At 37.6% G+C, this 230,686-nt stretch carries 194 protein-coding genes, 2 tRNA genes and 3 pseudogenes (2 of these 199 cut by a window edge); 76 read left to right on the forward strand and 123 right to left on the reverse strand.

Annotation, left to right across the window (positions count from 1 at the left end; translation table 11 throughout):
- The 10 genes from QNI22_RS21995 to QNI22_RS22040 all read right to left on the reverse strand — a co-directional run.
- On the reverse strand, positions 1–225 hold the 5' end (the start) of the coding sequence (locus tag QNI22_RS21995) for a DUF3179 domain-containing (seleno)protein (RefSeq protein WP_314514002.1). It extends 924 nt beyond the left edge of the window; 225 of the gene's 1,149 nt are visible here — the first part of the coding sequence; it begins with the start codon at positions 223–225; its stop codon lies off the left edge, out of view.
- Positions 226–262: 37 nt separating this feature from the next.
- Positions 263–1,498 carry an MFS transporter gene (locus QNI22_RS22000; protein ID WP_314514003.1) on the reverse strand — a complete coding sequence of 412 codons (1,236 nt, stop codon included), beginning with the start codon at positions 1,496–1,498 and terminating at the stop codon, positions 263–265.
- A 43-nt stretch (positions 1,499–1,541) separates the two neighbouring features.
- Entirely contained in the window at positions 1,542–4,289 is a 2,748-nt protein-coding gene (locus QNI22_RS22005; protein ID WP_314514004.1) for a TonB-dependent receptor, read from the reverse strand.
- Positions 4,290–4,383: 94 nt separating this feature from the next.
- Positions 4,384–4,944 (reverse strand): carboxymuconolactone decarboxylase family protein, encoded by a 561-nt coding sequence (locus tag QNI22_RS22010; RefSeq protein ID WP_314514005.1) that lies wholly within the window; start codon positions 4,942–4,944, stop codon positions 4,384–4,386.
- A 224-nt stretch (positions 4,945–5,168) separates the two neighbouring features.
- Positions 5,169–5,744, reverse strand: coding sequence for a hypothetical protein (locus QNI22_RS22015; RefSeq protein WP_314514006.1), 576 nt, complete (start codon positions 5,742–5,744; stop codon positions 5,169–5,171).
- Positions 5,745–6,638: 894 nt separating this feature from the next.
- Positions 6,639–7,211 carry a DUF6273 domain-containing protein gene (locus QNI22_RS22020; protein ID WP_314514007.1) on the reverse strand — a complete coding sequence of 191 codons (573 nt, stop codon included), beginning with the start codon at positions 7,209–7,211 and terminating at the stop codon, positions 6,639–6,641.
- Positions 7,212–7,348: 137 nt separating this feature from the next.
- On the reverse strand, positions 7,349–8,533 hold the full coding sequence (locus QNI22_RS22025) for a M57 family metalloprotease (protein ID WP_314514008.1): 1,185 nt from the start codon (positions 8,531–8,533) through the stop codon (positions 7,349–7,351).
- A 250-nt stretch (positions 8,534–8,783) separates the two neighbouring features.
- Positions 8,784–10,445: an IPT/TIG domain-containing protein gene (locus tag QNI22_RS22030; protein ID WP_314514009.1), complete on the reverse strand. Its 1,662-nt coding sequence runs from the start codon at positions 10,443–10,445 to the stop codon at positions 8,784–8,786.
- Between the two features lie 42 nt (positions 10,446–10,487).
- Positions 10,488–13,355 carry a TonB-dependent receptor gene (locus tag QNI22_RS22035; RefSeq protein WP_314514010.1) on the reverse strand — a complete coding sequence of 956 codons (2,868 nt, stop codon included), beginning with the start codon at positions 13,353–13,355 and terminating at the stop codon, positions 10,488–10,490.
- Positions 13,356–14,063: 708 nt separating this feature from the next.
- The gene (locus QNI22_RS22040; RefSeq protein ID WP_314514011.1) at positions 14,064–14,513 is read right to left on the reverse strand and encodes an Imm30 family immunity protein; all 450 of its coding nucleotides are present in this window, start codon (positions 14,511–14,513) and stop codon (positions 14,064–14,066) included.
- A gap of 182 nt (positions 14,514–14,695) precedes the next feature.
- Here QNI22_RS22040 and QNI22_RS22045 point away from each other — a divergent pair, with 182 nt between their 5' ends.
- The 4 genes from QNI22_RS22045 to QNI22_RS22060 all read left to right on the forward strand — a co-directional run bounded on the left by QNI22_RS22045 (position 14,696) and on the right by QNI22_RS22060 (position 17,710).
- A complete protein-coding gene (locus tag QNI22_RS22045; protein ID WP_314514012.1) occupies positions 14,696–14,902 on the forward strand; it encodes a carboxymuconolactone decarboxylase family protein in 207 nt (68 codons plus the stop codon).
- 156 nt (positions 14,903–15,058) lie between these two features.
- Complete coding sequence (locus QNI22_RS22050; protein ID WP_314514013.1) at positions 15,059–15,619, forward strand: hypothetical protein; 561 nt, start codon at positions 15,059–15,061, stop codon at positions 15,617–15,619.
- Positions 15,620–15,751: 132 nt separating this feature from the next.
- Positions 15,752–15,964, forward strand: a complete 213-nt coding sequence (locus tag QNI22_RS22055; protein ID WP_314514014.1) for a hypothetical protein — start codon at positions 15,752–15,754, stop codon at positions 15,962–15,964.
- A 351-nt stretch (positions 15,965–16,315) separates the two neighbouring features.
- Entirely contained in the window at positions 16,316–17,710 is a 1,395-nt protein-coding gene (locus tag QNI22_RS22060) for a TlpA family protein disulfide reductase (protein WP_314514015.1), read from the forward strand.
- A gap of 68 nt (positions 17,711–17,778) precedes the next feature.
- On the opposite strand, the gene QNI22_RS22065 is transcribed toward QNI22_RS22060, so the two are convergent.
- Together QNI22_RS22065 and QNI22_RS22070 are read right to left on the reverse strand one after the other, a co-directional pair.
- A complete protein-coding gene (locus QNI22_RS22065; protein WP_314514016.1) occupies positions 17,779–18,408 on the reverse strand; it encodes a hypothetical protein in 630 nt (209 codons plus the stop codon).
- Positions 18,409–18,527: 119 nt separating this feature from the next.
- Positions 18,528–18,944 (reverse strand): annotated as a pseudogene (locus QNI22_RS22070) (SMI1/KNR4 family protein); the annotation flags it as partial.
- Between the two features lie 77 nt (positions 18,945–19,021).
- Between QNI22_RS22070 and QNI22_RS22075 the strand changes: the two are divergent.
- From QNI22_RS22075 to QNI22_RS22125, 11 genes are all read left to right on the forward strand, one after another.
- The gene (locus QNI22_RS22075) at positions 19,022–19,681 is read left to right on the forward strand and encodes a hypothetical protein (protein ID WP_314514017.1); all 660 of its coding nucleotides are present in this window, start codon (positions 19,022–19,024) and stop codon (positions 19,679–19,681) included.
- Positions 19,682–19,892: 211 nt separating this feature from the next.
- Positions 19,893–20,495, forward strand: a complete 603-nt coding sequence (locus tag QNI22_RS22080) for a hypothetical protein (RefSeq protein ID WP_314514018.1) — start codon at positions 19,893–19,895, stop codon at positions 20,493–20,495.
- Between the two features lie 736 nt (positions 20,496–21,231).
- Positions 21,232–21,588: a helix-turn-helix domain-containing protein gene (locus tag QNI22_RS22085; protein ID WP_314514019.1), complete on the forward strand. Its 357-nt coding sequence runs from the start codon at positions 21,232–21,234 to the stop codon at positions 21,586–21,588.
- Between the two features lie 15 nt (positions 21,589–21,603).
- Entirely contained in the window at positions 21,604–23,211 is a 1,608-nt protein-coding gene (locus tag QNI22_RS22090) for a DEAD/DEAH box helicase (protein WP_314514020.1), read from the forward strand.
- Positions 23,212–23,267: 56 nt separating this feature from the next.
- On the forward strand, positions 23,268–23,786 hold the full coding sequence (locus tag QNI22_RS22095) for a BT4734/BF3469 family protein (protein WP_314514021.1): 519 nt from the start codon (positions 23,268–23,270) through the stop codon (positions 23,784–23,786).
- A 538-nt stretch (positions 23,787–24,324) separates the two neighbouring features.
- Positions 24,325–26,520 carry a VapE domain-containing protein gene (locus tag QNI22_RS22100; RefSeq protein WP_314514022.1) on the forward strand — a complete coding sequence of 732 codons (2,196 nt, stop codon included), beginning with the start codon at positions 24,325–24,327 and terminating at the stop codon, positions 26,518–26,520.
- Positions 26,521–26,900: 380 nt separating this feature from the next.
- A complete protein-coding gene (locus QNI22_RS22105) occupies positions 26,901–27,482 on the forward strand; it encodes a hypothetical protein (RefSeq protein ID WP_314514023.1) in 582 nt (193 codons plus the stop codon).
- A 366-nt stretch (positions 27,483–27,848) separates the two neighbouring features.
- Positions 27,849–28,298: a hypothetical protein gene (locus QNI22_RS22110; protein ID WP_314514024.1), complete on the forward strand. Its 450-nt coding sequence runs from the start codon at positions 27,849–27,851 to the stop codon at positions 28,296–28,298.
- A gap of 305 nt (positions 28,299–28,603) precedes the next feature.
- Positions 28,604–28,831 carry a helix-turn-helix domain-containing protein gene (locus tag QNI22_RS22115; protein WP_314514025.1) on the forward strand — a complete coding sequence of 76 codons (228 nt, stop codon included), beginning with the start codon at positions 28,604–28,606 and terminating at the stop codon, positions 28,829–28,831.
- Between the two features lie 239 nt (positions 28,832–29,070).
- A complete protein-coding gene (locus QNI22_RS22120; RefSeq protein WP_314514026.1) occupies positions 29,071–30,993 on the forward strand; it encodes a hypothetical protein in 1,923 nt (640 codons plus the stop codon).
- 72 nt (positions 30,994–31,065) lie between these two features.
- Positions 31,066–32,679, forward strand: a complete 1,614-nt coding sequence (locus tag QNI22_RS22125) for an AAA family ATPase (RefSeq protein WP_314514027.1) — start codon at positions 31,066–31,068, stop codon at positions 32,677–32,679.
- A gap of 404 nt (positions 32,680–33,083) precedes the next feature.
- Here QNI22_RS22125 and QNI22_RS22130 read toward each other — a convergent pair whose 3' ends face one another.
- Both QNI22_RS22130 and QNI22_RS22135 read right to left on the reverse strand, forming a co-directional pair.
- Positions 33,084–34,361, reverse strand: a complete 1,278-nt coding sequence (locus QNI22_RS22130) for a hypothetical protein (RefSeq protein ID WP_314514028.1) — start codon at positions 34,359–34,361, stop codon at positions 33,084–33,086.
- Entirely contained in the window at positions 34,349–34,795 is a 447-nt protein-coding gene (locus tag QNI22_RS22135; RefSeq protein ID WP_314514029.1) for a hypothetical protein, read from the reverse strand. The genes QNI22_RS22130 and QNI22_RS22135 overlap by 13 nt, the downstream gene beginning before the upstream one ends.
- Positions 34,796–35,280: 485 nt before the next feature.
- Here QNI22_RS22135 and QNI22_RS22140 point away from each other — a divergent pair, with 485 nt between their 5' ends.
- The 7 genes and pseudogenes from QNI22_RS22140 (at position 35,281) to tnpC (ending at position 43,750) form a co-directional block, all read left to right on the forward strand.
- Positions 35,281–35,697 carry a hypothetical protein gene (locus QNI22_RS22140; protein WP_314514030.1) on the forward strand — a complete coding sequence of 139 codons (417 nt, stop codon included), beginning with the start codon at positions 35,281–35,283 and terminating at the stop codon, positions 35,695–35,697.
- Positions 35,698–35,816: 119 nt separating this feature from the next.
- On the forward strand, positions 35,817–36,071 hold the full coding sequence (locus tag QNI22_RS22145) for a hypothetical protein (protein WP_314514031.1): 255 nt from the start codon (positions 35,817–35,819) through the stop codon (positions 36,069–36,071).
- A 374-nt stretch (positions 36,072–36,445) separates the two neighbouring features.
- On the forward strand, positions 36,446–36,631 hold the full coding sequence (locus QNI22_RS22150; protein WP_314514032.1) for a hypothetical protein: 186 nt from the start codon (positions 36,446–36,448) through the stop codon (positions 36,629–36,631).
- A 49-nt stretch (positions 36,632–36,680) separates the two neighbouring features.
- Complete coding sequence (locus tag QNI22_RS22155) at positions 36,681–37,256, forward strand: peptidoglycan recognition protein family protein (protein ID WP_314514033.1); 576 nt, start codon at positions 36,681–36,683, stop codon at positions 37,254–37,256.
- A 554-nt stretch (positions 37,257–37,810) separates the two neighbouring features.
- Positions 37,811–38,959 carry an ATP-binding protein gene (locus QNI22_RS22160; RefSeq protein ID WP_314514034.1) on the forward strand — a complete coding sequence of 383 codons (1,149 nt, stop codon included), beginning with the start codon at positions 37,811–37,813 and terminating at the stop codon, positions 38,957–38,959.
- 1,813 nt (positions 38,960–40,772) lie between these two features.
- Entirely contained in the window at positions 40,773–42,155 is a 1,383-nt protein-coding gene (locus tag QNI22_RS22165) for an SBBP repeat-containing protein (RefSeq protein ID WP_314514035.1), read from the forward strand.
- Between the two features lie 81 nt (positions 42,156–42,236).
- Positions 42,237–43,750: pseudogene (tnpC, locus tag QNI22_RS40330) on the forward strand (IS66 family transposase).
- A 266-nt stretch (positions 43,751–44,016) separates the two neighbouring features.
- Here the strand turns inward: tnpC and QNI22_RS22175 are convergent.
- Together QNI22_RS22175 and QNI22_RS22180 are read right to left on the reverse strand one after the other, a co-directional pair.
- Positions 44,017–44,811, reverse strand: a complete 795-nt coding sequence (locus tag QNI22_RS22175) for a Ser-Thr-rich GPI-anchored membrane family protein (RefSeq protein ID WP_314514036.1) — start codon at positions 44,809–44,811, stop codon at positions 44,017–44,019.
- 401 nt (positions 44,812–45,212) lie between these two features.
- Complete coding sequence (locus QNI22_RS22180) at positions 45,213–45,398, reverse strand: hypothetical protein (protein ID WP_314514037.1); 186 nt, start codon at positions 45,396–45,398, stop codon at positions 45,213–45,215.
- Positions 45,399–45,470: 72 nt separating this feature from the next.
- On the opposite strand from QNI22_RS22180, the gene QNI22_RS22185 reads away from it, so the two are divergent.
- The 3 genes from QNI22_RS22185 to QNI22_RS22195 all read left to right on the forward strand — a co-directional run bounded on the left by QNI22_RS22185 (position 45,471) and on the right by QNI22_RS22195 (position 48,645).
- Positions 45,471–45,962: a cytochrome-c peroxidase gene (locus QNI22_RS22185; protein ID WP_314514038.1), complete on the forward strand. Its 492-nt coding sequence runs from the start codon at positions 45,471–45,473 to the stop codon at positions 45,960–45,962.
- Positions 45,963–46,146: 184 nt separating this feature from the next.
- On the forward strand, positions 46,147–47,064 hold the full coding sequence (locus QNI22_RS22190) for a TIGR01777 family oxidoreductase (RefSeq protein ID WP_314514039.1): 918 nt from the start codon (positions 46,147–46,149) through the stop codon (positions 47,062–47,064).
- A 141-nt stretch (positions 47,065–47,205) separates the two neighbouring features.
- A complete protein-coding gene (locus tag QNI22_RS22195) occupies positions 47,206–48,645 on the forward strand; it encodes an MBL fold metallo-hydrolase (RefSeq protein ID WP_314514040.1) in 1,440 nt (479 codons plus the stop codon).
- Between the two features lie 693 nt (positions 48,646–49,338).
- On the opposite strand, the gene QNI22_RS22200 is transcribed toward QNI22_RS22195, so the two are convergent.
- The 13 genes from QNI22_RS22200 to sufC all read right to left on the reverse strand — a co-directional run bounded on the left by QNI22_RS22200 (position 49,339) and on the right by sufC (position 61,642).
- Positions 49,339–50,346 carry a hypothetical protein gene (locus QNI22_RS22200; protein WP_314514041.1) on the reverse strand — a complete coding sequence of 336 codons (1,008 nt, stop codon included), beginning with the start codon at positions 50,344–50,346 and terminating at the stop codon, positions 49,339–49,341.
- A gap of 331 nt (positions 50,347–50,677) precedes the next feature.
- Positions 50,678–51,829 (reverse strand): DegT/DnrJ/EryC1/StrS family aminotransferase, encoded by a 1,152-nt coding sequence (locus QNI22_RS22205; RefSeq protein ID WP_314514042.1) that lies wholly within the window; start codon positions 51,827–51,829, stop codon positions 50,678–50,680.
- A gap of 87 nt (positions 51,830–51,916) precedes the next feature.
- A complete protein-coding gene (locus QNI22_RS22210) occupies positions 51,917–52,537 on the reverse strand; it encodes an acetyltransferase (RefSeq protein WP_314514043.1) in 621 nt (206 codons plus the stop codon).
- Between the two features lie 9 nt (positions 52,538–52,546).
- Entirely contained in the window at positions 52,547–53,179 is a 633-nt protein-coding gene (locus QNI22_RS22215) for a sugar transferase (RefSeq protein WP_313985427.1), read from the reverse strand.
- A gap of 145 nt (positions 53,180–53,324) precedes the next feature.
- A complete protein-coding gene (locus QNI22_RS22220; protein ID WP_314514044.1) occupies positions 53,325–53,789 on the reverse strand; it encodes a DinB family protein in 465 nt (154 codons plus the stop codon).
- A 61-nt stretch (positions 53,790–53,850) separates the two neighbouring features.
- A complete protein-coding gene (locus tag QNI22_RS22225; RefSeq protein WP_314514045.1) occupies positions 53,851–54,519 on the reverse strand; it encodes a macro domain-containing protein in 669 nt (222 codons plus the stop codon).
- A 93-nt stretch (positions 54,520–54,612) separates the two neighbouring features.
- The gene (locus QNI22_RS22230; RefSeq protein WP_314514046.1) at positions 54,613–56,478 is read right to left on the reverse strand and encodes a BamA/TamA family outer membrane protein; all 1,866 of its coding nucleotides are present in this window, start codon (positions 56,476–56,478) and stop codon (positions 54,613–54,615) included.
- Between the two features lie 291 nt (positions 56,479–56,769).
- The gene (locus QNI22_RS22235) at positions 56,770–57,192 is read right to left on the reverse strand and encodes a BrxA/BrxB family bacilliredoxin (protein ID WP_313985414.1); all 423 of its coding nucleotides are present in this window, start codon (positions 57,190–57,192) and stop codon (positions 56,770–56,772) included.
- A 48-nt stretch (positions 57,193–57,240) separates the two neighbouring features.
- Positions 57,241–57,552, reverse strand: a complete 312-nt coding sequence (locus tag QNI22_RS22240; RefSeq protein WP_314514047.1) for an SUF system Fe-S cluster assembly protein — start codon at positions 57,550–57,552, stop codon at positions 57,241–57,243.
- A 61-nt stretch (positions 57,553–57,613) separates the two neighbouring features.
- Positions 57,614–58,036: a SufE family protein gene (locus tag QNI22_RS22245; RefSeq protein ID WP_314514048.1), complete on the reverse strand. Its 423-nt coding sequence runs from the start codon at positions 58,034–58,036 to the stop codon at positions 57,614–57,616.
- Positions 58,037–58,102: 66 nt separating this feature from the next.
- Positions 58,103–59,329, reverse strand: coding sequence for a SufS family cysteine desulfurase (locus QNI22_RS22250; RefSeq protein ID WP_314514049.1), 1,227 nt, complete (start codon positions 59,327–59,329; stop codon positions 58,103–58,105).
- Positions 59,330–59,481: 152 nt separating this feature from the next.
- Entirely contained in the window at positions 59,482–60,789 is a 1,308-nt protein-coding gene (sufD, locus tag QNI22_RS22255) for a Fe-S cluster assembly protein SufD (RefSeq protein WP_314514050.1), read from the reverse strand.
- A gap of 100 nt (positions 60,790–60,889) precedes the next feature.
- Positions 60,890–61,642, reverse strand: coding sequence for a Fe-S cluster assembly ATPase SufC (gene sufC / locus QNI22_RS22260; protein WP_314036447.1), 753 nt, complete (start codon positions 61,640–61,642; stop codon positions 60,890–60,892).
- A 317-nt stretch (positions 61,643–61,959) separates the two neighbouring features.
- Between sufC and QNI22_RS22265 the strand changes: the two genes are divergently transcribed.
- Complete coding sequence (locus QNI22_RS22265) at positions 61,960–63,591, forward strand: amidohydrolase (RefSeq protein ID WP_314514051.1); 1,632 nt, start codon at positions 61,960–61,962, stop codon at positions 63,589–63,591.
- A gap of 43 nt (positions 63,592–63,634) precedes the next feature.
- Here QNI22_RS22265 and QNI22_RS22270 read toward each other — a convergent pair whose 3' ends face one another.
- Positions 63,635–64,774 (reverse strand): hypothetical protein, encoded by a 1,140-nt coding sequence (locus tag QNI22_RS22270; RefSeq protein ID WP_314514052.1) that lies wholly within the window; start codon positions 64,772–64,774, stop codon positions 63,635–63,637.
- A gap of 251 nt (positions 64,775–65,025) precedes the next feature.
- Between QNI22_RS22270 and QNI22_RS22275 the strand changes: the two genes are divergently transcribed.
- On the forward strand, positions 65,026–65,988 hold the full coding sequence (locus tag QNI22_RS22275) for a glycosyltransferase family protein (RefSeq protein WP_314514053.1): 963 nt from the start codon (positions 65,026–65,028) through the stop codon (positions 65,986–65,988).
- 119 nt (positions 65,989–66,107) lie between these two features.
- Here the strand turns inward: QNI22_RS22275 and QNI22_RS22280 are convergent, their stop codons facing one another.
- Positions 66,108–67,913, reverse strand: a complete 1,806-nt coding sequence (locus tag QNI22_RS22280; RefSeq protein WP_314514054.1) for a metallophosphoesterase — start codon at positions 67,911–67,913, stop codon at positions 66,108–66,110.
- Positions 67,914–68,034: 121 nt separating this feature from the next.
- Positions 68,035–70,194: a S9 family peptidase gene (locus QNI22_RS22285; protein ID WP_314514055.1), complete on the reverse strand. Its 2,160-nt coding sequence runs from the start codon at positions 70,192–70,194 to the stop codon at positions 68,035–68,037.
- A gap of 313 nt (positions 70,195–70,507) precedes the next feature.
- On the opposite strand from QNI22_RS22285, the gene QNI22_RS22290 reads away from it, so the two are divergent.
- The gene (locus QNI22_RS22290; protein WP_314514233.1) at positions 70,508–70,672 is read left to right on the forward strand and encodes a DUF1328 domain-containing protein; all 165 of its coding nucleotides are present in this window, start codon (positions 70,508–70,510) and stop codon (positions 70,670–70,672) included.
- A 287-nt stretch (positions 70,673–70,959) separates the two neighbouring features.
- Here QNI22_RS22290 and QNI22_RS22295 read toward each other — a convergent pair whose 3' ends face one another.
- Positions 70,960–71,367: a sll1863 family stress response protein gene (locus QNI22_RS22295; protein ID WP_313985390.1), complete on the reverse strand. Its 408-nt coding sequence runs from the start codon at positions 71,365–71,367 to the stop codon at positions 70,960–70,962.
- 11 nt (positions 71,368–71,378) lie between these two features.
- Positions 71,379–71,879, reverse strand: coding sequence for a hypothetical protein (locus tag QNI22_RS22300; RefSeq protein ID WP_313985387.1), 501 nt, complete (start codon positions 71,877–71,879; stop codon positions 71,379–71,381).
- Positions 71,880–72,440: 561 nt separating this feature from the next.
- On the opposite strand from QNI22_RS22300, the gene QNI22_RS22305 reads away from it, so the two are divergent.
- On the forward strand, positions 72,441–74,252 hold the full coding sequence (locus QNI22_RS22305; protein WP_314514056.1) for an alpha-amylase family glycosyl hydrolase: 1,812 nt from the start codon (positions 72,441–72,443) through the stop codon (positions 74,250–74,252).
- A 535-nt stretch (positions 74,253–74,787) separates the two neighbouring features.
- Here the strand turns inward: QNI22_RS22305 and arsB are convergent.
- From arsB to QNI22_RS22350, 9 genes are all read right to left on the reverse strand, one after another.
- Positions 74,788–75,858 carry an ACR3 family arsenite efflux transporter gene (gene arsB, locus QNI22_RS22310; protein ID WP_314514057.1) on the reverse strand — a complete coding sequence of 357 codons (1,071 nt, stop codon included), beginning with the start codon at positions 75,856–75,858 and terminating at the stop codon, positions 74,788–74,790.
- A gap of 98 nt (positions 75,859–75,956) precedes the next feature.
- On the reverse strand, positions 75,957–76,844 hold the full coding sequence (locus QNI22_RS22315) for an arsenite methyltransferase (RefSeq protein ID WP_314514058.1): 888 nt from the start codon (positions 76,842–76,844) through the stop codon (positions 75,957–75,959).
- 189 nt (positions 76,845–77,033) lie between these two features.
- Positions 77,034–77,687 carry a low molecular weight phosphatase family protein gene (locus tag QNI22_RS22320; protein ID WP_314514059.1) on the reverse strand — a complete coding sequence of 218 codons (654 nt, stop codon included), beginning with the start codon at positions 77,685–77,687 and terminating at the stop codon, positions 77,034–77,036.
- A 26-nt stretch (positions 77,688–77,713) separates the two neighbouring features.
- Positions 77,714–78,043, reverse strand: a complete 330-nt coding sequence (locus tag QNI22_RS22325; RefSeq protein WP_314514060.1) for an ArsR/SmtB family transcription factor — start codon at positions 78,041–78,043, stop codon at positions 77,714–77,716.
- 221 nt (positions 78,044–78,264) lie between these two features.
- Positions 78,265–78,561 carry a hypothetical protein gene (locus tag QNI22_RS22330; protein WP_314514061.1) on the reverse strand — a complete coding sequence of 99 codons (297 nt, stop codon included), beginning with the start codon at positions 78,559–78,561 and terminating at the stop codon, positions 78,265–78,267.
- Positions 78,562–78,814: 253 nt separating this feature from the next.
- Positions 78,815–78,886, reverse strand: a tRNA-Glu gene (locus QNI22_RS22335).
- A gap of 136 nt (positions 78,887–79,022) precedes the next feature.
- Positions 79,023–80,594: a serine hydrolase domain-containing protein gene (locus QNI22_RS22340; protein ID WP_314514062.1), complete on the reverse strand. Its 1,572-nt coding sequence runs from the start codon at positions 80,592–80,594 to the stop codon at positions 79,023–79,025.
- A 242-nt stretch (positions 80,595–80,836) separates the two neighbouring features.
- On the reverse strand, positions 80,837–81,376 hold the full coding sequence (locus QNI22_RS22345) for a YbhB/YbcL family Raf kinase inhibitor-like protein (protein WP_314514063.1): 540 nt from the start codon (positions 81,374–81,376) through the stop codon (positions 80,837–80,839).
- 83 nt (positions 81,377–81,459) lie between these two features.
- Positions 81,460–82,347, reverse strand: coding sequence for a helix-turn-helix transcriptional regulator (locus tag QNI22_RS22350; RefSeq protein ID WP_314514064.1), 888 nt, complete (start codon positions 82,345–82,347; stop codon positions 81,460–81,462).
- A gap of 212 nt (positions 82,348–82,559) precedes the next feature.
- Between QNI22_RS22350 and QNI22_RS22355 the strand changes: the two genes are divergently transcribed.
- Both QNI22_RS22355 and QNI22_RS22360 read left to right on the forward strand, forming a co-directional pair.
- The gene (locus QNI22_RS22355) at positions 82,560–83,957 is read left to right on the forward strand and encodes an MBOAT family O-acyltransferase (protein ID WP_314514065.1); all 1,398 of its coding nucleotides are present in this window, start codon (positions 82,560–82,562) and stop codon (positions 83,955–83,957) included.
- 35 nt (positions 83,958–83,992) lie between these two features.
- The gene (locus QNI22_RS22360) at positions 83,993–84,946 is read left to right on the forward strand and encodes a hypothetical protein (RefSeq protein ID WP_314514066.1); all 954 of its coding nucleotides are present in this window, start codon (positions 83,993–83,995) and stop codon (positions 84,944–84,946) included.
- A gap of 53 nt (positions 84,947–84,999) precedes the next feature.
- On the opposite strand, the gene QNI22_RS22365 is transcribed toward QNI22_RS22360, so the two are convergent.
- The 4 genes from QNI22_RS22365 to QNI22_RS22380 all read right to left on the reverse strand — a co-directional run bounded on the left by QNI22_RS22365 (position 85,000) and on the right by QNI22_RS22380 (position 91,116).
- Positions 85,000–87,177 carry a DUF2225 domain-containing protein gene (locus QNI22_RS22365; RefSeq protein WP_314514067.1) on the reverse strand — a complete coding sequence of 726 codons (2,178 nt, stop codon included), beginning with the start codon at positions 87,175–87,177 and terminating at the stop codon, positions 85,000–85,002.
- A gap of 241 nt (positions 87,178–87,418) precedes the next feature.
- Positions 87,419–88,879, reverse strand: a complete 1,461-nt coding sequence (locus QNI22_RS22370; RefSeq protein ID WP_314514068.1) for an amino acid permease — start codon at positions 88,877–88,879, stop codon at positions 87,419–87,421.
- Between the two features lie 285 nt (positions 88,880–89,164).
- Positions 89,165–90,442: a sensor histidine kinase gene (locus QNI22_RS22375; RefSeq protein ID WP_314514069.1), complete on the reverse strand. Its 1,278-nt coding sequence runs from the start codon at positions 90,440–90,442 to the stop codon at positions 89,165–89,167.
- Positions 90,439–91,116, reverse strand: a complete 678-nt coding sequence (locus QNI22_RS22380) for a response regulator transcription factor (protein ID WP_314514070.1) — start codon at positions 91,114–91,116, stop codon at positions 90,439–90,441. Before QNI22_RS22380 ends, QNI22_RS22375 begins: the two co-directional genes overlap by 4 nt.
- Before the next feature lie 194 nt (positions 91,117–91,310).
- On the opposite strand from QNI22_RS22380, the gene QNI22_RS22385 reads away from it, so the two are divergent.
- From QNI22_RS22385 to QNI22_RS22395, 3 genes are read left to right on the forward strand one after another with little or no spacing between them, the layout of a single operon-like run.
- Positions 91,311–92,786, forward strand: coding sequence for a TolC family protein (locus tag QNI22_RS22385; RefSeq protein WP_314514071.1), 1,476 nt, complete (start codon positions 91,311–91,313; stop codon positions 92,784–92,786).
- Between the two features lie 27 nt (positions 92,787–92,813).
- Positions 92,814–96,047 (forward strand): efflux RND transporter permease subunit, encoded by a 3,234-nt coding sequence (locus QNI22_RS22390; RefSeq protein ID WP_314514072.1) that lies wholly within the window; start codon positions 92,814–92,816, stop codon positions 96,045–96,047.
- Positions 96,044–97,225, forward strand: coding sequence for an efflux RND transporter periplasmic adaptor subunit (locus QNI22_RS22395; RefSeq protein ID WP_314514073.1), 1,182 nt, complete (start codon positions 96,044–96,046; stop codon positions 97,223–97,225). The genes QNI22_RS22390 and QNI22_RS22395 overlap by 4 nt, the downstream gene beginning before the upstream one ends.
- 369 nt (positions 97,226–97,594) lie before the next feature.
- On the opposite strand, the gene QNI22_RS22400 is transcribed toward QNI22_RS22395, so the two are convergent.
- Complete coding sequence (locus QNI22_RS22400) at positions 97,595–98,293, reverse strand: LytR/AlgR family response regulator transcription factor (RefSeq protein WP_314514074.1); 699 nt, start codon at positions 98,291–98,293, stop codon at positions 97,595–97,597.
- Positions 98,294–98,348: 55 nt separating this feature from the next.
- Positions 98,349–99,383: a sensor histidine kinase gene (locus tag QNI22_RS22405; RefSeq protein WP_314514075.1), complete on the reverse strand. Its 1,035-nt coding sequence runs from the start codon at positions 99,381–99,383 to the stop codon at positions 98,349–98,351.
- A gap of 287 nt (positions 99,384–99,670) precedes the next feature.
- On the opposite strand from QNI22_RS22405, the gene QNI22_RS22410 reads away from it, so the two are divergent.
- On the forward strand, positions 99,671–99,919 hold the full coding sequence (locus QNI22_RS22410; RefSeq protein WP_314514076.1) for a cytoplasmic protein: 249 nt from the start codon (positions 99,671–99,673) through the stop codon (positions 99,917–99,919).
- A 713-nt stretch (positions 99,920–100,632) separates the two neighbouring features.
- On the opposite strand, the gene QNI22_RS22415 is transcribed toward QNI22_RS22410, so the two are convergent.
- A complete protein-coding gene (locus QNI22_RS22415; RefSeq protein ID WP_314514077.1) occupies positions 100,633–101,475 on the reverse strand; it encodes a hypothetical protein in 843 nt (280 codons plus the stop codon).
- Positions 101,476–101,961: 486 nt separating this feature from the next.
- Here QNI22_RS22415 and QNI22_RS22420 point away from each other — a divergent pair, with 486 nt between their 5' ends.
- The 4 genes from QNI22_RS22420 to QNI22_RS22435 all read left to right on the forward strand — a co-directional run bounded on the left by QNI22_RS22420 (position 101,962) and on the right by QNI22_RS22435 (position 105,903).
- Positions 101,962–103,017, forward strand: a complete 1,056-nt coding sequence (locus tag QNI22_RS22420; protein ID WP_314514078.1) for a hypothetical protein — start codon at positions 101,962–101,964, stop codon at positions 103,015–103,017.
- Positions 103,018–103,053: 36 nt separating this feature from the next.
- Positions 103,054–104,058, forward strand: coding sequence for a DUF3592 domain-containing protein (locus tag QNI22_RS22425; RefSeq protein WP_314514079.1), 1,005 nt, complete (start codon positions 103,054–103,056; stop codon positions 104,056–104,058).
- A gap of 147 nt (positions 104,059–104,205) precedes the next feature.
- The gene (locus tag QNI22_RS22430; protein ID WP_314514080.1) at positions 104,206–105,126 is read left to right on the forward strand and encodes a WD40 repeat domain-containing protein; all 921 of its coding nucleotides are present in this window, start codon (positions 104,206–104,208) and stop codon (positions 105,124–105,126) included.
- A 48-nt stretch (positions 105,127–105,174) separates the two neighbouring features.
- Entirely contained in the window at positions 105,175–105,903 is a 729-nt protein-coding gene (locus tag QNI22_RS22435) for a hypothetical protein (RefSeq protein ID WP_314514081.1), read from the forward strand.
- Positions 105,904–105,989: 86 nt separating this feature from the next.
- Here QNI22_RS22435 and QNI22_RS22440 read toward each other — a convergent pair whose 3' ends face one another.
- The 6 genes from QNI22_RS22440 to QNI22_RS22465 all read right to left on the reverse strand — a co-directional run bounded on the left by QNI22_RS22440 (position 105,990) and on the right by QNI22_RS22465 (position 111,277).
- On the reverse strand, positions 105,990–106,388 hold the full coding sequence (locus QNI22_RS22440) for a DUF983 domain-containing protein (protein ID WP_314514082.1): 399 nt from the start codon (positions 106,386–106,388) through the stop codon (positions 105,990–105,992).
- A 109-nt stretch (positions 106,389–106,497) separates the two neighbouring features.
- Positions 106,498–106,695 carry a YgaP family membrane protein gene (locus QNI22_RS22445; protein ID WP_314514083.1) on the reverse strand — a complete coding sequence of 66 codons (198 nt, stop codon included), beginning with the start codon at positions 106,693–106,695 and terminating at the stop codon, positions 106,498–106,500.
- A gap of 138 nt (positions 106,696–106,833) precedes the next feature.
- Positions 106,834–107,499, reverse strand: a complete 666-nt coding sequence (locus QNI22_RS22450) for a hypothetical protein (RefSeq protein ID WP_314514084.1) — start codon at positions 107,497–107,499, stop codon at positions 106,834–106,836.
- A gap of 196 nt (positions 107,500–107,695) precedes the next feature.
- Positions 107,696–108,892 carry a molybdopterin molybdotransferase MoeA gene (locus QNI22_RS22455; protein ID WP_314514085.1) on the reverse strand — a complete coding sequence of 399 codons (1,197 nt, stop codon included), beginning with the start codon at positions 108,890–108,892 and terminating at the stop codon, positions 107,696–107,698.
- Positions 108,893–108,937: 45 nt separating this feature from the next.
- Complete coding sequence (locus QNI22_RS22460; RefSeq protein WP_314514086.1) at positions 108,938–110,374, reverse strand: aldehyde dehydrogenase family protein; 1,437 nt, start codon at positions 110,372–110,374, stop codon at positions 108,938–108,940.
- Positions 110,375–110,395: 21 nt separating this feature from the next.
- Complete coding sequence (locus QNI22_RS22465; RefSeq protein ID WP_314514087.1) at positions 110,396–111,277, reverse strand: UbiA family prenyltransferase; 882 nt, start codon at positions 111,275–111,277, stop codon at positions 110,396–110,398.
- Between the two features lie 268 nt (positions 111,278–111,545).
- On the opposite strand from QNI22_RS22465, the gene QNI22_RS22470 reads away from it, so the two are divergent.
- The 3 genes from QNI22_RS22470 (at position 111,546) to QNI22_RS22480 (ending at position 115,240) form a co-directional block, all read left to right on the forward strand.
- Positions 111,546–113,513, forward strand: coding sequence for a L,D-transpeptidase family protein (locus QNI22_RS22470; protein WP_314514088.1), 1,968 nt, complete (start codon positions 111,546–111,548; stop codon positions 113,511–113,513).
- 442 nt (positions 113,514–113,955) lie between these two features.
- A complete protein-coding gene (locus tag QNI22_RS22475) occupies positions 113,956–114,444 on the forward strand; it encodes a response regulator (RefSeq protein WP_313985308.1) in 489 nt (162 codons plus the stop codon).
- 355 nt (positions 114,445–114,799) lie between these two features.
- Positions 114,800–115,240, forward strand: coding sequence for a response regulator (locus tag QNI22_RS22480; RefSeq protein WP_314514089.1), 441 nt, complete (start codon positions 114,800–114,802; stop codon positions 115,238–115,240).
- 1,180 nt (positions 115,241–116,420) lie between these two features.
- Here QNI22_RS22480 and QNI22_RS22485 read toward each other — a convergent pair.
- From QNI22_RS22485 to QNI22_RS22515, 7 genes are all read right to left on the reverse strand, one after another.
- Positions 116,421–119,885, reverse strand: a complete 3,465-nt coding sequence (locus QNI22_RS22485) for a VCBS repeat-containing protein (RefSeq protein ID WP_314514090.1) — start codon at positions 119,883–119,885, stop codon at positions 116,421–116,423.
- A 44-nt stretch (positions 119,886–119,929) separates the two neighbouring features.
- Complete coding sequence (locus tag QNI22_RS22490) at positions 119,930–123,250, reverse strand: VCBS repeat-containing protein (protein WP_314514091.1); 3,321 nt, start codon at positions 123,248–123,250, stop codon at positions 119,930–119,932.
- Between the two features lie 53 nt (positions 123,251–123,303).
- Entirely contained in the window at positions 123,304–126,675 is a 3,372-nt protein-coding gene (locus tag QNI22_RS22495) for a VCBS repeat-containing protein (protein WP_314514092.1), read from the reverse strand.
- 190 nt (positions 126,676–126,865) lie between these two features.
- Positions 126,866–128,422 (reverse strand): RagB/SusD family nutrient uptake outer membrane protein, encoded by a 1,557-nt coding sequence (locus QNI22_RS22500; RefSeq protein WP_314514093.1) that lies wholly within the window; start codon positions 128,420–128,422, stop codon positions 126,866–126,868.
- Positions 128,423–128,465: 43 nt separating this feature from the next.
- On the reverse strand, positions 128,466–131,534 hold the full coding sequence (locus tag QNI22_RS22505) for a SusC/RagA family TonB-linked outer membrane protein (protein ID WP_314514094.1): 3,069 nt from the start codon (positions 131,532–131,534) through the stop codon (positions 128,466–128,468).
- A 643-nt stretch (positions 131,535–132,177) separates the two neighbouring features.
- Positions 132,178–133,272, reverse strand: a complete 1,095-nt coding sequence (locus QNI22_RS22510; RefSeq protein ID WP_314514095.1) for an AMP-binding protein — start codon at positions 133,270–133,272, stop codon at positions 132,178–132,180.
- A 181-nt stretch (positions 133,273–133,453) separates the two neighbouring features.
- Positions 133,454–133,846 (reverse strand): hypothetical protein, encoded by a 393-nt coding sequence (locus QNI22_RS22515; RefSeq protein WP_313985289.1) that lies wholly within the window; start codon positions 133,844–133,846, stop codon positions 133,454–133,456.
- 502 nt (positions 133,847–134,348) lie between these two features.
- Between QNI22_RS22515 and QNI22_RS22520 the strand changes: the two genes are divergently transcribed.
- Positions 134,349–135,599, forward strand: a complete 1,251-nt coding sequence (locus QNI22_RS22520; RefSeq protein WP_314514096.1) for a hypothetical protein — start codon at positions 134,349–134,351, stop codon at positions 135,597–135,599.
- 97 nt (positions 135,600–135,696) lie between these two features.
- Positions 135,697–136,491, forward strand: coding sequence for a hypothetical protein (locus QNI22_RS22525; RefSeq protein ID WP_314514097.1), 795 nt, complete (start codon positions 135,697–135,699; stop codon positions 136,489–136,491).
- Positions 136,492–136,566: 75 nt separating this feature from the next.
- Here QNI22_RS22525 and QNI22_RS22530 read toward each other — a convergent pair whose 3' ends face one another.
- The 3 genes from QNI22_RS22530 to QNI22_RS22540 all read right to left on the reverse strand — a co-directional run bounded on the left by QNI22_RS22530 (position 136,567) and on the right by QNI22_RS22540 (position 140,219).
- Positions 136,567–137,448, reverse strand: coding sequence for an anti-sigma factor (locus QNI22_RS22530; protein ID WP_314514098.1), 882 nt, complete (start codon positions 137,446–137,448; stop codon positions 136,567–136,569).
- 104 nt (positions 137,449–137,552) lie between these two features.
- The gene (locus QNI22_RS22535) at positions 137,553–138,185 is read right to left on the reverse strand and encodes an RNA polymerase sigma factor (protein WP_314514099.1); all 633 of its coding nucleotides are present in this window, start codon (positions 138,183–138,185) and stop codon (positions 137,553–137,555) included.
- A gap of 129 nt (positions 138,186–138,314) precedes the next feature.
- On the reverse strand, positions 138,315–140,219 hold the full coding sequence (locus QNI22_RS22540) for a RecQ family ATP-dependent DNA helicase (protein ID WP_314514100.1): 1,905 nt from the start codon (positions 140,217–140,219) through the stop codon (positions 138,315–138,317).
- A 406-nt stretch (positions 140,220–140,625) separates the two neighbouring features.
- Here QNI22_RS22540 and QNI22_RS22545 point away from each other — a divergent pair, with 406 nt between their 5' ends.
- From QNI22_RS22545 to QNI22_RS22560, 4 genes are all read left to right on the forward strand, one after another.
- A complete protein-coding gene (locus tag QNI22_RS22545; protein ID WP_314514101.1) occupies positions 140,626–140,931 on the forward strand; it encodes a hypothetical protein in 306 nt (101 codons plus the stop codon).
- A 150-nt stretch (positions 140,932–141,081) separates the two neighbouring features.
- Positions 141,082–141,155, forward strand: a tRNA-Pro gene (locus tag QNI22_RS22550).
- A gap of 160 nt (positions 141,156–141,315) precedes the next feature.
- Positions 141,316–142,407, forward strand: coding sequence for a site-specific integrase (locus QNI22_RS22555; protein ID WP_314514102.1), 1,092 nt, complete (start codon positions 141,316–141,318; stop codon positions 142,405–142,407).
- A gap of 118 nt (positions 142,408–142,525) precedes the next feature.
- Positions 142,526–142,867, forward strand: a complete 342-nt coding sequence (locus tag QNI22_RS22560) for a helix-turn-helix domain-containing protein (RefSeq protein WP_314514103.1) — start codon at positions 142,526–142,528, stop codon at positions 142,865–142,867.
- A 496-nt stretch (positions 142,868–143,363) separates the two neighbouring features.
- Here QNI22_RS22560 and QNI22_RS22565 read toward each other — a convergent pair whose 3' ends face one another.
- Entirely contained in the window at positions 143,364–144,122 is a 759-nt protein-coding gene (locus QNI22_RS22565) for a hypothetical protein (RefSeq protein WP_314514104.1), read from the reverse strand.
- 214 nt (positions 144,123–144,336) lie between these two features.
- Here QNI22_RS22565 and QNI22_RS22570 point away from each other — a divergent pair, with 214 nt between their 5' ends.
- Together QNI22_RS22570 and QNI22_RS22575 are read left to right on the forward strand one after the other, a co-directional pair.
- Positions 144,337–145,422, forward strand: coding sequence for a hypothetical protein (locus QNI22_RS22570; RefSeq protein ID WP_314514105.1), 1,086 nt, complete (start codon positions 144,337–144,339; stop codon positions 145,420–145,422).
- Between the two features lie 2 nt (positions 145,423–145,424).
- On the forward strand, positions 145,425–146,435 hold the full coding sequence (locus QNI22_RS22575) for a hypothetical protein (RefSeq protein WP_314514106.1): 1,011 nt from the start codon (positions 145,425–145,427) through the stop codon (positions 146,433–146,435).
- Between the two features lie 21 nt (positions 146,436–146,456).
- Here QNI22_RS22575 and QNI22_RS22580 read toward each other — a convergent pair whose 3' ends face one another.
- A complete protein-coding gene (locus QNI22_RS22580; RefSeq protein ID WP_314514107.1) occupies positions 146,457–147,725 on the reverse strand; it encodes a Y-family DNA polymerase in 1,269 nt (422 codons plus the stop codon).
- Positions 147,726–147,807: 82 nt separating this feature from the next.
- Positions 147,808–148,206, reverse strand: a complete 399-nt coding sequence (locus QNI22_RS40335) for a LexA family protein (RefSeq protein WP_419836240.1) — start codon at positions 148,204–148,206, stop codon at positions 147,808–147,810.
- 312 nt (positions 148,207–148,518) lie between these two features.
- Here QNI22_RS40335 and QNI22_RS22585 point away from each other — a divergent pair, with 312 nt between their 5' ends.
- Together QNI22_RS22585 and QNI22_RS22590 are read left to right on the forward strand one after the other, a co-directional pair.
- Entirely contained in the window at positions 148,519–148,914 is a 396-nt protein-coding gene (locus QNI22_RS22585) for a hypothetical protein (RefSeq protein ID WP_314514108.1), read from the forward strand.
- Positions 148,915–148,933: 19 nt separating this feature from the next.
- Positions 148,934–149,905: a hypothetical protein gene (locus tag QNI22_RS22590; RefSeq protein WP_314514109.1), complete on the forward strand. Its 972-nt coding sequence runs from the start codon at positions 148,934–148,936 to the stop codon at positions 149,903–149,905.
- Between the two features lie 385 nt (positions 149,906–150,290).
- Here the strand turns inward: QNI22_RS22590 and QNI22_RS22595 are convergent, their stop codons facing one another.
- The 9 genes and pseudogenes from QNI22_RS22595 to QNI22_RS22635 all read right to left on the reverse strand — a co-directional run bounded on the left by QNI22_RS22595 (position 150,291) and on the right by QNI22_RS22635 (position 157,416).
- Positions 150,291–150,911 (reverse strand): hypothetical protein, encoded by a 621-nt coding sequence (locus QNI22_RS22595; protein WP_314514110.1) that lies wholly within the window; start codon positions 150,909–150,911, stop codon positions 150,291–150,293.
- A 287-nt stretch (positions 150,912–151,198) separates the two neighbouring features.
- The gene (locus QNI22_RS22600; RefSeq protein ID WP_314514111.1) at positions 151,199–151,843 is read right to left on the reverse strand and encodes a hypothetical protein; all 645 of its coding nucleotides are present in this window, start codon (positions 151,841–151,843) and stop codon (positions 151,199–151,201) included.
- A 50-nt stretch (positions 151,844–151,893) separates the two neighbouring features.
- Entirely contained in the window at positions 151,894–152,949 is a 1,056-nt protein-coding gene (locus QNI22_RS22605; protein ID WP_314514112.1) for a hypothetical protein, read from the reverse strand.
- A complete protein-coding gene (locus QNI22_RS22610; protein WP_314514113.1) occupies positions 152,949–155,051 on the reverse strand; it encodes a hypothetical protein in 2,103 nt (700 codons plus the stop codon). Before QNI22_RS22610 ends, QNI22_RS22605 begins: the two co-directional genes overlap by 1 nt.
- A complete protein-coding gene (locus QNI22_RS22615; protein WP_314514114.1) occupies positions 155,048–155,719 on the reverse strand; it encodes a hypothetical protein in 672 nt (223 codons plus the stop codon). Before QNI22_RS22615 ends, QNI22_RS22610 begins: the two co-directional genes overlap by 4 nt.
- Positions 155,720–155,966: 247 nt before the next feature.
- Positions 155,967–156,101: pseudogene (locus tag QNI22_RS22620) on the reverse strand (IS66 family transposase); the annotation flags it as partial.
- 250 nt (positions 156,102–156,351) lie between these two features.
- A complete protein-coding gene (locus tag QNI22_RS22625; RefSeq protein ID WP_314514115.1) occupies positions 156,352–156,714 on the reverse strand; it encodes a DUF3846 domain-containing protein in 363 nt (120 codons plus the stop codon).
- Positions 156,715–156,761: 47 nt separating this feature from the next.
- Positions 156,762–156,977 carry a hypothetical protein gene (locus QNI22_RS22630; RefSeq protein ID WP_314514116.1) on the reverse strand — a complete coding sequence of 72 codons (216 nt, stop codon included), beginning with the start codon at positions 156,975–156,977 and terminating at the stop codon, positions 156,762–156,764.
- A gap of 58 nt (positions 156,978–157,035) precedes the next feature.
- Positions 157,036–157,416, reverse strand: a complete 381-nt coding sequence (locus tag QNI22_RS22635) for a hypothetical protein (RefSeq protein WP_314514117.1) — start codon at positions 157,414–157,416, stop codon at positions 157,036–157,038.
- A gap of 132 nt (positions 157,417–157,548) precedes the next feature.
- On the opposite strand from QNI22_RS22635, the gene QNI22_RS22640 reads away from it, so the two are divergent.
- Together QNI22_RS22640 and QNI22_RS22645 are read left to right on the forward strand one after the other, a co-directional pair.
- Entirely contained in the window at positions 157,549–157,932 is a 384-nt protein-coding gene (locus QNI22_RS22640) for a DUF2493 domain-containing protein (RefSeq protein WP_314514119.1), read from the forward strand.
- A 385-nt stretch (positions 157,933–158,317) separates the two neighbouring features.
- On the forward strand, positions 158,318–158,623 hold the full coding sequence (locus QNI22_RS22645; protein ID WP_314514121.1) for a helix-turn-helix domain-containing protein: 306 nt from the start codon (positions 158,318–158,320) through the stop codon (positions 158,621–158,623).
- Between the two features lie 17 nt (positions 158,624–158,640).
- Here QNI22_RS22645 and QNI22_RS22650 read toward each other — a convergent pair whose 3' ends face one another.
- The 3 genes from QNI22_RS22650 to QNI22_RS22660 are packed head-to-tail and all read right to left on the reverse strand — an operon-like array spanning position 158,641 to position 163,194.
- Positions 158,641–161,868 carry a pentapeptide repeat-containing protein gene (locus QNI22_RS22650; RefSeq protein ID WP_314514122.1) on the reverse strand — a complete coding sequence of 1,076 codons (3,228 nt, stop codon included), beginning with the start codon at positions 161,866–161,868 and terminating at the stop codon, positions 158,641–158,643.
- A gap of 17 nt (positions 161,869–161,885) precedes the next feature.
- Positions 161,886–162,251, reverse strand: a complete 366-nt coding sequence (locus QNI22_RS22655; protein WP_314514124.1) for a CU044_2847 family protein — start codon at positions 162,249–162,251, stop codon at positions 161,886–161,888.
- Positions 162,252–162,309: 58 nt separating this feature from the next.
- Positions 162,310–163,194, reverse strand: a complete 885-nt coding sequence (locus QNI22_RS22660) for a CHAT domain-containing protein (protein ID WP_314514126.1) — start codon at positions 163,192–163,194, stop codon at positions 162,310–162,312.
- Positions 163,195–163,461: 267 nt separating this feature from the next.
- Between QNI22_RS22660 and QNI22_RS22665 the strand changes: the two genes are divergently transcribed.
- A complete protein-coding gene (locus tag QNI22_RS22665) occupies positions 163,462–165,462 on the forward strand; it encodes a pentapeptide repeat-containing protein (RefSeq protein ID WP_314514127.1) in 2,001 nt (666 codons plus the stop codon).
- 32 nt (positions 165,463–165,494) lie between these two features.
- On the opposite strand, the gene QNI22_RS22670 is transcribed toward QNI22_RS22665, so the two are convergent.
- The 4 genes from QNI22_RS22670 to QNI22_RS22685 all read right to left on the reverse strand — a co-directional run bounded on the left by QNI22_RS22670 (position 165,495) and on the right by QNI22_RS22685 (position 167,120).
- A complete protein-coding gene (locus QNI22_RS22670; RefSeq protein ID WP_314514128.1) occupies positions 165,495–166,016 on the reverse strand; it encodes a peptidoglycan recognition protein family protein in 522 nt (173 codons plus the stop codon).
- A gap of 66 nt (positions 166,017–166,082) precedes the next feature.
- Positions 166,083–166,268 (reverse strand): hypothetical protein, encoded by a 186-nt coding sequence (locus QNI22_RS22675; RefSeq protein WP_314514129.1) that lies wholly within the window; start codon positions 166,266–166,268, stop codon positions 166,083–166,085.
- A 3-nt stretch (positions 166,269–166,271) separates the two neighbouring features.
- On the reverse strand, positions 166,272–166,577 hold the full coding sequence (locus QNI22_RS22680; protein WP_314514130.1) for a hypothetical protein: 306 nt from the start codon (positions 166,575–166,577) through the stop codon (positions 166,272–166,274).
- 126 nt (positions 166,578–166,703) lie between these two features.
- On the reverse strand, positions 166,704–167,120 hold the full coding sequence (locus QNI22_RS22685; protein WP_314514131.1) for a hypothetical protein: 417 nt from the start codon (positions 167,118–167,120) through the stop codon (positions 166,704–166,706).
- 654 nt (positions 167,121–167,774) lie between these two features.
- On the opposite strand from QNI22_RS22685, the gene QNI22_RS22690 reads away from it, so the two are divergent.
- From QNI22_RS22690 to QNI22_RS22700, 3 genes are all read left to right on the forward strand, one after another.
- Positions 167,775–168,569 (forward strand): hypothetical protein, encoded by a 795-nt coding sequence (locus tag QNI22_RS22690; protein ID WP_314514132.1) that lies wholly within the window; start codon positions 167,775–167,777, stop codon positions 168,567–168,569.
- Between the two features lie 93 nt (positions 168,570–168,662).
- Positions 168,663–170,486 (forward strand): AAA family ATPase, encoded by a 1,824-nt coding sequence (locus QNI22_RS22695; RefSeq protein WP_314514133.1) that lies wholly within the window; start codon positions 168,663–168,665, stop codon positions 170,484–170,486.
- On the forward strand, positions 170,486–171,745 hold the full coding sequence (locus tag QNI22_RS22700) for an McrC family protein (RefSeq protein ID WP_314514134.1): 1,260 nt from the start codon (positions 170,486–170,488) through the stop codon (positions 171,743–171,745). The genes QNI22_RS22695 and QNI22_RS22700 overlap by 1 nt, the downstream gene beginning before the upstream one ends.
- Before the next feature lie 96 nt (positions 171,746–171,841).
- Here QNI22_RS22700 and QNI22_RS22705 read toward each other — a convergent pair whose 3' ends face one another.
- From QNI22_RS22705 to QNI22_RS22745, 9 genes are all read right to left on the reverse strand, one after another.
- A complete protein-coding gene (locus QNI22_RS22705) occupies positions 171,842–172,078 on the reverse strand; it encodes a helix-turn-helix domain-containing protein (RefSeq protein WP_314514135.1) in 237 nt (78 codons plus the stop codon).
- 238 nt (positions 172,079–172,316) lie between these two features.
- On the reverse strand, positions 172,317–172,766 hold the full coding sequence (locus tag QNI22_RS22710; RefSeq protein WP_314514137.1) for a hypothetical protein: 450 nt from the start codon (positions 172,764–172,766) through the stop codon (positions 172,317–172,319).
- Between the two features lie 43 nt (positions 172,767–172,809).
- Positions 172,810–173,217, reverse strand: coding sequence for a hypothetical protein (locus tag QNI22_RS22715; protein ID WP_314514139.1), 408 nt, complete (start codon positions 173,215–173,217; stop codon positions 172,810–172,812).
- Positions 173,214–173,558 (reverse strand): hypothetical protein, encoded by a 345-nt coding sequence (locus tag QNI22_RS22720; protein ID WP_314514141.1) that lies wholly within the window; start codon positions 173,556–173,558, stop codon positions 173,214–173,216. Before QNI22_RS22720 ends, QNI22_RS22715 begins: the two co-directional genes overlap by 4 nt.
- A gap of 299 nt (positions 173,559–173,857) precedes the next feature.
- Complete coding sequence (locus QNI22_RS22725) at positions 173,858–176,038, reverse strand: VapE domain-containing protein (RefSeq protein ID WP_314514142.1); 2,181 nt, start codon at positions 176,036–176,038, stop codon at positions 173,858–173,860.
- 43 nt (positions 176,039–176,081) lie between these two features.
- Positions 176,082–176,603: a BT4734/BF3469 family protein gene (locus QNI22_RS22730; protein WP_314514143.1), complete on the reverse strand. Its 522-nt coding sequence runs from the start codon at positions 176,601–176,603 to the stop codon at positions 176,082–176,084.
- A gap of 30 nt (positions 176,604–176,633) precedes the next feature.
- Entirely contained in the window at positions 176,634–178,193 is a 1,560-nt protein-coding gene (locus QNI22_RS22735; protein ID WP_314514144.1) for a DEAD/DEAH box helicase, read from the reverse strand.
- 2 nt (positions 178,194–178,195) lie between these two features.
- A complete protein-coding gene (locus QNI22_RS22740; protein WP_314514145.1) occupies positions 178,196–178,525 on the reverse strand; it encodes a helix-turn-helix domain-containing protein in 330 nt (109 codons plus the stop codon).
- A gap of 655 nt (positions 178,526–179,180) precedes the next feature.
- Positions 179,181–180,425, reverse strand: coding sequence for a site-specific integrase (locus QNI22_RS22745; protein WP_314514146.1), 1,245 nt, complete (start codon positions 180,423–180,425; stop codon positions 179,181–179,183).
- A 509-nt stretch (positions 180,426–180,934) separates the two neighbouring features.
- On the opposite strand from QNI22_RS22745, the gene QNI22_RS22750 reads away from it, so the two are divergent.
- Entirely contained in the window at positions 180,935–181,375 is a 441-nt protein-coding gene (locus tag QNI22_RS22750) for a hypothetical protein (protein ID WP_314514147.1), read from the forward strand.
- On the opposite strand, the gene QNI22_RS22755 is transcribed toward QNI22_RS22750, so the two are convergent.
- Positions 181,376–182,716 carry a hypothetical protein gene (locus QNI22_RS22755; RefSeq protein ID WP_314514148.1) on the reverse strand — a complete coding sequence of 447 codons (1,341 nt, stop codon included), beginning with the start codon at positions 182,714–182,716 and terminating at the stop codon, positions 181,376–181,378.
- Between the two features lie 9 nt (positions 182,717–182,725).
- Positions 182,726–183,199, reverse strand: a complete 474-nt coding sequence (locus QNI22_RS22760; protein WP_314514149.1) for a hypothetical protein — start codon at positions 183,197–183,199, stop codon at positions 182,726–182,728.
- Positions 183,200–183,394: 195 nt separating this feature from the next.
- On the opposite strand from QNI22_RS22760, the gene QNI22_RS22765 reads away from it, so the two are divergent.
- Positions 183,395–183,595 (forward strand): hypothetical protein, encoded by a 201-nt coding sequence (locus QNI22_RS22765; RefSeq protein ID WP_314514150.1) that lies wholly within the window; start codon positions 183,395–183,397, stop codon positions 183,593–183,595.
- Positions 183,596–183,964: 369 nt separating this feature from the next.
- Here the strand turns inward: QNI22_RS22765 and QNI22_RS22770 are convergent, their stop codons facing one another.
- The 4 genes from QNI22_RS22770 to QNI22_RS22785 form a co-directional block, all read right to left on the reverse strand.
- Positions 183,965–184,708: a hypothetical protein gene (locus tag QNI22_RS22770; RefSeq protein WP_314514151.1), complete on the reverse strand. Its 744-nt coding sequence runs from the start codon at positions 184,706–184,708 to the stop codon at positions 183,965–183,967.
- A gap of 195 nt (positions 184,709–184,903) precedes the next feature.
- Positions 184,904–185,275, reverse strand: coding sequence for a hypothetical protein (locus QNI22_RS22775; RefSeq protein WP_314514152.1), 372 nt, complete (start codon positions 185,273–185,275; stop codon positions 184,904–184,906).
- A gap of 40 nt (positions 185,276–185,315) precedes the next feature.
- Positions 185,316–185,531, reverse strand: a complete 216-nt coding sequence (locus QNI22_RS22780) for a hypothetical protein (protein WP_314514153.1) — start codon at positions 185,529–185,531, stop codon at positions 185,316–185,318.
- 66 nt (positions 185,532–185,597) lie between these two features.
- Positions 185,598–185,978: a hypothetical protein gene (locus QNI22_RS22785; protein ID WP_314514154.1), complete on the reverse strand. Its 381-nt coding sequence runs from the start codon at positions 185,976–185,978 to the stop codon at positions 185,598–185,600.
- A gap of 134 nt (positions 185,979–186,112) precedes the next feature.
- Between QNI22_RS22785 and QNI22_RS22790 the strand changes: the two genes are divergently transcribed.
- From QNI22_RS22790 to QNI22_RS22800, 3 genes are all read left to right on the forward strand, one after another.
- Positions 186,113–186,295 carry an SLOG family protein gene (locus QNI22_RS22790; protein ID WP_314514155.1) on the forward strand — a complete coding sequence of 61 codons (183 nt, stop codon included), beginning with the start codon at positions 186,113–186,115 and terminating at the stop codon, positions 186,293–186,295.
- 21 nt (positions 186,296–186,316) lie between these two features.
- A complete protein-coding gene (locus QNI22_RS22795) occupies positions 186,317–186,496 on the forward strand; it encodes a hypothetical protein (RefSeq protein ID WP_314514156.1) in 180 nt (59 codons plus the stop codon).
- Positions 186,497–186,882: 386 nt separating this feature from the next.
- Complete coding sequence (locus QNI22_RS22800) at positions 186,883–187,203, forward strand: helix-turn-helix domain-containing protein (RefSeq protein ID WP_314514157.1); 321 nt, start codon at positions 186,883–186,885, stop codon at positions 187,201–187,203.
- Position 187,204: 1 nt separating this feature from the next.
- Here QNI22_RS22800 and QNI22_RS22805 read toward each other — a convergent pair whose 3' ends face one another.
- The 5 genes from QNI22_RS22805 to QNI22_RS22825 form a co-directional block, all read right to left on the reverse strand.
- Entirely contained in the window at positions 187,205–187,954 is a 750-nt protein-coding gene (locus QNI22_RS22805) for an abortive infection system antitoxin AbiGi family protein (protein ID WP_314514158.1), read from the reverse strand.
- 598 nt (positions 187,955–188,552) lie between these two features.
- Positions 188,553–189,902 (reverse strand): hypothetical protein, encoded by a 1,350-nt coding sequence (locus QNI22_RS22810; RefSeq protein WP_314514159.1) that lies wholly within the window; start codon positions 189,900–189,902, stop codon positions 188,553–188,555.
- 447 nt (positions 189,903–190,349) lie between these two features.
- Positions 190,350–190,871, reverse strand: a complete 522-nt coding sequence (locus QNI22_RS22815; protein ID WP_314514160.1) for a peptidoglycan recognition protein family protein — start codon at positions 190,869–190,871, stop codon at positions 190,350–190,352.
- 66 nt (positions 190,872–190,937) lie between these two features.
- Complete coding sequence (locus tag QNI22_RS22820; RefSeq protein WP_314511746.1) at positions 190,938–191,123, reverse strand: hypothetical protein; 186 nt, start codon at positions 191,121–191,123, stop codon at positions 190,938–190,940.
- A 3-nt stretch (positions 191,124–191,126) separates the two neighbouring features.
- Positions 191,127–191,312, reverse strand: coding sequence for a hypothetical protein (locus tag QNI22_RS22825; protein ID WP_314514161.1), 186 nt, complete (start codon positions 191,310–191,312; stop codon positions 191,127–191,129).
- Positions 191,313–191,840: 528 nt separating this feature from the next.
- On the opposite strand from QNI22_RS22825, the gene QNI22_RS22830 reads away from it, so the two are divergent.
- Complete coding sequence (locus tag QNI22_RS22830) at positions 191,841–192,368, forward strand: hypothetical protein (RefSeq protein WP_314514162.1); 528 nt, start codon at positions 191,841–191,843, stop codon at positions 192,366–192,368.
- Positions 192,369–192,403: 35 nt separating this feature from the next.
- Positions 192,404–193,111, forward strand: coding sequence for a hypothetical protein (locus QNI22_RS22835; RefSeq protein ID WP_314514163.1), 708 nt, complete (start codon positions 192,404–192,406; stop codon positions 193,109–193,111).
- A 299-nt stretch (positions 193,112–193,410) separates the two neighbouring features.
- On the opposite strand, the gene QNI22_RS22840 is transcribed toward QNI22_RS22835, so the two are convergent.
- The 11 genes from QNI22_RS22840 to QNI22_RS22890 form a co-directional block, all read right to left on the reverse strand.
- Entirely contained in the window at positions 193,411–195,051 is a 1,641-nt protein-coding gene (locus QNI22_RS22840) for a P-loop NTPase fold protein (protein ID WP_314514164.1), read from the reverse strand.
- Between the two features lie 36 nt (positions 195,052–195,087).
- A complete protein-coding gene (locus QNI22_RS22845; RefSeq protein WP_314514165.1) occupies positions 195,088–197,778 on the reverse strand; it encodes a COR domain-containing protein in 2,691 nt (896 codons plus the stop codon).
- Positions 197,779–197,976: 198 nt separating this feature from the next.
- Positions 197,977–198,216 carry a helix-turn-helix domain-containing protein gene (locus tag QNI22_RS22850; protein WP_314514166.1) on the reverse strand — a complete coding sequence of 80 codons (240 nt, stop codon included), beginning with the start codon at positions 198,214–198,216 and terminating at the stop codon, positions 197,977–197,979.
- A gap of 239 nt (positions 198,217–198,455) precedes the next feature.
- A complete protein-coding gene (locus QNI22_RS22855) occupies positions 198,456–198,905 on the reverse strand; it encodes a hypothetical protein (protein ID WP_314514167.1) in 450 nt (149 codons plus the stop codon).
- Between the two features lie 43 nt (positions 198,906–198,948).
- Positions 198,949–199,287 (reverse strand): hypothetical protein, encoded by a 339-nt coding sequence (locus QNI22_RS22860; RefSeq protein ID WP_314514168.1) that lies wholly within the window; start codon positions 199,285–199,287, stop codon positions 198,949–198,951.
- 638 nt (positions 199,288–199,925) lie between these two features.
- Positions 199,926–200,534, reverse strand: a complete 609-nt coding sequence (locus QNI22_RS22865; RefSeq protein WP_314514169.1) for a hypothetical protein — start codon at positions 200,532–200,534, stop codon at positions 199,926–199,928.
- Positions 200,535–200,547: 13 nt separating this feature from the next.
- Positions 200,548–201,462 carry an OST5 family protein gene (locus QNI22_RS22870; protein WP_314514170.1) on the reverse strand — a complete coding sequence of 305 codons (915 nt, stop codon included), beginning with the start codon at positions 201,460–201,462 and terminating at the stop codon, positions 200,548–200,550.
- 175 nt (positions 201,463–201,637) lie between these two features.
- Positions 201,638–203,614: a conjugal transfer protein MobC gene (gene mobC, locus QNI22_RS22875; protein ID WP_314514171.1), complete on the reverse strand. Its 1,977-nt coding sequence runs from the start codon at positions 203,612–203,614 to the stop codon at positions 201,638–201,640.
- Positions 203,615–203,637: 23 nt separating this feature from the next.
- On the reverse strand, positions 203,638–204,981 hold the full coding sequence (locus tag QNI22_RS22880) for a relaxase/mobilization nuclease domain-containing protein (RefSeq protein ID WP_314514172.1): 1,344 nt from the start codon (positions 204,979–204,981) through the stop codon (positions 203,638–203,640).
- Positions 204,969–205,358, reverse strand: coding sequence for a plasmid mobilization protein (locus tag QNI22_RS22885; protein ID WP_314514173.1), 390 nt, complete (start codon positions 205,356–205,358; stop codon positions 204,969–204,971). The genes QNI22_RS22880 and QNI22_RS22885 overlap by 13 nt, the downstream gene beginning before the upstream one ends.
- A 185-nt stretch (positions 205,359–205,543) precedes the next feature.
- Entirely contained in the window at positions 205,544–206,467 is a 924-nt protein-coding gene (locus QNI22_RS22890) for a toprim domain-containing protein (RefSeq protein WP_314514174.1), read from the reverse strand.
- Positions 206,468–206,627: 160 nt separating this feature from the next.
- Between QNI22_RS22890 and QNI22_RS22895 the strand changes: the two genes are divergently transcribed.
- A complete protein-coding gene (locus tag QNI22_RS22895; protein WP_314514175.1) occupies positions 206,628–206,912 on the forward strand; it encodes a hypothetical protein in 285 nt (94 codons plus the stop codon).
- Positions 206,913–206,958: 46 nt separating this feature from the next.
- On the opposite strand, the gene QNI22_RS22900 is transcribed toward QNI22_RS22895, so the two are convergent.
- Complete coding sequence (locus QNI22_RS22900; protein WP_314514176.1) at positions 206,959–207,486, reverse strand: hypothetical protein; 528 nt, start codon at positions 207,484–207,486, stop codon at positions 206,959–206,961.
- A gap of 390 nt (positions 207,487–207,876) precedes the next feature.
- Between QNI22_RS22900 and QNI22_RS22905 the strand changes: the two genes are divergently transcribed.
- The 5 genes from QNI22_RS22905 (at position 207,877) to QNI22_RS22925 (ending at position 211,964) form a co-directional block, all read left to right on the forward strand.
- Positions 207,877–208,455: a Crp/Fnr family transcriptional regulator gene (locus QNI22_RS22905; RefSeq protein WP_313985230.1), complete on the forward strand. Its 579-nt coding sequence runs from the start codon at positions 207,877–207,879 to the stop codon at positions 208,453–208,455.
- 106 nt (positions 208,456–208,561) lie between these two features.
- Positions 208,562–209,875, forward strand: a complete 1,314-nt coding sequence (locus QNI22_RS22910) for a hypothetical protein (RefSeq protein WP_314514177.1) — start codon at positions 208,562–208,564, stop codon at positions 209,873–209,875.
- A gap of 29 nt (positions 209,876–209,904) precedes the next feature.
- The gene (locus QNI22_RS22915) at positions 209,905–210,348 is read left to right on the forward strand and encodes a hypothetical protein (RefSeq protein ID WP_314514178.1); all 444 of its coding nucleotides are present in this window, start codon (positions 209,905–209,907) and stop codon (positions 210,346–210,348) included.
- Positions 210,349–210,360: 12 nt separating this feature from the next.
- Positions 210,361–210,936 carry a hypothetical protein gene (locus QNI22_RS22920; RefSeq protein ID WP_314514179.1) on the forward strand — a complete coding sequence of 192 codons (576 nt, stop codon included), beginning with the start codon at positions 210,361–210,363 and terminating at the stop codon, positions 210,934–210,936.
- A gap of 206 nt (positions 210,937–211,142) precedes the next feature.
- Complete coding sequence (locus QNI22_RS22925; RefSeq protein WP_314514180.1) at positions 211,143–211,964, forward strand: RteC domain-containing protein; 822 nt, start codon at positions 211,143–211,145, stop codon at positions 211,962–211,964.
- 100 nt (positions 211,965–212,064) lie between these two features.
- On the opposite strand, the gene QNI22_RS22930 is transcribed toward QNI22_RS22925, so the two are convergent.
- The 6 genes from QNI22_RS22930 to QNI22_RS22955 form a co-directional block, all read right to left on the reverse strand.
- Complete coding sequence (locus QNI22_RS22930) at positions 212,065–213,618, reverse strand: leucine-rich repeat domain-containing protein (protein WP_314514181.1); 1,554 nt, start codon at positions 213,616–213,618, stop codon at positions 212,065–212,067.
- Positions 213,619–213,750: 132 nt separating this feature from the next.
- Positions 213,751–214,191 carry a hypothetical protein gene (locus QNI22_RS22935; protein WP_314514182.1) on the reverse strand — a complete coding sequence of 147 codons (441 nt, stop codon included), beginning with the start codon at positions 214,189–214,191 and terminating at the stop codon, positions 213,751–213,753.
- Positions 214,192–214,401: 210 nt separating this feature from the next.
- A complete protein-coding gene (locus tag QNI22_RS22940) occupies positions 214,402–219,978 on the reverse strand; it encodes a DUF6443 domain-containing protein (protein ID WP_314514183.1) in 5,577 nt (1,858 codons plus the stop codon).
- 59 nt (positions 219,979–220,037) lie between these two features.
- Positions 220,038–221,771: a hypothetical protein gene (locus QNI22_RS22945; RefSeq protein ID WP_314514184.1), complete on the reverse strand. Its 1,734-nt coding sequence runs from the start codon at positions 221,769–221,771 to the stop codon at positions 220,038–220,040.
- A gap of 85 nt (positions 221,772–221,856) precedes the next feature.
- The gene (locus tag QNI22_RS22950; protein ID WP_314514185.1) at positions 221,857–223,059 is read right to left on the reverse strand and encodes a DUF4097 family beta strand repeat-containing protein; all 1,203 of its coding nucleotides are present in this window, start codon (positions 223,057–223,059) and stop codon (positions 221,857–221,859) included.
- Positions 223,060–223,125: 66 nt separating this feature from the next.
- A complete protein-coding gene (locus QNI22_RS22955) occupies positions 223,126–226,806 on the reverse strand; it encodes an RHS repeat protein (RefSeq protein WP_314514186.1) in 3,681 nt (1,226 codons plus the stop codon).
- A 525-nt stretch (positions 226,807–227,331) separates the two neighbouring features.
- Between QNI22_RS22955 and QNI22_RS22960 the strand changes: the two genes are divergently transcribed.
- The 5 genes from QNI22_RS22960 to QNI22_RS22980 form a co-directional block, all read left to right on the forward strand.
- Positions 227,332–227,814, forward strand: a complete 483-nt coding sequence (locus QNI22_RS22960; protein WP_314514187.1) for a helix-turn-helix domain-containing protein — start codon at positions 227,332–227,334, stop codon at positions 227,812–227,814.
- A 40-nt stretch (positions 227,815–227,854) separates the two neighbouring features.
- Positions 227,855–228,883, forward strand: coding sequence for a T9SS type B sorting domain-containing protein (locus QNI22_RS22965; protein ID WP_314514188.1), 1,029 nt, complete (start codon positions 227,855–227,857; stop codon positions 228,881–228,883).
- Positions 228,884–229,237: 354 nt separating this feature from the next.
- A complete protein-coding gene (locus QNI22_RS22970; protein ID WP_314514189.1) occupies positions 229,238–229,723 on the forward strand; it encodes a hypothetical protein in 486 nt (161 codons plus the stop codon).
- A 344-nt stretch (positions 229,724–230,067) separates the two neighbouring features.
- Positions 230,068–230,346 (forward strand): DUF4134 domain-containing protein, encoded by a 279-nt coding sequence (locus QNI22_RS22975; RefSeq protein ID WP_314514234.1) that lies wholly within the window; start codon positions 230,068–230,070, stop codon positions 230,344–230,346.
- Between the two features lie 94 nt (positions 230,347–230,440).
- On the forward strand, positions 230,441–230,686 hold the 5' portion of the coding sequence (locus QNI22_RS22980) for a DUF1896 family protein (protein WP_313996161.1). 198 nt of this gene lie beyond the right edge of the window; 246 of the gene's 444 nt are visible here — the first part of the coding sequence; it begins with the start codon at positions 230,441–230,443; its stop codon lies beyond the right edge, outside the window.

Genomic DNA, 230,686 nt, shown 5'->3' on the forward strand with positions numbered 1-230,686 from the left:
CAAACCACCCACTACAACCCAACGTTGTTTCTGATACATTGGCCAAATGCTGGCTAGTATGGCTAAGCCGAACAAACTTCTGAAAACCCATCGCCACGAATAGAGAAAATAGGCAAAATCAATGCTTTCCATACGTTGACTACCGGGCATGGGCATAATAAAATAGACATTCAGTATTTCAAACAATAGAAATCCGGCTAATCCAAGATAAAAGAGCAGTTTCATAACAGATGGTAAGGTGTAACTAACTATAGAGAATACATTATTCAGGCGTCTTTTCGTTTACTTCCCGATTGTAAAAAGCAACAATCCAGGCTATAATAAAGGTAGAAGAAAATAGCAGTAGTGCATTGTTGAATCCTCCTACTACAGATACCAGATTACCCACAAAAAACACAGCTGTAGCCGTGAAAAAACGTCCGATATTGAAGCAAAATCCAGTAGCAGTAGCCCGGATCGATGTTGGAAACAGTGCCGGTATGTAACTGGATAGTGTTCCCTGACTAATTCCAAAGAATAGCGCAAGTACTGCCGTTTCTATATAGATTACAGGCGAAAACTGTTTGTTCATAAACAAAGCGATACAGGCCACAATACAGCCACTAAACGTAAAGAGTAATGTATAGCGGGTTCCCATGGCACGAATCAGGAAGCCAGACACAATCCCCCCTATGATCCCTCCCATTCCAAAAAGCATCATGACAGTACCTCTTTCCTTTTGTCCATCAGAGGTATTGGAAAGTAAGCTCTGTACCCAGGTAGGCACCCAGGAAAAAACGGCCCACAAACCAATCAGCACAGAGCCAAAAATCAGCCCCCCTATCAGCAAATTTCTGCGGTACTCGGGCGAAAAGATTGTGTGCATATCTACAGCTTTTGTTTTGCGGGCATCTTTCCATTGAGCTGGCTCAGACAAAACCACAGGTAACACTAAAGACAATGTTACAGGTAGTACACCCAACCAGAATGCATGTTTCCAATAAGGAATCTGGACGTTCAGAATACCTGCCAGTATAATACCAACAGGAAATGCCACGGCCAGAATGCCTAGTGCAATGGGACGAGTTTTCTCGTCCCATATTTCAGCTATGTATACAGTGCTGATTAGCAATACCCCTCCTACGCCTATACCTGCTATAAAACGACAGGCCAGTAAAATATGCCAGTCTGAGATAAATACAATGCACAGTGTAAACAGGCCATACAAACCCGTAGAAAAAGCCAGTGTTTTTAACCGACCTACTCTATCACTGACAATTCCCAGGGTCAACCCACCCAGCATCCAGCCATAGATAAAAGCAGAATTCAGGTAAGCTCCGATGCGTCCCATTTCTGCTTCTGATACACTTGTCTGCAACAATTCAGGAATAGCCACAGGCAGGTATACGGATAACAAGGTAGAGACAGTACCTCCCAGAAGATAACAGATCAGGCACAATCCAAAAGCAAGCGCATTGCGCAAGCTAACTACTGGCTGAGTAGAAGTAATTGTTTGCATAGGAAAAATGATTAGGCAACAATGAGTTTAATTCCATAATTTTTCATTCAAATGTCAGACTCAAATAATACAATCCTCCCACAGCAGGTGACCCATAGGCTTGCATTCTGTATTGATTGGTAAGGTTGCTGGCCCCTAACTTGAGCATGGTGCGTATAGTAGGAATACGATAGCTAACCTGTGCATCCAGCAAGCTATAAGATGAAATACGGCCTGGTGCTAACTCGGTGAAGGTGCTATACCAGTCAAAAGCAGATTGCCAGTGCCAGGCAATGCTAAAGCCTACTTTATCAAACAGATTGGCATTGCTTACAGTCAGGTTGGTTTTCCATTCAGGTGTATTAAAAGCAGGAATGTTATTGGGATTAGCATCCAGTAAATTAAATTTTGACCAGGTAGAGTTGGCATTTACCCGATACCCTTTGGGAAGAAAATAGGTTAGCCCCAGTGAGGCACCCTGAGCTGTTACCCGGTCTGCGGCATTGGTATACAGCTGAAAGGCTTGTGTTTTCCGATTCAGAATATCCTGTGCAGCTGCCGAATTAATACTACCATCTCCTGCTAATACAGGGCTGTCGGGACGAATAACCACCTGGTTAATCAGGAAGTTGGTGTACCAGCTTTGATAGAAGTTCAGATCTATCATTACATTTTTGCCAAGCAATCCTTTGTACCCAATTTCAAACGATTGAAGTTGTTCCGGACGAATGTAGGGCACATTGGATTTTACCAGCTTTGATTTGTTGTTTTCAACAGCCTGTGAAAAAGAAACACCCTGTTGCATATCAGCTTGGAATCCGCTGGCAAAGGCACCTACAGAAGCCGCAGTAAAGGAGTTTTCATAGGCATTCAATCCGGCACTATTGGCAGGAGCACCACCCAAGATAATAATAGGTCCAACATTCAGCTTAATAAACTGATCAGGAACCGTAGGGTTTCGGAATCCGGTCTGGTAAGAGGCTCTGAAGTTATGATTCTGAGTAGGCGAGAATACAGCGGAGGCACGTGGTGTAAAGTTGCCATCAAAGTTCTCATTCTTGTCATAGCGGCCAGAAGCAATAAGTTTTAATTTCTCATTGAATAAGGTTTTAGAGGCCTGTACAAACAAACCATACTCCTTCACCCGTACTTTGTTTTCTTTGTCATCAAACAAAGTACCATTGGTAAACATATCATAATAGCGGAAGTTACCACCTGCCTGTAACTGAACAACTTTAACCAGTGAACTTAAATCATACTGGGCATCTATATGATAGAGTTTACTTTTACTCAATACGCCTGCACCTGCCAGACCTGCGGTGTGAATCAGGCGATCTTTTTGCTGATTAAAGTTTGTTGTTCCTGGTAAGAAACGTCCTTCATCAGCAAAATTTCGGGCAGCGGTATGATTGCCCGCCGTTACATTCTCAACACTCCCATTATAGGCAGCAGCATAACGGGTAAACCAAGTGGCGTCTGCCTTATCCGGAGTTACTATATTTCCGTCCAGATCCTGCACCCAGGTTCGGTTAAGTTGTTGAGCCAGTGAACGGCTATTGTAGGAGTTGGTTGAGTTTTCAGCAGTAGAATATGCCCGAACAAAGAAATTGGTTCCACGTAGTTCTACTCTATGTTGCCATAAATGGAAGTCATTTAGTGCAAACCGGCTACTTCCTGTGTAGTTGGTAGTTCCCTGACTATAATTAGCCTGATAAATAGCTTCCAGCTTGTCTGTAAAACGATAATGCACGGCACCATTTAGTTTCACACTATATACACCATAAGGTGACAAATCTTTTTCTTCATAGCCTGTGCGTGACACTCTGCCAATCCCCTGAAGTGTTTGTGCTACTTCATCTCCATAAATATTTAATGCATTACGTCCTGGGTTGGAAGGACCACGTTGATTAACAGGGGTATTAGGATCAATATCAGTATAATTACTTCCATACCAGTCTGTTCCTGTCAGATAGGAAGCATTTACTTTAAAAGCCAGCTTTTCATTGATAGCCTGAGCATAACGCAGGGATGTTTCATTAAACAGTTTTGCACCTCCCCCAGCAGGATCAGACAAATGGTTTACTCCTACTTTGGTTTGTGCACTCAAACCTGTATACTGAAATGGATTTTTTGTACGGGTCATCAGTAGTCCATTAAAGGCCACCGGACCATACAAAGCAGAGGCTGCACCCGGGATTAGTTCGACACTCTCCACATCCAGATCAGAAGAGCCAAACAAATTCCCTACCGCAAATCCCAGACCGGGTGTCTGGTTGTCTACACCATCGATAAGTTGTAGAAAACGGCTATTGCCTGTACCATTAAATCCTCTGGTATTGATTTGTTTGTAGGTAAGACTACTAGTCACCATATCTATAGACTTCACATTCAGCAACGCATCATAAAAGCTCACAGAAGGCGTCTGCTGGATCATACGAACGTCCATTTTTTCGATACTTACAGGCGAACGCAGAATGTTCTCTTCCACACGGGAAGCAGAAACTACTACTTGCTGTAACAGTTCATTGGCTACCACCAGACTCACCTGTATAGGTTGTCCACTGCTGGCTGTAATCTCCTGTTTATCATATCCAATCATTGAGATCACCAAAACAGGATTATCGGTTTTAGAGGTTATTTCAAACACTCCTGAAGCATTGGTAACAACTCCTTTTGTAGTGCCTTTTACAGTAACAGACACACCTGCCAATGGCTTTTGCGTAGAAGCATCGGTGATAGTACCTGTCAAGGTTTGTGCAATAGAAAATGTAACACTACAGAGAAATAAAAGGCAAGCGTACAGTTGTTTCATAAATTGATTACGAGTTTAGGGGTAAATAAAGAAAGGGTAAGACAGTGGTATCCAATGGCACTACACCATTGGTCAATAAGACATTACATGAAAATTATTTTTTCAGATGATCGTATCCTCCTTGCAAGCGGGTATAACCGTGATTCACAATCCGCTCTCCCAGGCGTGTATAAAAAGCAGGGTCGGTAGGTGTAACACTGGCAAGGCCATCTACATACTTGTTGTACAGGCAAAACAAGGAAGCAATCAGTACCGTGTCATGGATCTCCATATCGGTAGCCCCTTCCTTCTTGGCTCTGTCTACAGCTTCTGTAGTCACATTTTTGCCATTTTGCTGTACCAGTGCAGCGATTGCCAACAATGCTTTCATTTTCGCTGAAACCGGGGCTGTTTCAAAATCCTGTTTTACAGCTTCACAGGTTTCCGCTTCATTTAATAGCAGGTCAGCAGCTGCTGTGTGAGCCGTAGTACAGAACCGGCATTGGTTGCGGTGTGATACCAGTGTAGCAATTAGCTCTCGTTCGCCTTGTGTAAGGGTAGAATCACCACGAAGCAGTATCTGAGTAAGTACACGAATAGGAGCAGCAGAATCCTGACGATATTCAAGCAATCCGGTAATTCCAGGAAGATGTTCTTCCAGAGGTATATGTGGCATAGGTAATCTTTTTAGTAAAGTGGTGTGGAAAGAATAGAAATATGTCCTGTAGTAAAACAGGCATAGAAGGAAGGACTGCGGATCTGGTAAACGGCGTGAATAATCGATACCTGGAGCACCAGGCAGCAATTAAAAATCTAAACAGCTTTGCGTAAACAAAGTGATAAGACTATCCATTGACTCAATAGAATCCAAAGCAGCAATCCAGTTCCAGTAAAAGAAGATTAACTATGTCTGGGAGGAGGTGAGGTTGTTTCCGGATACAAAGAGGAATACGAAAAATCCGGACAATATGAGTAGTCAGCCATGGTACTTACAGGCAAAAGGGAGAAAGGGTCTTCACCCAAAGGTAAATATTCCTGTAAAACCAGTTTAGTGATTTTATGATTTTTAGAAGTATGTGTATCTGTATAGTCAACCACATGTGTTTTGACATGTTTTGACAAGTCGTCCTGTACCTGTTCCTTTGCCTGATTATTGATACAATACAGATATAAGGTATCGTTGTGAATGCGTCGCAGGGCTTTTTCGTAAATCTTATCCTGATAGCGAAATTCTCCTTCTACAGGCTCCAGATCTCTGTCTATCTGGTGATAAAGTTCAATGGGAATCCGAAAGACAATCCAGTTTTCATTGTCTTTGCTATTTTCTATACTGCTATATACTCCCTGTCCTTTGCTTTCCAGTATCGTACGTAGGTGTAATCGTGCCTGTACTTGTGCATACTCATAATACAGGTAATACCCTATTGTATTATAGAGAAGCAAACCCAAAAGGAGTATGGAGATAGGTCTTTTCAAGACAGTGCGACGGTATGTACGCCAAATATAGAAATTATTTATACTTTATCAATAAAATAATGCATTATTTTATTGATAAAGCTAAGTAGTACCAGATTATGAATATAAGTTTGCTTGTCTAATTCTTCTTTGCTTGCAGTATTTAAAAGAGTTCACTTCCTGAGTTTACTTGTATCCAAAATTGGTTTATAATCCAGAACATATCTCTTCTTATCGCCCTGTCACTTTTTTGCTTGCCCAAAAAAGTAACCAAAAAAGGGCAAAAAATTCCAAAGCTTCGCCCCACAGGGCTAACGCTAGGCCCGCGGAATTTTTATTCTCACGCACCTACACTTCCTCTCGCGATTGAAGTCAACTTTACTCTCTTTGTAGCTCCTTTCTTTGGTATATTTCCTAGATTTCTATCTCTCTGAAGGGGACATTCACATTCTGTTTATCTTGAGAGGGTGCTCTGTCCTGCTAAGCGGCTCACATCCATCCTTCTGAAAGAATAATTCCTTTCATCCTTATGTCTTTCTGGAAGGAACACTACTCCCCATTTTGTCCTCCTGTAAGGATCTCGTGGCAAGACCGGCGGCCTTTCCGAGTGGAGAATAAATTCACTCACAAACCAAGCGTGGCTCTATTTGTCAAAAGTTTCTTTCAGAAGGACAGAGAGGAATGTAAGCCTTTCAGGAGACAGGTCCTTCTTAGGACAAAAAGGAGCTTCCTTTCAGCAAGACAGGGACAGGGCATTCCAAAAAGATAGAGGATATATTCCTTTCTGTAAGACAACAGGGACAAAGCCTGTCAGGTGGAGAGATAAGAAGTATTCATTGTTTTTTGGAGTATTATACTCCGAAGAGCGAACAGGAAGATGGCGATTGTTTTCTGTCCTTCAGAAAGAGCATTGTCTTACATTGACAGCCATAAGGCGGGGCGAAGGCCGCCGCTATCTTTGGGTGTTCCGTAAACGCCATTACCACGGACATAGACATAGCCGTCTTTGGTAACACTTGCAGCTGTGCGACCATAATAGCCTGGAGACCGAAGCCTCCACCAGTGAAAGTCGTTACCATACTTTGCTTGTCGCTTACTGTTGTTTTCGTCATCTATATACCATGTCTGACTACCTTTATGATGTAGCTTTGCTTTACTATCCCCGAAATATTCACAGACTTCTTCCAGACTTAGCAGAAATATACTATCAGTAGTATCTTCCCCTCCTTTTGATTTAAACCAGGGGCTATCTGGATTGTTGTTGATAACTGTGAGGATCTTTGTCTTTTCATCCTGACTGAAGGTATTGTAAAACTCATTGTTAAGATATTCTCTTAACGCACAATCAACCCAGGTGACCTCTACAAATTTTGTGTGATACCAACGCAGTTCGAGTATATTTTCAGTAATAATCAGTGCTCTGTCGTCTTTAACGGAAAGTACTTGCCATGTATAATCGCCAAAGGGTAGTATATCGCCTTTTACCATTTCTTATCTATTGACACTCATATGTTCTGAATATTTCGGTTACCAGAAGTTTTCTGTTTGGCCTAGCTATATACAAAAAAGCCGTAATAATACAATTACGGCTTTTTGAAGAATTTATTTATATGGATAACAGCTGTTTAGTCGCCATTAAACCCAACATAAAATGTCGATGAAAAATCAGAAATAGCTGGATTGGCATCTGAGATTATTTTAATCTGGATCAAGGGAGTATATGCCGGAGTCATATTTGTAGGTAGTAACGGTGTATTATTTACATGGTAATATCCCGTATTAGGTATATTGGAAGCCAATGTCCCTTTCAGTGCTCCTTTTTCATAAAGCTGTAAAGTTACTGTTGAAGTAGTAACCAGAGCATTGTTCCAGGTAATATCAAAGCTGGCATAACTTTGATCATAACGGTCACCACCAAAGATGCCATACCCATATAATCCCGTATATTTACCTTCTGGAGAAGTAAGCCATTTATCATACGTTCCCCACGGATATAAGTATTGAACTGCTATTTTATCATAGGTTGAAAAGCTATTCCATGGAGGAACAACACCATTATAGTATACACCAGAATTCATAACAGAATTCGGATCGCTTTGCGGTGTGCCAGGTATAAGATATCCTGGATGATATTCATCTGTATGATATAGGCCAAGTACATGCCCCATCTCATGGGCAAACAGGAAGCGTTTTTGTAAATAGCTAAGACCATTACTCAACGAGGTATTAACCCTGATTCGCCAGCCTGGCTTATTAGTAGATGGAAATTCTGCCCTTGCATAATCCCCTGTAATGGAGTTATCTGCATAAACATTAACATCGGCATAAATACTATTATCAGTAGGCTGATCAGTATCTATAAAGGCAAAATTGATTTTGCTATTGGCATCTCTGGCCCAGTTGCCAATGGCTTCCTGCAAAGCTACTTCGTAATTAGCTTTTATGCTGGGGTTAACATAGACCTTTATATTTTCAACATTAAAAGATGAAATAATGCCGGGAGTTTGCCATTGTTGTTCCCGCGCACTTTTTCCCTGATTAAAACCTTTTTTTAATGCAAAATAGGCTTCAACCTGTTTAAGATCAGTTTCGTTTTTCTTAAATAACAAATCTCCGGAAACCAGATAATACTCTCCCTGATCTTCTATTTGATTTTCTTTAAATCCTGCCTCTTTTAATTTAGCAAGCAGTGGCAAGTCTGTGGATGAACTGAGATTACTATGTGGGTCAACTTTGTCGTTTTGGCAAGATGTGCCATACAAGAGGAATAACGAAAAAATGCAGCAAGAAAGCCATTGAAACTTTTTCATAATACTAAGTGATTAAAAAATGACAAAAAATACCTTCTTATTCATCTACTATCAAAAGATTGCTCTAATCCCTAAAATAGAATTTATTTTTTATCATATTTATTTAATCTCTTTATATGATTGTTACTTTTTTAGTTATTCTATTAGTATTAAGATAATATATAAAAACAAAAAACCGAGGCAAGTTGCCTCGGCTTTTGTAGTGGAGAAATATCAAAAGAGATATTCAAAAAGTATTTTAGATCAATTGTTATTTATAATCAGTGTTTTGAGGATCGAAGTTAGTCCAACCTGCAGTCCAATCCACAGTACCAAATGCACCTCTGAAAGTTTCTTTTGTAAAGAAAGAATTATCACCCTTTCCGGTCCAAACTGCATTTTGCAGCAAAGGAGAACCACTGGCAGGTAGGAAGTTAGGCGTTCCTAAAGTGAAGTTCGCGGCGTTTAGTGACAGTTCAGAAAGTGTTGTAGCTACCAGATTGTTGTTACCTGTCATATTGAATACTTTAGACGCCTGATCGTTAGTTACTTTTCCTTTACCAAGGAGTGCATTTGTCACATTGGCTAATACAATACCACGTAATTGAAGATTTCCACTTACTGCATTTGCATATGTACTGGTTCCAACAGTTTGAACAGTTGTATCAACATCATTATTATCTAGTCGTAAACCTTCTGGATATCCTACAAATACAGAGTTAAATATACTGATAGAAGTATTTCTTCTTAGGTGCATAGCTGACTGGTAAGGTCCGCTTCCAGGGGCTGGAGTTGCAGCAGAAGAAGGCGTTCCACTAGTTCCGAAAACACTTATATTGGCGAATACAGGGCTAGTAAGAGGTAATCCATTATTTTGATCTGTTGCAGGTGTACCAGAATTTCCAAAATTATCAGATTCAAATCCATTAGAACCAGATTGGTCAGCTATGTTTGGATCTCTCAAAGATACACCATATTGTACTTTTCCTGAGAAACCAAAGTCTGTATCAAAATCATCATCAAACCCTCTGTAAGCAACAAGATATTTCGCAGTTACTGTTCCTCCAAACCATTCGTATGAATCATCACCACTGTAAGAAACCTGAATGTGCTCTAATGTTGTTCCTGAGCCTACACTATATAAAGTCAAGCCATTGACTTCACTATTAGCAGAAGCTGTAAGGGCAATACCTGCAAATTCTATTCTGACATACTTTAATGAACCTGAGTTATCATCAGCAACATTAAAAGCACCATATGTACCACGTAGTCCACCTTCAAAAGTTTGGGTTGCCAAACGGTTGTGAGGAGCTTTCCCCATCAAAACCACCCCACCCCAATCACCATAACTTCTACTACCTTTAGCTTGATTAGAAGTAAATACAATTGGATTTTGAGCAGTTCCTTCAGCCATAAGTTTGGCACCTTTTTCGATTACTAAGGCCCCTTTACTTTCTTTATCACCTTTGATAAGTGTACCTGGTTCAATTGTAAGTGTAACGCCATCTGTTACATACACGAATCCTTTCAAAAGGTATATACTATCAGAAGACCATGTACGAGATGATTTAATTTCTCCTGAAATTTCAACTATAGAACGATTTGATAGTGTGAAGTCTGAAGATGAAGATACAGTTTGGCCATTTACTGTTACAGATATTTTACCTGTTGTTGCATTAGAAGGAACAATAGCAACAATTTGATTAGTACTTGCAGACTTAATGGCAGCCTCCACATTTCCAAATTTTACTATATTTTCTGAAGCAGTAGCACTGAATTTAGTACCAACTATAGTTATTTCTGTACCAGCTGTAGCAGTTTTAGGCGTAAAGTCAACAATAGATAATACTTCGTTATCGTCATCATCATTTTTACAAGAAAATGCAATAAATGTTAAGGCAAACATAAATGCGAGAATTTTCAAATTTCTCATAGTTTCAGCGTTTTGGTGAAAAGTTTAATTTGTGGTTGATATTTAAAAATTGTAAGTAACGCCTAGTGTGAGATAAGATCCCCGACGGAAGGTTCTTACGGGTTGCTTATCAGCAGCTGTAACCTTTGCATCTCTGTTATAATCTTGTTCAAGGCGAAATCTTTGATTAAGGATATCCTGAATACCCGCTTTTATCTCCCATTTCTGAGCAAAAGTCTTAATAAACGTGAGGTCAATAACGTTTCTTGGCATTTCATAGATGGTTCTGGTTAAGCTACTACCAACTGCATAAATTCTAGGACCATATACATTGTATAAAATATTCGCCTGTATTCCAGTAGCCTCATTGTTATAATACAATCCTGCATTTATAAGATAAGGAGACTGATTCATCATAGGACGTTTGGTATCTGTAATACCTCTTACATCATATGGTTCTGTTGTAATAGCGGAAGGAAGTTGTACATAGTCTCCCAAATCGATGCGACTAATAATGTAAGAAGCGTTTGCGACTACTGTGAGTTTTTGTAAGAAGCTATTAGATGATAATTCACTAAAGGATTTTCTCACTTCTGCCTCTAAGCCATAGCTATAAGCTGATTTTGCATTAATAAATGTGTAATCCAGGATAAGAGGAGTATTAGGTTCAGGTAAAAATGTTTCGATCGGATTTTTAAAGTGTTTATAGAATGCTCCAAATGATACCAGTTCACTAGGAGTTGGATAATATTCCCAACGAGCATCAACGTTTTGGATACGGACTGTTTTCAGAGATTCATTTCCTTGAACGTTGGCATTATTATTAAAGTCGTAATATTGAAAAGGTGCTAACTCTCTAAGCTCTGGTCTGTTTATAGACGAGAAGTAAGCTAACCTTACCAATTGCTTATCATTCAAATCATAAGTTAGGTTTACAGACGGTAAGGCTACTACTACATTCTTATCTACTTCCAAATCTGTAGTACTTCCGGTAGTTGGACTAGGCTTACTCTTCATGTATTGATTATTAGCCTCTACACGTACTCCTGCAGTAAGATTAAACTTCGTTGTAACAGGAAGTGTCGTCCCCACATATCCAGCAATTAAATCATTGGATGCTGTGTATTTGTCATTAGGCTGAGTGCCCTCAACAATTGTGAAATATGCATTGGAAGCTCCTGTAACGTTTGCAGGGTTGAAAATAGTACCAATATCCTGTTTGCGGACAGCTTGATCTCCTCCTGTATATCCGAACCATCGAGAAGAAAAATCTCTCATCTTTTTCTCTGCATATAAACCAAATCGCAATTTTGGACTATCTGAACCTTCTTCTACTTTAGAACCAAGGGTATATTCATTATTTATGTTTATTGAATAAACTGATTCTGTGAGTTTAGAATTAAATCTTGCAGAATTAACCAAAAGACCATCTGTCTGAGCAGAAAATTCTTGTGGAGTTTCTCCTGGTTCTGGAATATTGCGAGTATATTTTAATCGTCTCCAGTCTGGTTCAGTACGTCTTGTATAAGAATAACCTAATTGCCAGTTAAGCATCCAGCGCGGTGTAAAATTATGCTTACCAATCAACTGACCAGAATAGATACTTCTACTTTCAAATCTTTCGGAATAACTTTTTATTTCTCTGTTGTCATCAACATCTTGCCCATTTCTGACAACAGTCTCAGAAAATCCCAACTGATTAAATAAGTTTTTAAATTCTAAGGTAAATTTTGGATTGAATCTAAAAGACCAGTTATGTAATAGACCTAACCTGGAGTTGTAAACGAACTGATCATCTGTATAATTTACAGATCTACTCCCTGCAGTTGTTCCGTTTCTGTAAATCCCAAACTGATTTTCAGAATACTGATTTGTTGAAGTATAATTAATGCTTGTTAAATTACCTATTTGAACAGAACCTGCGTCGAATCTACGGCCAAAGTTTAAACTTCCTCTAATATCAAGAGGAACATTTTTAGACTGAACATCCCATGTGTTAGGTAACTTATTTGCATACAGTGCTCTAGCTTCTGGACTTAAACTGTTGAATAAAGTTGGATTGGATGGAATACTGCTTGGGACTTGTCTGTCTTTACCCTCAAAGCCTAAGAAATCCCATTTTCCATAATTTGTTCTTTCTACCTGTTGAAATGTCGTATTAGCTCTGTATCCCAAGGACAGCCCAACATTGGTAAAGTTTTCTTCTGGAGCTCTTTTGGTGTAAATCTTAATTATTCCTCCAGCGAATTCACCAGGTAGTTCTGCTGCACCAGATTTATATATTAGAATCCTATCAATGATATTACTTGGAATCATGTCAAATGAGAAGGCTCTACTATCTATCTCAGTACTAGGTGCTATAATATCATTAATCATTACTGTATTATAGCGTTGGCTTAAGCCACGAATTAATATAAAACGATTATCGACAATCGATACTCCAGGAATACGTCTGGCAACCTGTGCAGCATCTCTATCCTGGGATTTGGTAATCTGTTGGGCAGATACACCCACGGCTACCTGTTGAATACTTTTAATTTCTGAGATAACCGCAACCTCTGTGTTGGTTGCTTTGGAAGCTGTTACGACTACTTCCTGTAATGTCTGTCCTGCATCTTCATCCAGAGCTGTATTCAAAATGATTTGTTTTCCTGCTTCTATAGAAACTTCGATTTTCTTAGTTAGATAGGAGATGTAGGTAATAGTGAGGACTTGTTTCCCAACTGGGGCTTTGGAGATAAGGAAATTTCCTTCTGAGTCGGTTACCGAACCATTGGTAGTGCCTTGGATAGCTACAGCAGCACCAATCAGTGGTTCGTTTGTTTCAGAGTCTTTTACAGTTCCTTTTATACTGCCTGTTTGGGCGACGAGGACGGTGATAGAAAATAACGAGGCTACTAGCGAGGCTAATAGAGAGTTGAGATGTAACATTGGCTAAAGTTTTTTAATGATATTTCTCTGGTAGATTTTTGATGCAGCAAAGGTAGATCTACAGAATTAGCCCATGTTTATTGAGAAGTTAAATAAACGTTATTAGAGGAGCGCCAAATGTTACCGATTTGTTACCAAATCGCCAATTCGAAACATTTTGACATAATATGTATACATAAATACTATGTAAGGTTTTGAATTTAAACAGATTACCTATTTAAAATAGTGATGACAAGTTATTTTCATCTATGCAAAAGAGAAGTATAACTACTTACCAGAAATTATAAGTATTCCATACATATCTGTCCCTTAGTTAGTTATAACAGACTACTTACTTTTTGTGAGTGTCTATATAATTAAAGGCTCAATGAGTTTATGCAGGGGTGAGACGAGGTGATGGGTTAAAATAAGTAAAGGTATAGTACAGAAGTCTTATCTTGTCTCCTATCTTTTGTAGAACAAGACTCTGTAATAAAAAAGAAAACGCATTACTGTCCTCCTTATCTCTCTCCCCTCCCTGTCCTTCTGAAAGAATCTTGTGACAAATTGAGCCATCTTTGGCTTATGAGAGAATGTATTCCAGTAGGGGAAGGCTACCATTCTTGTCACACCTGTCCCGACAATAGCGGGAAAATCCTTACAGAAGGACAGAGAGGTAAGCTCCTTTTCAGGTGCACTAAAAAATCGCATCTAAAACGATCACTGCACTTAGTTTAATACAATATTGACTTTTTCTATCAATGCTGGTTCATTGACTTTTACATATCCTAGTATATTAGCAACAGCTTGCCTTTCCGGATTTGCTTCATTGATATTGTTTAAGACTTCTCTTAGTATAAATAATGATGGGGGATGATTCATTATCCTTATAAACAGAGTAGATGCCCATCCAGGAGCTTTTTCAAATAATTTTGGTGATACTTTTATAAGTTCTTTAATATAGGATTCATCATCAAAGCTTTCCAGTAAGTGAATTATCCCAAACATTAACTCACTAAATTCTGAATGATCATCAAAATGATCTACAAGTAAGGCAATACAACGAATATCATGTAAATAAGCTATCTCTTCTAGTATTGTATCAAAATCACGGACATAAGATTTACTGTCTTTATGCAATAGTAGTAACTTACTAGTCAATTTCAATAAATGATCCATACTCTTGATCTAGTTCTAAAAATTAAATCTCCTAAATATGTATTTTAAATAAAAATGTAAAGCTAACATAACTTTTCAGCACCTTATCTCTCTCTTTTAGCTGATGTAGAACAGCCCAGTTTTGGGGAGTATAACAATATTTTAAGTTTTACCTTCAGCTATACACTATACTCAGTACTACAATGGAAAAGGAACAATTGATAGAATTGATTCGGAAAATCAGATTTGCAGAAGCATCTAGTGAGCAAGAGGCAGATGAACAAATCATGCGATTACGTGAAAATGTGCCAGATCCTGATATTTTAAAATATTTTAAAAAGCTATATGAGCACTTTTCTCCAGAGGAAATACTATCACTTATGTTATCTTACAAACCTTTTATTCTGTAAAACCTTCACAAAAGACTAGCATAGATGAAAATGAATGAAATATCTTACTAGTTGGGATTTGCTTTTTTGCATGTATGTATAACTACTGATTGTGTAATAGAAAAATATCTTTGGCAGGAGTCAGCAGACAGACCATTCAATTTCTTTGACAAAAAAATGAACAAATTAGAAACACTGGCGGATATATGGAAGAATCGATTAGTTAGACATAGCGTAGATTATATTAGCCTTAATAACATTAGTATATCCGACTCCGCCAAGGCCTTCTTATCAAAAATAGGTTTACCTATTTTAGCTTTCGATTATGTACCCAAATTCTTACCCGCCACTTCTTTTCACTCATTGGTAGTTGATAAAGAACAATTCTATATTCTGGATGACTGTAACGCTGAATTTCCAGGATTATCTTTTGTAACAATTAAATATAATTCTGAATATCTTTATCTTCTTACCCGAGAAAGAGATCTTTCAGTCACAAAAATGTTTCTGAATAGTAGTATTGACAAGTTCGTTATCTTTCTAACAGAATATTCTTTGTTTCAGAAAAAATATACAGATATCCCCTATCATAAAATCAGTCAAGAGGAAATACAGAAAGACTATAATACACTCAAGGAAGTGTTATGCTATGAAGATCCACTTGCTTTTTCTATTGGCTCTTATTGGTATTCAAAGATTAATTCACTAGATGTTGACTTTGGAGATTATTTGCTCTAAGACACTTTTCAGGACAAATATTCAATCCTTTAACCCATTTTTGATCAAATGTTTCATACAGGAATGTTGGAGGTTATGATAAGAGAGACACACAAGAACGTATTAAAGGCCTACACGAAAACTACACGAACTATGAAACCAAAAGATGATGAAAAATCAAGAAGAGAGATACCAGAAACTATTCATAGTCCTGAAGAAATTGTCAAGCTGTTATTAAATAACGTCAAGAAAGAACTGGGTATTCAGGAAGATATAACCTTAAAGGATTTGAATGAAATATTAAAGGAAAAAAGATCACAAGGTAATTACGAATTCTTTTCCAGAATTGTTAAAGGTATCTGGTAGTAGCAGTCCTCAACCTGTCGAAGCCAGATATGTCCTCTATCTTTTCAGAAATGAAGATTAAAAAAAGAGTTCGAATGTCTATTCGGATCTACATTGAAAGCAACATTTTTTCACTAAGTTGGTGTTATCATCAGCTTGAATGGTGGGACGCATATCATTGGAGAACAATACTAACACCAGGAAGATACCTGACTAGTAAAGTGGATTTCTTGTTGCCAGCTTTACAGATAATCCATGTGCAAAAATCTATCATTGAGAAATATAGCAAGCCAGAAAATCTTCGTTGTGACTTCGTAGCCCCTGTTTACTTGTAGGTGAGTACCTCTTAGAAATAACATACATGATCCAACAATGAGAATTTTAGTAACTACAACATTTCTGTTGTTCAATTTTTGCGTGCTAGCTCAAGAGAAAGCAGCTATCATTTGTGGACAATTTGATAATCTGTCAACAAAAATAATTTCACTAGATGTATCCAATCTGCTTGATGACCATTCGACTAATTATTTAGCCTTTGTAGATACAAGCAAGAAAACATTTAGAATCGATTTTCCGATAACGGAAACACATGAAGTCATTTTAAAAGCAGATAGAAAATTAAACCTGATTATTTCTCCTGGCGATAGCTTGTTTATAAAATTCGGCAAAAATGAACGTATTGAGTTCACTGGGTCAAATTCGAAAGTTAACCAAGAGATATTTACCTATTTCTTGCAGAACAATAAAGAAAATTTCAACCCAAATTGTGAAGGAAAAACACTAGAAGAGTATAAAAAAGAGTTAATTATCTGGACTCAACGCGAATTAAAGGACTTTCAAAAATTTAACGAAATGAACAATTATTCAAAAATTTTTGAGACCTGGACGAAAGAGAATATTCTTTACAAAAATGCAAATTATTTAATCGACTATGCTGCCTACAGACAGATGAACAATCTGCCATTGGAAAAAGACTTGATGGACAACCCACTTTTTCCAGTTGATAATGACCAGGCATTATTATCCTTATTTTATCGGGCACACCTGAATCAATATTTGATATTCAAATACAGATTCCACGATTTAATTCCTACAGAGAAAAAAAACTATGCAGGTTTCAAAAATCTTCAAAACAGGCTGGATAGCTTACTTACTAGTGAGAAAGCTACCAAATCAAGAGATGTGCTTGTAATTGATTTATTCAATATTCTTTTGAAAACAGATGTAAAGAATGCACTGGATTTTATAAACAGGAATGTTACTAAAATTCAGGATAAGAAATTGAGGGAATTATTTGTCAAACGGGTGGAAACATTCAAAACGCAAAGTCAGGCGGTTACATTTTTAGGAGAACAAACCTCAAGTTCTAACATAATAGGAAATGTATTGAAAGATATGACTGAACGTTTTCGGGGAAAAGTAATATATGTTGATTTTTGGGCGACATGGTGCGGTCCTTGCAAAAGAGAATTTCCGTATTCAATTTCATTAGATGAATCCTTTGATGATAAAGAGGTTGCTTTTGTTTATATATGTATGGATTCAGAAATAGAAAAATGGAAAACGGCTGTTAAAAATTTGAAGTTAAACCAAAATCAATACTTTTTAAATGAAACAGAATCAAAAGTATTCAGACAAAAGTTTCAGATACAAGGATTTCCAACCTATTATTTGATAAATAAAACCGGAGAATTAATTGATAAAGACGCACCCAGGCCATCAAGTGGAAATATCAAAGAACGGATACAAAAAGTAATTGAAGATTAACACAGACGCTGAAAAATTGTAAACATCATTCTGTCGGCTCCCTGTTTTCAAACAGGGAGCCCACCTATCTACCAGACAAAGAGCACCACATCCCACTTGTATTCTCTGGCGTACTCAAACCAGCTACGAAACTCCTTATCACCTGCCTGGTCGGTACAATCACTCAAGTCCAGATTTTTTAGAAACTCATCAAACTCATGGTTATAGATCGTGGAGATATAATAGTCTTCACACAAAGGAATATTTATAGGACATTTGTAAGGCAAATGATTCATTACCTTACTGTTGCAGGGTACCCACTCATTGTTGTATAAATTGCGTTTGAAGTCATAGGCCGGTCGGAACGGGATTGCTTTTTGAAGATAGGCGATGTCTTCAGGTGCTTTACCTTCTGCCAGCAACTTTTCATACCTAGTGTCGTTACTATGCTCATGATAACCGATACTAGTTTTAATCATCGCCTCTAATCCCAAACTATAAACGAATGCTGTTTCATAAGCGGCAAAACGAAAATTTTGGGTAATGATGTCTTCATAAATCATCTTTCCCGTAATTCCACTAACATCATGAAATTTCAATCTTTTATTTACCTCTCTCCATATATGATCATAAAACAAGGTATAATCTTTCTTTTTGTGACCGATCACTTCGTTTAAATGTGTAGTATCGACAATGTAGGGGGTCAGTGAAATGCTCATTTTGGATGCAATAGTTAATTAATAGTTTCTGGTAAGCAGATTAGTTGAAAAAAAGCTTTAGGCAAAGAAAAACCATGTATCTGTGTTGGATAGTAGCCAGTTATTCTTGCTTACTTCTCCTACCTCTGTCTACTGTAAAAGTATACTAGCCATTTACTAAATTGCTGTAAATCTTCAAACTCTACTGTAAAGTATTTCTCTATCACTTCCTCCCAACTACTAAAATCATCCCCATCTGTGTCGTAATTTGCATCATGGTCCATATAGTAGACGAGAGGCTCCAAATCATTGATGTTCATGAAGTAATAGTTTCCCGCCATATCATTTCCAATTACCAGGTAATCGTGTGGCAATCCGCCTGATCTTAACATTTCATTTATCTCAATCAGGTAATCTGAATTATGAATGAAATATTCCTCATGTAAATTTAACTCAATTAATTCAGCAGGATAATTCAGTTGAAATTCTTTGTATGTATTCGTTAATTGTATTGTCAGTCTTTTCTCGACCTGTTCTATTTCTTCAAGAGTCATTGCCTGTAGTTTATTTCTACTTTAAGCCATATTTTGGGCAACTAAAATATATAGGAAAAATTGTATGAAAAACCTATCGTTTGCAAAACCCTTCAGGAGGCATATATAAAATCAATGGAATGGATCAAAAAATAAAGCAACTATACGATTATTGGTCATCAAGAAAAACTCAGTGTTATAAAAAAGATGATCTGATAGCCCTTGGATTATATGGAGATGAGGTAGAAATACTTAGTACGATTGGATTACCTTATATGAATAGACGATTCAATTTCTTTCCCATTGAACAACTTCAATTGATTCAAATTCAAGAAGAAGAATTTATTGTTCTGGGTAATCCATTGAATGAAAGATTTGATGACGAAACCATAATCATGCATATTCAAAAGAAATCTTTGTTCTTTTTAGATAAAAGATTTTATAATCTAGGTGTAACTACCAATTTAATTAGCCTTGTTAATCAAAACTTATTTTCATTTTTGTTTTTTCAAATGGAACTTTCAAAAATGGAAGAAGCAGCATTTTTCATGAAGGAACCATTACCTTATCAAATACTGGAAAACCAAATTGTAAACTCAGTATATTTGATGCATCAAACCGATCCAGACGGCCTTGGTTGGGATAGTAAGGGTTCGCCGGATCATTCTTACTGGAAAAGACAATTAGCAGTTTTAGAAGGGGAGATATATCATCAATATGAAGAATTTATATCCATTGCAATTGATGAAAAGATAAGCTAAGTACTTTTGTTAACTTTTTCTATCAGTATAATAAATCGTTGGCAGACAGGAACTTTGTATTAAAATTTATTTTTCTACTTCTCTTCAGTCCATTTTTATGGGAGGATATCGCTTCTGAAAAGGAAGAAAGTAACGATAAAGATCACCACGGAGAAGATTCTAAAAATAAGTATTTGAATGACCTGGATAATCTGCCTTTTTAATGAAAGCAATGAAAGAAAAACTACCCGACTTATTTGAAGGAAGAAGAGTACAATATGTCCCACATATTGGGTTGAATAGTAATATTTCGAAAAAGACCAAAGAATTTTTATGCACTGTTGGTCTTCCAATGCTAGGATTTGATTATCCGTTGCAATTTCTACCCCAAACCTTTATTCAATCTGTAAATGTCCAAGGAGATATACATTATATCCTGGGTGATATATCACTTTCTGTTCCAGGCTCTCAATTTATATCCGTGAAAGAAAATGAGGATACTATTTATTATTTGCACAGATCACATCGGGATAATAAGGTAGTTTTTGAAACACCCCAATATTTTAGTTCAGATCTATATTTGCATGATTTCTTTCTGATTCATTTCTGCTCCTTTGTAAAAAAGTTTGGTAATAAATGGAAGCAAGGAATAAGGATTGATAAAGACGAAATACGTAATGATTATGAGAACCTAAAGCAAATTCTCACTCAGAAAGATGAAAAAGCTATGTCACCAAAATTTACGTGGGGTGATCAGGTAGCGTATCTCCAGGTTTCCTTTGCAGAGCATTTATTTGATGATGAGTTAGATAATCTGACAGATGAAAGGGAGTAAGTATGTTACCTGTTCTCCCTCTTTTACAGCCTCTTTTTTTACGCAATGTACCCTCCTATTATACCACTATAACCTTTCCTTATATAGCCTTATATCAATTATTTTCTTTATTACTTTCCTGGATAATAATATTTAACATAGAAATATAATCCAGTCAAAAAAATATAAAAAGCAAGCTTTCCAAAAAATATAATTACAATAAAAAAATATGCGAAAAAGACATAAAATATAAGACAGCCTCTTGGGTATAAAGGTGGGATTTACTAAATTTACAGCCTTACTTTATAGAAATAAAAATAGGAACTCCCAGAGGAATCCCTACCCACGCCAGTGTAGCGAAGTTTGGTCGCCGAACTACAGCTGGACTTAGTGAACAACTATTCTGCGATGCAGAAAGGCTGTTTTTTATTTTTAAAAGAAACAATGCAAAAAGTAAACTGCTTTGTTTGATTCTGTAGAGGTATAAACTGAATCTGTTAACTACTGTGTGACAGTGGAGGCTTTGCTCTTGCTACAGAAGGCAACAAATCATAAACAAAGGTAATAAAAAGTAAATAAAAGTAAATATCCATAACTACTTTTTTACGGCTATTTGTCGAAAAAATCATGGGATAGTTTATTTCCCTATTGTACTGACCTTTTTTATAGTAGCAGTGTCTTTTGTCCGTTGTTTCCGGGTATTCTTCCTCATGGGGTTCTGGTGTAATCAGTTTTTACCCAAACCTTTATTCCCTACATGTTTAATCCTTTTGAAGACATCCTGACACGGCTAGTCCGGGTGGAGGCTCTTTTACTTGAATTACAATCGATTACCATTCTTCCTGCCCCAGCAGACAAGCAGCTCGGTGGCATCGAACTAGCCATGCAGATTACAGGACTGGCTCAATCCACTATTTACAATCTGGTATGTGCCGGCAGCATTCCGCATATGAAGCGGGGACGCAAGCTGTATTTCAGCCGGGCCGAACTGGAAGCCTGGATTATGGATGGCAAACATCAGACACTTCAGGAACTGGAAACGGAGGTAGCACGCCATCTGTCTGACAAGCCAGATCAGAAAGAAGAATCTCAGTCAGCCACCTCAACCCGCTAATCCATGCCACAGGATATGTTTTTAGATCACGCCAATGGTGTGAATGGCGAAGCTTTGCCCTTACCAAATGTACATGCAGTGTCTGTAACGCCTGCATTGGCCCTGAGAGACTATCAGCAGAAGAGTATTGTGAAACTGGCAGAAAAACATCTGTCAGGCAAGAAACGGGTAATTCTGTGCCTGCCTACTGGCGCGGGCAAGACAGTCACCTTTGCCGAGATTACCAGACGCACACTGGAAGGCATTAGCCGAGGGCGTGTACTGATTCTGACGGATCGCATTGAACTCTTGCATCAGGCGGCTGTAACGCTTCAGAAAGCGGGATTACAGGCAGGTGTATTGAGTGCAGAAACCAAGCACATGCCCCACAATAAAGTGGTGGTGGCCATGGTAGAGACCTATTACCGCCGAATCAAGAAAGGCTGGTCTTTGCCGGATCTGAAGCTGATCATTATAGACGAAGCGCATAAAGGCAATTTCCGCAAAGTGATAGACCAGCATCCGGATCTGCCTATGATTGGGGCTACGGCTACACCTATTGCTGCCAGTAAGTTTGAACCGCTCAACCATTACTTTGAGGACATTGTAGTAGGTACAGAAATACACCTGTTGATTGAGGCAGGCTACCTATCTAAGCCCAGGTATTTTGCGGTACCTATAGAAATCACGGCCTCTACTGGCTCTGATGGCGAGTATAAGAACAATGAGCTATATCAGGACTTCCATACACCCAAACTCTATCATGGCTGTGTGACCAACTGGCAAAACCACGCCTTAGGTAAAAAGACGTTGATCTTCTGTGTCAATATCCCGCATACGGTCTTTACCGCTAAGGCTTTTAGTCAGGTACATGCACAGGTACGGTATGTTACCTCCGAAACTCCCGATGCCGAGCGTCAGGCGATTCTACGATGGTTCTCTGGCACAGAGGGAGCGATTCTGGTCAACTGTGGCATTCTCACTACCGGATTTGACGAACCCAGTGTGGAGTGTATTATCCTCAACAGAGCTACCCAGTCTCTGCCCCTATTCCTGCAAATGTGTGGGCGTGGGGCACGGGTTACGGCCAGTAAGCGAGAGTTTATCATCATTGATATGGGCAATAATCTGGATGAGCATGGTCTGTGGCATGAGCCGCGTGACTGGAGTTATCTGTTCTGGACGGGCAAGGCTCAGAAAACCCTTGAGATTGCTCCTACTAAAAAGTGTCCGGAGTGTGAGTCGATCATTGCCTTGAGCTGTGTTACCTGTCCACATTGTGGGTATGAGTTTGAACGCCTCTCTCAGGAGCAGCGCGAATCGGAACATGTTCATACAGAAGAAGTCTCCATCGACTGGAGCTATCTCAAGCAAAAAAGCTGGTCAGAGATGAGTGTCGCCGAGCTGATCCAGCGGGCTCAGATAGGCAATAGCTACACAGGAACGCCTTACAAGGCAAACTGGATTATACACCGTATCATGGAACGCGATAACCCACGCCCTCTCCTGGAAGAGTTGGCTCAGCTCAAAGGCTATCGGCCTGGCTGGGTAGACAAACGCCTGCAAGAATATACCCAAACGGAAGACAAACGCATTATACGCGATTTTAACACGCCAAGGCTGAAATCGACCTTATATGGATAATCATGCACACACAGTGCAAAAACTATTCTCTACCCCTTATATCTCTTACTACCTATATGTCAACCATTAGTTTCTTTTCGTCTATCGATGCGTTAACCACACAACCCTACTCAGTAGATCTTTACCTGTCCCATATCCAGGATGGATTATGGCGCGAAATGCTAGAACCGATCCGTCAGGGAGTGTCAGAGGCCGATTCGTGCAATTCTCTTCCCATAGTCGCTATCTCTGGTTTGTTCTCTATACATACAAACGGATTATCACTTATCCAACATTCGGGCTTTATCGCAATGGACGTAGAGGGCTTTCGGGATCTACAGCGAGGCAAACAGATTTTGGCTCTGGACAAATATACCTATGCGGTATTTGAGAACTATTCCGGCAAGGCACTGACAGTGGTAGTCCGCATTCCAGCTAGTGACCATATGAAGGTGTATCAGGCGCTGAGCGAGTATTACGAGGGTGTCTATGGCATTATCACCGACCCATCGGATCAGTTTGTCACACGATTCCGGTATGTGACGTATGACCCGGATCTGAGAAGCAATCCGAAGGCAGAGGTGTTTACTCCTTAAGATACATGCTTTTCCTATCACTTATCTCTTTTGATTCTTCTTCCTATGTTGGTTTATAATCACTTTCATCCTTCTTCCTACCATGTTACTTTTTTGCTTGTCCAAAAAAGTAACCCAAAAAGGACACCTTTTCCCGATCCTCCAACCCGCATGGCCAAGGGCCAACCTCGCGGGAAAAGGAAGCCCAACGCACCTACCTAACCGCACACGATTGAAGTGATCACAATTCTCTTTGTAACATGTGCTGGTTGATCTTTTGTAAAACAGCATAGCATCTTTTGGATGCTACAAAGAGAGTAAAGATTCCTTTCAACGCGAATCGTTGTAACTGTGCGCTGGCCTTCTTTCTGCCGCGAGGAAAGCCCCTGGCTTTGCGCGGGGGAGGTTCGGCAGAAAGTGTCCTTTTTGGGTTACTTTTTTGGACAAGCAAAAAAGTAACATGGTAGGAAGAAGGATGATAGAGACTATAAATCAATATAGGAAGAGACAATAAAACAACATAGGAACACGCAACAAATCAACCAACTTACGAAAACACATGAAAGACCATACCATAACCTTATTCCCTCACGCATACGCGAAAACCGGGCAAGCCTACCCACTTCGAACCTTCCTGGAAAACATACAAAACGGCACCTGGAAAGATGCGGTGCAGAAAGTACGAACCTGCAATAATGAAGACAACCAGAAAAAGCTCAAAGAGAAATTGCCTGCCGTAACCATTTCCGGAGTGTTTACAGACGGCAAGTCAGACACTCACCTGCAGCAGCATTCGAACTTTATAGCCATTGACCTGGACGATGTAACCGATCTGGACAAAGTCAAAGCCTTGCTTGAGCAAGATCCATATACCTATGCCCAGTTTGTCAGTTGTCGGGGCAAAGGCTTGTGTGTGGTAGTACGCATCGATGGCAAAAAACACAAGCTGGCCTTTGATGGCTTGTCGCAGTATTATTTCCAGACCTATGGACTGATCGTAGACCCCAGCGGTTGCAATGTGTCTCGTCTGCGATTTGTCAGCTATGATCCGGACCTACGGGTGATGGAAGATTCGAAGGTGTTTAAACTCTATCCTGAAAAGGAAAAGAAAAAGCCCGATACGCGCAATATCTTCTTTGGCAGTCATGACATAGACCATGTATTTGATCAGATACAAAGCCGACAAATCGACATTACAGGCAACTACCACCAGTGGTGCTCTATTGGCTTTGCTCTGGCTGATTACTTTGGCGAAATAGGCCGTGACCGCTTTCTGGCAGTGAGTCAATTTTCGTCACTGTATGATGCAAAAAAGGCTGATCAGCAGTACTCTGCCTGCCTCAGACACAATGCTACCAGCGTGAAGAAGGTCACCATTGCCACCTTTCTGTGGTATTGCAAGCAGCATGGTATCAGCATTATTTCCGAACAAACCAAAGCCATTGTACAGTCGGCCAAACTGGGAAAGAATGGAAGCAATACCGTGGAGGGAACTGTCAATGTATTGCAACAGGTCCATGGCATTGATCCGGAGATGGCGCGGCCTATAGTAGAGCAGGTATATGCTACCCCTCAGGATATAGACGAAGACCGGATTCCGCTTTGGGTACGACTCGAAAAGTATTTCAAAGAATATCAGCCTGATCTCAAACGCAATGTACTCAATCAGGAAGTGTACCGCAACTATATACGCCAGACCGAAAGAGATCTGATTGATATTACCATTGATGCCTCCCGCAAGATTTTGCAGCCGATTGGCAAAGACATGGTCTTTGATTATATGAAGTCGTCAGGTATTGTAGAGTTTAATCCGTTGAGAGACTTTTTCGAAGGCATGGGTAGTGCTACTACAGGCCATATCCGGCGTCTGGCCGAATCGTTGCGCTGCAAGCATGGTCATGACTTTGCCACTACAGTGCTGCGCAAGTGGCTGGTAGGTTGTGTAGGATCGGCATTTGATGTGCATAGCTGTGTGATGCTGGTACTGGCAGGCAAGCAGAAAGCTGGAAAAAGTGCATGGATCAAACAGCTGCTGCCCGATAATCTGTATTGCCGCACCGAACTAATCACACCACATGTATTTGGAGAACGTGCTTACCAGGATGACCTGGTGATGAGCTCGTCCTGGATAGCGATTGACGAGGAGTTTAACAGCATTGTGAAGATGGGCTACAAACGCATGAAATCCATGATTACCCAACCTACGGTGTTTATGCGCTACAACTACGACAGACGGGGTCAGAACAAGCCACGCCTGGTCAACTTTGCGGGCTGTGCCAATGAGGTAGACTTTCTGGAAGATACAACCGGAAATCGCCGCTTTGGGGTGATTGAGGTGACAGAAGGCATCAATTGGGACATATACAATGCGGTAGACAAATATGAACTCTGGAAAGAAGCCTATCACCTGTACATCCAGGGCGTTGACACCGATATGACTGACGAAGAGATGCAACGCATCAATGAGGTAGCCGAAGAATACCGCCTGCGGTCAAAGGAGGAAGAGCTAATTATCAAGTTCTTTACTCCTTGTACTCCACAGGCTTCCGGATCGGCTTTTGTCTCATCGACCACCATTGGTCATTTTCTTCAAATCTACAGTACCTATAAAAACCTGAGTCCGGATAAGATTGGCAGGGCTATGAAATCACTGGGTTTTGACAACAACAAGGGCAAGCCGATCAAGCTTTCCGGCAAATCCATTCGGGGATTCTGGGTGTTGTGTGACGAAGACAAACGTCATAGTCTTAAATAAGCACCCTTTCTAACCAGCCAAAATCCGGGTTCGGGTTACACATGCAGTTTGTCGGTTACACATAGTTACACTTCAGGTTACACTTTAAGTCTTTGATAATGAATCAAGTTACACTGGATACACTTGTTTTGGGGTTCGTAAAATTCCTGGGAGAGTATAGCACACTATATATACCCTATTCTATACTACTATATATATTATATATACACGTGTATAAAGAAACAAGTGTAACCAGTGTAACCGACCTCATTTACAGCCACTTAGAAGTGTAACCGACCTCATTTACAGCCACTTAGAAGTGTAACCGCTAGTGTAACCTAGTGTAGATAGTGTAACCAACCTCAGTATCAGTCATTTACTATTTAAACTATACCATACCTATGCAACCCACCGAATCCCGCTTACAAGGCTTATGCTTCCAATGGCACTGGAACACCTTCCCTCACTACAGAGGCTTATTACACATGAATAACAACACCTCCCAAAACGCGATTAAAGGCGCTTTAAACCGATCTATGGGAGTTGTGAGGGGTGTTGCAGACCTGGAATATTTCTTTGCGTCTACAGGCCATTTCATTGAGTTAAAATCACAAGAGGGAATCCAGAGCGAGGAGCAGAAACTGTTTCAGGCAAGAATTGAAGAACAAGGTGGCTATTATCACATTATTCACAGTTATGACGAGTTCAAGCAATTAATCACTGCTATACATACAGGCTATATGATCACTCTTCCTATGTTATTCTATTGTCCAGGGCTTTTAGCTGCCTTCACATATTTGCGTGTGTGTTCCTATGTTGGTTTGTTGTCCCTTACTTTTCTCTTCCATAGGCTTCTTCATTTTTTGCTTGCCCAAAAAACGAAGCAAAAAAGGGCAAAAAATTCCAAAGCTTCGCCGCTCAGGGCCATCGCTAGGCCCGCGGAATTTTTATCCCTACGCACCTACACTACCAACCACGATTGAAGTGACTACTAGTCTTTTTGTACCATGTGCTGGTTGATCTTTTGTAAAACAGCATAGCATCTTTTGGATGCTACAAAGAGAGTAAAGATTCCTTTCAACGCGAATCGTTGTAACTGTGCGCTGGCCTTCTTTCTGCCGCGAGGAAAGCCCCTGGCTTTGCGCGGGGGAGGTTCGGCAGAAAGTGTCCTTTTTGGGTTACTTTTTTGGACAAGCAAAAAAGTAACATGGTAGGAAGAAGGATGATAGAGACTATAAATCAATATAGGAAGAGACAAGCAAAAAACAAATAGCCACAAGAAGACTAAAGAAAGGGGCTATAAACAAACACAATTAAATTAAATAAAATTAAAACCCAACAACACCCATATGTATTTCGACACAAACGCATACGATCAATACGAAGAAAGTCACAAAGAATCCACCACCTTCTGGCGTAAAGTGACGCACAGCTACAGCCTGGCCTATCTGGATTTTCTAAGTTGGGGCATACAACATCCCGCCCCACAAAAATCATCAATTAAGCTGGCACTATCCGGCAGAAACAAACGCTACACCAACATGCTCTATGACTTCTTTCAGTCCAAAGGATTGGTGATTAATGTAACAGGCACACTGAAAGACAAACAGGCCGTCTATACCTTCCAGATCGGGCAAGACGCCAATGCTAACTACCAACTCACAGATCCGGAAGAGCTGACCTGTACCGAATACTATCTCAACCGATATGATGCAGAAACGGCCGCTTTCAAGCTGGCATTTACAGTGTTGAATAAATGGATAATAGACCAGCACAGCTATGGGTTTAGACTTCGGTAAACAATCCTGACAGGCACCACCCTGCACTAGCTTTACACTCTTGCGCATAGCTGTGCGCAGCAAGCCCTCTGCCGTGAACTATGCGCAGCAACAACCATGAGCATAGTTCACGACAAAACCGATCCTAACCCGAGCAAACCGCAGACCGAGGCTTCAGTCCCAATGCTGCGTGGAATTCGCAGCAGAAAATGCCTTACGCATAACTCACGTCAAAACACACACTGCGCATAGTTCGGTTCAAAAATCAATTTGCCCCTAACTATGCGCAACAAAACAACTATTCACAAACGATAACTTTAACACCAATGGATTTACAAAAGATAGGCCAACGCATTTTATATGTACGCACTGAAATAGCCAAACTCCCTCAACGCGAATTTGTGCAACGCATGGGACTAGGCCAAAGTAACATATCCCAACTGGAAAAAGGCCAGAGCCTCCCCTCCTGCTTTTTCCTCTACAGCCTGCATGTAACCTATGATGTGAATTTGAATTGGTTGATGACTGGGAATGGGGAGGTGAAAATGGACTGATAGATACAAAACGCTAACAATTATTATTATCGTTTTGTATTTAATGGAATATAAACGAAATAAAAATACCTCAAATGAGGTATTGTCCAGACGAGAGAAACAGGTTAGTATTGGATCAATATATATGTTATATTTTGAGTTAAAATCTCATGCTATAAGTCATATACTTGAAATTATCAATGAAGTTGCAACACATTGGTCAAAAAACAAGCGCACTTTCAAATAGAAAATTGAATAATATGAAAAACATCTTAACCCTTATTTTAACTTTAGTTACAATAAATTCGTTTGGACAAAAAATTGATGCTCCGATTATATCAGAATGGCAAAATCCAAAAATACTTTCTCCTGATTACAGATATAATTCGGCTTCAATCTATTTAGTTAATGGCTCACTACTTCCGAATTTATTTTCAGGGGCAACTTTGACGAGAAAAGAGCGAAATATCTATCATTTAAAAGCGAATAACTATGCAAAATACGTTTTTTTGTCTGTTGAAATTAAGCATCCTAAAAGTAAAGAGTTGCTGACCATACCATTGTATTTATTAGATGCGACGAAACCGAATAGTCAACAATTTGTAGCATCTAATATGGGGAGAGTTCTAGATGAAATAAAAGATGAAGATCTAATATATAAACCTCTAGATGCAACAGGAAGACTTAAAGCCATCACAGGGAATTCTGCAAATGAAATTGCGGCACAAGCTTTTGAAATATCAACTAGTCTGTTCAAAACCGCGCTTGCCCTTAAAGAAGGACCTTTTGGGGCAAATGAGATTTTACAAAATGTACAAAAGGGAGCAGAATATTTTAAAAAAATAGCCCAAGAAAAAACCATAACAAATGAATTCATAATACCCATAATCAAACAATCAGATGTGTACAAATATGAAATTTATTCAGTATCTATTCACCAAATAAAATGGGATTTTAAAACTGCGGGAAATGATTTATTAGCTTATTTAAAAAATAAAGAACAAACATTAGAGCAAATTTTAGGTTCTTTAGATACGAAAAATCCATATTTGGTTGTCGTTAGATATAAATCATATTATTCTCTCCCTACAGATTGGATTAAAAACGTTGAAATAGATCAGAATTATCTGAATAACAGACAAAGTAAACTCGTTGAGTTTTCAGGAATGAAAAAAGAACTTGAATCCTTTTTATTAAGCAACCTTAAGGAAGCAATTTCAATGAAAAAGGATTTTATGGTTTATACTAGAGATAAAGAAATTAATCAAGTAAATAATGATGTTATCAGCCGCTTGATGAACTCCTATTTCATCATAATGGAAAGTTATCTAAATGAAAGTGAAAGACATAAGACAACTGATGAGAGAAAATCTTACTTTGAGAACAATTACCAAGAAGCATATAGGATACTTTTTAATCAAATTGATGATTATATAAATGGAGACTTGAAAAGTGCTAAAAATGTAATAGAAAAGTATTTTGAATTATCCAAAACAGACCTATCCAAACTTACTGAATCTGAATTGTGTAGCAATCTTCAATCAATGGAGTATTATAATAATATAGTACAAGAACAGCAAAATAGTAATAAATCTACAACTCAAATAACTAGTTCAAAGTTTTATCCCAAATACAATGACTTGATTAATAAAATCGAAATTGTTTTATATAAAAAAGCATTCAATATTGACAAACTAAAAACAGATGCAGAAAAAGCCAACTTTCTAAATGCCCAAATTGAAGAATATCCTTGTTGTATAATTTGTAAAGAGAAAGCAAATCTAATTGTAACAGAAATTAATAAAGTTAATGATAGTGTCCGCAAAGAACAACTCCAATTATTGCAAAAAGATTACTTAGTTACTCTTAAGAACTGGGATGAAATTGCAAAAAGTATCGCTTCTAATATTAATCAAAAATACCCGATAACAGATAGAGAAATTTTATCACCTATTGATAAGAAAATACTTCAAGAAATTGAGAAGCAATACCAAAATATTATATCAGCTAGCAATCAATATTTATCAATTAATGATATTCAGCCTTCAATACTAAATTCTACAGAACTAATTAACCAACTTAACAAGTATTTAATTATTAGAAAAACTGTATCACATTCAATTACAGTTCTAGTAACACACAAATTAATTAACGAAACCGATATACTTGGCAATAAAGAATAGAACAAGTATTACTAATGTTTTCTACCTTGTAGTTGGTAGTTTAGTAGTTAAATTAAACCAATAAATCTAAAAATGAGAATTAGAAAAATACAACTAAAAAACGGGTATAAAAGATTTTATGATTTAACAATTGATTTAGGGCCTGAGCCGAAAAGAATTATTGCTCTTGTTGGACCAAATGGATGTGGAAAAAGTAGTGTATTTGATGGAATGTTGTATTTAAACAGCACTAGAGTTCAAATTGGAAAATCAGATTATAAAAATCCAAGAGACTATAAATATCACTCAATGTTCCAAGATAGTTCTTTTAATCAGAATAACGTATTCATTGAATTTACTAGTGGAAGTTTTCAAACTGTAGTTAACACAAAAATTTCAAAAGGAAATACGATTTTTTCATTTAGGAGCCCATATAGATACAATAGTAACCTCAAGATAAAAGAAACTAAAGCTATTTCAGAAATCAATCTTAATAATTATGGTGCTGCATTTTCTCCAGACCTAGATGATAAAATGGAGGAGAACTATAGGCGTTTAAATGTAAAGTATAATGCATATATGCATTTTGCAGATTGTAAACCAAGCGAGGCAAAAGCAAAAATCATTGGAGATTTAAATAATTCACTTTCAAAATGTCTAGATTTAATAATAACGGGAATAGGAAATGTAGAGGCAGGACAAGGAACTTTATACTTTACTAAAAGAGACCATACAAAAGAATTTGAGTTCAATGTGCTATCCTCTGGCGAAAAAGAGGTTGTTGATATCTTACTAGATTTATATTTAAGGCGAGAGGAATATAATGACACCATATTTTTAATCGACGAGCCTGAACTTCATATTAATACATCAATTCAAAAAAAACTTTTGATTGAAATCAACAATCTGATAGGAGAAAACTGCCAATTATGGGTTGCTACTCACAGTATAGGTTTTTTAAGAGCCCTGCAAGAAGACTTAAAAGATGATTGCCAAGTCATACAGTTTAAGAAAGGAATAAACTGGGCATCAACAAAGCAAGTACTTACTCCAATTAAGAAATCTTTATTTAAATGGAAGGAAATTTTTGAAACTGCATTAGATGACCTCACAGGCTTAGTAAGTCCTAGACGCATTATTTATTGTGAAGGCAAAGACCGACCAGGTATGAATGGATTAGAAAAAGGATTTGATGCCAAGGTTTTTAATACTATTTATGGTGAAAAATATCATGATACCTTGTTTATTTCAAGTGGTGGTAATACCGAACTTGACCAAAGAAGTGAAATTGCATTAGCAATATTGACAAAAGTATTTTCAGATATTGAAATACTTGTATTAAAAGACCGAGATACATCCTCTGGAAAACAAAATGACGAAAATGATAGACAATTATACTTACAAAATAACCCTCAACATTTCAGAATGATGAAGCGTTGGGAAATCGAAAATTATCTTTATGACAAAGAAGTACTATCTGCTTATTGTAACACGATGGGTTTAGCATTCAATGAAACAGAGTACGACAAATTTGTAACCAATATTACTGACCAAAACCTAAAAGATGAGACTGGACGAATTAAAAACTATTGTGGTATAACAACGAGTATCAATCCTGAAACATTCAAGTTGACATTGTCTCAATATATAACGGAAGAAATGAAAGTTTACACAGAATTAGAACAATGTATATTTCAAAGACAATAACACGGGCGGAAAATAACCTAGGTCTGGCAATGGAAGGCGGACAATCTATTCCCTTGCTTCTTGGGACTAAGAGATATTGTCTATATTGTCTAAAAGCTTAAAAACAAACACAATTAACATTCTTAATATATCTAACCTAGAATCAAAATATAGCTTATAAATCACTTCTTAAAAAGTAATCAAAGAGGTGTAAATTTCAAATAAATTTGCCTATTAAGATCAACATACCTAGAACAAAGATGATAGCAAGAAACTCAAGTTTTCCACATTTCAACAACTTAGTAGTAATAAAAAATTATAATTAACATAATTCCTTTACACAACACTTTCAATGAAAATGTATTTTTTATTGTATTTACTCTAATCATCTGTACGATTCACAAAAATGCTTAAATCGGATTCATTTAATCAGTAGTTATGTTTTCTATTTGACTATCTTTAGGTTCAAATTCTATTCCAATATTTTTTGTATTTTGAGATACAAAGTAATCATGATTAAATGAATAAATTTCTAATCTATCATCCAAGATTACATGAAGGTGGTTTCCATAATTAATTGATCTAGGATATGTCCTCCACCTTGTTATCTCGTTTGGAATAGTAAAAGATTCATTATCACTTTGAATTACAACCAATGCATTTTCGCATTCAATAATATTACCAAAATAAGTAGTTCCACCATAGACTACATCTCCTTTCCATGGAGCTAATTTGACAGACTTTAAAGTTTTGAACTCACTCTCTCCTTTTTCTATATTTGCATAATTATTAAATTTTACAACCTTGAAACCATCTTCTGTAGCCTTATAAATTTTATCCCCAATTCCCCAGCTTATATATTTTTTATTAAAATCTCTTCCTTTTGAATTAAATATTTCTAACTCAGAAATATTCTGTATAAACTCTCGTTTGTATATTGGTTTACCCCTTTCATCTTGAATAATATCTCCTTCTTTATTTTGTAAGTTCACCCACCCAAATGTTGACATATACGAACTTTCAACTAATGAAGTATTATAAATACTTAAGTAAGAATAGTTTGCAAAGGAAGAATGATTTTTACTAACTTGAAAAATAGGTATTTTTTCTATTTTTTTACTCTCATAAGCTGGTAATGCTCCATTTAACATATTGTATTCAAATAAACCTTCACTTCCTCCAGATAAAGCAATTTGAGGATATTTATTTGCTCTGATGGAAAATAGTGATGCATCCCATAATTTATTTTGTTTAGTACTTACGGGATTTTTTGTTTTTGAATTATGTACCTCATTTGCAAAAAAACCTTTTTGAGTTATGTAGTATAACTTGTTATTATATATTTCAGTATCTGAAGGTAAAGTTTTATTTGGGACGTCCTGTTCTCCTATTAAAAACGCTTCTATCTCGTCCTCCGATAATTCTAATAGCAGGCCAACTACATTATTAAACTTATTATACAATACTGTTGTCAGATCTTGATCTTTTAACAAATCTCTCACAAGTGAATGATAAAGACGACTACCAAACAAAAAGCCATATTTCAGGATAGTACTGTCGATACCCTTTTCAATAAATGAGTATATTAGTTGCTCCCAATCATAAACTTTCAGATCCCCATTAAAAGTCCATAAATACAACCTTCCTCGATAGATCTGGCAATCGAAATAATTTCCTCGAATAATAATTTTTATAGGTTGCATGTTATTCCTCTAAGTATTTTAGTCATTTTCGATTTACTTATTAAGTTACCAACTACCCATTTTGATAGAATTGATTCACTTGGTCTATCCTGTGGTTTATCCTGATAATGAGCAGGATAACCATGCCAAGCCTCATTATTATTAGAATCTACAAACTTAGCAATCTTTAATTCTGTATTATCAGTAGCATGACCAATTACTTCCAAGCTATTGCTGGTATCTATTTTTAATCCCCAACAAACATAACTGCCGTCCAACCAACCTGAATTATAAGCATTATCGAAACAAGCTACTTCATCACTCTCCGAAATTAGCCATTGAGATTTCCTGTTCTTAAAACTCGTATTTCGATGTTGTTCATGTATTAGATATTTTACTGATCCATTCTTTGATACTTTGGCAGTAATTGTATATTCAGAAAGTTGTTTTGACATATCATTAGGCTTTATTATCTGTTCACCTTTTCTATTTAATTACTCATATGTATACAAGATCATGTATTCACTGCCACATCATCTTTCTTATTCATCTATTTAAAGAGTTATATAGGGTAATCAGTGCAATAATCTGTAGAAATTATAAGAAAAGAAACGTGAAAAACACCCTTTTTAATGATAATTATTATGTCATGTAGACTCTTTCTATTATTCTCTTTAATCATATAAATATTTAAACTTCTCCAAAACTTATTGGCTAGGTACCTACTGTTCAAGTGATCAAACATTCAAAATATAGATTCATAACCCAGTAACCAAAACCAACCAAAAGTAAGTCAAACCTGTGTTTTGAGCGTAGTTCTGATAATCAAAACTACGCTCTAAAACGCATGGATATAATGCCGATATTTGTAAAGTCAATCAGCAAGTAGTCCGGACACTGACTGGTGATCTTGTTTCACTATTCAACTACTTATACATTTATGGCATTAACGCTAACCTTATTGACATCCAAAGCAGACTGTGACAAAGTACTCGACGAACTTTCAGACCTGAAAGGCGAACTGGAGTACAAACAAATCTCACTAACCCGTAGTCGAGACAATGCCTCCGACCGGGCATCTGACATCGAAGCTACCCTTGCCTCTGCCCAGGCAGAAGTAGACTCACTAACAGCTATCATCGCCGTATTGCCCGAAGGCTCTACCAAGACCGAGATGGAGACACGTAAAGTAAAGGCTGAATACAAGCTGTTCACAGCCGAACAACGCAAGTTACAATACGGTACTACAGCCGTGGTATTGTATGAATCCCAGCTGGATGAGATTGAGCAACGCTTGTCGGTAGTAGATGGCTCTATGTCTTCTATCACCACTCACAAGGCTACTCTACCAGCCTAGTTCTACACACTAGCTAAGAGGCAGCCACCTGGAAGCAGTAGACCACCTGGCTACTGCTTCTTTCTTTCAGGCCACAGTGTAGTATACCTATTCATTTCACTAACCCATTGAATCCACTCATGACTATACGTATTCTAGTAGCAGCCTTATGCTTTGTGCTGGGCCTGGCTGTAGGCATCTTTACAGAGCACAGGCTCAATCCTGATGAGGTCTACACCTGTGAGGTGATAGATTATATCCACATCGAGCAGATCGTAGCCAAACAGGTAGCAGCCCATCCGGTGCAACCGCTGGATGTGGAGAAGATTAAACATGTCAAGAGCTTTACCTATGCGCCTGTGTTTCAGATTGTGGATACCTGCAAAGGGCCATAACCTATCACGCATCGGCATGAATCACCTGGAATGGCACAAACAATGCGAACCGTGTAGGGGCGACTGGCGGTCGCCCTGGTTCCAGCAAACCTTGTTTGTGGTATTCCGATCCTGTAGGGGCAGGGCTTGCCCCTGCCCGGTTTCCGAACGCGAATGATTAGGTTTAGAAAACAACCATTTCGGATTATACCATACAGTGTTTGCGCCTAACACGGGCACCCGCAAGGGGATGCCCCTACATTGTCGGATTAATACAAACATTCCCTGCGACAATCTGGGCGAACACGTGGGTTCGCCCCTACAGGATTTCGGAATAATCCCAATCATTCGAATGGCAAACAGGCAATTACATCACCCCTAACCCTTAAACCCCTATGGCAAAATCAATATACGATTACATCCAGTTTGTGCTAAACAACTGGAAAACCTCAACCCTGGGTTTATTTACCTTCTCAGGGTACATTCTCTGGCTGGTTAACCGGATAGACACACAGTCGTTCGTTTCGCTGCTGGCCTTTATTTCAACAGTCGGTTTCTTCTCCATGAAAGACCCTAAGTAACACAGAAGCATGCCATCCCACTGTAGCGGGACAGGCTGCCTTGGCGAGGATGGCATCACCCCCATCCTTCCTTTCTTCAACCCATACATTTAGCTCTATCACTATGAAATTCCAATACCTGATTATACACTGCACCGCCACTCCCGCCGGACGCTGGATCTCCCCTGACGATGTGAAACGCTGGCACACCAAACCCAAACCCTATGGTAACGGATGGAAACAAGTCGGCTACTCGGATCTGATCTTACTAGATGGCTCCCGTCACCAGTTTGTCAAACACAACAACGACCAGATAATTGACACCTTCGAGATTACAAACGGGGTAGCAGGCATTAACTCCATTTCCAGACACCTGTGTTACGTAGGTGGCCTGGACTCTTCCCACAAAGCGCCATTAGACAGCCGTACCCCTCAGCAGATCTCAACCATGTTAGACATTATCGGTGAAGTATTAGGGTATGCACCCAATGTCAAGATTGCCGGACATAACCAGTTTGACAACAAAGGTTGTCCGAGCTTCTTTGTCCCATCCTGGCTCAAGCAGCTAGGCATTCCCGAGCATAACATCGAGTGGCGCGATCCGTTTGGCTATGAACGCTATTTTAAGCAGGCGTGGAAACGATGAATAGATAACGATAAAAGATTACTTTGTTTATCCAACAGCAAGACAGAGTTCATTCCACAAGCCGTTTAAAGAACTCATCCGATATCTGTCTCAGCAGCTTTTCTAATAAAATCCATTTTTCATGCTGTATCGTATGCAAAGTTGTGACTCATATACAGTAAAGACTTAGTACACTTCCAGATAGACGGTGTGTCAAAAAATAAAGACTAAAGTTCAACAAAGGTGTATACATTGGCATTACCATGTTTGAGTATATACTATCCTGAAAGTAGAATACAATCTGTCTTTTCTTCCTTTGGTATTGATGTATTCAAAATTAAAATTCTATGATAAAAATTAGTGTCTGAGAGAAATAATGGCTTTTCTTAAAGTATTCTTTTTATCTTTAAGCCATTGATTTTTAAACTATTGTTTCTACTTTTTGTTAATAATCTATCTTATTAATAATCTGTCGTAAAGGTATAAATATAAATAAGTAAGTAAGAATGAACAGTGAGCTAAGCCACCTAAAAGCTGACGTAGAAAGGGTAAAGCAAATCCCCATCATTTCAAACATGCTGGAAGTTATCTGTCGAAGTACAGGTATGGGATTTGCAGCTGTAGCCCGAGTGACTGAGAAACACTGGATTGCTTGCAGCGTACACGATGAAATTGCATTTGGCCTCAAATCAGGTGAAGAACTACCTATCCAAACAACTATTTGTAACGAGGTGCGCCACGATAATCAATCTGTTGTGATAGACCATGTAGCAAAAGATGAGTATTTCCGGAATCACCATACACCCAAACTGTATGGCTTTGAGAGTTACATATCAGTACCAATCCAACTCAAAAACGGAGAGTTCTTTGGGACTTTGTGTGCTATTGATCCCAAACCTGCGCTGCTAAATAATCAGACTACAATCGGTATGTTCAATTTGTTTGCCGACCTGATTGCATTTTATCTGCAAAGCATTCAACTCCTTGAACAAGGTACTACCCGTATCGACAATCTGAACCGACAAGTAAATGATGCACAGGATGAAATACGACAGTACGAATTCATTACCAGTCATAACCTGAGAGAACCTCTGCGTCAGCTCCGCATGTTTACTACCATGCTCGTCACGGCTACTGAACAAAACCAAAATGAGAAGGCAAAGACACTGGCATTGAAAGTAAATGAAAAAGCCCTGCGATTCACTGAAATAGTAGCGGATTTGTCCCGTTATTCGGATTTTACGTATAAACGGCAGGATTTTGCAAAAGTTAATTTAAATCAACTGATTCAGGAAGCGCTGGTTGACCTTGAAATGGAACTAAAGCAAAGATCTATAGTGCTAACATTGGATAATTTGCCTGTTATTGAAGCAGTACCTGAGCAAATGATTCAACTGTTTGTATTTTTAATCCGTAATGCCATTCGCTTTTCCCAGCCAGAGCGGCAAGTCAAAGTCCATATCCGTGCGGTACCACCCTTAGAAGGAGCAAAATTTGTTGAGATTCAGGTAAAGGATAATGGCATAGGAATGAGCCAATGGCAACAAGAGAAAATTTTTGATGTATTGAATCATTTCTCTTATGACCAGGCATCTGAGAGTAGCGATATAAGCCTTGCTTATTGTCGTAAGATTGTGCGTAGCCACCAAGGTAGTATCAGTGTAAATTCCGAACCCGATAAAGGAACTACTTTTTCTATCATCCTTCCCCTGACGCAGACTTAAAGGCATAAATTCGTCATGGCTCAAGCAGCTAACTATTCCCGGATATAATATCGAGTGGCGTAATCCGTTTGGATATGAACGGTATTTCAGGCAAGCATGGAAACGATAAGAAATAGAAAAAGCCGATCCTGTGAAAGATCGGCTTTACTATTATTAATGCATTGATAAATGATCTACTTGTTAACAAAATCACGCTCCTTATTCAAACATAAAACCAGACTTAGTATCGATGCTCCCGCAATAATTCCTAAAGCGGTCATATACCCATTTACATAGTTATTCTCTGTAATTACTACTGTCCTTTGATTACCCACCTGCCCATTCTTTCCGAATGGTTCCCAATAGTTTTCCTGAGCATTATAACTTTTGGTTTTTAAGGTAGAAGAATAGAAAATTAAAATTATACTAATAAAAAAACAGCTATCATACACGCTTTAATTATATCTTGTTTCATGGTTGTCCAACCTCTATTACTTTAATTTCATTACTTTGTGAATAAGTATCCTCGAAGTTGAATTCGTAGTTGTCTTGACAACTTCAGGATTGAGAATACTTATTTGACCTATACTAGAAGATTAACTAGTTGTTTTAAGAACAAAAAAAGTGCGTATATACCTGAAAAAGAACGGTATAAATACAAAGACACTGATAATCTCATTATATATGCCATTCATTGCATCTGTCTGAGATGCCAGATAAGTATACAGACAGTACTCCCCTACAAGAAACACAACTAGTATCGTTATAAAATGAATTAACCTATTCACCTTGAAAGAAAAATACAATAGCCCTGAAAAGACAACTATAGTCACTACAGGTAAAAATAGAAACATCCATAAATAATAAAACAAACCTGCTCCACTAGTAATCCCAGGATTTATAAGATAAAAATCCTGGTTTTTCAACATTAGAAACAGATAGAACACCAGATATTTTAAAAATATATAAATCGAAATAGTATAAAATGAGGGCTTAAACATAACTTTTTTATCTAAATATCTCCTTTGTTGATCTGATATAGAGTACTAAACCAGAGCTTTGATTAATAATTCTACTGCCCATATAAAAAAGAACACATAAACAATCCCTATCAGCATCATGTATGTCTCTTTCATCAACAACATACAGACACTCATTAATGGTAGGCCAATAAACATTGCCAAAATCGTAAAATGAATTTCACTTTTTCCGGGAAAATATTTTGAGATTACAAAATGGTTATAAATGAAGGCATCATTAATTATTGCATAAATACCATATATCGCAATTAAATTGCCAACAATAAATACAACTCTTTTGAGCTTCATTATTTATCTCCTTTTATTGTTAGGCTCTCTATAAAGTAATTCAAAACGTCTAGCTCAACAAAAAGCATCCTTGGAGAATATATACTTTTTTGCTTCATTCATGCAAAGTAAAAGAGATTCAAAATAACTCTATCGTTTTCTTTCCACTTTACCCAGGCAGACTTCCAGCAAAGAATCTGTATTCAATGTAATTATCCATCGACTTATCACTTTTGCCTGACACTTGTTTTCTCAGTAAAGTTACCAGAACACACATTCTTCTGATATAGAAGCCTGAAATTATGTCCATAAACGTATATAACAAGCACCTTGTGTTTAAAATAAAAATAAAATTCATAAAACAGAGGTTACTTTAAGGTGGCTATCTTGTATAATATATGTATGTATACATGTTACAATAAGTTATACAATTCAACATCGTGAATGAATGTTGTTTTATTATCACTGATTTCTCAATTTTTCTATATTACTCTATTTTTTTACGATTAAACACTAAGATGATTCCTATGCGTAAAAACAATCTGCTATGCTCACTCATTATAGCCGGAGTTGTGGCTATGACTTTTTCATCCTGTAAAAAAGAGGATACTCCTCCTACACCTGCTGTAGATCCTGAAATTAGTACCACCCCCTATGCTGTGAAAGCCACTGGGTATATTACTCCCAAAAAACAACTGGTAGACAAAGATGGTAACCTGTATGTGACAGGATCTTTTTCTGGTATAGCTGTCTTTGGCACCACTACCCTGACAGCTCAAGGCCAAAGCGATGATATCTTTCTGGCTAAATACAATGCGAAGGGCGAACTACAATGGGTAAAGCAGGAAGGTGGAGCAGATACCGATGTTGCCAGAAGTTTAGCACTGGATGCATCTGGAAATGTGTTCGTTATAGGAGAGTTTAGCTATGCAGCAATTATCGGTGGCACATCGCTGACCTCAAAGGGCTATATTGATATCTTCCTGGCTAAATATACCAGCGAAGGAACTGCACAATGGGTAAAACAAGCAGGTAGTGCCAACCTGGACTATGGAACTGATGTTGTCATAGATGGGACTGATAACATATATATTACAGGCAATTTTTATACAGAAACCATTATTGGAAACACCACATTGACAGCAGTTGGAAATGGACGAAACACCTATATTGCCAAATATACCAGCTCAGGAGAGATGCAATGGGTTAAAAGTGGAGGCGGATATGGCAGATATATTACCCTGGATGGTTCCGGAACCCCATATATAGCCGGAGAATTTTATGATGACATTTCTTTTGGTAGTAAGCAACTCACCGTTCAGGGTAACTCCGATGTATTCATTGTGCATTATTCAGCAACAGGCGAAGTACTGGATGCCCGAACAATAGGTAGCACCAATGCAGAGTTTAGTATCAGAGATCTGAAATTCGACGCTTCCAGTAATCTGTATACTACAGGTTTGTTTACAGGTACTGGCACTGTAGGCACTACCACACTGACATCCAAAGGCCAGACGGATGTTTTTACACTCAAATACAACAACACAGGAGCTGTTCAATGGGTAAAGGCAGCCGCAAGCAATAATGATGACTATGTCAATGCACTTGGAATAGATGGCTCAGGAAACGTCTATATCACTGGCTATTTCTATAATCCTTTTACACTTGAAAGCACTACCTTAACTCCTGCCGGTGGCAGTGACATGTTTGTAGCCAAATACAATAATGCAGGCGAGTTACAGTGGGCACAAAAAGCAGGAGGTGAAAGCACTGATATGGGTACCACCCTTGCACTGGACCGCAGCAATAATCTGTATGTAGCAGGTTCGTTTTATAAATCCATCCAGGTAAATGAAACAACTCTGACAGCAGATAAAGAAGCTTTATTTCTCTGGAAAGTGAAACAGTAATAGCAAACAGTCTTTACAACCTGTCCAGGCAATTTATGAGGATTGACTTCATAAATTGCCTGGACTTTGTACTTGAATTGCATGGACTTTGTACTTGAATGCTGTCAACTTAAGGCAAAGACCCTTATTTCCGTCTTTGGTGTTATCACTAACGAGCTGCTTCCCACCAAAATGTACAAACGGATGCAGTTTGGACAGAAGCGCGAATGTTTCGAATCTGACCCCTAATCAAAAGATGCTGCCGTTTGATCTTCCTGAACCAGAGAAACAACTCCAATAGCAAGACTTTAAGGAAAAAATAGAATCTATACAAGTTGAATATACCCGTAAACGAGCCAATCACTACAGACGTGTCAAACTGCCAGGACACTTGCCTGTAGAACAAATCGAAATCTATCCTGATAGAGATCTATCATAGATGTTTTGCATTGGCTAGGAGATTACAGAAGAATTGGAATGTGAACCTGCACGCTTGTATATCAAACGCGATATCCGTTACAAATACGCTTCTAAAGATCAACAAGCTAGCCGTACAGATCAACAAGAGACGAATCCAGTCAAGATGGGCTCACTTCCTGAACGAGTGATAGACAGAGGCAGGCTTTTTAGCCACCATCCTGACCGACAAATATCTAGATCACTTGCCCTTATACCAGCAAAAACAGCGTTTCGCCAAGGAAAATATCCAGATCCCTTCTTCAACTCTTGAAGGCTGAATCAAAGAAGCTCTCCTAAAACTGGAACCGCTTTATGAGCAGTTAGTCTTTCACACTAAATCCAAAGGCTATCTTCAGGTTGATGAGACACCGATAAAAGTGCTTGAAAGTGAGAAAAAAGGGGTCTGTCATCAAGGTTGGTACTGGGTTTACCATGCGCCATTGGATGGAATGGTCTTGTTTGACTATAGTCCTACCCGAGGCTCAAGTGTACCCTTGTCTATTTTAGGCAACTTTACAGGTTATTTGCAAACAGATGATTATGCTGTGTATGAAAAATATGCTGCCAGCAAACAGATTACGCACCTAGCTTGTTGGGCACATGCTCGTCGTGAGTTCGAAAAAGCGTTAGATAATGACCAACCCAGAGCCGAAAAAGCATTGTTGCTCATTCAGCATCTGTATACAGCAGAACGAAAGTGTAGAGAACAAAAACTGAGCACAGAACAAATCAAGCAAGTGCATTTAGAGAAATGCCTACCTATGCTCAATGAGTTAGGCCAATGGACCTTTGAGCAAATCCAATCTACTCTTCCCAAGAGTCAGATCGGAAAGGCGATGGCCTATGCCTATGCTCGTTGGGGTGCGTTGAGTGCCTATTTATATGATGGATCACTACAGATAGACAATAATCTGGTGGAAAACGCTATCCGACCTATTGCTTTGGGGAGAAAGAACTATTTATTTGCGGGCAGTCATCAGGCCGCACAACAGGCTGCGATGATTTATTCCTTCTTTGCCATCTGCAAGAAAGAGGATATCAATCCTTTTGTATGGTTGAAGTATACCCTGGAAAATATATATTCCATTAATCACAAAAATCTCACCGATCTGTTTCCGCAAGGCTTTAAACGGATTATTCAAACTACCAATATATAGTTCGTCAGGTGCATACATACAAACGGTATCGGGATATATTCGTTGGGATAAAAATCCAGGAACAAGAAAACCTGCTCTCCAAGCAGATTTTCCAGAGTAAAATGTACTAAAAGGCTTACCTTGTTAAGCCTTTTAGTATAAGAATCCACTGGCTTGCATGAAAGAGGCAGTTTTAGTTCCTTTATCAGGACTCTTGTAGGTCTCTTATATCCAGGCAGGTAGAGTACAAAAAAATGATTTAAAAATTATTAATGTCTTTTGCTTTATTAATCAAATATGACATAAAAAGACCCATCACTATAGTCAAAAATATTTGGATTACTGTTAGACGTTATCTTAATTTTATACTCAATACCTTGAGGTAGATCAAAATAATAAGTGTAACTTCCTGTATTTGGAGCAGAATTAGTAGCTACTCTATCAAATATAAATAAATCGCTTTGAGAATCTTTTTTGAATACTTCTATTTTAACGCTGCTTGCATTTACTAGTGAAGCATTCCATGAAATTGGAACAGCAACTGGACTTGATCCTGAAGCAATATAATCTCCACCATTTGGGGATATAATCCAATTGCAATAGGTATAAGTTGGGTTTACAATTGAAAATGCATTAGAATCTGAGTAAATAAGGGCGGCATTGTATTTTGTAACCCTTATTTTATAATCGTTATAGCCACAAAGTGAAGTTGGTATAGTCCAGTTATAACCATATTCAATATATCCATTTGTATTCGAAACTTGATTATAACTGCTCACATGTAAAGCAATATTCATAATTTTGGTATTTCCACGATATAAATATATATCTAAATACTCTGGTACTGTACTACAAAGGGAGAAAAGCCAAGTGATTTTTAGGCTATTCCCTGCATTTACAACAGATCCATGAAGGGGAGATGCTATTCCAATTGGAAATGAATTTTCTCCATTACAGTCAATTTTGGCGGCAGAGGAGTTGTTTTTATTATTCGGAATTAAATTTTCGTTCTGCTGACAACTGACTATTAAAATTCCGAAACAAATTATTAATAAACGCACTAGCAAAGTAAAGTTTTTCATACAGGATTAAAATATATAATTGAGTACTAAAAGGAAATTAAATAGATCTAATGGAAAAATGAAATAGCTAAAACAAATACTTCTAGTGTGCAATGTATTTTATAAATATTAACTATAAGGAGAAATGAAACAAGTAAATTAGGTAAATGCAACTAACGGTTATTTTCTTGTTTAAACTTCACTCTAAATATATCGTTTGTGCAAAAAAAGGTTTTTTTGCTGTAATTAATTCTGTTCAAAAGTTATCTTTTTGTTAACAAAAGATAACTTTTGAACAGAATAGAAGAAATTAGATGATTAAATAAAATGGAGTATTTCTTAACACTTTCTACAAAGACTAATAAATATGAAATCAGAACTACTTCTAAAAGTATTTTATTATATATTATGGGTTGTGTGAGTTAAAAGATAGGCTGTTTAATGTGATTAATCTGGCGCGAAAGTTCAAGTTGATTAAAGGATTTGACTAAACTTAAGGCAAGAACTTTTGACAAAATACAGGTTTTAAATCCATCAAAGGACTTGACATAGTTTCGTTCAATTAAAAACTGGTCTTTCAGTTGAGCATACGCTGGTTCTACCTTCATGTGTAGTTTGGTAATTAACTGGCTAGCTATACCCGCTCTCTTACACGATTCAACTCCCGGTTTGACAGATATATGCGTGGCGAAAAACACCTGCTGACATCAGAGGAAAAGAATGGATTCAATCTCTTTACTGGAAAAGCCAAATGTGGTACCTGTCACTTTATCCCACTGTTTAATGGCACAGTGCCTCCTTCTTTCCATAAAACAGAAAGTGAAGTATTGGGTGTACCTGCATCAGTGAATAGTTACGAAATTGATCCTGACCTGGGTAAATATATAACTACTCACTCAGATACGCATAAAAACGCATTTAAGACTACCACTATCCGTAATATAGAGTATACAGCTCCCTATATGCATAATGGGGTTTATAAAACGTTGGAAGAGGTTATAGACTTTTATAACAAAGGAGGTGGAGCTGGTATAGGCATTAATGTACCCAACCAGACGCTTTCACCGGATCAGCTTTCTCTTACAGAAAAGGAAAAGAAAGAGCTAATCGCTTTTATGATGACCCTGAGTGATGTGCCTCAGTCCATCAATACCATTGTCAGAAATGAATGAATAAAGTGTAACATTTTATATAGATTTTACCTTCTCAATGCCTGGGTATATCACTCAGGCATTCATATTTTAAAGTGCTCATAACATTTATGTACAAAAAGAGTTGTATATAGCAAAATAACGACCTATACATTTTTATTTTTTTCATTGAACTAGAAGTCATCCTCTCCAAAATATAGTAGCTATGTCCGCAAAAGTTCTTATTACAGGTGGTACAGGTCTTGTAGGCAAAAGACTTACTGAACTCTTACAACAAAAAGGCTATCAGGTTTCTATTGTGAGCCGGAAAAAAGAAAACATTCCTAATCTCACTGTCTATCAATGGGACGTACGAAAACAATACATAGAACCTGGTGCGGTAGAGAGTGCAGACTATATCATCCATCTGGCGGGTGCAGGTGTAGCGGATGAGCGGTGGACAGACGAGAGAAAGAAAGAAATCATAGAAAGCCGGACAGAATCAGCCCGATTGATACATGATACGTTACAGAAAACAGGACACAAACCCAAAGCTTTTGTATCGGCCTCTGGTATTAGCATTTATGGCGATGATCGTGGAGATGAGCTGCTGACAGAGACTTCTTCGTATGCCTCTACGTTTCTGGCCGAAGTGTCAAAAGTATGGGAAGCCTCTGCACAAACCATTGCAGATCTGGGTATCCGTACAGTCATGCTGCGTATTGGTATTGTGCTCAGTGATAAAGGGGGAGCCCTAGTCAAGATGACAGCGCCTGTAAAGTTTGGCGTAGGGGCGGCATTGGGGTCAGGCAAACAATGGACTTCCTGGATACATATCGACGATTTATGCAGGATGATTATTCATGCGATGGAGAATGAGCAACTACACGGTGCATACAACGCTGTAGGCCCTCATCCGGATACCAATAAAGAATTAATTCGTGTAGCAGCACACACTCTGAAACGCCCTCTATTTTTGCCAAACGTTCCAGCCTTTGCCTTAAAGCTTCTTGTGGGTCAGCTGGCAGATACGGTTTTGGGAAGTTTAAAAATCTCTAATCAGAAAATTGCGCAAACCGGTTTTACCTATCAATTTCCGGATTTGTCTACCGCCCTAAAAGACCTATTTCATACTTCTGACTGAGATTCAGCCCTTTTATCTGGTAGACTCTTTCTATTCCGCTTTTTTGCGTTATTTTTGCTCACCATAGGCAAAATCGCATAGTTTTGAACTTTTGCGGGTAAGATTGGGGTTTTACTATTCAAAAATTTACATTAGCTATAGATGAAATTAACGTTTTGGGGCGCGGCTCGTCAAGTTACGGGCAGTATGTTTTTACTGGAGTTAGAAGATGGCTATACAATTCTGATTGATTGTGGTACCGACTTAGATAAACAAAAAGTAGAAAGAGATAAATTATTGGGACACTATAGTTTGTTTCCATTTGAGCCATCTCAGATTAATCTGGTTTTACTTACACACGCACATATTGACCATTCCGGCAACTTGCCTAATCTGATCCGGGAAGGCTACGAAGGACAGATTCTTTGTACAACAGCCACTCTGCCACTGGCAGATTTGTTATTGCGGGATGCAGCCGCACTGAATGCCAAACGAGTAAAAGAACTGCAAAGTGAACCAGCCGGCAAAAAGAAAAAAACTTCCAAAAAGAAGTTTAGACCCAATCCACTGGAACTGTATCTTGAGAAACAGGTACACGAAACAACAGACCGATTTGTAACCATCGGCTTTAATCAAAAATTTAAAGTCAGCAAAACCATCAGTGTCACATTCATTCCAACCGGACATTTACTCGGAGCGGCAAACATAGTACTGGATATTGAAGAGAACGGAGTGAAGAAGAGCATTGGCTTTTCGGGTGATGTAGGTCGCAAAAATTATCCCCTTCTGCCAGATCCACAACGTATGCCTCAGGTAGACTACCTGGTTTGTGAATCTACGTATGGTGGCCGCAGACACGCAGATAAAGATGCTCCCGAAGAGGCCCTCGCAAAGATTATTAAGGAAACCTGTATTGACCAACCTGGACGTCTTATCATCCCAGCATTCAGTGTAGGACGTACACAAGCTTTATTGTTTGTATTAAACAAACTCTATACAGAAGAAGGGCTCCCTCCTATCAAGGTTTTCTCAGACAGTCCGCTGGCACTGGCAAGTACACGTGTATATGAAAAGAATATTGGCTTGCTCAACAAGGAAGCGAAGGAGTTTTATGAGGAACACGAGGAATTGTTTGACTTTGACAACCTGACCTATGTGCAGGATATGAAACAAAGTAAAGCCATTGCTAACTACAATGAACCCTGCATTATCATTTCCTCATCCGGAATGATTTCAGGAGGCCGGGTTGAGCACCACGTAATGACAAACCTCCCTAACCCGTATGCTACTATTCTGCTGGTAGGCTTTGCTGCAGAAGGAACGCTGGGCAATAAACTGCTAAAAGGAATGAGAAGCTTGTCTATCTCCAAAGACAAAGAAATTCCGATTATGGCTACGATCAAAAGTATAGACGTATTCAGCGGCCACGGCGACCTGGATGATCTTACAGACTTTGTAGAATACCAATCCAACGACAAGCTGAAAACGATCTTCCTGGTACACGGCGAACTTGAAAGTATGGAATCCTTTAAGTCGCATCTGCACTATCGGGGATACACAGACATCCAAATTCCTAAATGGGGCGATGAGTTTGAATTATAACAAAACAGGCACAATCTACATTGTGCCTGTTTTGTTATAATTATCCTTAAACTGCCTTTTATTTTTTTGGGTAGAATAGTGCAAGATTTTTATAAGGGAGTGTTCCACTCCTATTATCCTACAGAAAGGAATACATCCTATCTCCTTTTGGACGGTTCTCTTCCTTTTTGTCCTTCTGAAAGAATCTTGTGACAAGACCGGCGACCTTTCCAACTGGAGTATATTTTCTCTCAGAAACCAAGCATGGCTCTATTTGTCAAAAGTTTCTTTCAGAAGGACAAAAAGAGAGTGACTGTTTCTCTCAGAAGAACAGGAAGAAGGAATAATTCAAGAATAGAAAACAATCCTTTCAGAAAATAAATAAGCCACAAAGAGAGTTGTGCTAACTTTAATCGTGGAAGGAAGTGTAGGTGCGTAGGGCTTCTTTTTCCCGCGAGGTTGGTCTTTGGCCTGCGGGCGGAAGGATCGGGAAAAAGTGTCCTTTTTGGCCTACTTTTTTGGACAAGCAAAAAAGTAGGAGGTCAGTGGAAGAAAGATGAAAAGAAATCTGAGAAATCTCAGGAAGAGAGAATATTAAAATGTAGTAAGCACTAATCCAAAAGCTAAAGAACAGAGCAATCTTACTAAAAGAAGAGAGCCTATACTCTCGAAAGAATACAGGCTCTATCTTTTGATGATATAACTCAATGTTTACTATTGCCTGCCAAAGCTCCCATGCATAGCCAGCTTATTCGCGCCTTTTAAATTCTGAAGCATTTGCTGGTAAGCAGGTTTCTGCATTTCCTTTCCTAATAGCTTATATTCTGTGAGATAATTTCCTGCGCCAAAACGATTCAGATAAATCCACTCATCTTCTTCCACTACTTTTACCCCTTTTGCACGCAAATCTGTAAAAATTTTCTCCTTCGTTTTCTCATACTTCTTTACCAACTGGGTAAATAATTCATTGACCTTCAAAAATGTTTCTACCAGTTCGTGGTTTTGCATTAGTGCTTTGTAATCCTGCGGGTAATACTTTTGGGCATAAACCAGATACGACAAACAGAAAAATTTAAACTCCTGATGTGCATTGATAGCACTACACACATTTGAGAAATAGTCGTACCAATCTTCTGCATTGCCTGGTGTATTTTCTTCATACCAGCAATTCATATTTACATCCGTAAGTGTGCCATGATAGTAAGCAACCCACTCGTCCATTAACCCATAGATTCCCAACGTATTGGATGCGAGTGCTATGGATTCTTTGGGATTATAGATATAGGTATCAAAACGGAACGTACGTAAGTTTTTCGGAATGTTTCTTCCCATTTTTTCTGTTGGAAAGACATCTGTAAATTTCACTAAATGGTATTCATCACTTCCCAGATAATAACACATATAGTTTTGTGCATCCTTTGGCTTCAGCTTTCCTGCTAATAAAGAGGCATATCCGTGATTCATTTCGTGCACAATCGTCCCTAATGAGTTTCTGACATCAAATTCCGTATTGCCTTCTACATATTGATCATAGGGATGATGAAATGCCAGCGAGTCTACCTGTCGGAGTATTTTCCATCCTTCCGGATTGTATTTTTTAAGTAGTTCTACTGCATACGTTCTCTTTTCTTTCGGCTGGAGAGTGCGTTGAGCATAAGAGACATGGCAAAAAGCCGATAACACGATGGCTGTCAGCCATTTACAGTAACATAATTTGTGCATATCAGGAAGGATTTATTGCGTAACCCTTTGGCAGGTTACTTAATGAAAAGATATACTACAGAGAGGAGAAACTCAAATCAAGCATCCTTACTAAAAATATAAACATGTAAGTTTCTGATTTTATTGTATAGAAAGTAGTATATCTTTTCATTCCTGAAAGCATTGGCACTCAGAGGTGGTATAAATTCTTTTTAAAGGCTGCAAAGGTAGATTTTAGGCTGCACCTTCGCCTATTTTTCGGCCCGTAGCTTTTGCTACGCTCCTCAAAATTGTCTCAGTTCGCTCTAAAATTTACTCTTTTCGCCTCTTTAAAAATAATCTAAACCACCTCTCAAGCTTTTTTAGGAGGATTCTGGAAAGTTTTCCGCATAATGGCCACAACTCTGTCCAGATCTTCAGCAGTAAGACTCGATCCAGATGGAAGGCACAGTCCGCGATTAAACAAATCCGCGGCTACGTGGTTGGAACCATAATACGGATGCATCTCAAATACAGGCTGTAAATGCATCGGCTTCCAGAGTGGTCTTGATTCAATATTCTCAGCTTCCAGTGCCAGACGAATGTCTTCTCGGGTTACTCCTCCGGATAGTTCCTCATCAATGACAATACAGGTAAGCCAGCGATTACCCATACTACTTTCCAGTTCAGGAGAAAAGGATATAGCAGGAATATCTTTTAGGGCTTCTTTATAAAAATCAAATACTTTACGACGAGCCTCCACCCGTTGGGTAATCACTTCCATCTGCCCACGTCCAATACCGGCCACAATGTTGCTCATACGATAATTATAGCCAATCTGAGAATGCTGATAGTGAGGAGCCTGGTCTCGGGCTTGTGTAGCCAGAAAACGAGCCTTCTCTACCAAAGCAGGTTCGTCTGATAATAAGGCTCCACCTCCGGATGTAGTAATGATCTTATTGCCATTGAAAGATAAAATACCAAATTTACCAAACGTTCCCAAGGCTCTGCCGCGATAGGTAGCCCCCAAGGCTTCTGCGGCATCCTCAATGACTGGTATTCCAAACTCATCGGCCAGATCCATTAATTCCAACATAGAAGCAGACTGCCCATACAAATGAACAATAATCAAGGCTTTGGGTTTCTTGCCCAAACGAATCCGGTCTTTAATAGCCTGTCGGGTATGATCGGGACAGATATTCCAGGTACGGTAATTACTATCTACAAAAATAGGGGTTGCCTTCTGATATACAATCGGATTGGTTGTTGCAGAGAATGTAAAGGTTGGACACAATACTTCGTCTCCCTCTCCTATTCCTAATAATATCAGAGCCAGATGAATGGCTGCTGTTCCCGAACTCAAGGCAGCAGCTTTTTTGGCTCCGGTAAACTCACATAAATCTTTTTCAAAATTATCAACATTCGGCCCAAGAGGAGCAATCCAGTTCTGGTCAAATGCGTCTGCAATATATTTCTGTTCGTTTCCACCCATATGAGGCGGAGAAAGATAAATGCGTTTGTTCATGGTTTAATTGGTTAAATGCAATCGTTACTCCTCACTCTCACAAAATTCGGCCCGCCTTCTGGCAAAAATAATATAATTTTACAATTATCATTCTTTTGCTACTGTATTACCTATCTGACGAATCACACGTGCTGGCACACCCACAGCTACTGCAAAATCGGGTATATCCTGTGTAACAACGGCTCCGGCACCAATGACACACCACTCTCCAATACGAACACCCGGAATTACAGTAGCCGAAGCACCTATGTGTGTTCCTTTCCCTACCTTCACCCCACCACACAACGTTGCATTAGGAGAAATATGTACCAAATCTTCCAGTATACAATCATGATCTACACTGGAAGCAGTATTGATGATACAATGCTCTCCAACATAGGTATCTGCCTGTACTACTGCTCTGTGAAAGATTACAGTTCCGTCTCCAATACCTTTCACAAAGCGCGACACTTCAGCAGATGGATGAACAACCGTTCCAAAGCTATGAGTAATCCGTTGACTAAGAGTCTGCCGTATCCGGTTATTCCCTATAGCAATAATTACTTTCTCCTTATCCAATATCTGCGGATTATAGGCTCCAAGAAAAGGCATATTCTGAAATGTACGCAGATCCGGATTGTCATCAAACACTCCCAACACAGTTATTCCTCGTGCATCCAGACAATCAAAAATTACTTTTGCATGTCCGCTACCTCCATATAAAATCATAGATCTTGCTTAATTATTCAATTCTTTTTGAGAAGAAGTGTTAGTCCCTCTAAACTTTTCCATAGTAGCACTATTGTCTGCACTAATTCCCTCTCCCTGGATAATCTTCAGAATAGTTAGAAAGAAAATCTTTATATCCAGGGCAAGGCTTACATGATCGACATAGTATACATCATATTCAAACTTCTTTTCCCAGGATAGCATGTTGCGCCCGTTTACCTGTGCCCATCCTGTTATACCAGGCCTTACTTCATGACGTCGACGCTGCGTTTCATTATATAAAGGCAGATACTCCATTAACAAAGGTCGTGGCCCTATCAGACTGATATCCCCACGCAAAACATTGATTAGCTGTGGTAGTTCATCAATGGAAGTTTTACGCACCAACCGGCCTATTTTCGTCAGACGAATGGCGTCAGGTAAAAGCTCACCTGAAGCATCCCGCCTGTCATTCATTGTTTTAAACTTGATAATCCGGAACGGCTTGCCATGTAATCCGGGTCGCTGTTGTATAAAGAATATTTTTCCCTGGTTAGCAAAAGATAAAAGGATAGCAGCAGTCAGGCTGAAAGGCAATGTCAAAATCAATAAAACAACTGATATTATGCTATCTATCAGTCGCTTAAAATACATTCGATACATGAATTGTTTATTTTCTCTTACTGTACTGGTCTACAAATCTTACGATACTAAAAAATCAAAAGCCCCCGAAACTATATCCGGAGGCTCAAAGTAACATATTTTGTAGGCTTAGCTCAACTAAAAAAAATATTTTCTCTACATATAGTTATTTTCTAACCAGTCGTCTGATGGCTGTTGCATATCCCAGATGGAATCCTTCATGAAAAGAAACGTATTTGACTACATCCGTGATATTTCGGATTTCAATTCCATAGGTTGGAGAAACATAGGAATTATAGTTGTCAAACAGATTGGTTGAAAGGTCTTTTTCTAATTGATCAATTAGTGTTGTGAAGTAGTTTTTCAGAATATTAAACTCTTCCTGATCAATATAGGCTTCGGGTCTGGTCCCATTCTTATACTTCAGAATGTATTTTTCTTCAATCAGTGGCTTCTGATTGGCAAACTGGTAACATAGAATTTGCTGACTTGCTACCAGATGTCCCAGATGCCAGACAAGATTATTATTAAATCCAGTAGGGACTTCATTTAAGGTATCCAGTGATAGCCCATCCATCAGTTTGATAAAATTTCTTCGGGAGGTCTTTATAACATCAATAACTTTTTCCATGAAATGTGAGCAGGTAGGTTTTCTGAATGATAAAATTGTCTAAATAGCTAATACAGGCTATTTATGGCTTGAATTTATTCATCTTTTCTGACAATGCCCAACGGGGTCCCAAAGCGTAAGGAGCCATAGCCGGATGTACCACCAGTTTCCAGTCCTCATCTAAAATGGAATGTATAGCTGTAAACATCTGTTCAGCAGCTTCCCGATAAGGCATCCCACCTATTCCTGTACAAAGGCTTGGAAGTGCGATATGACGTATTCTTTCTTCACAGGTGAAGTTATGTGTCAAAACAGCCTGAAGAGTGGCTCTCATAGCAAGATACGCATGTATAGTCTTCCCGACATTGCCAGGAATACGCATAGTAGGAGCTACAATCAGATAAGGATAGGGTTGTCTTTTCATTTCCAGAATACCCGCCATTCCAACCGGCATCTCACCAAAGTAATGATGACGAATGTATTGTTGAGCCTTCCGTTGAGCCTCTCCATTATAAAAATCATCTATTACCTTATCTAATCCACCACTCATATCACCAAAGCTGTTGGCAGGGCTAACCAGTGCATCAGCAGTTAGATTCAGTATATTTCCCTGAACAACTTCAACCCTTTTCTCATCCGCAAATATTTCTGCAAAAACCTGTATAATCTCCGGATTGGTATCACAAATTGAAATCTTTATTTCCTGATCTGATAAGCCTTTACCAAAGGGCTTATATATAGATAAACGCATGCGTTTTAGAAAAGTGTAGAGTTGGAACCACATAATAAGCAGTGCTCCTCACAAATGATGCCATTGAAGAAGATGAAAGTCAGATTTTATCTTTTATTGAACTCCTAAGGCGCCAAACGGGACTACTTCAGGTGCATTAATATCAAAATCTGTTAACCGACTGCGGGGTATTTCGGAAAATTCAGTCCGAAAAGGAGATATCAGTCCAGCAAAGCCATTGTAGAAACCCAGTCTGAACTGAAATGTATTAAAAGTAAGGTTTTCATTGCGCAAACGTATGCCTATCCCATATCCCTGGTAAAGAGGTACCTTCACCACTTCTTTGCTACTGGTTCCTATCCATCCCAGATCTACATAGCCAAACATAGCAACCTGAAAGCCTAATATGTTCAATGGAGTAAAAAGAACTGTTTCTATATTCAGAACCAAACTCTGTTGGCCTCTAAGTCCGACATTGGTAATTCCCCGAATACCGTTTGCATTATTAATGTCAATATATTCTCCGTTAAACCGCCCGAATCCTCTTGTGTACCGAAGATTTATAAATTGGCGAAGTTGAGACGTTCCCACAGTAAGCAAACGGCTAAAGTAATTTACTTCGCCTCTCCATGCTCCCTGTTCCCATAGACCATTCCGGATATAACTTCCGGCATTAAAACCCAGAAGCAGATATCCAAAACGCTGAAAGTACTGCCCATGTGCCATCTTCATACCTATGTAACTGCGCACGCCAAACTCACGCCTTTCCATACCCGTTGTAAAAGATACCAGGCTTCCATAAGGCACATCCTCGGTTCGTCCAAAACCATAAATTAATACATCTCGCAGATAATTACGGGTAGAGAAACCAATACTATATAAATTTAGCCATCTATGCTGATATAGTTGATTTGTATCTGCACGAACCTCAGGACGTTCCCAGTAACGATTTCCAATTACTCTGGCAGCCAAAACCATCCGGGTACGTTCGCCTGTCCATTGCGTACGAAATGCACGCCCCAACCAGAAATCTGCATAGTCATATCCTACAGGAAATACTTCCGAATCTCTGATAAAGGGATTGGATTCCACATATATCCTATTCCGGCTTAGTTCTAAACCACCTGCGTATTTCATATTGGGTGTTAAAAACTTACGCTGAGCGATTACAGCATACCGTTCCTGAGTCCATCTATTTACATATTGCAGCGTACCAGAAATAAAGGTTTTTCCAATATAGGGTACCCGATAAAGACTCTGAATGCCCCACCCTCTTGGTTTATGGGTATAGGGATGAGGTGCCTGACTATAAGAAATACCCAATGCTTTTTCATGACCTAGTCCCAGGAAATTCAAATCGTCTACATTCACTCCTATGGTCTGCTGAAAATCTGTGTCAATACTCCCATTAATAGACCATACATCCTGAGTTACTACCAGGATATCCACGGTATCTGAGCGACCTTTACGCGGAACAGCGTAAATCCTGGCATCCAGCAGGTTGGGGGTCAAACGCAAAATACGTTCATTGTCACTAATCATAGAAGCCACAAATGGATATCCGCGCTGAAACATCAGGCTTTTTCGTATTACAGCTTCCCGGGTATCTCTATGCATAGTGTTACCAGCCTTTTCAAACCAGTTGGCAGGCAAACGCAAAGTATCTGTTACGCGGGGGCCAAACGGATCTAGACGTTGAATCTGAATGTTTCCTATAAAGCTTCCTTCATAGGTACAATTAGGATCTATAGGAGAGGTAGGCGTACGACTTACAGTCCGACTGTAAGGGTCCCGGAACAGAAATTCAAACACAGCCCGGCTAAACCGGTGCTTTTGCATTTTGCGTTTTAACTTCTTATATAAGAGGGTTGTATCTATTCGGCTTTTTGCAGCATCTGCACTATCCAAACGTAGTTCTTTGAGCAAAATCTTTTGATTTAATGAATCCGGATCAGAAACAGCATCTCCCTGTTGAGCCATACATGGATGTATACATCCGGCACAACAGAAAAACATCAGTAACCTTCCTAGATATCTTTCAAAAAATCTACACACTTGCCCTTATCTGTATTTGGAAATTATTGTAATTTATTATGCGCCCACAACTGGCTTTATCGAATTAGTAGAATTTTTCTGGTTTTGTAAATTAACACAAAAACCGGGCCTAAGAAAGAATTAGATAAATAATATTTAATAACAAAAAAATCCTTTTCCCAAAAGAAAAGGGCTTGCGAATATCGCAAGCCCTTTTCTTTTGGGAAAAATCAAAAATTACTTAGTGCAAAACTCGTCGAATGCCATTACCAGATGGTCAGCAATCATTTTTGCATTACGGCCTTCAATGTGATGGCGCTCAATAAAATGAACCAGTTCTCCATCTTTAAACAAAGCGATAGAAGGAGAAGATGGAGGATAAGGTAGAAAATATTCACGGGCCTTTGCTGTAGCAGCTGTATCAACTCCTGCAAACACAGTAGCAATCTTATCTGGTTTTGCACTGCTACTTTCCAATGCCAGTTTTACACCTGGACGAGCAGCTCCAGCAGCACAACCACAAACAGAGTTTACTACTACCAGTAAAGTACCTTGCTGGTTTTCCAAAGTATTAACTACGTCCTCAGGGGTTTTCAATTCTTCAAAACCCGCTACGGTCAAATCTTGACGCATAGGAGCAACTAATGGTTCAGGATACATAATATATGAATAATGGTTAATTGTTGTTTCTACTTTAACTATATAAAATTACATAAAGCCAAGTTCCAGTTTGGCTACCTCAGACATCATGTCTTGCGAGTAAGGAGGATCGAAAGTGAGTTCAACCTGCACATCATTGACTCCTTCAATCTCACGTATCCGCTGTTCTGCTTCCGAAGGAATCGTACCAGCGGAAGGGCAAGACGGAGAAGTAAGGGTCATTTGTACATATACATTATTAACAGGGTATATCTTTATATCATAGATCAGACCCAGTTCATAAATATCTACAGGGATTTCCGGATCATATACTGATTTTAATGCCTGTACTACTTGTTCCTTTAAATCATTGTCATCCATATTCTTAAAGAATGTATGTGAGTAAACAGCTTGTATTTCTCTTTACTCATGGTGGTTTGGTTTAATTACTCATGGTAGAGTAAGCCAGAGCATATAATTTCATTTGTTTTAGCATAGCAAACAAGCCATTTGCCCGTGTTTGAGCCAGATGTTGTGCCATACCAATACGATCTATAAAATACAGTTCTGCCTTTGCTATTTCTTCTGGAGTATGTCCGGACAAAACACGAATCAGCAGTCCGATCAATCCTTTTACAATTACAGCATCACTTTCTCCCAGAAACATAACCTTATCATCCTGCATCTCTGCATGCAACCACACCCGTGACTGACATCCTTTGATAATGTTTTCTTCTGTTTTATACTGAGAGTCAAGTGGTGGTAACTTTTTGCCTATATCAATGATATAATCATACTTACCTTCCCAGTCATCAAACAATGAAAACTCATCAATGATCTCATCCTGTATTTCGTTTATCGTCATTTGCTCAATAGCTTGATATGTATTAACTCAATAGCCTGATTTAAAAGGACTTTTTTCTTATTCCTATTATCCCAACTTCTTCTTTATCTTATGTAAGCCCTGTACTAATCGATCAATCTCCTCTTTTGTATTATACATCGCAAAAGACGCGCGGGAAGTTCCCAGAATACAGAACCGATCCATCAGAGGTTGTGTACAATGGTGGCCTGTCCGCACTGCGATACCATCATTATCCAGCATAATTCCTATATCCTGATGGTGAATGCCCTCCAGAACATATGAAATCACACTGATTTTCTCTTTAGCCTGCCCTATAATTTGTAAACCATCAATTGACTGTAAAGATTCCGTTGCATAGGTAAGCAATTCATGTTCGTACTCACCAATCACAGATTTTCCAATAGTGGTTACATAGTCAAGTGCAGCTTTAAACGCAACGGTATCTGCAATATTAGGTGTACCTGCCTCAAATTTATAGGGAAGATCATTATATGTAGTCTTACCAAAAGATACCTCGCGGATCATCTCTCCCCCACCCTGATAAGGAGGCATAGCATCCAGCAATTCTCTTTTACCATACAATACCCCTACTCCAGTTGGACCATATACCTTATGGGAAGAAAACACATAAAAGTCTGCATCCAGATCCTGTACATCTATATCCAGATGGGCAGAAGCCTGTGCGCCATCTATCAACACTTTAGCACCATACTGATGGGCTTTGGTAATAATTTCTTTTACCGGATTGATTGTTCCAAGGCTATTGGAAACATATACAACAGCAACAATCTTTGTTTTCTCAGAAAGCAGTTTCTCGTATTCATCCAGCAACAAATCTCCCTGCTCATTGATAGGTATCACTCTGAGTGTTGCGCCTTTCTCTTCACAAATCATCTGCCAGGGAACAATATTCGAATGGTGCTCCATCCCTGAGATAATCACTTCGTCTCCAGCTTTCAGATTCTGGCGTCCATAGGTCTGAGCAACCAGATTAATTCCTTCTGTAGTCCCTCGGGTAAAAACAATTTCCTCCCGCTGTGCTGCGTTGATAAAAGCCTTTGCCTTGTCACGGGTAGCTTCATACTCAGCAGTCGCTTTCTCAGCCAAGGTATGTATACCCCGGTGAATATTGGCATTAAACTCCATATAATACTGGCTTAATGCTTCAATAACAGATAAAGGCTTTTGGGTGGTTGCTGCATTATCAAAGTACACCAGAGGTTTACCATGAATGGTTTGATTCAGGATAGGAAAATCTTTCCGAATATCGATTACATCAAAAGTGGCGATCATAAAATAAAATAGAAAAGTATACTAGATAAAAAACAGCCTTTACAGGCACTCCCTCACTACAACACCTGATTTTCTAGCATGTAATCATCCGGCATTATAGCCATTATAAAACAAGTTCAACCGGAAGTTTCCGGTTGAACCAATATATCATTTTATAGGAATCGGTCTGCAATCCAACGATCTACGTGTGTATGTACCTCTTCCAAAGTCATATTTTGTAATACATCGTCAGCAAAGGCACGCATAAGCAATGCTCTGGCACTTTCAAAGCCGATGCCTCTTGACCGAAGGTAAAACAGCATTTCATCATCTAACTGACCTACAGTAGCACCATGTGAACATTTGACATCATCCGCAAAAATTTCCAGCTGAGGTTTTGTGTTCATGGCTGCATCTTTGGAAAGAACCAGATTCCGGTTAGACTGGAATGCATTGGTTTTCTGTGCATCTGGCTTCACATAGATCTTTCCATTGAATACCCCTGTGGATTTCCCATCCAGAATACCTTTGTACAACTCATTACTGAAAGAATTAGGCTGCTGATGGTCTGCCAGTGTATGGTTATCTACATGGCAATTTCCATTCAACAGATATAATCCATACATATGAGCATCAATGTTTGATCCGGCCAACACCATATTGAGGTTGTTACGAATCAAGGCACCATTCAATGAAACAGTGTGGGAAGTAAAATGGCAATCACGGGCTAATTGCGCCTGTGTAGTACCCACAATATATGCTTGTTCAGCTTCATTTTGCAGAATATAATGCTCTACAGAGGCATTCTCACCCACTACTATTTCTGTTACCACATTGGTAAAGCTATGCAGCTCTCCAATGGTATGAAAAGCAGTTACAAACTTAGCCTGGCTGCTACGTCCTGCCACGATCAGATTACGTAATTGCGAAAGCGGGGCAACCTGCTGGCTATCACTTATAAAATACACATATACAGGCGCTTCCAGTACTTTCTTATCAGGCACATAGGCAAATACTCCATCTTCAGCAAAAGCTGTGTTCATTGCTGTTAATGCATCTTTTTGGAAATCAGCATATTTAGCAAAGTGAGCCTCCACAATTTCCGGATACTTGTTTAAAGCTTCCTTAAAGGTAGTTACCACAATACCTTCAGCTTCCTGAGTAAGTACAGACAAGGCAGGCTGATAGGCACCATTTACAAAGACCAAAATGCTTGCCTTTTCAGTAGGGATGATGCTATCCTGTAGTTGTTCAGCGGATATATTTCCGACTGCATTGGGTACAAAATCCTGATTTACTACAGGTTTCAGGTTGGTATATTTCCACTCTTCGTTTTTAATCGATGGAAATCCCAGCGTTTCAAAACGGGTTAGCGCTTCCAGACGAACGGCTGTTACTACTGCATTTTGTTTGGATACAGTATCAAAGGTTGATATGACCCGCTCTGCCAGGGATGATTTATCAATAGTTTGAATAGACATATTTCATATAAAGATTAAAGGTACTGATCAGGCTGACTTTACTACATGTTGGCTTATTACAAACCTGATATAGCTGTCAGATAGAAACACAGAAAGATTACTAGGCAGTTACTTCTGCTTTAATCCAGTCATATCCTTTTTCTTCCAGTTCCAGCGCCAGTTCTTTTGTACCTGATTTTACGATCTTTCCTTTATACAATACGTGCACAAAATCAGGCACGATATAGTCTAACAAACGCTGATAGTGCGTTACCACAATGATTGCATTGTCTTTTGAGCGCAGTTTGTTTACGCCTTCAGCCACAATACGCAGTGCATCTATATCCAGCCCTGAATCTGTTTCATCCAGAATAGCTAGTTTTGGTTCCAACATAGCCATTTGAAATACTTCATTGCGTTTTTTCTCTCCGCCTGAAAATCCTTCATTCAGTGCACGCTTCAACAATGTATCATCAATATTGACCAGCTTCATTTTTTCCTTCATCAGCTTCAGGAAATTTACTGCATCCAATGCTTCTTCTCCACGTGCTTTGCGAATTTCGTTTATAGCAGTCTTTAAAAAGTTAGTCGTACTTACACCTGGTATTTCTACCGGATACTGAAATGCAAGAAAAATTCCCTTTTGCGCACGTTCTTCAGGCGAAAGTTCCAACAAATCCTCACCCAGATAGTTAACCGAACCATCTGTTACCTCATAAGCTTCACGTCCAGCTAATACAGATGCCAGTGTACTCTTTCCTGATCCATTTGGTCCCATAATAGCATGTACTTCGCCTGGCTTCACTTCCAGATTCAATCCTTTCAGGATTTCTTTTTCTTCTACTCGTGCGTGTAGGTTATTGATTGTCAGCATAAATATGTGTAGGAATAGATAAATATAATATCTGCAAAAATATAAGGCGTATCACTTCGGATACAGCTTTCTCAAACGTCTTATTTAAAATAATTTTAAACAAAAACACAAAAGTAGCGGATTTTGTTCGGAACAGCGAGAATACCATGAAAAATAATCTCAAATGCTCATTTTATATTTTTTTCGCACACAACATGCAAGCATGTTTTCTATATAAATTCAATTTTAAGAAACAACCTGAATACACATATAATGCTACTTTTTCCTATTTTTAAGCACCCGATACTTCACATAACAAACACAAACCAAACATACCCATGAAGAAATTGTACGGCATCTTTGCTCTTATATCCCTTCTATTTTCATGTCAATCCAAACAAAAAGCTGATCTTATAGTCTACAATGGCATCGTCTATACAGTAAACGAGAAATTTGAAGTAGCAGAAGCACTGGCAGTAAAGGATGGAAAAATACTAGCTGTAGGAACAACCAAAGACATTCTCAATCAATATGAGGCTCCAGATAAATCAGATGTTCAAGGCCAGGCTATATATCCAGGATTTATTGATGCCCATTCCCATTTTTATCGTTATGGCCTAGGCTTACAGACAGTGGATCTTACAGGTACTAAAAGCTGGGATGAAATTATTCAGAAAGTGGCTGAATTTTCAAAAAATAATCCTTCAGAATGGATTATAGGCAGAGGTTGGGACCAGAATGACTGGGCTGTAAAAGAATTTCCAAGTAAAGAACGGCTGGATAGCCTGCTACCTAACAAACCTGTTATTTTAACCCGAATCGATGGACATGCTGCCATTGTCAATCAAACCGCTCTGCAAAAAGCGAATATTAAATCAGGCCAAACCCTTACAGGAGGTACAGTAGAAGTTCGAAATGGGAAGCTAACAGGTATCCTGATAGATAACGCAGTGGATCTGGTTGGTAGAATTATTCCTGCATCAGACAAGTCGGATATTGAAAAAGCATTGCTGGATGCACAGCAGAATTGCTTTGCTGTAGGATTAACTACTGTTGACGACTGTGGTCTGATGGCAAACGAAGCAGAGGCGATTGATGCACTGCAAAAAAGTGGTAAACTTAAAATGCGGGTTTATGTTATGCTGAGTGATGATTCTACTAATTATGCTCGTTACCTACCCAAAGGCCCTTATAAAACAGACAAACTAAACATTCGAAGCTTTAAAATTTACGGTGATGGGGCGCTGGGATCAAGAGGTGCCTGTCTGCTTCAGCCTTATGCAGATCGTCATGACTGGTCAGGATTTTTACTGAGTAAACCTGAGCATTTCCGTAAAATAGCTCAGCTATTAGCCAATACCGATTTTCAGATGTGTACTCATGCTATCGGAGATTCTGCCAATCGGGAAATTTTAAAGATTTATGGCGAAGTACTCAAAGGTAAAAATGACAAACGTTGGAGAATTGAACATGCACAGGTTGTCAATGAAAAAGATTTTGCAATGTTTGCCAACTATAATGTGGTTCCATCGGTACAACCAACTCATGCTACTTCTGATATGTATTGGGCAGAACAACGTCTGGGCTCTTCCCGTGTCAAATATGCCTATGCATACAAAGATCTGTTGAAACAAAATAACTGGCTTCCATTAGGTACAGACTTTCCAGTTGAAGATATTAGTCCGTTTAAAACCTTTTTAGCCTCTGCATTCCGTGTAGATGCCAAAAGATATCCACAGGGAGGCTTTCAAAAAGAGAATGCCCTTACACGTGAAGAAACGCTTAAAGGCATGACCATATGGGCAGCCAAATCTAATTTTGAAGAGAAGGAAAAAGGCAGCCTGGAACCTGGAAAATTTGCTGACTTTATTATTCTGAATCAGGATCTGATGAAAGTTGAGCCACAAAAAGTGCTGGACACAAAAGTAATTGCAACTTTTATTGGAGGAGAGCAGGTATATAAAAAATAGTAGCTAAATTTAAAATTATCCCCAACAATCCTTTTCAGGATACTTAGTTGGGGATAATTTGTTTGGCACAATTTACATCGTGCCAGAAGATACTATTCTTTACTGTACGACCAGCAGGATACAACAACCAAGTTCCTATCAGAATATAAATTATCCACTTTCTCTTTTTGGAGAGTTGAGGCAATACAGTATCCAGAATGGCAATAAATCCAGCTATTAGCCAAATATACCCAGGTACAACAAATCGATCTATTTCACTCAGTGTGCCTCCTATACCTATCATAGAAAGGATATACGACCATCCCAGAAAATTAGTCTGAAAGGCAAAGGATTTTACAGAGAGCCTCTTATAAAAAAGAAGCAGCCCTGTACCGATCAGCCATCCAGTTACCAAAATAACTTTTAGGCTAAAGTACATGCCAACAGGTACAATCCAGTTTCCTACAGCTTCAATATAGGAATACAATGTCTGATCTAAAGAAGCAACAAATACATTATCAACAAAAGAAGGATTGACTTCAACCTGGGTATTTCTCCATAACCAGATTAATACCCCAATCCAAGAAAGTGCTATGTAACAACCTGCTTTTTTTACATCACGCTGATTAAAATACAGCATTATTCCAAACAAGCCTACAACACCAATTCCCACCAATCGCTGCAAACACAATAAGTTACTTACAATGATCAATCCGATGAGTAAAGACCATTTGGGAGATTGCTGATACTTCTGAAATAACCTATACATCCCCAATGCTAACCATACAAATAATCCTTCAGACCAGACAAAGACATTCACCAGCATTATGGGTGTCCCAACAGCAATCCCAATCAGAAGAAAGGCTCTCAGAACTTTATCCATAATCGTTGAACTAACTATACAGTAGGTTAGATAAATTATTCCAAGTAAAACACCTCCTTGTCCAATTTTTATAAGAAATCCATTTGCTCCAAAGAGAGCCAGGAATACCGGATAGAGAGGTGGCCAGTTCGAGTAGAGACTGCCATCTGCGTTTCTTAATACACCATCCTGTAAGAGACTTGAAGCAGCACTAAGGTAATGCTGTGAGTCATAGGTACTCCCTAAACCACACCATGTACTATACCCATACATTACCCCGCTTACGCCTAAACATAACAACACTACCAACCTAAAATTCGCAAAAAAGTTAATAATTGTCATAAGAAAAATATCTATACAATACGCCAACAAAAGGCTATTATCACCCTATACGTCGATTATAATACCGAAAATATCTATTTCCAGCAATTGCTTTTAGCTTTACGATTAACTATTAAGTAGTTTTGCAACAAAAATAATCTCACTACTGCTTTAACTTTTTGCTTTATCTACACATACAGAGATAATCCCTGTAACATAGCCTGTTTAATAATATAATCAAAAGGTAGTCTCGACTATAAAATTTAAAATTCATGAAAATTAGTGGATTTACATTTGTCAGAAATGCGGATAAGCTTTATTACCCAATAAAAGCATCAATAGAGTCTATTCTACCAATTGTGGATGAATTTGTAATAGCTCTAGGCAACTGTGATACAGATGATCAGACACGAAAGGAGATTCTTACAATCAAATCTGACAAACTAAAAATTATTGAAACAGTGTGGGACACCACTGCCTATCCAAGGGGAATGGAACATGCACACCAAACAGATATTGCAAAAGAAGCATGTAAAGGGGACTGGCTTATTTATCTGCAGGCAGATGAGTTGATTCATGAAAAATATCTTCCTACCATTCAGAAGGCCTGTGCTCATTATCTAAATGATACAAATGTTGAGGGCTTTTTGCTAAAGTACCGTCATTTTTATGGAGATTATCAACATTACTTTGACGGTTATGGCTGGTATCCCCGTGAAATACGTATCATCCGAAATATCCCAGAAATTCACTCTTACATTTCAGCGCAGTCATTTAGACGAATTCCTAATTTTGATGGTAAAAACTATCGCATCAAAGAAGGGACTTTTAAGCTTAAAGTGATTTTGCTGGATGCATATATTTATCATTATGGTTGGGTAAGACCACCTCGTTATATGCAGACTAAAAAGAAAGCATTTGATACAACTCATCATGGGGCATCTCATGTATCAAAAGCATATGCCAATCAGCCACAGGAATTTGATTATGGAACTTTGGGAAATCTGTCTATCTTTAAAGATTCACACCCTGCTACCCTACAATCCTGGATAGCAAAGTTTGACTGGGGGCATAAATTAAACTACACAACGAAGGTGAATCCGGATTTTCCACGTCATAAACATGAACAGTTGAAATATCGTATTCGAACTTTCATTGAGAAAAAAGTTCTTTGTTTCAAAGATAAAGAACTTGGATATAACAACTGGAAGATTATTAGCAAGTTTCCTGGTTAATACTGATAAGAAGCTATCCATCCTATCAATTCTATAGAATCCTTATCTGAGCTAAAAAGGGTAGTGATTCAATGTTGAATCACTACCCTTTTTATAAGCAATACAAGATGAATGTAAATTTATCCTATCAGATTAATCTCAATAGGCTTATCTATAAGTTCATAGGAGGCAGTTTTTCCCTTAAACCTACACTTCCCGTTTACAATCAAGGTTTCCCACTGTGTAGTAACATTCCGCACACCAATCGGATAAATAGTTACTTTGTTTTTAGACACATGAATTCGTAAGAAGTTTTTGTATCCTTCGTACCGAAAAGATGAAAATGCCTCGTTGTAATGAATATGAAAGAAATAGGTACTACAAAAAAGATAACAACCCATCAGAAACGAGCCTAAAAAACCTGCAACTCCTACTAACTCAACAATCAACAAGGCTAGTAAGGTTACATTAATTCCAAAGTCACTGGTATGTTTATTAGCCAGATTTTTTTCTATCTGACTGACGTCCTGTCCCAGCAACCAATAGTTGAATCGGCTCAGTCCCCATAAAAAGAAGAAAAGAAGCAATACCTGTAAAATCCCATGAATAGCACCGGCAAATTTAAAATGGTTTTTCTTTCCCTTCTCTCCTGTCTGATTGTCTGCAAATCCAATAAATCCACTGACCAGAATAATGACCAGAATAACAGCCATAGGACTATGTTGTAAAAAATTGGCAGTATTACGCACAAAGTCTTTTACTGTATAAGACCCAGCTAGCTGACTGATTAGTGATCGATCACCTACAGGTACGGAGCTTTGTAGCATCCAAACAATAATCAGAAAGAGAGTTCCCAGTACTATTCCAAATCCTGGATTTAGAAATGGAAAGAGAAAATTCTTAAAAGCCAGCATATGGGATTCATCTTTATTTGGGAAACGAGCCTGTAACCCTAATTCTTCTGTAATGCCATTGGCATTTAATCCTGTAAGCTTTTCTTTTAAAAAATGTGTAGGATGCAAAAAAGCCCCACCTCCTCCTGCTGTGATATTGTGAATTACCGATTTTATCTTTCCATTTGTACGTACACCTGTATAATGTGAATAATGATGCAGGTCTCCTGTAAGAGTAGCGATTAAAGAAAGACCTTGTTCATCAATACACTTCTTCTGAAAATAAGTCAGTCGTTCGTAGGAGTAATCTGTCAGGTGATGTGTATGAAAGACCCAGGATGGCTCTGCGGTACAAAGAATTACTCTATCACCTTCTTTCATCTTTTCAGGGCATTTTAACCCCTGAAAATAGCTAAGTTGTGGTTGATCAATCTCTGAATTGAGTTGGACATCCAATCCCCATAACCACACATTCTCAGTTAACTTTATAGCAAAATAACTTCGACTCTGGCGTGTATGCAATCTCCCCCATTTTCGTCCCTGTGTAAATAGTTTCAGAAATGTACCCAGGCCATCATACCAGTCATGGTTACCAGGTATAGCATACAAATAAGTCTTTTCGGCTTCTGCCTCATCGCATCTTTCAGGAAACGCAGCTTCGTATAGGTACTTGGTACGTCTGTTATATTCGTCCAGACTAGGTGTAGGATATACTTCGTCTCCACCCATTATGATAATTTTTGCGGAGGGTAATGCCGTAGTGACTCCATTTGCATGTACCATCAGCTTTTCCTGAGCCAGCAAATCAGCCATGGTATAGGTAGAGTTGAATCCATCTCCCAGATCTGAAATATAATCTATCCATATCTCATCTGGAGCCCGATCTATATGATTTCGGTTATCATCTGTCAGATCCAGTGCTGCCTGAATCTCACGCCGGTCCGAATAATTGCCAAAAACTCCGGAGATTACACTTCTTAATCCGGTAAGTGCCAACTGCTTGACATCATACCATTTTACCATAGATTGTTGCTGAAAGCCTTTTTTCTTCATTGTATTCAGGTATAAGGGCAATAATTGGATATTCTCCAAAAAAATAGCAGGCTCGTATATAAAAAACAAGCCTGCTCACTCTTTATGCAATCTATTTTCTTATATCAATACCAATCAGACATTATTGCTGCTTTTTCTCTCCTATATATCGTTCCATAAACTCATAAATACGTAACATGCGATCAATCCGCTGACGTACATTGCCTGAGCGACTCAACTCATGGGTTGCTCCTGGCATACGTACATACTCAACTTCTCTTCCCAATATTTTTAAGCTTTTATATAACATTTCGCTCTGAATCACACCTGTCCGCAAGTCATTTTCGCCATGTTTGATCAATAAAGGGGTTTTAATGTTAGTTACGAATGTCAAAGGAGAGTTATCATCCAGCACTTTCTGCGCTTCCCACGGATAGCCAAAATAGTTTGGAGTTAGACGCCATGCATTTCCTTCTCCCATAAAGGTAGTTAGGTCATACACTCCCCGTTGGGCAAAGGCTGCTTTAAACCGATTATCATGTCCTACAATCCAGGCAGTAAGATAACCCGCATACGACCCGCCTGTAATTACCTGTCTGGTAGTATCTACCCAGGATTCTTTAGCAGTTGCAGTTGTAGCAGCCAATACATCACTGGCAGGTCCTGTTCCCCAATCACGGTAGTTAGCTTTCATGAAATCCAGTCCGTATCCACCGGAACCTCTTGGGTTAGCATACACAATACCATATCCCTTTGAACAAAAATACTGAAACTCATGCCACATACTTTGCTCTCCAGGTCCCCACATAGCTGTAGGGCCACCATGCATCTCCAGTAATAAAGGATATTTCTTTCCGTTCTCTACAAAGGTGGGCTTCATGATCCAATATTCAATGGTTTGTCCTTTGTCATTAGTGAGAGTATGCTTTTCAGGAAGGCTTAGTCTTTTATTTTTTAGCCAGGAGACATTCAAATCGGTAAGAAGCTTTGCAGATTTAAGAGAAGCATCCGCCAGATATACTTCAGAAGGATTTACTATTTCTGTCCGGGCATACACAATCTTGTTTTTTGCAATATCAAAGTCTGTGATACCTGTGGTATAATCGGACAACTGGTCAATCTTCTTTGTTTTCAGATCATATCGATATACAGGTTGTCCACCATTAGATTGTGCAGAAAAGTATAAAAACTTATTGTCTGAGCTAAACTTCAGATTACCTGCATTCCGGTCAAATGTAATACTTGTACTAGTTGTATTGCTGCCCCCAAAGGGTATAAAAGTAAGTACAGGAATAGTCAATCCTTCAGATGCAGAAACTTGAAAAGCCAGAGTTTTTCCATCAACAGAAAGTACAGGCCCAGTATATCGTTTCCCTTTCTCACCCAGTAGAAGCTTATAATTACTACCATCTGCATTCATTACAAAAATACGGCTATCCAGATCTCTGTCGGGATGTTGTTCTGTACCACTTCCATTAGCTATGTAGATGATCTGTTTGCCATCCGGAGTCCAGTTGGCCTGCCCAAATGAGTAAAAGCCTTTTGTCAGAGGGATTAGCGTTGCATTTTCCTTTACCATTACTACAGCCAGGTGATTAAAGTTTAGTTCAGGCTCTGTAGTAGATTCTCCCTGGAAAGTAAGACGGTTAATTACTTTCGCTTTTTTATCTTCTATATCCTTATTCAGATACGCTCTGATCTCTTCCAGTGAACCATCCGGATTAGGCTTAGCCTGATCTTTCAGTTTGACAAATTCATTATGCGCAAATCCTGGTTTCTCGAGGCTCCAGGAAGGAGGCTGCTTGGTTGGATTAAACAAACTATCTTTCAGCAATTCCCCAAATGGCAATGAAACAGCCACTAGAATCTGTTTCCCATCAGGTGCCCATTGAGGGTTGGAGATAGAATATTTGGATTGGGTTAACTGAAAAGCTTCTCCTCCCTCTAGCGGCAATACAAATACTTGTCCTTTTCCTTTTACAGTTCTTACAAAGGCGATTTTCTTTCCATCAGGAGACCATACAGGCTGACGGATACTTTCACCACGAGTCATCTGTTGCGTATTTGTGTTCAGATCTGTCAGGAAGAGCTGAGTATTGTACTTATATTCATCTTTATTATCTGCATCTGGTTCAATAGATGTCACAGTATATACTGCTCTATTCCCATCAGGAGATAATGCAATATTTCCAGCCTGTTTGATTTTTAAAAGATCTGTTACAAGAACTTTTTCTGTTCCGTTCTGAGCCAGAAGAAGTACAAGATGAAACGTACAGATAATAGTCAGAAAGAGTCTCTTCATACATATGGTTTGTTTAGGTTATTGAATAGAACTATTTATTGCCTGCAACTTTGCTGGAACATATAAGGGTATTCAGATTGCTAAAAATACGTACAAAAACCTATCTGTCAATTCAAATAACAACATCTTCTGTAAGGATCTGTCTATCAATGTAGAGGATTTTTGCCCAGACTATGTATGATTTTCTACAAAATCCGGCTATAAAGGAAACATAACCTGCCAAAACGAGTCAAAAAGCCCTTTTTAGGTAATGGCAGGGAATTTTATCTATCTAGTACAGAAACAAGTTATTCACTATAAACATCTATCAACTATGCTACGTTGGACATTAATTTTCTTAGTAGTTGCCCTAGTGGCGGCATTATTTGGCTTTGGAGGTATCGCTGCAGGCGCTGCTAGCATCGCAAAAGTTATATTCTATATATTCCTGATTGCCTTAGTTATTTCTTTGGTAATGAGTATGCTCCGTCGAGCCTGACAAAATTGTTATACATCTGATAGACCCCGTAAGGTCTATCAGAACTTACTAATCTAAAACAGATTCAAAATGATTAAACTATTTACTATATAAGATTCCTCTATATAGTCCCATCTATATATCCTCGATGCACAGTAACACAGGTTGTTACTGTGCTTATTTGTTTTATCCCTATTCAGCTTATATACAAAATAATCCTGCCACTATATAGACAATGCTATCCCACAAAAGAAAAAGGATTGACATGTCTGTCAATCCTTTTTCTGTAAAACCATTATCACAGTATTCTAATCTTTGATATCTTCTTTTACTTCTTCAAAAGAAGAACGTACGTCAGCTTTGAACTTCTGCCAGTTAGACTTAGTCTGTTTACCAACATCTGATAAGTAGTTATTCATACGGTCTCTGGATTTCTCCAATTTCTTTACTTGTTCGTCCAGATTGTCTTTGGCATCACCTGAAGCGTCTTTTGCTTCGGCTCTGAGCTTATCCAATCTTGTATCAAGTTTATCCAGACCTTGCTGAATTTCCAGTTTCAAATCTGCTCTTTCTTTATCCAGTTCTGCATCCGCTTTATCAGCAGCTTGTTCTACTTTATTACCAGAACTGCTCATATTACGATTTGAAGAACAAGCACCGGCTATCAATCCTAGTGATACCAGAGCTATACCTAATGAAAGTTTATACTTTTTCATAGTTTTTACTATTAAGCTGTAGGTTGCATCTTTTGTAAAAAAATACTTTCTACAAAACGATACACATTACGGTCTTTACGAATTGAATCAATTTGCTTTAAAATTACCTTCCGGAAATTACCACGCACACCACTGTTGGCAGCAACTTTCAGATAGGCATCAATCATAACTTCTTCCAGCAGGTTCCATGTCTGTAACAGACCTGCCATGTTATTCTGTTGCAGATACTGACCAGCATCAGACCATATGTTTTCAATACGTTTTATCACCTTCTCAGTTATCATGTCTGAACTCTTACCTGAGAACAAAGTTAACTCTGTACGAAAACGACGTGAACTGGTAGCCATCCGCTGAAAAAAAGTCTTCATCAGAGAGTCATCTGTAGTAGCTGCGATTTTAGTATATAGTGCAGCTCTGATCTTGTGCAGATCCATAACTTCTGTTAAAGGTGTTAAAGTATGGTCAGTAGTTTCTGATGAAGGAACGGAAGAGGTCAGATTCATGGTTTCCATAAGTTGATAAGTTTGTTTTTGAATAATTGACTTATAAGTGATTTGTTTAGGTACAGGGTTCTATACGAAAATCATACCATATTCGAAAATACAGCCTACCATCGTCCTTACTGACATTTATAATCTTTCAGAAAACACAATTACAAGTATATATTCTATTGGTAAAGCATTGGCTTAGAAACATAACTTCATAAATAGAAAAACATTTCACAATACAACCGTCTGTTAATCAAAGAATTGACAATGTAATAAAAGAATCACACAGATAAAGCTTTTTATTTTTTTCTTCAAACGAAAGAGAAAGAAGTCCTATTCCTGCCCTCTGAATCTGTAGAACACTTTCCACAAATTACTGACAAGCAGACAGCTATATTGATAAATTCCCCATATCAAGTCTCCCTCTTCTGGCTTCTTATCTATTAGAATCAGGATTTGCAATGAGCATGCTTTTTTCTATTCTCAAAACAAAGCCTACCTACACTTCAATCAGCGTAAAACCCAGGCATTTTATCAACCATCAGAACAATGAATAACCTTATTACTTAAACAGTTACTGACAATATGACAAAAGCAAAAACATCTACCCACCCAAGTATACAGGTAGCCGGCATGGGCTCTATAGTACATAGTAAAGGAACCTATTTCAGAGTATGGGCTCCACATGCTGAAAAAGTGTATGTAACAGGTACATTCAACAAATGGGCTAAAACCAAAAATGAACTACAACCCGAAGAAAATGGCTATTGGGGATGTAATGTAGAGAATGCACAGGCAGGACATGAATACAAATACATTATCCATACAATGGATGGCCGTAAGTTATCCAGAAATGACCCGTATGCACGGGTAGTAACTAACTCCGTTGGCAATTCAGTCATCTATGATGCGCATTCGTTTGATTGGGAAGATGATGCCTACCAAATGCCAAGCTGGAACGAACTGGTGATCTATGAACTCCATATTGGTACATTCAATGTAACAGAAGAAGGCAAACCAGGGGATTTTTATTCTGCTATTGATCGGTTGCCCTACTTGAGAGCACTAGGAGTTAATGCAGTTGAAATTATGCCCCCTTTTGAGTTTGCAGGGGATTACTCCTGGGGATACAACCCCGCACATCCATTTGCTATTGAGTCAGCTTATGGCGGTCCGGATGCCTTTAAGGCATTTGTCAAAGCCTGTCATAAAAACAATATAGCTGTCATACTGGATGTAGTGTATAACCACTTCGGACCTAGCGATATGGACTTGTGGCAGTTTGACGGCTGGAGCGAAAATAACAAAGGAGGGATTTATTTTTATAATGACTGGAAGTCAACTACTCCCTGGGGAGATACACGTCCGGATTATGGCAGAGGGGAAGTGCGGCAATATATTCGGGACAATGCCTTGATGTGGCTTGAAGAATATCGTTGTGATGGACTTCGTATGGATATGATCCCTTACATCCGCAATGTCCATGCAAACGAAAACCCTGCAGATAACTTGCAAGACGGATTCAGCCTTTTACAATGGATTAACCGGGAAATCTCAGAAAAATATCCCAACAAGCTTACCATCGCCGAAGATTTACATGGAAATGACTTTGTAACAGCAAAAGTGCAGGATGGAGGTTGTGGGTATGGCTCCCAATGGGATGCCGATTTTGTACACCCAATCCGGGATGTTATTATCACTATGCATGACGATGACAGAAATATGGATGCAGTTACCCATGCACTGACACGGCGTTACAACCTGGATTCATTTGGTCGGGTAGTCTACACAGAATCTCATGATGAAGTAGCGAATGGCAAAGCACGTGTAGCAGAAGAAATATCTCCCGGTAACGTGAATAATTATTACTCCAAAAAACGGGCAGCATTAGGTGTTGCGATGGTGTTAACAGCTCCGGGCATTCCGATGTTATTTCAGGGACAACCCTTACTCGAAGATAAATGGTTTTCAGATACAGATCCGGTGGACTGGAACCGTTTCTCTGATGTAAAAGGTATCATCAAATTACATCGTGACCTAATCTATTTACGTACCAATCGTCATGAGACTACCAAAGGCCTGATGGGTCAGCACATACACATTATGTATGTAAATCATGAAGATAAAATAGTAGCCTACCATCGTTGGATGGAAGGTGGTCCAAAAGATAGTGTGGTTGTAGTGTTGAATTTCAGAGACCAGGAACACACACACTATACTATTCCAATGCCTTCCAAAGGAAAATGGAAGGTGCGTTTTAACAGCGATTGGGGTGGTTATGATGATGAGTTTACAGATCATCCTGTGTATGACACAGTTGCCAAAGCGGATCAAAATGGTGCTTTTGCGACAGTATCTATTGCTCCTTATGGTGCAATAATTCTTTCTCAGGATTAAAGTAAAAGCTTGGTCTACAAACAAAAACGGCTTCAGAATTCTGAAGCCGTTTTTGTTTGTAAGTCTTGCAAGAAAGGTATTTTACAATCTGTGCACTTGCTAAATAGCAATTTGATAATATATTACTTTATCTGTAATCTTTTGCAGACTATGCAACGCTGGAATAATCTCATCCAGTTCAGAGACAGCCCTGTTTCCTGTCTCAGTAGTTGTATGAGCTTCTCCAATAAGGGCAGCAACTCACTAATTTTTACAGGCGTCAGATCGCGTGGCACCTCCATTTCTTCTTCTTCGTCCCAATCGTAAGCCTGTTCCGGATGAAGCAACTCTTGTTCTTGAGAAGTAAAGGTCCCTTTTATATCTGTGTGCTTTTCAACTAAAGAAATGGAACCTTATTATGTAGAGTCTATCCTTCTTAGAAAAATAATCCCTCTTATGTTAAGAAATTTTTCCAAGGAAAACTAAACCCATTATAAGCCTAGCCCATTGTAGGGTATAGGACAAATAATGAGTTAGTACAATTTGTTGAATTACGTTAAGACTTTACAGTTGCTTGCTTTGGAAAGGTAGATTGTTGTCTAACAGCAACCTTTACTAGCAGGATTAGTACTGGTACTTCAATGAGTGGTCCGATCACAGCTGCAAAGGCTATTCCTGAATCAATACCAAATACAGCAATCGCAACGGCAATACCTAATTCAAAATTATTTCCAGCAGCTGTAAACGCCAGCGATGTAGATTTAGCGTAGTCAGCACCTGCCTTTTTCGCCAGATAAAAAGCTGAAAAGAACATAATCACAAAATAGGCAATCAAAGGCAGAGCAATTCTGAATACATCTAATGGAATCTGTACAATCAAATTGCCTTTATAACTAAACATGACTACAATGGTAAATAATAATGCTACCAGCGTGATTGGGCTGATTTTAGGAATAAAAACAGTATTATACCATTCTTTTCCTTTAGCTTTCACTAATACATAACGGGTAATCATTCCTGCCATGAAAGGTATACCCAGATAGATAAATACACTTTCAGCAATTTGTCCAATACTGATATTTACTTCCACTCCTTTCACCCCAAACAAAGGAGGCAATACAGTCACAAAGATATAGGCATACACACTATAAAACAGCACCTGAAAGATACTATTAAAAGCAACCAACCCAGCTACATATTCATTGTCTCCCTTCGCCAGATCATTCCAGACAATTACCATCGCAATACAACGGGCAATACCAATCATAATCAATCCTATCATATAATCAGGTTTATCAGGTAACAGTAGCAAGGCAAGACCAAACATGAGCACTGGACCAATGATCCAGTTTTGAACCAAAGACAAAACTAATACTTTGGTATTTTTAAAGACATTGCCCAATTCTTCATACTTAACTTTTGCTAAAGGTGGATACATCATTAGTATCAAACCAATAGCTAATGGAATATTAGTAGTACCGACCTGAAATTGATTAATAAAGTTGGGAGTTTCTGGAATGAAATAACCAATAGCGACTCCTAAAGCCATTGCCAGAAAAATCCATAGGGTAAGATAACGATCTAAAAAAGAAAGTTGTTTGACTTTTTGAATAGGTGTTAAGCTCATATAATCTAAATAAAACAGATATTTAATTGCCCATTGATGGTTCCAGCAAGTGTTAGAACCATCAATGGGTAAAATTTGTCCATTAAAATGAAATCAGATTAGCAGCAACCTGAACCAGGTTCACAACAAGGAACTGGTTTCTCTCCATATACTGTAATGCTGTAAATTCCTCTCTTACCCGTTTTGTATTCTTCTATTTCAACAGGTGATAAGTACTGATTTAATACCTGATCTGGTAAGTTAATTCGTCTTTGTTTCTGGATCTGAATGTTCTGAAACCCTACAACTTCAATTAACTGCATGTAGTCTTCTTTCTGGATAGCTCCAGCTACGCACCCTGCATACATTTCAGCATCTTTACGCAATCCTTCAGGTAAGGAACCTTCCAATACGATATCAGACACAGAAAAATGTCCACCCGGTTTAAGTATCCGCAACGTTTCTACCAATGCTTTCAATTTGTTGGGCACTAGATTCAGTACGCAATTACTTACTACTACATCGGCTGTATTTGCAGATAAAGGCATTTTCTCAATGTCGCCCTGACGAAACTCTACATTATTGAAGCCTAGTTTATCAGCATTCTCACGGGCTTTTTCTATCATTCGTTCGGTAAAGTCAATCCCTAGTACTTTACCTTTTTCGCCTACAATAGAACGAGCTACAAACGCATCATTACCGGCCCCACTACCTAAATCTACTACGGTATTCCCTTCTTTAATGTGGGCGTATTCGGTAGGCAAGCCACAGCCTAACCCTAAATCTGCATCAGCGACATATCCTTGTAGTTCCTGATAACTTTCTGCCATAACAGCACTATCAATAGTACAGCAGCCAGTAGCAGTTGAAGATGTAGCACTACCACAACAGGACGATTCATTAAGTTCTTTTGACTGATCTGCAATCTGCGTGTATTTTTCACGAACCAATTGTTTTAGCGTCTCTGCTGAAGCAAGATCTTCCACATTGTTTACTAAGGTTTCCATGATCGTAGTTAGTTTTAGGTGAAATGAATAATAAAAGTTTTATAGTTGTAGTAAAAGGTAATTGGTAAATACATAGTCAAGACGGAGGCACTTTCAAAAAGATGCAGACTTTTTTGTATTTATTTTAACATTGCAATATTACGATGAATACAACGCTAAAAAAGCCCCTTCATCAGGGGAATGGACTCGTTATGCTAGTTGAGCTTTGACCTCAGCAAATACCCAGAACAATTCTTTTGCAATTAGCCGACTAGCTGCATTATATCCTTGTGCTTCCTGAGCTGTACCATCCCCGTTTTTTGGATCTGTATAAGGTAATGAAATTCGTTTGTCAGCACCTGGAATAAAAGGACATGCTTCATCTGCCTGACCACAAACCATAATAGCAGCAAAGTTAGATTCAGGATTAGCCTTATCATCATATACCTTCGAGAACATCTGTAGAACAGGTTCTTTCTCACTATATCGAACACTATACAAAGGATTGGTAGCATGCTGGTCATCAGTAATCTGAAAGCCTGTATGTTTCAAAGACTCAACCGCCCGATAATTAAACGCAGTAGCTTCTGTGCCACCTGAAAAAGTTTGTATGCCACTAATACCATAATAAGCAGCTGCCACACGTGCCCATACCTGCCCAAACTGGCTACGTCGTGAATTGTGTGTACAAATAAAGTTCAGATTTACTCCTTGGCTAGCTTTTGTATTTTCAACAATGAAATTGACCAGTAGAGTAAGTGTTTCTTTTCTTTCAGCTGAAATAGTAGAAAATTCTTCCGGCAGTGAATCGGCATAGGATTGTAATGCAGGGAAAAGAGTAGATACAGAGGTATCCAGAGTCATAACAAAATGGATTTAGTGAGAAAATATTAACAACAGGATGTCTTATTCGTATATGAAGCAAATAAAGTGGTCGCTAATTCTTTAACTTCATTCCAAGTCTGTTCATTGATACAATAACAGACACTAGTTCCTTCTATCTCTCCTTTAATCAACCCTACACTTTTCAGTTCTTTCAGATGTTGAGAAACTGTAGGCTGAGATAAAGGCAACTCTTCTACAATATCCCCACAGATACACGCATTTTTTTCAATAAGAACCTGAAGAATAGCTACACGTGCCGGATGGGCTAAGGCTTTGAAAACCGAAGCTAGTTTGTTTTGCCGCTCTGTGAAAGATTCTGTTTTGGTAAGGCCCATATAACATTAATTGTTTTATTGCAATATTACGATAAATAAAATCAAGACTCAATAACTTTGTGAAATAAAAGAGCTCAGCTAAAAACTGAGCTTTTAAGTACAGATAAATCTATTCCTAAGAATCAACTGCAGGTAATTAAGAATATTGCGTTGTCGTGTCTCATAGGTATCGACAGTTGCCTTTTCTTTCCTGTTTCGATCTTAACGTTCAATGAGTTCCTTTAGAGAAAGAGGTGCTGTGTTTTTTTCAGGTACATTTCCCGGATGGCAATGGCTTTCGGTGTCTTTCCTTCTTTAAGTAGTTCATTGTAGCATTGCTTAATGTCAGTACGCATTAGGATCAGACGTTCATCATCTGCCATCGCTTCTTCTGTCCCCGACATTATCAGCTGCGATTTGCTATTCCAGTACTCACGTAACACCTTTATAAATGAGCTAAAGTCCTCAGACTTCAGACCGCTATGAGTAATACTCACATATACACTAACAGAGATTTTTTTAGTTTGGTTTTTACGCACTACAAAAAGGATTTCTATCTTTTCTCTTTTTTAAGCATAAAAATGAGATTTTTAAAGTAAAACATCGTGCAATCTATACTCGAATTTCTATATAAAATATCCAACCATGAAAATTACATGTATATACATACAAAATACAATTTTTGGCTACAGCAAAGTTGTGGTATATTCGAATTAGATAAAGTATATATAATGCAAAAAGGCATCTCTCGATGCCTTTTCCTGCGTTGAAAACAGTATTTCTTGTTTTTTGTAGTCCATACGGGAATCGAACCCGTGTTTCATCCGTGAAAGGGATGCGTCCTAACCCCTAGACGAATAGACCGTTGTTCCTTAATCGGGGTGCAAATGTATGTAAATATTTTTAAAATCACATACATTTGACAAAAAATATTTTCACAAAAAAGTCGCAACTAACCTAACTCACTATAAATCAAAAACATAATTCTATAACTTTTTTCTTAACTTATCTTCCCTGTTAGGCCAGTTCTCTTTTCTGGTGTATTCTTCGCATTTTCAGCTACACTATTTAATAAAGCAACAGAGACATTGCCTCCATCAAAGACACATGTCAGCTTATCTCCATGAATAGCTTCTACAAACCGCAGATTGAGTTGTAAGGTAGTATCGTTTATCCAGGTAGCTGTACCAGCTATTTTTGAAGGTACAGGGTTTCTGCCTGCTACTGAAAAAATATACGGAACAGAATCTTTGTTCACAAACCAGTTCTGCCATCCAAACTTTATTGTATGTGGTCCACTTGCTGTCTTTATTGTAATAGAACAAGCATCTTTTGTAAAGTCAAATTGTAGTTGTGTAGCACCATATTCATTCTTCTCCAATTGAATGACTTTCTTATTCCACTTTGCAGCAGATGGAGACTGCACATTTCCTACAGGAACCGATAATTTTAGTCCAGCCAACTCTTTTTTCAACTCGGATAAAGTAGTACTGTCTTCGTTTAGCTTACCATCTTTAATTCCGGGAAGCAGATGTTCATACACAACGTTCATTGATTTTTGCATATCCCAGCTTTCACTTGTTACAACAAGTACTGCATCATATTGTGGCATAACAAAGCAATACTGCCCAAATGCACCATCGCCTCGATAAAAACCGGGTTTACAACGCCAGAACTGATATCCATACCCCTGACTCCAGTCACCATCCCCAGCCTGTGAGGTCGTTTGTGCTTTGGTAGCATCATCAACCCAGCTTTCTGACAGAATTTCTTTCCCATTCCACTTACCTTTCTGCAGATACAATTGTCCAAGCAAGGCAATGTCTTCTGTTTTTACACGCAACCCATATCCGGCAGTATTTAATCCTTGAGGTGAGACTTCCCAATCATAATTTTTAATACCCAATAGCTGAAACAGACGTGGCTCCAGGTATTGCGTCAGTGTCTGCCCTGTCTTTTTATGTACAATAGCTCCCAGCATATAGGTAGCTCCTGTATTATAGAGAAAATGCGTTCCGGGCTGAAAAGCTACAGGTTGACTCAAAAAAGTTTTTGTCCAGGTTTGTTGTTTCTCCTGCTCACGCAATTTAGGCATAGTATCCTCTCCATGTCCAGTATTCATGGTAAGCAAATGTTTTACTTTCATCTGCTTTAAATTCTCATCCGGAGAGGCAGGCGCTTCATCCGGAAACAAAGACAATACAGAATCTTCAACACTCAGCTTTCCCTCCTTCACCAACAACCCGATGGCAGTACTCGTAAAACTTTTAGACAGAGAATATAAGGTATGTTTATACTCAGCAGCAAACGGTTGCCACCACCCTTCTGCAATCACTTTTCCATGACGCAACAGCATAAAGCTATGCCAGTCTATACCTGAAGAACGGGTAGCTTTTATAAAATTAAGAATTGAAGAAGAAGAAACACCTTGTGATTCAGGACTTGTACGCGCCAATCCTGAAATACCTTTCTGATTCAGGATGCTAGCATACACGTAATTTGTGGGAAATAAGCTAATGCCCAGAGCGGTAGCTCCGATACCTTTTATAAAGTCTCTTCTGTGTGTGCTCATTGTAACAGATGGTTGAGTGAGAATTTCAGGTTTACAGGGTATATATTCTTGTCTGAAGCTTCTGGTTGGAAAGCCATTGAAGGTTTAGCAAACATGAGCAATCTACAATATTTTAAAGAAAACATTCAATTATTTATCCTTATTACAAACCACTCATTTATTAGATAGTATAAAACAGAAACGGTTTGCAAGTACTTTTTGCAAACCGTTTTATTAAGACAATAGATTAGCAGTCAACCCTTCTATTGTTGAGCATACATCACAATAGAGGCTTTCGCAATAGTATTTCCAAATAAGTTAAATCCCACATAAGCAGGGCTGGCGTTTTTGTCCAGAGAGAGTTTGCTCTTCAAAGCATATACGGTAATCAGGTACTCGTGTGGGGCACCCGGAGGAGGGCAAGGTCCGATGTAACCTGGTGCACCAGCATCTGTCACACTTTGTATAGAACCAGCTGGAGCCAACGATTTGCTAATATCTCCAGCTCCAGCTTTCAATTCTGTAACGTTAGCAGGAATGTTAAATATCACCCAATGCCAGAAACCGCTTCCTGTAGGTGCGTCTTTGTCATAGATAGTCACTGCAAAGCTTTGGGTTCCGGCAGGTACATTTTCCCAGTAGAGTTGAGGAGATATATTGCTTCCATGACATCCGAAGCTATTAGCAAACTCTTTCTGAGTGGCTTGTCCTCCAATTTCCTTACTCTTTAACGTAAATGTCTGGGCCATTGCCATAGTACCAATCATCAGGCAGGCTGTAAGTAATGCAAGTCCTTTTTTCATTGTATCTGTTGTTTAATAGTTACAATGCAAAGGTACCCGTACCTAAAAAGAATAGAGTAAGGCTATCGGATCAAAAACTATTGCTAAACGTTCAACTTCTGGTTCTGGTACTCTTTAGGGGTAACTCCAAAAGTCTGTTTAAAGGACTGAATAAAGCTGGATAGATTTTCATATCCTACTTTGTAATATACATCACTAGGCTTTTCCTCTGCCTGCTGTAATAGCCTGGCGGCAGTCTCCATTCTGCGTTGAAGCATCCATTTGTTAGGAGACGTCCCGTAAAGCTTTGTAAATCTGCGTTTAAATGTCGAAACACTCATATTGCATAAGAATGCAAGTTCTTCTATGGTAACATGATTCTCACTATGCGTTTCGACTGTTTTCCGAATCTCAAAATCACTCTGATCTTCCTGTATACAGGTACGCAATCCTAATAATTTCTCAGGAAATCTGTCAGCCAGATACAACATAATCTCTTCAAACTTCAGTCGTGCCATTTCTGTGGAAACACTCTTTCCGGCAGATAACATAAGGCTCAATGATGCAATATAATTTTTCAGAAAGTCATCTTTCTCAAAAACCACAAAAGGCTCATCTGGTGACTGCTTTCGGGAGGAACGGGTAAATAGGCCTGCGTACTTCAAAAAAAAATCTGTTAATACTTTATTATCAAAAAATAACAAAGTACTGCTATAGCCACCCTGCTCTGAAATAAGCTTTTCAGTCATCAGACAATTACCGGAAGACAACAACAGAAACTGGGAAGAATCAATACGAGCATGTTTTTGCGAGTACGAAACCACTTTTTGCCCTTCTGTGAGAAAGCTAAACAGATTCTGGTTTAATGTTACCCGATTTTTTGTTGAATTTTCGTTTGCCCGATAACTGACGATATGAATTCCCTCTGCACATATAGTTTCAGCAGAGGCAGCTATCAGGTCATATGGCAGTGAATGGATGTTCAAGTTCACAATAGAGAGAAGACGTGTATTTCGACAAAGATACTTTTATTCTTTTGGATTGAATACAGAATCAATATCCTATATTTTCCTACCACGTAATATCACCCTATATTAATATAAAATAATTCTTTCCCCTCACAGGTATCTTTGTAGGTAGACATCTTCACGACCAAGCCTAAATCATTGAAGGACAAATAGCTGCTCATATTCTGAACATCAACATGTTATTTAATTCATTTGAATTTCTGGCATTCTTCCTACCTATTACTTTAACGGTATATTTCCTGCTAAATAAATATGGGTTTGACAAACCAGGCAAAGTGTGGTTATTAGCCTGTTCACTATTCTTTTATGCCTGGTGGAAGCCTATCTTTCTTTTACTGATATGCACTTCTATGGTCATCAACTATTTTGCTGGCCAGAAATTAAACTATATTGAAAACCCCAAAACCCGTAAGATATTTTATATCACTTGTCTTCTGGGTAACTTGTCTGTATTGCTCTACTATAAGTACACCAACTTCATTGTAGATAATTTCAATCTGCTGCTTACAGAAGATATTGTTATTGATAAAATTGCACTTCCATTGGCAATAAGCTTCTTCACCTTTCAGAAATTCGCCTACATTACAGACAGCTACAAAGGTAAAACCAAAGGATATGACTTTCTAAACTTCTGTCTGTTTGTAGCATTCTTCCCGCAACTCATTGCAGGTCCGATTGTTCATCATAAAGACATTATGCCGCAGTTTCAGGATGAAAGTAAAAAACAATTCAATACAGAGAATTTCCTGAAAGGGCTATATATATTTCTACTTGGCCTGATAAAGAAAATTGCGATTGCAGACACATTTGCCATTGTTGCGAATGCCGGCTATGGTGATGCAACTCACCTGTCATTTGTGGATAGCTGGATTACATCCATTGCCTATGCTGTACAGCTTTATTTTGACTTTAGCGGCTATTCAGATATGGCCATTGGAGCGGGGTTATTATTCAATATTACATTACCTATCAACTTTAACTCACCCTACAAAGCTACCAATCTGCAGGACTTCTGGAGAAGATGGCATATTACATTAGGCAATTTTCTGCGGGAATACATCTATATTCCATTAGGAGGAAACCGCAAAGGAGAATTGCTTACTCTAAACAACCTGATGGTGACCTTCCTGGTAGGTGGAATATGGCATGGCGCAAACTGGACATTTCTTATCTGGGGATTTATGCACGGATTTGGACTGGTAGTACATAGATTATGGCAAAAGACTAAAATCGTTATCTCTGACAGTGTTGGTTTACTCATCACCTTGTTATATGTCAATTTTGCCTGGGTATTCTTTCGGGCTACCTCTGTGGGTGATGCACTAGCTGTACTAAAAAGCATGGTAGGGATAGGTTCTGTCAGCTATACGGGCTCAAAAGTACTGACCGATATTTATATCTATCCTACTTTAGTGGCAGGAATGTTCTTCCTGTTTTTGAAAAATCCACCACAACTTGCCAAGGAGTTCCGATTCAATACACAACATCTGTTGTATATGCTAGGCCTTACGCTGATAGGACTGATTTATCTGAACTCCATTACCTCCAATGATTTCCTTTATTTTGATTTTTAATGTAAGAAGATCAACACCTGATATTTTAATCCATCATGAATAGCAAAAAGTTTCTTTTTACGTATGTTATACTAACCCTTGTGTTGGTAACTCTTATGGCTGGAATCAATTATTTCATTGATATATATGGACTATTCAGAGGAAAGAAAGATCGTAAAGTATATATCAATGAACGGACATCCAAATACCTGATGTCCTATCGGTATATTCCCGAAAATTTTGAAGGTTTTATTCTGGGTCCCTCATTATCTGCAAACTTGAATCCCGAACAAATAAAAGAGTACAGGATCTATAATGCCAGCATTATGGGCGCTAACATCTCCGAACTCAATTATCTGGTCGATAATATTGTAGAAAGGGGAAATATGAAGTTCGCTATCATCTGTCTGGACCCTTATCTGACTAAAGATCATGGCCGAAAAAGTGCCAATATCACAACAGAAGAATACTTTGGAGCATTGGGTTCTACCAACCTGCTCAAAACGTATCTTTTGTATTTTGTCCGAAATAATAACATAGCACCTCATCGCTATGCTCCGGATTTGCACAATACAGTAGGTTGGAACAATTTTGAAAAAGAAACACACAATATAGACTCCAAACGTTCTATCGAGGAAAAGGCAGCCAAACGACAATATGAAAAAACAGAGATTGATCCGGTTGCCTATAAGGAGCTGAATACAACACTGATCAAACTTCGCCATAAAAATATTAAAGTAATCGGTTATTTTAGTCCTGTGCCCTATAAGCTCTACCAATTAGGTAAATCAGATTATCAGAAATTCGAAAATGATATCAGTGCCTTATTCAATAAAAGTGATGTACTGATTAATCTGAATGAAGACCAATACAAAGACATTACCAATGACTACAATACATTTATTGACCATGGACATTTGAGTGCAAAGGGACAACACTTTGTTTTAAGTGTACTGGAGAGAGAGTTAAAGCAGTTATTTCCTGCTAAAGTAAATTATGCGTCCAACTAACGCTATCTTGATTCAAAATTACTGTTAGATGTTATTATCCTCTAAACAATCCATTATTTGGGTAAATGTATTTCAAAACGACTTCCAACATTCTCTTTACTTTTGACCACTACCCAGCCATGTAATACCTCCACCTGTGTTTTTACCAGAAAGAGTCCATACCCTTTTCCTTTTACGTGAGTATGTAAACGCTGATAGAGACCAAAGATCTTGTACAATTCCGCATCTGCCAGGTCAAAGCCTATTCCATTATCTTCTACACTCAAAACATTTTCTGCCTCTGTAGCAGAAATATGAATAGAAACCCAGGGAATTCGTTCAGGTGAGCGATATTTGAGAGCATTCGAAATAAGGTGATACAGAATACTTTCCATATAACTCCGGATTGTAACAATCTCAGGGACCTCAATAGTACTATCTATTTTTGCGTGTGTATTTTCTATCTGGTCATTAAACAGGTCCACCGTATAACTCACAAGTCTTGCTGTATCAATCTTTTCTTTATACTGATCTACATTGTTTTTGATAGATAATATAGATGTGAGATCACTAATGGTTATATCCATGTCATGAGCCGCTTTATGCAGTAATTCTACCAATTCATGATCAGGAGATGTTGTATCCTCATCTTTATCTGTTTCTATCAAATGCAGCAAACCCAGAATACGGGCTACAGGGGCTCTCAGATTATGGGAGACAATATAGGTAAACTGTTGAATATCCTGATTTTGTTGAGTCAAATTTGAAACTGTAGCCTCCAGTTCTGCTGTTCGGGCTTGCACTTGTCGCTCCAGATCTTTATTCAGAAATTCAATTTCCTGATTACGTTGATGAAGATTATCCATTAATATAAGTTGCGTTTCATTACTCGCCTGTAATTCTTCGTTACTGGCACTTAGTTCTTCACTTACAGCCGCAAGTTCTTCATTCTTATACTCCAGATCCATTTTCTGTGAATGCAATAGCTTGTTTGTACGAATCTTCTCTCTGACAATATAGGTTAGCAACAAAGAAGTTAGTATAAGTGCACTTATCACTGTTACAAAAATAATCTGTTGCTGTCGTTCACGACTTTCAGCCAGTAATAACCTATATTCACTTTCCTTCTTTTCCAGTTCAAACGAAGACTTCAGCCGAATCTCCCGAATAATCTGACTCTGGTCAAAAAGTAGTTTGCTCAGGCTATCTGCCCAAAATAGACTTTGTGTTGCTAATTCATGTCTGCCAGTCTTCTGGTAATATCTGGCCAACTGTTTATGAAATGTATAGTTCAGCTCAGAATTGTGAACGTTTTTTTGAAATTCAATAGCTTTCTCATAATACGTCTGCGCCAGATCAGACTGCTTTGTATATTCATATACTTCGGCTATAGACAGACTAACAGTCAATGCCTCATCCCAGAATTTACGATAAATAGCTATATCCAGGTCCTGAAAGTAAAAAAGCAAAGCTTTTGTGTAGTTACCCTCCATTTTATAGCTATTCCCTATACCTCTGGCAGCAATTCCTATCCAGACGGTATCCTTATAGGTTCTGGCTGCCTGCATTGACTTTTCAAAGAACTGAATAGCCTTAGCATAGTTCCTCATATCACTATAAGCCAGTCCTATAGTGTTAAATGTAGATATATACCCACGTTTATTCAATGAATCAGGCGAAGATCTGACTATCTCCTGTAAATTAGCAATACAATTCGTATAATCTTTGACCTTGTAATAGAGATCCCCAACAAGGTAACGTATACGCAAGATAAAGGCGTTTTTATGTAATTTTTCAAAATACTGGAGAGCCTGCTGATAGAATTTCAGTGCCTGTGAAGACTTATGTACACTTTGATTGAGATTTCCCAGCTTAATACAGATAAGACCGGCTTCAGGATATAACTGTTCTTCAAGAGCCTGTTTTAACGTAGCCTCATATATACTATCTGACTTATTAAAGGACCTCTCACCATAATACATTGCACCTGCCAACATATAAAAATAGATCTGTACTTTGGGATCTGCTGCTTTCTCAGCCAGAGTGATCACTTTCTGCAATTCATACGCACGCCGGTTATCAGATAAATGTTCAAAATCGGAAGTATATTTTTCGATTAGCGCTTCATAGGTCTCCACAGAGGTCTCAGGCATTTGCGTCACAATCTGATTAAGATTGGTAACCTGAGTAAAAGCAACTGTAAAGAGAAAGAAGAGTGATAGACTTAAAAATATATTTCGTATAAAAAGCATACGTATATTCTGGCGGTTCCGTGCGTCTTATTAAGTAAAGTCTTTTTTTAATTAAATCCAATTGTTAAACCATCTTGTTCAAAATTATGACAATAGAAATATCTTAAAGATGTATTTACCTTAAAAAAATACCATTGACAGATAAGTAAGAAATAAACAAAAGTCAGGCATTCAATACCTGACTTTTGTTGTAGCTTGGCTCTGTACCAGACTTATTTTTTCTCCACAAAGATCACTTAATCTATTTTCCAGATACTTTTTGTAAATATTCCTGACGAAGTTTGCTATTCTTCTTCCCATATACAAAATATACAACCAAACCAATCGCCAACCATAGAATCAATCGAATCCAGGTATCAGCTGGTAAATAAACCATCATAATAATACATGTGATAATTCCCAGAATAGGCACAACGGGAACTAAAGGGGTTTTAAAAGCGCGAGGGGTATCAGGGTTTGTTTTTCGCAGAACCATTACTCCAATGCATACCATCACAAATGCCAGCAGTGTTCCAATACTTGTCATTTCTCCAACTACACTGATAGGAACCAAGCCTGCAAACAAACTAATAAATGCACACAATAAAATATTGGACTTGTAAGGTGTACGAAACTTTGGGTGTAATTCCGAAAAAACAGCCGGAAGTAATCCATCTTTGCTCATAGAATAAAAAACTCTTGACTGTCCCAGTAAATCAACCAGAATAACGGATGTATATCCAACCAAAATTGCCAGAATGATCACGGGGCTCAACCATGCATAAGGCGTTTTTTGAATAGCAATAGCTACCGGAGCAGCACTATTTTTAAATTCGGTATAATTTGCCAGTCCGGTCATGACATGACTAAACGCAACAAACAAAAAGGTACAAATAGCCAGAGAGCCAATAATCCCGATTGGCATATTTCGCTGAGGATTCTTCGACTCCTGTGCCATAGTGGCTACAATATCAAAACCGATAAACACAAAAAATACAACTCCAGCTCCTCTTAGGATGCCACTCCATCCATACTCCCCAAAAGTACCTGTATTCGCAGGGATATAAGGCTGATAGTTAGCTGGATTGATATACTTCCATCCCAGAGCAATAAAAACAATGACAACGCCTACCTTCAAAGCTACTACCAAGGCATTATACAGAGCTGAACCTTTTGTACCTCGAATGATAATGCCTGTAATCAGCACAATGATTAGCACAGCAGGCAAGTTTATAATTCCGTGCACTTCTGTACCATCAGCCAGTTTCATACTCTCGAAAGGAGACTGTATAAACTGAGGAGGAAGATAGATACCGTAACCTGATAAAAATTTTACCAGATACTGAGACCAGCTAATACCAATAGTAGCCGCTCCGACAGAATACTCCAGTACCAAATCCCAGCCAATAATCCAGGCAAACAACTCACCTACCGTAGCATACGAATACGTATAGGCACTTCCGGCCACAGGCACCATAGATGAAAACTCAGCGTAACATAGAGCACTGAATGCACACCCTACAGCTGCCACTATAAAAGATATGGTCACAGCCGGCCCTGCATTATTTGCAGCGGCCAGTCCCGTCAGCGAAAACAAGCCGGCTCCGATAATAACCCCAATGCCAATAGCAATCAGATTCACTGCACCCAAACTTCGCTTCAATGTATTTCCCTGAGTTTGTGCAGCTTCCTGTTGCAGGCTTTCCAATGATTTTTTAAACATGTTAATGAAGAACATCAGAGAAGGTATCTCTCTGAATAAGAAAACGTGTTGGTAAGATAATTAAACATGACAATCCTTTTTTTAACAGTATCCTGCGCTACAGATCTGTGCAGATAAAAAAGTACATTGTCCATTGAAAACGAACAATGTAAAAACAAAAGCAGCTGCAAACTTAGGAAATCGTTTTCAGATTCATTTCAATACAGAGGATAATCTTTTCGTTTTCTGTATTTTTCCTGCTTTAAAACACTAAGCTTTCCAACTATCAGACTGGAAAAATACATATTATGACAATTCGGAAACAGGAGCAGATACACAAAAACAGTGCATTCCATAAGAATAGGTGTATTGAAGTTGTAACTGGTAGTTTTCGCAGATCTGTTTTACAATAGCAAGCCCTAAGCCTAATGACTCTGAACCATCGCTGTCTTTCTTGAACCGATCAAAAAGTTTCTCCGGATCATTTTTCAGTGGCTCACCACTATTGTATATACATAATTGCCTGGCGTGCGTAAAGATGCGTAGTATACCTTCAGGCTTACTATATTTGATGGCATTGCTCAACAGGTTATTTACTAAGCTGTCTGCAAGTGCAGGAGAAATATTTACCAGAAACGGTTCTTTCAGATCAACATCTACGGTTAGCTGACGCATAACCAGAAACTCTTCAAAGTCAAGAACTTTATTTCTTGCCAGGTCTGTCAGATTTACCTCTTCAGCATCCCGAAACTGATGATTTTCAATCTTGGTAAGCAACAGCAATCCTTGATGCAATCGTGACATACGTCTGGATGCCTGATAAATTTCATCAATCCAGTAGGTCTGTTGCTGAGAAAGTGAAGAGGATTGCAGCAGTTGTTCCACCCGTACATTAATCAGAGCCAGTGGTGTCTGAATTTCATGGGATGCATTCTCGGTAAATTCTTTCAGACTCCGGTAATCGTGCTGCATTTTTTCAGCCATACGTTTCAATACCTGATTCAGTTCATCAAATTCGTCTACTTCCTCTTTCTTCAAATCTATGGGCGTCACACTGGTCAGGTCAAATTGCTTGATTTTGGATAAAGTGTTATAAAATGGTTTCCACAGGTTTCCAGACAGTCGTCGCTGAAACCAGTACATTAAAATCAGCAGCAAGCTCAAAAATGTCACCATCACAAAGGTGATAACTTCAATGAGCTTATAAGTCTGAATCAGTGATTTACGAATAGAAACTTTGTAGTCGGCATTCCCAATTTTCGTATAGAAGGTTATCTGCCGGAAAGGGTCGTCCTGGTCTTCGTACCGATTGTAGATCAGTGTGTCTTTATACATCTCTGTTATCGGCTCTTTGAAAGTGACAGGTATTACTTCGATCTTGTTTTCAACAAAGTAACAACTGCTGGACCATGCTTGATGAAGTTGTATATACGCTTCAAAATCACGTTTTTCTACCTGCAATCGACTCTCAACTTCATCATAGATGACTACACGTGTGATCCAATAAAAAGCCAGAGCTGTAATCAGGTACAGGCTTAACAGAAACAGAAGATAAATGCCACTGGCTTTGGTAAGTAGTTTCACGGAGTACCAAATTTATACCCAATGCCGTAGATAGACTGTATGTAATCTGTACTTCCTTTTTCAAGAAGTTTACGGCGCAGGTTTTTAATGTGAGAATAAACAATATCAAGAGAATCAACGGTGTCAATATTATCACCCCATAGATGTTCGGCAATAGAGGATTTCGTCAGGGCTACATCCACGTTTGAGAGGAAGTATAGCAACAAGTCATATTCTTTTCGGGACAAAGGTGTTTCCTCTTCCTTCACAAATACCTTCCGGGATTGCGTCTGCACCCGAATCTCGTGGTAAGTAATTTCTGTATTTCCTCCAAAATGGCGTCTGCGTATCAGGGACTTAATGCGTGCGTTCAATTCGGATAGATGAAAGGGTTTTGTCAGGTAGTCATCTGATCCTAACTCCAGACCTTTGATCTTATCTTCCAGTGCATTACGGGCTGAAATAATAATAATACCTGTCGTGACTGCTATTTTCTTGAGCATACCCACAATATCATATCCATCCCCCCCTGGCAGCATCAGATCTACTACCACACACTCATAGTAATACAGATTGACCTTTTCTTCCGCCTCCCAGTAATTACTGGCTACCTCACATACGAAGCCTTCTTTGGTTAAATAATCTGAAATACTTTCGGACAACCCTTTTTCATCTTCTATGATCAGAATCTTCATACAATGCTGGATATAGAAACGTATAACTGGTAAAATAAAAACGAAAATATAGCCCAATTCTGGAAAAATACTGGAAGAAAGGTTTTAAAATACTCGTATAGAGGGATTTCATTTCCCAAATATTTCCAGAATTGGCTCCTAGTTTTGGTATCGAATCTTAGTTGGAATCCTAAAACCTTATTCTTTTGATACCAATGAATCATCCAACATCAATTCTTTTAGAGATACAAAACACCTTTCATCCGTCGGTTCAGTCACAGGAGAAAGAGTCATCTCAGCCATCCAAAACACGATATTTTACAAGGCTTACTTTATTGACTCTATTATTGGTAGGTGCAACAATATCCGGCCAGGGGCAACAGGTAAACTTGCAGCAGGTTTTGAATGAAAGCAAACAAAACTATCCTTTACTAAAAGCCAAACAAGCAGAAGTGACTAGTGCACAACGAAGAGTAAAGTCTGCCAACACAGAGTATCTGCCTAATGTAATCATACAGGATCAGTATACATACGCTACCAATAATAGTGTTACGGGGTCCTACTATCCTAATGAAGGAACTGCCATATCACCTTCGGGCGGTATTCGTCCTGACAATATTTATCAGGGTGTCTTTGGCAGCTTTACAACGGCTTTGCTGGAATGGAAAATCATCAACTTTGGTAAAGTAGCCGCCAATGTACAGGCAGCACGCAATGAGATGGCTCGCAGCCAGCTGGAATATGAAAACGAGTTGTTCCAGCAACAAATCCGGGTGATTGATTCCTATCTGTTGCTCTTGATCAGTCAGAAACTGGTAATGGTACAACGGAGCAATCTGGAAAGAGCCCGTATTTTCAGAGAAGTTGTAGCATCAGGCGTTTCTTCCGGAATGCGTCCTGGTGTAGATAGTTCGCTTGCCAATGCAGAATATACCAAAGCTCAACTTCTACTGCTGGAAAGCCAACGCAATGAAAAAGCGCAACGTCTGCGTCTTTCAGAGTTAACAGGAAATCTTCAGGATAGCCTAGCTGTAGATAGCATGAGCTTTTACACAAAGCTTCCGATTATACCTACAGGAGCTTCTTCTATTCAGAACAATCCGCTGTTACGTCTGTACCAAGCTCAGACTTCAGTTGCAGAAGCCAGAAGTATCGCTGTTCGCAGGTCATTTCGCCCTTCTATTTCCTTTCTGGCTGCAGGCTGGGCCAGAGGATCAGGTGTCTCCAATAAGGACGACTCATACCGGACTGACTTTGCGAGTGGGGTTAACTATCAGGTATATAACTACATGATTGGTATCTCAACCCGCTGGAACCTGACCAGCATTTTCAAGGTCCACAACGATTACCAAAGCGAAAAAGCCCAGTTGCAACGGTATCAGGAGCTATACAATGATCAGTCACTAAAACTCAATCGGCAATTTCGTGAATCAGAAATGCAGTTTGCCCTTACATTGGATCAGGCCAGACTGGCACCTGTTCAGTTAAATGCTGCCCGCCGGGCAATGAATCAGGCACGTGCACGCTACGAAAGCGGTCTGACAGATCTCCCTACTGTCATGCAAAGTCTGCTTACACTCAACCGGGCAGAAGTAGACCAGTACGTAGCTATCAGCAATGCCTGGCGATCGCTGTTACTTCAGGCAGCGGCTACTGGTGATCTGTCGCTGTTTCTGAACCAGCTTAACTAATCTTTTGTCATTAAACACTGTTTAGATATGTATCAATTAATTCGAAATGCCTTGCGAAAGCCGATTGCGGTCATTGTGGCCGTCATGGGAATTCTCTTTTTCTCTGTGCTTTCGTTGTCAAGTATTCCGGTAGATATTTTCCCCAATCTGGATCTGCCGACTATCTATGTCGTACAACCGTATGGTGGTATGGCCCCTGATCAGATGGATGGCTTTATCGCCACCCGTTATCAAGATCACTTTCTGTATGTGTCTGGAATCAAGGATGTAGATGTAAAAACCATTCAGGGTCTTTGTCTGATCAAATTACAGTTTTATCCGGGTACGGATATGGCTCAGGCAGCGGCAGAGGTAGCCAACAACGTCTCACGTGCTAAGGCCTATATGCCAGAAGGGACGGTGCCACCCCAGGTGGTACGCTTTGACGCCAGTTCGGTTCCGGTTGGTCAGCTGGTATTTGAAAGCAAAACCCGATCCTTAAATGAGATACAGGATTTTGCTTCTTCAAGAATACGACCTATGTTCTCCCGGATTGAAGGGGTATCCAGCCCTCCTCCTTTTGGGGGAAACCAACGTACCATTGTGGTTAAGGTAGATCCTCAATTGGTACGCAGCTACAATCTTACACCGGAAGAAATTATTCGTTCGATTGTGTCTAATAACCAGCCCTCCCCTGCCGGAAACATTCGTATGGGAGACAAAACGCTGATGACTCCTGTCAATTCTCTGGTGCGCAAGCCTGAAGATTTCCTGAATATACCTATTCGGATTGGATCAGGTCCTACCGTATTTGTACGGGATATCGGCACTGTAGAAGATGGAGCGGATATTACAGTAAGTTATGCATTAGTCAACGGACGCCGGGCAGTATATATCCCGGTTGTTAAAAAGTCTGATGCGTCTACACTGGCGGTAGTAAACAACATCAAAAAGGCAATGCCGGAACTTCGCAATGCCATTCCAGAAGATGTAAAGGTTTCGTATGAGTTTGATCAGTCCGTATATGTAACCAATGCATTAAAGAGTCTTGTAACGGAAGGTATTTTAGGAGCAGTATTGACAGGGTTGATGGTGCTGTTATTCCTGAAAGACTGGCGGAGTGTAATCATTGTGGTATTGACGATTCCTATCTCTGTACTTTCTGCGGTTATTCTGCTTCAACTGGCAGGCCAGTCTATTAATATTATGACATTGAGCGGATTAGCACTAGCTATTGGGGTACTTGTCGATCAGGCAACGGTAACGATAGAAAATATTCACCAGCACCTGGAAATGGGGAAACCCAAGGCGCAGGCTATCTGGGATGCCTGTAAAGAGATTGCATTTCCCGAGTTTCTGATTCTGCTGGCAATTCTGGCAGTATTTGCTCCAGCGTTTGTTATGAGCGGTATCCCTCGTTCTATGTTCCTGCCACTATCGCTCTCGGTAGGCTTTGCGATGATAGCATCCTTCCTGTTGTCTCAGACGTTTGTGCCTGTTTTGGCAAATTGGTTGTTAAAAAGCCATCCACCTCATGAAGCGCCAACACTGGCACTGGACAAACAGGAAATATCCGATATGATTGAAGAAGAAAAACACCATGCGCCAGCACCAAAGGGATTTGACAAATTCAAACTCAAATACAGCCAGTTCCTGGAAAGGGTATTATCCTCTGGAAAAACTACGGTTATTGGATATCTTGTGGTATCAGTATTATTTGTCGTAGGAGGATTTCTTCTGATTGGAACAGACATTCTACCAAAAGCAAACAGTAATCAGTTTCAGCTTCGGTTACGGGTACCGGATGGAACACGGGTGGAACGTACAGAAGAAGCAACGTTAAAAGTATTGGATATTATTCGTTCAGAAGTGGGTCCTAATCATGTAGAGATCTCTTCAGCATATGTAGGTACAGTGCCTTCCAGTTATGGTACTTCCAACATATTTGTATTTAATAGTGGACCTCATGAGGCTGTGCTACAAGTGGCACTTGCTGAAGGTTTTTCAGTTCGCATGGATGCTCTCCAAGAGAAACTGCGTAAACGAATGACAACCGAGATACCAGGATTAAGAGTATTGTTCGAACCGATTGAGCTGGTAGATAAGATCATGAGTCAGGGGTCAGCCACTCCTATTGAGGTAACTGTTGCAGCCAAAGATGTCAAAGAGGCAGGACGCTTTGCTCAAAAGATTTTGGACCAGATGAAGCAGGTTTCGTTCTTACGGGATGTACAAATTGCTCAACCTCTATCCTATCCCGTGTTGAAAGTAGAAATGGATCGCCAACGGGCAGGGCAACTGGGAGTGACTTCATCACAGGTAGCACGTTCACTGGTGGCAGCCACATCTTCCAGTCGTTTTACGGATAAAAACCTCTGGCTGGATGATGCAAAAGGCCTTGCCTATCAGGTACAGGTACAGATTCCTGAAAACCTGATGAGTACTGTTGAGGATATTGGCAATATTCCCTTACATACAGGGGCCCAACATCCGGTATTGTCTGATGTAGCTACGTTTTCTGAGGAGACAGCACCAGGTCAATATGACCGTTCGGGTCCAAACCGACTGGTAACCATCAATGCCAATGTATTCCGGAAAGATTTAGGTGCAGCAGATAAAGCTGTAAAAGAGGCCATTCGCAAAGCTGGCGAACCACCACGCGGGGTAATTGTGGAACAGAAAGGACAGACGCAACTATTAACGGATACGTTGAGCAGCCTTCAAACCGGATTGATCATTGCCATTGTCATTATCTTCTTGTTGCTAAGTGCAACTTTCCAATCCTTCAAGCTTTCTTTTGTAGTACTCTCTGCTATTCCGGCTGTAGTGGTTGGGGCACTGGGAATGCTTCTGCTGACAGGCTCTACGCTGAATCTGCAATCATACATGGGATTAATCATGTCTGTGGGGGTTTCAGTAGCAAATGCTATTCTGATGGTAACCAATGCCGAAAATTTAAGACTGGAACTGAAAGATGCCCGTCAGGCAGTTGTTATTGCCGCAAACAGTCGTATCCGACCTATTCTGATGACCAGTATTGCCATGATTGCAGGTATGATCCCCATGGCATCCGGACTAGGTGAAGGAGGTGATCAAATTGCACCTCTTGGACAAGCTGTAATAGGTGGCCTGATAGCCTCTACACTAGCGTCATTGCTGATTTTACCAGGAGTTTTTGTCCAAATACAAGGGAAAGCATCTTTGGCCTCTGTATCTCTTGATCCTGAAGATCCTGAAAGTACCTTTTTCCAACCAACTACTCAAACACATTCTGCTATATGAAATACCTTCCTTTTATTCTAGTACTGGCTTCAGCCATTTTAACAAGTGCATGCAGCCATGAAGAAGCAGACGGAAACAAAGAAACGTCTGCGACTGCCGAAGTTCAGGAAATTACCATAGTTCCTGTACAACAGTTGCAACCTTCCAAGCAAATAGTATTGCCGGGCGAATTAAAGCCCTGGAACAAAGTAAATATTCATCCCAAAGTAAAGGGGTTTGTCAAAAGCTTGGCAGTGGATCGTGGATCTGTTGTGAAAAAGGGACAGGTGCTGGCTATACTGGATGCACCGGAATCCTTGTCTGAACTTAGTCAGGCTAAAGCTCAGCTACAGGCTGCCGAAGCAACGGCCAGTGAACAAAGCACCCGTGCGCAGGCGAGTAAACTTACCTATCAGCGTATGTTAAAAACCAGCAAAATGGAAGGTGCCGTTTCGCTCAACGAACTGGATCTGGCGAAAGCTCGTATGATGGGTGACAGTGCATCAGCTACTGTGGCACAGGGAAATGTTCAGGCAGCACGCGCCTATTACCAAACTAAGTCTCAACTAGCCCAGTATTTAACTATCACTGCCCCGTTTGATGGAGTTATTATCGAGCGGAACACCAGTCCGGGAGCATTGGTAGGACCTTCGGAGAGTAGCAGTGCCAAACCCTTATTTGTGTTGCAAGATAGCCGTACCTTACGTTTGACAGTAGCAATCCCAGAGGTATATGCTAATCAGATTTCGGGCAAAGGCACTGTAAACTTCACAGTGAATGCGGTTCCTGAAAAGTTATTTACAGCTACCTATGCCCGTAGTGGAAGTAGCCTGCAGGAAGAGAACCGATCTATGATGACAGAGTTTGATATAAAGAATACCAATGACGAACTCAAAGCAGGTATGTACGCAGAAGTTCGTCTACCTATCACCCGATCTGCGCAGACTTTATTCGTTCCTGTAAAATCGGTAGTCAGCTCTTCTGAAAAGGTGTTTGTAGTTCGGGTAAAGGATGACAAAGCAGAACGCATAGCTGTTAAAAAAGGTAATGTGGTAGATACGTTGGTAGAGGTATTTGGTAATCTGCAACCTGGCGATTGGATTGTGAAAGAAGCCTCAGATGAAATAAGGGAAGGACAATCGGCTAAATGGCATCGTACAGAGTCCCAGCCTGTATCTACAACAAGTTATCAAAAGTAGAAGTCTTTTCGTTATTTACATGAATCATCCAGAATATTGGATGGAAGATCAGCACCTATGCTTTTGAACCTATACTCTTTTCAAAAGCATAGGTTCAAAAGCATAGGTGCTGATTTATTTTTGAGTGAGACATCTCTTCTTTTGCCTTCTCAGATTCCTTTTATCAGTCTTCTTACACTTTCTTCATTGTTTGCTTGACCAAAAAATGAAGAAAAAAAGGGAACTTTCTGTCGAACCTCCAGCCCGCAAAGCCAGAGGCTTTCCCTTATCTTGTTCCAGATTTTTCTAGAAATGAAGGTTTTAAAAGAAAGAGTCTAGTTCGAACGTCCACCCGTACCAGTGACTTTTTTTGTTTCCTAAAAAATTAAATCACTTCGCCTTCCACTCCTGAATAAACTCTGTATAGCTATCACTGATAGGCAATTCTTTACCAGAATCAAGTATAGCCTTTCGGTTATGAATAGAATTGACCCGATCAATAGCCACGACAAAACTACGATGTATGCGTTTGAATTGTTGTTCAGGTAGCTTCTCAAGTACCTTTTTTAAGGTCATCAGTGTAACTACAGGTTTCTGTTCACTCAAATGTATCCGAATGTAATCTTCCAGGCTTTCGATGTATTCAATATCACTAAGATTCACCCGAACTTGCCGGTATTCGGAATACACATACAGGTACTCAGCAGATTCTCCTGAAGATCGGGTTTTATATTGATGGTAATCAACAGCCTTGGCGATGGCTTTGGAAAATCGCTCAAAATCGATGGGTTTCAATAGATAATCAACCGCATTGAGTTCAAATCCTTCAAATGCGTAATTCTTATGTGCTGTTGTAAAGATGATTAGAGGCATAACATCCAGCGAACGAACCAGATCTAGACCGGATAGGTCGGGCATATGTATGTCAACCAGCAAAAGATCCATAGGGTTCTGCTTCAAAAAGTCGACTGCCAGAACTGCATCATCAAAAGTTTGTACCAATTGCAAAACAGGTAATCTGGCAATATAAGTTTTGAGAATATCCAAAGCCAGGGGTTCATCGTCTACAGCAATACACTTTAGGAACATTTCACAAAAATTTGTCAGGCTATATTCTGTTTCTTCAAAAAACACTGTACAATGACTAGGAATATAAGTTTAGCTCAACAGTGAATACATTATCTTCTGATTTAATATTCAAAGAATGCTTATCTGAATAAAGTCGATTCAAACGTTGTTTGGTATTAACAATCCCTACTCCTTCCCGATTTGTATTCTGATCTGTGGTAAAAATCTGATTCTGGCAAAAAAAGTAAATGTGCTGTCGTTCTGCAACTATTTTGATTATAATGCTCCCTAAATGATGATTACTAACACCATACTTAAATACATTCTCAATAAAAGTCATCAATAACAATGGAGCTATTTTCACCCGTTCCTGATTACCATTTACAGAGAAATCGATTTGCATATTTTTTCCTAATCGTAACCGCTGCAGGTCAATATAGTTTCGGATACATTCTACTTCATTGCTCAGAGGTACAAAATCTTCCAATACTTCATCTGTTACATAACGCATAATATTGGAGAGCTTCATGATAGAAGTAGCTGTATTCTCATTCTGTGTGATTGCCAATGCATAAATATTATTCAGGGTATTAAAAAGAAAGTGTGGGTGAATCTGGGCTTTCAGGAAAGACAGCTCAGCACTAATCTTGTCAGCCTCTGCCTGTACTGCCCGTTTTTCTGTTTCACGCCACTGATACATGGTCTCAATAGCAATGCTTAAAGCCATCATAATCACAAAAAGGAATATGCTGGTAATATCCACATGATCTCCTTCCGGTAACATTGCTATATTTTCTTCAGGTCTTGGCCTAAAGTCAGGACGTTCGTGCATAGGCTTACCGAAACGAGGTGGTGGCACAAAACCTGGTGGTGGTTCTTCTTCTCTTCCGGAAAAGGAATTATGCACAATAAGCTGATCAAACGGCTTTAGCATGTATACACTGGCAAACAGACAAATAACAGCAAATCCATATAAAATATATCTCTTTTTAAAAAACAGGAACGGAAATATCCAGTAGGTATGCAGATAAAAGAGGGCAATATAAAACAGGCAAAACTGCCAGTAATAAATGGACGTCAGGAGTTCTCCTATACTCTCTACGTCACTCATAAATAACAGAGGGAAAACAAAGAGCAATATCCAGCCTGAACTATGAATGAAGAGGGAAGTTGTTTTTAGACGAACCATACTCAAAGATACTAATTTCACTATCTTTCTATCAGTCAAAGCATGATTTGTATTCATTCTGACACCAGGATACACACATGTAATATATATTCTGAAGTAGAATATGTAATTTCAAAAATAAGTCTAGCGATTTCCGAGTTACCCTATACCTCCCTATCGTATAAAGGGTAGATACACTTACTTGCCATATTGTTATCCTGGATACGCGTATGAATAAAGATGTACTGGAAAAATCTCTTAAATACACCACTATCAATAAAAAGGCACTGGAAGAATCTGTTCAGGCAGGGTGTTATTACTGTTTAAAGGTATATCCTGCATACAAGGTAGTGGATTTTGTAGAAGCAGATGAGACAGGTATCTGCCCTTATTGCGGTATAGATTGCGTGTTGCCCGATAAGTCTCCTTATGAACTGACAAGAGAAAATCTTCAGGAACTGCACACTTTCTGGTTTTAGAATACAGAACCACTATACAAGGCAACAGGTTTAGAACCCGAGTCTTATTCTATTTTGTTAAGGTCATCCTTATCAAGCGAAATCTCTTTATTACATGCATTCTTTTTTATGACAGCATGTAATTCCTTCTCCAGTCTTGTTCCTTCCTGAATAAGTTTTCGCAAATTCTGATATTGAATATAAATAAGAAAAGGCAATCCACATACCAAAAGTATTAACAGCAGGCTTGTAGTATCCATCACAAAAAAATAAACAGATAGGTTAGCGAATTGTTTTTATATACTTCACCACTTTCTGCCAGCCGGTTCTTCATGTTTGTCTGTGATATAGATAACACCTTAGCCATAAGATGCGATATATCAGACGCTTAATAAGATAAAGAACAATAGTCCGAATAGGGATATTACCCCAAAGAAGTATTGATACAATATGCACCAACTTGTTGCAGTAAACAAATAACTTCAAGGGGTATTTTCCCCGTATCTTAGGGTATTTTTCCCTTTGTAATCTAAAATAGATAGTGTATAAAAACTTTATCCAGGCATAAAAATCTATTTTGGGTTATCATGTAAATTGTATTATTACCTTATTTTTATTCTCCCTATAAGGTACTTTATGAATTGATCTGGTAGCTTTGAGGTTTCAGAAGCTATAAGAGTATAGGTACATACTACAGCACAGATAAAAATGATTATCTACCTATACTGTAAAGCTTATTTGGAATAACTCTGATATTCAAATTTGAAAGGTCCTCTGAATGTAGTACTATCGATTGTTTGTAAAGACCTCATTCGGATAGGATTGTTCTCTGTATACTCATATTCCACTTGCAATTCTGTTATGTTACCTTGCAGGTCTGTATAGGTACATTCTGTGATGTTGTTCTTATAGGATAAGAACAACGCAGGTGACAGATCCGCAAAATAGGTCAGACTTACCAGCCACCAATAAATCAGATTACTACGTGTATCTGTTTGCCACACGCTATTCTGGCTATCATACGCTGTAGCTTGTAATGAAAAATTCAGTGCAGCAGGACTTCCTGACCGAATGATAGAACTCAAATTACCATCCAGAGTATAACTATACAGATACTTGTTACTGGATCCCATCATCCGATCTTCAAAAACTGCCAAACGTCCCAGCGAATCATAGGAAAAGGTATTTTCAAAGATAAAGTTTCCAACCATAGCACGTACAGCTTTCGTCACACGTCCTGCACTATCGGTAGTCACCTCTATATGACTACCATCTTCACTTACCAGCTTATCCAGATGCCCTTCAGAGTCATATACAAATGACCAGTGACTCGCCATAATTCCATAGATATTCTTTAAAGAATCTGTCAGATCTGACTGAGTAATTTCGCCATTGGCCCCATACTGAAAAGATACGATTCTTCCAGGTGATAATGTAATCTTACCAATCCGATACAAAGTAGTGGGTTCTTCAACAGGAGGTACAGGTTCTTCTGGCTTAACAGGTTCTACAGACTTATGGCATGCTACCATACCTAATACGACAATCATTCCTAACCAGTAAAATGTTTTCTTCATATAAAAATTAAAGTGGTAGTTTCAGAAACTCTCTTTAGTAAAAAACTTATAACAGGGTAAACACAACATTTTATTTTCACGTGTCAGAGCACTAATCTGTATTTTTTATTTTACATCTTACTAAACAACACTTTTTCTGGCATTTAGCAGATTGTGCTTCTTCATTTTGAAGAACTCTATTCTTAGAAAAAAATATCAGTTTTATTACTCTTTCGAAGATTATTGCACACAACAGATCTCATTCTTATCAGTGTCAGGCATATTGCTCATCCATGATATCTCTGGAAAACAATCAATTGCAATTCATAACCACTTCTAGTACTGCTCAATATTACTGAAGTAAGATTTTTCTGAAAAGGCGCTTTAAACGAGGCTGCAATAGTAGAAGAAATTGCGTTCAGAAGCAATGGTAATACAATTACCTTTTTGTTTATGAGTGTATTAACACTCGCGTATCCCTACGGTAACATCTTAACTTTAGCATATATGATAGTATTTGGATGGAATTCATTCTCTATAGTATCTCATCGGCCTTCAGAGATCGGGCTACCTCAGGATTGGGATCAGCAATATATGATTCAGCAACGCCAGAAGTACTTTCATCTTTTCTGGATTCCGTTTTTTCCAATAGGACAAATATGGGTTTTGAAAGGACGTGATGGTAAACTGTATGAACCCACGATAGATCTGCTTCGTTATTTGACCAGTACGTCGATAGGACGTGGAATTCCCTGGTATACCTTTATTGGACCTATCCTGCTGGTTTGTGGAGGTATAGGCTTTTCTATTTTTACAGAGATAGATTCTGTCCTTTCCAAAAGAAGATATGAAGACTATCTGAAAGAAACGTATGTTGAGAACAAACAAAAAATCAATGAGGCCAAAGCTGGCTATTACTATAAACTGGAAGATGAACACTCCAAAAGCACCTATCTAAAAGTGCTATCAGCTACCCCTAAGACTGTTACCTGCCTCTGGAGCCAAAAGTCGCCTCAATCGTATGGAGAGTACGCCATTCTGGATGCCTTTCAGGCTGATTCATCTTATCAATCATTTGATACAGTAGTGATTAACAAAACCACCCTGATACAATCTTTGTCTGAAACATCAGAGAGAAAGCGGATAACTATCATTCCAAAACAAAGTCCTACCGCTATTCAGGAAATCAAATACATCTATGAACCTGTATTTGAAAAGGTTACGTTTGGCTTTGAAGATGGAAAATTTGCGTATGCTATCCGAAATAAAGGGGTTCCGGTCCATTTTGACAGATATGAAACACTGTCCAAAGATGAACGCAATACCTATACAAATAATGCACAGGTAGATCCGAACCTGATTCCAATGCGGGAAGAAGAAGGGATATTTATCTTCAAAGGTATTTTTAAGGGTATGGAACCGGAAATATCAGGTCTTATTCATTTTAAAGATGCAGAAGGTGGTGAGTTTACTTATCATCTTAAAATACAAGGTACACATTACTATCTAACCAAATATGAAGGAAAGCCTGTAAAGCAAGAGGACGGAAGCAATCGTATTTAAACACAAAAGTACTACATCTTTTTAAGACATATAATTATGGAATTTAATACACGAAGAAAAATATGGCTGGGATCAGTCATTGCTACCCTCTATCTGTTCTGGAGTGGAATTTCAATAGGTACCTACAATCAGTACCCTGGCTTTCTGTCCTTTACAGGGGCCGCTCTCACTGCATTATTTCTGGCATTATTCATTGGCGATTTTACATCTGTCTATGATTTTACAGAAGATATTCCAAAGGGTAGTCCCAAAGGATTAGCACCGTTAGCTATCATACCAGGTATCATTCTCATATTTGTGTTCTGGGTGCATTTTGATGACAGAAAAGACGCCGTGCTTGAAAAGGAAGGAGTTATTGTCACAGCCAATATAGTGGATGGAGAATCTACCACTACTACCCGCAGATTTCAGAGCAACACTACCTATGAAGTACGTGTCAGCTATCAACCTCCCAAAAACCGCAAATACTATTTTTCCCAATCCATCAATGGATCTGAGTTCAATAGCCTTTATAAAGGAGCAACCATTGATGTAGTATACTGGAAACAAGATCCCAGTGTAAGTAAAGCACTTCTCAGTGAAGATGAGATTAAAAAAGCGTTTAAAATCGAAGATCGGAAACTAGAATTTCAGGATATAGACAAGATTTTTACAGCCCATATGAAGCAAGAGACTATCTTATCTCATTTGAATAAAATAGGTTATAAATGGGAAACTCAGGAAGGTATCTTTGTCAATGAACGCCATAAAATAGCTCTAAAGATTGATGAGGAGAGCCAAAGTATGGTATACCTTGAAAAGTTATCTATTGGCCATTTAAATGGATCTTCATTCGAATCATCATTACGTAATGCAGAGGATGGATTCAAAAAAAGTGCACGACTTGTAGGAGAAGAAGAACGGATCAGTTACGAAAGTGACCATTATATTATATTCAAAGAACACAAACGGACCAAACCCGAAAATTCCTATAGTACAAGTGGTACATTTCGCTTTCCGGAAGAAATATTTATGTATACCATTGTTCGAAAGAATCCATAAGGTCATACATAAAAATAAATTGTATATAATAGTAATATGGCGTTACAAACCTATGTTTGTAACGCTTTTTTTATTTTACCAATACTTGCCTTTGGGAGAAAAATTCAAACCAGTATATACTTACAATACAAACCCAACAACCTGTATATGAGTAGCCAGCCATTTATTGTGAACAGAAAAGCAAAAGTCGGGCTTTTCGGAAAATCCAAACCTGTACAGCCAAAAGAACTTTCGATAGTTGATTTTTCTATATACCAACAACAGCATCTGATAGAGTATGCCAACTGGGAGGCATCCAGCCTTTCACCTGATGGCAAACGAATAATTATTGAGAGGCCTACTACTCAGAGAGGAGCATCCAAAAAAGAAATTTCAGTAATTGATTATCAGACAAACCAGAGGTTATATAACACCAGCAGTTATTATGTATTTGACACAGGCTTTAACGCCTCTGGTGATAAATTGCTGATAGTAGCCAGCAAAAAGAAGCCCTTCTGTTATGATCTGACTTCCCAACAAATAGTAGCCGAATTACCTCATCAGATACGTCTGTATGAAGGTGATCTGGATACCCATAATGATATTTTTATAGCACCTGTAGAGCGCTTAAAAGGCACCTGTTGTGTATTTGACTTCAAAACAGGTCAAACAGATACTATTATAGTAGACACCAAGGCCCGTATCTCCAATGTAAAGTTTTCGCCAGACTTATCCTGTATATATGCCATTGCTAATAACATCCTATACTGCTTTAACAGAAACTATCAGATAATCTGGAAAAAAGATTTTACGTATTTTGGGAAAAAGGGAGGAGAGATCAATCCATCTGACATATTCAGCAGTGAAGATGGAAAACTACTGTGCTTGAGTGTCAGTGCTACAGAAACCAATCAGTGGGGAGCCGACTATGTGGTAGATAGCGCATCTGGTGAAATAATACGGCAGATAGAAGGCTACCATTTGCGAGGACGTATTAAAAGCAACTATTTTGGCAATCAGGTGTTACTGGCTACATTAACTACATTAGATCTATCAACCGGACACGTTTCAGACAAGCCAATCTTGTAATTGTATTCATTCTTTTCAAACACAGAACAACCACTAGCATTCGTATCTATGAGTACATATCTTGATATAAACCTCTATCCTTCGTTTACCAATGTTTTTGCAGATGAGACACTGAAAGGAATATTTTATCCTTTGTGCACAGTGGAAGACAAAAACAAATATCCCAATCATCTTTTCCATTTTGTATCTTCCAATGGGTTGTGGATGAACGAAGAATACGTTACAAAGGAAAATAATACCAGCTATACCCTATTCGATATAGCAGATGGAAAATACTACTTTGCAGGAGATGTTCGATTGTACAAGGGCTATACACAAGCTCAGTTACTATTTCCCAGGCTCGAAGCAGAATTTGAACAAAATGGCAAAGACTATTTGAAAAATCGTACAAAGACCAAAACTTATATCCACACACTAAAACAAACTCTTACACCTGATGAAATAACAGATTTTGATATAGATTACTTTCTACAAACCTTTTATGAGTATTCTATCAACAAACTTCATTTTCAATTGTATGGAGGTTTTGCAAAATTCAGAAGTATCATAGATGGGTGGGCTTCAAATAAAACAAAAAGCCCGGTTGTATATCCAGTAGCTACACAAGAATTAGACTATATTCTGGGTGAGAGTGTTCAGGACTCTACTCAGAAAGCTAACCATTTTGACGTCCTCGGAAGAACTGCCGGAGAGGAGTTCTTTACAGATGGAAATGATACAGTATTGTTATATGATGTACAAGCCAATAAGGCATTGTGCTGGAATTTCTACTCCTAGAGTGATAACAACAGTCAGGTAGGAAAATGAAAATAGCCCAATTATAAATTTGGGCTATTCCAATGAAACGTATATTCTATGCACTATCAAACTGTCCCCTGTGCTTTGTCAGCCAGTGAAGGATTATACTTGACATCTGAGAAGAAGTATAACCAGAGTACACGAGAATAACGGAAGAAGAACGGGGCAGCAAGAATCAGAGCCGGAATTATTACAATAAAATACCACATCAGATGAGGATCATTACCTATCGTAAATGTGGCAATAAACAAAGCAACCACCATCCCTACATTAAATCCATAACTCACATACATGGCACCATAAAACGTACCTGGCTCTTTTTCATAACGCAGGTTACATACAGGACAATTCTCATTGGTAATAGAAAAACGTGATACCTTGCTCAAAGGATAGGTAAAAATGTTTCCTTCACGGCAACGTGGACATTTTTCATGAAGTATAGCAGAAAACTTAGTGCGGGGCATATATTTAAAAATTAATACAAAATAAATAGCAATCTCTCCATTTATAATAGAAAGGTCACAGCAATATGCCAAAAGTAACAGGTATACTTTAGAAACCCTTCCAGTCTGTTTATTTTTTTTGGCTTTTTAGTGGCTTGGTACTGATACCAAGCAATGTATACAAAGGGCATTGGCTCACAAACGCCGTTACCAAAGGAATAATTGCTACTAATCCCCACCAACTCTGAAAATATATACCAGCAGATCCAATCAGAAGGGCAACCAAAAAGCGAATGCTACGATCCAAACTTCCCATATTTGTATTCATATGACTGATAGTTAAGTGTTTGACAAAATTCAATAGTAGGACAAATGTATAGCCTGTATTGCATCTTGTCTGTAACTTAAGTCACAAAGTCATTTTTTTATTTTTATTTACTTATCCACTCTACTGACACTCACATTGTCAGAGGTTTCGGTATGTATCCCTTTGAAGAAGAACTTTTTGTCTTTCTATCATCATGATACAGAGCAAAAAGGGAAGGATAGTAGGTGTATTAGCCCAAATCTGCTCTTTTACAGCGTTAGTAGCAGTAGCAACAAACTCTGTTTCAGTTACATCTGCTTCATTGACATGGGCTGCCAGCACTTTCTTAGCATATGCATCAAAAGTAGCCTGTTCTGCCTGTTGCTCTTGTAACAACAGTTCCAATGTTTGTTTAGTCTGCTGGATACGTACCTGTGTTTCAGCTTGTTTGGTTTCTTTGAGGAGTAGCTTAACTACATTGTCTTTGCACTTGCGTTTATAGACTACACTTAGACGCCAACGGTTGGCATACCATCTTCCCTGAATCTTATCTATTTCCCGTTGGAGCTGTTTTAATGTACGTTCTTTATATTTTTCGGGTTTGTCTTCTGTCTGAAACAATACTTTCCGTTCTTTCAATTCAGCCAGATAGCTATCCAGAAACTGTTGACGAGCCTGATATTTGACTTCATCAACGGCAATTTTAGCTATGCGTTTCTTCATCAGGCGAATTTCATTATCTAGTCGGATATCAAAATTCACCAACTCATAGTATGCATAACGATATTTATCAATCGCATTTTCCAGAAAGTATACTTGTTTCATAGCTAAAATTAAAAAATACTTTAACAGTCCTTAGTAGCTTTAAAGATACAAAAAATCCTGTTTGCAGACCACAAAATCAATCATTTTATTCCATGAAAAACACTATTTAAATTCAATCTATGTTTCATTTAAAAATTTATTACTATTTAAAATTCTATTCTACATACAATCAGCCTCCTATATAAAACTTTATTATTTACCATTTATAAAAAGCTACCACAGCATTATCTGCCAGTTGTTCGGTCTCTGCGGGTTGCAGTACAATACCATCACTTTTGGCAGTAGCAGCAATGTCACCACTGCTATTGTAGCGGACTGCCTGTACACCTGTTTGTCCATTGTGTATAATCAGTTCACACGGAAAAAACTCGTCAAATGGCGTTTTTTTAGTGCGGTTGCCAGAGAAAGGAAGCCATAGTGGAGAAAGCAATGGAAGTCCCAGACAGGTACGCAGATAAGGCTCGATAAACACTTTGCAGGCTACCTGTACCGACACAGGATTGCCGGGTAATCCAAATACAGCCTTTCCATCCGGAGTAGTGCCAAACCAGATCGGTCCTCCTGGACGAATACGTACTCTGTGAAAAATCTGTTGTACACCCAGTAGCTGTAATATCTCCGGTACATAATCGGCATCTCCTTTGGAAACACCACCCGAAAGGATAATAATGTCTTTGTCAGCCAGAAAACCAGCAACTGTTTCCTGTAGAACAGCCTTGTCGTCTTTGGCTAATGTAGTTGATATTTCATCCACCTGATAGGAATGGAAAAAGCCTCGTACCACCCAGGCATTGGAATCCCGTATCTGATGCGTTTGTACAGGAGTACCCAATGACACTACCTCATTCCCTGTTGATATGATGCCTATTTTAGGCAATCTGGCTACTGTTACCTGTGCATTGCCTGTGACAGCAAGCACTCCTGATACCTGTGGTGTAATTACTGACCTGTTGGACAGGATTTCCTGCCCGGACTGAGCATCTTCACCCTGCTTGGCGATATTTTGTCCTACACGAATAGTTTCTATGTTAAATGTCACCAGTCCGCTAGTCTCCTGTGTATCCTCTACCCTCACTACAGCATCGGCTCCAAGTGGTACAGGAGCACCAGTCATAATTTTGCTGCATGTTCCTGAATGTATTTCCTGTGTCCCAACACTTCCTGCATGAATACGCTCCACCAATTGCAACTGAGAAAGTTTCTTATCCAGAAAATCAGCAGCCTGTACTGCATATCCATCCATTGTGGAGCGGTTAAAAGGAGGATAATCGCGGTCTGCAAGAATAGGTTGTGCCAATACCCTACCTAAAGCCTTTTCTAACGGGAGAGTCTCTTCACCAAAAGATTTTGCCTGAGAAATAATGCTTTTTTGAGCTTCTGCAACAGTTGTCATATATTAATAATTATAAGGGATTAGGTTGTGTTGGCTTGTATTACATTACAACCACTGTAACAAAAGATTGAAAAGTTTTTTAACTTTTTGTGTATAAGGTGGATAAAATTGCTTGTAATTGGTTAATCCGATTCGCTGGTGCAATACAGCCTTTTCATTTGAAAAAGCAACAAAGCCATAGAAACCGTGCGACTTGCCAATGCCACTCGTATTTACTCCTCCAAATGGCAGGTCAGGATGCAATACATGCATCAGACATTCATTTACGGAAACACCTCCCGCAGTAGTATGTTTTAACACATACTCAATCTGTTGCTTATCCTGGCTGAATATATATAAAGCCAGCGACTTACTTCTCTCTGTGACAAAATGAGTTACTTCATGGATTTGCTCAAATGTCAGCACAGGTAGCACAGGACCGAAAATCTCCTCCTGCATCACCTGCATGTCAGGTGTTACTACTGTTAATAAGGTTGGAGCCAGATAGCGCGTTTCTGCATTGGCTTTACCACCCGCAACAAGAGTAGCCCCTTTAGCAACAGCATCTGAAATCAATCCTTGTAAACGATTCAGATGCTGGCTATTAATAATATGGGCCAGGTCAGATGAGGTTTCAGGATCTGCCCCATAAAATTGTGTAATAACAGCCTGTAAAGCCTGTACTAGTTCTTTTTCTTTGCTTTTATGCACCAGGATATAATCTGGAGCGATACATGTCTGCCCTGCATTCAGAAACTTTCCTATGGCGATCTTTTCTGCAGCATCTTTGATATTGGCTGTTGCATCCACAATACACGGAGACTTTCCTCCCAGTTCCAGCGTTACAGAAGTCAGATGCTCAGCAGCAGCCCGCATCACTACTTTTCCGATTTGTGGGCTTCCCGTGAAGAAGATATGATCAAAAGGCAACTTCAGTAAAGCAGTGGCCACTGTTGCATCGCCCTCCACAACGGTTACTTCTCTGGACTCAAATAATTCTGCGACCATCCGTCTGACCAGTGATGCTGTAGCAGGAGTCATTTCAGAGGGTTTCAGGATGGCACAACATCCCGCAGCAATTGCCGATATGAGTGGGCTGACCAGCAGATAAAAAGGATAGTTCCAGGGAGCGATAATCAGTGCTACTCCTTTGGGTTCATACATGACTCTGGAACGTGTCCCTATCAGTACCAGAGGGGTGCCTACCTTTGCAGGGCGCATCCATTTGTGCAATTGTCCAAGGGCATGGTCCAGTTCAGTCTTTGTACTATATATTTCTGTGATGTCTGTTTCAAAGACCGGCTTCTGAAAATCTTTGGACAAAGCCTCCTGGATAGCTATCCGATTAGACAGAATCCACTGACGCAATCGCTTTAGCTTTTCCTTACGTTGTTCTACATTGGAGATCCGTAGAGTCTGTGCGTATGCTTTCTGTTGTTCAAAAATAGGCAACAACTGATCTTCGAAAACCTGATGGTCTGAAGTAAGAGCTTCTGTTTCCATAATTTTAAACTGGATAAATGGTTATGAACCCTTTATATGAATGAGTATGCCTATTATAATAAAAAACAGATTCATACCTGTAGCTGTAAGCCAGTTAAGTCGCATAGTAGAACGAAAATCAGCAAACTTTTTATCTTTCCAGACTTTAACAGTCCATACCAGAAAGTGTACTAACCCAGGAGCCAGACAAAGGATAAACCACACAAAATACATCCCTTCATAGTAGGTCTGAAAGTAATACCAGAATCCTAGTGAAGTTAACTGAAAGGCTACCGCAGCAAAGATAAAAGTTCCTCTGATACCCAGAAGACGACTCAGCGTCATATCCCCTCGTCGGGCGTCTTCAGCATGCTGGTATACCTGAGTCATGGGATATGATCCACCCAGAAAAGCTGTAGAAAGCAATGCAGGAATAATTACTGCACTATCTGTTAAGGCTTCTAGCTGCAAAGCATTAATGGCCTGATAAGTCATTAGAAACGTAAAGGCTCCCTGAAAGAAACTAGCCAGTATCCAACTTAGAATCGGATATTTTTTAAGACGAACCTTATCATAACTATAGAGTTTGGATATTAGTCCATACACAAACAAACCTGCTACAAATACCCAACCCAGAAAGATCCCTGCCAACAATGCAATCCCGTCCAGTATCAGTGAAACATACCACAGTTCTTTACTCACAGGAGGTGGTTTTTCTAATCCTCCGATACTGTCTTCGTCTTTATCATAATAGCTGTTATACCCATTGCTGGCCGGATACAACAGAAAGTGGAGAATAAAAAATACCAGTAAGGTTTTCCAGGTACTTGGCTGTGGTGACACACTCACAGCAAAAATAAATATAGGTAATAAAAAAAACGAAAACGGGATGCGCAAATGCAGCCATGTAGACCGACTAATCATAAATCTGTATCAGGTGGATTGATGGCAGAAAGATAATGTTTTCCTGAGATAATCAACTCACTCCTGGCAGGAGTACATCTATGGCTATACCTATATGCATGAGTAAACTTCCACTTTTTTGTAGAAAACAAGCATCACTCTTTTAGGTAATCGTTGCATCACTTCTATTAAAATTCAACAAAAAACCTCAAAATCAATCTATTACTGTTACAAAAACAAAAGGCATTATTTTCTTGAATAGTGTTTCTGACTATGTACTATGAAAACTATGCAAGAAATAAATCATTCAGCCAATAATTCAGACAGGTATTCTTCGCATCAACCCCATAAATCTTTCAAAGAAAAATTAAAACAAGGGTGGCAGTCAGTATATACCTGGTTTGTGCATTGGAAAAAAATCATCCTTACCTCACCTTTTGTTCAGAAATATCAAAAGGGTATTCTGACAGGGATAGCTGTTGTGGGAGTATTTGCTTTATTACTGACAATTCCTTCTGTTCGCCAGTTGCTCAGAAGTCGTACTGATCGCTGGGAAGCTTTGAGAGAAGAGGCTTCCAAACCCTTAAGTATTACACTGAATAATGAAACTGCCCGCCGATACTTTCCACAGGAGTTTCGCAGAAATATTCTGGTTGCAGTAATGGATACATTTTACACAAACCGGATGTATCTGCCTGCATGGATTGGAGAGAAAGGAAATACGGCCCTAGTAGATTCTCTAGTAACTGTATTATCTCAGTCTGGTCAGGAAGGATTTGATACTACCTCTTACCAGTTGGATACATTGCGTAAGCTACGTAGTACACTCACACTCAAAAGCAAACCGGAAGATGTTGCCCATCTGGATAGACTAGCAACTGCCTCTTATCTATTATATGCATCGCATATGTTATGGGGGCGAGTAGATCCAGGTAAAATTGACACCATGTGGCAATCTGTCTCTTACCCGTTTGCCTTGTCTAAAAATCTGCAGGAAGCCCTTGAAGAAAATCATCTGCAAGCCTCGTTGACACAATTGCTTCCATCTAATCAATATTATTCCTATGAAGCTCTTAAGCAAAAGTTTGTGGAGCTGTGCATACAAGAACAAAAAGGAGGATGGCCTGCTGTAACCATCAATCAATCACTACATAAAGGTAGTAATAACCCTGCTGTAAAACAGTTGAAACAACGATTGATAGCAGAAGGGGATCTGGCGGCATCCACAACAAATCTCTCAAGTACCGTATACGATCAGACCGTAGTTGATGCAGTCAAAAATTATCAAGCGCGTTATGGTTTGCAGGTAACAGGTAATTTGACAAAAGAAACCCGTACGGCACTGGCAGTACCTCTGAAAAAACGTATTCAGCAAGTGGCGCTTAATCTGGAACGTCTTCGCTGGCTTCCCAGACAGTATCCTTCTGAGAGTGTATGGATTAACATTCCGGAGTTCAGTCTTCGGGTATGGGATCAGGATAAACAGGTGTGGGAAACCCGGATTGTCGTAGGAAAGCCTAACAAACCAACTCCTATACTTACAGATACTCTTGAACAGATTATATTGAATCCGGACTGGGTAATCCCTCAATCCATAGCTGTCAATGAGATGTTGCCTCAAATCCGGCAGACACCTGAAATGCTGGAAGAAAATGAATTTGAAGTATATGAGTCATGGAAGAAAGGTGCACCCTTGGTTGATGTTTCCATGATTGACTGGGATACCATTTCTACGGATAACTTTACCTATAAAATTGCTCAAAAGCCAGGAGACAAAAATGCGTTGGGAAAAGTTAAGTTCTTGTTTCCAAACCATTATGATACCTATCTGCATGATACACCAGCCAAAGGTCTTTTCAATGTCAAAGATAGAGCGTATAGCCATGGATGCGTTCGGGTTGAAAACCCACTCAAACTGGCTTATTATCTTTTGAAAAGCACAGGCAAATGGACAGAGGAAAAGATTATAGAACAAACTCAGCTTGCAATGCTGGCGGATGAAGATGAGGACGAAATTGATACAGTAATAACACCGGAAAAAATAGATCTAAAAAAACCAATTGCGGTTACCACACTCTATCTAACGGCTTTTGTTCGCCAGGGTCGTTTGTATTTTTGCCCCGATATCTATGGCTATGATGTTATGCAAACTGCAGCCATGTCTCTTCCGGCAAAACCTATGATACAACCTATAGTGAATAAGCCTCATCCCGAAAAGAAATCAAACCTTTCGCTTACTTCACTTTTTTCGCACTAATGTGATTAGATTACACTAGCGGGGAAACCTTTCCTAAGGAATATGTAGAAAAAAATCTACACACCTTCTTTAGGAAAGGTCTTCTCTGTTGCTCAATCTATAACAAGGTTCCTTATAAATCCCTGTTTCTCTTTTACTTAATTCTCTTTCAAAGTGTATAAACAACCTGCGCATAGTTTTTTATAAATTCTTCTACCAGAATTAACCCAGCTATCAATCGTATTCTAAGTTATTGTGATTGGCTTACCAGTTGGCGCAGGCATTATTCTCAGAATATGTTCACATATATTCTATCATTGTAGAAGTTTCATAGATACACTACGCTGTAGGTAGATGCAGTACATAGGTTTCTATATTGGATAATGTCTCGCAAAGTATAAGCTTTTATATCCCTTTATGAACATACTAATCTTATTATACAGTGAGTGATTATGATGCACTTATGTCATTACCTATCCTGGTAGCTGATGACGATGCCGACGACCGCCTGTTACTGAAGATGGCTTTTGCAGAACAAAACATACCTAATCCTGTCCTCTTTTTTAAGGATGGCAGTGAGGTAACTGATTATCTCTACAAACTTGAATCTCAATCAGACATACAAAAGGATCTGCCTGGATTGATGTTACTGGATGTCAATATGCCCAGAAAAAACGGATTGCAGGTACTTAAAGAAGTGAAAACACATCCTATATGGCAACAGATCTGTGTGTGTATGTTTTCGACTGCCCGTACAGAACACTATGTATCTGAAGCACATCAGCTAGGTGCAGACAACTATATGGTAAAACCTGACTCATACGATGATCTGCTGGAAGTAATTCAATCTGTGTATCTTACCTGGCTTAACTCAGTACTTGTCAGTAAAAAGATACATCCTTGTTCAATGGACTCTGTAGAAAAAGAAAATACACCTGTAACACACAAATGATATTTTACAACTAACTTATACCTTATAGAAACAGCTATACTAATCTATACTAGTAATCAGTTTTTTCATTTTACATTACCTATCTAAAAGAAAACCAGCAATCGCCATATCGCTCATACCTTTTGTCTGTGAGGTAGCTGATAGTAATTAAATTAAGACAGTAAAGATAAAGTCCGGGCTGCGACCTGGTCCATTTTTTGGCCTGGACTCTTTTTCTATAGTCTAGTTACTACATCTAAGGTAAACTCTTCGCTAAACAGAAGATCAAATCTTCTGAAAAGACACTATTTTGGTTAATGAAGTTTATAGGTATATTTGCTATAATAATCTACTCTTACACCACCTTTTATTTTTTGTGAAAAACAAACTCGTTACTCACCCTATTTTAGTAGTGGAGGACGATAGTGAAGACCGAGAGTTATTGATTCAGTTGCTGACACAGGTAATTTCCAACTGTGAGATTATAGGTGTAGCCAACGGACAGGAGGCTATACACTATCTTGAAACAACCCCTCAGCTCCCGTCGCTGGTTCTTCTCGACATTTATATGCCACTAAAAAATGGTTTTGAAGTAATTAAGGAAGTAAAAAGCAATCCTGCATTGAGAACTATTCCTATTATAGCCCTTACCTCTTCATCTGTAGACAAAGATATAGTGAGAAGTTATAATCTTGGAGTGAATGCCTATTTAATTAAGCCATCTACTGAGGAAGGACTTCATCAGCTTGTACAAACGATTCATACATACTGGATTACGAATGTAAAAGGGCCTGTTTATCGGCGAAATCTTTATTAAATAGATTCTTTTATAAAAAAGTTAGAGTTTACATTCTTTTCATAAGTATAGGCTCTGGCTTTTGTCTCTTACTCTTCTTCCTTTGTTTTCTAAGATTACCGGACTTGATCTATTCATTTTTTGTTTGCTTGTATTCATCATTGTTTATAATCTTTTTCATGATTCTTCCCTAGGCTTCTTCATTTTTTGCTTGCCCAAAAAACGAAGCAAAAAAGGGCACCTTTTCCCGAACCTCCCGCCCACAAGCCAAAGGCCAACCTCGCGGGAAAAGGATTGCCTACGCACCTACACAACCGCACACGATTGAAGTGACTAATAATCGCTTTGTATCATGTGCTAATTAAGTTATAATACCAAATTAAAATTGAGTATGTGTATTCCTAACCGGTCAGAGATCGGATGAAAGTAGTTACTTGGCTGAGTGAGCGACTTTTTACGCAGTTATAATTTAAAATTAGTATAAGAAAAAGTCTACGATTATATTTTAGATGAAACAAAGAGAGATATGATCCCTTTAAATGCGAACCGCTGTAGCTGTGCGCTAGGCCTCTTTCTGCCGCGAGGAAAGCCCCTTATCCTGTCCCATAACTTTTTCAATTTTGCAGCTTTTAGGGGATAATCTCTTTTTTGTGCCCTTACACCCTTTTTTGTCCTCCTGTAAGGATCCCGTGACAAGACCGGCGGCTTTTCCTACTGGAGATATTTTTTTCCTCAAACGGTAAGCATGGCTCTATTTGTCAAGAGATCCTTTCAGGAGGACAGCGTGTGGATGTTCCTTTCAGAAGGACAGGAAAAGTATTTTTTCTTTATTGACAAACCATATTTCCAGAAAAGATATGGGACAAGATAAGGGAAAGCCCATGGCTCTGTGCGGGGGAGGTTCGGTAGAAAGTGCCCTTTTTTGCTCACACACAGACTGGCTCACCAAACTCTCATTTGGTGCCCTGCTTTTGGGCAAAAAAAAGTAACAAGGTGATAGGAAGAGAAATGTTCTGGATTATAACAATGATGAATACAAGCAAGCAAAAAAGAAGGAGCCGCAAGAAGAATGACGAAAGGAACAATAAACCAACTCAGAATGAGAGTTCTCAAAAACAAAATCAACGTCTATACTCTTTTCAAAAGCATAAACGCTGATTTTGTTTAAATACAACCTGCCACAATCCATTGTAACGATACTCTATTTTTTAGCCACAGAGAGTAAAGGTTTTACTTCCTTGAGTATCTGTAGAGAGTTATTATTTCTTGCCACTAAGAAAAGAGTTCCTTCGTTGGTTTTCAGCTTTTTAATGCTTCTGACTTCTCCCTCCAAGAAAAAGCCACATTCTGTTGGAAGTACAGAACGAAATCCTCCTTTGCCATTCCCTTCCAGCAATAAGCCATAGCTAGCGTCATAACGACCCTGATACGGGTTAATACCATAGAAATTACCACCCAGCAACACATCCGGATTGGTGTCAGAGTTGACATCTTCTATGGCAAATGCAAATATTTTAGAGAATTGCGCTTCTACAGGCAACGCTTTGACCTTAAATTGTCCCTTTCCGGCATTTTCAAGATACACACTTTCAAATGTATTTACTTCTCTGATTTCAGCGCTATCCAGATCGTTCTCTGAGAATATCTGATTAATTGGTTTTCCCGCAAATGATTTAAAATCTCTGAATTTTTTGTTGATCACAGAAGGCAATTGTTTCCCCAGTTCGTCTTTGGATGCAATAGTAAACCAGTCATCTCCTCGATTGTAAGTTACGATTTGATCCAGGGTCTGATTATGATCTATATCTTTCACATACATTCTGAGTGCAGACGCATCACCGCTTTTCCGCAGTTTTGTGTTGGTACCCAAATTACCCAGTACAAAATCCCAATCCCCATCTTTATCAAAATCAGCAGCAGCGACAGACTGCCAGAAGCCATTCAGGGAGGCAGTATTCTGTTTTTGAGAACCCATACCTTCCAGACTAAATGACAGAGCAGACTTCTTAAATGTGTTTTTCTGGTTTTCAAAAATGGTTGGACTCATCCAATCCCCTACGACCAACAAATCAAGATCCTTGTCCTTGTCTATGTCTGTCCAGATAGCATCTGTAATCATTCCCGCCTTCCGGAGATCAGGAGCTAGTTGAGTAGTTTTATCGGTAAACTTCCCTTTGCCATCATTCACCAGTAAATAGGAATCAGGGATCTTACCATAGGCATACGCCATAACTCTTCCACCTACGAATAAATCCAAGTCTCCGTCCTGGTCAAAATCAATAGGTCGCACACAAGACTTATTGGTATACATAGGAGGCAGATTATCCTTTCCACAGCTAAAGTTGCCTTTTCCATCATTTAGATAGATTCGGTCAAACTGCTCAGGCATAGTATTATAAAATTCATTACCCCCACTTACCACATATAAGTCAAGATCCTTATCGCCATCGGCATCAAAAAATACAGCGTCTACATCTTCATAAAGTGAGTCAGCCCCAAACACAGCATTGGAAGAACTTGCGGTAAATGTCCCGTTTGCCTTTTGTACAAACAACTTACCGGATTGCCATTTAGCACCTCCTACATAGAAATCATCCAGATTATCTCCGTTTACATCACCAATAGCCAGTGCAGGGCCTTCTGTTGAGACTTTAAACGGCATCAACATCTCCCGGTTAAAATCATAATATGAATTCTCCTTGTGTTTATAGTCCAGCTTTAGCAGCTCTGTTATATCCTGAAAAACAGGCGTTGGTGCAGGCGAAAACAATGCCGTTTCTTCTATCTGAGCATCTGTCTGTTTCAATACCAGAAGCTGATTCGCTTTTACCTGAGTTTTCACTTCTGCTTTTGCATTTCCCCAGATAACTATCACACTATCCAAGGTTGTTGTTTGCCCCAGGCCAAAGACCAGAACAGGATCTACAGAAGACAAAAAGCCTCGGGTAGGCATCAGTTCCTGCACCAGTTTTTTTCCTTTATGGATTAATGTAACCTTAGCACCTACTCCAAACGTATTGGGAGCTGTCCCTTGTAGCTTTACCTTCAGATAGTTTGTCTCTGTGTACTTTGGTGAGGAGGTATTCTCTGTTTTTTCACCTGTTCGAGTTTGATTTCGGTAGATACTGGCAGGTTCATTAATGTTGTTGGTAATCAGATCCAGGTCGCCATCATTATCCAGATCGGCATAGGTTGCACCATTCGCAATAGTAGCCTCTCCCATCCCCCAATCAGCAGATTTATCCTGGTATTGTAAAGAAGAGGTTCCTTTGAAGATATAATTGTGGACCTTTCCCTCAGGCATCTGTGTAATAGCCTGTTTATCATACACATTCATACCGTTCATCATGGCATACTTGATTGAGTCTGTATAAATGTATTTGAGATAATCCAGGTTATTGGGGCGTTTCACAATACCATTTGTGATAAACAAATCTTTGATACCGTCATTATCATAATCAGCCAGCAAAGGGGACCAGCTCCAGTCTGTAGCTACAACGCCAGCCAATGCAGCCACATCAACAAACCGCTTGCCTGAGAAATTTAGCTGCAGACAGTTACGGCTAAATTGATGATGATACCCATAACTCAGTTTGTTTAAATAAATATCCAATGGATCCTCACCCATTGATGACTTTTCAGTTACCTCATCTTCCGGATACATATCCAGATTCATAAGATCAAAAAAGCCATCATTATTGATATCAGCAGCATCCACTCCCATAGAGTAACGACTCAAGTGTGGAATAGCCGTTTTTACAGTTTCAGTGAAGGTGCCATTATGATTATTAATATAGTAATAGTCATCTTCATGAAAATCATTAGCAACATAAATGTCATCCCATCCATCGTTGTTCAGATCAGATACCACAATGCCTAATCCATACCCCATTAAGGCCTGATAGATGCCAGCTTTTGCACTTACATCTACAAACTTTTTTGTATTCTTTGAAGCTGATGTATCTCCACTCTTTTTGATCATTGTATTTTCAAACAAATAGTCTCCTGCTTCGTTGTTTTTAAATACACGGGTTGAAACGTATTCGTAACTACGGGCAGTATGTACAGCATGAGTCAACAGATACATATCCAGGTCTCCATCTTTGTCATAATCAAAAAAAGCAGCCTGTGTAGCAAAGCCTGTGAAGTCCAGTCCATAATCTGCTGCTTTTTCAGTAAAGGTCAGATCACCATTATTGATAAACAACTCATTGGCACCTTCTAGTCCCTTGTAATTTCCAACTGCACATACATAAATATCCAGCAGGCCATCGCCATTTACATCAGCCATTGTTACCCCTGTTTTCCAGTCAGCAAATCCTTCCACTCCTGCCTTTTCGGAAATATCGTCAAACTGCATATTTCCTTTATTGAGATACAGTTTATTTTTTCCCTGATTGGAAACGAAAAACAAATCCGTTAATCCATCATTGTTGATATCTCCGGCGGACACTCCTGCTCCATTGTAGTAGTACAAATATTCCAGTATATTCAGTTTTTCATCATAATCGGGTAGTTTGTTTGTAAAGCCTATCCGGGTTTGTGTAGAATCCAGTTTCTGAAATAAAGCATTCTCATTGGTCTTTTTAGGATTGCACGCTGTGAAACTATATATAGCCAGTAAAAAACATGCCGCACCTGCAATCCTATTATATAAATATCGCATACTATTAATCGTGAAAATGAGTGGTTTATGTTTGTACTTCTTCCCTACTGCAGCCTTCCCTGCTTTTTAACTGCTATTACCTGAAGTGGATCATTGTTTTTGGCAAGAATAATATATTCCTTACCACCTGCTGTTTTGACCTTCTGCATACGACGCACCTGACCTCGTGTGTAGAAACCAGATTGGGCGGAACGTATCACTTCAAAATTACCTTTTCCTTTTCCTTCCAGAACTAATCCATGATTGGCATCATAACGTCCCATTTCTGGTACTACATTATAGAAATTGCCTGTAAGTAAAATATCCAGCTTTCCATCCTCGTTGTAATCCAAAGTCTCTATTCCAAAAATAGGAGCAAACTGTACTTCCAATGGTAAGGCTTTTAGTGTAAACCGGAAGTTGCCATCGTTTATCAGCAAACTAGTATTGGCATTGGTTACCTGCTTTACAATGGCCGATTGCAATTGTTCTTCGCTGAATATTTCATCAATTTGTTTTCCTGCAAAGTCTGCATACTTTACAAATTTCTTCTTCACCTCAGGCATTTGTTTCTGCAAATCGTGTTTTAATACCATAGGATAGCTCTTGCCATCTTCCGCTACACAAGTAATGATTTGCTCTACATTCCCGTTTTTATCAAAATCAGATACATATAGTTTAGCGGGCGTAGCAGTATCTCCTTTGATACGGGAGTTCACACCCCAGTTACCCAAAATAAAATCCAGATCTCCATCTGTATCAATATCAGCAGCCCTGATTCGAGTCCACCAACCCTCTGAGTCAGGAATTGCTGATTTACTTTCACGTACCAACTTATTCCCTCTCTGGTTTTCAAAGATGGTAACCTGCATCCAGTCACCCACCAGAATAAGTTCTGGGTATTTATCTCCATTTACATCCTGCCATACAGCATCTGTAATCATGCCAAGTTCACTTTGAGGCAGGTAACGTTTGGTGTAATTTTTAAAATTACCTGTACCATCGTTGACATACAGATAGCTAGGTGCATCATATCCATACTTACCCGGAATCATTCTTCCCCCAATAAACAGATCGATGTCACCATCCTGATCAAAGTCAGTAGCAGCTACACAGGAACCATTGTCAGCAATGGATGGAAGTCTGGTATCTCTGGTCAAATTGCCTTTGCCGTCATTCAGATACAACCTATCCTGCTGTTCAGGAGAGCCATTGAGAAACTCATTGCTTCCTGTTACTACATACAGATCAAAGTCCTTATCGCCATCAGCATCAAAAAACACAGCATCTACATCTTCATAGATTGAATCCAGAGCCAGTGCAGGCATTTGGGTATCTGAGAAAGTTCCGTTCTTTCCCTGCACAAACAATTTCTTGGGTTGTCCTGCAGCTCCTCCCAGATATACATCCTCCAAACCATCTCCATTGACATCTCCGGTTGCCAATGCAGGTCCCTGAGTAGAATACATCTGCTTGAGTAATACATCCCTATTATAATCTACAAAATTGCTTTCCTTGTGAATGTAATTCAGATTGGAAGCTACAGTAGCATCTACAAAACACGAAGTTGTTTTAGCAGATGCATCTGGTTTCCAGACCAGATTTGCTTGAGCATGATCAAGCGTCAAATCTTTATCTGCGGTTACATTGGTGAGTATCTGTTTTTTATCATCCGGCCATACAACCGTGAGAGAATCTATCTTGGGATTTTTTCCAAGACCAAAGATCATCACCAGATCTACTGACGATTGAAACCCCCGATTAGGCATCTGTTGCAGGTATTGCGTAGTACCTTGCTGATGTACCCATACCTTAGTACCAATACCACTCAGATTTTTGGGATATCCTTTTAACTTTATTCTCAGGTAGTGTGATTTAAGCTTTTCTGAGCTTTTATTTTTAAATACGCTCAACGGGGAATTTATATTGCTTACTACCAGGTCCATGTCTCCATCATTATCCAAATCACCGTAGGCTGATCCATTGGAAAAATTAGGATCTGCTAATCCCCAGTCAAAAGCAGTATTCGTAAAACGGAGATTGCCTTCGTTTTTAAAAGCGTAGTTGGGAATTGGCTGTACAGGCATTTTATTGATCAGATCCGGAATGTTAGTCGAGCCAGTTTCCAATGCCTGCCGCATTGTTTCTTCGCTACCCAGATAATTTACAAAGTCCTGATCTGTTAAATCCTTGGCAATTCCATTGGCTACAAAAATGTCTTTCAACCCATCGTTATCCATATCAAACAATAAAGCCCCCCAACTCCAATCTGTAGCATGCACTCCAGATAAAGCAGCAACCTCGCTAAAACTTCCATCTCCATTGTTCAGATGCAGCATATTCCGGTTGAACTGATAGTGAAAGTCTTTTGACACCAATAACCGTTGCCGGTCATAGTCTTCGTATGTCATCATGGTCTTCAGACGAGTATCACTACCTGGCAACATATCCGTTACAAAAATGTCGAGATTGCCATCATTGTTTATATCTGCAATATCAGCCCCCATAGATGACAGACTGATGTGATCCATCTCTTTGGTCAGAGACTCTGTAAAAGTTCCATCATGATTATTGATATACAGATAGTCTCTTTCATAAAAGTCATTAGAAATATAGATGTCCAGCCAGTTATCATTATTAACATCTCCGACTGTGATACCCAGACCAAAACCTATCAGACTACCATAAACACCAGCTTGTTCACTTACATCAGTAAACCGCTCGCCATCATTTCTGAAGAATTTATGTCCTCCCAGTCTGTCACGCTGCAAACGAATATTTGCATCACGCAAAATGCTGATAGGTGTAAAGCTGTTATTGAGCAGATACATATCCAGATCGCCATCCCGGTCATAGTCAAAGAAAGCAGCATGTGTAGAAAATCCCTGATCATCCAAGCCATACTGTATTGCTTTCTCTGTGAATGTCAGGTTACCATTATTGATAAATAACTCATTGGCCCGATCATCATTCTTGCGATTCCCTGAATTACACACATAAATATCCAGTAATCCATCGCCGTTCACGTCTGCAAATGTTGCACCGGTACTCCAGGCACGTTTTCCAGCAACCCCCGCCTTTGTTGTGATATTCTCAAACTCAAAATTCCCTTTATTCAGATACAGCTGGTTATCACCAAAATTGGAGGTAACAAAAATATCTGCCAGGCCATCATTATTAATATCACCAATGGCGACTCCTCCCCCATTATAGAAATTACGGTAATTGAAAATGTGAAAATCAGAGGTATTATCTACTTTATTGACAAAATCAATATGCGTTTTTTCGGTAGGTAGTGCTTCAAAAAGTGGGTCTTTGGGCGCTTCTTTTTTAGTCGAACAGCTTCCCAATGCTATTACCCCACATAACCAAACTATTTTTCGCATAATAAACGGTTCGTTTTTAGTAAAAATGGAATAGAACTGCATATCCAAAAATATTACAATGGCCTTACATCCTTTTGCTGATAGACTTGTACAGGCGCGTTATTTACAGAAAATATCCAGGTAGAATTATTTATAACTTGTACATCTTTCACATCTCCCTTAACATTTAAACCAGAAAGAGACTGGCTTATATAGTCAAACTGAAAGTTTCCTTTGTTCAGAAATACAAACCCGTGGTTAGCATCCATCTTTCCAATTCGAAGATGATAATACGAATTGTTTCCACTCAGAAGCAGATCTTTCTTGCCATCCTTGTTAATATCCTCCATTGCAATCGCATATACAGGAGCATACTGAGCCTGAGAAGGTAATGAATGCAAAACAAATCCATGAGGAGTATTTTCCAATACACAACTTTCTGTAAAATCAATGCGATAGGTCATAGCATTATTCAATTCACCTTCAGAAAAGACATCTTCCAATGTAGCTTCTGCATAGGATTGATAATTGGTATATTTTCTTCGCAAAGAAACAATTTGTTCCAGTAACTCATCCCTACTAATAGCAGGATATTGTTTTTGCTGAATATAATAGCTCACTACCGGATCTATAATGCCATTCTTATCAAAATCTCCTGCATACATTCTCATAGGATAGGTAACAGAAGGCTTCATCTGGCAATTGTTTCCTAAATTACCCAGTACCAGATCCAAGTCTCCATCTCCATCCAGGTCATCTCCAGCAATGCGATTCCACCATCCGTTCAACCATTGCTGCTCAGATCGTGCATCTCTAATCTGCAAATCCTGTACTGTGGCCTGTCCATTTTTAAAGGATAAGACTTTGGGTGACATCCATTCACCAACGATAACGATTTCAGAAAAACCATCCTTACTTAGATCCATTACAAAAGCATCACTTACTAAGCCCAGCTTAAAATGAGAAAGAGGGACAGATGTAAAACTACCTTTCCCATTATTTAGTAGTATGAAACTTGCATCTGCTGCAGGAAATTCATTAGGTGTAGCAGTACCGCCTATAAATAAATCCAGGTCTTTGTCATTGTCGATGTCCAATACTTTTACACAGGAACCATTGGCGGTTTCTGCAGGCAATGCCGTTTTACTTTGTGAAAAGTGACAGGTTCCATCATTAATATATAAACGATCCTGTTGCACTGTAGTATTCTTACGTTGTGAAAAATCTCCACTTACTACATACAGGTCAAGGTCCTTATCGCCATCAGCATCAAAAAACACAGCATCTTTATCTTCATAGATTGAATCCTGTACAAAGGCATCTGTTCGAATCTCACTAAACAAGCCACTTTTTTGCTGCAGAAAAATCTTACCAACCTGGTTTCTGGCTCCTCCCAGATACAGATCCATTAATCCATCGTTATTGATGTCTCCTTTAGCTATTCGTACGCCTGAATATGAATACTGATAAGGAAGTAAAATCTGACGGGCAAAATCATTGGCGTAATTTTCTTTATGTGTGTAACGTAGTATATCTGGTGTTTCCTGAAACAGACTATTATCTATGGATTTATGTACTATGCGTTGGAAAGCATACAAATCATAGCTAATCTCTATAGCTTTATTTACTACACTAATCGTAGAATCCTTCCATTTTCCATCTGGCCATTCAACGTGAATTTTCACCGGATTCTGATTTGTTCCCAACCCAAAATGCAACGCATCATACATAGAAGATTGAAAGCCTTTTACAGGAGAGACTTCCTGGTATTGTGTCAGAGAATCAGAAGTTACATAGACTTTGGTATGTACTCCAAATGGATTTTGCTTCGGGCCTTTTATCTTAATCTTTACAAAACTACTTTTTGCCTGCTTATTGGATTGGTTTGCATCTGAGCTACCCTCTTCGTTTACATCTCTGCCTGTATTTTTATAGATTCGGGCTTGTTCGTTGTTATTATTAGTTACAATATCCAAATCTCCATCATTGTCCAGATCTACATAGACAGCGCCATTGGCAATAGTTGGTTTCTCAAATCCCCACTTTACCGATTGGTCTGTAAAGGTCAGATTGGCATTATTTCTGAAAATGTAGCTATGAGTAGGTGAAGAAGGCATTTTATGGATTTGTTCCATAAGCGACTCATGGGGCTGTCCGGCAGAAGCTTTCATTTCTTCATCAGCTGTATACTTGATAAAATCAGAGTTGGTAAAGTCTTTCACTTCTCCATTGGTGACAAACAAGTCTTTCCAGCCATCATTATCAAAATCTGCAAACAAAGCAGCCCAGCTCCAGTCTGTATTGGATATACCTGCACTTTGCCCAATCTCGCTATAGGAAACTTTGCCAACACCATTGTAACTGGAAACATTTACAGTTTGATTAAGATGTAGCATATTCCGCATATTCTGATGCCAGAATCCGTTGGCAAGCATAGACTGGTAGTTATTCCAGTTGTCAGGAAAAGCCAATAGCTTTTGGCGAAGGTTATCTTCCGGAAGCATATCCAGTGTAAAGATATCGGGTCGGCTATCGTTGTTTATATCAGCAATATCCACTCCCATTGTAAAGCGGGACGTATGATCCAGCGTTTCCTGTAGCAAATCCTTAAATGTACCATCTCCCTGATTGATGTAGAGATAATCATCTTCCACATAATCATTACCCACATAGATATCAGGTCGGCCATCCTTGTTTACATCAGCAATAGCTAGTCCCAATCCAAAACCCAGTGGATTACTTTTGATACCTGCCTCAGCTGTTACCTCTGTAAATTTGCCATTTTCATTTTTGAAAAGCTTGTCGCCAGCATAATCATCCCGTTTATTCCGCATAACAGAGGCATCTGGATTTCGTTCGTAGCTTCTCAGATTATGATTGAGAATAAAACAATCTAAATCTCCATCCAGATCGTAATCCAGAAAGGCAGCTTGTGTAGTATAGCCTGGATCATCCAGACCATATTCCTGTGCTTTTTCAGTAAAGGTCAGATTACCATTATTGACAAATAATTGATTGCGGCGTTGTTCCAGCCCCAGATTTCCAGAGTAACATACATAGATATCCAGCCATCCATCCGAATTGATATCCACAAGGCTTACTCCCGTTTTCCAACCTCCTTTTCGGCCAGTCACTCCAGCAGACTGCGTAATATCCTTAAACTGAAGATTTCCTGTATTGAGATATAAGGTATTGTCAACCATATTTCCTGTAAAATACAGGTCTATATTTCCGTCATTGTTAAAATCTCCGGCAGCTACCCCACCTCCATTATAGAAATACTCATAGTTCAGGATATTGAGTGCTTCTGTCTCTGTAAGCTGATTAGCAAAAGTGATTTCTGTGTATTGAGAGTTCTGTTGTATAAATAAAGCAGATTTCTTCTGTTTCTGGCAAGCAAGAAAAGACACACATAACAGAACGAATATATAATGTAAAGCTTTCATTCGGAATAAAATCAGGCTGTATAGTTTGTTAAAAGTGGTTGTATTGATTAGCCTGATCGGCGTAGACTTTTCCAAGAAGAGGATTATCCGGGAGACAAACAAACTTAAAATTATTTGTATAAAGCATTTATAATCAAAACAGCAACCAGAGTAGGTTGCTGTTTTGATTCTTATTAAAAGCCGATGTTTTTTAGTAACCAAAGTTCTGACTCCACGTTGGATTTGTATCAACAACCTTTTGAGGAAGAGGGAATACAACCACATGAGCATCAGATTGAGCAGGTCTCTGATCAACAGGTGTCAAAAACTTCTCAAAGCGAATCTGATCATTTCTGCGCCATCCTTCATAGTACAGTTCACGACCTCTTTCAGCTAATACTGCTGCTAAGTCTACAGTACCTAATGTAGAAGCCCCACGAGTTGTTCGAAGTGTATTGACAAGACTTGCAGCAGTTTCCCCATTTGGATCAGTACCACCTCTTAGTAAAGCTTCTGCTTTCATCAATAATACATCAGCATAACGGAAAAACACATAATCATGACCTCCATTATCCAAATTACCAGGTTCTGGAACATACTTAACAACACGAATACCTTTTTCCTCACCTGCTGCTGAAAGATTGATATCTGGAGTAAATATCAAATCTTCCCCACCTCTGGTTTTTAATTTCTTCCCATCTTTATCATACTGTTGTCCAACCAAGAATCCTACATTCAAACCAATTTTATCTGTTACTCCAGGATAGGTTCCCCCAACCCGCTCATCAGTTGCTTCAAAGCTATTATAAAAATCACCGAGAGTAGTAAATCCATTCCAGCCACTAGGAATCTGATTGTAATGCAAACCCATATAATATCTGTTACGAGCATTTGCTATAGGACTTCCCTCATTATTCTCTACAGTAAAAATCAACTCTTTTGATCGAGTACCATTTTCCCAGTGAAAGTTATCGAAGTATTTACCTTTAGCAGTCAGTTCATACTTACCTGAGGCAATGATCGCATTACATAATTCAATAACTTTATCCATATCGGCTTTATCAAAAGTATATGGGCCAGCCGGGCTTTGAGGATCTTGCTTATATACAGCTTTGTTTAAATACACTTTAGCTAGTAAGAATTCAGCTGCCTCTTTAGTAGCTTTTCCAGCTGAGCCTGAAGATAAATTGGCAACAGCATAATTGAGATCTTTCACTAATGTATCAACAGCCTGAGAACGAGATGAGATCTTTGCACCATCACATGTATTAGCTAAATCAGTAGAAGGTAGCTGTCCATATAAATCAACAATATAAAAGCTATAAAAAGCTTTTAAGAAGGTTGCTTCTGCCTTAATCTGAGTCTGTGCTGGAGTAGCAAAATATATTGATTGGAGAGAGCGATATACACCATTATTAAGGTTATCCCATGCTGCAATTATCTGATTGTGTTGAGAATCCCAGGTATGTTGGTGTAATTTACGCCATGTTCCAAAATCATCCCAGTCAGTACCACGAGTAGGTCCCATCATTTCATCAGATGGATGTTCTTCCATTGCATAAGCATTGGATTGATCAGAGAAATCATTTAAACGAGCATATGCACTACCTAATGCTTCAGATGCATTACCTTTTGCAGCTGAACATGAACCGGTTTCTGTATTATCTACTGGCTTTCCCACAACATTGTCCTCAAGATCTGTACAATTGGACAGAATGAGTGTCAATGGCAAGCCAAGTAATAAGATTTTTTTTCCAAAATTCATCATTTTATTGTATATGTTTTGGGTCTAACAGAATAAGTTATTTGTATTAAAATGAAGCATTTAAACCAAATGTTATGACTCTCGCACTTGGATACGATGTATAATCTATCCCCAAAGACGGAATTTGATTCAATGCTTTATTGGTATTCACTTCTGGATCAACTCCAGTGTACTTTGTTAACAAGAATAGATTTTGCCCAGTCACAGATAAACGCAAGGTCTTAACTTGGCTAGCTTCCGGAAGTTTAAAAGTATAACCAAGATTTACATTGGATAAACGAATAAAGTCACCTTTTTCTAAGAACCGAGATGATACAGAACCTGCATTAAAACGATACTCGCTGTTATTAGCAACATCTTTAGTCACGTTATGAGCCAGATTTAATGCAGCTTTGTAGAACAATGCATTAGCTGTATTATTATAGATATAGAATCCGGTTGACGAATTTATAAAAATACTCAAATTCCAGTTTCCATAACTAAAGTTGTTTGTCAGACCATGTGTAAATTTAGGTTGTGGACTACCAGAATATACAGGTTGATCTCCATTAGGATAAACAGCAAATCCATTTTCGTCAAATCCAGAGAATTTAGGTACAAAGAAAGCAAATAATGGATAACCTTGTTGAATGCGTTGTGCATATGCACCAGATAATCCTTGGCCATTGATTTCACCTGTTGGTCTGAAGCTACCACCTAGTTTTTCTACTTTGTTGACAACGTGTGTCAGGTTGTAAGCAATTTCCCATCTGAATACTCCTTTATCTACAGCTTTATAGTTTACAGAAAACTCAAATCCTTTGTTTGACACATTAGCATCCAGATTTCGCCAGATATAAGGAGAAGGAGATACAGGATTATCATTTAGATCACGGAAGAGAAGATCTTTGGTATTCTTATTGAAATAATCAACGGAACCAGTTAAACGACCAGAAAGAAAAGCAAAGTCTAAACCAACTGCCCACTGACGGGTTTGCTCCCATTTCAGATTATCATTAGCCGCGTTATCAGCATCTGATGTAGCATTATTAGGATTAACATTACGTGTTGCTTTAGTCAGGTTTGCAGGAAATTCCTGGTTACCAGTTATACCCCAACTACCTCTCAACTTCAAGTCATCAAATATTCCCTGAGGAATAAAACTTTCGTTGGATAAGCGCCACGCAGCCCCCAAAGAAGGGAAAGTACCATATTTATTATTACTACCAAACTTAGATGATCCATCTATCCTAACAGTAGCCGTCAACATGTACTTGTCCTTAATATTATAATTCACTCGGCCAAAATAAGATTGTAGCTCAAAAACATTTTTGTCTTCACCAGCAAAGAATGCTTTATAATCCTTGTTGTTTACATATCCTATATTGTCAATTGTGCCTGTTGAATCCAGAAAATAACCAGATTGTATATAATGACCTTTATTCTCAAACTTCTGATAAGAAAAACCTGCTACTGCATCTAATTGTCCAATACCGACCTTCTCATTATAACTTAAGGTATGTTCAACCAATCGGGAAGTAGTAGTTCTGTTCTGAATGTTATTGAATCCGGTAAAGACATTTATATTATTTACCTGATTTGAGTTATATCCTGTCAAATAAGGATCTACTTTCTGAGCTCTTTCTGAACTTGAATTATCAATACCAAAATTAATTTTATAAGAAAGCCCTTTTATCAGACGATAGGTTGCGCTGATGTTACCTAGCGTCCGGTTAGTATTGCTATTATCATGAATCATATTTAACATTGCCACTGGATTTCGGAAATCTCCTTGTGGATGTCCTGCTACATCATAATTACCAGGAGTGAAATAACGTCCTTGTTCATCATAAATTGGATATGTAGGGTTTGCCTGAAGGGCTGCCCCAAGCAAACTTCCTTGATAGCCTGCATTATTTCCGATGGGAGCATATTGATCTTTTATACCTGAAGTAGTTAATTGTAAATCAACTCTAAGCTTATCATTCAACATCTTATGGCTGGCATTTACACGTCCAGTTAGACGGGTCATTGCTGTATTTTTAATAATACCCTGCTGATCTGAATAGCCTAACGACATATAATAAGTCGTGGTCTCATTGCCACCACCATAGTTCAGGTTATAGTTCTGTGAAAAAGATGAACGAAATATTTCTTTTTGCCAGTCCGTATTTCCATTTCTTACATTGATATTATTTATAGTATTACCTGATCGGGTTAAAGCATCTGGAAATTCACTTGCACTTAATAAATCATACCGTTTTAGTGTACCACTTACACTTCCAGAAGCAGAAAAATTAAGCATAGATTGTCCATTTTTTCCTTTTTTGGTAGTAATTAATACAACGCCATTAGCACCACGAGCACCATAAATAGCAGCAGCAGAAGCATCCTTTAAAACAGTAATACTTTCAATATCTGATGGATTCAAGAAATTTAAAGGGTTTTTAGAAGTTCCACCTCCTGATCCATAATCAGCCCCACCATCTGTAGTAGCATCTCCGCTTACAGGTACACCATCAATTACATATAAAGGATTGTTTCCAGATCTTACAGAAGTAGTTCCCCGAATACGAATATTTACTCCTGCGCCAGGTTCACCACTGGCAGGAGTCATTTGAATCCCAGCAGCACGACCTTGCAATAATTGCTCTGGAGAAGCAATCACCCCTTGGTTAAAGTCTTTTGAAGTTACAGCAACTACACCACCTGTAACATCCTTTTTCTGTTGTTCACCATAACCAATTACCACAACCTCTTGTAATGCTTGTACATCAGCAGCCAGTGATATATTAACAGAAGATCTGCCTCCAAGTGCTATTTCCTGACTTACATAACCAACAAAGCTAAAAACCAGAGTTGTATTGTCACTAGGTACATTTAAAGTATAATTACCACCTGCATCTGTTGTAGTTCCAGTAGTAGTTCCTTTCACAGATACGCTTACACCTGGCAACGAAGAACCATCAGCGGCATCTGATACTTTACCTTTCACTGTCTTTTGTGCATATGCAGTTGTACTCACTAATAAAATCAAAAACCATAGAAATCTCAAAGGAGAGAATCTGAATGAAGTGGATTTGTATCCAGCATCAGGCAGATTACCTAATTTTTGTAACGTAATAATTGTGCTCATAACAAGTAATAAAAGGGGTGATTGATGTGAAAAATAATCTTTTTGACTGTACAGGGTATACTCTCAAAATGATACTTACTTCAATTGTGTCTAGGCATACGTAGTGTATGGTACGCAAATATAGAAAAACCTATATAATTTAAAAAAAAATAAGAAAAATATAATTATTCCCGCTTTTCGGATAAACTTCAGGATTAATATTTAATTTTTTAAATATGGTATAGTCATATAATAAAAAATACAAACAAACACTTCATGATAAAGTACTATTCACTAAAAAGATTATTTACCTTTAAATCTGCTATCTATGTATTACAGCACTATTATTTATGGACAGTAAGGATAGAATACAAAAAATACATAATCCTTATGAAATATAATTTATCAAAGTCTTACTATAAATGTCAACTTATAAAACAAATCAGAATCCTTATAAAATCTTTATCTAATTTGTAGAATGAAGGCAGAACAGGAGCATATTGAGATTAGAAATTTCTAAATCTACTCAATACTATAAGAAGTTCTGAGAAGGGATATTTCCGAGGATTATATATGTCAGACTGACATATATAATCCTCGGAAAAGAGAAGACACATAACTAATGAGCACGCAAATTAATTTAATTAGAATATCCTAAAAAAGATCAAAGAAAAGGTAAGACGGTTTTCTGTCTATCTACCTTAGCAGTAGGAGTTTCTGCGAATTGGTTTACACAGATTATTTGTCTGGGAACCTCATATCTGGCAAGTAATTTTTTGGCTTTTTGCAAGATAAGGTCCTTATTTTCAGGTGATAAATCTTCTATCTCCAGAAAAAGTGTTACAGACTCACCTAATATTGGATGTGGCATCCCTTTAATAAAGAATCGTTGAAGCAAATTCATATCAGCAAGAATACCCTGCATTACCTGTTCTACATGCTCTGCCTGAATTTTTACCCCACCAGAATTGATGACATTATCATATCGGCCTTTCCAACGAAAAGAGGTATCAGATACTAGTTCTACTACATCGTTTGTTATAATGGGATCATTATTTAGTGAGGGCACATGAATGATAAGGCAATTGCGATTATCTGTTTCAAAGGTTACTCCTGTTAGCGCAGTATAATAATCATGGTGAGTAGGCCCATTCAAACCTCGTAAAGCAATGTGGGATACTGTTTCTGTCATACCATAGGTTTGGTAAACAGGTGCTGAAAGGTGCTGAAGCATATCTTTCAGCAGAGATGAAACAGGTGCTCCTCCTATAATAATAGCTTTAGCAGTATTCAGAATGGCTACTTTTTCAGGAGCCTTCTCCAAGATAGTCTGAATCTGTAAAGGTACATATGATTGAAAATCAAATCGACTTTCTACAGGCAGCTCTGCAACAGGTAAAGAAGAAGGTTCCAAGATAGTGAGGTGTAAATCCAGTACCAGACCTCTCACCAGCATCATCATGCCAGCAATGTATTGAACATTCAGATTTACCAGGGCAGTGTATCCGGATTGCAATTTCAGCGTGTTGCCTGTCATAAGAGCACTGGCAGCTATCTGCTTTCGGTCTAGCTCTATGGCTTTGGGTATACCTGTAGAACCTGATGTATGGATAGTAAACGTTTCTCTGCCTGCCAACCAATCACAACAAAACTGCCAGGCAATACATTCATAATTGGTTAGTTTATCCTGCAAAGGCCCGGATTGTATTTTCTCAAAGGATAAAGTAACCTTTGAGTGATAAAATGTGACACTCCCCATTAGTTAAGAACCAGAATATTTTATCAATTGCCTGCTAGTTTGTCTTCACTGATTTCGTAAAACATCAACGACAAATCTGCACTAAAAATATCGTATAAAAAAGTTAGTACCTCATAAACAAAAAAAGCCCCGGTTAGGGCTTTTCAGTTCTATAGTATAGAATATTTCTTCTCCAAATATATTAATAAATATCATGTCCAATGATACGCATCTCCAGATCATCTGCCACATAAGCAACTTCCATAATCATATCTTTTACCAAATCTTCTGTGCAATGGTCAAACAAAGCAGCAGCAGCTACTTTTAGAAAACCTTCATGAATCATCACCTTACTGTAGTATAACTCCTGATTCAGTTCCAGCATAGCCCGGTGATCAATTTCAGGGCGTAGTGTGCAAACTGTAGACATAAACTCAAGCATAGTACCCTGTGGACGATCAATCAGATATCCGGTTACACTTTGAAAACGATCTCTGTTTAATGGTACAGTAATAATCGTGTTTTTGTATGAATACTCTACAAAGCGGCCATCAATTTCAAGTGCCAGTTTTTCCATGGTAGTTGTTAAGTCCATAAGCGAAAGTGTTGAGGATGAATACTTGGTACTATTGATAGGTAAGGTATGCTCTCTATTTCTTTATGAATGGTTTGCTACGGCTAAACCGATTTACAACTATAGATACTAAAACTATGAAAAAAGTAAACGCAAATCTGCACTTTTACGAAAAAAATTATTTGTGTAAGATTATACCCACAAAAAACGAGAAAAATTACATAATAGACTCATTATCAGAGATAAGATAAAAAATGTATTCAGGAAACCTATTTTTTTTTATTTCGTATAACCAATAAATTTTAAAATTGCACCGTTTTATAACATAAATCTCCTTCAATGCCCAGATTTTCTACAATGTAATTATTTTCTGCTATTTTATCTTTTTGTCTTTAGCATCCAATTCTGAAAGTTAAGCTCTGGCTTGCTTTTTGTCTTAGAGTGCATAGATATACTGAGCATTGAAGTCACTATAATTATACTATAATTCTAGCAAAACGAATATCACATAAATAACCTCGAGATGTCTTCACAATCATCCTTACAGAACGCAGACGAAACCAACAATGAGTTTTCCCATGGACTTGACAATGGGAAGCTGGATCTGGAAAAGAAACACTACGAAAGTTTTCTGTCCAGTCAGGTATTATATAATCAGTCTATTGAAAAACTTCAGAACCGGAAAAGTGAATTAGCCAGACTGGAGACGGAGTTGCAGGAAGCTCAAAAAGAATCAGCTCAGTGGATTGAGAAATCCCAGCAACATACACATCAGATACCATTGAAAGAGCAACAGGCAGATCGTCTTAGAGATACAGCGAACAAAGCAGGCATAGAAAAAGAACAATTACGTGAACTTCGCAAAAATACACGTAATGATAATCCTTTCCTGATAGGCTTGTTTTATGTACTTGCCGGCTTGCTGTTCATTACAGGTGATCTGATTATCTCTAAAGATATTGTAGCCTATGCCTTTGGATTTAAGGGCTTTGAAGCATGGAGCTTTGCAGGTGGTCTTGCAGCCTTATCACTGTTGCTCAAACCAGCCTACGAACGGCTGATCGAACATTACTATCAGGAAGGCAAATATAAACGATATATCTACTTTAAGATGGTATTGCTGTTTTTTGCTTTAACTACTATGGCAGTTCTTGGGCTTTACCGATATGATGCGTTTCGTGTAGACAAAATGAAAGCATTTTTAAACAACGAAGCTACGTATCTGCAAAGTGGTGCCGGAACCAATAGCCCTACTCTGATAGCTAAACTTGACAGCTTGCGCAGACAACGTATCCAATTAAATGAGGAATTGTTGAATGATCCCTGGGGAGCGTGGTCTTTTGTACTCACAGGTATCCTATTTGCGGTATCAGGAGCGGTTTGTCTGGGTGTAGGCACACCTATTGTACAAACGTACTGGAAACGCTGGGTACAGATTCCTATCCGTATTGGGCAAATGAAACGCCTGGAAAAACGTACTCAGAAACAACTTGAGAAAGTAGAAACACAACTATCTCAGGAGAAAGCACAGAAAGCTATCAGTGAAAATCATCTGGCTATGTTTTCTAAACCTGAAGAGCTGCAATCTGAAATTAAGACGATTCGTGCTGAGATTCGTGATCTTACAGACCAGCAAGGTTTATACGATGTAGAGAGAAGAGTTTCTCAATACAATGATGGATATGTACGGGGTAAAGTAGAACAACGCACCGAACAACGTCCTAATGGCCATGTTGATATTGTAAACGCCAATGGACAGGCCGTTCATTCATAGATTAACTATCTTTTATATACTATCGCTGTCTCTATAGGCAGCGATATATTTATTTCTTTATATCTAATTCAGTAAAATTTCTGCACATATAATGAATATGAATTTTTTGACTAAAAGCATTCCTGTAGCAGGGCTTATTCTGCTTACAGCCTGTGGAGGAGATTCTGACAAAAAAGCGGCTCCACCCAAACCTATTCAAAGTATTGTCTTTCTGGATAAATCAACAAGTGCGGGTGGCGGATTTACAGAATTTGCACTTCAAAAGTACAATCGGACACTCAAAAACCTGGTAGCCACTAATATCAGAAGTAAAGGTGACCGGTTGGACATCTACTATATACATGAGAATACAATCAAAGCAGAAGCATTCAGTGGAACCAGTCAGGCAGCTGTAAGTGAAGACACTACAGACATGAATCCTACTGATAAAGAAGCTATTGTCAATGACTTTGAACTTACCTTACGTAAAGAAAGAACCGAGTTTCAGAATCAGGCACTTAAACACTTACTTACAGAAAACGCTACTGCAACAAATCAGCAAACAGATATCTGGGGTACATTAGAGGTAATCAAACGGATTGCAGATACATCATCTATTGTAAATGTGTATTATCTGAGTGATATGATCGAAAGTGCCAAAGGGGCCAACCGCCGTGATTTTCATACTACTCCGCCACAAACCCGTGAGCAGGCGACAGACTGGGCAAAAACAGATGCAGAGGTACTGAAAAAAGAGTATGGCTCTATCCCGTATGACAAAATTACTATACATTTTGTATTGCCATTTGAACCTACCAGTACCTCAAAAGAAAATAATCCGAATGTAACCTATTATTGGGAAACTCTCTTCGAGTTGTTAGGATATAAGAAACGTGTAGAAGAAATTAATTAACCAAGCACCTTATCAAAAAACGGGCATGAAGAAAGTCAATCTTCGTGCCCGTTTCTTTTTGGTGGAATTCAATTCTTATACTTTTCCTACCACATACGGAGTTGTTGTAGGTTCAGGGCTTCCCTGCTCATCCTCCAATGTAATAGCAAAAGCCTGTGCCTGCAATGGAATAGATTTCATTGTAAACAGTCCTTTTTCCTGAGTAGGTGCAAACATGCCAGCATCCAGTTTTTTATCTCCTACAATTGCCCACAACTGATATTTCTTTCCTTTAGGCAAAGGCGGCAGTTTATTGGCTGCAATGTACAGATTACCTTTTTCAGGATGCCAGTACAGAATTACCTCAGCATTCATTTTAGGATCTGTTGTCTGCAGATTCACCACCTTATAGTCGGGATTACTCACAACAGAAGCCGTCATCATGGCTGGCTTCATTTTTTGTTCAAGCTCTTGATTGTGCTGAGCCAATTCAGTCCGTTCGGTTGTTACCTGAGCCAGCTGAGTTTCAGTTTGCTTCCATTGAGAGAATAAATATATATTACCCAGAATGCTAAAACCAAGCAGAATACTTGCTGCAGCAGTCCAATAGCTATATCGATTCTGTTTCTGGATATTTTCTGCATATGCAATCACATCTTCAGAAATAAATGCCTCTTTATCTTCCTTCTCTGTCTTTTCTATACTAAGAAACGGACTGGCTAGAGATGCTTTGGAATCATCTTCTTCTGCTTCCAGAGCATCCAGTCTATTCATCACTTTATCTTTCAAAGAATGAGGAGGTGTTTGTGTAAACTGAGAAGCATAAACCTCTAAGGCACCACGTATAGATGCAATCTCCTGCCGGATAATCTCGTGCTCATCAGCCAATGCCTCTATTTCCTGATTCTCTTCCGGAGAAGTCAGGCCTAGTACATAACTTTCAAGTATACCAGACGATATGTAAGTCTGAAGGTCCAATTTAATTTAATTTAACAATAACAAGTAACCGATGATTTCTCTTTATAAAACAATCCTGAGTGACAATACTGTACTGTAGTTTAACTGTATTCATGTAAAAGAAGCTATGGGAAGTCTATCTTCTCATCAATAAGCTCCCTCAGGTGACTAATTGCCATCTTTACACGTGTTTTAACCGTACCTAATGGCATGTTCAGTTCTGTAGCAACTTCGCTTTGTGTATATCCTTTAAAATACAGATATTCGATAATCAGACGATGTTCAGGCTTTAGCTGAAGTACATACTTCTCCAGACCGATATGGTCTATTTCCTGATTAACATTAGCCTGCTTATCTACCATACTTACGTTTTGGTCTACATCCTGGATTTTGGAGTTCTGCTTAAAATCCTGAGAACGCACCTTATCAATAGCCGTATTTCTGGCAATATTTAATATCCATGTAAACAAAGTACCTTTTGTCTTTTCATAGGAAGAAACATTTCTCCATATTTTAACAAAAGCTTCCTGTACTACATCTTCTGCAATTTCTTCTGATTTAACAATTCGTAATACGACCCCGTATAAGGCTCCCGAGTATTTATCATACAAATACTCAAACCCTTTACGATCATGCTGTTTTAGCATGACTATCAGTTCGTTTTCTGCTATAGTAACGGATCGTGACAATGCTTCCTTATTTCGTGATGGGTGAAAATACTGGATATATTTCGAAAAACAAATTGGATCATAATTCATTATCAATATATGATGATGAATCAATCAGATATTTTATCTAATCCAGTTTCTTTTGAAAAATGATACATATATTATATACAGTAACTATGCCTACTTACTTATGAGCACTTTACTCATCAATTTCGGATATTATAACTTTCTTATGTAGTTATTATCCATCAATTGTATCTCATTCATTTCTATCATCTCCTGTAGTACTTCCAATACTTCATTCTCATTTGAAACAGCCAGAGTACGAATCAGTTCGGAAACAGGCATTGCATTACTATTCAGTAATTGCTGTATCTGCACTCTGTACTGTTGTGTCTTAGCAGGCTTTTCGCTTTTTCGTTTTTGTGAACAAACATCACAAATGCCACACTCTGTATCTATATATTCCCCAAAATACTCCAATAATTGTAAGGTTCGGCATCTTCTGTTTTCACTGACATAGCGAATAGCTGCCAGAAGTTTTTCTTCATCTCTGTTTTTACGCCATATTAGTTGCTTCACATCCAAAGGAAGCCTGGCAGCCTCATGCCGAACAGTAGTAAAAATAAGCTGCGGTTTATTTTTCTGTTTCTCATAAATCAGCACATTCGACTGATGCAGATACAACAGTAATCTCTCAATGGTTGCTGAGTCTGTCTGCAGGTAATCGGCAAGTTTTTTTTCAGAGATCATTGTAAAATTATTAAAAATATCTCCTCCATACATTCGCAGTATTGTCTTGATCAGCGGATCATACATACCGTTGGCTACCTGAAATTCATAAAGTCCCTTTTTGTCTATAGTAAACAGAATTTTTGAAGGATTGTTAAAAGCCTCCGTCAGTTGAACGAATCCCTCCTCTTCCAGGCGCTTTATCGCATAAAACGTTTCCTGTGCTGGCAATTGATATGTTTTACAAAAGTCTTCAAAATCAAAATCATAACTAGCCAGATACCCTCCACCTGTTGCCACCTGAAAATAATTCGCTATTGCCTGATACACCTGTCTTAACATATCTATTGATGGATAGTTCTGTTCCAGGGCAGTCTTCATATTCTCCAGATCCATATCATTATATAGTGCCACAGCATAGGCTTTCTTTCCATCTCTGCCAGCCCGGCCCGCTTCCTGATAGTAGCTTTCCAAGTTAGCAGGTATATCTATATGAATAACAGTTCGCACATCTGGCTTGTCAATCCCCATTCCGAAGGCATTGGTGGCAACCATGACCCTTGTCCGACTTTTAATCCAGTTGTCCTGTTTAGCAGCACGTTCTTCATTTGTTAATCCTGCATGATAATAGTCAGCTCTGATCCCTTGCCGGCTCAGCCAGTTTGCCAAATCCTGTGTCCGTTTGCGGCTACGTACATATACTACAGAGGAACCAGGTACTTTCTGTAGTATATCAACCATTTTTCGTTCTTTATCTTCCAGTGAAAAAACAGAATAGGATAAGTTCTCTCTGGCAAAACTACCAGCAAATATAGAGGCCTCGCGTAAAATCAGCTTTTCAATAATATCTTTTCGTACTTCCTCTGTTGCAGTTGCTGTTAATGCAATGATAGGAACAGCAGGCACCAACTCACGTAGTTTGGCAATTTGCAGATAAGGAGGACGGAAATCATAGCCCCATTGTGAGATACAATGGGCTTCATCCACAGCAATCATACATACTTTCATTTGCCGGAAACGTTCTATAAATATTTCTGTACGAATACGTTCCGGAGAAACATATAGGAACTTTACAGAACCAAACCGACAATTATCCAATGTAATATCAATCATACGCCGGGTCATGCCCGAGTAGATGGCAGCAGCTTCTATACCTCTTTTCTTCAGATTTTCCACCTGATCTTTCATCAAAGCGATCAGTGGTGATATCACAATGCAAACCCCCTCCATTACCATCGCTGGCACTTGAAAACAAATAGATTTCCCTCCTCCTGTAGGCAGCAAAGCCAGGGTATCTTTTTTATTCAGGACAGATTGAATTATATTCTCCTGAAGTGGTCTAAAAGCATCATATCCCCAATACTGCTTTAAAATGTCATGGATTATAGCCATGTATTCTCAATAAATCTGTAAACACTACAATAGACTACATCAAAGGTAGGAAGGAAAAAACAAAAAAGGGAAAAGGGCAAGGACCAAGATTTTGGGAAAACAAATACCAGTACTTTTAAAAAAATATATTCAGACTCTGAAATATGTGTTATTGACCAAGATACCAACATTATGTAACTACAACTTCACTGAATAAAAGGCAATTGGCTACAGAACGATCTTTTATTTCATTTCTCCTTTCCTCAATTTATTCAATTCTACACCTTTTCTGTCATCATCTGATTTTATAAAAATGCGATTTTCTATAAAAAAAGAGAATTTCGGCGGTCACTTTTGTCAATTTCAGCGGATATATATAAAAAAACTTACATCTGTAATTTATCTGTCATATATAACCATTACTACCATGTTATTCACATCCACCTCCCAATTAGCAGCCTCTTTGCTCCAAGAAGAAAACATGTTACAGGAAGCACAACAACTTGCAGTAGAAAGCGGTGTAGACTTTCCTGTTCACAGTAATATCATCAGCCACCTGATTGCCCTTAAAGTACAGGGAGAAGAAAAGTTTCATATAAGCCTGCAAAGACGTGAGATTTTCCAAAACAAGATTCAAAGACAGAAACAAAGCTTGTCTACTTTGCATCAGACATACAATAAGTTTCAGGAGCTGTACAAAAACTATCAATCTATGATCCGGAAGGACAAATAGTTTATTCTCATTTTTTGACAGATAAAACAAAAACTTCTAAAAAAATTTAGAGAGTATCTGATATTTTCCATAATATTGCACCCCCGCTTTCGAAAAGAGCCAAAAATAAAAAAAGAGAGGAATAACCCGTTATTTAACGGATATTCAATTCGGGATGTAGCGCAGCCTGGTAGCGTACTTGCATGGGGTGCAAGGGGTCGCTGGTTCGAATCCAGTCATCCCGACTGAAAATATCGAACAAAACCGCTTAAAACCTAGTTTTGAGCGGTTTTTCATTTTAGAGCTTTTGGGGTTATTTTTGCTTTTTTCGGGTTATTTTTGTTACTTTTGTTACTCCCTTGTTACTCGGAGGAATAGAACAAAGACATCTTAATCCTTAGTCTTATGATTACGATCCGTTATAAACCTCTCAAAAATGGAAAGTACTCCATCTACCTTGACATCTATGTTCAGGATGCTACAGGTAAAATGAAACGAGAATATGAATTTCTAAAAATTTATGTATCCGAAGACTATAGTGTAAAAAAACGTCTTAAAGACGCAGATAAAGAATCTGTCTTATATGCAGAAGGGATAAAAGCTAAAAAAGAACTAGAGTTCCTAAACGGCAATTATGGCCTTATAGAAAAGAAAGCTGACTCACAAGCAGACTACCTTACCTTTCTAACAAGGGAAGTAAAACGAAAAACTACGAATGTAGATTACAATCTTGCCCTTCTGAAACATACTAAAGTCTTCTTAAAAGATAAGCAACCAACATTTGCTGAGATTACCCGTGATTGGTGTGAGGATTTTAAGAGTTATTTACTCAAAAACGTAAGTCAAAATACAGCACGATCCTATCTACAAGCGTTGAAATTATTTCTGAACATTGCTATTGATAAAGGTTTTTTGCTAATAAACCCTATGCAGAAAGTAACGCTTCCCAAACTCCAGGATGTTGAGCGTACTACATTAGACATAGATGAATTGAAACTCCTTATCCAAACTCCAACTAAGTTCGGCTATCATATCCGGGAAGCATTTCTATTCTCCTGTTTTACTGGCTTACGCATCTCAGATATTCGATTACTCAAATGGTCAGATATTCGAGATAATCGAATTTATTTACGTCCAGCAAAGACTTCCGAAAAGATAGCCATCCTCCCTCTCACTGAAAACGCCAAAGAAATTCTCAACTCGCTAGAAAAAGAACATAACAACGATCTTGTATTCTACAAACTAACTATCAATAAAAGTACCTTACGCAAGCACTTGACTCGTTGGGGAACGAAAGCTGGTATCAAACAAAATCTACACTTTCATGCAGGGCGACATACCTTTGCAACAATTGGTATAAGTAATGGTATTGACTTGTATACTATGAAAGAAATGTTGGTACATTCAAAAATTGACATGACAATGGTATATGCTAAGATTGTAGATAAAAAGAAAGTGGAAGAAGTTGCTAAATTCCCTAAACTGTCCCTCAAGTGATTTTACTCTATCAATAAATAATAAGAAAAACAAAAAAATCCAACCCAAGTTGGGTTCAGGTTGTGTTTATCTTACTTATTTATTCGATTTTTTTGTGGCAAAACTAATCTCTGCCACAATGGAAAATATCATTCTATTTCCTATTCCGCTTTCACAAATAAGGGAATTGATTAGAGAAGAAATGCGATTAGTACTTCAAGAAGAATCTAATCAGGTTCACTCTTCACAACCCGAACCAAATGAGATCTTAACAATTGATAAAGCATCTCAATTTGTCAGTTTAGCAAAAGCAACAATTTATGAGCTGACCTCAAAACGACAGATTCCTTTTTTCAAAAAGGGTAAGAAATTGTATTTCTCAAAACAAGAGCTACAAACTTGGATGTTAGAAGGGAAAAAGAAAACAACAGCAGAAATAGATTTAGAAGTAAAAAAATACTCAAAGAACAAGAACCATTAATAGCGCTAAACTAATAAGTGAGCTAACAAAACAATGTTTGGAACGCATAGAAAAATTGAAAGTATTATACAAAGGCACCTGACTCATAATCAGGTGGTCCCTGGTTCGAGCCCAGGCTGGCCCACCTAATAATCAAAGGGTTACGATTTGAAAAAGTCGTAGCCCTTTTTTCTTGCCCAACAATTTGCCCAACATCTGCATCTCTTAAATTATTTTTCTCATCGATATTTAGTTACAAAACTAGATATACCTGTCTGACTTTTTTTCTTAGGATTACGAAACTCAATAGTTAACCATCCCTAATAATAGAGTTGACACCTGGTTATAAAAAGAACCTGGTATTGTTCTGAAGCTTTACCAATATAGAAATTAGGATAAAATTAGAATTTGATTTGGTGGGCATCTGCTAAAAATGCCTACCTGTAGGGAGTAGACCCGAACCGGAGCACATCCGGTCAAGCGAAATTCTCTCCCCATGGAAAAAATAAAATTTGGTTTATACCTTTGGATACTTTTCTTCATTTCCATCGACAGCACCTTTGACTTTGTTAAAAAGATCAGCAAAAGTATTATCAATAGTTTCTTTACTTGTTGCTGGGAGATCAGGCTTTCCAGATATTAGCTTCATGTATGTATCAAAAACTTTTTGTATCTCTAATTGCTCAGCAGTTGTATTTAGAGTAAGTCGGATAGTATAAGATAGATTAGTTAAATCTTCATGATACTTTTGAATATGTGATCGATAAGTATAGTTAGTATAATCTTCTAAAGAAGCATCTACCAAATCAGCAGAGTTCAAAAACTCTATATCTTTCTTATCATATTTATCTTTAATACCATAAAAGCTATTATTAAGCTCAAACCCCATAGTAAAGAATTTGCTAAATAACGTTTTCAATTCTTGTTTTTGCGTTTTGATATTCTCAAAATATCTTTTTTTATCTTCCGCAGATCTATTGGATTCTATCTGGTGATATAAATTTTCAGTCGTGACCTTTAACTGTTCTTTGAGATTGGTCGCCCCTGCCTCTAATTGAGATTTTAAGTTTTTCTCACTTGACGCTATTTGTTTGCTCGTATTATAGGCAGTTACAAATGTTGCGAATATAGAAGCACCCACAAGTAGTATAGTAGACAAAGGGATATCCCAAGAACCTTCCTTCGGGCTTTGACCTGTTGATCCGCTCTGATTCTGAGTGAAGCCAAAAGTAGATAGACCTAAGCATATCATGAGTACTAAAAATATTTTTTTCATAGGTTGATTTTTTATAAAGGTGGAATAGATACTAAAAGTAAACATATAAATAAGTGACCGAAAAAGGTACTTAAAAAAGTGGATGAAAATAGCCTTTTTTCCTATCAATTTAGTGGCCAGCACACCTGACCGAAAAACGAGCGTTTTTCGGTCAGGTGTGATTATAAAAAATACTTAGATTATATTTATCTTGTAAGAATCAAAGAAGATATATATGAAAATATTTAGCTTAATAAACTTTATCTATTTTGAATTAACATATTTTGTAACCAAAAAAGAATGGTTATATAATAGTACAAATGATGTAATCATAATAAAACATAATGATTTATACATCAAAAAAAGTATTAGGGTATGGACATATATTTGTGATGTAAAGAATGGTTTGTTAACCGTTCTTTCAGTTGTTGTAATGCTCTTTTTTTTAGCTCTTATTGATATTGATATCTCAACTTTTTTAACAATAGGAACAGCCAAATTATTAATTGATCAACGCATATCAAACGTTGCAACTATTATTAGTATGACGTTAGCTGTAATAGGATTCTTATTGGGGAATATCGCAGTTAAAGAACCTTTTGCTTATAAAATCCTTTTTAAGAGATCTGGATTCTACCCGATTATTTTCTATATACTTACAACACTTATTTACTTATTGATTATTTCAACCTTGAGAGATTTTCTATCAGAAGGTCTTTTCATACGTTTGGTATTAACAGGAACATGTTTAGTTATATGTATCCCAATATTCATTGGTTACTTATTCAAGGCTATTATAGACTTTACTAATTCAACAAAAATCCATTCATTTCTCAAAGAAGAATTATTAGTGGAGACAAAAGACACACTGAGAAATGAGTTGGTAAATAAATATAGCAGACAGATATTTAAGGCATCACTTGAATCATGTTGGTTAGTTGAATTGTCCCAATCTATAAGTAATTCAAATATCAATGAAACAGCAGAAACAATAATTTGTGATATAAATATTGGCAAAATAAAAGAATTTATAAAAAGACAAGAATCTAATACTAGAAGGTCTTATGAACCTTTATTTATTGATAAAGAATTTACTAAAAATACTCAATACATTTTGGGGCAAACTCTTTTGCCAGAAGATCGTGAGAGGCTAAATTCTTGTATACGATTATCACAAAAAAGAGAAAAGGAAGAAAGTATACTAAGAAGCTATTACGTATATAAGTTGAATGAAGCTGCAAATACAAGTAATAGTAAGATTCTTGATCAAATACTTGCTATACAACTCGAACTAATAGAACTAGAATTGAAACATAAGTAATTATGAATACTACAAATAGAATTGATAGAGAAATTTTTGATGCATGTATTAAAGCAATAGAAAGAAATGATACAGAGATATTTAAATCACTACTCAATTTTGTAGAAAATTTTTGGAAACTAAGTATACAATATCAATCAATTACTCACTTTGATCAATATATATATTTTCCTTCCTTTGCTTATGAACATGCGTATAATCTAAATAAGAATAGTACAAGATACTTAGATTTATATAAACTGTGTTCACAACGTCCAATATCTACTTTAAATAACATTATTTCTTACAATCTTGAAAAACATGATAAAAAAGCCTTATTAGATAATTTTATTTATTCTGGCATTTGTGAGTTGAATCGGCTATTATATTATACAGTAAGAAACAAAGATGTGCTTACATTCAGGTATGTGGTAGATGAACTAATAAGATATAGTGGTAAGATTGACTATAATCTGCTTACTCAATATCGATTTCATATCATTATAGGTATAAAATTTTGGATACTATTCCTATATAGCAAAGATCAAATTACAGAAGGTAGTGTATTGAATTTTTTAGATTCTATTCCATTAAAAAATTATTATAGCCTCGATAATCAAAGCTATAATCGACAATATAAGTTAAAAGATTTCACAGAAGCTTATAAGATGAATAATGATTATCTTGATTGGATAAACTGGGATTATATACAAACTGATTTATCTATAGAACATAGTCGACCAGATCCAAGTTCATGGTTAGTTTTTGGCTCTTTTATTGATTTAATACAAAATGATAATCCTAAATTGGATGCCACATATTTCAAATACAATATATTATTTCCATTTAAGGGAAAAGGTTCTGGCTATAGAGAAATACAAATCTATGGTGAACAATTAAAGAGTAATCTCGACAAATGGATGAATGTTATAACTATGTATCCTATGTATAAAGATAAAGAAAAGAAAGGGGTAGATCGTAAAACTAGACTAAAACAAAAAATAGATGAAATATTAGAACATTTCAATTTATAATTGCATTATAAGATAGGAATCCTACTTACAATTTACTACAGGTAATTCTTTCCAACGAGTAGTAAATCGTTTGCTTCGCATAGTTGATAACATTTGCCACTCTTGGGTAGTACCATTACTTGCTAAAAACACACTTCCTTGCCCCCATCGTTTGTTAATCTTGTCTATTACTTTCATTAAGGCAGGGTTTGATGGGCGTTCTTCAAATAGTTGAGTTTGTTGATATTTAGCAGATACAATCCCATTCAATACTATACCAGCTTTTTTATACTCTATTCCTTCCTTAAAGATCTTCCTCAAACCTTCTAAGGCATAATGTGCTAAAATTCTACTATCAGATGAAGGAGAAGGCAGGGTGATAGTAATACCGGCATTGAATGGATTAGTTTTGTGTTGAGAAGATTGGATAAAAATAGAAAGTACAGCCGCAACAGTTTCTTCCGTCCGTAGTTTTTCGGCTGCTTTACTGGCATAGGTACTGACTGCCTCTGAAAGTTCCCCTAGTTCAGTCACAATTTTACCAAAACTACGACTCACGCAAATAGATTGCTTTGGGCGTGGTACAAGTTCCATCTCAATACAAGAAGTCCCGTTTAGTTCTTCAATGATCCTTTCACCAACAATACCGCCAAGATGTTTTTTTGCCCAGGCTCTGCGGACTCGTGCCAAATCAAAAGCATGTGTAATCTGGTAAGAATGCAGTTTTTTAGCGTACTGCCTACCTATACCCCACACATCTTCAACCTTTGTCTGTTTCAAAGCTTCTTTCCATTTCTCTTCTGTATCCAGGAGCAATACACCGGATGCAGTTTTATCTTTACGAGACATCTTTTTAGCTAGGTGATTGGCAACTTTGCTTAGGGTTTTTGTTGGACCAATTCCAACACAAGTTGGAATACCTAAATCCTGCAGAACGGTTTGACGAATTTCTTTACCATATTCCAATAAATCCCATCTCTCAAATCCATTGAGAGATAAAAAACATTCATCGATAGAATATATTTCAATTTCATCGCTGAAGGTTGATAGTATATTCATCATCCTTTGCGACATATCCCCGTAGAGAGCATAATTGCTGGAGAGTGTTTTTACATTATGCTCTTCTAAAAAAGATTTTATCTGGAAGTAAGGAACTCCCATCTGTACACCTAGATCTTTCGCCTCATTTGACCTGGCGATTACTGAGCTATCATTGTTACTTAATACAATAACAGGTTGTCCTTCTAGTAAAGGATTAAATACACGTTCACACGAGACGTAAAAATTATTGCCATCAATTAAAGAAAACAATCACTTTTAAATTTATAGTAGCAGCCTATGACCTATTTAAAAAGCAGCTGAGAATGCCTTTATCTTTCCACTCAAGCCAGTGTTAAGAAAAATTATTAATTGCTGATGTCACTACTCCCCAAACTTTGAAACTCATATCTTCAGTGATAAGAATTTCTTTAAAATCTGAGTTTTCCGGACTTAGATAGACTTTTCGATTTTCAATTTTGAGTCTCTTACATGTAAACTCATTATCCAAAACCGCAAGTACTATACTTCCATCCTTAAACTTTTTTGACCGGTCTACAATGATAATTGCATTATCAAAGATCCCGCAATCTTTCATTGAATTTCCAGAGACTCTACAATAAAATGTTGAATGTGTGTTTTGGATCAACATTTCATTCAAATCCAAATGACTATCAAGATGATCATCAGCGGGTGAAGGAAATCCGGCTGTGTAGACTTGACTGATAGAGTGGCAATTTGACCTGATAATCAGATGTGGGCTTGCACACCTGAATTATCTTGTAAGCATTGGCAGGTAGAATATCTAACCTTTCAATGCGAGAAATAGCTTTTGCCTTCATTGGATTTATAATTAATGTAAAACAAAAGATAAGTGGCAATGTAGATAATAGTTAGAATATAATTAGCATTTATAACCTACAATTAATTTTCAGATAGAAGGAAACCTGTAATTCCTTAATAGTGAACTACAGGTTTCCTATAAAATACCTCGAATGAGGTATTGCGCTAGACTATCCAGAGATAGAAATTACAGAAAAGTAGGGATGCTTAACTTATTATGATAATGAACGCCAAGAAAATAGGACTTAAAAACTCTAATGATCTTTTAAGAGAAGAAATCAGAAGATGGATATACTTCATAATGAACGGATTACTTAGTATTTCTTTAATCTGTTTTGGTGCAATAGAATTATATATCCCATCTTTATTAAGTCTCCCACCTTATTTCGAAGATCATCCATATGCTCCTATAGGAACTGGTTTAGCATTGATAAGTGGACAAAGTATAATTTCTATATTAGGCCAAGTAGGAAAATTATATCCTCTCCTTAAACAGTTATTGAGTATATATAAACTATATCTCAAATCTCAGGGGGTTGAGGCTGAAGATTCAGAAATTATTGATGAGGAATATGAGATTGATGAAGGCATTAAAAAAGACAAAGTAGCTTCAAACTAATATTAACACAAGGCTTAAAATGATCATCCACAAAGAAATAAGTAATAAAATTTTCGTTATCAGCGGAATATGCATGTTATTAATATCAATAGGTCTACTCTTACAAGGAGGAGCAATCGGAGAATTATTTGGAAGCTTCTTGATAGTTGTTGGAGTTCAAATGTTATTACATGTCTTGAAAATTAGATCTGAACTCATAGGTAATAAAATTAAAAATAATGCTCTAAAATTACAGAACATTGAAATCACAAGTTGGAATTTAAATGATTATAATCCACCTCGTAGGCTTATGTTAAGAACTATGGCTTATTATGATCTCGGCAACCTATTTTCTTCATCTTGGAAAAAACTTTTTAAAACACAGTTAATATTCATAATTAGTGGATTAATTATGTTATTAATATCAATAGGTCTACTCTTACAAGGAGGAGCAATCGGAGAATTATTTGGAAGCTTCTTGATAGTTGTTGGAGTTCAAATGTTATTACATGTCTTGAAAATTAGATCTGAACAGATACACATCACAGATAGTCCAATACATGATATTATAAGAGAATTTATAAAAGAAATCTTTTTTTATCTCAAACATATAATCAACCGAAACTTATTTTATGCTGGGATTGGTATAATTTGGATCGTAAGCGCATTTATCCTTAATAATATCCTGGAAACTGCAAATTCATATCTTAATCCACCAGTTATTAATAGTATTCCTGATCCGGGGTATGATACAGCTAGCTCGGATTATCAAGGCTATCAAGGTGGGGCGGCTTATGAAGTATATGCTAGTTATGTTCGACTCTATACCCTATTGGGCTTTTTAGGTGTCACACTGGTCATATTAATTTATATCGCAGTTCTACTCTCTTCTAAAAAATTCTCTTTGCTATATAGGGATTCGGATATTCAGGTAAAACATAAAATCGCTTTTATAACTTTAGTTGTATTCTATATTGTTCTAGCTGTATTAATTCATATTTTTTTACTATAGTCCTTTTGTAAGTCTAATACTATAATTGAAAATAGCCTTCATTAATGAAAGCTATTTTCAATTATAGTATTATCAAATCTCTTCACCTATTATTAATCTTTATCACGGAAGAACGCGAATCATCCCGAAAGTAGATTTTTTCCCCTATGTAGCTTCAGGAAACAATTATTGAAGCCCATGAAAATAGGTATCCGTTGCATCTGGTCGAGTATATTTACAATACTTAGGATGGGATTGCTCAACTCGATGCGGATATGCACTACTGTAGTCTCATTAATTTCCTGAAAATCTACTCAAACTTTATATGTGTCCTTAATTTGCGAATATAGTATAGTGGATAATTAGATCTGTATTTCTGGATGAAGAAAGAACCATACCAGAAATACTAAAGCTTTTTTAATATTTCTGGTATCTTTTTATCCTGTTCGTTTTTTGCTCTTTTTGCTTGATGTTCTGCCAATTCACCTGTATAAGATATTGATACCATAAAAATCTTGCTACCATTTCTTGTATCATTTTTCATTGATAGGGAGTGATCTTCTGTAAGTATAATTTTCTTCTTCTTCGATTTCCAAAGATGAGTAAGTGAGTAACGTATTATATGATTTTCAGTTTTAATTGATTTCCCATATTTTTGAGTCAAAAGTCTAATTATATTATCAATATTCGCCATACTAATTTTATCTTCGTTTTGATTACGATTCATTATAGATAATTTTATTTCTACTAATCGCAATTTTTCATCAAATATCCCTACTCCGTCAAATCTGTTATTATCAATTTCATAGGTAAAAGATATATATTCAGGAGCATTACCATAGATAGGGTTAAGCTGATCCTTTTCACCTATAGTGACAAACTGTTCCTGTGACATCCCATCCCAAAAATTTGCTATTAATATTTTAGATTGGTTAATCTGGATGAGTGAATCAATGATTGCATTGTCTAATCTTTCTATCTTTCTAATAGGCACTGTAACTGTATCTATTTCTACTTGGTTTTCCATGGTGTCAACAATCTGATTGTTCTCTGTATATTGATCAGACTGCCTTTGAGTACAAGCACATAATAAAAAACAAGTAAATAGTAAACGGATCATGCTTGCATAAATCTTTTATATGAATATTTTAAACACCTTTATCGAAATAAAGATCATGAATTAGTTAAGGACAAGACCATGAGAAAAGTATCCATCCGAGCAAATACATATCCTCGCTCGGATAGATACTCAGCATTTATACTTTCTTAGTCTTGCTTCTAGAATATTCTCTCAGAAAGATTAAATATGAGATATTAATGGTAAAGGTTTAGTAGGATATGATATAGAACTATCTCTTTTCCATTTCTTAAATGAGTGGCTTTAAAAACTTTTATATCTGTATATTCATAATTTTCTTCTTGTACAGACATAAGAGAATATTTATAAATGTGCTTTTCTATAAAATTTAGGTAATTTGTAGAGAAGGAATCAAATTTTTTCGCTGTTACGTAAACAAGAATGAAGTTATGTTCAAGTCCTGTTGTATCATATTTAAACAGTTTGTCAATATGTAATTTAAGGTAATCTTCTTTTAAAGAATCTAAATTAAGCGCTTCTATAATACTTAAAGGACGTTTATTTTTATCTCGAATAAAAATGTCTATTTCTCCTGGTGCTTTACCCGTATTTGATCTACTCCATCTTGTTTGATCCTTAATAAAGTAACCTTTGGCTTCAAGAACGGTGGCAACGAAGGTATTTCTGTTGTCTTCTAATTTTGCTTCAGCGTCATTGTCACCATCTGCTGATACTTGCCAATATATTTTATTTCCTTGAAGTACTAAACACACATCAATTAAGTTAGAAAGACAAGAACTAGATGATTGGTCATATAAGGTTCTATATGCTAGATACCATTCTAATGGATTATCAGTATTATACACTTTATCTATAATCAAGTTAACTTGATTTAGATTTTGTGAAGGAAATGAATCTATTAGAAGTTGTCTTAAATCATCACTAGAGTTTTTTTTTTATCTGTTATATTAGATGCTAATTCTTTTACTTTTTCTATAAATTCATACTCTTTGCTATCAGAGGCTAATTCTTTCAATCTAGTATCAAGCCTTTGTAGTTGTGAATGAAATTGAGTAGCTAAATAAGGTTCAATGAAGTTTTTTTCTAAAGTTCTTGCGAAAATTGATGTAAGTACACTCTCATCTAATCTAGACTTTAGTTTTTCATTTTCTATCAAAGAGTACTCATTATGTAATTCTGAGAGTTTTTCTCTTACATTGAGCCACAAGTTTGGATCTTCCTTTAATATTTTTATTAAAGAATTTAAGCTATTATAAAGACTTATATAATAATTCTTAGCATGATATTGCTTTCCATGCTTTATTGAAAAAAGTTCTTTTTTCAATAGATCTTGAGACAAGTGATCTAAGGTCAAATCAACTGTCTGAAGATTTCGGTTAAACAAATTAATAGTTATTTCTACTATTTGCTTATATATTAAAGTGTCTATCTGGTTTTCTGTTTGAAGGTGGCCTTTTGTAAAGAAAGAATTACTTTTTAATAGGTATTCTAAACGATCTTTTTGATTGCCTAAAAGACTCTTTTGAAAATATATCAATCCGAGTTTTAAAAAAGCTTCAGAGCTGATATCTGAAAACCTACTATTAGTACTTTCTAAATATACATTTTCTATCTCTTCAGTATCTTCAGAATTAGGGCTATAAAAATAAAATAGATCTTTTAATCGTTGAACCTCTAGAAAGATAGTCTTAGTGTTAATATTACTGTTATTCCAGTCGTCAATTAAAATAGTAATCGTTTGTCTAGTTTTTATCCTCTTCAAGAATGTGCAATTTGTAAGACATTCTACAGCCTTCTTTCTAATATCAGGGTTTTCGTTAATATCTGTTATAATACTTTTTAGAACTTGAAGTATTTCTTTATCATTGCTATTTTCAACGAAAGCTACTACTTCCTTATCGAAAAAATGATATTTTTCTGATAAGGAAGTAGTAGCAAATTGAGCTATGTTGAAATTGTTTGGCATTAAAAAATGTATTCGTTCTCTGGTGTTATTATTTGTTGTTCAACTATATCTGTTAAATCTCTTTCAGCTGTACCTACTATTATTTGTAACTCATTTTTGTAGTCACTGTGTATCTCCTTCAAAATATTTGACAGGCCTGCAATATACTTCTTATCTCCTTCTTCTTTACCTGGGCTATCAATAATTAAACATTTTGTATGATGGCCAAAATTCATTTCGGCATCCAATTGTATTAAGCTAAGGTAAAGTGCTAATTTAGCTCTTAATTGTTCTCCTTCTGTTATTTTTGAAAATAACACATATTTTGCTCCTTGATGGAATTGTATATCTAGCTTATCAGTAATTTGGATATCACTAATTGATGTTAGACCCATTTTATTTACTTGGACAAGCATTAACTTTCGTAATTTCTCAAGAATGAGATTAGAACTTTCAAATCTCATTTTTACTAATAATGAAATCGCTTTCTCTAAAATCTTAATTTTTAATTTTATTTTACTATCTTCTAATGATTCTTTTTCTATAAGCTCTTTTAGCCTATATTCAATAACAGCTTTCTCACCGATTAATTTTTCTATTTGTTTATCCTCTATTAAAAAAAGTTGTCTTTCTTTATAAATGCTATCTTCTACTTTCTGTAACTCAGAATCAAAATTAGTTTGACTTAAGTATTCTTGGCGTTTTTCATTAAGAATAGATAGGCTTTGAGTAGTTTCTTCTAAATCTTTTTTAGTTTTGGTTAAATCATTCTTTAAAGCTTCCTCCTCTTTTATTAGACTTTCTATTTGCTGAGATAATTGCCTTATCTTAAACTCAAAACTAGTTTTTTTAGTTTGTAAAATGTCTTCATTTATATCATTATCGCATATTGCACACTTATGTTCTTTGACTTTTTCATGTTGTTTCTTTTTATCTATTGTATGGCTACAACTCGGACATTTCTTTATATCTAAGTTGGAAAAAAATATTCCAATTTGAAGATACTCTTCTAGGTCATTTTTTTGCTTGCGAGATTTGTTTAATTGTTTTTGTATATCTCTTAATGTGGCGCTAGATTCATTTTTATCCAGCTCAAACATTGATTTCTTATTGATTTCATCTCTAATTTTATTATTTATGTCTACTAAAGAAGCATTTATATTACCCTTCTTTAGTATTATATCATTGTATTCAGTGTACAGTTTTTGAATTTTTGATTTATCAGGAGTTTGATGGGCTAACTTCTCTAATTGAGTAGTAATTGTGTTTAATTGGTTTCTAAGATTATTCACCTCTTGCTTTCTATCACCTCCTTTTATTTCAGTTTTGACAGAGTTCTCAGAACTTAACTTCTCACTTTTTACTGTTAGATAGTTAATTGGTGCTGTATACTCTATACCAAGTAACATCTGAAAAATTTTGTTCTGAGTATTTCCAAACATTAATTCATTACTATCTTTAGACTCTAAAAAAATGGATTTATAATACGTATTCCATCCAATATTAACTTCTGTTAGAGAAGATTTACCTTTTTGTGATTTAGTATACTTTAATGTATAATAAAGAAATTGCTTATAAAAGAAATCCTGTATCTGAGCTTTGTAATCCTTTTCAGTTTCCGCTTTAAAAATTACTTTCTCCTCATTTATTTTAATTTCTTCTCTATTATTAAACTTTCCGAATACTAATTGTCCTACTAGCTTTGTATTTTGAAGATTTAAATGAATCGTATATTCTTTATCAGATATATTAAAATTAAGAAACACTTCATGTAACCAGGACTTTACATTAACCTTAATAGATGAATTACCTGTAAGAGCATATTTTATAACCTTAAAAATACTTGATTTCCCCTTGAAGTTATCTGCGATCCACATATTGACTCCAGGTTCAATTTTTCTACTAAAGTTGATCACCTGTCCAGAGTAATCTTGATGATCATCTACTTCTTTTTGTCCAGTAAATGAAATGTTGGTTAGTAAAAGCCTTTTACCTGTAGAAAGGGGAGAGTCACGATTATATATTTCCTTTAAATCTAATATTTCCTCGATATCTGATATAGAAAGTTCTGTTTGAAACTCTTGATATATAAGATTAATAAATTTTTCTAAGTCAAAACTCATAATTCAAGATTAAATAGTTGTTCATATTTTTCTTTCACTTTACTGCTAATTTCGGTAATGTAATCTTTGTAAGAGGTATCTCTGTATTCTGAAATCTTATACTGGGCAACTTTCAACTCATTACCTGTCTTATTTCCAAAGTAATTGCGAATTAATTTACATCGATTAACATACCAAGTAAGTTGTGAAAGGGATTGTAATAGGCTTTCAACTTTATCTATCGCATAATCTGTTATGAAGTATTCCTTTTCTACACTTTTTAAACTTACGGTAGTTTCGCTTTTGTAATCAATGAAGCCAATACCTATTAAAAAGCCTATGACATCATCAATATCTTCATAGGCGCCAAAGAAGAATCGCTCCATTTCTAATCTTTTAAATATTGGTTCCTTATTATCAAAAATTGATTTGACATGGGTTTGAATTTCATTTTTTTGCTTTTCATCACTCTCAGCAAGTAACAGTAGTTCGTATGCTAAATAATCTGGATTCCTGAGCAAGAAGTCTAGTTTTTGTATTCTTACCTCTGTTCTAAATATTTTTTTACGTGATGGAAATTCGGAATCTGAATAGGGTTCAGAAAAGAAGTATAAGATTAAGAAAATTCTCAAACGATCTTTATAGCTTCTTATTTCTTCATTAATACTTAAATCTTCAGATAAATCCATTTGTATAAGTAAATAAATTGAGTCTTATAAAAACAGCTGAAATTTAAGATTCTTTTTTAGAATATCTACTGAAAAAAGTTTAGATAATTACATCTGAATTAAGGTAAAATTGAATAAAAGTTTACTCCCATTCTCACTCCGTTTCGCTACGCTGCCACTAAAGCAGCCTTCGGCAGATAGGAGGGACTAGGGGCTCTCCCGGTTTGATAGTCGAAAATACCAAATTAGCTACTGGTGCATAGTAGGCCTACAAGTAGCCTAAATGACAAGTTCCTTTCTTATCGCCATCTTGTACCATTAGTGTAGTTTCATCGACTTGAATATATCGATTAGCCAGCACTTCCCGCTTTAAGCTATTGTATAAAGGCTCTAATAATCCACACACAGCTGTAATGACTCCGAAACGGTAGAAGCAGCCAGATGAATACATATCCGTTCGAACCGACAGAAAGCGGCTCGGGTTAGATTGCTTTGCTTGAAGCGTTGATATAGCCGAAGCATCCGAGCTTGTAAAGGTAAGTTGTCTGTCATTCTGCAAAGCTACCTGTTCCAAGTAAAGACGGTCTGGCTCGGACGCTTACTGAGAAAACAAAAAAGACAACCACTTAAAATTGGTTGTCTTTTTTGTTTTCTCATGATAGAAAGGTAATTGCCGGTTCTTCTTCACATTCTTTATAAAATGTAATATTCTCCTTCACCCAATCAATAAAGTTACGCTTGGCACTAGCAGTATTACCCATCGGATCAGCTCCTGCTATTATTCCGTTCCCTGCAATGGGTTGTCTGAATCCAGATAAAGACCAATAGCCAGGATGATCTCTGTATAAACCTTCATCATCTACATAACAACCATGATAGTCATCCAGATTAAAATGAGAGACTGTATCACAGTTAATATGTTTATAAAATGAATCGAGAGTGTCATCTTCAGGGATATCAACAATATATACTGATTGAGTAGCAACGTCTATTTTTATAGCTTGTATAGTATTCATGAGTAATAAAAGATGTGGTAAAAAAGAAAAAGTAATAAATACTGCCATTAGGCAGCATCTGAAAAAAGGTATTCATCCCGGCCATATTCCCAACACTCCAAGCGGAGGTTTTCAAACAGATTCTGATCTTCGAAAAACTCCAGCAATTCAACTGTATCTGATTTGGCTGTAATACCAACAATGCTTACATCATCATCGACAGGATTGTATATAAATTTGATTAAGAGTCCAGGATACTTTTTAGAAGAATGGTAAGATTTCATATCTTTGCCCTTATTTTTATTATTTGAGACAGGCCCGCTCCTTAGAGCGGGTTTTGTTTTAGGCGGCAGGTTGTATGCCCTGTGGCCAGAGCGGGATAATTCTGGCTCCCTCTTCTCTCTGTCTTTCTGCAACTCTGGCGGGTTCTGACAAATTCATACTATACTGAATTTGAAAAAGCTGCATTAATTTTTTTGTTGCCTTGGTCTCTGCATTGGTAAACTCATACACTTCTATTTCGTGAATCAGGCCTAACTCCTGATCTACTGCAAAGCGTTCCCGGCATTCTGCAACTTTGAGAACTTCATAACTGATATAGTTGTCCATGATGGTAACAACCCGGCAGCAGGCAGATGATCCGCTACCAAACACACCTATAAAGGTGTGAGCGCCTTGTACCTTATAGGCACGGCGAGCAAGTGAAGATTGATTTGATTTCATGTGTTATTTTTATTATTTGATAGTATAAATATAACACATATTTGTGTGAAAGGCAAATAGAAATACAATAATATATGATAAAAAATAACATTTATTGTTGTATTTTATCATAAGAAATGCTATATTTATACTATGAGACTAGCAATAACAGGAAGCAGAAGCATACAGGAATGTGCAGAACTTCAGGAAGAACTGGAAAGACTGCCAATCACAGAAATGATACATGGCGGAGCTGCAGGAGTAGACCAACTCGCAGCCGCATGGGCGATAAGCAAAGGAATAAAGGTGACAGAAATAAAACCTGACTATACTACCTATGGTGCCGGAGCTCCTCACATACGGAATTCAGAAATAGTAAAGCAAGCTGATAAGGTGCTAGCCTGTTGGGATGGTGAAAGCAAAGGAACTGCCAGTACCATCAAGAAAGCGGAAGCAAACGGGAAACTGCTAAAAGTGATCACTTATAAGCCAGAAAAGCAGATAGAGCAACCACCCGAACAGCTGGAGCTCTGGTGAGCTAGGCGGCAGAGCCGCCCTCAGAGGCAAACCCGACAAAGGAAAAGAACAAAATCCGCCTCCTGCGTGGCAACGCAAATAAAATCCTAGCCTATTATATTTGGTGTGAAGGTACGGACCGGCCAGCTGGCCAACCCGCATAAAGTAAAAGACAAAACCGCCAAAACAAAAAAGCGACAGCCACACGCAGGGGCCGGCCACTACCCGCAAGGCCGAGCGAAGCGAGCTTGTATAGCCTTGCGGGTAGTGGATGGACGCTGCATCTTGTTTTTGTTTTGGTGGTTTTGTTCCTTAGTTGCGGGTTTGTTAGCTGGTTTCAAACACGAAACATCAATTTGAGTTGTTAACTAAGAATCAAGTATACTTTTATAGACCTTTATTAAATATGAAAACCACAGGAGAAATCTTTGATGCTGTTGTAGAAGCTTTGGGCATTAGTTATGCGGAAATGGCTAAGAAAATAGGATTATCTCGTCCCGATCTATTCTATAATATGCGTGCAGGTAAGTCCAATCCTGGTTATGAGACTTTACAGGCTATTGCAAAAGCTTATCCGCAGATTGATTGTCGGTTCTTATTAACAGGTGAAGGGAATCCACTAATAAAAGTGGTTACCTCTCCTGAAAATGAATTAAAAGAGTATCTTAAAAAGATAATTATAGAAATTGAAAAGGAAAAAACTAAGGATTAAGCTTTTTAGACCTATAACTATTTACTTGGAGATTTGAATTGCGATTTTAACAATTGCTCCAAGTAAGTATTTGTTAAATCTGAATTTGCAAAGTTTGCTGTTGTAAAGTCGGAGTCTTTAAAATCTACATTACTTAAATCTGCTTTAGTAAAATCTGTATTATTTAGAATTGCTTTAGCTATAATCGCTTCATTTAAAACGCTACCTGTAAAATCTGCTTCTGTAAGATTTGCTCCAGTCAAATTAGCTTTGTTCAGAACGGCTCCTCTTAAATCAGCTCCTTGTAAATTAGCTCCCCTTAAATCTGCGCCTGTTAATATGGCTCCTCTCAAGTCTGCTTGTGTTAAAATAGCTTTTCTTAAATCGGCTTGTTGTAAAATGCAGTTTGTCAAGTCAGCACCAAATAAGATAGCTTCACGTAAATCTGCTTGCTTCAAAGTTGATCTTGATAAATTTACACTTGATAAATCAGCCTTTCGTAATATGCATTTTGTTAGATTAGCTTCATCTAGCAATGTATATCTTAAATTAGCTCGCGTTAAATTAGCACCTCTCAAAGTAGATCTGTATAAAGATGCCTCCGATAAATCTGCTCCTATTAAAGAAGTCCTACTCAAATTACATCCATTTGCAAAAACCTGTTTTAAATCTGCACCTGTTAATTCTGCCCTGACAAGATCAGCACTTTCTAAGTTCGAATATCTAAATAAGCTTCCTATTAGGTTTGTATCAACAAAACTTGTATTAGTTAATCTAGCGCCTCGCAAATCACAACCTCTTAAATCACATCCTTCAAAATAAGCATTACTTAAGTTAGCCTCTAATAAAGTTATACCTGAGAGATCTTGATCTATTATCTTAATCTCGCTAAAATTTGCTAAATAAAATGGCTGATAATTATTTTTGAGCAAAAGAAAAAAACTAGAATAAATTGGATCTGTGTATAGTTGAAATATTTTTATATCCCTCATACTTTGCCTACTAAATCCAAAAATTACCCAAAAGCCACAAAAGCAATTACTAATGACTTCAAGAGGAGATACTTCTTGACCTATCAAAAAGGTATAATTGAATAAAAAACTATTCTGGATCAAAGGTATTAAAAAGACTTCTAATCGTTGATTTAATTCATGCTTAATGATATCATCCTGAATTGCTATAATATCTCTAATATAGGAAATTATAGCATCTGATAAGCTTACAGTACCAAAAATCTCCTGCATGAGTTCTACCAGCTTAGATGCATCAGTAAGGTAATATTGCTTTGTATGGGTAGATTTTTCTGTCAATGCAATGTAAAACCGCTGCCATATATATTCAGCAGTCATATATTCCTGAAGAGATTTATGTAAGAACTCTATTGCATAATCACTACTAATAATTTCCCCCTTTGTATTATCATTTATATTTTTGCGAACTTCAGGCATGTAAAAGCTCATCATTAAACGACTAAGCTGATTTCTCTTTTCCTGATTTGTTTGAGCACTTTCAAAAAAAGTTCTTAATTCTGTACTAAGACTTCTAATTAATTGATCTTTATGTACATATTCTCGATTATTCTTAAAAATAGTGAATGCTATCTCTCTAATTAATTGTCTTAAATTTCCAGGTTCTAATTTTAGTTGTTCATGTAAATTTAACTTGCCATGAGGATCATAAGGCCTTTGAATAAGAGTGGTAAATAGCTGGTTATAAATTAAAGCTCTATTTGAATTTTCAATCAAGGGCTCATTTAATTGAGCAATCATATTCAAAAGAATTGGCTGTTCAATCAATTCTTTTATATGTATATGTTCTGTTCCGTGATTATATTTTTGTAGATCTTCCTCGTTAATCCATGTTTTACCCCCTTCATTTTTTAACTTCTTTAACCATTCCAACTGTTGATTTATTGTAGAATTAGCTAATTGAAGTATTATGATATCTTTTTTGATAATTTCATGAGGTGATATTCTGCCATATCGTGAAGTAATAATTACTATTGGTTTGATTTGCCAATCCTTTCTTTTTCCCATTTCATCACTTAGATTTTGACAGAATTTCAAAACATTATCTTCATTGAAAGAAGCTAACATTTCTAATTCATCTAAACCATCCAATATAAGAATTGATTTGGAAAAGTCCTCCTTCGAAATATCTAATATTTTACCCTCTAATAATATTTCAGCATAATTTTTTATCTCTTCCAAAAGAGTTTCAATTGGTTGTTTTTCTAATGCTTCAAGCTGTCTTACATCTCTAAGCTTTAAGAAAAAGAGATTTCGTTCTGGGTAAATATTTTCATTTAAAATATCATAAATCAGTCGTTTGCAAAACGAACTTTTTCCTTGGCCTGGATGTCCATATAGAAATATAAATTGAGGTGAATTTATTTTAAAAGTGGATCTTAATAGGTTTCCATATGATCCATCAATTATTTTGTGTATCTCGTTAGGTAATGACTTATCTATTGAAGCAAAGTCAGTTTGCTCATTTTTTGATTGATTGGTTTTATTGTTTTGTAAACAGTCTTTATGAATTAGAAAAAAAGGATCTGTATATAAATCCTTCAAAGCAATTTCTTGGTTAAATACATCTGCCTTCTCATATATTTCTTTAAGGCTTTTTTCATATAATCTCTTAGATTCGCTTTTAGCTGGATATAATTTCAGACCTGAAATTATATCTTTTATTTTTTCGTATATGAAATCAGAAGTAATACCAAAGTTTGCTTCTATTAATCTAAGATTATCACCATTGCTAGCAATACTTTTAGCCATTCCAATAATTCCTCCATAAGTTTTGTCAACAATTAAAGATCCACTAAAACCATAGGTAAGAGCATTATCTTTAAATTGGAATAGGGGAATTCTGTTATTAGAACTTTGTGTAGTACCTAAAATTATTCCTAAAGCATCTATACCATTGTTTTTGTTAACATTTGGAAACCCATATGTATAGAAATCATGGAAAACGCTATTTTGAAAAGTCATTAAGGGAAGTCCTTTAACTTTGCTTGTCCTTTTAATTTTTAATAGTGTTAAATCACCTTCACTTTCAGGTATAAATAATTCAATATCTGCCAAATAGGCTTCATCAAAAGACGATGTAATAGAATTATAACAGAATACTTCTATATCAGATCCTTTGGACATAATAACATGTGAACAAGTTAATATATATCCATCATCTCCAATAAAAAAGCCAGTACCACGATTTTCATCATTTTGTATCCTTACAACATATGGACGTAAGTCTCTTTGCATTCTTTTAATATTGAGAGTTATTCTTTAGTAGAAGGGTGAGTAGTGGAAACAGGTTCATTGGTTAGCTTCCATTTTAAAGTAACTTCAAAAGTGGCTTCAGCAGAAGGATCTATGAAGCAGGCTAAAACTGGACCTGTTTTTGCGGTAAATTTTAGCCCAGTCTTCACTTCAACCTCATCTGGTTTTATATCTATTGATTCAATATGTTTTCTAAATGAGCTGGCAAAAGCTTTGATTGGTTTTAACGCCTCTTCTAGTTTTCCCCCTTTCGTAACTTTACCATCACTACTAATATTTCTCATTGCTTGTTCTGTTTCTAATGAGCTTTCAATTAAGACCATAGCTCCGTCTTCGGTTTCGAATTCAATTAGTTTTTTAGACATAAATCTGTAATTTATGGGTGAAGGATTGTAAGCTATGAAAATACTTTACAAATAAAACTTAATGGCTCTTTTCTAATAAAATAATCATATCATTTTCTAAATTCTCTGCTGTTACTGCTATTTTTCCAATCCTAAAAGAATCAGGTATACTTCTTCCATGGCCTATCCCACTATAAAAAGCAGCTGCGAATTTGATAGCACTTTTATCTGGTATTTCATCATTCATTCCTATTACATAAGGGATATGTTTAATAATAGCTTTGGCTTGTTCTTCAGAATAACAAGCATTTAAAATCACACATTGCACTGTGGTTGCAAATAAGGAAATTAGATCTGCGAGAACTTCAGGTGGAAGTATATTGGCATTTCCACCTTTATCTTCTAATACAATACCCTCCATTGCTCCATGGCCTGAGAAATGAATAAAGTGAGGATTGAAACTTAATAAAGCTCTACGAAGTATATCTACTGTAGTCGCCCATTGTAGTTCCAGATTAAATTTATCTCGATCTTTAGCTAGTCGCAGCTCATTATCTATTTCACGAGCCTCTTCTCCTAATCGTAACTGAGTTGTATTAGTTGGATTAGCCCCTAAAAAAAGAATTGTCTTTACTGAGTGTTCTTGTTGTTCTTGATTTACTTGATAGGTGGGATTTGATATATCCTTGTTTTGTCGGATTTGTGCTTCAATTTTTTGCCAGTCTATTAGATCCAAGGTTGTTAGTACTGCTTGTATTAGAAGTACCTTTTGTGTTCGTTCATTAGTAGTATCTGTAATTCCAAGTATGAGTTCTCTATTTATTTCTCTATTTAACTGATTTAATCTTGCTGATAGGAGAATAATATCATTGTAGTGAGGTGTTTTCCGAGTTAGTTTAAGTAGTTGATTGATTGCTTCATCCAAGTTTCCTTGAGCTATGAGATTTCTAAGTTGTTCTTGCATAAGAGTCAATTAAATTACGACAGTGCAATTGATTTTATATTCATTTTATTTGTTTCTGGGTCTGATTGTAGCGATCCAACTGTAATCTGTCAATACCTCATTTGAGGTATTTTATAAAGAAGTTTGTTAAAAAAAAGATAGCATTTACTAGTGCAAATAACAGAGAATGTTATAATTATGAATATTTTCTTATCTTTTGGTATTCCCTAAACTCTTCTTTATTTAGAGTTTGCATTTCATCCTTTTTATTTATACTCATATAAAAATATGTCTAGTCTTCCGAAAGAATTTGATGTACTTAAAGATGAAGTTTTTGAAGAATTAAAAAAAAACAACTTGGAAAATGCACTTGAAAAAATTGAGGAGTTTATAAAAAGTTTGGATAAATATGGTTGGAATAAGAACAAAATAGATGAATTAAGATACAATACACTTCCTCTTTATCAAAGATTAAATACAGAAGTAAAGAGTCTTAATGATGCACTACTACACGGAAATTACGATAAAGCTGATAAGATCAGGACACAAATGATTGATATAAGTTCCTCAGTTTTTTTAGCAGTTGGTATTATAGAAAAAGAAATCGAGGCCTTTTTGCAAATACAAAGTACAAAAAAGATACAGATAAAAGTTCAGGAGAATTATGATGAACATAGGATAGCTCATATGTGGCAAGAAATTCAGTATTGCATACATAACACCGCAAATATACCCCTGAATCAAATAAAACTTATTTATTATCGATCTGGCAGCATTATCATTGTTTTCTCAATTCCTTCGAATAAACTGACTCATTTGTTATCTCTTTATTTTCTCAACTTGTTGAAGATAGAAAATTTACAAGAGTTATTGTTGATTGATGATGAGTTTTCAATGGATGTTTATAAAAGCTATTTTTCTTATAGTAGGTACAACTTAAGTGAAACCAACTTAGTAGGAAAAGATTTATTTAGAATCAATTTTAAAAGAGTTAATTTACAAAAAGCTAAGTTGATTCAAGCTAAATTGTCTGAAACTAATTTGGTAGGAGCAGATTTATTTATGGCCGATTTAAAGAATGCTAATTTAGCAGGAGCTAATTTAACAGGAGCTAATTTAACAGGAGCTAATTTACGAGGAACGGATTTACGAGGAACGTATTTATCTGATGCAGATTTACAAGGAGCTAATTTACAAGGAGCTAATTTATTTGGGAAAGATTTGTCAGGCCTTAATTTAGCAGGTGCTAATTTATCAGGAGCTAATTTGACAAAGGTTAATTTATTTGGGAAAGATTTGTCAGGCCTTAATTTAGCAGGTGCTAATTTATCAGGAGCTAATTTACAAGAATCAGATTTGCAAGGAACTAATTTGCAAGTATCTGATTTGCGAAGAGCTGATTTGCAAGGAGCTGATTTGCAAGGAGCTAATTTACAAGTATCAGATTTGCAAGGAGCTAATTTGCAAGGAGCTGATTTGCGAGGAGCTAATTTGCAAATATCTGATTTGCGAGGAGCCAAATTGCAAGGAACCAAACTGCGAAAAGCTAATTTAACAGGAGCTAATTTAACAGGAGCTAATTTACGAGGAACGGATTTACGAGGAACGTATTTATCTGATGCAGATTTACAAGGAGCCAAATTGCAAGGAGCCAAATTGCAAGGAGCTTATTTGCAGGGAACTGATTTGCGAAAAGCTGATTTGCGAGGAGCTGATTTGCTAATATCTAATTTGCAAGGAGCCAAATTGCAAGGAGCCAAATTGCAGGGAACTAATTTGCAAGGAGCTGATTTGCAAGGAGCCAAATTGCAAAGAGCTGATTTGCAAGGAGTTGATTTACAAGGGGTCAAGTTGCAAGGAGCTAATTTGCAAGAAGCTAATTTGCAAGAAGCTTATTTATCTGATGCGGATTTACAAGGAGCTAATTTGCAGGGAGCTAATTTGCAAGGAGCTGATTTACAAGGAGCTAATTTGCAGGGAGCTAATTTGCAAAGAGCTGATTTGCAAGGAGCTAATTTGCAAGAAGCTTATTTATCTGATGCGGATTTACAAGGAGCTAATTTGCAAGGAACTGATTTGCGAGAAGCCAAATTGCAAAGAGCTGATTTGCGAAGAGCTGATTTGCGAGAAGCTTATTTGCAAGGAAGTGATTTGCGAAGAGCTGATTTGCGAGGAGCTATGGCCTTAGTATCCCAAAAAGAAAATTTAGAAAACTCAGGGGCCGATATTTCTCAAGTGACATTTGTAGACGACCCTTATCAATTAGAAGGAATATTTATAACTCATTAAGAGATTATCTTTAATGAGTTATAAATTTACATTTATTGCTTCCATGCCTGTCTAAAATATCTTTCATATCCAAATGGATCACGCCACTCAATGTTATGCTCTGGAATGCCTAACTGCTTGAGCCAGATGGGGACAAAGAAACTGGGACAGCCTTTGTTATCAAACTGGTTATGTCCGGCAATCTTCACATTGGGGGCATAGCCCAGCACTTCACTGATAATGTCCAGCATGGTTGAGATTTGCTGAGGGGTGCGACTGTCCAGTGGCATCTTATGGGAAGTATCCATGCCACCTACATAGCACAGATGTCTAGAAATGGAATTGATGCCTGCTACACCGTTTGTAATCTCGAAAGAGTCTATCACCTGATCATTGTTATGTTTGACAAACTGGTGACGTGAGCCGTCAAGCAAGATCAGATCAGAGTAACCGACTTGTTTCCAACCGTTGCCATAGGGTTTTGGTTTGGTGTGCCATTTTTTAACATCATCAGCAGATACCCAGCGTCCGGCTGGGGTGGCGGTGCAGTGTATAATCAGGTATTGGAATTTCATAAAGTTATACAGTAAAAAGTGTGAGTTGAGGAAATGAAGGATGGCTTTTAAACCATCCCTTCTGTGTTATTTAGGGTCTCTCATTGAGAAGAATCCCACTGTTGAAATAAAGGCCAGTAACGAAACGAAAGACTGCGTATCTATTCGATTTACTAACCAGAGAATGTATCCTGAGAAGGTAAACAAACCCAGGGTTGAGGTTTTCCAGTTGTCAAGCACAAACTGGAGGTAATCGTATATAGACTTTGCCATCGGTTACTTAGGTTTAGGGTGGAGGAATGCTGCCTGAGTAATGATCTGCTTTAAAACTGAATCCTGAGGCGCTACTTGCACAGAATAGACAGGCGCATAAGTAAAGCTCTTGACATGCTTGATCTTCTCTATATCCAACGGCTGCATCTGGTGAGCTGCTACTTGTTTACCTACAATCTGCTCGATCTGGGTATAGTCAATTACTTCACAATCGTAGACCTCATCGGGATTTAATCTGTGTTCTGTAAAGAGTCCTACAGCCAAACCCAATACAAAACACAGGGCACTGAGTAAAATACGTATCTGCATATAATCGAATCGGTTAAGTGAAACATGGAATAGATTACATAATTGTCTGAAAGAAAGAAGCAGTAGTCCATTGGTCTACTGCTTCCTAATACAAACCACCTTCTTTACAACCTGTACTACCTTAGATTAGGCTGGTAGTGTAGCCTTATGGTTGGTGATAGCTGACATAGAGCTATCCAATACAGACAAGCGTTGCTCGATCTCATCCAGCTGCGATTCGTAGAGAATTACCGCAGTCGTTCCATATTGCAACTTACGTTGCTCAGCAGTAAACAGCTTGTATTCTGCCTTCACTTTACGCGTTTCCATCTCGGTCTTGGTAGAGCCTTCGGGTAATACAGCAATGATAGCTGTTAGTGAGTCTACCTCAGCAGTAGCAGAAGCTAAGTTGGCTTCAATGTCACTTGCCCGGTCAGAGGCGTTGCCACGGCTACGGGTAACAGCAATCTGCTTATATTCCAATTCGCTTTTTTGTTCACTCAGATCATTCAGCACTTTGTCGCAATCTGCTTTTGATGTTAATAAGGTTAATGTTAATGCCATAATAATGTATAAGTAGTTGAATAGTGAAACATAGTCACCAGTCAGCGTCCGGACTTCTTTCTGATTGACTTTGCAAATATCGGCATTAAAATAACACGTTTTTGAGCGTTGTTTTGATTATCAAAACAACGCTCAAAACAGGTATTTTCCTTATGGTTGTTTACTTTTTATTTGCTATCATTGTATTTATGCCTGTGGTTTTTGGATGAATACTACATGGGCAAGTAAACAACTGGAATTAGCAAAAAACGAGAAGAGATTAATTTTTACTTTTGGAGAGCAACTTTTATACTGTTTTCATTTATGCGCCTCTGTTTAACTTTTCTGTTCTTATTGTTTTCATGTTGTGCCTTTGCTCAGAGTCCTTGCGAAATCCGACCAGAGCCAGGAGATAAGATCACAAAAGTATCTACTCCAGTTGCTAAACTGGATACAGCAAAGAAGGATACAAAAGATGTTGTTGTTTACATCTGTGATAGTAAGACATCTTATGCATACCATTCAAGTATTACCTGTAGAGGATTGAGCCGCTGTACACATGAGATTGTAAAAATGAGCAGAAGAGACGCTGACGAAGATAGATCTCCCTGTAAGTTTTGTTATTAAAACAGTTAAGAGGGATCTGAGATGTTAGTATATATAACAAATATCAATTTGTCTAGAGTGATTGCTGAGGTTGATCTAAAGACGATTGACTATAAAACGGCTATACCTTATAAAAGAAAGATTCAGTTTTTAAATAAATATGAATCAACTAATATCCTTCTTTATGGAGAGTATTTGCGTTGTTTGAATCCTGAGAAAAAAAGTATTTTGGATAAATATGAGAAGATTGAGAAGAAAGAAGATTTCTATCGTTTTGTTTATGAGGGGAGTAGTCCAAAATTTCATCAAAGTAAAGACTGTGAATTTCTTCACTCAGACTATAAGAACTATAAAATTCCAGAGAAGTATAGAAATGACAAGAACTTAACCATGAAATACCGACAATTATTCAAAGCTAACGTCCATTTAATTGACACCAATCTGGAATTGTTTAAATATAAAATGGGTGACTTTTATGATGAGGATGCAATAAAACCTTTACATGGTGGGAAAAACTCAGGTATAATTGATATATATAATTTAAGTTTTCAAGAAACAGAAAATGCTATTAACACTATTCTGGAAAGATATTATGCTTTACGAATAAATCCTTTAACTAGAAGCTATCTTGATTTATTTGAGAGATTTTATTCAGCAACTAATGCACTTAAAAGCCTTGCTCATGAAAGAGTCTATTTAAATAGGGAGCAAAACATATTTATAGAGGATTTCTTTACAAATATTAAAAGTCCTATTAAAAAAATGTTATTATCCCGTCAGAGAATGCTTTTTAATCCAGATTTGTCTTTTCATGATAGCGTTTTATTGGAATTGGGCTTTTCTCCGTGTTCTAAATGTTTTTGACTATCTTAATCAATCTTGGTCTAGAGTGACAATGCCTTACACTCTAAAATAAGAATTATAGTTCACAGGTTCCTGTCAGAATATTTAGAATATATGGACTCCCTCAAACTTACACTTCTACATATCAAAAAAGAACATATTCTAAAAGCTATCCGATATGTAGACGAAAATGGAGTGGCACCTGGTCGCCATTCATTTCAATATGATGTATATTACAATGGCAAGTTATATCCTCCAAAATACCTTATATCTTTAGCAACCCAATATGCTACTGGCCGAGCACTTCAGCCAAATGAATTTGGAGGAGGGGAAGGAACACCTGCATTTGACACTCTCCGAACATTGGGTTTTGAAATCAAGGAGAAATCCAAAGAACAAGACTTATTGAGCGAAATAACTACTACTAATCCCAGTATGCCTGCACATCCATTAAATCAAATACTTTATGGCCCTCCTGGTACAGGTAAAACGTATCATACCATCAATAAAGCCCTTGATATTATTGGCCAGTCAATAGAAGATAAAACACGTGATGAACTAAAAAAGATATTTGAGGAAAAAGTAAAGAATGGACAAATTGTCTTTACTACTTTTCATCAGAATATGTCTTATGAAGATTTTGTAGAAGGAATTAAACCTCAGGTACCTGTAAAAGAAGGCGACCCTGTTACATATCTGGTTGAAAATGGAATTTTCAAGACAATATCAGAGGCAGCCGATAGCCGGAAAGGAAACTATTATCAAGTAATGGAGGAATTTAAGTTGGAAATATCTGAGGCAGATGGTAAGTCTCCGGTTACTATCAAATCTACTTATACCACGTTTGATGTAACCTATCGAAGTGGAAGTGTTTTCTACATCAGACCTCATAATAGTGTTAAGGATAATGCATGGTATCCTGTTTCTATTGATAATATCGAAAAGTACTTTTACACAAATCGTCCAGAAGGAATCTATAATCTGACCTATGTAAAAGGGATTCTTACTTTTTTAGAGAAAGAACGAGACTTACACCATAGTCGGAACATTGGAAATGACAAACCATATGTACTTATTATAGATGAGATCAATAGAGGTAATGTATCTCAGATATTTGGAGAACTCATTACTCTTATTGAAGAAGATAAGCGTTTGGGTAAGCCAGAAGCTTTAGAAGTTACATTGCCCTATAGTAAGAAAAAGTTTGGAGTGCCAGCAAACTTATATATCATTGGTACTATGAATACCGCAGATAGGAGTGTAGAAGCTCTAGATACTGCCTTGCGTCGTCGCTTTCATTTTCAGGAAATGTTACCAGATTTGAATGCACTACCTACTCCTGCTAAAATGGTATATGAATTATTGTGGCGTCATGAACATATTGCATGGGGGAAAGACCCTTATTTAACAGCAGAAAAAAATGTGTTTGAATTTACTGGTATCTTACCAAAGGTGATAGAGGAAAAGAAGGAAAGATGGGCAAAAATGCATAAAGACAAACAACAGAGAAAACCAGTGAGTGATTTCTTTTTAGATAAAGACTTCAATCCAGACATAGATATTAGAGAACTTCTTTCCACTATTAATCTCCGTCTGGAAAAGCTAGTTAGTCGTGATCATCAGATAGGCCATGCCTATTTTATGAAACTTCTCAATTCAGATAATCCTTCCCAAACGCTTAAAAGCATTTTTCAGCATAATATCTTGCCATTGTTGCAGGAATATTTTTATGGTGACTTTGGCAAAATAGGTCTTGTGCTGGGTATGGGATTTATTGAAAGAGTAGAGCAGCCATATGATACTATTTTTGCTGACTTTGCAGGCTATGACGCAGCTGATCTGATGGAAAGACCTGTATACAGGCTTAAAAATGCCATAGGAATGGACGATCCCACCTTTATTAAGGCTCTGCAAACTCTGCTAAAGAAAAAATCATAATGCAATCAGAACAGCATATTACGGTCTATGAACACCAGTCTTTATATATTGGGAGAGACAAAAACTCTTTGTCTGAGAAACAGTTAGAGGCATTGCAGGCTTTCCATGGGGAAGGAACTTGTTACTATTCACTGACCCATAAAGGTGTAAAGTTTTGTGAATATGTAGGTGTGCTTCAGGTTGGAAATACTATTATTGAAATTTTACCCAAAGCAGACAAAGCAGCAGGAAATGAAGAGGATACCATCACTAAATGGCGTGATGTGTTGATTGGTATGCTTAAAGCTGTGGGAGGATTTAAAATAGAATCTCCAAGCAGTAGTTCATTACGTATTCGGCATAACTCTATTCTTCATTTGTATTTTGAGTTGTTTCTGACAGAAGTGGAAATACTGGTACATAGAGGACTTACCAAACAGTACCGACAGACAGAAGGAAATACTACAGTATTAAAAGGAAGTTTACATTTTGGAAAACACCTGCAACATAATTTGGTACATCAGGAAAAGTTTTATATTCGTCATACTGTTTATGACAAAACTCATCCCTTAAATCAGGTACTTTATAAGACACTCCGATTACTTAGCCGCATTAATACCAGCATAGTGTTACATAGCCGTATTGGTGCATTGATGATTAGCTTTCCGGAAATGCCTGATATTGTTGTGAGCGAAGCTTTCTTTGAGCGAATTACATATACTCGTAAAACCGAAGCCTATCAGAAGGCAATGGAGATTGCCAGGCTTTTATTATTAAACTATCATCCAGATATTCGTAAAGGACAAAATCATGTGTTGGCTCTTTTGTTTGATATGAATCGGCTTTGGGAACAATTTGTTCGGGCTAGTTTAAAAAAGTATAAACCTGAAAACATCTCTATACCGGAGTCATCCACTCGTGATTTCTGGAAGCCTAAAACTGGAGGTAAATCTTATCTGCGTCCTGATATAGTTATTAATACAGATAATTCAGATTGTTTAGTCCTGGATACAAAATGGAAAAATCGCAATGGCAGTTCTCCTCAATCTGATGATTTACAACAAATGTATGCATATCAGTCTTACTATAATGCTAGTCATGTAGCACTTGTCTATCCAGGCAATACTAAGACAATACAGGGAGGTAGATTTTATCATCCAGAAGGTTACTTAACTGATAAAACATGTAGTCTGATATCTGTTCAAGCTATATCCAATATTAAAGAATGGCAAAAGATTATAGCTGATTTATTCTATGTGGAGCTGAGAGGGACATATTGAACGGAATAACTTTTAATTTCAAAAGATAGTTGTTAAGGATAAATACAGGTAAGAGCCTTGTAGCTCTTACCTGTATTTATTATGTAATCCCACTAATTAGGGATTGTTCTTTGTCAGAACCTCTCCAGTACCTGTCATAATCCAGTTCAGGTTCACATCATAGGTAATATGCATGCTAAATAGAAAGAAGCAGCTCGGCAGGCTCTGGCCTTTCTCCATGATGGATATATTGCTTTGATTGATGCCCATTCTCCGGACAAACTCCCGCTGTGAAAGTCCTGTTATTTCGGTGCGTACATAATGTATTCGTTGGCCTATTTCTTTTAAGTTCATTGTAAGTTAGATTTAGAGTGATACATGTGTTTGAGGTTTATTCACCGCATGATCTGTTTTGCGGTAAACTCAACGCATGGGAAGTTTTTCGATTACTTTCACTCACTGCCCATATCAGAGAACGTTTGCGGTTAATTCCTATCACGAAACGTTTTGCGGTTTATTAACCGCAGATTCGCTTTTGCGTGGAATTAACCGCAGTTGTAATCTTGCGGTTAATTCCACGCATGCAAGCTGATTACCGGAGTCGGAGGCCAAACTTATGCTGGTCTATTATCCATTTATCCAGCACCGTAAATGCCAGCTTGAAAGCGGCAGTTTCTGCATCATATCGGTTGGGATAATCTTCGGTACAGGCCAGCTCTTCCGGATCTGTGAGTTGGTAGTTAATATTAGCGTCTTGTAGGATCTGGAAGGTGTACACCGCTTGTTTGTCTTTCAGTGTGCCTGTTACATTAATCACTAAGCCTTTGGACTGGAAGAAGTCGTAAAGCATATTTGAGTAGCGTTTGTTTCTTCCGGATAGTGCCAGCTTGATAGATGATTTATTCGGGTCAGGATGTTGTATACCCCAACCCAGAAAATGCAGGCATGACACGTTGTAACTGTGAGTTACTTTGCGCCAGAATGTGGTAGATTCCTTGTGACTTTCTTCATATTGTTCGTAAGCGTTCATGTCGAAATGCATATGTGTAATAGGTTTAGAGTGAATAATGTTAAAATGAATAGTGTTAATTCGAATAGCGGTGTTGTGTCCAGTGGATGATCTTACCGAAGAAGTTCTCAGAGTCTGCCAGAAACCAGTTATAGAACTCTGCCTGGCTAAGTCCGTCATTATGGGCTAGTAGTCTGGCCTCTTCACTGGTAAGCAGCTTCCAGGTTTGCCCGTCCTGGCTGACTGTGATTGTATAGCCTACCTGATGGTGAGCTGATCGGGTAATCGCTATGTATTCAATGCCATCACATAACCCTTTGTTGAAGGTGTACGGCTTGCTTTTTACATTTCGTGGATTGCCTAACCAAAAGTCAATGGCGCGGCCGGACTTCCAACGGTTAGTAAAGTCTTTCCGGATGGTATGTATTTTAGAACCTGCCTTGATCTTCTCTACAAAGTCAGGTTTGGAGAAGGTAAGTATCATAGCGTGACTTTATGGATAGCGGTGATTAATTGCTTGAACTCGTCATAACTGCGGATAATGTGATAGTAGCCGCCCTGTGCTTCAATTCGGGACTGAAATAGTTGTTGCTCTTCAGTCTGGATACCATCCGGTGATTTTAGCTCTATAAAATGACCTGTAGAGGCAAAGAAGTATTCCATGTCTGCAACACCCTTCACAACTCCCATAGATCGGTTTAAAGCGCCTTTAATCGCATTTTGAGAGTTGTTATTATTCATATGTAATAAGCCTCTGTAATAAGGGAAGGTGTTCCAATGCCATTGAAAACACAAACCTTGTAAGCGGGATTCTGTTGATTTCATATATTTATTGTAGTTTTTAGTTGTTCAAATTGTACTTCTCTTACTTTGTGGGTAAGATGGGTAAGATGAGGGTAAGATCCTGGGTAAGATTAACTGCCTGATACTAAGGCTGGGTAGGATGGGTAAGATTCGCTCTATATTATATATAGATATATTATTCTATTTATAGTATATATAGCTCTATATTCTCTTTTTTCTCTTCTATATAGAAAAGTTTCAGGCCTAAAAAGCCACCCATCTTACCTCTATTGATTGTCAATCAGTTAGTCTTACCCAATAATCTACCCAGCCTGCCCAACTTACCCTGTGGTGTAAACTTGATAGCTTCGTTCTTTGACCCAATAGCCGTATCTTTTTTGGTTTCCTGTGCCCTTTATGGCTTTTTTCCATTTGAGAGCAGATATCGCCCTACCCAGATTTACCGTGTTCATCGTTTTGATATTGCTGCTGCCAAGTAGTGTACTCAACATATCACTGGTTGTACAGAATATGCCTGTCTCTTCATCTGCTTCTTCATAGTATTTCAAAAGCAGTTCTTGTTCAGGTGTACGCTTTACATAATTATCGGCTACCTCATTAATAATCTTGAAATCTCCGGAGTCAAACTTGACACCAGGATTGGTCAGATAGATGAAATACGCTTCTTTCCAGAGTTCATATTTGTCAATGGCATTGTAACGGTCTTTATCAATCACACCTGTTTCAATAATGGGAAAGCGACGGTTGCCGGTTGGGTCTTTCAGAAACGTGTTTTCATTACTGGTCCCTACGAAGTTGCACAGCCTGGGAATGTTCTCCGGTACTCTGTCATAGGCAAAACGTACACTCACGTTATTCTGAGTGATATAGGCTTTCAGGGCATTTTCACCAACCTGCTCAATGGATTTGAACTCATCGTCTACCACAATCCAGCGGGTAATCATCATCAGTTTGCCGTTCTGAGCATCACCCCGTTTAAAGCTGTCCTCACAGATAAGCTCTTCGCGAAAAGGAAAGGAGTCGGGCAGTATCTTCAAAAAGAAATGACTCTTTCCTTCACCCTGCTCTCCGCATAGGGTGAGCATCACCTGGCTGGGCGTTCCATAAAGTGAAGCAATACAACTCATCATCCATTTGGTCAGCATATATTGTGCATACTCGTGTCCCTGAGGACTATCCAGACATTCTGCTAACTGCCGGATATAGCCAGTCTTTGGATTGCTCATGCCTTCAAAGAAATCTCGCAGCGGATTAAACTCAGGTACCATAGACGACTTCATCATATCCGCTACCGTTTCTTTATACACGTTCGTGTTGAGTTTCTGGGAGGCATCCATATAGATGTCCATCAGATCACGTTCGGTAAGCTGTACGCTGCCTCGGTAGCACTTCTTGTTGATCACATTGCGTCGTATATCAGACTGGTATTCTTTCCAGTACTTCTGCAATCGGACTACTACGGGTAAGTCTTCCTCTGCTGTCTCAGGAGAGGAAGCATATACCTGTTCTACTATCGGCCTGGTTATTTCCGGATCAATGCCGTGAATTTCATGCAATACATTGACAGTCCCTTCCACTGTATTGCTGCCATTCTTTCCCAGCCTGGCGCTGTTTACAATCGCTTTGGTTTGCTCAGAAATAATGCTGATACCATATTGCTTACAATACCATAAGAAAGTACCAATAGTCACTTTCTTTACACTGGTGGCATTGTGTTTCAGACAGGCCGAATACTGCTGATCGGCCTTCTTTGCATCATACAAAGAGGAATACTGGCTTATAGTCAGAAATCTGTCGCGGCCAGCCTCGCCGTAATAATCAGCCAGGGCAAAGGCAATATTACACCACTGATGGTATCCACCTGTCACATCAATCTGCCGGCTCTGGATCTGGTCAAATACATGGTCTATGTCATGGGTACCATAGAAGATCTCTTTTGTATCCGGCTTTTTCTTTTCCTTCTCTATATATTGCTTGAATACTTTTGAATCCTCAAACAGTCTCAGGTCCGGATCGTAGCTGACAAAGCGCAGGCGTGATACATTGCGCCCTTTCAGATCAACTATCTGTCCATAGAGCTGAAAGTAATATTGGCACAGGCTATCAAAGGCTAGTTCATGTTTTTTACCTTCAATACGAACTAATACACAAAGCCCTTTGCCCCGACAACTGGTAAAGACAGCATAGGTGTATAGGTCCTGTTCCAGTATATTTTTCACCTTCTCCAGATTATCGACATAGTCCAGGTCAATGGCCAGGAAGTTGGAGTGTTGTGTTAGATGACTGTCTGACTTGCCCTCTTCAAACAAACCGGATATAGTCACAGCCGGTAATTTCTCTTTTAGCTTCTTTTGGGTATCTTCATTTTTACAGGTCCGTACTTTCAGAATCGCATCCTGCCAGGTACCCATCCGGACATTTTCCAGAAAGGCATTCAGAGAGTATTCCTGACCTGTTTTGGCATAAGCATTAGGGAATAAGGTTATTTTATGATCTTTCATGAGATAAGGCTTAGATGAGAAATAGGGATCAGATAAGCACAGCTCAAATGCGTACTTTAAAAGTCTCTGCCTCTGGATTGCCACTCAGAAAAGGATCATAGGTCACATACCGTAATTTGGTCACAAGCTGGTCCATGGGATCGGTGATGATTCCGTACACTCCCTCATAATAGGCACTGAGTGCCTGATAAGCTTGTCCATGCTCACACGCCGCAATACGTACCAGCGCGGTCAGACTCTTACCGGAATGATTTTCAAAAACTGCATAGGTGTAGCGGTCCTGCGAGAGAATGACCTTACCTCTTTCCAGATCCTGAAATCCTTCTACATCCAGCGCGATAAAGCCCGAATGCTGAGTAAGGGATAAACCTTCTTTATTGATTTTAAACAAACCCGATAAGGTTACAACTGGTAATGACTGTGGCTGGTCTTTGTTCAGCTCCTGGCGTGCCTGTTCGACTTGTTCACGAAAAGCCCCATCCTGAATATGGGATAAGTAAAGATCTAATGGATAAGATTGAGTGGTTAATGCATCCATAGACGAAAAGAAACTGATAACTGACATATTGTTAGTGAGAGAATAAAAGGTTAAAGATTAGAATGAATAGGTGTGGTTATTGCGTTTTGCATATTCCTGCAGTTGTTTATCTACCCAGCCAGGCTGATAGCCTCTGAGTTTGGCAAACTCCTCCAGGAGAGGTCTGGGATTATCGCGTTCCATAATGCGGTGAATGATCCAGTTGACTTTGTAGGGTGTGCCTGTGTGGCTGTTGCCCATCTGAGCCCGCTTGATCAGTTCGGGAACACTCATCTGTGACCAGTTCATTTGCTTGAGATAGCTCCAATCAATCGAGAGTTCCTGCGTTTGAACTTCCTCCTGTTTTCTTTTCTCCTGAGAAAGGCGCTCAAAGATGAATTTGCAATACGGGCAGACAACCACGCTGAGTGCAACGATGGATTGACAATCGGGGCATTTCTTGGTCGGGGCAATGTTGAGTGTTTTCTGCGCCTTGCCCGTCCAGAACAGATAGCTCCAGTCACGCGGCTCATGCCACAAACCATGCTCATCCAGATTGTTGCCCATGTCAATGATGATGAACTCTTTTTTCGTAGATGTAGTCCGTGACCCGCGGCCGCACATTTGCAAATACAAGGGCAGAGACTGAGTAGCCCGATTCAGGATAATACACTCCACACTGGGTTCATCAAATCCGGTAGTCAATATTCCACAATTGACCAGGATTGCTCCATCTGTGTGAGAAAACCATCTCAGCGTTGCCTGGCGTTCTTCGTCGGGAGTTTCAGAGGTAACATAGCGCACCTGTGAACAGACTTCTCCAAAAGCCTGAGCGGTATGGATGGTATGAGCTATATTGACACAGAAGATAAGCGTCTTCTTACCCAGTGCATGCTTTTGCCAGTTAGACACACAGCCCTGATACAATACTCCCTTGTTGAAGTCATTGTATAGTTCATTGTTCTTATAATCTCCATCCGTGCCAATTCGGGCAGTAAGTTGAATAGGTACAGCAAAATATCTCGGTCTGGACAGATAGCCTGATTCAATCAATAGATGAATCTCAGTACCAACGACAATATCCTCAAAGTAATTCTTGAGTGGTTCAAACTTACTGGCAGCTATCGGGGTAGCTGTAGCCCCAATGATGTACAGATCCTGATGTAGGTCTATCACTTTCCGGAAATTGCCTTTGTGTGCCTCATCAATAATGATCAGCTTCAGATCTGGTAGTTTCCAACCTTTCTTGATTCTCCGGTAATACGTCTCTACCATGGCTACCACCACTTTCTGGCGGGGCATATGTTTAGACTCAGCACTCAGCAGACCGGCCTGTAATCCCGCTTTCTGAAGCGTTGAGGCAGCTTGGTGCAAGAGTTCAATACGATCTGTCAGGATCAGCACACGGCCCCGGCTAATGCCTTCTAATGTCCGTCTGGAGATTTCTGAGAAGGTGACAGTTTTGCCAGCTCCGGTAGGCAGACACAGAATTACCCGCTTCTTGCCGGACTGGTGCTTTTCTGCCAGTCTCTCAATGCTCTCTTGCTGATAATCCCGCAACTGTAAGGCAGGCTTATTTTTGAGCAAAGCTTCGCCATTCACGCCTGTGGCGTGATCTAAAAACACAGTCTGTTGCATAATTAGCGGCGTTTACCCTGTTTTGTCAGATGTTGTTCTACTTCCGCTTCCAGTTCCTGAAGTGTTTTCTGTTTGCCATCCGCAATCCAGTTTTCCAGTTCAGTACGGCTGAAATAGAGCTTCTTGCCCCGCTTCATATGTGGTAGGCGGCCTTCACTGACCAGATTGTAAACTGTAGATTTTGCAAGGCCGGTAATCTGTACAGCCAGGTCTATGCCTCCCAGTTGTTTGTCGGAAATGGGAGAGGGATTGATAGTAATGGATTGTAATTCAAGTAAAAGAGCTTCCAGGCGGACTAACCGTAGCTGGATGTCTTCAAAAGGGTTAAACATGTAGACAGTAAGGTTTTATGTAAAAAATTTCATTACACAGAACCCCGCAATAAGAACACCTGAAAATAATACAGTCAGCAGAAAAGAAAACCAATAAACAGCGAAGTGAAATATCCTTTGGCTTTTCGACGAATAACCGTAAAAAAGTATTTATGGATATTTACTTTTATTTACTTTTTATTACCTTTGCTTATGATTTGTTGCCTTCTGTAGCAAAAACCAAACCTCCACTGTCGAATAATACTCCAGCAGATTCAGTCTATATTTCTACAGAATCGCACAAAACCATTGTTTCTTTTGTATCATTTCTGATAAAAATAAAAACAGCATTTCTGTATCACAGAAAGGTTGTTCTATAAGTCCAGATATGTAGTTCGTCGCCAAACTAACCTACATACTGGCGGTATGAGAGGATCTCAAGCGGGGTCCTCTTTCTTTGTTTATAAGGTTGTAAAAATAAGAAAAAACGGACTAACAGACAATCTGTCCTTATATTTTTGTTGGTTTTTTATTTAAAAAAATGATATTTTTTTAACAGCAAAAGCTTGCTATTTAGTTGATTTTGACTTCTTTTTGTAGTATTCTTATAAAATGCACTATTTCAATGAGTTATAAAGTGACGAGTAACTATAGATTTTATAAGAAAAATATATTTTTAATCTAGTAAAGCATTTGCCCACTTGACTCTTTCACTATCTTCAAAGCTGTCCAGATAGTTTTCGGTAGTAAGAATGTTCTGATGTCCTAAACTTTCTTTGATAAATTCAGTTGAGGCTCCTTTCCGTTTCAGCCTGGTTGCAAAGGTGTGTCGTGCTGTATAGGTAGTTATGTCTCCTTCAATTTCAAGTTTCTTGGCAATTCTCCTAAGATATTTATTTGTGTTTTTAATAAACTGTGCAATGTCAGCCTCTTCTTGTTCTGCAGTTCGATCTCTTTTCAGGATGGGAAAAATGTATTGTTCTTGAAATGCAGGTTTAACACTCCATTTATCAATAATCTGCCGGATTCTTTCTGACAAGAATACTTTTATTTGTATTGGCTTACCTCTTGTCGTACGTTCAGTTTTAGCACGTAGAAATATAAGTTGATCACCTACAATGTTTTTATATTTCCATCTACAGATATCTTTAAAGTTTGCTCCATTACATAAATAACTAAGTACAAAAAAGTCTAGAGATTTGGCCTCAGTAGATATTGGATCCTCGGGGCGATATTCTAAAACTCGCTTTAAATCAATTTCAGATAAGGCTCTCTTTATATTACTTCCTTTTGGAATTTTATAGCCCCCTTTAAGGGAGTTAAACGGATAGTTTTCTTGTTTCATGAGCTCTTTTGCAATAGCTTGATTCAAAATAGATCGAATGTTACGAGCATATATTCCAACTGTGGTTAGAGATTTTCCTTCACTCACCATCCAGTGTTCATATTTTTTCAAGAACTCAACTGAGACCTGCTCTACCCGTAAAGATTTTTTGAACCGTTGTAAAGAATGTAGAGTATCGGTATAGGAATTAGCAGTACTGACACGTTTCTCTTCTTTGAGTTGAAGTATATAAGCCTCAAATAAGGAATATATACTTTCTACCTGTTTAGGCTTATTAAACCATTCCTTTTCAAACTCCTCATATGAAAATTCTTCCAAGTCATCTAGAATACTCTGAGCCTTATTTTTAAATGTTTCTATCTTTTGTTTTACTAATTCGATTTCTTGTTGCTCTCTTGAAACTTTTCCTTTTGGCCTAGATTGTTGGAGTTTCTCCCACTCCTCATCTGAAGCGAATAAGCCAGTCCCATATCGTTTAAAATCCCGATTAAAAATGATTCTTAATTTAATAGGATATGTCCCATCTTGTTTAGAGGAACGACGATCTAAATTAATTGAGATGGTTGCTTTGTTCATAGTTTTGGCGAAATACTTGCCCAACAATTTGCCCAACAAATCTAGTAAATAAAGTGAATAACACATAACCGCCCATAATAAAAAATGCCTTATCTTGCTAAAATAAGGCATTTAGTAAACAGCAGTAAGTAAACAATATATATACGCACCTGACTCATAATCAGGGGGTCCCTGGTTCGAGCCCAGGCTGGCCCACTTAAGAATCAAAGGGTTATGACTTGAAAAGGTCGTAACCCTTTTTTTCTTGCACAACAATTTGCACAACATCCGGTGTTCATAAATCATTCGTTCCTCCAACTAACTTCTCCTCCATCTTGTTAATAGACTTAACTATTGAATAAATAAATCGGGAGCTACTTGGGTGTCTGTGGATGAGAAGAGAAATTTATGAACAAGCCTTTCATTTATTTTCGGACTAACAAAACTTCCCAATTGAGGATCGTTCATACGCGGTCAGGCATTTTATTAGGCCTGAAGAGAGCAATCTACTGGATGATCAGATTCAGGAAATGAATTTTGAGATCATTCAAAAATATCTTGAAAACACACCCTCTTCCATTCACAAAGAAAAGACTCGGCTACTGGAATACTTAAGCCTCCAAATTCGCATTAGCCCAGATCGGCTGATGCCTACCTATGAACTAGTCGCCTATATGTCTAACTTCTTTCCTAACTATTCCAGCGATAAAGTTCGGATGCTAGTGCGTGATTTACGCTATGAGTACTTATTTGTGGTGAGTCATCCAGAAAAACCTTGCTATAAGCTGGCCAACTTCTATCGTGATATATCAGAGCATTTTACTCATTTTTTGAAATACATCATTCCGATGTTGCAAAAAATCCAAATCCTGAATAATACGATTTCTTCCAACTCGTTTAACAAGATCAATCCGATTGAGAAAGATCCAAATATGATCAAGTTAAAAGAACTATTATCTGGATTAAGCTAATTATTGTGATGAAATTAACGAGGACAAAGCAAATTTAGCGACTATACCAAAGGTTAGTCGTTTTGTTGCAGTTCTTATGTTCTGTTTATCGATAGGCTTTCTTTTTTCAAATGAATTTTCAACATCTGGCAATTCAACATAGAGCCCTCCAAGAAATTTTGATTTAGTCGTAAAGAAATAGCTTCCCAATCCAAGATTATAACTATTAGGTAGTAGATCTTCTTTACGACTAAAGAAATTTCCCCGAAGATAACCATTTAAGAATGTATATGTGTTTGATTCTTTCCCAAGACTCAAATTATAAATGATATCAATGTTTAATTCATTTATAGCTACCTTGCTATATTCACCTGAATAAGCTGTTATCAGCTTTTCTTCTATCAGATTTTGGTTGCCAGAAGTTGTAGCTTTTGTTAACTTATAATCTATTTTATCAAGTAAGTTAAAATTATTTGTCTCCTTATAAGAATATGTGAGTCCAAACTTCCACCGATTTATCTGATGATTAATACCTATACCCCATTGCCCGCCGCGATATTCCTCTTTTATAAAAGAATTTGATAAATTGCTGGTATCTAATTCTTCCACCCTTTTGAAACTTGAAGCATCAATTCCCCCAAAAGTAAAAATACTAAGCCGCCAAAAATGCTTTGATATATATTTATCTCTCTCTCTTATCAAGTTATTTCTTAATTCCTCTTTCTCTTTGTCGTTCTTTTTTTCAATAATTTTTATTTCTTCGAGCAGATTTTGTATAATCACAGCTATAGTATCATTACCATATGGCTGGTACGTCTTCAAATAGGTAAAGAATTTTTTGGGATTTGTCAGCTGGCCTTTCCAATCATTTAATAATTTGATCTTTGTGTTGGTGTCGCTTAAATTATTAATTCTAATTTCATCATCAATTAGATTACCCATCGTACTAATAAATTCCCTAATCAACCTATCTTCTTCCTCTTTTAATTCGGTTGAGAAGCTTTTTTCCTTTTCTCTATATAATTTGTCATAGGAATTTGAAAGCCGAACCCCTGTGTATCCGTTAAGCTTTGCTGAAGGAACGAAATCACCTCGAGAAAAAAGATTTCCAATGCTTTCTTCGTTTTTAGCCATTAAACTACCACCAATAAACCAGTAAGCATTATCAGATTTTGAAGCAACTTTCAGAGGGGTATTCAAATTACTAATTGTAAAGGTCAGATCTGTTTTTGCCAAATCAAATGAAACGTTTGATCCTTTAAACAAAAAGCTTCCTTTACCTTCTGCGCTTTGGGTTAACCATTGTGCTGTTACCTTGTTGCCGGTAATCAAGAATATAAGAGCTAATACTATTTTCTTCATAAATAAGTATCATGGTAATGAAACTTTGGGATTGCTATACCCACCTCTACCTGTGTCTGTTATTTTAATTTCTTGATCTTCTTCAAAAACTTTTTGCTTGTCACAAGTCATATTAAATGTAGTAGCCGAACCTGAATCCCCTTCTGCATCTATTATTAGCAAAAAAGTAAATGTTGACACATAAGCACTTATTTTACAGATTATCTTTTCGTCCTTTTTATCAAAATCTTCTTCTTCTGCGATTACACCATTTACATTAATCCATTTTATTGTAATATTTGGCTTTATCTCAATAGTGATAACAAATGAGAAGGGCTCTACATCAGAAGGATCTAAACTTACAATTTCAAGACCTGTCATTCTCTTCCCAAACTGCATAGTGTTTAGGATAAAGGCATCTGATACACCCTTTACCAGAGTTCTTGAATAGCGTTTATGAGCAGCTAGCTTTGCTTTAGATACTTGTTTTTTTGTTTTAGCCATGATATACAACTTGTATACAGTTAGAGGTGTAAACAAATATAGGCCGTACTCAATGGGTTATCAATACCTCAAATGAGGTATTTTACAATTAAAGAAGCAAATACTTAGATAGAAAAACCGTATGAGGCCAACCAAGTACATATTGAACTAGGCAAAAAAAGATATCAGCTTTGCGGGTATGAATCTAATTCAAGCATGAATAGTTCAGAAGCTAAAACCTATTTTACCTCATTTCAATATGTACTTGGTCGGCCTCATACATTAAAGCTAGCAATACGTTTGCCTTATGTCAATACCTTATTTGATGTATTTTACCTGTTTAAAGGACTTACTCTTAGGATGGGATTGCTCAACTCGATGCGGATATGCACTACTGTAGTCTCATTGATTTCCTGAAATAGAACCGCAATAGCTACAGTAGTGCATTATCCGCTTAGTCAAGAACAAGCTCGTGATGCGTGGGTAATAAAGACAACTACTCAAAGGTTGCTTTTTGTTTCATCAGAAAATAAAACGATTTCTAGTTGTTAAAAACAAGAAGGAATCAGGTGCAATTGATTTGCAGATAGCACTAGTAATTCATGAAATTAGGTCATGAGGGATATGTGATAGTGTGGGCAATTATGTCAAAATTGAACTGACAGGTGCCTATTAGTTGTCGACGTTTAGTATGCATTTGCCGTTGATTCATGTATTGTTAATTAGAATAAGAAATACTACTTGTTCAATTAAACAACATTGTAAATACTAAGATTGAAAGTTAGCTTAAACTGGCGAGAAATCTCGAAAGAAATCTCTTAAATATCTTGTAACAAAGTAACCTACCAATCCTATTGAAGTACCAACTATACATACTGTAACTATCTGAAAACTAAAGTGATGTATAAATAAATCATCAATAAATAAAAGTAAAGTACTGACAAAGATAAATATTAAAACAGGAATAGTTAAGACTTCAATAACATACCTATTTTTCTTAGATGTTTGTCCTAAACCAATGTCTATTAGTATAAAAATGGAAAATGAAAAGAGACATGAAAATACTAACGCTATTAAAAAATCATAATGATAGTTTATTTCAAATTTCAATAAGATAGGAGTAGAATAATTGAAAAAAACCTTTGATACTATACCAATAAGTGATCCTAGCAAGATTGCATATTTTTTTGCCTGAAAAAGTTTTGGGTAGGATTGGCTCTGGATCAGTGAATCATATATATGTTTAATACAAGAATACATGAGAAATATGTATGAAACTAATTTGAGTATGTAGTGAATGAATCTATAATGAAACATATAGGAATTAGTAAATTCAAATAAATCGGGATATTTAGGCGCTTTCCGATCAATACCATGTTCATAGCCTAAGCGATATGTTTTAATGCTTCCCTGTTTATAACCTAACTCATAACCTTCATCATATGCTTTTTTTTCTGCATTGCTAGTAAGACCCTCACTAGAACAAGCAAAAAGAGAAATTAAAACAAGGAGTAATGATAGATACTTCATAAAGTCATATGTATAAATGCTACTAATTAATGGTAAAATAGTAAAAAGGTAATCTTAATAAAACCTTGCTAGAACTTTTTATTTAAAAAAATCTGGAAAGGGTTTATAATATGTTTGAGTAAGTTCATCTTTTCTAACAGTTTTGAAAATAATATATGGAAGAAATAGCAAACCCCACTAGTGGGGCTTTTGCTTTCAGAAAGATACAATTCTGATCACCGGCTCCGTTACAACTTCATCAGCTCTGTAAAACCGAATCATGCTTTGCAGCCACTCCAAAATGGCAGGCAAGGCCGGAGCTTCATACCCTGCATGATCTACACCTGAAATAATGCTATTTTCGGTAATGGACTGTCTAAATCCGGATAAAGACCAGTAACCAAGACGATCCCTATATAAACCTTCATCATCTACATAACATCCATGATATTCATCCAAATGAAAATGGGAAACTGTATCACAGTTGATATGTTCATAAAACGCTTTTAAAATACCTACTTTGGGTATTTCAACAATATATACAGATTGAGTGGTAACATCTATTTTAATAGCTTGTAGGATGTTCATAATTAATAAAAGAGAAAGAAAAAAGAAAGGAATGCTACCATTAAGCCGCATCCGAAAAGCGGTATTCATCCCGGCCAAACTCCCAGCACTCCAGGCGGATGTTTTCAAACAGATTTTTATCTTCGAAAAAATCCAGTAATTCAATAGTATCTGATTTAGCTGTAATACCAACAATACTTATATCATCATCGACAGGATTGTATATAAATTCAATTAAGAGGCCAGGATACTTTTTAGAAGAATGATAAGATTTCATATCTTTGCATCAAAAAATTTAAGTATTATTGTTAAACATGCCTGGTCTATGACCAGGCTCTGTTTTTTATGCTGCAGGTTTCTGTCCTTGTGGCCAAAGTGGAATAATTCTGGCACCTTCTTCTTTCTCTCTTTCTGCTACTCTGGCAGGTTCTGACAGATTCATGCTGTATTGAATCTGAAAAAGCTGCATCATTTTTTTTGTTGCCCTGGTCTCTGCATTGGTAAATTCATGTACTTCTATTTCGTAGATCAGGCCTAACTCCTGATCTACTGCAAAGCGTTCCCAACATTCTGCAACTTTGAGAACTTCATAACTAACATAGTTGTCCAGGAGGGTAACAACCCGGCAGCAGGCAGATGATCCGCTACCAAACACACCTATAAAGGTGTGAGCTCCTTGTACCTTATAGGCACGGCGGGCAAGTGAAGACTGATTTGATTTCATGTTTTTAAGTATTATTGTTTAATAATATAAATACAACATATTTTTATGTGAAAATCAAATGAATATACAATAATTTGTGATATAAAATAACATTTTTTATTGTATTTTGTGATGAAATATTCTATATTTACACTATGAAACTAGCAATAACAGGAAGCAGGAGCATACAAGACTGTGCTCAACTTCTGGAAGAACTGGAAAGACTATCAATTACAGAGCTGATACATGGTGGAGCTGCAGGTGTGGACCGACTCGCGGCCGCCTGGGCGATAAGCAAAGCAATAAAGGTGACAGAGATAAAGCCTGATTATAGGTAGTATGGTACAGGAGCTCCTCACTTGCGGAATGCAGAAATAGTAAAGCGAGCTGATAAGGTGTTAGCCTGCTGGGATGGTGAAAGCAAAGGAACGGCCAGCACTATCAAGAAAGCGGAAGCAAACGGAAAGCTACTAAAGGTGATCACTTACAAACCGGTAAAGCAGATAGAGCAACCACCTGAACAGCTAGAGCTCTGGTGAGCCAGGTGGCAGAGCCGCCCTAAGAGGCAAGCCCGACAAAGGAAAAGAACAAAATCCGCCTCCTGCGTGGCAACGCAAATAAAATCCTAGCCTATTTGTTTTTGGTGTGAAGATACAAACCTGCCAGCTGGCAAACCCGCATAAAGTAAAAGACAAAACCGCCAAAACAAAAAAGCGACAGCCACACGCAGGGGCTGGACACCACCCGCAAGGCCAAGCGAAGCGAGCTTGTATAGCCTTGCGGATGGTGGCTGGACGCTGCACCTTGTTTTTGTTTTGGTGGTTTTGTTTTTTAACTGTGAGTTTGCTAGCTGGTTTTAAACGCGAAACATCAAATTGAGTTGTTAACTAAGAATCAAGTATACTTATATAGACCTTTATTAAATATGAAAACCACAGGAGAAATCTTTGACGCTATTGTAGAAGCTTTAGGTATTAGTTATGCGGAATTGGCAAAGAAAGTAGGATTGTCTCGTCCTGATCTCTTTTATAATATGCGCGCAGGTAAGTCTAACCCTGGCTATGAGACCTTACAGGCTATTGCTAAAGCTTATCCTCAAATAAATTGCCGATTTATGTTGACTGGTGAGGGAGATCCATTAATTATAATGACAAATTATCCAAAAGATGAATTTAAAGAGTATATAAAAAAAATATTAAAAGAATTAATTAACGAAGGAGACATTAAAGTGGTTAATTCGGATTAATTTAAAAGTCTGTTTTAATCTGTTCGCTTGTAACAATACGTGTTATCAATCTTTCAACTTCATCTAAAGGATATTTCTTTCCTTTTGAATATCTTAACTCTTGGATAACTTCTTTTATTTCAGATTCATCTCTAATAATAATGTATGTTATATCTTCAGGAGTGAAATCTAAAATAAGATTTGAAACTTTCGAGTTATAAAGAGGTCTATCATCATTATATGTATTTCCGCCAATTAAATATGTACTATTCTTATGAGGGTGTAAAGGAATGTATCTCCATTCACGTTCATCAGAAAATCTATAATTTTTTATTTTCTTATGTCCTCTTCTTTCTAAATCAGCTTCAAAGTTTTTTGCATAACATAATATATCTAAAATTTGTTTTTGGTTCTCTGTTAATACTGTACTTCCCTTACGGTTATTGATTGTTGACCTTTGTAGTTCGTAAATACTTTCCGTTATATTAGAGTATACATCAAGATATATGACTGGGTTTAGTCCTTTCTGCTGACCCCATTTGAGATTTAAACCTATACCATAAGGACCATAACTCTCAAGATGATTTTTTATTTGAGATAGAGGTATATTACAAAAGCTAACCATTGGAATTGCATACTTTAGTGTTTTTGGCTTCGTATGTGATTTTATACATTCATAACAATATTTTATTTTAAATGCGTCTCTAAGTATTCCAATGAGAGCTTCTTTCGTATTGGTAAAATGTATTAAAGAGTTAGGACTTATTGGCATATCTTTTGAAGTTATATTAGACGAGTTTTAAAGTGTAGTAATTTTAGTAAGAAGATAAATATTTTTCCTTGTTTTTTTATTTTTTTTGAGCATATTTTGTCAAGCAGCTTTTAATATCTTCTTTTTTCTATAGTTTTTTTTATTAATTCCAGTCTATAGCTAAACTTGAAGTAACAGGAATAGTAGATGTAGTCTTAATTAAAGATCACTAGCAATTGATACAACTTTCTTCTCCTCATTTAAACACCTTATGTAGAATATTTCAAGTATTTGAAATCTGCCTTCTTTGAGAAAAAAATTATAAAGTAAACTAAGTATCAATGATTTTTAGGTAAGATTTACAGTTATGATTTTCAATAAATACAAAAGCCTGATAGTGACACAAGGTCTGTTATCAGGCTTTCAAATATTTGATATGCAATAATTGTTACACTTTTAAAGATACACTTTTCTCTTGCTGACATGAAAGAGGAATATTTATTATTTACTTTACACTGCTACTCGGTATTATTTGTTAGATATAACCCAAAATAAACAAAAGTTAAGAATATATTTATTATCAGATAGCAATATAGTAGTGTGTGTGCAGCCATTTTTATCAAGGGGCAATTAAATTAAACGAAGCCTTACAAATATCACCAGTTTTACCTACTCCTAAAAGTTTTAAATATGGGCTATTCGAAATGGTATTATTATTATAGTTAATTGTCTGTCCTGTAGTTAACTTTCCTATTATAGAATAGTTGCAATCTGAATTATTGGCGTTTAACAATATGTCAAAAGGTTCTCCATATTTTAATTTAATTGTACTGTTTTTTATAGTTTGAAAATCCTTTTTGTAATTTTTATAATCAACATAATATGTTATTGTCGTTTGGTTTTCACCATCTAAATGTCTATAAACTGTAACCGATTTACCATCATTTAAAATATCATAATCTGGTGCATATTGGTCACCTGGTGTAGATGCCCTTTTCTTGTAAGCCCAACCACATTGCCCATCACAAGCATAACGGACACCAATAATTTTTTGATTCTCATTACAACTCCATGATTCTACCATTTCGCAAGGTTGCTTCGTTTTACAGCCTTGAAAGGAACGGCTTATAGATTGGGTTAAAGTTGTATTATCAAGAACACGTTGGGAGATAACTTCACTAATATTTATTTCACCGGCAATTGTGGGCATTAATACTAAATTGAACTTAGTTTCATATTTAGATGTGTTACTACTCGTACCAAACCAACCACTTGGCTTTGTAATTTCAGAGATTATCTTTATTGGGATATATACAATTCGATTGTCTTTGAAAAATGGTTTTACTTGAACATTTGGTATATGCAGACGTATTTGCCTTCTTTGAGTTAAGTCAATAGCAGTAGCTGGAAGTAAATTGCCATTAATATAGACTGTTGTGTTATATTTTTGTCTACTATCGGTTAGTCCGAAGCCCAGACCTGTAATTGATAAAAGATATGTTGCGTCAGAATTTATTACAGTTGTCCCATTAATTGAACTGATATAATAATCTACCTTTTTTGTCAATAAATTTATTCGGTTTGTAAACTCTATTAAATCAAGATTAGTCATTTCAGATACAGTAGAAATTGTCTGATTGAGATTGTTGAATTGATCAATTAGCTTATTTACTTCTACAAATATGTTTTGTTCTTCTATTTTTAAATTAATAAAGGTTTTGTCAATATTTTGACCAAAATAATAATTTAGATTTTGTGTTGCCACTAGTATTTCGTTACCAAATTTTGATGCAACACCATTGCCAGCGGTTTGGGCATTTTGCATTAACCTATTGCCAGTGTTTTCAAACTCATTTATAATATCTTTTATAGTTTTACCTGCAAAAGCAATAGTAGGTATTGAGAATTGTCCGTATGAAACATATGAAATGAAAAATGTTATTGAAAAGAAAAAGATTATTTTTTTCATAAAAAATTGTTTTAAGTTGTCAGATAGAGCGAAAATGCAAAAAGTATCTTTATAAACATTTGAAAGGATATATCAAGTATTAGATGAGTACTTAAATCGTCTTACTACTTAGTTCAAGTAGTAAGACGCCAAAATAAAAATTATGGTAACCTTGGGCTTTCCTATTTTTGCTTGTTGTTTTCAAGGACAGTGTTCCATAGTATCAGAAAAGAACTATCAACTTCGTACAATTTTATGATCAAAAAAGCGAAGATTTAAACGAATGACAATTATAGCAAGTTGGAGTTATACAAAGTAGTTAGTGTATAGCGAAATGTCGCAAACCTATCACAATTCTCAACCATTTTGCTAATATGAGGATTAGTAATATGTTTTAAAGAGTACTACGATTTATGTTGAAAGATAGACTTTTTGTATTGCGACCACAATACCTCAAATTAGGTATTTTTATCGCTTCCAAGCTTGCTTAAAATATCGTTCATATCCAAACGGATCACGCCACTCGATGTTATGCTCTGGAATACCTAGTTGCTTCAACCAAGTTGGCACAAAAAAGCTCGGACAACCTTTGTTATCAAACTGGTTATGTCCGGCAATCTTCACATTAGGCGCATAGCCTAATACTTCTCCAATAATATCAAGCATAGTAGAGATCTGCTGGGGCGTCCGACTATCCAGTGGCATTTTGTGAGAAGAATCCATCCCGCCTACATAACATAGATGTCTGGAAATAGAATTAATTCCTGCTACCCCATTGGTAACTTCAAAAGAGTCTATCACCTGGTCGTTGTTGTGTTTGACGAACTGGTGACGGGAGCCGTCCAGTAAGATCAAGTCTGAATAGCCAACTTGTTTCCAGCCATTGCCATAGGGTTTGGGTTTGGTGTGCCATTTCTTAACATCATCAGCAGATATCCAGCGTCCGGCTGGGGTAGCAGTGCAGTGTATAATCAGGTATTGAAATTTCATAAAAGTAGACAGTAAAAAGTATGAGTTGAGGAATGGAAGGATGGCTTTTTAAACCATCCTTCTGATTTATTTAGGATCTCTCATGGAGAAGAAACCTACTGTTGAAATAAAGGCCAGCAGCGAAACGAAAGATTGTGTATCGATGCGATTCATCAGCCAAAGAATATATCCTGAGAAGGTAAACAAACCCAGGGTTGAGGTTTTCCAGTTGTCTAACACAAACTGGAGGTAATCATATATAGACTTTGCCATCTGTTACTTGGGTTTAGGGTGAAGAAAAGCTGCCTGAGTAATGATCTGTTTTAAGATCGAATCCTGAGCCGCTACTTGAACCGAATAAACAGGCGCATATGTAAAGCTCTTTACATGCTTGATCTTCTCCACATCCAACGGTTGCACCTGTACACATGAGATTGTGGGAATTGCTAAGAAAGAGGCCACAGAGGATCGGGTAGCCTGTAAGATTTGTTATTGATAGGAAACAGAGAAGATACTCTGCTATACTTATCAGTTTATTTGAGACAAGGTGGATTTTTGGCAAGAAAATGCATCTCTATTCAATAGAAACCTGTTTTTTACTTTTACATCTAGTTTTTGTGGGCAATTTGATGCCAACTTATCTTTACAAACTCGACTGTTTCTACATACCAGAGTTTCAAACGAAATACAAAAAATACCTAAAAATAGGTATTGACTAACAATACAGGATTCACATATCTTGTATTTTGTTTGGATGTGAGAAAAGCCAAGTATTTCTTACTCTTCTCAATTTTAATTTCCTGTTATTCATTATCTCTTTCAGCTCATTCTTTACAAGTAGAAACACTATTTATATGTTTATGTCAAAATACATAAACAGTACAACATTTATAAAAAGCTTCAATTAAAATCTTATGCTTTGAGTAGTTGAGTAGCAATATTTTGGATTTAAATACATCTTATTTTTCAACCAAAATTATTACTTTACTGATGAAAGACTCAGGTTTAACAACAACGCAGGTACCAAAACCTCCGAAAAAGTCTGATAAATTTAATATATCTGTTCTCGCTGCAATATTTGAGCTTTTACTATTGGTAATTGGTCTGATTATTATTACATCCAATCAAATAAAGGGCAGAAGGTTGTTTGATCAAAGTAGTCCAGAACAGGTTAGAGAGATATTTAATTTATATCTCGATTTTTATTCAAGCTTAACCGATATAATATTAACATCCTTTGGCGCAATTGCTTTTTTAGTTACATATCAGGGAAAATCTGAAATAATTAAAGCACCTAAAACCTTAATTTCACTAACAACCAGTATTGTTTGCCTGTCCTTTGCATTAATTGCAAATTTTTTATGCAAAGAAGTTTTACTTCTAATGATACAGAGAAATGCTGTAGACTTTAGTCTAGATACTTTAAACTATGGCAGATGGTTCATTTATTCTTGTTTAATAATTGCTATACTATCTGTAGCCTTCTTTATAAAAGAAACAACTTTTCACACTCAGTAATATTCTGTATAGAGCAATTCATAAAATTTATAATTATGTCTACTTTCATACATGGACTTAAATTAATCTTAAAACCAAGTTTAATTTTCTTTTTTCTAATTATTCCCGGTTATTCCTATTTCTTGAAAGCCGAAAGAGCCAAATCAACTGTTCTTACAATCAATACCTCGGAAACTTCTAATGATGGCGACGAACTCATCATTAGAGTTAATAAAGGATTTCAACAGTTTTATTTTCAGGTTCTTATTTATAGAAGAAGAGCAGTTGTAGAGATAGGTGGTCCAAGTTCTGGTCTAATGTTAGTTAACATTACGGATGAGGATGAAGGTCAATGGCAAACTAGTTTTAATCTAACTGGTTCAGGAATAGCAGAGATATTCTTATTTGGTAGAGGAAGTGGGATTATAGCTAAACAATGGCCATCGGTTGAGTGTATAGTAGGCTTAGATACTACTAGTAAAGAATTTATCAATCCAGGAAAAAAATCACAGAATTTTCTCCGTAACCTTAATCAAAATGGGAAACCACAGGCATTAGAGATATATTTAAATAATCTCGAATATACAGAAGGTCCCACTAAGCAAATTTTACCAATAAAACCTGATACTGATATTAAAATTAAATGGAAAAAAGATAGCTCTGTTGTATGCGAAACGATTATAAATCTTCCTTACAATGCTGAAAAGATATGTGAATGTGATGTTTTAACCAGAAAAGTTAAAATATATGATGTTCAACACTAACTTTACTTAATTTCGGTATTAAAATAAATTCTCCAAAATATCAGATTGATCTTTACTAACCTTTTGGGTCATTCATATTTGGGAACATAGCATTGAATTCTCATTTCATATAAGAAGTTAGAGAGCCTTTTTAGACAATAGTGGTTGACATTCGATTTGGAAACTAACTCAATATACTATAACAGAATGAGTAAATGGAACAATTTTTTTAATTTTTATTTATTGCCAGGCTTAAAACAAGTCAAAGTATTGTCTGAATAGTGGGGTTTTAAATACATTATTATCTTTATTATAGCATATCAATTTATATTATCATATAAACCTTGTTCTTTAAAGAATGAAACAATGGAGGTAAGCTCCTGAAAAAACATTCTTTCTGAAATTGGAGCTTTAGAAGGGCCTTCAATGTAATACTGAATAGTACGTGTAATTTGATTCTTAGTTATACTTAAAACTACACTTTTGAGAGGCTCATCCATAGATAATAACTGAAAGCTGCCTCCTGATACTATTGATGATTTATGGGCTACATCTATTGCTTTAAATGAGTGATCAAATCTTCTGGAAAAGAGCACAATATTCCAAAAATGAGGTGTTCCTTTTTCTGAAGATAGAAACTGATTTGAGGCATTCGAAAGCTTTAGTGAACAACTATTTAGTGCATCGATGAAGTCATCTGATTTTGAAAAAAACTGGTTTAAAAATTCTGTTATTAATAAAATCGGATAATCAATATTTCGAAAATATGTAACTTCTCGGTCATTTGGGTTAATAAAAATCTGAAGATGGTTTTCTTTTGGAATCAACAATTTACCTGATATTTTTTTTAGTGTGCGAAGATTTAACACTTGTGTTCTTATAAAGGCCTCAATTATGTAAACAACTAGGCCTATCTCCTTAAAAAGTGTTGACATAATAAATTGTTCTTCGTATTCTTTAGGCTTTTTTCTGTCAAAAAAGTCTTTTTGCAGAAATTCAATTATAGCAGATCGATTATCAAAGTAGAATACTTGTTGACTATAAAATTTGTCAATATACCCATTGAATCCCATTGGTGTGCCATAACGAACTTGAAACATACCTCGAATATTATCTATGTCACAAACAAATATGATTTTGTCAAAGCTAAATTTATTTTCTGATTCGCTATTTGAGCCAAGATGAGAACTAAAAACATTAAATAGCCTGAATATATGTTCTGGATCAATACGATCAAGATCATCAATAATCAGTACTTTTTGTTTCTTTTGTGTTTTTTTGATATGCTTTTTATTTGTTCGCTCTAATTGAATCTCACTTAATAGATTTAGAACTTCAGTGATGAATATTGTAACAGGATCTCTCTCATATATATAGTTGTTCGATAATTCTTCAAGATATGATTTCGCTTCGGGGGAATTTTCATGACTTGCTATTACTTTTTTTAATTCTTCTGCATCTTTTAAAACATTCTTAAGAATATCTATACCAGCTTGAGGTAAATTACCAAGTGACGCAAACGTTAGATCTGGCCCGTTTCCATCTTCTGAAGCATTAGCTATATTTACTTCAGGGATCATATAAAACGATGCCTCAATTATCTTAGAAAAATTTGCAATAAATGACCAAAGGAAAAAAGTAGTATTATCAATTACATTATCAAGCTCCTTATAATTTTCCTCAAAATCTGCTTCGAGTGCTTCAAGTAAGTGATACTTTCGATTTAATTCCTGTAAGATGTCAAACTTAATAAATTTGAAAATGTCTTCATTACTAGCTACTGAGTAATGCACTGGTGACAGATAAACAGTTAAATAGTCATCTGTTCGTTTATCAAAGAAATCATTTAAAAAATATGTTTTACCAATCCCAAATGGGCCAGAGAATAAAATTCGATAATTATCTTTTGAATTCAGATGCTTGTAAAATAATTCAGATGGGGCTTTTAGTGAAATATTCATAGATCTAGATGAATTTTGTTTAGAGAAATATTACTATTAAGCCTTGAATTTTTTATACTCTGTAAAGTTTAAGTCATGTAAATCCCTTAGTTCATACCATTTGAAATTATGCATCACAGATACCGTAAAATCTAACTCATGCAAAAACTTTGTCTCTTTTAATGTCCTGTTTATGTTTTTAACCTCACTATAAATACGCAAGTAAAGAGATTCAGGGTTATATCCACTTACGTTAACTTTTAACTTACGATTTTCCCAATCTTCTTCTATAAATATATAATTACCATTATGGTCTTCTAACACAACTCCCTTCCGCCATTTACAATTTCTAAATATGTCAAAATGATTTCTAACTATGATTTTATGCAATACACCTGCAGGCATGAAAGGATTGAACTTAAATTCAAATTGTAAGGGTGGCGTTTTGGTAATATTTTTGAATTCTTCGAAAGTGTTAGGATGTATATTTGGAAATAGTTCTGGAATGAAGTATATAGAATTGCCATATTCATCTGTTGTTTCGTAGCAAAGCTCAAATGCACGCATTAATTCTATAAGTTTTTTACGATCTGATTTTTTAAATTCGGAAGAAGGCCAAATTTTTACAAAATCTTCTTTCTCAATTTTTCCATAGTTATTTTTTGCTCTTTGATAATCTAATACATTACAAGCCGCCTTACGTACCCATTCAGGTTTGAGAATGATTATATCATGAAGTCCTTGCAGGTTTTCAAAATGAATCACACTGCCTATTGTATTCAACACATTCAACCATGTCATAGCCTGGCTTTCCAGTTGATCAGTTTGTAAATTGTTATAGGTGTTGTTGGCTGCAAATATGCTTTTGTATTGATTTAAAGATATATAATCATCTGGCAGGCTTTCCAGAGTAGTTTTGACTGCCAACCAGTTTTTTGAAAATCGACGAGTGAAAATATCATAACTTATACGTGGAATAAGTTTTTGAATTTGTTCCACTAATTCATCTATATCATCCCTGTTGGTACATTCCAACAACATGCCATCTACAATATTTAGATTATATTTTTGGGCTTCCTCGATAATATTTCCAATCACTACTTTTTTATTTAGATGAGATGGAATTGAATCAGATTTATTATAAATGCATAAAATAGGGCTTTTGTGTTCGGGATTGTGTCCATTGGCTGGTGTATAGCCAAAACTGGTAATAAAAGGTACCCAATAAGCCAGACCTATGTAGTCATCTTTTTGATTAATCTCCTTGTCATCAGGAGAGGTTACATACAAATACAATGAAGTACGTGAGCAAAAGAATTGTTGGATAACACGATGTGGACCTTGACCACCAAAATCCCAAATATTAAACTGAAAGAATATCTCAGATTTAGCCGATGAATTAGGCATTATTTGGTTTTGTATTTTCAAATTCCAAGGACTAATATCTAACAATATCGTTCGTTGCTGTTCTGGAGCACCATAAAAAGGCCAATTTCCATATCTTGCCAAATTTTCCCGAATGGTCGTTTTTCCAACTTCTCCATTACCTAATAATATTATTTTAGCTTCATAAAATTGTATTAGTTGCCCACTTTCAAAATAATCTTTAATAGCATGTAATCCCTGACTTATAATCTCAAGAGGTGGCGTATGAATAGGATTATTATCAAAATACAATATTTGTAATCTTGGCAGTGTATTGATAAAAGAGAGGTTGCTTATCCGATTATCACTCACATCTATATAAGTCAAATTTGATAGTTGGGGCAAGATTAGTTGGCTTAATTGATTATTGCTTATTTCTAAAGAAACCAGACTAGGTAACTCTGGCAAGGTTAAATGACTTAACTGATTATTGCTTATTTCTAAAGAAACCAGACTAGGTAACTCTGGCAAGGTTAAATGATTTAACTGATTATTGCTTATTTCTAAAGAAGCTAGATTAAGTAACTCTGGCAAGATTAATTGATTTAATTGGTTTCCACTCACATTTAAGGATGCTAACTTAGGGAGCTCTGATAAGACCAACCGAATTAGTAGATTTTCACTTACATTTAAAGACGTCAGACTCGGCAGCTTTGATAAGGCTAACTGTTCCAATCGATTATCACTCAGATCTAGGAAACTCAATTTAGGTAGTTCGGGTAGGATTAATTGCTCTAACTGGTTGGCGCTTACATTTAAAGATATCAAATTTTTTAGCTTTGATAAGATTAATTGATTTAATTGGTTTCCACTCACATTTAAGGATGCTAACTTAGGGAGCTCTGATAAGACCAACCGAATTAGTAGATTTTCACTTACATTTAAAGACGTCAGACTCGGCAGCTTTGGTAAGGCTAACTGACTCAAATGATTATCACTTAGATCTAGAGAGATCAATTTGGGTAGTTCGGGTAAGGTTAATTTGCGAAATTGGTTTCTGCTGATATTTAAAGAACTCAGTTTTGGTAGTTGGGGTAAGATTAATTTATCCAAATGGTTTGCGCTTAAATTTAAAGAAACCAGACTAGGTAACTCTGGTAAGATCAACCGATTTAACTTGTTATCACTAATATCCAAAGAAAATAATTTTGGTGTCTTTTCCAGAAAAGAAAGATCTTTTAAACGGTTTCCACAAACATTCAACGACCTTAGGTATGGTAATTCTGGTAGGACTAAATGGTTTAAATCTTTAAAACCTAGATCTAAAGTAGTTGATTTTTTTTCTTTTGCTTTTTGTATTTTTTCTTCAATAGAGAGATCCATATTTTCGAAAAATAGATGTATAACGCTTGTCTCTAAAATACCAGTTATAAATTTGAAATACAAGTTTGTATGGTAACATAAATACAGTTTATGATATCTATGGTTTCTTATTCACAAATAGGAATATGTAAAGTAGAAAGTATCTAATCATACGGAACTATACATACTCCTATTTGTAATCTCTATCTATAGTCACTTTTACCCATCTGCATATTTGTTTACGACTTCTCCACTCCCTGTCATAATCCAGTTCAGATTCACATCATAGGTAATATGCATACTGAATAGAAAGAAGCAAGAGGGGAGGCTCTGGCCTTTCTCCAAGGTTGAGATATTACTTTGATTGATCCCCATTCGTCTGACAAATTTCCGCTGAGAAAGTCCTGTTATTTCAGTCCGTACATAATGTATGCGTTGTCCTATTTCCTTTAAGTTCATCGTAAGTTAGATTTAGTGTGATACATGTTTTTGCGGTTTATTCACCGCACGATCTGTTTTGCGGTAAACTCAGCGCATGGGAAGTTTTGTGATTAATTTCACTTACTGCCCATGTGAGAGAAATTTTGCGGTTAATTCCGATCACGAAACGTTTTGCGTGGAATAAACCGCAGTTTTTTGTTTTGCGTTGAGTTTACCGCAAGATTACGGCTGCGGTTTGTTTACCGCATGTCAGCGGATTATCGGAGTCGGAGGCCAAACTTATGTTGGTCTATTATCCATTTATCCAGCACCGTAAATGCTAGCCTGAACGCGGCTGTTTCCGCATCGTATCGGGTAGAGTAGTCATGGTTGCAGATGAGCTCTTCCGGATCAGTAAGTTGATAGTTGATATTGGCATCTTGCAGGATCTGGAAGGTGTACACCGCTTGTTTGTCTTTGAGAGTACCTGCTACATTGATCACTAAACCTTTGGACTGGAAGAAGTCGTAAAGCATGTTTGAGTAGCGTTTGTTTCTTCCGGATAGTGCCAGCTTGATAGATGATTTATTAGGGTCGGGATGTTGTATACCCCAACCCGGAAAGTGCAGGCAAGACACGTTGTAACTGTGAGTCACTTTGCGCCAGAATGTGGTAGATTCCTTGTGGCTTTCTTCATATTGTTCGTAAGCGTTCATGTCGAAATTCATATGTGTAATAGATTTATAGTGAATAATGTTAAAGTGAAAGATGTTAACTCGAATAGCGGTGTTGTGTCCAGTGGATGATCTTACCAAAGAAGTTCTCAGAGTCTGTCAGAAACCAGTTATAAAACTCAGCTTGGCTAAGTCCGTCATTATGGGCTAGTAGTCTGGCTTCTTCACTGGTAAGCAGCTTCCAGTTTTGACCGTCCTGGCTGACTGTGATTGTATAGCCTACCTTGTGTTGAGCTGAGCGGATAATAGCTATGTATTCAATGCCATCACATAACCCTTTGTTGAAGGTATAGGGCTTGCTTTTTACATTCCTTGGATTACCTAACCAAAAGTCAATGGTACGTCCGGACTTCCAGCGGTTGTGTAAGGCCCCCAAAAATTCGGACAGGGATCAAATCAAAAAATGTACTAGATTTATTAACCGATTTCTCTTGTCCTTATGAAAAAGACTACCACTGCAGAGCCATTTACCGAACCACAAATTATTAAGATACTTTAAGAGGCAGAAGCCGGAAAAGCTATACCTGATCTTTGTCGAGAACATGGTATTCATGAGTCGATTTAATATAACCGGAGTGTGCTATGAACTTTTGTTTTGTTAAAGTCAAAAGATTCTGCATAAAAGATGGAAGAAGGCCTTCCGAAATCGGTTTACAGGAACTGGCCTCAAACCGGTGTATGCGGCTTTAATTAAGAGTTAAGGTCGTGAGCAATACAAGAAACGGTAGTTTTAACTACCAGGTAACTGTACAGAAGGTGACTGCAAAGGAACCATTGATGAGGTGTCGAAATAGTAGAGATGATGTCAAAACCTATTACTCCAGTTTGGTAGGGATTAGTCTAAGAAGAACCTGTTTACGTTTACTGCTTAGACGGCATCCGGTATGCAGGTGGCGAGACCTATATATGGGCTTTAACAAGGAACCTAGGAACCTGTCTGATGTTAGTTAGCTAGACTTCCTACTGTGCAGTAGTGGTTAATCAAAGGAGAAACTCAACCGTTTATTAATTTTTCTAACTTTTCTGTCCAAACTTTGGGGTACACTTCACAGTTGTATTTACAGTCCCTTGCTTCCAGTGTAACATTACAAATTTGGTCTTAACAATATCTAATAATTTTTTCCCACTCGAATGAATATAGACTAATACTTTGTTTACCACTTCATCTTTAACAAAATAGACACGTTCACCTTTCAAATTCTGTATTATTTCTTCTTTATTTTGCACAAATACAAATTCGTTAAATTGTAAAAATCTTTGCATCAGCGTATTTTGGCTTCCTATTTCTGCGAAGAGATAAGGTAAATCTTGTTGCATATAATTTACCATTCCCCTTGCAACTCCAAACTTACGATAGTCTTTTAGCACGGCTAATGCAGAAATCTTTCCTGAAACACTATATAATGCACAACCACAGTATAATTTTGACTCACTTGAAGGTATAAAGGAAAGTAAAACTATATGGTTTCTTAAATTCAGTTTGTACATATAGTAACTATCTCCATAATAGAATTCTTCATAGCAGCTCTTCAATATTAGTAGTAGATCTTTTACATGAGACATAAAATTAATATGATCCTCTTCTGCACTTAAATCATATCTTATAATATTAAAGATTGCCATTACACGAATTATTTTATATATCTTTGTTTATGTACTTACTAGTTTGGCATAATTTTTTCAAATTCTCAATTTCTTGATTACAGAAATCTTTTAAATTTTCGGCATCCAAATTTAAATCAACAACAAAAAAGGGTGCAGTATACGATTTGGCATCATTTCTAAACATTTCATTAATCTGGAAATAGATAAATCTATCAAACTTTTGAAATGTATAAGGAAATAGCTTTGGACTTTTATATATAGTTATCCTTTCATAGGCTTCAGTGTTTTTCGCAAGTGAACGAAGAGCATTTAGAGAGTCATTTATTTTTCTTTTTATTGTACTCTCATCATATTTAATTATACTTGAAATATCTCTTATTAGCTGTTGGTTATCCACATCTGGAAGAAAAAATAAAATTCTACTTTTATCATTATTTTTTAAGAATTTCTGTAAATGTTTATAGTGGTCATTAATCCATCTAGGTGAATAAAACGTTACAAAAACAATTTCATCCGAAGCTAATTCAACTTTACTTATCCATTCAACCTGATCTAAGTTCTGATAGCCTCCAACTAGCCATGGGGGAGTTTTTATTAGTTCGCGCTCTAGGTTAGTAACTAGATTAGTGATATGATTTATTTGATTAATAATTCTAGAATTTATAAATGTTGTATTTGTATTTTGAGCTTTTTCTTTATCTCCTTTGAGCATATACAGAAGATACCACTCTACTGCCAAGGCTATAATTAATGATGCAATAAATTCAGGTAGGATTTGCTTTATTAACTCAAAGGAGTTCCTCTCATAAGAATAAAAATATGCACCTAGAGTTAAAGCTATTATTAATAAAACGACAAATCCTCTACTGAGTCTTTGGTTGCTTATCCTTTGGTTTATTTGTTTTCTCTCCTGTTCTTGTTGTGTGTGCTCTTGAATTGTATTCATAATATGATATAAAAATTTATTTGAGTATGTAAGTTTATAATGAACTAATTGTAAATTTTAAATAACAATAATTTTGGAGGCCCATTTTAATACTACTTACCTACATTTATAAGAAACTGCACTAAGAACTAGAAAGAGAATAAAACTATCAATACCTCATTTGGGGTATTTTTATTTACTTCCTCACCATCAGATACCCCAACTCGGGATTAGCGAGAATCCGTTCTATCTCTGAATATATAATCCATTGCACATCCTTTTTGACTTGTTGATAGTTCTGGTGAATCATATGATTATCCAACTTCCGAATGAAAGGAATCTCATTATAGCTCTCTTCCTCTTTTTTCAAGGCTTTATGATCATTTAAAATCTGGCAGTAAAATGCCTTTAGATCAATTTTACAATCAGGACTATCGGCTACCATACCCATAAACTCTCCACTGGAGAGAGCTGCAATCTTAGAGGCAGGGACAGCAGATTCCAATTGCATCGAACGAGTGATACTGGTATCGTTGCTGTTGATGGAAAGGCTTTCTCGCTCTTGCATGATGCGGCCGATGCGTTCGGAGAGTTGTTTGGCGGTGTCTCCTGTTACTTGGCCGGAGATGATGTTTCCGACAATATTCATGATTACGTCAGCTTGCTCTTTACCATAATCCTTGCGGAGCTGGCTAAAGTCCTGAATGCCCAGGCAGGTGGCTACTTTGTTGCTGCGGGCAGTGGCAATTAGGCTGTCCATATTATTTAAGTAGATAGTTGGAAATTCGTCGAAGATTAGGCTAGATTTTCGTTTTCCTTTTTTATTGACCTGCTTGATTAATCGGTTAACATATAGTGATAGAACGGCTCCATATGTCTGAATCTTTTGAGGGTTGTTGCCCATGCAGACGATCTTAGGTTCGTCCGGATTATTGATATCCAGTGTAAAGTCGTTGCCAGATAGAACATAATATAACTGTGGAGAGGCAAGGCGGGCCATCGCGATTTTGGCTGCAGCAATCTGGCCTTCGAGTTGCTCCATTACATCATTTAGATAGGCATTGACGAAGGGATTGATCAGTACTTCTATTTCTTTTTCGGTTCGTAAAACCGTAAATAAGCTATCATAATCTACTTGCATCAGTTCGATTACATGTGGTAAAGTACAGTACTCTCCTCCCCTATACTTTCGCAGATACCAGATAATGGCTGTTAGAAAGTTAATGGGTGATTCCACAAAGAAGTCGCCTTGGCGTTTGATCCATTCCCGGTTAAGACCAAGCAATATGGTGCGCGCAGACTCGGCGGCATCGGTTATATCTTCCATGCTTTGAGGTTCTAATGGATTACAACGATGCATGATATTATCAAAGTTGATAAAGTAGCATTTGGTATTAGAAGGATAGACATGTTTGTATTTCTCGAAGGTGTTATATACAATCTTTGACAGATCATCGTACTTAAAGTCATATACAAACATGGAGAACCCTTTTTGGATGTGTTGGGTAATTACGTGGCGGATTACAAAGTAGGATTTACCTGCTCCTGGTGTACCTAATACCAATAGGGAACGAAAGGGATTGATGATGTTGATCCAGCTTTTTCGGATCTTATTCTTGAGTCGATATTGAGCTGGGAGATTAATGGAATATTCATTTTCTAGCAGTCGTTCTTCTTGTGGGAAGGTTTCATTTTCACTATTAAAAATGTCTTTGTGATTGAGCTTTCGTTGGATGATTCGGTAGAGCAGAGTGCCACCTGTGAGTATAAGCAAGAAGCCTAAACTAGTCAGTCCTATATATAGGATTGATAATAGGGTATTTTCTATTTTCACCAGCAAAAACAGGTAACTTAAAAAATAGAGAAGCATACCTGTAACCAGATAGGCGAACGCTGTTTTATGGTTTAATTTTTCGTCTTTACGCCCTTTCGCTCCTAGTAGTGAGATCAAAAGAAAGCCTAGGACAATGAGTTTAGAATAGTGGAAATTACTAAATATTCCTGTTCGGACAATGTTCTCCAACAAACGGTCAGTAAACGCTGAAGTTAACTTCCATTCTACAAAAGCATAGAAGCAGTAATAATAGAAATGAAATACCAGGATAGTGATTCCTATTAGACGGGTCATATCCAGAATTTTTCTCAATGCCTGTTCATTTTCTCCGGTTTGCATAGTGATAGTAGTTACGATAGTAGTTACGATGAATGCTGATTACGATTTGTTCTCCGTTTTCTTTTTCGACCTCTCTTTTTCAAATCTTGAGGTACCTGTTCAGCAGTTTGTTCTAGTTGTAGTAAGGTTGTCAGAACAGTATGTGTCATAGACTGCTCAGTTGATTGAACAGGTACTGGTGACTGAGGAAGTTCAGAAGATTGTGGAGTATTTTTTGAAGGCTTATCTGATAGAGTATTGTTTTTGTTTACTATGGAATGAGATTGCGATTTGATAGTTGGTTCGAAATGAGAAGTATCTTTCTGTTCAATGGTTTGTTTACAACGTTCTGCAATTGATCTGGCACTGTAAGTCTTGCCTAATGCACTGCCCTTACATACACATCGGGTTTGATGATCGACATAGGTAATTCCGTAAAGTAGCCCTTGTGCATTTTGCTGTAGTACAACAGCAATTCCTTCTTTTGCCAGGGCTTTTACCAGTTCAGAGAGTGTTATGTTAGCAGGTGTTCTTAAAGCTAAATCAATGGCATTTCGTATCCGATTTTGATAGGGCTTTCGAGTTGTCTGATTGATTGTGAAGCGAGTTTCCAGAAAGGCGAGTGTAGGCTTGTTATGGAAATCGCTGGCCTTAATAGGCACACCTACTTTTTCTCCATTCTCATTTAAAAGTCGGTAAACGAGTCCATTGGTTTGATAAACTCTTGACTCTTCACTTCCTCTATCAGCCAGGATATTGTATTGCTTTAAAACTGCATTTAGTTCTGGCAAAGAAGTATAATTATAGTTGTTCAACACAAAATCCAGTATGGTAGAAATGGCTTTTTTTGTTTCGCTTTTTCCATACTGAACCTTCTGCACATTCACTGGCAGGAGCTTGTTTGCCGGCTTCTGTTTATTACCGCTAGCCTGTACTAATCCAAATGTTTTTTCGATCTCTTTTCGTGCTTTTTCGGACTGGTTTCTCCCAATGTTTTGCATATCAATTCGGCTGCCATCTGAACGGACTTTGATGCTCACAATATGAATATGTGGATGAGCAGCATCCAGGTGTTCGTAAACCAGATAAGGCTGGCTTCCAAAGCCAATTTTGTCCATATAGGTCTCGGCTATTTCTTGTAACTGTTCATGAGAGAGTTTTTCTGAAGGATCAAAATTTAGGGATATATGTACACTATTTCTGGTTACATTTTCATTTAAAGCAACCTGGTTTAGTAACCGATTAAGCTTTTGAGAGATACTCAATTCGTCTATCTCTCTAGGGTAATTAACGGCTGCGATACAATGAGCAACCCCCTCCTTAACCTTGTTCTCATTGTAGTTCACAATGCGATGAATAGAGGCACTGGTTTTGATTACAGCAACCATTGGTCAGAGAGTTGATTGATGCGATTTTTGATCTGATCTACTTTACCAAACAGTAACTTTTTTTCTACTTCAAAGCTTATCAGCCAGTCTCTGTATTCGGTTATTTTGCTTAGGCTATTTAGCTTCTTAACGGCCTGATTAAAGTTATTTCCAATTAGGTTAAGCTCCTTTCTCAGCTGGATCATTTCTGCCATAAAATCATCCAAAGACTGGTTTCGATAAAGGATTCTCACAGGCTTTCCAAGCAGAATCTTCCGGCTGTACTCACTTAGTTTACGGCAGGTAGTCTTAGCATAATTACCCTGCAATTGATTGTATTCTTCCAGTGACAATCGCACATGCAACCATTTGTTTCGATTTTCTTTTCCATTGCTCATAATCTATCAACTCCATTATATTTATGTACAAATCCCTTTCTAAAAGCCTTTCTGTGATAGCTTCACCCACGACTTTGGAGTAAAGGGGCTTTTTCGGTTGTGATACAACCGGACATCTTGCCGTTTGCTCAATGCGAACTATCGGGCTATATTGGTATACACCTTCCCTTCGTTTTTAAGAATTTTCATGAGAGCTTATGTTTCAGGTTTTTCCGTTGAGGCTTTGTGTTGTTAACAAGCCATTCATTCAGATCCTTACTTCCTATGTATCTATGGCTTTCCTCTTTATATCTGGCAGAAAGTGAAAGCGCATGGGCTGTGGTTTTTTGTCCGGCAGGATCGCGGTCCATATAGAGATGAATGGACTCATATTGCTCCAGAATTGGATGCGCTTTTTCAAAGAAGGAAACAGAATTCAGGATGACAAAATCAGCCTTTGCAACAGGTTGCTCTTGTCCAAGTGTTAGATGCGAAAGGAAGTCTGAGAAACCTTCGAAAACCAAGACCTGTTTACCTGAATTAGCAATGGTAGTAATGTCTTTAGGAGAGCTACTGGCTTTGAAAAAAGGAGTCCGTATTTCATACCCACCCGAATCATTTTTAAAGCCTATTCCATAGTAGTCTTTGCCTCCCATTTGGTAGCTAACCTGACAGCAAAATTGCCTGGCAATGTCAATAGGAATACATCGACTCTGCAGGTATCGGATTAGTGAAATAGAAGTAAGTGGAGCCTCTTGCAGAATGGTTAATTTACTTTCTGAAGTAGGTTCTCGAGAGAAGCTTTCTCTGACTAGTTTTGGAACCAAATTAACGGGATCAGATAGAACCAAACCGGCATTCATCTTTTGTAAAAATTCGGTTATGCTACATTGATAGTAAAGCATTCCAAAATCAATGATAGTACCCCCCTTCCCTATTCCATGATCATACCAACAATTTAGCTGACGATTTACTTTAAATGATGGCGTTTTCTCACCTCGCAAGGGTGAATGATACCAGTAATTTACGTTTCTGACTTTAACGGGTTCATGACCTAACACAGCCAGGTAATCTACCATATCCAGCGCTTTAATATGCTCAATGGATTTCCAATCGCCTCTTGCTTTCATAACTACACAGTTTCAACTTCACAAATTATAATTTATTAACTGTACGAAGATAGAAAGGCAATCTCTCATCTACCCATCCTCACTATATTTTGATGAGGATGCTTTCGGGAAGGCTATTTATCTTTACTGGGTGAAGTTGAACTTTTAACCTGAATGAGTTATGCTAACTATCCATGATGTTGCCAAGGTATATGATACTATTCTGAGTATCCCGGGCATGAATGAAACTGTGAAGATTGATCTTCGGATTTCGCGAAAGAATGTTTTACTATTACACAGTGTGATTGAGAGAGGGCTTGATGCCAAATACGAGGAGTCAAGTCTATTGGAAAGTGTGCCAGAAGAAACACTTGTCGAGCTGAGAGCATTGGGGAAAGATTGTCTGCAGAAGGCAGGATTAATTGAACTCAGTGAGAAACTAAATTATCTGAGTACAAAGGAATAAGTAATGTTAAAGCCATCACTTCAATGAAAATGATGGCTTTATCTTTCTATTTGCCTTTTAGCTTCCAGCCGTTATCAGCTAATATGAGATAAACGGTATGTGTTATTGGTTTCTGTAAATCTATATGTGCTAATGAAGAAAAAGGGGTAGTATTTTTGTAAATGGTTGTGTATTTGATAGTAGCCTTTTTGCCATCTTCGTCCAGCATAATCTCTGACACCTGGTTCAGATATTCATCGGCAATCTTTACCTTCTGAATACTGGTCTTTTTATCCAGGTCTGATAGTGTAACTAAATAAGGTGAAGCCTGATTGGTAAATTCGATTAATGACTGCCCTACGTCAGACAATTTTTGGGTTCGTTTGATAATGACAAGTCCTTTTGTTTCCAACCCTGCATCCAAAGCTTTTTGAGAATATTCAGGGTCTGCACAGAAGATATCATAGGTAAAGGTTTTGGGGTAATTCATCTGCTGTCTAAGTAATGTGACAGCCTCCTGCTCACTTAATTCTTCTTTGGGTGTACAGCTTGCTAGTAGCAAGCCAATACATGTGGCAACAAGTAGTTTTTTCATAGTGGTATTGTTTATTTTTTACCCTTATACAAAGAAACGAACTTTCTGCACAAAACTTACTCTAAATCAAACAATTAACACAATATACTCCAAAAATATTTTCAACAAAAAGGTATAAATTCAATTAAGCGCCTCAAAAAATCTCTATTAAAAACAATAGTTAACATAATTAAACACTAGTTGGTAGCGTTAATAAAATCAAAAAGAGAAACAACCTAAAAAAACATTTTTTTAAATACCAGGTTTGTTTATTGCTATTCGTGCCAGGTGATCAAGTAGTATCTTTTGAAGATAGGAAATTCGCCAAACTGATAGTTTATTTTTAGCCTCAACGATTTTTAAGAATTACAATATTAACTCATCTGATACAAGGTTAGACACTCAAAATAGATGTTCGAAATCTATGAAAAGATATATTCCCTGCTTTCTTCCATATATCCCTTGTCAGATGAAATTCGAGAAATAATTCCTGCTTTTTTTCTACAGCATCAATTTCCAAAAAGAACCTTGTTATTGGAGGAAGGACAGATTTGTGATCGTGTCTACTTTATAGATACAGGTTTAGCAAGAGCATTTTATAATCTAGACGGACAAGATACAACTGCCTGGTTTATGGAGGAAGGTGATATCATCATTTCTGTTCAAAGTTTCTTTCTTCAAAAACCAAGCTCTGAAAGCATTGAACTACTGGAGGACTCTACACTAGTGTCCATCAGATACACTGACCTACAACATCTATATCACCAATTTCCAGCCTTTAATTTTAATGGTAGAGTGCTCACCGAACGCTATTATGTCAAAGGGGAAGAGCGCGCTACTTCACTACGCAGATTAACAGCTCAGGAAAGATATTTAAACTTACTGGAAACTAACCCCAAACTTTTTAATCGTGCTCCGTTAAAACACATTGCTTCTTTTCTGGGGATGGCACCTGAAACCTTGAGCCGATTGCGTGCCAAAGAAAGATAGTTTCCAAAGTAATTCTTGACGATTGTCAAGTAGTTTTAATGGAGTGACTGCTAATTTTGATTGTGCCGCAATAAAATCATGTCCAACCTTCAAATCAGCATGTTGTATGAAAAAGCACTCCTCTCCTAAACTACTTTTCTGTCAAATGGTAGTTCTATTTTTAGCCAGTTGCCACAAGGAAGAAACAACACCTAAGACTCAAGAATCCATTCTGATTGCTTCTGCACAACAATGGTTTGAGAGTAATCAATCTTCTAAAGCAAGTCGAATAGCAGAAGACCTTCCTGAACGTATATTGATATGGGATGAGGCGGAAATGATTACACTTACAACAGGTGCACAGGCAGTAGCGTTGCCACTCCATTACGCAGAACAAGACCCAGGTGCAGGAGCGTCGACTCAGCTTTTGTTGTATCCAAATCCGAATGGGTGGCAAACACAAATTCTTAAAATCATCAGCGACTCAAGCTATTTCTATTCAAATGGTCGACAGATGAATTGGAATAATTTTTCAGGTATTGTAACCTACTATGACTGGCAGGAGAACTTCCAAAGTGGTAGCAGCTTTCGCAATGGAAAAAGAACAGGAACACTATCTGTTGCAGATCCCTCAACCAGAGCAGGTTCAGGCTGTCAGATGGTGACTATAACCTATTATACTCATGTATGTATAGGCAATGACTGCGTATCAACCAAAGATTATGATATTCAATATATTGAATGCTCCACAAGTGGCGGTGGAGGTGGCGGATCACCTCTACCTATTAATCCTACGCTTGGTGGAGGTGTTCCCAGACCGAACCAACCTTTGACTCTCGCACATTTAAAACCCAGAGGTTTTACCATCCCTGGCCAGGACAAACAACCCATAGATCTTTCGAAATACCTCGATTGTTTTTGGGCTAGTTCTGCTAGTGGATCTTATCAGATCACTGTGTATGTAGATGAACCAGAAGCAGGAAGTGGAGAAACAAAATTTGGGTTAAATGTCGGTCACTCATTTATTGGACTAAAGAAAACATTTGCAGATGGGACTGTGATTGAACAAGTGTTCGGCTTCTACCCTACTGAATATACCACTGACTGGGTCAATGCAAAATTTGTCAACAATGGAGGTTCTCCGTATACAGTGAGTGCAACATTCTCCATCTCAGCTCAGCAATTCTTAAATGCATCCAATGCGGCCAGTTATATGACCAGTGAGATGTATAGCATTGAGACACAGAATTGTACGGATGCTGTGTTTTATATTTTTGATGCCACAGGTATTAATTTGCCTAAAAACAAATCTACCTTTCTTTTTGGAGCTGGTAGCGGACATTCACCTGGACAACTAGGACTTGACCTTCGTAATCAGGCCTCTCAGTATCCAGTTAATACTACAGGAGGTACTGCACCGAATAGTAAAGGACCTTGCTAAGCACAGACAGCAATCTAGATATGTATGCAATGAAAAGAATAATAACATTAGTTTGGAAAAACGGACTGGCGTATCTGCTTAGCCTGCTTACAGCTAGTCTGCTTTTTCCTCTGATTTTTATGTTATTGGAGCCCAATTCTACTTATACATGGTGGGTTATACTCATTCTTTCCAGTTTAGGAATGCCTACTATACTCTGGTCTGTAACACTAAGCATACTTGTGTTTAATTTGATTGTGTATAAAATAAAGAATCAATTTGCTAACAACAGAATGTATTCTGTAGGCTTAGGGATTAGTTTAGGTACAGCATTGTTTTTGATCTACCTGGGAAGCTTCTCAAAACACAATCAAACACTTATTGTACAAAACTTTCTGTTACTAAGTGGTATTGGAGCCCTTTTCGGATTTTACTTTTATTCTTTGATCAGGAAGGATGTATTTTCTCTGAATAATAGCAGAAGGACATCTTAAATCATACAACCTATGAAGACCTGTAAGACAATTTACCTGGTTATTGGACTTTTACTAAGTACGATTACACTACAAGCTCAATCAAACCAGCTGACAACAGAGGAGACTAAACGAGCTCAGTTACTCTATGCGTTTTGTAAGTATGTAAAGCAAACTCCATTACAACAGATTACGAATCAAGAATTGCAAAACTATATTCAGGTTCCTGATTCCGCTTGGGTGCCTACTACCTCTAAAGGAAGATTATTGCAGGCAACACTTGAGATGTTTCAGAAACACCTTCAACATGTTAATCTGGAAGAATTTGACGTTGTACCATGGCCAAAATTTTCAAATCCAGACAATCTGCCTAAAATGGTATGGGAGTCAGAACCTGTACAAGATGTGTTTGGTAAACCTATGAAAACTGTAGATCGTGAAAATGAATTGGAAGCAGGACGACAACAACTCCAAAATACCTTGATCGCTTTCAAGAAAGATCAAGTATATACCCCCATTCAGTATTTTTTATTTGATGAGAAAACAGGAAAGATTACCTCCTGGATATTAATCAATCAAGGTGACCTGCATTATTTCTTACGATTCTGATTAAGTTTTATTGCCCTTAAGAGGAATACAACATCCAAGGCCATACTTTGCTTTGGAGCTACTATTATTTTGCCACATTTAACTATTTTTTTTTGCAAATATTCTGAAGTCTGCTACTATCATTATCATTTATACCTCCTCTGATTTTACTACTAGTAGCAACTTTCCCATCTTTTCGTTCACCACTATGAACCTCAATCATACTCATGGAAACCTTATACGAAGACCTAAAAGAGAGGCTGGCTGTTATTGCCAATGAAGAACAAAATATATTAAAGCAGTCTGAAAAATGTATTGCAGTGGTTTTAGATTCTATCACTCAGCTAAAAAAATGGATAGTTGAACATCCTTTTACTCATAAACAGGAAGAGATTCACTTCTTTAAAGAAATTAAACCTAGGTTTCTATCTGAGCTGTTCTATTATACATCTCTATTCAACATCGAACGCAATAAGCCAATAGGCAGTACTCAAGTACAAAAAATCTATATACACAAAGAACTAGATAAGGTTAGTGATTTTTTTGACAACAATCGGGAGTTCTATCAGTATTACAGACTTCATGCCACCTACCTGGATGAAAAGTACTTTCTCAGAGAAAATCATGAAATGTATTTAGCCCTAGACAAGTTTATTTATGATTCAGATCCACAGTTTTCTACAGGTTATGATTATAAAGTAGCCAGGATACTAGCAAACGAAAAGCTGATTATTTATCTGAATAAAGAATTGATTATGTTGGATAATGCTGCTGTGGTAGAATCATCTAAATCTAACTTACACTGGACCCTTTCCAAAACAGCCTGCATTGAATTGTTATATGCATTGCATTCAGTTGGCGCTTTTGGAAAAGTAGATTTAAAGCAAATAGCTACTTATTTCGAAAATGCTTTTCATGTAGATCTGAAGAACTATTATCGCACATTTCTGGAAATTCGAATTCGTAAGACTGGAAGATCCGCTTTTTTAGACTTGTTGAAAGAAAGGCTGATACAACGTATGGATGAGGCTGATGAGACTCTAAAATAATCACAATGCATAAAGGATTATATTCTAGTAGTTATATAATCCTTTATGAAAGCAAAACCCACCATTCAATATATAGTAAGAGTAGCAAAGCATGGAAAATCTATATCCCTGTTTTGATCAAAGTTCCAGAAAGCTGGGTTTTGAGATCGTCAAAATCTCTAGCTGATAGCCATTCTTTCTGGAAGCTGAAGTTTTGTAGTTGTTTTAGCTTACTCATAGAAGATGGCATTTTAGATATCTTGTTTCCCCACACATCCAGAGACTTTAAACTGGAAAGATCTGATAACTCTTCTGGTAATGATAATAATGTATTGTTAGATAAATTCAGCGTTTTCAGGTTTTTCAATTCTCCAATTTGCTTTGGTACACTAGCCAGCAGGTTATTTTTAAGATCCAATTTTTCTAATTTACCTAACTTGCCTATCTCATCTGGTAAACTGCTGAGCTTGTTATTAGAAAGCTTTAGAAACTGTAATTCTTTCAGGTTGCCTAATCCTTCTGGTAAAGCAGATAAGGTATTACCTGTCAGATCCAGATTTTTTAATCCGTCCAAACTTTTCAGATTTTCAGGCAACAGTGTCAGTTTATTGGAGAAAACATTTAGCGAACTTAGATTTTTCAGCTTTCCTAACTCCTCTGGTAATCGTTCAAGCTGATTGCCTCCCAGATTAAGTTGTTTCAGACTGGAAAGATTGCCAAGCTGTTCCGGAAGTTGTTTAAGATTATTAGACGTTAACGTTAAAGTCTTTAACTTTTCCAAACTTCCAATCTCCGCCGGAAGTTGTTCCAGCTTATTTCCCATCAAATGCAACCCTTCCAGGTTTTTCAGATTTCCAATTCCTTTTGGTAGTGAAGCCAGCACATTTTCGCCTGCATTGATTTCTGTAAGATTCTGTAGTTGAGTAATTTCCTTAGGCAATGTTGTCAGCTTGTTATTGACCAGATTGACAGTCTGAAGATTTTTAAGATCCCCAACTTCTTTAGGCAATTCTTTTAGGTATCCATTTGCCAGATTCAACTCTTGCAAATTTTTAAATTGTTTAAGCTGGTCACCTGGTAACTCTTTTAAGCCAGTTAGTTCCAGACGATATACCTTCTCAGGTTCTTTGAGAGCATCATTCAGGCTCTGATACAGTTTGGTTGTACCCAATTCCTGTTTGCTGATAAGCTCACTCAGTTGATTACCACGAACTTGCAAATCTTCCAATGCCATTGTCTTGATCTCTACAGGTAGTTTAGTAATCTTATTATCTACCAACTGTAACGACTTTAGCTTAACCAGTTTAGAAACAGAAGCAGGTATACTATCGAGACGATTTCTATTCAGTTTCAGGACTTTCAAGTTAGGTAGAGCCAAGACTTCTTTTGGAAATGTCTTTAATGCATTATCAGAAAGATTCAACTCTTCCAGATTCTTCAACCTAGTTAATGAAGATGGCAAGCTTGATAACCCAGCTCCACCCAGATCCAATACCTTAATATCAGTAAGTTTTATTAGTTTTGGAGAAAAGATGGAAACTGAATCTGTCAGATGAAGCGCACTTACTTTTTCTGTATGTAGCAAAGCTTCATCTAATGTATAATTAGTTGTTTGACCAACGGATACTTGTAGTAAAAGCACATAAAGTAGAAACAGAATATTTGTTTTAATCATATAGTTAATAAGTTATTTCATTCAATCTTTGTTCACCTAAACACCTATCAAGCTGAGTAATTTCTAAATTAGAAACTACAAGAAGTTTTATTATCGCTAGAGTAACTTATTACTGGATCTATAGCCTAGGAACTAGCCTAACTTTAATATTTTCTGTATTAGTTTACTCAACCAACTTAGCTGAGAAGTGGATTTCTCCCACCACTTTTTTCCCTGCCATTTTTCTCTGGCCCAAGAAGGAAGAGGAGGTTCAAAAGTAAATTTCCCTCCCAAATCCCTTAATATGCATAAGATAACTCCTTCAACATAATTTAGAAAAGGTGTAAATGAATGAACCACAATTAAATCACTTTTATATTCATTACCATTCATATCTTTTTTAACAAAGTAAATATCAATAAATTGGCTTTGCATATTTAATTCAGGATGAGTTAACACTGCCGAGATAGAATTATCTTCACGATTATCATTACGAATACACTCAAGATTCAGTCCAGAATATTGTTTAAACATAATTAACAATAAATCTAAATCTGGATTAGAATCAAATAAGATCTCATATTCTGCACACATAAGACATAATGTTTAATTTTTTAAGTACTTGGCTAACAATAGTTTATATTATTATTAATAACATCGCCATTTTTAGTTCCAAGCTTTGGAATAATATAAATTGTATAGCAACTGATACTTCTATAAAACAGAATAATAGTAGAAACTATCCAAAACTAATTATAGCCAGCACCTTAAATTAACTATTTTCATCTACCAATTATGAAAGTTTTACCATTGTGGCATTGTATTTTGCAGTTTTTGAGCATAACTTTCTAGCTGTGCAGGTTTTAGTATTAATGGACTTGGTTTATATCCAGCAGCTTCCAAAACAGTTGTTGCACAAGTTACACAACTATTAGTAAGTGAATTATATATATTTGGTCCTACCATAGACTGGGCTTTCTTCAACGCAGCTTGAGCATTTTGTTCCGGTACTTTAAATGTAGTAAATCTATAAGTATTATCAGGTGTGCCAATCATCTTAGAAAATCTCCCAGGCCCAATCGCCAGACCACCTGACTCAACTCTACTTGTTCCTCTTCTCAAACCTTGGTGAAACCATTCTGTTTCGCCAGGACTTATCTCTATACCTATTAAACTATGAACTGCTTTTCCCTTATCATATCTTGTTGCGATTTTCATTGTTTGTAAAGAAACAGGTTCTTTAGTAACGACAGTGGCAGCAACCTCTTCAGTAGCAGTAATGGTAGCTGTTTCTTCAGCGATAACAGCACCTCGACTAGCCATACTAAGTTCAGATCCAGCAGCACCAAATGCTAAACTTGCATAATCCAAATAACCAAAGAATCTTTCAGTCCAAGAAACTTCTTGTCCAGTCGCCATCTTATCAACCATCTTCAAAGCCTGCATACCTGGAATTCTATCAATCCCTTGTTGAATAGCATCTGTTCTAACTTTTCTATTATCACTAAATAGTTCTTTAACCCATGCCTGTAAGCGTTGGAGTTGATCCATCCCACGATAAGGATTCTCTCCATAAGGAGAATAAAAAGGTCCCGGACCATCCGATGGAGCCATTCCATCTGGATCAATAAAGCGTATCGGATTATCAAAGGCATAACTATATGGTGAAAATCTACGCATCCTATCTGCTAGTGGATCTATAACACTCCATCTACCCAACTCAGCATCATAATAGCGTGCTCCATAATCGCTCCAGTCTAAATTAAGATTATCCTCTCCTGAAAGTAATTCTTTACCATTGTATTTCCAGTCATGCTCCGGATTGCCTTCTTTCTCAATCCCTGCCAGATCCAGTCCCCATGGATCATAATGGTTCTCCTGTACTGTTAAAGCTTCCTTCTGTTCTACTTTAATATCATCAAACCATACAGATACATTACTCTCATTGACTACCATTACCTGTAAGGTTCCATCCTGGTCAATCAGATCGGTATTGATCGTCAGTGGAAGACTATAATCATTCCATCGGTTGTTGCTGGTTACATCTACTGGTTCCCTATATGTTCTGACATATTTACCACTCTTATCATAGAGAATACCCTGTAAATAAGCTTTGGGCACATTGGCTTTCTGCATAGCCCCTGGCATCCAGCTTAAACCTAATCCCAGTAGATTGATATTCTGTTGCTTTTTAGCCACTTCCGCACTTGATCCTCCTCCAGTGGTCACACCACTCAATAAACCGGAAATGACATTCGCCCAGTTGATACTTATTCCTGTACTGGTTGATTGCTGATAATAGGCATAAGCCGTAATCTTTACTTTATCTCCTTTACCAACAGCAATAGTTGTAAAAGGTCCCAGTGGTTTATCCGAAGTCAGCTTGGCAGAATACAAACTACTTGGATACACAGATATGTTGGCTTTCTCAGCATTGCGTGTTCCTGTCCAGTTTAGCCACTGTGCTGTTTCCTGTTCAATTCGGAAGGTTTCCATGGACGCTTCCCGTGTACGGGTTTTCCCTTCGCGAAAAGCCAGGCGCAAACTATTCAAGTGATCTTTGTAATGATATTCATACGTCCACACTTGCGACCCTGTTACCTGAGGCGGTAATACACGCCCTTCAGCTTGTGGAACAAACTGTAAGATGCCCTGTTCATAAACAAGTCCGCCTATGTAATAAGTCATTTTCACTTCGCTTTCTGATCCATCATTGCCTACTTTATATACCCGCCTCAATAGCTTCACTCCTGCCGCATTATAGACATTTTCGATCACTTCATCTGCTTGTGGTTCTGCACGATCAAAAATGATCTTTTCAGGCAGATTCAACACATTATAGATAATACTGGAAATTTTCTTATTTTTATCTGATATCAGGTTCCCTACTGCATCATAGTTATACTCCTGAGTTTCATCACCTGCTTGTACAAAACCATCCTTAAAACCTGCTGATACAAGTGTTGTAGTAGCAGCATCCCCAACGGCACGTAACCGGTTTCCATTTCCTTTGTAACTATAAGTAAGTTCATCCACTACCCCAAAGGTTGGAGCAGTATTATTCTCTGTAGAAAGAAGATTGTTGCGTTTAAGTGTACGTATATTTCCATTATTATCGTAAGTCATCCCACTCAAGGAAAACTTTTCCAGCGTACGGTTGCTTTGATAAGCAGCGGCAGTCAATCGATTTAATCCATCATAGCCATAGGTATAACTACGAGCAATTTCATCAGTACGGCTTTTCCAGGCTACACGACTGATGTTACCATTCCATTGGGGCGTTATGATTGAACCATCATCCGTCGAATTATAGTCAATTTCCATTCCAAACAAATCGGATAGCTCTGTCAGTGCCGGATCATTGACTTTGTGTAACCACCCCCGGATAGTATAGGTATAATCTACCTTTTGCAGATCTGCTCCCAACCGTTTGCGAACTATAGTACCCAGTTCATTATGTTCATAGGCCACCAGCGTTTTGCGCATGTCCCCTTTGATTTGCATTTCAATCTTTTTCACTCTACCCGCATGATCATAACGGGTAAAGCCTTGCTGTTCCAGTTGATTAACAACTACTCCGTCAATTTGAGCTGTATGATTTTGCTGCGTTTTTAACACTTTTCCTGCAAAATCATATTTAGATGAGACAATATCCTGCCCGTTGGGATAGTTATCTGAAACAGTTTGAATCACTCTTCCATACTGATCATAGTATTGTATAGCAAGAAGCCATTCTTTGGTATCAGATGTATTAGTACCTGTAGAAACAGTTAATACCTTGGTTTTAGAAGCAGTTTCTTTTCCCTGCAGGCGAACAAATGCGCTTGACTCAAAATCAGCAGACACACTTTGATACACCACATCAGCACTTCCATCTCTGTTGAAATCATAATCATCGTAGTACTTGACAGTCAGAATATCTAATGATGTAAAAGGAAAAGCCTGATTGCTGTAGCCATACTGGCTGGCAAAGTTTTCAGATGATCTAGACTCAAAATGCTGGCGGGTAGCATCGGCATTGTCCGTAGCATCATTAGGATCATCTATATACTGCTGATCCAGATATTGCTGCATCTGTGGTTGTGACAAAGCTGCTATATGAGTGTATATACCTGTAAGAATATTGTGTGAATGCACATCATATTTGATAAAGGCCCACTTATTCTCTACTCGTTGTCTCGCATTCTGGGTAAGCACTACCCGGTCTGCTTTGTCATAAACGGTGTAGGTTATTCCACTACCAGGAACCTTAGCTTCAGATGATCGCTGCTGGCTATCATACACATAAGCAAAAAGCCATTTATCAGTAAAGGCATCTTCATAGCGGATTTCAAAGTTAGCCCGTGCTTCATTTTCAGCTATAGCTGTTGATCCATCAGCTGCATCTTCCAGATAGTTGTATGCCTCAGGAGAAATGACAAAACGCAAGTTACCAACCAGATCAAACACATACTGGGTAGAAACATATTGTCCACTACCTGCGGTTTTCTCAAGTTTCACACAAACCACATCTTTCTGCTCATTGGTATAGGAAATACGTTTGAGTCCATGTTCATCTGTCGCTTCGGTAACTGTCAATGTATTGGCAGGATAGAAACTATTTCCCGTCGCACTACCTGTAGATGAATATATCCACTGGCGAACCTCATTTTCGGTATTGGTTCGGGTAAGAGTTTTCAGGGTTTTATTGTTGGCAGGCGTAGCTCTATCTGTAGGTTGCCAGGCATCACCCTCACTACCTTGCTCTTCAACACGATTCAAAGGCGAATTCTCAAATATACTTTCAGCATAAGGAGCGATATCATGAGCGATATCAGCCTGTTGTTGATAAAACTGGTATTGTTCTGTAGATGTATAACTATCAGGATTAAAAGGGCGAAAACGGTTTTCTGAACAGTTAGCAGGATGTGTATAAGAAAGATATTTGCGGGGTTCTCTGCCATGTACATCATAGGCTAAAGGTTGAATAATATCATTCCCAGCAGGGCTGGCCTGAGATTGAATAATCTGTATAGGTCTGACAATCCCATCAAAGAAAGTAATTTTCTGACTCATTTGCTGAGCTGACAAACCACTTAAATCCCCAGGTTGTGTTTTTCCTTCTACCAATATTGTATTTTCAATCACATAGTTTGCCTTATCCTTTGGCAGGCACAAAGCAGGCAAAGGGGGTTTTACTGTTACAGTAATCGTTTTGGTTTCTGAAGGAGTACCATCATTATAAGTAACTGTTACTATATAGGTATACACTTTAGGTGTATTATCTGCATTGGCAGTCAGATCACAGATCTTATAAGACCCATCTGCATCCATAGCTGGCAGGTTTCCTTCACTTGCTGTCCATGTTAATGGAAAATCTGGAGTAAGACTTTCCAGATCTGAGGGAACAGTAATGATGTTGTTCTTCATCAGTGAAGCAAGTTTGTTCACTGATAGATCTTGTATTATATCCTGATCATCAAATCGCCAGTAGGCCTGAATACCCGATGTAAGTGGATCTATGGCTTTCTTATAGCTATTCTGAATATCCTGTTCTGAGCGAGCCAGGTTCCAGATACGAACTTCGTCCAACTGGCCATTGAAGTAATAAGTGGGAGATGCTGAATTTGCACGGGTGCCTATAGTAAAACTGGCAGTAGCGTCTACAATTGAGGCAGAGACAGTGCTGGTTGGCTGACCGTTAGACACATAGGTATCAGTTACCTGTTTCACTCCATCGACATAGATTTCACTGCTACCCACATTTCCCTGTCCACCATATGTCCAGGCTACATGGTGCCATTTGCCATCGTTGTAGGTCAGTTGCGTACTTTCCATCAGGGCATTGGTAGGCCAGGTATTGATTAGCTGAACAGCAACCTTTCCGCCCATAAGATATATATCATAGCCTTTATAGGGAGCCACGTTCTTCATTTTGCTTACCAGCATGACAGACGCTGCAGAAGTTGTTTTAAACCATGCCTCAATAGTAAAGCTGCTAGTATAGTCAAACGCCAGCTTCGACGATGGATCGGTTACCTTGATATAATCATCGATTCCATCCAGTAACAGATTATATCCGGAAGCATGGGAGACACTGGCTGACAGGTTCACACATTCCCCTTCTATGATTTCTTCCTGAGTAGAAGAAAGATCCAGTCGCAGAGGTTGTATAGGATTGGGTCCAGAAGCAGCATCTACAATCTGTCCTTCAAAACTCTGGCCTGCAGGCACAGTCAATCCCGTTTCAAGTGTAACCTGCTGAGTTCCTCTGGCAGGAGTCTGAAAATGATCGATATAGTTTTTTTTGGGTATACTCTGGCTTTTGGCTAGCAAACCAGCTCCCAAAATGAGTAGACAGGTTATACAGTAACGAAACAAGTATGTAAAGGGTAAGGGCATAATGAGTGTATATATTTTCCTCTTGAATTCAGTTAAAGTGTTCTATAGTATCAACTGTGCTACTGCCCTTTGTTGATGATATCATTGTATTGAGTAGCCATTTGAATCGTGCCTGAGGTAGCCTGGTTTTTGATTAGTACTTTGTCCTTGAAGACATTACCGCCTATACTGATATTATCTCCTGCAACCGTCTTGATGAAAGTTGCTGGCTTTAGAAAAGTAGCTCCATCCAGATACAGATGCGGAGCCGTCACCGTTAATTCACTCTCACTGACAAAGCCAGTACCCAGATGCAACTGCGTGTTACTACCAAAAGTGAGCTGACGGGCTGTAGTCCCTTTAAAGACAACCTTTTGCAAATTCAATCCATTATAGACTCCCCCATCCTGCAACACCACTCCTTCCCCAAAAGTGGTAATCGCGCCACTATTGCCAAAGGTAAACAGGCTTCCGTCCAGGGTCAGTTTCTTAAGAAACACATCGGCTGTATTACTATAGGAAATACCAAAAGTGCCGTTGGTCGGATTAATAATGGTGACTTCATCATAGAAAATACTCCGCTGATTAGCCCCAAACCAACCTCCAATCCAGGTGCCGCCTCCATTGATGATCACTGGTCCATATAAGGTATTGAGAATCACCCCATCTGAGCCAGTATTGGCCGGATTGGGAATCGGAGTGGGTACACTACCAGGCGGAGTCCAAGCCGAAGACCAATCGGCAACCCGGGCAGGGTTAGGTGTCCCATTGACCCAGGTACTTTTTTGCAAGATCGCTCTTCTAAAAAAAGTGCATCCCTTATAGTAAAGCTGATAACCCCAAAAACGCACATCTCCATAGAAGACACAATTTTCCAGCGCTATAACGCCGCCATTTCCAGCCGTTGGCAGTCCAGGCATCTGAATGGCAAGAGGATCGGTGGTCTGACTGATAAAATTAGTCAGATACAAATAGGGTTGCACCCCTACCTGACCCATAATCAGTTTCCCTGTAGCTTCCTGTGTGCCATATAGATACACGGCTGCTGTAATAATGTTGGTTGTAATATTGCCTTTATAAACGCTTTTGCCAATTACAACCCCATAATTGCCATTGGGCTTATTGACCGTAATGGTCAGATCTTTATAGAAAGTATCGGGATAGTTCTGAGCCAGTGACCAACGCAAGCCATCAGTCATGGTAATAGTCACAGTCTCTTTAAAAACATTATTTCCATTAGCTGATTCCAGATAGCCTCCGTTCTTGGTAAAGTTGACCATCTCATTGAAAGTGGTATTCTGCATGCCGGAAACTACGGGTCCAATGACAGTGACTAGTGTATTGATGGTAACTGAAGTAGTAGCCGAGCCAAAGGAAGTAGTACCACCCAGCGCTTTAATTTCTCCTTTGGTGAGCGAAGAGCCAAACGTTCCTCCTTTGAGGGTGGTTGTCCCATTACAGGTGAGGATAAACCCAGCCAGGTCAATACTACCCGAATTAAGGGTAAAACTGTTCAGGGTTGTATTGGCTACTAAAACCGGATAACGGTTCACACTCACGGTGTTAATTGTCACATCATCCGTCGAAGCCGGTACAGCCGCAGGTGTCCAGTTGGCGGCCGTATTCCAGTCAGTACTCACAGAGCCATTCCATGTGTAAGAGGCTGCCTGGCTGTTTACTGATAGCAACAGACTCCCTACAAGTAGCAGATAAAAGAAATGGAAATAGCTTCGCTTTTGGTTTCCCTGCTGGCCTTTTTGTTCGGTCTGTCGTCTGGTAACTGACAAGACAGCAGAAAGAATAGGAATATACATAGTAGGTGTATTTTCGGTAGTAAGAATCGTAGTATAGATTTGTTTGTAGACGTTAATAGGTTGGAGTCAAGTATGCTTCAACTCATCAGCTCTTTTTGAGATAGATCTTTCCATTGGTGGCTTTCAGATAAAGAGTAATCTTACCTGTGCCAACCCGATTCCAGTGTCCTTCTTTACTTAGAACCTGGCCATTGGTTCCTTGTTGAATTTCTTCCTGTGCTGTACCCATTTCCCACTCACTGACTAAGGATGTACTTGTAGTAGAAGTATTGTCAGAAGAAGTTTGAACCAGATGGATTTGCAGAGAACCCTCAAAACCGGAAGGTAAGGTTAAAATAATATCCCCCTGTTCAGCAATCAGAATCAGCTTTTGCTCACTAACTGAAGAAGAAAGAGTATAAGTGATATTTCCTTTCTCAGTAACGGCGCTCACAGAATTACCTAAAGCAGAACCAAGGGTAATATTACCCTCCTTAACCGCCAGATCCACATTCTTTTGTGCCTTGTCAATCTGTACATTGCCTTTTTCCAGCGCAAAAGAGGCACTTACAGGCAGGGAACTGATTTGCAGATTTCCTGAGAGAATTTGCTGACGAAAACCTGAACCTTTCTTAGTCAGAAAAGCAGGGGAATACTGATAGGTTACTTTTCCATTCTGGCTACTAGCCTGAAGCATCCCACTCACATCTGAAAGCAGAATATCGCCTTTCTGGGTAAAGAGGCTTCCTTCTAGCGTTGCATTGGAAACAGTGCAATTCCCTTCCTGCAAGGTAGCATACAGATATCCCTGCAATTGGGATGCTGTCAGGTTACCCTGTCCGATCTGCAGGTCAACAGTAGCATTAAGTTCTGAAAGAGACATATCTCCCTTTTCGATCTGTGAACTGAGTTGGTAACTATCCGGTAAGGCAATCTGCAACTTCTGATGGATAGCATCACTTTCTTTGGAAAACACATGCAATCCATCCATGCTTTCCAGACGATATAACAAAGTATCTAACTTTTTGTCAGTTGTAGTATTAACCACAAATGCCGAGGTGGCTTGATCCTGAGTCAAGTTATTAGCCTGTGTAACAGTCAGATTAGATAACTGAGAAGCCAAACGCATAGCAGCTTTTGATTGAGAAGTTCCTACTACCTGAAGGTCACCCTCTGTGTTTAATGTCACCTCTACTCGTTTGCCTGGTTGAATTGTACTTGCATTGCCATTAGCATCTGAGGTTATTACCTGTTGAGCTTTCAGCAGAAGGGGCATTATATAAAATACCACTAATAATAGTGTCCGCATGTATAGTAAGAGTATTGAAAAGCGAATGGAAGAATTGTTTATAAATAAAGACTGGTAACTGACACCTTACTCTGGATCTGTGACCAGTTTGTAAACATAGTTTTTGATGATATTTCCATTCGAATCCTTCACATATTCCAACCTACCAAACGCATCATACAGGTAGGTAGTAGTGATACTATTGGGATCTGTCTGGGAAGTAAGTCCTATCAGCGGATCATAGGTATAAGTAGTCATCAACGCGCCTATAGGATACAAGCGGACTTCATCAATATAGGGGGCAGATATAGTTCTGCTCATATCACTTCCATTTGATGTAACAATCTCTTCTTTATAAATCCAGTTGTTGTCATTGGTTGTTTTCTCCCACCAGGATATAATATATTGTCCAGCTATTGTAGGAATATTCAATTTGTAACTACCTGCTCTGTAACTTTTTCTGCCTGTCTTAGCGAATGCTTCCTCTTGTCCCTCAGTCGTTTCTTCAAAACTTGTGTGAAATACATTATAGTTATATTTCTCAATCTGATAGGGAGCGGTAATGGTGAGCATTACACCTTGAAAATCCGTATTACCATTGGGGATAGCATTGCTCTTGTAATAAATCTGATACTCACCTATGGGTAAAGAAACCGTAAATTGTTGTTGTTGCTGACGGGTTCCACTAAACTGAAACGAACGAAAAAATCCTCCATTACTACTTCCATCCATGTTTTTCAATGAAACTTCTACATAAGGAGCAATAGCAGGAGAGCCACTTCCCAACATCTCAGCTGTCACTGTAAAGGTTACACTCTGTGCATAATCGAGCTTCAATGTAGGCTGAGCCACAGGAAGCGCACCCGATTGGGTATCATTTGCCAATTGTGCCAGGAAAAAATTCTGACTGGCATTAACAATTTGTCTGGTTTGGGTAAGAGAAGCATTAGCAACCTGAGCAATAACCAGATTGTCATTGTACCCCCATATATAGGAAGTTTTGTAATTATCTTTTGTACTTACTTGTAAAGGATCATCTTTTATTGGTTTGTATTTATCTACTGAAGAAACTAGCTTATACCTGGAATCAAAATCAAGAATATATTTAACTAAATTCAATCCACCAGTTTGATAAGTTGTCTTTTTAACCTTGGTCAATGGAAAATCAGTTACTCCATTTGGTGCAGTAAAAACATACTTTTTAGCAGGTAAAGCACGAGTCTCATCGAAAACGTCATTTGGATCAGCGGGAAAATTACCAAACACAGTTAACTCAGCAGAAGTAACCAGTGGTGTGTTTGCTCCTTCTTGGACATAGGTTATTTTCTCTACAGGTTCACCTGTTATATGCTTTGTATACATATTCACTAAGGCTAGTGTAGGTATATCCTTAAGACCTCGTACCACATCCATATCCGGATCAAGGAAGTTTCCATCAACCAGAATTTCAGGATAAATCAGTTGAGTAATATATTTTTTGGGATTTCCTAATATAGAAGTTGTAGTCTTGGAAAGTTTATTGGGAAAAGTATATTCATAATTAGTTGTAGTCAGAATCTTAGGAATAGTATTACTAATACTTTTCTGATCATAGGTCTCTTCCTCAGACTTTATCAGAAAAATCATTGCTGATTCTATCTGATATTTACCATAAAGAGCATACCAATATCCAACTTTTGGATCGCCATTAATATAAGTAGTAGTTGCTTTAAGAGCTTGAATTGACCGTATTATACCTCCAGCCGTGTAATAATTCCTCTTAGTAGATAAAGGTTTATTATTAGCGTTGAGTACTTTATATTCTTTTACTAAACCTCTCTCCCAACTTCTAGATGTTCTGGAAGTAAAAGGTGCCCCTGTAGAAGGAACCTCCCAAAAACTAGTTTGTTCGCCATTGAATGCTCCAATATCAAATTGTGCTGGCAAGGCATCTGGATTGGAATTAATATCAGTAAACTTAGTTATTTCCTGACTTCCATTACTATGTTGTGTTATTACGGTACTATATCCAATATGACTTCCATCTATATCAAAGATGTTGTTAACTGAAGAAGAATATCTTATAAGGCTATAATAATTTCCATCTGCACATCCCGCACCACCACATAAGGGACCTGGAGGATATGTAATTATACCATATTCTGGCAAACCAAAAATCCTTCCACTTGACTTGGTAGGGGCTTCTTCTTTTATATATTTATATTCTTTGGTAATAAGATGTCCATTTTTGTCGTCTACAATTACTTTCCATATTCGACAGCCACCCACAGTCTTGCTATCGAAAGCATCATCACTACAATCGTGTGCTTGATAAATAAACTTGGTTTCACCTCCTGTTGAGTTGATAATACTGGTCAAAATATCAGCTTTGGTTCTCTCTGAATCTGGGTCTTTATTTGCTCCCACCCTATAGGTTCCATCTATATCCTTATCTGCAGGTACTTCAGCTATTGCAGTGGCCTTTTGATTATTGTTGAAATACCCCCAATGATCATACTTCGATGAGTTTCTTGGTGGTAATGATATATTTAGATTATAACCAAATTGATAGTACAATGATTTCTTTCCTGTGCTGGATACTCTTTCAATAGAGGTTAAGCGTAATCTGTGAGTAATGTCATCCGTAAGACCATCACCTGAAGCTGGATCACTTATAAAATAATCATTATTATTAAAAATATATCTTTGAATTAATTGTTTACCAAAAGTGTTAACTAACGTCATAGATGATAGTCGTTTCCCATTAATCAGATCTAATCTAGTATCATAATTAAAAGAAATTTCACCTAAAGATGTTTGAATTTTTGAAATGTACTTTGCACTAACTTTTAAATCTCTATTTAAACTTCTAAAATATAAGTCTGTATTGATGAGGATTGGATCGTCAGGAGCTCCAAGTTGATAAAACCTTATACCAAGAGCTGAAATGCTAGCATATGTTTTGTACTTTATTTCATTGACGGTTTCATACGCAAAATTTGCTAACAATTGATTGGAAGGGGATCTTACTTCTGAAAGATACCAGGAAGAAGTGAAACTTTTCCATTTAGTATCATTCTCATCTTCAAGCTTTGCACTTGTTTTCTCTCTGAAAGAATCATTATCTTTAAACACATAGATATACCCTTTGTTATCTGTTATCACCCAACTTACACCTCCTAATGGCCCAATAGCTGGCTTAATGAGTACATCCTGATAGGGTAATAATACAGGATTACCAGCCGCATCTAATATAAATCTTCCCGATAAACCCATTACGTTGAAATAAAATAGATCCGGCTCTGCATCCAGATCTTCTCTTGTAACCTTAATTAGATAATCAATAGAAGGAGTAGACTGCTGAGTTAATTTCTCTCCAGCTTTATTAGCACCACAATATCCATTTTCATCTTCATCAGGTAGTCCTCTTACTATTCTTGTAATTACTCCTCCTGAATTAAGAGACCAACCTAAACCACATGAACTAGCAATGTCTTGGACTTTTACTCCAGATGCATGATAGCTTAATGAGACAGGAACTTTTCCTCCTTGAAAAGAAAGATCTGCTAAAGGAATATCAATTTGTGGAGTTCCTGTATATAACGAGATAGGTATATTAGCGTACTTTGCTAGAGCACTTGCATTTGGAGAAGGTGGCGTATAAGATGTTAAGCCTGCACCAGAATCTTGGCTATAAGCAGATATAACTAAATGAAAGATTCCTATTAGTAAAATAAGTGCTTTTTTTCTCTTTAAGAAAAAGATATTGGGTAAAGTTTTGAGGATCATAGAATAATGTTTCCTTTCCTTTCTTATATATAAGGATAATACAATCTTTACAAGGGATTATACACATGTTACCTACATAATAAAAACAGAATTAATAGATAGATATCAGTGACTTTCCAAACACAAAATTCAGCATTTATGAAGTCGATGACAAAATTGAATGCTTGTGTTTTGAAACTATTAGTTGTATTCTGAAACTATTAGTTGAACTATGTAAAGGAAGGACTTATGGGAAAATTACTACAATAAAGACAGGGTAAAATTAGATTTTTACAAGCAAAATTGGTAAATATTTAATAATTCATAATAAAAAAGAAAGATATCACTTACTAAGTGTCTATCTTATTGTCTCATTTAATTTATTTCCGCTTTAAATAAAACATAATGTTTCATAAATATGTATTTCTTATACTAAAGACATATTATTTCTTAACTGGCACTATCAACCAGTTACTAAATCTCATATAAAATAGTTAATAATCTATTATACAGACTCTTACTATAATTACATTAGTCTTCAATCAAATGAACATCGGAGAAACGATTCGCCAATTCAGAATCTTAAAAAAATTATCACATAAAGATGTTGCTTTTCAGCTTGGAATTACTCAGCAAGCTTATAGTAAAATTGAACGAGATGAAACACGTATAACTGTTGACAGACTTTCTCAGATTGCCTCTGTTTTAGACATGGATATGTACTATATCTTATTTCCAACTAAATATGAGAGTTATCAAAATTTACAGAGTGCTATTCTGAGTGGGGCTAACAGACGCATGGAATCCATAAAGAGTTTAAGTGAACTTAACAACTCTCCTACTGTACTTTATGACCAGGAAGAGGATCAAACAATAGAATCTTTGCAGCGTAAAACCCTTTTGCGAATCATCGAATCACAGAAAAAAGAGATTGATTCGCAAAAGAAAGAAATGGAACTATTAAAAAGAGAGAAAATCATTCTTCTGGAAACGTTAAAACATTTAGAGGCGATATTGCCAGAGAAATAACCCTGCCATACAGTTAAGCTATTACTTTATATTAATGCATTTGAAAAAAACGTATCTATTCATTTCCATTCTGATTGTCTCTTTATCCTCACATGCTCAAGAATCTTTTCTTTTTGATAACCCATCCTTTGAAGGACCACCTAAAAGTGATTTACCTCCATCCGGATGGTCCAATTGTGGATCAAAAAGTACAGTAGATACCCAACCAAGTTTCTGGGGAGTAGAAACCAAACCCTCAGAAGGAAAAACATATATCAGCATGGTTTGCCGTGAAGATGGATCATCTGAAATGGCCTCCCAATATTTATATCACTCATTGGAAGCTAATATAGCCTATAGTTTTTCGGTTGATCTGGCGTACTCTTTTGGTTGGAGTGGAGATCCTCATTATCCTGCTTTATTCAGGGTATGGGGAGGAGATGCCCAATGTGAATCAAGAGAATTGCTCTGGCAATCCAGTCAGGCAATTGATCATCCTGAGTGGAGAAGATATACCATTCATTTGAATCCTCAACAAAGACACCAGAGACTGATATTTGAAACCTACTTTGCTAAAAACACTTTTTATTGGGGGCGTATCCTGGTAGATAATCTCTCACCTCTATACTTTGCAGATTTACTTCCTGAACGTATGTCGTTTTGTTATGGGGATTCTTTGGTAATTAACCCCGCACTAGAAGGTGATAGCTATCAATGGCAGGATGGCTACTCAGGTAAAGAGTACGTAGTCAGAAATGCGGGTATTTATACAGTAGAAATCATGAAGGACGGACAGATATTTAAAGATATCACCAATGTATATATTGAGGAATGTGCAGATAGATTCTATATACCCAATGTAATCACGCCTAATGAAGATAATAAGAACGATCAGTTTGAATTCAAAGGGATTGATACCATGAACTGGCATCTGGTTATAGTAAATCAGTGGGGGCAAAAGATATATGAAGACTTTGATTACAAACAAAATTGGAAAGCAGAAGGGACTCCTTCAGGTATTTACTATTATGTACTAGAAAAGTCAGGTTATAAACCATTGCGAGGCTGGCTTCAAGTAATCCATCAATAATTTTATGTTCAGTGGTTCATCCATATCAGATGCTAACTCGTCTCTTTAGCATTAAATTTCTATTCATTCTCCAAAAGATCAGTACTACATAGTAGTATTTTTCAATAGTTATGTAGTAGACCTAAAATTAAAAAAGTTGATGTCATATTTACTCTCAAAAAAATTATTAAAATAGAATACAACGGTTTAGCATAACATTAGTGAGTATATTCTTCCATTAGTTCCAACACAGACCAAATGGCTACTTCAAAAAATCTCCAATAAATCTTTCCCAACTTGGTATCGTATTGTGAATAAGGCCTTTCGCAATGCGCCACCTTTGTCTTAACAAAAACAAATAAACCCGTTAAGACAATGTTACACTCTATTACCTGGCCTAGCTACCTGATAACACTGCTGATTATTGCCGTTTGTTATTATCTCATTATTGGCATTCGCTTCTATTCTCAAGAAAGCATTCAATTCTTCACTGAACGGATAAAATCCCAAAAGTTAGTTGCTAGTTCCTCTCCTACCTATATTAATTCCTTGGATAGGCAAGATGAGGCTTCTCCGCCTGAATCCACTCAAATGGAATTATCCTTTGCAGACACAAGTGATGATCTGTTTGACCAAGTAGGGCAACTGATACACAAGCTAAAAGATACGATCAAAGAAGCAGCAACGAGCAATCCAGATAAGGTTCCACTTATTGATTCATTAACTGAAGTTCTTCGGGAATATAACCATCTGAAAAGCACTCAATTTCAGTCAGCTATCAGTGAGCTAATACAAAACGAATGTGAAGATCTTGGCTTTCCGACCTTCAGTGAAGATCAGATTCGGCAGTTGTGGGAATGAGGAACCGGAAAGCCACCTTTCCTCCTCCTTGCCTTCGAGTGAGGAGGTTGTGAAAGGAAAATAGGCAACATTTAAAAATCTTCTACTTATACATCAAAGACATGGCTCCCATCCTACTCGTTGTGCTGTAGAGCCGCGAAGTTGCTAACGGAGGTAATGGATGGCAGCCCTCTCCACCTTCCTGCTACTGGAGCAGGAAGGCTTGGGGAGAAAACCTTCTTTAAACTTTTATCAACCCTATAAATCCTTTTTCTATGAAAACCTATTTCACCTCCTTATCGCTGTTGAAAAGAAAAACAGTACGCTACAATCGCCTCTCTTTCAAACAAGTGGCAGCCTTTGGCATGACTGTATTGCTAACCATTATTCATTTCTCTGTAATGGCTCAGGATGGTCTTGCCGGAATTAATGAAGCCAATCAGCGGGTACGCAGTTATTTTGATGCAGGTACAAACCTGATGTATGCGATTGGAGCCATACTTGGTCTAATTGGCGCAGTGAAAGTTTACCAGAAGTGGAATTCAGGCGATCAGGACACAGGCAAAGTAGCAGCAGCCTGGTTTGGAAGTTGTGTCTTTCTTGTGGTAGTAGCGACAGTTATCAAGTCCTTCTTTGGTGTATAAGATAAGCAGTAACTTCTGCACCTAGCATAGATCCCAATCCATTTCAAAGTCAATTCTCTTCCTAATCTACCTCTTCTATAATCTACCCACTCATATGCTTGTGCAGGATGTATTGATTCCCAAACTCTGGCGATATATCTCGGAAAACAATCCAGATCTACTTGCTATTTTACAACAAGAAGGTACTACCACAACCTATTTTCTGGAAAAAGCAAGGATAGCCGAATCTCTTGCCAGGCAACTTCAGGCTCAATGCAAACCCACGTATTTTATTGAAGAGCAATGTTTGAATGCGATGACCAGCGATTTACGCCCTTCCCGCTTCAATTACCTGAAAGCT

It is taken from the genome of Xanthocytophaga agilis (genome assembly GCF_030068605.1).
Classification (GTDB): domain Bacteria; phylum Bacteroidota; class Bacteroidia; order Cytophagales; family 172606-1; genus Xanthocytophaga; species Xanthocytophaga agilis.

What these genes read in the sequence shown, in the direction of transcription:
- QNI22_RS22280 (WP_314514054.1), bottom strand. Translation starts at nt 67,913, where the DNA reads ATGAAGAAAAAAGGCTTTCAGCAACAATCTATGGTAAAATGGTATGAT.
- QNI22_RS22020 (WP_314514007.1), bottom strand. Translation starts at nt 7,211, where the DNA reads ATGGTAAAAGGCGATATACTACCCTTTGGCGATTATACATGGCAAGTA.
- QNI22_RS22235 (WP_313985414.1), bottom strand. Translation starts at nt 57,192, where the DNA reads ATGTATCCTGAACCATTAGTTGCTCCTATGCGTCAAGATTTGACCGTA.
- QNI22_RS22055 (WP_314514014.1), top strand. Translation starts at nt 15,752, where the DNA reads ATGAAACCAAAAGATGATGAAAAATCAAGAAGAGAGATACCAGAAACT.
- QNI22_RS22440 (WP_314514082.1), bottom strand. Translation starts at nt 106,388, where the DNA reads ATGCCCCGCACTAAGTTTTCTGCTATACTTCATGAAAAATGTCCACGT.
- QNI22_RS22030 (WP_314514009.1), bottom strand. Translation starts at nt 10,445, where the DNA reads ATGAGAAATTTGAAAATTCTCGCATTTATGTTTGCCTTAACATTTATT.
- QNI22_RS22945 (WP_314514184.1), bottom strand. Translation starts at nt 221,771, where the DNA reads ATGTATATTCCTATTCTTTCTGCTGTCTTGTCAGTTACCAGACGACAG.
- QNI22_RS22920 (WP_314514179.1), top strand. Translation starts at nt 210,361, where the DNA reads ATGAAGACCTGTAAGACAATTTACCTGGTTATTGGACTTTTACTAAGT.
- QNI22_RS22465 (WP_314514087.1), bottom strand. Translation starts at nt 111,277, where the DNA reads ATGATTAGTCGGTCTACATGGCTGCATTTGCGCATCCCGTTTTCGTTT.
- arsB (WP_314514057.1), bottom strand. Translation starts at nt 75,858, where the DNA reads ATGAGCTTAACACCTATTCAAAAAGTCAAACAACTTTCTTTTTTAGAT.
- QNI22_RS22570 (WP_314514105.1), top strand. Translation starts at nt 144,337, where the DNA reads ATGAAAATATTTAGCTTAATAAACTTTATCTATTTTGAATTAACATAT.
- QNI22_RS22475 (WP_313985308.1), top strand. Translation starts at nt 113,956, where the DNA reads ATGTCATTACCTATCCTGGTAGCTGATGACGATGCCGACGACCGCCTG.
- QNI22_RS22960 (WP_314514187.1), top strand. Translation starts at nt 227,332, where the DNA reads ATGAACATCGGAGAAACGATTCGCCAATTCAGAATCTTAAAAAAATTA.
- QNI22_RS22935 (WP_314514182.1), bottom strand. Translation starts at nt 214,191, where the DNA reads ATGTGTGCAGAATATGAGATCTTATTTGATTCTAATCCAGATTTAGAT.
- QNI22_RS22355 (WP_314514065.1), top strand. Translation starts at nt 82,560, where the DNA reads ATGTTATTTAATTCATTTGAATTTCTGGCATTCTTCCTACCTATTACT.
- QNI22_RS22430 (WP_314514080.1), top strand. Translation starts at nt 104,206, where the DNA reads ATGAGTAGCCAGCCATTTATTGTGAACAGAAAAGCAAAAGTCGGGCTT.
- QNI22_RS22250 (WP_314514049.1), bottom strand. Translation starts at nt 59,329, where the DNA reads ATGATCGCCACTTTTGATGTAATCGATATTCGGAAAGATTTTCCTATC.
- QNI22_RS22720 (WP_314514141.1), bottom strand. Translation starts at nt 173,558, where the DNA reads ATGAAATCAACAGAATCCCGCTTACAAGGTTTGTGTTTTCAATGGCAT.
- QNI22_RS22085 (WP_314514019.1), top strand. Translation starts at nt 21,232, where the DNA reads ATGTTTAATCCTTTTGAAGACATCCTGACACGGCTAGTCCGGGTGGAG.
- QNI22_RS22850 (WP_314514166.1), bottom strand. Translation starts at nt 198,216, where the DNA reads ATGAACTTAAAGGAAATAGGACAACGCATACATTATGTACGGACTGAA.
- QNI22_RS22900 (WP_314514176.1), bottom strand. Translation starts at nt 207,486, where the DNA reads ATGAAAAAACTACTTGTTGCCACATGTATTGGCTTGCTACTAGCAAGC.
- QNI22_RS22970 (WP_314514189.1), top strand. Translation starts at nt 229,238, where the DNA reads ATGTTACACTCTATTACCTGGCCTAGCTACCTGATAACACTGCTGATT.
- QNI22_RS22805 (WP_314514158.1), bottom strand. Translation starts at nt 187,954, where the DNA reads ATGCCAATAAGTCCTAACTCTTTAATACATTTTACCAATACGAAAGAA.
- QNI22_RS22750 (WP_314514147.1), top strand. Translation starts at nt 180,935, where the DNA reads ATGAATTTTGAGATCATTCAAAAATATCTTGAAAACACACCCTCTTCC.
- QNI22_RS22040 (WP_314514011.1), bottom strand. Translation starts at nt 14,513, where the DNA reads ATGGATCATTTATTGAAATTGACTAGTAAGTTACTACTATTGCATAAA.
- QNI22_RS22210 (WP_314514043.1), bottom strand. Translation starts at nt 52,537, where the DNA reads ATGATTTTATATGGAGGTAGCGGACATGCAAAAGTAATTTTTGATTGT.
- QNI22_RS22400 (WP_314514074.1), bottom strand. Translation starts at nt 98,293, where the DNA reads ATGTTCCTAAAGTGTATTGCTGTAGACGATGAACCCCTGGCTTTGGAT.
- QNI22_RS22240 (WP_314514047.1), bottom strand. Translation starts at nt 57,552, where the DNA reads ATGGATGACAATGATTTAAAGGAACAAGTAGTACAGGCATTAAAATCA.
- QNI22_RS22830 (WP_314514162.1), top strand. Translation starts at nt 191,841, where the DNA reads ATGAAAGACTCAGGTTTAACAACAACGCAGGTACCAAAACCTCCGAAA.
- QNI22_RS22755 (WP_314514148.1), bottom strand. Translation starts at nt 182,716, where the DNA reads ATGAAGAAAATAGTATTAGCTCTTATATTCTTGATTACCGGCAACAAG.
- QNI22_RS22390 (WP_314514072.1), top strand. Translation starts at nt 92,814, where the DNA reads ATGTATCAATTAATTCGAAATGCCTTGCGAAAGCCGATTGCGGTCATT.
- QNI22_RS22575 (WP_314514106.1), top strand. Translation starts at nt 145,425, where the DNA reads ATGAATACTACAAATAGAATTGATAGAGAAATTTTTGATGCATGTATT.
- QNI22_RS22790 (WP_314514155.1), top strand. Translation starts at nt 186,113, where the DNA reads ATGAAACTAGCAATAACAGGAAGCAGGAGCATACAAGACTGTGCTCAA.
- QNI22_RS22800 (WP_314514157.1), top strand. Translation starts at nt 186,883, where the DNA reads ATGAAAACCACAGGAGAAATCTTTGACGCTATTGTAGAAGCTTTAGGT.
- QNI22_RS22595 (WP_314514110.1), bottom strand. Translation starts at nt 150,911, where the DNA reads ATGGAAAACCAAGTAGAAATAGATACAGTTACAGTGCCTATTAGAAAG.
- QNI22_RS22195 (WP_314514040.1), top strand. Translation starts at nt 47,206, where the DNA reads ATGAAATTAACGTTTTGGGGCGCGGCTCGTCAAGTTACGGGCAGTATG.
- QNI22_RS22775 (WP_314514152.1), bottom strand. Translation starts at nt 185,275, where the DNA reads ATGAACATCCTACAAGCTATTAAAATAGATGTTACCACTCAATCTGTA.
- QNI22_RS22445 (WP_314514083.1), bottom strand. Translation starts at nt 106,695, where the DNA reads ATGAATACAAATATGGGAAGTTTGGATCGTAGCATTCGCTTTTTGGTT.
- QNI22_RS22905 (WP_313985230.1), top strand. Translation starts at nt 207,877, where the DNA reads ATGTTCGAAATCTATGAAAAGATATATTCCCTGCTTTCTTCCATATAT.
- QNI22_RS22110 (WP_314514024.1), top strand. Translation starts at nt 27,849, where the DNA reads ATGTATTTCGACACAAACGCATACGATCAATACGAAGAAAGTCACAAA.
- QNI22_RS22450 (WP_314514084.1), bottom strand. Translation starts at nt 107,499, where the DNA reads ATGAAACAAGTATACTTTCTGGAAAATGCGATTGATAAATATCGTTAT.
- QNI22_RS22610 (WP_314514113.1), bottom strand. Translation starts at nt 155,051, where the DNA reads ATGAGTTTTGACTTAGAAAAATTTATTAATCTTATATATCAAGAGTTT.
- QNI22_RS22115 (WP_314514025.1), top strand. Translation starts at nt 28,604, where the DNA reads ATGGATTTACAAAAGATAGGCCAACGCATTTTATATGTACGCACTGAA.
- QNI22_RS22385 (WP_314514071.1), top strand. Translation starts at nt 91,311, where the DNA reads ATGAATCATCCAACATCAATTCTTTTAGAGATACAAAACACCTTTCAT.
- QNI22_RS22155 (WP_314514033.1), top strand. Translation starts at nt 36,681, where the DNA reads ATGGCATCACCCCCATCCTTCCTTTCTTCAACCCATACATTTAGCTCT.
- QNI22_RS22855 (WP_314514167.1), bottom strand. Translation starts at nt 198,905, where the DNA reads ATGAATTTCGACATGAACGCTTACGAACAATATGAAGAAAGCCACAAG.
- QNI22_RS22635 (WP_314514117.1), bottom strand. Translation starts at nt 157,416, where the DNA reads ATGAAATCAAATCAATCTTCACTTGCTCGCCGTGCCTATAAGGTACAA.
- QNI22_RS22205 (WP_314514042.1), bottom strand. Translation starts at nt 51,829, where the DNA reads ATGAACAAACGCATTTATCTTTCTCCGCCTCATATGGGTGGAAACGAA.
- QNI22_RS22730 (WP_314514143.1), bottom strand. Translation starts at nt 176,603, where the DNA reads ATGTCAGTTATCAGTTTCTTTTCGTCTATGGATGCATTAACCACTCAA.
- QNI22_RS22885 (WP_314514173.1), bottom strand. Translation starts at nt 205,358, where the DNA reads ATGAGCAATGGAAAAGAAAATCGAAACAAATGGTTGCATGTGCGATTG.
- QNI22_RS22005 (WP_314514004.1), bottom strand. Translation starts at nt 4,289, where the DNA reads ATGAAACAACTGTACGCTTGCCTTTTATTTCTCTGTAGTGTTACATTT.
- QNI22_RS22095 (WP_314514021.1), top strand. Translation starts at nt 23,268, where the DNA reads ATGTCAACCATTAGTTTCTTTTCGTCTATCGATGCGTTAACCACACAA.
- QNI22_RS22415 (WP_314514077.1), bottom strand. Translation starts at nt 101,475, where the DNA reads ATGAAGAAAACATTTTACTGGTTAGGAATGATTGTCGTATTAGGTATG.
- QNI22_RS22365 (WP_314514067.1), bottom strand. Translation starts at nt 87,177, where the DNA reads ATGCTTTTTATACGAAATATATTTTTAAGTCTATCACTCTTCTTTCTC.
- QNI22_RS22035 (WP_314514010.1), bottom strand. Translation starts at nt 13,355, where the DNA reads ATGTTACATCTCAACTCTCTATTAGCCTCGCTAGTAGCCTCGTTATTT.
- QNI22_RS22540 (WP_314514100.1), bottom strand. Translation starts at nt 140,219, where the DNA reads ATGGCTATAATCCATGACATTTTAAAGCAGTATTGGGGATATGATGCT.
- QNI22_RS22940 (WP_314514183.1), bottom strand. Translation starts at nt 219,978, where the DNA reads ATGCCCTTACCCTTTACATACTTGTTTCGTTACTGTATAACCTGTCTA.
- QNI22_RS22340 (WP_314514062.1), bottom strand. Translation starts at nt 80,594, where the DNA reads ATGAGCACACACAGAAGAGACTTTATAAAAGGTATCGGAGCTACCGCT.
- QNI22_RS22555 (WP_314514102.1), top strand. Translation starts at nt 141,316, where the DNA reads ATGATTACGATCCGTTATAAACCTCTCAAAAATGGAAAGTACTCCATC.
- QNI22_RS22670 (WP_314514128.1), bottom strand. Translation starts at nt 166,016, where the DNA reads ATGAAATTCCAATACCTGATTATACACTGCACCGCCACCCCAGCCGGA.
- QNI22_RS22590 (WP_314514109.1), top strand. Translation starts at nt 148,934, where the DNA reads ATGATCATCCACAAAGAAATAAGTAATAAAATTTTCGTTATCAGCGGA.
- QNI22_RS22930 (WP_314514181.1), bottom strand. Translation starts at nt 213,618, where the DNA reads ATGATTAAAACAAATATTCTGTTTCTACTTTATGTGCTTTTACTACAA.
- QNI22_RS22320 (WP_314514059.1), bottom strand. Translation starts at nt 77,687, where the DNA reads ATGACTCTGGATACCTCTGTATCTACTCTTTTCCCTGCATTACAATCC.
- sufD (WP_314514050.1), bottom strand. Translation starts at nt 60,789, where the DNA reads ATGTCTATTCAAACTATTGATAAATCATCCCTGGCAGAGCGGGTCATA.
- QNI22_RS22220 (WP_314514044.1), bottom strand. Translation starts at nt 53,789, where the DNA reads ATGGAAAAAGTTATTGATGTTATAAAGACCTCCCGAAGAAATTTTATC.
- QNI22_RS22680 (WP_314514130.1), bottom strand. Translation starts at nt 166,577, where the DNA reads ATGCAGATACGTATTTTACTCAGTGCCCTGTGTTTTGTATTGGGTTTG.
- QNI22_RS22100 (WP_314514022.1), top strand. Translation starts at nt 24,325, where the DNA reads ATGAAAGACCATACCATAACCTTATTCCCTCACGCATACGCGAAAACC.
- QNI22_RS22045 (WP_314514012.1), top strand. Translation starts at nt 14,696, where the DNA reads ATGGAAAAGGAACAATTGATAGAATTGATTCGGAAAATCAGATTTGCA.
- QNI22_RS22275 (WP_314514053.1), top strand. Translation starts at nt 65,026, where the DNA reads ATGAAAATTAGTGGATTTACATTTGTCAGAAATGCGGATAAGCTTTAT.
- QNI22_RS22425 (WP_314514079.1), top strand. Translation starts at nt 103,054, where the DNA reads ATGGAATTTAATACACGAAGAAAAATATGGCTGGGATCAGTCATTGCT.
- QNI22_RS22770 (WP_314514151.1), bottom strand. Translation starts at nt 184,708, where the DNA reads ATGAAGTATCTATCATTACTCCTTGTTTTAATTTCTCTTTTTGCTTGT.
- QNI22_RS22380 (WP_314514070.1), bottom strand. Translation starts at nt 91,116, where the DNA reads ATGAAGATTCTGATCATAGAAGATGAAAAAGGGTTGTCCGAAAGTATT.
- QNI22_RS22125 (WP_314514027.1), top strand. Translation starts at nt 31,066, where the DNA reads ATGAGAATTAGAAAAATACAACTAAAAAACGGGTATAAAAGATTTTAT.
- QNI22_RS22420 (WP_314514078.1), top strand. Translation starts at nt 101,962, where the DNA reads ATGATAGTATTTGGATGGAATTCATTCTCTATAGTATCTCATCGGCCT.
- QNI22_RS22485 (WP_314514090.1), bottom strand. Translation starts at nt 119,885, where the DNA reads ATGCGATATTTATATAATAGGATTGCAGGTGCGGCATGTTTTTTACTG.
- QNI22_RS22815 (WP_314514160.1), bottom strand. Translation starts at nt 190,871, where the DNA reads ATGAAATTTCAATACCTGATTATACACTGCACTGCTACCCCAGCCGGA.
- QNI22_RS22820 (WP_314511746.1), bottom strand. Translation starts at nt 191,123, where the DNA reads ATGGCAAAGTCTATATATGATTACCTCCAGTTTGTGTTAGACAACTGG.
- QNI22_RS22915 (WP_314514178.1), top strand. Translation starts at nt 209,905, where the DNA reads ATGAAAAGAATAATAACATTAGTTTGGAAAAACGGACTGGCGTATCTG.
- QNI22_RS22845 (WP_314514165.1), bottom strand. Translation starts at nt 197,778, where the DNA reads ATGGATCTCTCTATTGAAGAAAAAATACAAAAAGCAAAAGAAAAAAAA.
- QNI22_RS22060 (WP_314514015.1), top strand. Translation starts at nt 16,316, where the DNA reads ATGAGAATTTTAGTAACTACAACATTTCTGTTGTTCAATTTTTGCGTG.
- QNI22_RS22705 (WP_314514135.1), bottom strand. Translation starts at nt 172,078, where the DNA reads ATGAACTTAAAAGAAATAGGCCAACGAATACATTATGTACGCACCGAA.
- QNI22_RS22835 (WP_314514163.1), top strand. Translation starts at nt 192,404, where the DNA reads ATGTCTACTTTCATACATGGACTTAAATTAATCTTAAAACCAAGTTTA.
- QNI22_RS22225 (WP_314514045.1), bottom strand. Translation starts at nt 54,519, where the DNA reads ATGCGTTTATCTATATATAAGCCCTTTGGTAAAGGCTTATCAGATCAG.
- QNI22_RS22760 (WP_314514149.1), bottom strand. Translation starts at nt 183,199, where the DNA reads ATGGCTAAAACAAAAAAACAAGTATCTAAAGCAAAGCTAGCTGCTCAT.
- QNI22_RS22190 (WP_314514039.1), top strand. Translation starts at nt 46,147, where the DNA reads ATGTCCGCAAAAGTTCTTATTACAGGTGGTACAGGTCTTGTAGGCAAA.
- QNI22_RS22230 (WP_314514046.1), bottom strand. Translation starts at nt 56,478, where the DNA reads ATGGCTCAACAGGGAGATGCTGTTTCTGATCCGGATTCATTAAATCAA.
- QNI22_RS22955 (WP_314514186.1), bottom strand. Translation starts at nt 226,806, where the DNA reads ATGATCCTCAAAACTTTACCCAATATCTTTTTCTTAAAGAGAAAAAAA.
- QNI22_RS22270 (WP_314514052.1), bottom strand. Translation starts at nt 64,774, where the DNA reads ATGACAATTATTAACTTTTTTGCGAATTTTAGGTTGGTAGTGTTGTTA.
- QNI22_RS22685 (WP_314514131.1), bottom strand. Translation starts at nt 167,120, where the DNA reads ATGGCATTAACATTAACCTTATTAACATCAAAAGCAGATTGCGACAAA.
- QNI22_RS22395 (WP_314514073.1), top strand. Translation starts at nt 96,044, where the DNA reads ATGAAATACCTTCCTTTTATTCTAGTACTGGCTTCAGCCATTTTAACA.
- QNI22_RS22895 (WP_314514175.1), top strand. Translation starts at nt 206,628, where the DNA reads ATGCTAACTATCCATGATGTTGCCAAGGTATATGATACTATTCTGAGT.
- QNI22_RS22010 (WP_314514005.1), bottom strand. Translation starts at nt 4,944, where the DNA reads ATGCCACATATACCTCTGGAAGAACATCTTCCTGGAATTACCGGATTG.
- QNI22_RS22655 (WP_314514124.1), bottom strand. Translation starts at nt 162,251, where the DNA reads ATGTCTAAAAAACTAATTGAATTCGAAACCGAAGACGGAGCTATGGTC.
- QNI22_RS22890 (WP_314514174.1), bottom strand. Translation starts at nt 206,467, where the DNA reads ATGAAAGCAAGAGGCGATTGGAAATCCATTGAGCATATTAAAGCGCTG.
- QNI22_RS22315 (WP_314514058.1), bottom strand. Translation starts at nt 76,844, where the DNA reads ATGGAAACCTTAGTAAACAATGTGGAAGATCTTGCTTCAGCAGAGACG.
- QNI22_RS22510 (WP_314514095.1), bottom strand. Translation starts at nt 133,272, where the DNA reads ATGGGGAGTGTCACATTTTATCACTCAAAGGTTACTTTATCCTTTGAG.
- QNI22_RS22145 (WP_314514031.1), top strand. Translation starts at nt 35,817, where the DNA reads ATGACTATACGTATTCTAGTAGCAGCCTTATGCTTTGTGCTGGGCCTG.
- QNI22_RS22840 (WP_314514164.1), bottom strand. Translation starts at nt 195,051, where the DNA reads ATGAATATTTCACTAAAAGCCCCATCTGAATTATTTTACAAGCATCTG.
- QNI22_RS22025 (WP_314514008.1), bottom strand. Translation starts at nt 8,533, where the DNA reads ATGAAAAAGTTTCAATGGCTTTCTTGCTGCATTTTTTCGTTATTCCTC.
- QNI22_RS22650 (WP_314514122.1), bottom strand. Translation starts at nt 161,868, where the DNA reads ATGCAAAGAGACTTACGTCCATATGTTGTAAGGATACAAAATGATGAA.
- QNI22_RS22505 (WP_314514094.1), bottom strand. Translation starts at nt 131,534, where the DNA reads ATGAGCACAATTATTACGTTACAAAAATTAGGTAATCTGCCTGATGCT.
- QNI22_RS22160 (WP_314514034.1), top strand. Translation starts at nt 37,811, where the DNA reads ATGCTGGAAGTTATCTGTCGAAGTACAGGTATGGGATTTGCAGCTGTA.
- QNI22_RS22545 (WP_314514101.1), top strand. Translation starts at nt 140,626, where the DNA reads ATGTTATTCACATCCACCTCCCAATTAGCAGCCTCTTTGCTCCAAGAA.
- QNI22_RS22565 (WP_314514104.1), bottom strand. Translation starts at nt 144,122, where the DNA reads ATGAAAAAAATATTTTTAGTACTCATGATATGCTTAGGTCTATCTACT.
- QNI22_RS22500 (WP_314514093.1), bottom strand. Translation starts at nt 128,422, where the DNA reads ATGATGAATTTTGGAAAAAAAATCTTATTACTTGGCTTGCCATTGACA.
- QNI22_RS22785 (WP_314514154.1), bottom strand. Translation starts at nt 185,978, where the DNA reads ATGAAATCAAATCAGTCTTCACTTGCCCGCCGTGCCTATAAGGTACAA.
- QNI22_RS22780 (WP_314514153.1), bottom strand. Translation starts at nt 185,531, where the DNA reads ATGAAATCTTATCATTCTTCTAAAAAGTATCCTGGCCTCTTAATTGAA.
- QNI22_RS22735 (WP_314514144.1), bottom strand. Translation starts at nt 178,193, where the DNA reads ATGCAACAGACTGTGTTTTTAGATCACGCCACAGGCGTGAATGGCGAA.
- QNI22_RS22065 (WP_314514016.1), bottom strand. Translation starts at nt 18,408, where the DNA reads ATGAGCATTTCACTGACCCCCTACATTGTCGATACTACACATTTAAAC.
- QNI22_RS22675 (WP_314514129.1), bottom strand. Translation starts at nt 166,268, where the DNA reads ATGGCAAAGTCTATATACGATTACCTCCAGTTTGTGCTTGACAACTGG.
- QNI22_RS22490 (WP_314514091.1), bottom strand. Translation starts at nt 123,250, where the DNA reads ATGCGAAAAATAGTTTGGTTATGTGGGGTAATAGCATTGGGAAGCTGT.
- QNI22_RS22625 (WP_314514115.1), bottom strand. Translation starts at nt 156,714, where the DNA reads ATGAATACTATACAAGCTATAAAAATAGACGTTGCTACTCAATCAGTA.
- QNI22_RS22290 (WP_314514233.1), top strand. Translation starts at nt 70,508, where the DNA reads ATGCTACGTTGGACATTAATTTTCTTAGTAGTTGCCCTAGTGGCGGCA.
- mobC (WP_314514171.1), bottom strand. Translation starts at nt 203,614, where the DNA reads ATGCAAACCGGAGAAAATGAACAGGCATTGAGAAAAATTCTGGATATG.
- QNI22_RS22405 (WP_314514075.1), bottom strand. Translation starts at nt 99,383, where the DNA reads ATGAGTGACGTAGAGAGTATAGGAGAACTCCTGACGTCCATTTATTAC.
- QNI22_RS22325 (WP_314514060.1), bottom strand. Translation starts at nt 78,043, where the DNA reads ATGGGCCTTACCAAAACAGAATCTTTCACAGAGCGGCAAAACAAACTA.
- QNI22_RS22585 (WP_314514108.1), top strand. Translation starts at nt 148,519, where the DNA reads ATGAACGCCAAGAAAATAGGACTTAAAAACTCTAATGATCTTTTAAGA.
- QNI22_RS22740 (WP_314514145.1), bottom strand. Translation starts at nt 178,525, where the DNA reads ATGTTTAACCCTTTTGAAGACATCCAGCTACGGTTAGTCCGCCTGGAA.
- QNI22_RS22715 (WP_314514139.1), bottom strand. Translation starts at nt 173,217, where the DNA reads ATGATACTTACCTTCTCCAAACCTGACTTTGTAGAGAAGATCAAGGCA.
- QNI22_RS22535 (WP_314514099.1), bottom strand. Translation starts at nt 138,185, where the DNA reads ATGAATTATGATCCAATTTGTTTTTCGAAATATATCCAGTATTTTCAC.
- QNI22_RS22695 (WP_314514133.1), top strand. Translation starts at nt 168,663, where the DNA reads ATGGACTCCCTCAAACTTACACTTCTACATATCAAAAAAGAACATATT.
- QNI22_RS22665 (WP_314514127.1), top strand. Translation starts at nt 163,462, where the DNA reads ATGTCTAGTCTTCCGAAAGAATTTGATGTACTTAAAGATGAAGTTTTT.
- QNI22_RS22745 (WP_314514146.1), bottom strand. Translation starts at nt 180,425, where the DNA reads ATGAACAAAGCAACCATCTCAATTAATTTAGATCGTCGTTCCTCTAAA.
- QNI22_RS22185 (WP_314514038.1), top strand. Translation starts at nt 45,471, where the DNA reads ATGCGTGGCGAAAAACACCTGCTGACATCAGAGGAAAAGAATGGATTC.
- QNI22_RS22150 (WP_314514032.1), top strand. Translation starts at nt 36,446, where the DNA reads ATGGCAAAATCAATATACGATTACATCCAGTTTGTGCTAAACAACTGG.
- QNI22_RS22710 (WP_314514137.1), bottom strand. Translation starts at nt 172,766, where the DNA reads ATGCATTTCGACATGAACGCTTACGAACAATATGAAGAAAGTCACAAG.
- QNI22_RS22245 (WP_314514048.1), bottom strand. Translation starts at nt 58,036, where the DNA reads ATGACGATAAACGAAATACAGGATGAGATCATTGATGAGTTTTCATTG.
- QNI22_RS22090 (WP_314514020.1), top strand. Translation starts at nt 21,604, where the DNA reads ATGTTTTTAGATCACGCCAATGGTGTGAATGGCGAAGCTTTGCCCTTA.
- QNI22_RS22300 (WP_313985387.1), bottom strand. Translation starts at nt 71,879, where the DNA reads ATGGAAACCATGAATCTGACCTCTTCCGTTCCTTCATCAGAAACTACT.
- QNI22_RS22370 (WP_314514068.1), bottom strand. Translation starts at nt 88,879, where the DNA reads ATGTTTAAAAAATCATTGGAAAGCCTGCAACAGGAAGCTGCACAAACT.
- QNI22_RS22645 (WP_314514121.1), top strand. Translation starts at nt 158,318, where the DNA reads ATGAAAACCACAGGAGAAATCTTTGATGCTGTTGTAGAAGCTTTGGGC.
- QNI22_RS22560 (WP_314514103.1), top strand. Translation starts at nt 142,526, where the DNA reads ATGGAAAATATCATTCTATTTCCTATTCCGCTTTCACAAATAAGGGAA.
- QNI22_RS22810 (WP_314514159.1), bottom strand. Translation starts at nt 189,902, where the DNA reads ATGAAAAAAATAATCTTTTTCTTTTCAATAACATTTTTCATTTCATAT.
- QNI22_RS22165 (WP_314514035.1), top strand. Translation starts at nt 40,773, where the DNA reads ATGCGTAAAAACAATCTGCTATGCTCACTCATTATAGCCGGAGTTGTG.
- QNI22_RS22000 (WP_314514003.1), bottom strand. Translation starts at nt 1,498, where the DNA reads ATGCAAACAATTACTTCTACTCAGCCAGTAGTTAGCTTGCGCAATGCG.
- QNI22_RS22865 (WP_314514169.1), bottom strand. Translation starts at nt 200,534, where the DNA reads ATGGCAATCTTTAATATTATAAGATATGATTTAAGTGCAGAAGAGGAT.
- QNI22_RS22520 (WP_314514096.1), top strand. Translation starts at nt 134,349, where the DNA reads ATGTCTTCACAATCATCCTTACAGAACGCAGACGAAACCAACAATGAG.
- QNI22_RS22910 (WP_314514177.1), top strand. Translation starts at nt 208,562, where the DNA reads ATGAAAAAGCACTCCTCTCCTAAACTACTTTTCTGTCAAATGGTAGTT.
- QNI22_RS22615 (WP_314514114.1), bottom strand. Translation starts at nt 155,719, where the DNA reads ATGGATTTATCTGAAGATTTAAGTATTAATGAAGAAATAAGAAGCTAT.
- QNI22_RS22605 (WP_314514112.1), bottom strand. Translation starts at nt 152,949, where the DNA reads ATGCCAAACAATTTCAACATAGCTCAATTTGCTACTACTTCCTTATCA.
- QNI22_RS22880 (WP_314514172.1), bottom strand. Translation starts at nt 204,981, where the DNA reads ATGGTTGCTGTAATCAAAACCAGTGCCTCTATTCATCGCATTGTGAAC.
- QNI22_RS22140 (WP_314514030.1), top strand. Translation starts at nt 35,281, where the DNA reads ATGGCATTAACGCTAACCTTATTGACATCCAAAGCAGACTGTGACAAA.
- QNI22_RS22180 (WP_314514037.1), bottom strand. Translation starts at nt 45,398, where the DNA reads ATGAAGGTAGAACCAGCGTATGCTCAACTGAAAGACCAGTTTTTAATT.
- QNI22_RS22175 (WP_314514036.1), bottom strand. Translation starts at nt 44,811, where the DNA reads ATGAAAAACTTTACTTTGCTAGTGCGTTTATTAATAATTTGTTTCGGA.
- QNI22_RS22080 (WP_314514018.1), top strand. Translation starts at nt 19,893, where the DNA reads ATGAAAGAAAAACTACCCGACTTATTTGAAGGAAGAAGAGTACAATAT.
- QNI22_RS22050 (WP_314514013.1), top strand. Translation starts at nt 15,059, where the DNA reads ATGAACAAATTAGAAACACTGGCGGATATATGGAAGAATCGATTAGTT.
- QNI22_RS22660 (WP_314514126.1), bottom strand. Translation starts at nt 163,194, where the DNA reads ATGCAAGAACAACTTAGAAATCTCATAGCTCAAGGAAACTTGGATGAA.
- QNI22_RS22515 (WP_313985289.1), bottom strand. Translation starts at nt 133,846, where the DNA reads ATGGACTTAACAACTACCATGGAAAAACTGGCACTTGAAATTGATGGC.
- QNI22_RS22130 (WP_314514028.1), bottom strand. Translation starts at nt 34,361, where the DNA reads ATGCAACCTATAAAAATTATTATTCGAGGAAATTATTTCGATTGCCAG.
- QNI22_RS22640 (WP_314514119.1), top strand. Translation starts at nt 157,549, where the DNA reads ATGAGACTAGCAATAACAGGAAGCAGAAGCATACAGGAATGTGCAGAA.
- QNI22_RS22455 (WP_314514085.1), bottom strand. Translation starts at nt 108,892, where the DNA reads ATGACAACTGTTGCAGAAGCTCAAAAAAGCATTATTTCTCAGGCAAAA.
- QNI22_RS22470 (WP_314514088.1), top strand. Translation starts at nt 111,546, where the DNA reads ATGCAAGAAATAAATCATTCAGCCAATAATTCAGACAGGTATTCTTCG.
- QNI22_RS22870 (WP_314514170.1), bottom strand. Translation starts at nt 201,462, where the DNA reads ATGAATACAATTCAAGAGCACACACAACAAGAACAGGAGAGAAAACAA.
- sufC (WP_314036447.1), bottom strand. Translation starts at nt 61,642, where the DNA reads ATGCTGACAATCAATAACCTACACGCACGAGTAGAAGAAAAAGAAATC.
- QNI22_RS22460 (WP_314514086.1), bottom strand. Translation starts at nt 110,374, where the DNA reads ATGGAAACAGAAGCTCTTACTTCAGACCATCAGGTTTTCGAAGATCAG.
- QNI22_RS22345 (WP_314514063.1), bottom strand. Translation starts at nt 81,376, where the DNA reads ATGAAAAAAGGACTTGCATTACTTACAGCCTGCCTGATGATTGGTACT.
- QNI22_RS22435 (WP_314514081.1), top strand. Translation starts at nt 105,175, where the DNA reads ATGAGTACATATCTTGATATAAACCTCTATCCTTCGTTTACCAATGTT.
- QNI22_RS22975 (WP_314514234.1), top strand. Translation starts at nt 230,068, where the DNA reads ATGACTGTATTGCTAACCATTATTCATTTCTCTGTAATGGCTCAGGAT.
- QNI22_RS22410 (WP_314514076.1), top strand. Translation starts at nt 99,671, where the DNA reads ATGAATAAAGATGTACTGGAAAAATCTCTTAAATACACCACTATCAAT.
- QNI22_RS22525 (WP_314514097.1), top strand. Translation starts at nt 135,697, where the DNA reads ATGAATTTTTTGACTAAAAGCATTCCTGTAGCAGGGCTTATTCTGCTT.
- QNI22_RS22925 (WP_314514180.1), top strand. Translation starts at nt 211,143, where the DNA reads ATGGAAACCTTATACGAAGACCTAAAAGAGAGGCTGGCTGTTATTGCC.
- QNI22_RS22200 (WP_314514041.1), bottom strand. Translation starts at nt 50,346, where the DNA reads ATGCACAAATTATGTTACTGTAAATGGCTGACAGCCATCGTGTTATCG.
- QNI22_RS22700 (WP_314514134.1), top strand. Translation starts at nt 170,486, where the DNA reads ATGCAATCAGAACAGCATATTACGGTCTATGAACACCAGTCTTTATAT.
- QNI22_RS22630 (WP_314514116.1), bottom strand. Translation starts at nt 156,977, where the DNA reads ATGAAATCTTACCATTCTTCTAAAAAGTATCCTGGACTCTTAATCAAA.
- QNI22_RS22725 (WP_314514142.1), bottom strand. Translation starts at nt 176,038, where the DNA reads ATGAAAGATCATAAAATAACCTTATTCCCTAATGCTTATGCCAAAACA.
- QNI22_RS22215 (WP_313985427.1), bottom strand. Translation starts at nt 53,179, where the DNA reads ATGTATCGAATGTATTTTAAGCGACTGATAGATAGCATAATATCAGTT.
- QNI22_RS22265 (WP_314514051.1), top strand. Translation starts at nt 61,960, where the DNA reads ATGAAGAAATTGTACGGCATCTTTGCTCTTATATCCCTTCTATTTTCA.
- QNI22_RS22120 (WP_314514026.1), top strand. Translation starts at nt 29,071, where the DNA reads ATGAAAAACATCTTAACCCTTATTTTAACTTTAGTTACAATAAATTCG.
- QNI22_RS22360 (WP_314514066.1), top strand. Translation starts at nt 83,993, where the DNA reads ATGAATAGCAAAAAGTTTCTTTTTACGTATGTTATACTAACCCTTGTG.
- QNI22_RS22295 (WP_313985390.1), bottom strand. Translation starts at nt 71,367, where the DNA reads ATGAAAAAGTATAAACTTTCATTAGGTATAGCTCTGGTATCACTAGGA.
- QNI22_RS22495 (WP_314514092.1), bottom strand. Translation starts at nt 126,675, where the DNA reads ATGAAAGCTTTACATTATATATTCGTTCTGTTATGTGTGTCTTTTCTT.
- QNI22_RS22765 (WP_314514150.1), top strand. Translation starts at nt 183,395, where the DNA reads ATGAATAGTTCAGAAGCTAAAACCTATTTTACCTCATTTCAATATGTA.
- QNI22_RS22305 (WP_314514056.1), top strand. Translation starts at nt 72,441, where the DNA reads ATGACAAAAGCAAAAACATCTACCCACCCAAGTATACAGGTAGCCGGC.
- QNI22_RS22105 (WP_314514023.1), top strand. Translation starts at nt 26,901, where the DNA reads ATGCAACCCACCGAATCCCGCTTACAAGGCTTATGCTTCCAATGGCAC.
- QNI22_RS22135 (WP_314514029.1), bottom strand. Translation starts at nt 34,795, where the DNA reads ATGTCAAAACAACTTTCTGAATATACAATTACTGCCAAAGTATCAAAG.
- QNI22_RS22950 (WP_314514185.1), bottom strand. Translation starts at nt 223,059, where the DNA reads ATGCGGACACTATTATTAGTGGTATTTTATATAATGCCCCTTCTGCTG.
- QNI22_RS22285 (WP_314514055.1), bottom strand. Translation starts at nt 70,194, where the DNA reads ATGAAGAGACTCTTTCTGACTATTATCTGTACGTTTCATCTTGTACTT.